This window comes from Desulfatiglans anilini DSM 4660, assembly GCF_000422285.1.
GTDB classification, from domain to species: Bacteria; Desulfobacterota; DSM-4660; order Desulfatiglandales; family Desulfatiglandaceae; genus Desulfatiglans; species Desulfatiglans anilini.
The window spans coordinates 57,672-230,962 of sequence record NZ_AULM01000005.1; the positions used below are offsets into that span (position 1 = coordinate 57,672).

Sequence of the window (173,291 nt, forward strand, 5' to 3'; positions counted from 1 at the left end):
ATCCTCCGGTGGGATTTCGGGGAACTCGACGCCGGCCGGGGCCCCCGATTCGTGGTGTTGGGCAATATCCCGTACAACATCTCTTCACCGTTGATCGAAACGCTGCTCCGGAACCGGGGCCTTTTCAGCCGCGCGATCCTGATGCTGCAGCAGGAGATGGCCGCCAGGCTGACCGCCGCCCCCGGCGGGAAGACCTATGGCGCCATGACGGTCCTTGTCCGGTACGCGACCAGCGTCACGCACGTCATGGAGGTATCGCGGGAGGCGTTCCGGCCGCGGCCGAAGGTCGATTCGACGGTGGTCCGGTTCGATTTCGAGGCTGCTTATCCGAGGCGGGCCCGTGACGAGGCCGTCTTCCGGCGGGTCGTGAAGGGGGCCTTCGGCCACCGTCGCAAGACCCTGATGAACGCCCTCCTCCGCATGCCGGACCCTTGGCCCGGAGAGGCGCTCGAGGCGGCGTTCGAGCGGTGCGGCATCGACGCCCGCAGGCGGGCCGAAACCCTCGGCATGGAGGACTTTCTGTGCTTGGGCGATGCCCTGGCGTTGACAAATAGCAACACGGGTGATACCTAGATCCATCCGGAAATGGTCTTTTTGGCCCATCTCGGCGTCAACCTGCACGTTTGCTTGTGCGGCGCCCACCAGGTCTCCGCCGCACAAACCCTTGATTTCCTTGATATTGGCCAGACCGGGACCCGCCGCGTACCGGGGGGACTGAGCACCCGAAAGGTGTGAAGAAACCGGGACCCGCCCCGCAGGGGTGGGACTGAGCACGTGCAGCGTGTGAAGAAAAATCCTCATTTCCGGATTGGAAACGGGGTTCTACCGCGAAATCACCCCCGGATGAATACTACCTGGATGGTTTTCGTCCGATGACCTGTTGAAAACTTCCATCCCGGAGGGCTCTGACCGCCGGGAGGCGGTGAAAGGGGTCCCTGTATGGAGATCATCGAATCGGTCCAGGAGATGCAGGAGAAGGCCGAGGCCCTGCGGATGGCGGGGTACACCATCGGCCTCGTGCCCACGATGGGGTTCCTGCACGAGGGGCACCTCGAACTGATGCGCGTTGCAAAAAAACTCGCGACCCATGCGGTTGTCAGCATCTTCGTGAACCCTTCGCAGTTCGGGCCGAACGAGGATTTCGAACGCTATCCGCGCGACCGGGAAGGCGATCTCGCGAAGGCCGAGTCGGTCGGGGTGGATGTCGTCTTCCTGCCGACGGCGCAGGAGATGTATCCCGCCGGCTTTCAGACACGGGTGCAGGTCCTGGAAGTGACCCAGCACCTGTGCGGGCTTTCGAGGCCGACCCACTTCGACGGCGTGGCGACGGTGGTCACGAAGCTCTTCCATATCACCCGGCCGCACATCGCCGTCTTCGGCCAGAAGGATTTTCAGCAGCTGACGGTGATCAGCCGCATGACGGCGGACCTCGATATGGGCATCGAGATCGTGGGCGTGCCGATCGTCCGGGAGGCGGACGGGCTCGCCATGAGTTCGCGAAACAAATACCTCGGCGCCGAGGAGCGGATCGTCGCCCGGTGCCTCAAAAAGGGGCTCGAGCTGGCGCAGGACCTGGTGCGCGCGGGTGAGCGGGATGCCGCCGCCATCCGGCGGACGGTGGAGGCGCTGATCTCCGGCCAGCCGTTTACCCGGATCGACTACATCAGCCTGGCGGACCCCGAGACCCTGGAAGAGGTGGCCGTGCTCCAGCGGGACGCCTTGATGGCGCTCGCGGTATTCGTAGGCAGCACCCGGCTGATCGACAATGCCGTGTTGGAGGTCCGGGCCTGAGCCCGGATGCGGCGACAAGGCCGCCAACCCAATGACAATGAAGGAGTGAGCGATGAAAGCAACGAATTTTCTCTTCACCTCGGAGTCGGTCACCGAGGGCCATCCCGACAAGATCGCCGATCAGATCTCCGATCACATATTGGACGAGTTCATGCTGCTCGACCCGAAATCCCGGGTCGCCTGCGAAACCCTGGTCACGACCGGCATGGCCATGATCGCCGGGGAGATCACGAGTTCCGCCTATGTGGATTTTCCCGAGGTGGTGCGCTCCACCATCAAGGACATCGGTTACAACAACTCCTCCATGGGGTTCGACTGGGAGACCTGCGCCGTGCTCTCGAGCATCGACAAGCAGTCTCCCGACATCGCGATCGGTGTGAACGGGACCGGTTTGTTCAAGGAGCAGGGCGCCGGCGACCAGGGGCTCATGTTCGGCTATGCCTGCACCGACACCGATGTCCTGATGCCGATGCCCATCTACCTGGCGCACCGCCTCACGCGGCGCCTCGCCCATGTGCGCAAATCGGGCCAGCTCCCGTGGCTGCGCCCCGACGGGAAGAGCCAGGTGACGGTGCACTACGTGGACGGGAAGCCTCACCGGGTGCACACCGTCGTCATCGCGGCCCAGCACGAGCCCGACGTGGATTATGACACCCTGAGGGAGGCCATCATCGAAAAGGTGATCGAAGAGGTGATCCCGGCCGAACTCCTCGACAGCGAGACGCAGTACTTCATCAACACCACCGGGCGTTTCGTCGTTGGCGGCCCGCTGGGCGACTGCGGGCTCACCGGGCGGAAGATCATCATGGACACCTACGGCGGCTTCGGCTACCACGGCGGCGGCGCCTTCTCCGGGAAGGATCCCTCGAAGGTCGACCGCAGCGCCTCCTACATGTGCCGGTACGTGGCCAAGAACATCGTCGCTGCCGGTCTGGCGACGACCTGCGAGATGCAGGTCGCCTACACCATCGGCCGCGCCGAGCCCGTTTCGGTGATGGTGGGGGCATACAGCACGGGCGTTGTGCCGAGCGCGGAGCTGACCGAGATCGTCAGGAAGACCGTGGATCTTCGTCCGGCGGCGATCATCGAACGCCTGGACCTGCTGCGGCCCATCTACCGGAAGACCTCCAATTACGGGCACTTCGGCCGGGAGCTGCCGGAGTTTTCCTGGGAGAAGACGGACCTCGTGGAGGATCTGAAGCGCGCGGTGAAGTGAGGCCTTCGCGGCGAATGCCGTGACGCCGCCCTTTCTTTGCCGGTTTTCCGGTACGAAGGCATGCGCTCGCGCGGCCGGATCAGGGAGGCGAACGGCGTTGCGGGAAGAGGCCGATGCGGCTTTCGAGCGGTGAGAAGCGTCGGGTTCTGTTCGGGGCCGAGCGCTGGAATGGTATCCATCCGCAAATGATTTCGCGGTAGGACATCATTTCCCGGCGAAGCAGGGCAGCGTCCCTGCGGCTTGACGCACAACAAGAGACAGGAAGGATAAAGACCGATGGATTATGATATCAAGGATTTGAGCCTGGCCGCCGCAGGACGGCTGCGCATCGAGTGGGCGGGCATGAGCATGCCTGTCCTGGCGAAGATCAGGGAACGCTTCGCGGCGGAAAAGCCCCTGGCGGGGCTCAGGCTGTCGGCGTGCCTCCACGTGACGACGGAAACGGCGGGGCTCGTGAAGACCCTCAAGGCGGGCGGGGCGGAGGTGGCGGTGTGCGCCTCGAACCCGCTTTCGACACAGGACGACGTCGCGGCATCGCTCGTGGCGGACGACGAGGTCCCCGTCTTCGCGATCAAGGGCGAGGACCACGCCACCTATTACAGCCACATCCTCTCCGCATTGAAGCACCGCCCCCATCTGACGATGGATGACGGCGCAGACCTTGTGAGTTCGCTTCATTTCATCGCGCTCCACAAATGGGGCGAACTGGAGCCGACGGTCGCGAAATGGGCCCAGGGGCTGAGCGAGGCGGAACAGAAAAGCCTCCTTGCCGAGGTCGTAGGCGGGACCGAGGAGACGACGACCGGCGTGATCCGCCTGCGCAGCATGGAGCGGGACGGGGTGCTCCAGTTCCCGGTGATTTCGGTGAACGACGCCAACACCAAGCACCTTTTCGACAACCGCTACGGGACCGGCCAGAGCACCCTCGACGGGATCATCCGTGCGACCAACCGCCTCGTCGCCGGGAGCGTCTTCGTGGTGAGCGGCTACGGATGGTGCGGCCGCGGCGTGGCGGCGCGGGCGAAGGGCCACGGGGCGCACGTCATCGTCTGCGAGGTGGATCCCCTCCGCGCCCTCGAGGCCGTGATGGACGGGTTCCAGGTGATGCCGATCGCGCAGGCGGCGCCCCTCGGAAACTTCTTCTGCACCCTGACCGGGGATATCAACGTGATCCGCAAGGAGCACTTCGCCTTGATGAGGGACGGGGCGATGGTCTCCAACTCCGGCCACTTCGACGTGGAACTCGACCTCCCCGGTCTGGCCGAGCTCACGGAGAGCCGGCGCGCCATCCGCCCCTTCGTCGAAGAGTTTCGGCTGAAGACGGGGAAGCGCATCTATGTCCTGGGGGAAGGGCGGCTGATCAATCTGGCCGCGGCCGAAGGGCACCCGTCGAGCGTCATGGACATGAGCTTCGCCAACCAGGCCCTTTCTGCGGAATACATGGCCAAGCGGCACAAAGAACTCGAGCGGAAGGTGTACCCGGTGCCGAAGGCCATCGATGAAGAGATCGCCCGTCTGAAGCTCGAGGCGATGGGTGTCGAGATCGACACCCTGACCGAGGAGCAGGCGGCATACCTGTCATCCTGGGAGATGGGGACGTAGGATCAGTCCGGCATATGACGGTCAAACGGCTACTGCTCTGGGTGCCGCTGGCACTCATGCTCTTTCTGGTGCAGGCCTATTTCTGGGTGCCGAGCTATGAGGAGCAGACCCGGGGGAACCCGGAGCGGCTGGAGTCGTTCATCACGGGGTCCATCGGGGATGCGAGTATCCTCAACCCCATTCTCTCTGCGGATTCCGCGAGCAGTGAGATCAATGCGCTCGTCTTCGAGGGGCTGCTCGACCGCGATGAGGAGCTGCGGCTGCGGGGCCGTCTGGCCGAGTCCTGGGAGATCCGGGAGGAGGCGTGGTTCTACCTGAATCCGGCCGCCTCGGAGACGGGGGGAGCGGACGGCGCCGAGGTGGTCGCGCGCCTCATCAAGGCCCGCGGGGGATTGCTGGACCTACCGCCTGAAGTGGCGGAATCCCTCGCCCATATCCAGGGCGTGGAGGTCTTGCCGGCCCGGACCTTTACCGAAACCCGCAAGGTGCGCCAGGGGTCCGGTGAGGGCGAGGAGACCGGGATCGAACTGACCGTCCATGCGCCGGAAAGGATTTGGTTGAGCCTCGACCGCGTCGATCCGGAGATCTTCGACCGGCTTCGGACGGTGCTGGGAGAAGAGGTTCTCGCCCCGTTCCAGAGCGCGGGTCTCGTGCAGGCCTCCGCGCCGATCGAGGAGGCGCTCCTTGTCCGGCTCGCGGAGGAGCTGCTGCCGCAGACCGAGCACAACCCCATCGTCACCTTCCGCCTCCGCCCCGGGGTGCGCTTCCACGACGGACACCCCGTCACCGCCAGGGATGTCCGCTTCACCTACGATGCCATCATGGACCCCCGGAATCTCTCGCCGCGCGTCTCCGACTACGAACCGGTGAAGTCGGTCGAGGTCCCGGACCCGCTGACGGTCCGGATCGTTTACAAGCGCCTGTATTCTCCGGCCCTGGCGAGCTGGGGCATGGGCATCCTCCCCGAACACCTCTTGAATGCGGAGGCGCTGAAGCGCGAAGCCGCCGAGCGGGGGATGGACCCCGAGGCGTTTTCCATGCGCCAGAGCCGCTTCAACCGCCGGCCCGTCGGATGCGGACCGTTCGTCTTCAAGGAGTGGCTCTCCGATCAGCACATCGAGCTGACACGCTTCGAGGATTACTGGGAGGGCGCCCCCAACTACCGTCGCTATGTCTACCGGGTGATCCCGGACCTTCTGACCCAGGAGATGGAGTTCTATGCCGGGACGGTGGACAACTACGCGGTGCAGCCGCACCAGGTCGAAAGGTTGTCCCGGGATCCGCGCTTCCAGAGCTTTTCCGGGGTGAGCTTCGGGTACACCTATATCGCCTACAACCTGCGCCGCGAGCCGTTCAATGACGCGCGCGTCCGCCGGGCGCTCGGGATGGCGATCGATGTCGAGAAGATCATCCGCTTTGTGCTTTACGGGCAGGGCGAGCGCATCACCGGCCCTTTCGTGAAGCAGACCGACTTTTACGACCACTCGATCGAGCCGCTTCCTTACGACCCGGAAGCGGCGCTTGCGCTGCTGGCGGAGGCCGGATGGCGCCGGGGTCCGGAGGGCTGGCTCGAGAAGGACGGACGCCGGCTCCAGTTCACGCTCATCACGAACGGCGGCAACGACACGCGGAAGGCCATCCTGGCCATTGCGCAGGACGCCTGGAAGCAGATCGGGATCGACGTGCGGACCGACATCCTGGAGTGGTCGGTTTTTATCGAGGAGCGGGTCAACAAGCAGGATTTCGACGCCCTGGTCCTCGGCTGGAGCATGGGCGTCGACCCGGACCTTTTCCAGATCTGGCATTCGAGCCAGACGAAGCCCTTCCACCTGAACTTTGCAGGTTTCGCGAATGAGGCGGCCGACGACCTCATCCTGCGGATCCGGGAGACCTACGACCACGACCGGCAGGTCCAGTACTGCAGCGACCTGCATGCGATCATCGCCGAAGAGCAGCCTTACACCTTCTTGTATGTCGGGAAGTGGACCGCCATTCTCGACCAGCGCATCGTCATCCAGCGGACCGATGCGTCTGGCGACCCCGTCTATGAGCGGATAAAGCCCACGAAAACAGGGAGCTACACCTTTCATTTCAACCGCTGGATCAAACTGCCGCATGTGCCCGACTTCGCGGCGGAGGGCTGATCGATGCTGTCGTTTCTGGGCCGGAGCCTGATTCAGAAGATCGTCACCCTGTTTTTCGTGTCGGTGGTGTCCTTTCTCATCATCCATCTCGCCCCGGGGAGCCCGAGCCAGGTGGACCCGATGAATCCGAAGTTCACGCCCGAGATGGTGGAGCGCTTCCGGGAGGCCTTTCACCTGGATGAGCCGCTCCACGTCCAGTACCTCCGCTTCTACGCGGATCTTCTGACCGGACGGAGCGTCTCCTGGAAGGACAACCAGCCGGTGCTCCTCAAGATCTGGGAGCGCTTCCTGAACAGTCTGCCGCTTTTCATCGTCGGGACGCTCATCACCTGGACCCTCTCGTTTCCGGTGGGCATCCGCTCCGCGATCCACCGCGGAGGGTTCTACGACCGGAGCACCACCTTCATCGCCTACTTCCTCATCTCGATTCCCGGATTTTTCTTCGCCTATGTCCTGATCATCCTCGTCGTCAACAGCCTGGAAGTGCCGGTGATCGGGATGAAGACCTTCGGGGTGGGGGATGCCTCCTGGATCCATGGGGTCATGGACCGTGTCTGGCACCTGCTCCTGCCTTCCGTCCTGGGGGCCACCGGAGGGATCGCTGTCCTTTCCCGCTACGTGCGCAGCCAGATGCTCGAGGTGGAGAGCCAGGACTACGTTCGCACGGCCCGCGCCAAAGGGCTCACGTTCGACCAGGTACATTACAAGCACGCCCTCAGGAACGCCCTCCTGCCTTTCGTCACCATGTTCGGGCTGATTTTGCCCGGCCTGATCGGGGGGTCGGTGATCATCGAATCCATCTTTTCCTGGCCGGGCATGGGCCGCATGGCCTACGAGGCGATCCTTGCGCGGGACTATCCGGTCATTCTGACCGTGAATTTCATCTCAGCCGTCCTGGTTCTGGCCGGGACGCTCGTTTCGGACATCCTGTACGTGGTGGTGGACCCGAGGATTCGGCTGTGAGCGAGGCGCAAAACACCTGCCATGCGGACCCGTCGGCCGCGGTGCCTGCAGGGGAGGGGCGGATCGTGGCCTTCCGGCGGATGCTCGAGGGCAACCGGATGGCCTTCGCGGGGCTGGTGGTCTTCCTCGCCTTCTTCCTGACCGCGTTCGCGGGGCTGTTCCTGACCTCGGGGTCCGACCCGGTCTTCGACCCGGCGCAGGTGAGGCTCGAGAACAAGCTCCGTCCGCCGTTGAGCGCCCCCTTTGCCGGGACCCTGGAGGAGGACGACCGGCCGCCTTTCGGGGTCTTCCTGCTTGGAACCGACGATCTGGGAAGGGACGTCTTCGCACGCATGCTGCAGGGGGCGTGGGTCTCCCTCACCGTCGGCTTCGTGGCGGTGGGGATCGCCGTGGCCGTGGGGATCCTGCTGGGCGGGATTGCGGGGTATTTCGGTGGGAACCGGTTGCAGGTCGGGCAGGTGCTCTGGGCGTGCGCCTGGGCGGCGGCGCTGCTTTCTTTGGCGCAGGGCGCGGGGCGTTTGGCGCTCGGCCTCTTCCTGGCCGGTCCCGTCATCCCTCTTCTTCGGCGATTGAGATTGCTGCGCGGCCCCCTGCGCTTCCTGGAGTGGGGGACCTTTTCGGTCGACACCCTCGTCATGCGGCTGGTCGACATCATGCTCTGCTTCCCGAGCTTCTTCCTCATCCTGACCGTGGTGGCGCTTCTCCCCGCAAGCATGTACAACATCATGATCGTCATCGGGCTGACCAGTTGGATGGGGACGGCGCGCTTCGTGCGGGCGGAGTTCCTCTCGCTCCGGGAGCAGGATTTCGTGACGGCGGCCAGGGCCCTGGGGATCGGGACCTGGCGGATCATCTTCCGGCACATGATGCCGAACGCGATTGCCCCCGTGCTGGTCTCGGCCACGATCGGCATCGCGACGGCCATCCTGACCGAGGCCGGACTCAGCTTCCTCGGCTTCGGCGTCCCCCCGCCGCACGCCACATGGGGGAACATCCTCTCCGACGGCAAGAACTTCATCTTCGACGCCCCGTGGCTCACCTTCGTGCCAGGGGTGGCGATCCTCATCGTCGTGCTGTGTTTCAACCTGTTTGGCGAAGGGCTGCGGGAGGCCTTGAATCCAAAACTGCGGGAGAGGTGATGGAGCTGAAAACCGAAACCCTGCTGAGTGTGGCGGATCTTCACATTACGTTCAAAACCCTGGCCGGCCCTGCGAAGGCGGTGGAAGGGGTGTCCCTCGGCGTTCGCCGGGGGGAGACCGTTGCGCTGGTGGGGGAGTCCGGCTGCGGAAAGAGCGTCACGGCGCTTTCTTTCCTCGGCCTGCTGCCGCGGGCGGCCGTGGTCGAACAGGGGAGTGCGAGGCTCGGGGGGGTCGAGCTGCTCGGGCTGGATGAAGAGGAACTGCGGAAGATTCGGGGAAGGCGGATCTCGATGGTCTTTCAGGAACCGTTGACTTCATTGAACCCGGTATTCAAGGTCGGGGATCAGATCGGGGAAGCCATCCGGGTGCACGAGGCAGTCGATGAAGATGAAATCAGAAGGCGCGTGGTCACTCTCTTGAGGGACGTCGGCATTCCGAACCCGGAGGAGCGCCTGGACGACTATCCGCATCAGCTGAGCGGAGGACAGCGCCAGCGGGTCATGATCGCGATGGCGCTGTCGTGCAACCCGGAGCTGATGATCGCGGACGAGCCGACGACGGCCCTCGACGTGACCGTGCAGGCCCAGATCCTGGCGCTGATGCGCTCGCTTCAGGAGGAGCGGCGGATGTCGATCCTGTACATCACGCATGACCTGGGGGTCGTATCCCAGGTGGCGGAGCGGGTCTATGTCATGTATGCAGGGATGATCGTCGAGGAGGGGCGGACGCCGACGCTTTTCGAGGACCCGAGGCACCCTTATACGCAGGGGCTGCTGGCCTCGCTCCCCAGCCGCGGGAAGAGGGGGCGAAGATTGAGCAGCATCCCAGGACACGTGCCCGATCCGGCCTGCAGACCCGCGGGCTGCCCCTTTCACCCCCGCTGCCCGAGGGCGATGGAATCGTGCCGGGGATCGGTCCCGACGATGATCGATTTGGGCGACGGACACCAGGCGCGCTGCCTGAGAGCTCACGAGAGCGCGCCGAATCCGGCAGAACCGGGGCAAAGGCCGGCTGACGGGGATCGGCGGGTGAAGGGATGATCCGGACTGCGGCCACCGAGACAGCGCCGATCCTGAAGGTCAACGACCTGAGGGTGCATTTCCCCGTCCGGCGCGGTTTTCTGCAGCGGATTCGCGGCTGGATCAAGGCTGTGGACGGGGTCGACCTCGAGGTTCGCCGGAGCAGGACCCTGGGACTGGTCGGAGAGTCGGGCTGCGGCAAGTCCACCTTGGCCCGCGCGGTTCTCGGGCTCCTGTCTGCCAGCGGCGGGAGTGTGGTCTACCGCGGCCGGGACATGACCGGCCTCTCGGAAAAGGAAATGCGGCCATACCGCCGGGAGTTCCAGATGATTTTTCAGGATCCCTATGGCTCTTTGAACCCCCGCATGACGATCGGGCAATCCATCGAAGAGGGGCTGCGGACGGTCGGGATGGAGCGGCGTGAACGCAAGGCGCGAGTGGGGGAACTGCTCGAACAGGTGGGGCTTGCCGCAGCGAACGAGGACCGCTACCCTCACGAGTTCAGCGGGGGGCAGCGGCAGCGTGCCGGGATCGCCCGCGCCCTGAGTGTTGGACCGTCTCTGGTCATCTGCGACGAACCGATATCGGCCTTGGACGTCTCGATCCAGGCCCAGATCATCAACCTTCTGAACGATCTCCAGGAAAGCCTGGGGCTGGCCTACCTCTTCATCTCGCACGACCTGAACGTGGTGGGCTATCTGAGCCACGATGTGGCGGTGATGTACCTTGGGCAGATCGTGGAATATGCGCCGGCCGAGGCCCTCTATGCCGCCCCGCGGCATCCGTATTCGAAGGCGCTCCTGGCGGCTGTGCCCACGATCGAAAAAGGGCGGGAAGGCTTTGTACGCCCCTTGGGCGGCGATGTCCCCAGCCCTATGGATCCTCCGCCGGGCTGCCGGTTCCAGGGGCGCTGTCCGCTTGTGGAGGACCGCTGCCGCGAGGCGCCCGTCACACTCGAAGCGGTCGCACCCGATCACCTGGTGCGTTGCTGGAAAGCACTGTGAATTGAGTTTGACATGCCGGTTTTTGCTTGACATGGTGACTTCGTTCGGGCAAACTACTACTTTCGACTGGGGGATCGTCCAGCGGCAGGACGACGGGTTCTGGCCCCGTTAACCGAGGTTCGAATCCTCGTCCCCCAGCCACTTTTTTTGGGCTTGTAGTCAAAGAAGAGGGGTTGCAGCACACTGCGCGCGTACGTATGTTGAAGGTCCCATCGTCTAGCGGTCCAGGATATCGGCCTCTCACGCCGGGGACACGGGTTCGAGTCCCGTTGGGACCACCAAGGAAAAACAAGGGGTTGCGCCAAAAGCGTAGCCCCTTTGTTGTTTTTCGCGTACTGTCCCCAACCGTATCACCACCGGCGCGCCCGGTCACTCGTCCGCAAAAATTGTTCCGTAACGCTCCGGGGCCGCAATGCATTATCACTCTTTGAAAAATTTGAAGGCCGGGTGATCCCGCGCCGCTGCCAAACCTGGATTTCCACAGATTCGAACTGCCGCAACAGAACGCGGCTGGTGCCTCAAATCACGGTTTTGCTGCGCGACCTATGCACTGGTGGGTAACGGTGAGTTCAGGAAGCGGAAACCGGGTCGCGTTTGATGATGATTTCCCGATAGACACTCCCTAGCGGAGCGCCCTTTTTCTTTTCATATAGATGACACTCAGTATCATCATTATGGCGATCAACGCAGCGCCGCCGAAGGCGTTGAACGTCGGGACGGCCTGTGGCTCTTGCGTTGAACACGGCTGCGCATCATTCAGGAGGATCGGCCCGAAAATCGTATAGTCACACTGGTCGGATTCCAGCAGGATAAAATATGCCCCATTTGCACCGGGATCGGCGCATGCACGGAAGGACAGAGAGGCATTGTTGGGGAAACAGAGCGCATGTTCCGGGTGATACCGCTCCAAAAAGCGGTTGAGCAGGGTCTTGTTGAAAGGTGCGCGAATGATTTCACACATTTCGGTGGTGTTTGCGCCCTCGACGTAGACAATCGCGCTATCTATTTGACTCGTTCCCGGGAAGGAGATGGTTCCATCCCAACTCTCGCATGATTTAGTTTGACCGGATGACGTGATATGCCAATTATAGATAGGATTTCCCAAAGAAACATATTGGGGATCGGTGCAATTGAAATCGCAGTCTTGTGCGGATAAACCACCGTCTGCAGTGATGGTCAGGTCCGCCAAAGAAAGTGAGGCCGAGGCGAAAAGGATCAATCCAGCCAGAACTATCACCCAGAATCGCTTTTTCATCTCTTCCCTCCCGCTAAGGATGTTTTCCGTCCCTGATATATTTTTTCACCATATAAATCAAGACAATAATCTCCGGTATGGGTACACGGAGTGGCTGTCTTCTTCATCCCAGAGGGCACTCCAGGCGGCGCGGTTATTTTGCAGCTTCCTCCGGCAATGTTACTGATGAGGTAATAATGCAATATATTGAAATACAAGATCATGCAGAGCGTGCCCGCTATGGCGACTTTACGATAGGATCCTAAAAAGAATTCCAGTACAATCAAAAAAGCTTGATTCTTGCCGTATCGATTGCGAATGAGTGAGAGTTGGGTTTTCATTTATCAGAGGTTGAAATGAAGAACCACTGCATTTAAAAATTAAAGTCACCGGAGCTCTGTGAAAAACAGAGTTTCGGTGACTTTATAGCGGAAATGATGTTATTGGAGTGTATTACAATGAACTATCTGCTTTTAATATTTTTATGAATATCTATATGGTGTATTATTTGCATATTTCACTAAATTGTCATGTTTCAAGATAAAATAATGTTTTGTCAACATCTATCTCGGTAATTCCTGAATCTTTTCCATGAATTTCTGTCTCATATCTTCGTCCGAGCTAACAGCCGCCATTATCTGTCTGTACTTTTCAACATCAATGCCTTCCCCTTCAACTGCCTGGATCATCTTCTGATTGGCGTTTTCCTGAAGGGCTTGCCGTTGATCGAGATCTGGAGCCGTTTGCAAAGATTCCTGCAATTCCCTTTGAATCTGCGCAACCTCCACGTAGGCCGCTGCGGCCTTGTCCATGTCTGCGTCTTTCACCTCTATCTGTGGCTGGGTCGCACCCTCTTTTCCCTGTTGATGCTGCTGGGACGGTGCCGGGACTGCCCACAAGAGTGCACAAACGATGACTGCCAAAATCACAAAACCAAATTTGTTCAACATTCAAACAACTCCTTTCTCATTTGATAAGGTTTAAAAACCGATCCGAATCCACTTGAAACATAGGATTTGAATCTATAGCTTCGCGCTCATCGGTCAAAAAGACCGGCCGCCGCCCACTGGTTGTGGGGCCTGCCTCTGAGGCGGCTCTGGCGGTTCGAATACCATCTCGATCCCGGTAAGCGATCTGGGTACCGATGCCAGTTCCTGGCCCACACCCTGGGTTCCCTGTCCCTAAGGGCATCCAAGCTCGGGAGCCGAGCGTCCAGTGCCATTAGTTGCTGCCGGACTTCCTGGGCCTGGCTCTACAACGGCTTGGCCTCATCGCTGCTGATCCCTCCTTGAGGGCATCTGGTCGAACTCGCGGCAAGAGCCATGGCGGCCGCCACAACCATGATGGGCCGTCCAGGCTTCTACAGCGGTCCCATGATCTCCTTCTTCCTGTTCGGCCCCCGCCCGTATGCAAGCCCCTGTAAACGACGATCACATTGCGCCGAGTGCTGAATCGTGAGGCTTGAATCTTGATCTTCACTTTTATGCACGTAATGTACCAGTTTTATGCACGTAGTGTGCAAGTCCGGCTACAGATTTAGATGTTTTGATAAGTATTTGGTATTAAAAGAATTTTGTAGAGATTAACGAGTTTTGCCTACAATCAGATCATTGTGTATAATAATGGCACATGTGTTAATTTGGTGTGTCAAAGGAGATATGATGCGTAGCATTGCCATTTTCCCTCCCACTCTTGGTTTGCGGTCGGCCCTCTTGATCTACGTGGTGACCCCGCTGATCAGCGCCTTGGGTCTCAGCGGATACTTTGCACTCAACTCGTTTGAAAAGGAGGTCGAGGCGCGGATGAAAAGCGACCTGGAGCTTGTAGCCCGCGCTGTCCAGCTGCCCCTGAGTTACGCCCTGGAAAAGGACAGAATGGGGAGCATAATGTTAGCGTTGGAGTCGGTTTTCTCCATCAAGCGGGTATACAGCGCCTATGTCTATGACAAGGAAGGAGCTGAGATCGCCACCCTCGGATTGGAGGATCCAGACCCAGAGCCTGAACGGCTGACCAAACTCGCGGCTGATGGAAAGCGACGGGGTGAGTATCTCCGTATTGCAGGGCGAGAGGTATATTCCTACTTCGTGCCTTTGACCGACACAAGCGGGCAGATCAACGGGCTTTTCCAGTTGACCCGGAAAGGTACGGATTTCGTCGATCACCTGCGGTCCGTTAGAATAAAAGGGGCCGTAGCCTTGCTTTTTCTGCTCCTGATACTCTCCGGCGTTGTCCTTTACGGTCATCACCGCGCGCTCGGACTGGATCTGAAGCGCCTGGCATCGGTCATGTCGAGGGTCGCACAGGGGGACCGTGAAGAGAGGTTTGCTCACAAAGGGCCGAGGGAGATTGCGGCATTGGGGGCCAGCTTCAACCACATGCTCAACAGCATTCAGAAGGCAGAGCAGCAACTGGAGGAGCAGCGCAAGGAACAGGCCAAATTGGAGGAGGAGTTGCGCCGTGCTGAAAAATTGGCCGCCATGGGGAGATTTGCTGCAGGGACGGCCCACGAACTGGGGACTCCTTTGAGCGTCATCAGCGGGAAGGCTCAGCGAGCTCTTCGGAATCCGCACTTAGAACCTGAGCATCGGCAGGCATTCCTCGCCATCCGAAATCAGGTCCTTCGGATGCAATGCATCATCAAGCAGTTGATGGACTTTACACGCAGCAATCCCATCAGGTATGCCGCTGCACTCCCATCTCGCCTGGCGGGATCTGCGGCTGCTGCCGTAGCAGAAGATAGCGAGGCCAACCGGACGGCCGTCGCCCTGCGGGGTCCCAAAGACGCTAAGCCGATCCTGATGGACGCCATGAGGGTTGAGCAGGCCCTCATTAATCTCCTTCGCAACGCTATCCAGAGCGCCAGCGGGGGGAACGTCCTTCTTTCGTGGGAACAAGGAGAGGAATGGGTGGGCTTTTGCGTGGAAGACAACGGTCCGGGCGTACCCGTGGAAAAGCGCTCCGAAATCTTTGAGCCATTTTATACGACGAAACAGGTGGGACAAGGCACAGGCCTTGGTCTGTCTGTGGTGTATGCAGTAGCCGAAGAACATGGCGGCTATGTAGAGGTAGACGACAGTCGGATGGGGGGCGCATGTTTCAGGCTCATGCTCCCTGCGAGGGCGGCTGACAATGGGTAGATAAGAGGAAATCCATGCCGGAAAGAAATGCAGAAAAGGAACTCGTATTGATTGTGGAGGACGACGAAGCCCTCGGGACACTTCTTGAGGAGGAGATAGAGGATTGTGGACTGGAGGTGCGTTGGACGCCAAGCGCCGAGGAAGCATGGAAACTCATGGAGGGTTGGTGGCCTGACGTGATTGTCTGTGACCTGAGGCTTCCGGGCATGGACGGCCTCGGCTTTCTCAAAGAAGTTCAGGAAAAGGCGGCCGATTTGCCTCCCAAATTCCTGATTATCACGGCCTTCGGCACCATTTCAAGGGCCGTGGAGGCTTTGAAGGCAGGCGCAGAGGACTTTCTCACAAAACCCCTTGACTTGGAGCATTTCACGTTGTCTGTAACACGGATACTGGAGAGAAAGCGTCTCCAGGAGGCGGTCAATTGGATGAAGGGAGCGTTTCCGCCGGACAGCTTCCACGGCATGTATGGTAGCAGTGCAGCCATGCGCCTTCTGTTCGAACAGATACGCCAAGTTGCGGATGCCCAGGGGCCTGTCCTGATCCTGGGGGAGAGCGGCTCGGGAAAAGAACTGGTAACGAGGGCTATTCATAACGAGAGCACACGCGCAAACGGGCCCTTTCTGCCTGTCAACTGCGCCGGGATCCCGGAACATCTGGTGGAAAGCGAATTTTTCGGCCATGCAGCGGGTTCCTTCACCGGCGCACAGAGGAGCCGTCAGGGCCTTTTTGCGGAGGCTGAAGGGGGCTCGTTGTTCCTGGACGAGATTTCCGAAATGCCCCTTTTTCTCCAGGCAAAACTCCTGCGCATCCTCCAGGACGGGAAGGTCAGGCGGGTGGGAGAGAACAAGGAACACCAGGCAGACGTACGAGTCCTGGCAGCCACCCACAGGGACCTTGAGGAAGAGGTCCGCCAGGGCCGTTTTCGGGAGGACCTCTTTTTCCGGTTAGAGACCTTTACCGTAAAGGTCCCGCCGCTGAGGGAACGGGGCGAAGATATCGAACTGCTTGCGGGCAGATTCCTGCAGCAGTTTTCCCTTGCCCTCAACAGGAGGATCAAAGGATTCTCCCATACCGCCCTGGAAAAGATCGCCAGATATCCCTTTCCGGGGAATGTGCGGGAACTCCGCAATGCCGTGGAAAGGGCCGTCACCTTTGCCACCGGAGCATGGATTCAACCAGAGCACCTGCCGACGAGGATCAGGAATTACAATTCGGCGATAGGCGAACCAAGGAACGATAAACGCGAGTTCCTCGGGGCAGGTGAGATACTCCCGCCCCTGGCTGAAATCGAACAGCGCTATATTCGTCATGTTCTAAAACGGGTCAATGGAAACAAGCGTCAAGCCGCCGCCATCCTGGGCATCGGTAGGAGGACTCTTTACCGAAAAATCGGGGAGAAAATGCAAGATGGGTTGAATACAGAGTAGGAACGCTCAGGGGGCCTAAGGCTCGGGACGTTGAAAAAAACTAACTTTTTAACGGTGGCCCGGTGTATTCAAAGGCGCGGTGATTGAGTGGACACCATCTCGTATCGTTCTTCATTGCATTGAATTGATTTCGGGATTTTATGCATTTGGAGCATGAATTTACCGGAATGGTCCACGGCAACGAGAGCGCCGGTTAGATTCTGGACGATATTCCTGAGCGATGCTTCGATGCGATCGCAAACAAGCCCGATGCCATTGGATATCAACAACCGCGTCAAAAAATAAATTCCAATGGGCAGCAGCAAGACCGAGGACATCAGAAAGGAATTGATTTAAGACAATGAAAAAAGCCACGGCAAGGAAAATCTCTGAGACGGTAGAGATCTTACGGTTGCCTGTAGTGATATCGCTTTATGAGGAGCGGCGATCGTCTTGCTCGGGGAACTCTTTTGACTGAGGCCTTAGGAATGGCTTTCGGATTGACATGTGCGACGAGTGCGCATATGGTCTCAAATGTTGTCGAAATGGATTGCTGGAATGCATAAACAGATCATGGTGTCCATGCGGAAAAAACGCTTTGGAAACGAAATCGTTTCCAGCCGGGAAATGAGAATTTTTCTTCATCATTGGAAACGAGTTAGACAGGGAACGACGATGGCTCTACTCAGATGGCTTTTGGCGATGGTTCCAGCGGTATTCATTTGTCTGGCCGGGTGCGGTGAGAGGGCAGGGCTCAATCTGCGCGAGCGCGCGACCGTGCAATTGAAATGGGTTCATCAGGCGCAGTTTGCGGGGTTTTATGCGGCCCAGGAAAATGGGTTGTATACGCGGGAGAATCTGCAGGTGGACTTCCTCGAGGGCGGAGAGGAGGTCGATGTGGTGGGTTCCCTCCTTTCGGGGAAGGCGCAGTTTGCGGTCTTGAGTCCTGAAGATGTGTTGGTGAGGCGGAGTGCCGGGGCGCCGCTCGTGGCGGTTGCCGCGTTGTACAGGCGCAGCGCGGTGGTATATGCTGTCAAAAAAGGGTCGGGGATTGGGAGGCTCTCTGATTTTAGAGGGAGGACCGCAGCGGTGAGCGGGGAGAAGGATTCGTTCTGCGAATTCGAGTACCAGTTTCGTGCATTGCTCAAAAGGGCCGGCCTGCCGGAATCCGAGGTCGACTTTCTGCCTTACGACAGCTCCTACAAGGAGTTCATCGAGGACAGAGCGGACATCACCGCCGCGTATATCACGGCAGGGGTTGTCAAACTGAACCGCGAGGGATGCGAACTCGATCTCTTCCGGCCTGCGGATTACGGCATACGATTTTATTCCGACCTCCTCGTGACGACTGAAAAAATGCTGGTACGGGATCCGGGGTTGGTCGAGCGGTTTTCGCGTGCGACCCTGGAAGGGTGGCGCATCGCCCTGGCGGACCGGGATGCCGCCCTTGATGCCGTGATGAAGTATGCCCGGATCAAAGACAGGGAGTACCAGTCGGCGATGATGGAAGCACAGGCGCCCCTGGTCGACACCGGCGAAGACAGGATCGGGTGGATGAAGGAGAAAGACTGGCACGAAATGCAGGCGGTGTTGGTGGAGGAGGGGGTTCTGACCTCGCCGGTAGACGTGAGCAGGGCATTTACTATGGCCGTCCTCGAGAGAATCTATGCAGGGGGCGGGAGATGATCATCGGCGCGGGCAGGTGGCCAGGCGGTTCAGTGAGAGGATCTTGCAGCGAACGCGCGGGATTTTCTTCCTGTTCCCGGAGAACTTGACCGGATCGAAACAGAGGGTGACAGATGGCGCTTAATCATTCCATCGAGCGCGGATCCCCGGACGAAGGCTCTACATCCGATCGCGAGACGCAGTTGATCGGGCGCGTCGCCCTGTATGCCTTTCTGGTGAACGTGGGTCTCGCTGGCATGAAAGCGGCCCTGGCTTTTTTCTCGAACAGCCTGGCGGTGACGGCCGGGGCGATCGATTCGGGAACCGATGCCGTCGCCTCACTGGTCCTTTTTGCGGGCGTGAAACTTTCGACCCGCAAGTCCGCATCCTTTCCTCTAGGACTCTACAAGATCGAGAACCTCCTCTCGGTCTTCGTCGCCATTTCGATATTTTTTGCAGGCTATGAGATCGCGAGAAGGATTCTGCAGGAATCCCTCGTGCCGCCCGAGATCTCGCTTGACATTTTGCTCCTGCTCCTTGCAGGCACGGTCGTGACCTACCTCTTCGGACTCTATGCGCTGCGGGTCGGACGCCGGACAGGTTCTCCGACGCTGATCGCCGAGGGGAAGCACCGGCAGGTGGATGTTCTATCGTCTGTTGTCGTTCTGGCAGCGGTGCTGCCTCCTTTTCTTGGATGGGATTTCGAGGTCAGGGGTGTTTCGATCGATCAGGTCGCCGCGGGCGTCGTCCTGCTTTTTATCGCAAGGGCGGGGTGGGAACTGCTCTCAGACGGGATGCGGGTGCTGTTGGACGCCTCGGCTGATTTCAAAACGTTGACCGATGTGCGGGAGATTCTGCTGGGCCACCCGCTCGTGACGGAGGTCCGTTCCCTGACAGGCCGCAACGCCGGACGATTCCGCTTTTTGCAGGCAAGCGTGGCAGTGAGGACAGACAACCTCGAGGCGGCGCACCGGATCAGTGGGGAACTTGAAACAGCGATCCGGGACAAGATCCCCCACGTCGAGCGCGCGATGATCTATTGCGAGCCCGAGCCCCGGGTAAACGTGCGGATAGCGGTCCCCCTGGCGGACCGGGAGGGGACGGTCAGCCGGCACTTTGGGGAGGCGCCGTATTTCGGCATCGTGACGCTGAGGACCTCCGACGGGGAGATTCAGGCGCGGGACCTGGTCGAAAATCCTCATTCGCAGGTGGGTACGGGCAAAGGGCTGCGCGTGGCCGAGCGGCTGGTGGAGCTTAAGGTGGACAAGGTCTATGTGACGGAGGATATCTCGCACAAGGGGCCGGGGTATGTCTTCGGAAACGCGGGAGTGGAGGTCGGAATGACCGCCTCTGAACGGTTGGACGAGATTACCGATGAGATCGCATCAAGAAGAAGATGGCTCCGAACGGACCTCCATCGGAAGTAGGCCCTTCTGGCGTTTCGGCTTCGGCAGCACTACGCTGAAGGTCGACCCTTGCCCCCAGAGGCTTCGGACCTCGATGCGGCCGCCATGGGCTTTGACAATGCGTTTTGCCCCGGCAAGCCCCAGACCGAAGCCTTCCTTCGTGGCAGAGGTGCGTCCACGTCCGAAGGCGTCGAAGATGAAAGGCAGGTCTTCGGACCGGATGCCCGTCCCCTGGTCCTGCACGCTTACGCGGATCTCGTCCGCAGTCTCGGAGAGGGTCACCGTGATCTTCGTGCTTGGCTTCGAGAACTTCAGGGCATTGTCGAGCAGATTCCTGAAGACCCTTCGCAGGTGCTGACTGTCGGCTTCTACGGGGGAAAGCGGCTCCTCCGAAACAAGTTCGAGATCGATCCCGGAGGCGGCTGCCTGGACTTGATAGCTTTCGAGGAGGTCTAGGATTTCGCGATCGATCGAGATCAGGGCCAGGTCGAGCTTCAGCCTGCCGGACATCAGGCGGGAAAAGTCCAGAAAACTCGAGATCAGCGAGTCGACCTGGGAGACCTCCTTGCGGATGATGTTCAGATAGTCTTCCTGCTTCTCGTCGGAGAGGTTTTTGCGATGCTTGAGCAACCGCAGCACAAACCCGCCGATGATGCTGATGCTGGATTTGAGGTCGTGGGCGAACATGGAGACGATGTTGTTCCGTTCGCGCTCGAGCGTCTTGATACGGGAGATGTCCTGGAAGGATTCGACGCCGCCGATGAGCGCCCCCTGGTCATCGAGCAGCGCGGCTGCGCTCATCCTGACGGGGATGATCTCTCCGTGTCGGTTCGTGATGGTGCTCTCGACCAGCGAAACGGGCTTCATGCCGTTGATGGCGGCCTGCAGGGGGCAGCGTCCGCGGCACATGGAGCTTCTCATGATGTCCCCGCAGAACCGGCCTTTCACTTCTTCCAAGGTGTAGCCCAGCATCCGTTCGGCCCAGGGGTTGAGGCCCGTTATGCGCATGTCGGAATCCACCGTCACCACAGCGGTGGGGAGGCTGTTGATAACGAATCGGTGGAATTTCAACCGGTCGTCATCCGTTTCTGAGGATGGAATCCGGGTCTCCATGGTGAATCCTCCACAGGACTTCGCAGGACAGGAATGCGCTTCAATCGCGGCGGTTTGAGACCCGGGAAGGCGTTTTAACGCTTTCCCGGGTTTTTGTTCCTGCCCTTTCCTCTGCCCTGGTTGTCCTCCAGCCCCGGCGGATATCTTTTGACCACGTCCGAGTGGTAGACATAGGGCCGGTCTGTGTCCATTTCGATGACAGCGTAACGGTCCAGGTCGATGCGGATGGAAGAGGGCAGAGCGACCGCCGCCCTCCAGCCGCCGCCCTCATAATAGAAATAGAGGCGCCGGGACCCGTCATAGTAGACATAGTCGTCAGGATAATAACGGTAGCGATATTTGGCACGGTATCCATGCGCCGGGGCCCAGGGCGGCGGACCCTGGCCTTCCGGCTCAGCGCGGTATGCGCTGCCGCCTTCGCCGGCGGAGACGGCCACGCCGGCACAGCCGAGGCCTAGCAGGCCGAGGCCCACCAATGCGAGCGTCAAAAGAACGAGTTGTCTTTTCACGGTCGAGGGTTTGCCATGCATCGTTCTGCCTCCGGGCTAAAATGAATCAGGACAGGTTCAAACTTCCCGGGCTGGAAACCCGGCGCGTCTGAACCGTTCAGTTTTGGGTCACACGCGGCCCGTGTCCGCTTTCTGCTTCGCCAGGGACTATTGAAGCGCGATTGAAGACGGCTGTCAAGGAAGACCTTTTTTGAGCAGCCGCAGGGCGGGCTGCGTGGCCTCGAGGGAGTGTGAGGCAGGGATGGGGCGCCCTTCGCGCTCCGAACGTATTTTCTCCTTTATTCCGCAGGGCTTCCTGATGATAATGTGAACCCGAATGGAGAATCGTGGTTACCCGGTCTCGAGGGATGTCCTATGCTGCTGCAGTTGATGTTTCTGACGATGGGGTTCGGCTGCCTCGTTCTGGGCGCGGAGATTCTGGTGCGAGGATCCTCCAGGCTGGCTTCGGCCTGGGGTGTTTCGCCTTTGGTCATCGGCCTGACGGTCGTCGCTTTCGGCACGAGTTCACCCGAGGCGGCGGTGAGCGTCTGGGCCTCCATCGGGGGCCAATCCGGGCTCGCCATGGGCAATGTCATCGGGAGCAATATCTTCAACATCCTGGTGGTGCTGGGGATGTCGGCCGTCGTATGCCCCCTGGTAGTCGCGCAACAGGTGGTGAGGCTCGATGTGCCGCTGATGATCGGGGCCTCGCTCCTCCTTTATGTCCTGCTCCTCGACGGGGCGCTTGGGAGGTGGGACGGCGCGCTGCTGTTTACGATTCTGGTCCTGTACACCGTTTGGGCGATCCGCAAAAGCCGCAGGGAAACGAAGGCGGTAGAGGCGGCTTACCGCGAAGCGTTCGAGCCGCCGCCGAGTGCAGTGGGGCCCAGCCGCCCGGTGTTCAACGGCCTCCTTGTGGCCGGCGGGCTCGGCCTACTCCTTGCGGGCTCGCATCTGCTTGTCCAGAGCGCTGTATTCATCGCCAGGGTCTGGGGGGTGAGCGAACTGGTGATCGGATTGACGATCGTCGCGGCGGGCACCTCCCTGCCTGAACTGGCCACTTCGGTGATCGCCGCATTCCGAAAAGAACGCGATATCGCGGTAGGTAACGTTGTCGGGAGTAATCTGTTCAATATCCTCGGCGTACTCGGGATGAGCGCACTTGCCGCTTCGACGCCTCTGAGCGTGGCCGAGGCCTCTCTGAAGCTCGATCTGCCGGTGATGGTCCTGGCGGCGCTGGCCTGTCTGCCCGTCTTTTTCACCGGTCATCGGATCAATCGCTGGGAGGGTTTCTTTTTTCTGATCTATTACGGAGTGTACATCCTCTATCTCATCCTTCTCCTCAGGGACAGGGGCGGCCTCCTCACCCTGGAGTGGGTCGTGGCTGTTTTCGTCTTGCCGGTCACGGCGGTTACCCTGGCCGTCTCGGTTTACCGCCAGATGAGAGGGCGCTAACGCCGGGGAGTCTTCAGCGAGAGGGGGCTTCAGGCTGTTTGTATCGAGGCGCTCCAGCCAGTTTTTCGATCTCCTGCAGGATCGACGCGCCGGCGTCGGGCCGGGCGAAAGCCTCGATCCCGGTTGAAACCCCGTTTAGATCCTCGGGGCTTCCAATGGCAGCGAGAATGGTGTCGGTGAGGCTCGAAGCGGAGGCCTCCTCCCTGACGAGGATGCATGCACCGGCGGCGGCATATTTTCGGGCGTTGGCGATCTGATGCCCTTCGGTGGCCTTGGAGGAGGGAACGACGATAACCGGTTTTCTCCACAGGGCGAGTTCTGTCATGGTGATCGCGCCTGCGGCGCTCACCACCAGATCGGCGGCGGCATAGGCCTGGGCGATGGAGGCAATGAAGGGGAATATTCTGCAGTGCTTGAGGAGGTTAGGAGGAATGCCCGCTTGAATACGTTTAAAATGCTGGTCACCAGTCTGCCAGATCACTTGGAGGCCGCTCGCGATCAGGCGATGCACTTCGAGACTTAGCGCCTTGTTGAGGCTGTCAAGCCCCAGGCTGCCTCCCACGATCAGAACGGTTTTCAATCCCGGATTCAGATCGAAGCGGATACATGCCTCTTCACGGGTGATGCTCGAGGGGAGGGCGGCCTGGCGCACCGGCGTGCCGGTCAAAGCGATCTTGCGGCGCGGGAAGAATGCTGCTGTGTCCTTGAAAGCGATGCAGATCCGGTCCGCCGCTGCGGCGAGAAAGCGGTTGGCCAGGCCGGGATGAAGATTCGGCTCGACAAGAAGGGTGGGAATGTGTTTCAGTCGCGCCGCCAAAACGAGAGGGCCTGTGGGGTAACCCCCGAGGCCGACGACGACATGGGGGCGGCGCTGGGCCAGGATGCGCAGGGACTGGCGGAGACTGCGAATGAAATCCAATGGAAGCCGAAGGTTATTTCCAGGATTTCCCCTGTCGTAGGGTCCGATGTCAAGGAAGAGGATGTCGTATCCGCAATCGCGCATACGTTTGGATGGAAATCTGCCGGCCGCGCAGACAAGCACGATCTCGGCCGCAGGGAAGCAGACGTCAGCCTCCTCTGCGATGGCAACCCCCATGTGGATGTGACCGGCTGTGTCTCCAGCACCGATCATGATCCTGATCGGACGGTCGGCGGGGAGGGGTCGGCTCCGGGAGCTGCCTGCCAGGAGGGAAGGAGAAAGACAACCGGTTTTCATGAACTCGGCCATGGGTTCAATCTGTAGATCCTTACGGAGGGAGAGCGGTCCAGAACCAGATCGAAATAAGGGGCAAAGCTTTCCGGCTTGCCGATCAGCATCTGGACCATCATCGAGTGGTAAATACCGTCATCCATCAGCGCTATGGTTTGAGTGTTCAAGTCGCTGAGAACGTGCCAGCCGCCCCTGTTCCAGGGGTACTCGTAATGCCGGTTGTCTTCCTTCGAGAGCAGGTCGATCGTCCGGGTTTTAAAGCGCTTGCCGGATGCGTCGATGGTGCCCTCGGAGGTATGAAGGGCGATTCGTCCCGTAGGTACCATCAGGTTGGGGTTTTCTGTTTGGCCCGTAACGATATCCCATGTTCCGAACCTTCTGATCGCGAGGGAGATCCTGATGTTCTCCCAGGCAAGAACCAGGTATTGCTCCGGGATGGAAGCCTTGTCCGGAAGGGCCAGGTCTTGGATGCCATCGAAAAAGGTCTTTGCTTTTCGAGGGGGCATCTTGTCCAGAATCTCGGCCGTGGGGTTCGGGTAGACGGGCCGATTGGCGCATGGATGGCCGGCATTCCCCATCAGCGTCTGTTCCTGAGCAATGAAGCGGATCAGCGCGCCGGCCTCCTTAGGGGAATGTGTGGCATGCACGCGGGCAAGCGGCAGGACGTACTCGCCGCTGTTGCGGGAGCCGTCTGCGAAGGTGCTTACGCGGCTGTAGAATTGGCAGGCGTATCCAAAGTCCCACCAGACCCAGAACTGGGCGTCGGACGACACTCGGGATCGCATTTCCACCAAGGCCTCGCCAAAGGCCTTCGAAATGAAGAAGAACGGCTTTTGATCGTGGATCAAATGGGCGGGGTGCCACAGAGCCGCTGCGAGAAGCAGGAGTTGTAGAGGGAGATTGAGGCGCGTGGCCCAGCGCCTCGAGGAGGAGAGGAAGGTAAGGCCGAAACCCAGTCCGAGCCCGATGGCCACGCTGCCGTACATGGAAAACCTGGCCCCCAGTTTTGTGGCGGCCACAGCCAGGAAAAGCATCGGTGCAAAAACGAGCGCGGCGGGGCGTCGCACGCAGAGATAGGCATAGGCGATGATGCCGAGGAAGAAGAGCACGCTGTTTCCTGCCAGAGCGCGCTGCAATGAGTGCCATTCGATGGTCCGGGCTTCTATGACGGTCGATAGGGTGGCCGGGTAGTTGATGGCAGCGCCTGTGGCCGATCTGTCGCCGTAGCGCACAAGATGCCAGATGGTCGTGCCTATCCTTTCGCTTAAGCCGGAAAAGAGGATCAAAGCGATCAGAAGAATCAAGCAGGGCAAGATCGCGCGTTTGCCTTGCTGGTAAATGCCAGGTTGGAGGAAAGCCAGAAGGGTTGCCCCTCCTGCCAGAACAAACCCTGCCCAGCCGGCGTTTCCGGCAAGAAAGGCAATGAGAAGCCCTGTCAGAATCAAAACGCGCATGCCGGTCATACCGAATATGCATCCGACGAGAGCGGCGACTGCGAAAAGGGTTAAACTGATGGGTTCACCGCTGGGATACGTGAAAAGATAAAGTCTGCCCCAGATTCCGATCAGGAAGGCGAATCCGAAGAATCTCCGGGGCGAAGGTGCTGCATCGCTTTTGCGGGGCAGGCGGAGAACGGGCTCCAGCCAGCAAACGAGAGCGACCCCCAGGCCGACTGCGAAAAAGAGGGCCAAAGGGTCGGTGTCGTAAAATCCGAGCCGGCTTCGGATCAGATAGCCGCTGGAGACGGTGCAGAGGGTGCCCGCAAGGACCGTTCCCAGGGGGGCTCTCCACCAGAGGCCGAGAACGACGATTGGGAGCGCCGCCAGGGGAGCCATGAAAACGGGGAGCCAGAATGCAAGGTTGGCGACGCCCAATCCCGTGGCGGCGTGAAGGAATCGCAGCAGGAGGGCCATAGGGTGGCAGCTGTATTGGTTGACCCTTTCGGCCCCCGCCAGCCACGCGTAGGCATCGTGCGTGGCCATGACCCTTTGTCCGTCTATGAAAAGGTCCGGCCTGTCCCAGTGGATGAGGTCGATGAGCCTGATGCCGGTGCACAGCAGAAAAACCAGGATAATCGGCAGGATCCAATCGCGGTGTCGACAAATGAAGTGGCTTGCTTCCGGCTTCATGGTTTACCGAACCCTTTTTCGATTTACTGGATCAAGAACGCAGCGAGGCCCATCAGGCCGGACAATAGGCAAAGGACGACGGTTGTGCCGCGGACGCCCAGACCGGAATCGGAGAGGAGGTGGTGAAGATGATCGCGGCCGCCGATCCATGGTTTACGGCCTCTCATGAGGCGCAGAACGATCACCCGTCCCATGTCGAGCAGTGGAATGGCCATGACCATCAATGTGACCACCCATTTTCCGGTTGAGAGGATGGCGGTCACCGCCAGGACGAATCCGACCAGCATAGCCCCGGCCTCTCCATAGTAGATCCGGGCCGGATGCCAGTTCCAGGGGAGGTAGCCGAGAAGCACCCCTCCGAGCAGAAAGGCAAGGGAAGCGGTCCGCTCGTCGCCGGGAACCAAGAGGGCGACGGCCCCGATGGTTGCGGATGCGATGGCCCCGATCCCAGCCGACAATCCATCGATGCCGTCCAGAATTTTAACGGATAGGACCATGGCCACGATCCAGCAGACAGTCAAGAGGTGCGCGAACCACAGGGCGGATTCCAGATTGAAATATCCGTTGAAAGGGTTCGTCACGGCACGGATGTGAGAACCTGTCAAAGAGACGACGAGCCCAGCGGTGAGCGGGGCCAAGAGCTGAAGGGCCGGGGACAGATCGAATCGATCGTCGAGGGTGCCCGAAATCGCCAGGATGCAGACACCGATCAAGACCGCGCCGTAAGGTCCGTCCAAAGGAAAGAAGAGGCAAAGGGGCACGATGAAGCCGATGCTGACCACGAGCCCTCCGCCTCTTGCGACCGGGGCGCTGTGCATTCGCCGATGGGCGTCCCGCTCGGAAGGGTTGTCCGTGAAGCCGATGCTGGCTGCCAGGCGGATCATGACGGGCATCAGGACCAGGCTGATGAGAAAAGCGATGAAACCCGGGAGAAAAAGCCGTAAATTCATGGGAATCGATCCGGGTCGAAATGAGGTCTACTGGAAAAAGGTTTTCCTCGGACGGGTACAGAACCGAACGGGATCTATGGGTCTTGGACGGACTGAAGACCGCCCCGATACGAATAGTCCATGGGGAAAACGCGCGCTTGAATCCTTCCTTCCCTGAAGGATGCGTTTCGAGGACGCGGGGGCTTCTTCAGGGTGGGTTCCGACGGCTGGAGCCCGCAAAAGCCGGCAAGCAAAATCTTCCATGCGTATGCCGATGTCGTTCGGGGCTTCGATTCTGTCCAGATAGGCCAGGCGGCATCCTTCGTAAAAGAGAACCGCAACGTTGAAGACACGGGCAAACTACTACAGCTGCGGCGGAATGGCAATGATAGAGTTTAGGGCTTGCACCTGTCCAGGCAGACTGACCGACGCCCCTTCCGGGCGGATTTAAAGCATTGGGGGTGGTGTATGGAGCGCAGCTCGCATGGCGTGGGGGCGGAGGGCACGGGCAAGGGTGGATCAGCCTCGAGAAGGCTCAAGATCGCTATCTTGCACCCGGAACTGGGCATCGGCGGCGCTGAGCGGCTGATGGTCGATGCGGCCGTGGAACTGAGCGCCCTGGGGCACGAGGTTCGCATTTTTACGGCTCGATACGATCCAGGTCGATCTTTTGCTGAGACGTCTACGGGCGGTTTTTCTATCGCGGTCCGCGGCCGTCCAGTGCCCGGCGCCGTCCGCAATCGTTTCCGCGCCGTCTTTTCAATTGTCCGCATGCTGCTTTTGTCCTTTTCCACACGGGTGGGCGAGTTCAAACCGGATATCTTCCTTTGCGATCTCGTTCCCCACGTGCTACCGTTCCTTCAATGGATCACAGGCAAACCGGTGGTGTTTTACTGCCACTACCCCGATCTTTTACTCACTCCTGTCAGGCAGGGCGCTTACACATGGTACCGGATATTCTTCGACCGGCTGGAGAAACGGGCCATGAGGCTTCATGCGGATCAGATCCTCGTCAATAGCGAATTTACAGCGAAAGTCTTTCGTGATACCTTTCAAGGTTTGAAATACCCGGAGCCATCGGTGGTGTATCCCGGCGTCCCTGTCGAACGATTCGCATCCGGCAGCCCCCCCCGCCTGGAGGGTTTGATGCAACTCGAACCGGATGACCTGTTCATCTTGTCGCTCAATCGTTTCGACCCGCGGAAAAACCTAGGCCTCGCCATCGAAAGTCTCGACTGCCTGAGGCAGGAGATAGGCCCTGAAACCTTTTCCCATATGTGGCTCGTTATGGCAGGCGGCTATGACGAAAGCCTGCCCGAAAACCGCGACGTTCTGGAAGACCTTCGCGGACTCGCTCAAAGGCTCGGCCTGCTGGATCGCGTGGTCTTCTTGAAATCCGTGACCGATGAACAGCGTGCCGGTTTGCTCAAAGGATGCCACTGCCTCGTTTACACGAGTCAGGACGAACACTTCGGGATCGGCATCGTCGAGGGCATGGCCGCAAGCCGTCCGGTGGTGGCGGTGAACCGGGGCGGCCCTCTGGAAACGGTCATCGATGGAGTGACAGGCTTTCTGAGGGAAAACGAGCCCGAGGCCTTCGCTCGAGCTCTCGCCTTGCTCGTCGCTGAGCCAGGCTTGGCTGACAGGATGGGGGCCGCCGGCTGCGTGCGCGCCCAGCAATTGTTTTCCCGGGAGGCCTTCGGCCGACGCCTCGATGTGAACCTCAGGTCCGTGCTGAACAGGTATGCCCGTGATTGACGGCATCAAAAAGGCCTATCATCTGCTCGATCCGCGAAGCCGCCGACAATGGTTGTGGCTGGTGCCGCTCGCATTCCTGGAAGGCATCGTTGAAAGTGTCGGGGCTGCCGGCGTCTTCACGCTGATCCGGGTGATCGAACAGCCTTTCATGATTCTCGACCTCCCTGTCCTGGGGCCTGCGTATCGCTATCTGGGATGGGAAAGCGGCAAGATCATCATTCTTTCCTTCACTTTTTTGGTCGCCGCCTATTACATCGGGAAGAATTTCTTTTTGATTGCTTCCATTTATATTCGTTCGTCCATGACATCTTCTGCGGTTGAAAAAATAAGCGTCAGGCTGATGAAAAAGTATCTGTATGCACCTTATACGCTCTATCTCGAACGAAACCATGCCGAACTTGTCGATAGGATCTCTCAAAGCGTCGATCTCGCAGTGCGTATGACACTCGAGTCTGCTGTCGCATTGGTTTCAGAGATACTTATTCTGATTGGCATAGCCGTTGTTCTCATAATGGTTTCACCTGTGATGACGTTGCTTTCGATAGGAATGCTTGCCGCTATTTTGGGCGTGATGCTCGCACTGACACATAAGATATTTTTTAAGATTGGTTCACGGCATCAAAAGCTTCGTCAGGAATCTCTTTCAATTATCGATCAGAGTCTTGGCGGTATCAAAGAAATCAAGGTAATGGGAAGAGAATTCTACTGGGAAGGACAATTTGCAGACAAACAGAGCAGAATAGCCCGAATCAGACGCTGGCACAGCACCCTCAACCACTTGCCGCGCGCCATCGTCGAGACCGTTTTTATCTGCATTCCGCTGGTGATGGTGCTGCTTTCCGCCGATCGGCTGGACCAGATCGGCGGTGGCATTCTGCCGCTTCTGGGGCTCTTTGCGTATGCCGGGTTCCGTGCGATTCCGTCCTTCAACCGTCTTTCCCTCAACATTACCAACATGCGGTATTCAGGAGCCGAAGTGGATCTCTTATATCGGGATCTCCGGATGCTCGACGAACCTCCGGTCTACCCCGAGAAAGGCGCGGCGAACGTCCCTGCCCTTCGGTTCGAGCGTGAACTCAGGCTCGAAGGCGTTTCATTCTTTTACAAGGGGCATGAGCAGCCGGTCCTCGAGGACATCGATTTGTCGGTGCAAAAGGGTGAGGCGATCGGGATCGCCGGTGTGACCGGCTCGGGGAAGAGCACGCTCCTCGACCTCATCCTCGGTCTGCTCGAGCCCTCCCGCGGGCGAATTACGATCGACGGCCGGGATGTCCGGGGCTGCCTCCCGGAATGGCATCGTCTGCTCGGCTATGTCCCGCAGCAGATTTACCTCATGGATGACACCCTGCGACGGAATATCGCCTTCGGCGTGCCCGACGATGCCATCGACGCGGGGCGTGTAGCGGACTGTCTTGCTGCTGCACAGCTCGACGGGTTTGTAAAAAGGCTGCCTCAGGGGCTTGACACGCGCCTGGGGGAACGGGGGGTCAAGATCTCCGGAGGTGAGAAGCAGAGGGTGGCCATCGCCCGTGCCCTCTATCGTGATCCGGAAGTGCTGGTCTTCGATGAGGCTACATCGGCGCTGGACGGGTTCACCGAAAAGGTTGTGACCGACGCGCTGCATGCGTTTCACGGGCGGATGACGATGCTTGTGGTCGCCCATCGCCTGAGTGCCCTGCAGCACTGCGACCGGGCCCTTTTCATCCAACGCGGAAGGATCGAAACGGTGGGCCCTGTTGAGGCGCTTCTGAAGGAAAACGCCGCGTTCCGGCGGATGGTTTCAACCGGGGAGGAGGTCTGAGTGGAACACCTTGTCCGCCCGCCCGATCGGGCTCGGATGTGGATTCGATGAGGGAGCGGTTTCGTTTTGGAAAGAGGTCCCCACGACGTATGCAGGACATTCTTGTTAACACGGCAGGCGTGACGGACACGAGCCGCGATTTCCGGGGAGAAGGGATGGCGCGACGCGGAAGGCTGCGGATCCTTTTCTTGTCCCACCGGCTGCCCTACCCGCCGTTGAGCGGCGGGGCGATCAAACGCTGGAAGGTAGCCGAATATCTTGCCGGGAACTACGATCTTTCCATCGCAGTGCTCTGTGCACCGGAGGATCTGCCGCACAGGGAGGCTTTTCTGCGCCTCGTAAACCCTGTTCACTTTTCCGCTACGCTCATCCACCGCCCGCGGAGCGCGCTGAATCTCTTCCGCAGTTGGTTGAGAGGACTGCCGCTTGCCGTTTACCGCAACGATGCTTCCGTTTTCAGGGCGGAGGTCGAGAAGGCGTCGGACTCTGTCGACGTCCTATACCTGGATTCGCTTCTTGTCCTGCCTGCCCTGCCTGAGGCGTTCCGGGGGAAAATCGTTCTGCATGCCCACAATGCCGAATATATCATCTGGAAACGCTATGCCGCGAGGGAGAAAAACCCGGTCCGCAGGGCGGCGGTGCTGCTGGAAGCAGGCCGCATGCGGCGCTACGAGGCCCTCGCCTGCCGGAGAGCCGATCGGATCCTGGCCGCCCCGAACGACCAGGTTTTCCTGCGCCGACTCGGGGCGAATCCGGCGAAATGGGTGGACACATCCCACTTGGGGGATGAAACGCTGCTGGACCTGCCCGACATCGCTTTCCGGGACACGGAACCAGCCCTCCTGCACGTGGGCTCCCTCGATTGGGAGCCCAATCTGGACGGCCTGGTCTTTTTTTTGAGAGAGGTGTGGGACGGGCTGAAGGAGAGACATCCCCAACTGCGCTTTTATATCCTCGGGCGAGGCGGAGGGAGGCGCCTGCGTGAAGCGGCCCGCGGCCGGCCGGGGGTCCTGATGCCCGGATTCGTGCCGGATCTGGAGCCGTACCATCGGCGTTGCAGGCTCTTCGTCGCTCCCGTGCGCTTCGGCGGTGGGATGAAAGTCAAGATCATCAATGCGATGTACCGCGGCATTCCGGTACTGACGACTCCGGTGGGTGCTGAAGGCCTCGAGGTGATCGATAGGCGGCATCTCTCGATTTCGAGCGATGCGGCGAAAATGCGCAGGGATGCCGACCACCTCCTGAAGGACGCCGGTGCTTGGGAGCGCATGCGGGACGCATCGCGCCGGCATGCGCGCGAGCGTTTCGACTGGGGCGGGGTTTATGGATCGCTTCGCTCTGCAATCGAACAGTGATGCATGGCCGAGAGGAAAAGTGTATTGACAGCCGGCCTGCAAACGGCGAGATTAAAAAATTTGAATCCGATTGAAAGAAGAGGAGTTTTCAAACCATGACCACGGAGCCGACTGCTCAGGGGCAGGACTTCATTCGCCGCATGATCAACGAGCACAACAGGAACGGCCGATTCGAGGGCCGTGTCCATACGCGCTTTCCGCCCGAGCCGAACGGGTATCTGCACATCGGACACGCCAAGTCCATCTGCCTCAATTTCGGGATTGCCGCCGAGTACGGCGGCCTGTGCAACCTGCGCTTCGATGACACCAACCCGACCAAGGAAGAGACCGAGTACGTGGCATCGATCCAGGAGGATGTGCGGTGGCTGGGCTTCGACTGGGGCGACCGGAAATTCTATGCGTCGGACTATTTCGAGGCCCTGTTCGACTACGCGGTGGCGCTCATCCGAAAAGGAAAAGCTTACGTGGACAGCCGGAGCGCGGAGGAGATCCGCGGCACCCGCGGGACCTTGACCGAGCCGGGCACGGACAGCCCTTACCGGGAGCGGACGGCCGAGGAGAACCTGGACTTGTTCACGCGCATGCGTGCGGGGGACTTTCCGGATGGAAGCCATGTGCTCCGGGCCAAGATCGACATGGCATCACCCAACATCAACCTGCGCGACCCGGTCATTTACCGCATCCTCCATGCGCCTCACCATCGGACCGGGAATAGTTGGTGCATCTATCCCATGTACGATTTCGCCCACTGCCTCTGTGATTCGATCGAGCGGATCACGCACTCGATCTGCACGCTGGAGTTCGAGGATCACCGCCCGCTCTACGACTGGTTCCTGGAGCAATTGGAGGCTTACCACCCGCAGCAGATCGAGTTCGCCCGGCTGAATCTGACCTATACGGTGATGAGCAAGCGGAAGCTTCTCAAACTGGTGCAGGAAGGGGTGGTGGACGGTTGGAGCGATCCCCGCATGCCGACGATCTCGGGGCTGCGCCGACGCGGCTACACACCGGAGTCCATCCGCGCCTTCTGCGAGCGGATCGGGGTTGCCAAGCGCGACAGCACGGTGGATATCGCCCTGCTCGAGCATTGCCTCCGGGAAGATCTCAACCTCAGGGCAGCCCGCGTCATGGGAGTTCTGGACCCGCTCAAGGTGGTGATCGAAAACTATCCGGAGGATCGGGTCGAGGAGCTCGAGGCCGTCAACAACCCGGAGGACCCTGCAGCGGGGACCCGGCTGGTGCCTTTTTCGCGGGAGCTGTACATCGAACGGGACGACTTCCGCGAGGAGCCTCCGCGCAAGTATTTCCGGCTCGCTCCCGGGCGGGAGGTGCGCCTGCGCTACGGCTATTTTATTACCTGCACGGACTGCGTGAAGGACGAAAAGGGCGAGATCCGGGAAATCCGCTGCACCTATGACCCCCAAACCCGGGGGGGCGCGGCACCCGACGGGCGGAAGGTGAAAGGCACCATCCATTGGATTTCGGCCCGCCACGCCGTACCGGCAGAGGTCCGGCTCTACGAACACCTTTTTACCGCTCCGGACCCGGAGGAGGCGAAGGAGGAGGGCGGTTTCATGGACCGTCTCAACTCCCGCTCCCTCACGGTGCTTCCCTCGTGCCTGGTGGAACCGAGCCTCGCCGCGGCCGCCAAGGAAGGGCGTTACCAGTTCGAGCGGCAAGGGTATTTCTGCCTCGACGCTCAGGATTCCCGGCCCGACAGGCTGGTGTTCAACCGGACGGTTACCCTGCGCGACAGCTGGGCCAAGATGGAAAAGAAGGCGTAAGGCCGGAATCCCCTTGACATCGTTGATCCGGCCGTCTATGAATCAGGCTGTCGGCGTCAGCTGTACGAAAACTGAACATTAACTTTCAAACCTGTCCACTATCGGTTTACTGGCCTTTCAACACCTTTTTAAGAGCGGCGACCGGCTGTAAAGACGGGCCCTCTGCCGGTCCCGGACTGGAGAGAAACGTGACGAAGCCCATGGAAGAAATCGCCTTTTCTGTGTGTCCGGCAGGAGAGAGGTTCCCGCTGCCCGGCCCGGAAGAGTATGAGCGCGAGGCTTCGCGCCTGCGGGAGTGCGCCGCCCTTGAACGTGAGAAAGGCCGGCAGATCGTCGTGGTGATGGGGGTTGGCTTCGTCGGGGCGGTCATGGCCGGCGTGGTAGCGGACTCGGTGGATCCCGAAACCGGGGAGCCGTGTTTTTTCGTGATCGGGATGCAGCGTCCATCGCCCAGGAGCTACTGGAAGATCCCTTACCTCAACCGGGGGGTGGCGCCGGTCGAGGCCGAAGACCCGGAGGTCGCGCCGCTGATCGAGCGATGCGTCAAAGAAAAGAAGACGTTGACCGCGACCTTCAGCTATGAGGCGCTGAGCCTTGCCGACATCGTGGTGGTCGATGTGCAGTGCGATTACCGCAAGGAGGCCCTCGGCGAGGTGCGTCAGGGGTATGCCGAGATCGCCGCCCTGGAGGACAGCCTGAGGGTGATCGGGCAGCAGATCACGCCCGAGTGCCTGGTTCTGATCGAGACGACCGTGCCGCCGGGGACCACGGAATACATCGCCTATCCCATCATCAAGAAGGCCTTCGAGAGGCGCGGCTTGAGGGATCAGGAGCCGCTTCTCGCCCATTCGTTCGAGCGGGTCATGCCCGGAAGGGAATATGTCGCTTCGATCCGGGATTTCTGGCGGGTGTGCAGCGGCATCAACGAAGCGGCCCGGCAAGGGGTCGAACAGTTCCTCCGGCGCGTCATCAACGTCGATCGTTTCCCGTTGACGGTCCTCGACCGCCCGATCGAGAGCGAGACCTGCAAGATCGTCGAGAACGCCTATCGAGCCACGACTCTCGCCTTCCTGAACGAGTGGAGCCTCTTTGCCGAGCGCAACGGCGTCGACCTGACCAAGGTGATCCAGGCGATCAAGGTGCGTCCGACCCATTCCAACATCATCTTTCCCGGCCCCGGGATCGGCGGGTACTGTCTGCCGAAGGACGGCGGCCTCGGTGTGTGGGCTTACCACACCCTGATGGGGTTCGAGGACGACATCTTCAAGCTCACTCCGCTCGCGATAGACATCAACGACACCCGTGCACTCCATGTGGCCCGGATCACCCGCGACGCGCTGAGGAACATGGGGCGCATCGTAGCCGCCTCCAAGATCGCGCTGCTCGGGGCATCCTATCGAGAGGACGTGGGCGACACCCGCTACAGCGGCTCCGAGATGGTGGTGCGCAAGTTGACGGAGATGGGCGCCGAGTTGAGCGTACATGACCCTTATGTCAAGCACTGGTGGGAGTTGGAGAAGCAGGAGACTTACCCGGCGCCGGGGCAGTCCTGGTCGCGCTTTTTCCGGAACCAGGAGCGTTTGACCGAGACCCGTGTGCACGAGGACCTGCAGGGGGTGCTGGACGGGGCCGACGCCGTCATTTTTGCCGTCCGCCACAAGGCCTATCTGCATCTGGACCCCGATCGCGTGGTCGAGATGATCGGCCGCCCTGCGGCGGTCATCGACTGCTTCGGCATCCTCGATGACGTCGCCATCCGCCGTTATTTCGAACTTGGATGCGAGGTGAAGGGGCTTGGGAGGGGGCACGTCAAACGCATAAAGGATGCGGTCAGGAACAGGCCTGCATCCTGAGTTCCTCTTACTGGACAGGCGTTGCCCCAATGCGGACGCAGAAAGGAAATCCATCATGCAAATTCTGGTGACGGGGGCGGCCGGCTTCATCGGTTTCCACTTGAGCAAACGCCTGCTCGAGATGGGCCATGATGTCATGGGGCTGGATAATCTGAACGTCTATTACGATCCGAAACTGAAGGAAGAGCGATTGAAGCTCCTGAAGTCCTGGGAGGGCTTCAGCTTCAAGAAGCTCGACCTGGCCGACCGCAAGGGAATGGAGCGCCTTTTCAAGGCCCAGGCCTTCGAGCGGGTGATCAACCTGGCCGCTCAGGCGGGCGTTCGCTACAGCCTCGAAAACCCGCACGCTTACATTGAAAGCAATATTCTGGGATTCCTGAACGTCCTCGAAGGGTGCCGCCGGAGCGCTGTGCCGCAGCTGCTCTTCGCATCGAGCAGCTCCGTCTACGGGCTCAACACCCGCATGCCGTTCTCGGTCCATGACAACGTGGACCATCCCATCAGCCTGTACGCTGCGAGCAAGAAGGCGAACGAGCTGATGGCGCATACCTACAGCTATCTCTACAACATCCCCGCCATCGGCCTTCGATTCTTCACGGTCTACGGGCCCTGGGGGCGCCCCGACATGGCGCTCTTCCTCTTTACCCGCGCCATCCTCGAAGGAAAACCGATCCAAGTCTTCAACCACGGGCATATGAAGCGGGACTTCACCTACATCGACGACATCATAGAAGGCGTGGTGAGGCTGATCGAAACGATCCCAGCTGCGGACCCGCTCTGGTCGGGGACTGCTCCGGACCCGGGTTCGAGCCCCGCACCCTATCGGCTTTACAACATCGGCAACAACCAACCGGTTGCGCTGATGGATTTCATTGCGGCGATCGAGGCCAAGCTCGGCAAGAGGGCCGAGAAAACCTTCCTCCCGCTTCAACCCGGAGACGTGCCGGCTACCTATGCGGAGATCGACGACCTCTTCAAAACCGTGGGCTTCAAACCGCAGACCTCGATCGAGGAAGGCGTCTCCCGCTTCATCGACTGGTACAAAGAATACTACGGCGCCGGCAAACCCAAGACTCCAAAATCGGAAGGATGAGAGGGTTACGGGACTTGCGAACTGAGATGTTCCCAGAGCGCTGAGCGGCTTTGGGGCATCGTCCCCAGGGGGCTGTGGCGAGGATCGAAAGATGGTGAAATCGGCACGTATCTTTGTGGCAGGGCATCGGGGGATGGTCGGATCGGCGATCCTGCGCAGGCTCCGCTCCGAAGACTACACGAATATCGTCACCCGGACCCATGCAGATCTGGATTTGCTTGACCAGCAGGCGGTGCGGGCCTTTTTCACCTCCGAACGGATCGATCAGGTGGTGCTGGCAGCAGCGCGCGTCGGCGGGATCTGGGCCAACAACGCCTATCCGGCCGAGTTTATCTACCAGAACCTGATGATCGAGACCAACGTCATCCACGAGGCTTGGCGCGCCGGCGTCGAAAGGCTGCTCTTCCTCGGCAGTTCCTGCATCTACCCGAAGTTCGCCTCTCAGCCCATGCAGGAGTCCTGTCTGCTGACGGGGCCCCTCGAACCGACGAATGAACCGTATGCCATCGCGAAGATCGCGGGCATCAAACTATGCGAGTCCTACAACCGGCAATACGGCACCAGGTTCCGCTCGGTCATGCCCACCAACCTGTACGGGCCCCACGACAATTATGACCTCCGAACCTCGCATGTGCTCCCTGCGCTCATCCGGAAGTGCCATCTCGCGAAGCTTGCATCGAACGAGGACTGGGAGGGGATCCAAAGGGACGAGGCCCTGCACGGCCCGATTCCGGAAGACGTCCGTGAGAGCCTCGGCTTCGGAGAGGCCGGCGGCCGCAAGCCGCGCCTCCTCCTCTGGGGCACCGGCGGCGCCTACCGGGAGTTCCTGCATGTAGACGATATGGCTTCGGCGTCCGCCTTTGTCATGTCGCTCGATGACGATCTTTACAGCCGCTTCACCGAACCGATGCTTTCGCACATCAACGTGGGGTCCGGAGAAGATCTGACGATCGCTGAACTGGCGAAAATGACGGCCGATGTGGTTGGCTACCGGGGAGAGATCGTATGGGACGCATCGAAACCCGACGGGACCCCGCGAAAACTACTCGATGTGTCGCGTCTTCGATCCATGGGTTGGCGGCCCCGCATCGGCTTGAAAGAGGGCATCGAAGCAACCTACCGTGGTTATTGCGAGGCCGCCCTGGCCTCTCGACCTGAAGCGGTCTGATGGTTCGGGAGCTGGAGAGCGGGCGGGATAAAAGGCGCGAACCATTCGAAGCTACCGGGATCTCCCGTGCGACAAGCCGCTAGGAATCGGCACCGGTCGACCATCGTTGCGCTTTGGAAAACTCGGGATAGAGCTTTTTCTCGCAATCCGGACAGATGCTGTGGCTGAACTGGACCCCGTCATGATGTTCGTGCACGTAGTCCTCGACGTTTTTCCAATACCCCTGGTCATCCCTGATCTTTTTGCAGTTCGCGCAGATGGGTAGGAGCCCGCTCAAAGTCTTCACCTTTTCGAGGGCCTCCTGCAGTTCGCAGATGAGCTGGTTCCGCTCTTCCTCCATCCGCTTGCGAAGGGTGATGTCCCGCAATATCAGAATATGACCATCGATTTTATCCCGCGCCGATATAAGGGGCTTCCAGGCGGCGTCGCACCAACGGGTATCCCCGTCGACCCGATAGGGCATCTCGACAAGGGGTTTTCGGGGACCGATCTGAGCCCGGACGACCGCCTCCCACAGAGGGATGCCTGCAGCCGCGTTTCGGCCGATCAGATCGGAGGGACTTTGAGCGAAGAAACCGGCCGCCGTTTGGTTGATGTCGACGATCCGGTCTTGAGCGTCGAACACGACAATTCCGTCCGGGAGGCTTTCGACGATCTGGCTGCGGGCCCTTGGAAGGAGGTCGAAAGCCTTTAGACGGAACACAGCTGCCGCCAGGATCAGGCCGGATGCCAGAAACGCCAAAGGGGTCCAGTCGAGCCCTGGGATCGGGTTGATGTTGAATACGTACATGGCGTTGCCGATAACCGGGAAGAGCGCGCCGAGGAGCAACAGAAGCGTTTGCGGCCGGTAGTGCGCGGGATACCTGAAGGCATCTGCCAGGAGAAGCAGAAACCCTGCCAAAAGCAGGCTGTACGCATAAGCGATGTATACCCAAAACATTCCGCCGTGGACGTAGATGGCAAAGGGGCTGTCCGATTGAAGGACGATGTCTTTCCAGATCCACCCATGAAGCGGGTTCGTCGCCGCTAACGCGGTGGTAGCGAACGGTGGAAGGGCCAGGACGGCGATGTTGCGTCCGGTGAGGTATTTTTGCTGACGGGAGTAGGCAAGCGCGAACAGGAAAAAGAAAAGAGGCGCCATGGTCGTTCCCGGGTAGGCTGCAATAGACCAGAAGAGTTTGAGGCTGCGTGTTACGGCCGCGGCTTCGAAAGCGACGGGAAGCGCCCACGCGGCCACTGAGAGCTCGAACCATGCGAGGTGGAGTGCGGGCGCTCCATCTCGCCGCCGGAGGACGCGAAACAGCAGGAGGGCAACGACAGTAGTCGCAAACAGTACCCAACTGTAGAGCGTGAAAGAATACCAGCCTAAATCCAGCGCCATGACAAAAGGGCCTCAATGCCGCTGAAAGTCTGCACGAACGCCGTGCAGTATGGGTATAGGCATATCGAGATTTCCCATATTATTTGCTTTGCTGGTGCAAAATCACACGTCGATCATCCAGCGCATTCGGGGAAGAAACGGGGCCGCTAAGCGAATTTTAAGATTAATTATTTTAGTGGATATCAGGGTGTATGTCCACACAAATATCGCTCCCACCAGCGGCGGATGAAAGCTCGGGGCCTATCCTGTCAGGTTCCGAGAATGCTTGCCTAATTCGGCCTGTTCCAGTATGATCGCACCATGTTTATGGGGGGTTGATCCATTGATACAGGCGGAGGAACAGCTTCCGGGGATGCAGTGATGCGACGCTCTTGCCCAGGATAACATGAATGAATTCATTGTTTTCCGGCAATAAACGGCATGCCTGGCCCGCAGGCGCGCGCACTGGCGAAAGTGGGTCGAGTGCCTGTGCAATTTGAATGTTGACTTTTTGACTGGCGAAGGTGGGATGAGATGAAAAAGAGGACAATATTGTGCATGTGGATCGTTTTTATCGGAATGTACTGGTGCCTGGCCGAGACGGCTGACGCACGCAGGATGGGAGGCGGAAAATCGTTTGGGAGCCGGCCCCAATACAACAGGGCGGCCCCAAGCCAGTCGAGTCCGCAGCGAAGTGTCGACCAGCCTTCGCAGGGGCAGAAGAGCACGGTCGATCAAAGCGGCCGCCGCCCCGGGCTTTTCGGCGGTTTCGGCGGCATGCTCGGCGGAATGCTCATGGGCGGCATGATCGGTTCCCTGCTCTTTGGAGGGGGGCACGGAGGTGGCATCGGTATCCTGGATATTCTGATCATCGGCGGAGGGCTTTTCCTCCTGTTCCGTTTTCTGAGTGCGCGCAGGGCGGCAACTGCATCTGCGGGGGTGTCGGGGGCGGGGTCCGGGTCGGCCGCCGCCTACGAGGCGTCTCAGCCCAGGCGGGTCTACAGCGAGAGACAGGCGGCTGCAACCCCCGTTCCTGCCGGCTTCGACGAGGAAGAATTCCTGAAAGGCGCCCGGGCGGCTTTCGTGAGGCTGCAGTCTTCGTGGGACAAGCGCGACATGGAAGACATCCGCCAGTTCACTTCGGCGGAGGTTTGGGAGGAGATCAACCGCCAGGCGCAGGAAGATCCTGAACCGAGCACCACGGAGATCGTGAGCCTGCAGGCCGAAGTCACGAAGACGGAGGAGAAAGAGGGGAGGAGCGTCGTGAGCGTTCTTTTCAACGCGCTCCTGAGGGAGGATTCGAACCGGGATGCGGCCGAGGATATGCGCGAGATCTGGCATTTCAGCCGCGAGGAAGGAAAACCCGGCTCCTTTTGGAAACTCGAGGGCATCCAACAGGTGGAATAAGATTCCGCACGTCCGCTCGTGCGGCGGCGACCGGTGCACATCTTTTCCGCACGAGCGGATGATTTTCTCGTAAGCGGGCGGAGCGGGCCCCGCCCGGCAGGTGTGGGAGCGGGCACGGAAAGCGTGTAAAGAAAGGAATGGTCCAATTCCGGCTGGAAAACCGGGCTGTGCTGGGCACGCATTTCCAGACGGACACGAATCAGGGCGCACGACATCCATCCTGAGAAGGGAAGGAGGTGATCAGAGGCAGACCTTTGTGGATGAGTTGCAGACTGTAGACCGGTAACACTGTTTCTTAACCGTCAAAGGAGAGGAGAAAGTCAAATGAGCAAAAAAGGGTTCGTCGTCTCCGCCTTTTTGGGCGTGATGCTGATTATGATGTCCTTTTCAGCTGTCCCGGGTGTCTCCGCAGCCACAACACTCACCTATAGCTGTTTCTTCCCCCCCACCCACATCCAATCCATTCTGGCTGAACAGTGGAGCCAAGAAGTCGAAAAACGGACCAACGGCGAGGTCAAGGTGCAGTATTATCCGGGCCAGAGCCTGACCAAGGCCGATCAGTGCTATGACGGCGTGGTGCAGCACATCTCCGACATCGGATTTTCGGTGCTCGCTTACACCCGTGGGCGTTTCCCGGTCATGTCCGCCGTGGATCTCCCGCTGGGCTATATGAGCGGACGGGCAGCCACCGCCGTCATCAATGCTGTCTATGAGAAATTCAACCCGGTCGAACTGCAGGATACGAAGGTCATGTACCTGCACGCCCACGGCCCCGGCCTGATCCACACCAAGGGCAAGGCGGTGCGGAAGCTCGAGGACATGAAGGGGTTGAAGTTCAGAGGCCATGGCACCAGCGCGGATGTCGTCAAGGCCCTGGGAGGAACCCCGGTCCCGAAGCCCATGCCCGAGACCTACGAAATGCTCCAGAAAGGCGTGGTGGACGGCGGCGTCTATCCGCTCGAATCCAACAAGGGCTGGAAGCTCGGCGAGGTGGTGGACTACTGTACGGCCGACTTCACCTCTGCCTACACGACCTCCTTTTTCGTCGTGATGAACAAGGACAAGTGGGCCGAGATCTCCCCCGAAAACCAGAAGATCATCGAAGAGATCAATGCCGAATGGGTGGTCAAACACGCCGAGGCATGGGATACGAGCGACATGGAGGGGCTGCGTTACCTTTTGAACCAGGGCAGCGAGATGATCGGCCTCGACGCGAAAGAAGCGGCCAGGTGGAAGGCCGCCGTGCAGCCCATCATCGACGGCTACGTGACGGAATTGGACAAGAAGGGCCTGAACGGAAAGGAAATCGTGGAGTTTATCGCGAAGACGCTGGAAAAAGAACAGCAATGATGCGGTAAGGTCGTGAACCTCTCATATGACCGATTGCAGAGCGCTTCCTGGCGCACGGGGAGGTGCCCTGAAAGGGGCCTTCCCCGTAAGGGGATTGTTCTATGTCTTTTTTGAGCCGCATTCTCGAATGGCTGGTCGATAAGCTCAATGCGTTGGGAGCGATCACGCTGACCGGGATGATGCTGATGACCTGCGTGGATGTCGTCGGGCGTTTTTTTGGACATCCGGTCCTCGGGTCGGTCGAGATCGTCGGTTTTCTGGCGACGCTCACGGTGGCTTTGGCCCTTCCTTACACGCACCACATGGATGGTCACATCGGTGTCGAGCTCTTTATCCGGACCGTTTCACCGCGGATACAGGCGGTGGTCCGGCTGTGCACGACCCTCCTGGCTCTCGGGCTTTTTGCCATCGTCACCTGGAGAATGGCCGATTATGCGCAGGTCATGAAGGCAAGCGGCCAGGTCTCCATGAATCTCCGCTTCCCGGAATACACTATCATCTACCTTGTCGCCTTCGCGTTCCTGATCCTGACACTCGTTCTGATCCAGGATATCGTCCGGTGCGTCAACGAACTGAGGGGGGAGTCATGAGCCCAGCGCTGATTGGAACGATCGGCATCCTGATCATGCTGTTTCTCTTCATGACCCGCATGCCCGTGGCCTACGTCATGGCCCTGGTGGGTTTTGCAGGGTTCTCCTACATGGTCTCGGGGATCGGGGGGCTCAACCTGCTCTCACGCACGATTTACGAGTCCTTCGCCTCCTATGGGCTGACGACCATCCCTCTTTTCATCCTGATGGGGCAGTTCGCCTTCAACAGCGGGATCGGACGGCGCATGTACGACACAGCCAACAAGTTTCTCGGCAGCACGCGCGGCGGCCTCGCCATGGCGACCGTGGTGGCCTGCACCGCCTTCGGCGCCGTGTGCGGTTCGAGCCCTGCGACCGCAGCGACCCTCGCCACGGTGGGGCTGCCTGAGATGCGGCGCTATCTTTACGGTGACGAGCTTGCAACCGGCTCGGTCGCCTCCGGTGGAGGGCTCGGGATGATCATGCCGCCCAGCGTGGTGCTGATCGTCTACGGGATCCTGACGGAGCAGTCGATCGGCGCCCTTTTTGTCGCCGGCATTCTTCCCTCCATCGTGGTGACGCTTCTTTTTATCCTCTGCATCTATATCTACTGCCTTATCAAGCCCAAGCAAGGGCCTCGGGGCGAGAAGTTCAGCTGGAGCCAGAAATTCCGGTCGCTCACAAACATGGGCGACACGCTCCTCATTTTTGTCATCGTGATGGGCGGGCTTTTCCTGGGGATCTTCACTCCGACGGAGGCCGCGGCGGTCGGGGCTTTTGCGGTGCTCGCGGTTTCGGTCATCCGCCGTCATTTGAGCTGGGCGGGCTTCGTCAAATCGCTTTACGAGACCCTGCGGACGAGCTGCATGGTCATGTTCCTGGTGACGGGGGCGGTGGTCTTCGGGAAGTTCCTCGCGGTCACCCGGATCCCTTACAACATCGCGAGCTGGGTGGGCGGCTTCGATCTGCCGCCGTTTCTCATCCTGGCGGCCATCGTGGCGGTCTACTTCGTCGGAGGATGCATCATGGACGCACTGGCGCTCGTGATGCTGACCATCCCGATCTTCTATCCTGTGCTGATCGATCTCGGCTACGATCCGATCTGGTTCGGGATCATCATCGTGCTCGTGACACAGATCGGCGTGATCACGCCGCCTGTCGGCATCAATGTCTACGTTGTTTACGGGGTGGCGCAGAGCGTCGTCGGGAAGATCAAACTCGAGTCGATCTTCAAGGGGACGATCCCGTTTCTCTTCGCGATTATTGCGGCCATCATCATCATGACCATTTTTCCGCAGATCATCATGATCCTGCCACAGCTGATGTATTGAGAGGCGGTTCGGCTTGCGCCGCCTTCACGGGGGATGCAGCTCAAGCGGCTCTTTGTCCAGTGGGTGCGAAGCTGCATGGGGTGCAAGCAAAGATGCTCCAGTGGACCAAGGTCGAGCAGACTTTTTGCGCGCAGCCTGATCGAGCGTTTTGAATCTTTGCCGCCCATTCACCGAGCGGCGGGCATCCGGCTTGAGATTGGGGCGCGGGATGCGGACTTGGTTGGAATGGTTTCCAAACACGCTTGTTTTGAAGAGAGATGCCGTCCGTCACGGCAACGGGGAAGGGGTTGGTCATGAACGGAAAATCTAGACTGGAGGGGAAAAGGATCCTCCTCGTGGATGATGAACCGGATGTGCTGGAGAGCCTGGCCGACCTCCTGCCGATGTGCGAGTTGAGCAAGGCGACCAGTTTCGAGGAGGCGCGGGATCTGCTCGAGTCGCAGCCGTTCGACATCGCCGTCTTGGACATCATGGGGGTCGCCGGATACGATCTTCTCGAACTCGCCAACCAGCGGGGCGTCACGGCGGTCATGCTGACGGCCCGGGCGATCAGCCCAGGCGACATCAAGAAGTCCTTCAAGGGCGGGGCGGCCTCTTACGTACCCAAGGACAAGATGCTCCATATCACGGAGTTTCTGGAAGACATCCTCGAGGCTAGGGAAAAGGGCCGGCATCCCTGGTCGCGCTGGTTCGAGAAGATGGGGGATTTCTGCGAAAAACGGTTCGGCAAGGACTGGCAGAAAGGCGACAAGGAATTCTGGGACAAGATGCCGTTTTATTGATGTTCAAGGGCCCGGTTTTTTTAGGGGTGTGCTCGGCCTCTCGGCGGACTTATCGAACTTGCCTCAGGCGCCCGGCGCGCGGAACCGGCCTTTTTCGATCCCGTGCTTCCGCATGCGATTCCAGACCGTCACCCGGCTGATGTTCAAGAGGCGGGCCGCGGCCGATTGATTGCCCCGGGAGGCCCGCAGGGCCTCGACGAGGGCTTCTTTCTCCGCCTGATCGAGTGAAAAGACAGGCGGCGCGGTGCCGCAGGCGCTTGATGAAAGTGTTCACGAGCAGCGGAATGTCCTCCTTTCGCTCGCGCAGGGGCGGGATGTGGATCGGGATGACATTGATCCGGAAGAAAAAGTCCTCGCGGAAAAGCTTCTCTGCCACGAGCTGACGCAAGTCTTTGTTGGTTGCGGTGATGATGCGGTCAACGGTCAAACACGGCGACATGAACGGCATCCTCTACTATCCATCGCGCAGTTGCGACGTCCACATGGGCGGGATGGATTTCCAGTTCCACGAATGCCACAAGACCCGGAACCACAAGATCGCGGGGCGATCCCTCTCTCTTCCCGTCTCGGAGGGAAGCCGGTTTTGCGAGGACTGCCACACCTCTCAGCCCCACCGGAGGCCGTTCAAGGAAGGCTCGGAACGGACTTCGCCTGGATGAAATCGCGCGGACGGGATGTATCGGATCTGGAAGGGAAGACGGATTTCATCGGCTTCAAGGCGCTGGGTTACCCTGGAGATCCTATCCTGCAAGGCGGGCGCTTTAAGAAACTGCCGCTCGGCACTGGTGAGGCATCTGAGCGATAGGTGAGAAAAAGAGGGTTAGATTGCCATGAACGGGCGCTGCCCACCGCTGCACAGCGGGAAGCAGCGCCCGGCAAAAGTCGAACCGGCAGCGGCACGCCGCCCTGAGAACACGAGAGATCCGCAATCCTCTGGCGGGCAGCCGCGGCGGTTTCCATCAAGCCGCCCGCGATCTCACGCCGGCGCAGGGCAGGCCCGCATCGTCTCTTTGATTTTGCGGTAGACGTCGGAGAAACGGATCAAGCCCACGATCTCATTGTCCTCTTTGACGAAGAGCGAGTCGTGCCGGCCGACGACGAACAGGTGAAATGCCGTGTCCATCGGGTCATCGGCCTTCACCATGTGGTCGGGGGTCGGAAGTTTGATGAAGTTTTCGATCTTGACCTCGTAGGCCTTCTTGCACAACTCCGACAGGGGTTTCACCCACAGGCGGAGTTCCTGCTTCATGCCTTCGAGCATCGTTTCGGTCAAACCGAAGCGGGGCATGTCCTTCAATCGATCGATCCTCTCGTAATTCGGCTCCAATCCCTGCACCACGTCCATGGGGGACATCTTCCCGATGATCTTTTCGGTCTTGTCATAGACCAGCAGGATCCTCTGAGGAGCCTTTCCGGCCTGAAACTCCTCATCGGCCTTCTCGAGTGCGTCGACCGCTTCCATGAGCGTGGCCTGGCTCGAGATGCGCGGGAAATACTGGATGGGTTGCATGAGATCCTTTACTTTCGTGTTTTCCATGGGTGCGCCCCTTTCTTGCTTTTGCCTCTGGGTCCGTTATCAGACAATCCCTGTTTTTTGACTTTACCCGCGGTTCTTCTCCCGGTCAACACGTCTTTGCCCGCGGACCGTAAAAGCCTGCTTCGCATCGGCTGCAGAACAGACTGCAACAACGATCGGCATTTTCGGAGAATAGGCCACGCCTTTGGGGATCTGCGCTACAATAGGAAGAAAAATCAGCGGACTCGGGGGGTGGAGGAGTTTTGGCGGGAAAATGCTCCGCCTGAGCGCCTTGGCGAAAGACCGGCATACTCGCGGAAGCGCACCCTTTCAGGCATCGTCGCATTGGAAGCATATTTCTGCGCCCGATCGCCATCGAAGCGCGGAGGATCGAAAGGGTTTCAGGAGCCGAATCCCCGTTCGCTCGGCGGTTGACTCTTCTGTCCGGTTATGCGAAGGTCTTGCGGAACAGGCTTCTGCCCGGGCGGATCAATGAGATGATTCCGGGGCCTTTGGGGCCGATGGCAGACTGCCCAGCCCCGCACCGCCTTCCTGGCGCTCGCTGGAAGCGACGAACCGAAAAGGCGCCGCCGATCGGCGGCGGCCCTGCCGGATGAACGAACCCTCATCCCATAAGGTGACGTATGAAGAATTTTTTTGGACCGGAGAACCCCGGGGGTGAAATGCCCCAGATTCGGATCGAGGACCTGGATTTCGCAAAATTCAGGCGCACACTCCGCTGGATCCTGCTGCTGCTCGGGGCAGTTTTCTTGCTGCGGGCGCTTGCTTGGGGGCTTTCTTTCTACACCGATCTTCTCTGGTTCGAGGATCTCGGTTATCGCGCGGTGCTGATGAAAGTCCTCTCTTCGCGGGTCCTTCTTTTTGCCGCGGGCTCGACGATCTTCGCCGTCTTCGCCGCCGTGAATCTTTTCCTGGCCTATCGCTTCATGGGGGGCCTGTCGGCCGTCCCCGGAGCCAAACTCCCGCCGGGGGTCCAGGGCTCCGCACGCCAACTCTTGATCCTGAGCACGATCGTGATCGTCATCCTGGGTGCCCTGCTTCTCGGGGCCCGGCCTGCCTCGAGATGGGAGACGATGCTGCTTTTCATGAACGGGCAGCCGTTCAATGAAATCGACCCCATTTTTCAGAAGGATCTGTCGTTCTTTATTTTCACGCTCCCGGCGCTCGCCTTCGTCCGCTCATGGTGCGTGACCCTTGTCGCCGGGACGCTCCTGGTGTGCGTGGCTTTTTACTACGTGGCGGCCCCGCTGCGGGGTGAGCGCTTCGCGCTCCAAGGGCGGGTCAAGCGGCATCTGGCCGTTTTGGGAGCGCTGCTTTTCCTGCTCATCGCTGCGGGGCACTGGCTGGGGCGCTACGAACTGCTTTATTCGCAAACGGGCGCCGTTTACGGCGTCGGCTACACCGACAGCCATGTGACCCTCCCGGCGCTAGGCTTTCTCACGGTGGTCGCCGTCCTCTGTGCGGCCGCCCTGCTTGCCGCCTCCTTTTTATACAGACGCAACATGGTCTTCCTGTATATCCTCGGTGCATGGGTGGCGCTGAACCTCGTGGCAGGGAGCCTGGTCCCCATGCTCGTTCAGCGGCTGCAGGTCGAGCCGAGCGAACTGGCCCGCGAAAGGCCTTTCCTCTCGCACAACATCGCCCTCACGCGGAAGGCCTACGGGCTCTCCGAGATCGAGACACGGAGCCACCCGGCCCGGGGGGAAATCGATGCAGCCACCGTCGCTGCGAACCAGGGTACGATCAGCAATGTCCGCTTGTGGGACGAGGGGCCTCTGCTCCAGAGCTACAACCAGATCCAGTTCTTCCGGCTCTATTACGATTTCCTGGCGGTGCACACGGACCGCTACATCGTGGAGGACACCCTGCGCCAGGTTATGTTGGCCACCCGGGAGCTTTCGGCGGAAAAGCTTCCGGAGGAGGCGCAGCGGTGGGTGAACCGGCATCTCCAGTTCACCCACGGCTACGGCGTGGCCGTAAGCCCGGTGACCGAGGTGGCATCCGGCGGCCGGCCGAGTTTTCTGATCAAGGACGTACCGCCCGCCGGTGAGATTCGGCTCGATCGGCCCGAGATCTACTTCGGCTTGAAAAGCCTGGATTTTCTGGTCGTGCGCAGCAAAATGCAGGAGTTCAACTATCCCGGCCCGAACGGTCCGGTCTACACTAGTTATGGCGGCGAGGGCGGCGTTGTGCTCAACTCCTTTTTTCGACGTCTGGTTTACGCCCTGAAGTTCGCCGATCTGAACATCCTGATATCGGGTGAGATCCAGCCCGAGAGCTTGATACAATACCGGCGGACCGTCCAGGAGCGGTTCACGAGCGTGACGCCGTTTCTCCTGCGCGACCGGGAGGCATACAGCGTCGTGGCCGACGGCCGCCTCTTCTGGATCCAGGATGCCTACACCTACACGCAGCGCTATCCTTACGCGACGCCGTGGGAAAGGCGGTTCAACTACCTGCGGAACAGCGTCAAGGCCGTCGTGGACGCCTACCACGGCTCGATCGATTATTACGTCTGCGATCCGGCCGACCCCCTGATTCGGGCGTATCAAGCGATTTTTCCGAATCTCTTCAAGCCGATGACCGAGATGCCGGACTTCCTGCGGGCGCACACACGCTACCCGCTCGACCTGTTTACCGTCCAGACGGAGATGCTCCTCCAGTATCACATGGAGGACCCCGTCGTCTTCTACAACAAGGAGGATCAATGGTCCATCCCCGTCCAATCCTCCTTCGGCGAGGCGCAGGCCCTCAAGCCGTACTACATCGTCGGCCGCCTGCCGGGGGAAGCGAAGGAGGAGTTTTTGCTGATCCAGCCCTTTACACCGTCCAACCGGCACAACCTGGTCGGCTGGATCGCGGCCCGGAGCGACGGGGATCGATACGGAGAGAGGCTCTTGTTCCGTTTTCCTACAGGCAGGCACGTGGACGGCCCGAATCAGGTCGAGGCGCGCATCGACAACGACGCCGTGATCTCGGAGCAATTCACGTTATGGGGCCAGGTGGGCTCCGAGGTCTTCCGCGGCATCCTGCTGGTGATCCCGGTCGGAGACGCCGTCCTCTACGCCGAGCCGGTCTTCCTGAAACCGGAAACACTGGATTTTCCGGAACTGCGCCGGATCATCCTCGCGGATAGCCGCCAGGTGGTGATGCACAAGACGATGGACGCTTCCATCCAGGCCCTGGTGGGCGAGGGGCCGGCCATAGCCCCCATGGTCGAGGAGGACCAGGCGCTGATCGATGCGGGTGCGCCATCGGGGCCGGGCTTCGAAGGGCTCGAACGAATCCAGGAAGGGCTGCAGGAGGTCGTCGGCAAGCTGCAGGAGCTTCTCCAGGAACTGAAGCGCGTGAGCCCCGGAAGCAACGAGCGGCAGGGCGCGGCAGAGTGACCTCGGCAGGCTATTGAAAAACAGCCGGATGCAGGGCCTGCAAAATCCCGTGGAATGCGGTGCCCCTAGAAGTGCGTCGCAGAAACACCGGATGGATGCAGCGCAGCAGAGGGGCCTTTTTTAACAGCCTGTGTAGAGAGGACTTTTCAAAACCTTAGGGGGTAAAAAGGGCTGTTCAGGAAGATCCAGAGTAAATTGATGATCCTCTTTTCGCTGTTCGCGCTCGTACCGCTTTGCGCGGTGGGGCTTTTTTCGATGCGGACGGCGGAGGAGGTCATCCTCAAGATGGCCGGCAACCAGGTCGAACAGCTCGCGCGGGACAAGGAGGCGCTCCTCGAGCGCTGGATCTCGGAGAGAAAAGCGGATATCGCCGTCGTGGCGGGCTCCTCGATCCTTTCTTCTGCAGATCTGGAAGCGATGGGGGCCTATCTCCGGCTGGTGAAGGAGAACTACCGGGTCTACAGCGGGATTGCGGTCGTCGGGGGAGACGGCGGGCTGATCTATGCCACGCCGGGGGGGCCGCCCCTCCCGGCGCTGGGCGCCTGGTTTGAAGAAGCGCGACGGGGCCGCCTGTACATGTCCGATATCCGGTTCGACCCGGAGGTGCCCCAATCCTTCTTCCACATTGCCGCGCCGCTGGGGAACGACCCTGACAAGGTGGAGCGCATCGTCTGCGCCACGGTCGGAACCGGCGCCATCCTTTCCGCGGTCCTGTCCATCTCCCTTGGCGAGACGGGGGAGTGCTACCTGGTCAACCGCGAGGGGATGTTTCTCGCCCACAAAGAGCCGCAAAGGATCCTCACGGAAAACATCGCCCAGTCCGAGAGCTTCAGAAACATCTTCAGCGAGCGAAGAAAACGGATCACCTACGTGGACTACCGCGGGATCGAGGTCATCGGGGCCTCGGCCAGGGTCCAAGGCACCGACTGGGCGCTGGTCGTCGAGCAGGATCGGGATGAGGCCTTTCGCAGCGCTGATGTCATGGGGCGCTATATTCTGCTGGTGACCGCTTTTTCAACCCTGGCGGCGCTCCTTTCCGCCTGGCTACTGTCCCGCACCGTCGCGACGCCGATCCGCAAACTGAGCGGCGCCGCCCGGAGCCTCGCCGCCGGCAACTATCAGCGCAGCGACATCCGAAGCGAGCGGAAGGACGAGATCGGCCTGTTGTACGCTGCTTTTGCCGAGATGGCCGAACAGTTGAGGGATCGCCAGCAGAACCTCGAGGCACAGGTCGTGCTGCGTGAGGCCGAGTTGAAGGAAACCGGCGTCGAACTGAAGCGGACGCAGGAGGCGGCCGCCCGCTCGCAGCAATTGGCGGCGCTCGGACGGCTGGCTGCAGGCGTCGCCCACGAGATCCGCACGCCGCTGACGTCCCTCAAGTTGTACCTGGAATCCATCGAAGACGACATCGAGATCTCCCCGGAGGTCGAGGAAGACTACCAGGTGGCCATGACGCAGATCCGCCGGATGGAGGCCACGATCAACCGCTTCCTCGATTTCGCGCGGCCGCAGACCCCGATCCTGGCCGACATCGACCCGGCTGAACTGATCGAAGAGGCGCTGCTGGTGGCGGGCCCCCGCGCAAGACAGCAGGAGACGTTGATCGCGGCGGAGATTCCGGACGATCTTCCGCGCGTGCGGGGGGACCGGAAGCAGCTCGAGGAGGTGTTCGTCAACCTGATGATCAACGCCCTCGAGGCGGTGACCGCCGGGGGGGAACTCCGGATCCGGGCCGGAACCGAAAACGGAAAGGACGGTCCGGCTGGAGCCGGCCCGGGTTTTGTCCGCATCGATGTCGAAGACACCGGGCCCGGCATCGATGCCGAGAATCTCCCGCGGCTCTTCGATCCCTTTTTCACCACCAAGGCCACAGGAACCGGTTTGGGCCTCTCCATCGCATTCACGACGCTTCAGCGGCACGGCGGCATGATCAAGGTGCAATCACGGGAGGGGATCGGGACCGTTTTTTCCGTCTTCATCCCCATTCCAGACTGGCAAGAAGGAGAGCGATGGAAAAGGTGCTGATCGTCGATGACGATGAAGGCCTGGTGCATTTCCTGCGCCGGTTCCTTTCGAGGGAGGGTTATACGGTCGAATCCTGCAGCCGCGGGGAGCAGGCCCTCGAGGTCGCGGGGAGGGAAAGCTTCGATCTGATCCTGCTCGACTACAAGATGTCCGGAATGAACGGCCTCGACACCCTGCGCGAGCTGCGCCGGCTGCAGGTCAAAACCCCCGTGATCATCATGACGGCCTACGGCACCACGGACACGGCCATCGAGGCCATGAAGCGCGGCGCCTACGATTACCTCCCGAAGCCTTTCGAGCGGGATGAGCTCAAGCGGCTGGTGGCGGACGCCCTGACGGTGAATCACCTCATGAAGGAGGTGGTCAGCTACCCGGATGCGGGACCGAAGCCGGCGGAGCAGGGGCGGGCGGCCCGGATCATCGGCAGCCACAAGCGAATGCAAGCCGTCTACAAACTGATCGGGCAGGTTGCCGGCAAGGACGTCATCGTTCTCATCACCGGCGAATCGGGCACCGGCAAGGAACTGGTAGCGCGCGCGATCTATCACCACAGCCACCGCAAGGACAAGCCTTTTCTGGCGGTCAACTGCGCCGCCATCCCTGAGACCCTCTTCGAAAGCGAGCTCTTCGGGCATGAACGGGGCGCGTTTACCGGGGCCGAGCGGGTCCACCTGGGGAAGTTCGAGCGCTGCGACGGCGGGACCCTCTTCTTCGACGAGATCGGCGATATGCCGCTGGGTACGCAGGCGAAGGTCCTGCGTGTCCTCCAATACGGCGAATTCGAACGCCTTGGCGGCACCGAAACCCTCAAGGCGAACGTGAGGATCATCGCCGCCACCAACAAGAACCTGGAGCGCGAAGTGGAGGAGGGGCGTTTCAGGGAAGACCTTTACTGGCGGCTGAAGATCATTTCCATCGAGCTTCCCCCGCTCAGGGAGCGCCATGAGGACATCCCCGCCCTCGTAAGGCACTTCATCGCCCGCTTCAGCGAGGAATACGACGCCCCCATCCGCTACGTCGACGAAGCCGTGCTTGAAAGGCTTCAAGCCTATCCGTGGCCAGGCAACGTACGGGAACTCGAGAACTGCATCCGCAGGGCGGTCTTGCTCTCGCAGGGGGATATGATCCTTCCTGAGCACATACAGCTTGTCCGTGACGGCACCGCTGCATCCCCCGGCGAAGAGCGCGGCTCCGTGTTCGAGCGCATCGAACGGAAGATGGATGAACTCTTCCCCGATCTTCTTCGGGCGGTGGAAGAAACCGGGAGCGGCGACATGCTCGAGATCCTGGAGCGCGGCTGCATCATCCGGGTGCTCGGTCACTGCGGCCAGAACCAGGTCAAGGCGGCACGGATGCTTGGCATCAGTCGGAACACCCTCCGGCTTCGGATGAAAAAATTCGGCATCACAGGCTCCCCCTCCGAATGACCGGCCTTCCAGCCGAATCATCTTCCGTCTGCAGTTCCCAACCATCCCCGCTGCCCTCTCGCTCCCCGCGATCTCCAAAATCCCCACGCTCCTCGCTGCATCTCAGAACAAGCAAGAACTGTGTAGAGCCGAGGCACGTTATTGAACAGGGCTGTGCAGAGACTGCGCAGGGAATGGGTCCTGCATCGTTATATTGCTGCATTAGATATATACTATAAGGGATCTATTTAAAATATCAAATAGAGGCTTGCATTTCCCTCTTATCCCTTGGCACACCTATTGCTTTAACAGTCACCAACCAAATCAACACCCGTTGGGAAACGACTCAGGGAAGCGTGGCGCACCGGTGATGAGCCGGAAACAGCGCGTCACGCCATGGAACTGGAACATGCTTGAGAGGGTGGTCACGATGAACGAAACCGCCAAGGCCCGGGCGCGCGAAGGGGAAACGCAAGATGACGCCGCCAAGAGGCGGGAGATCGAGCGCACCAATGCAAGGCTCCGGCACTTCAGGGGCGTGGCTGCGAGCGTGCTTGCCGAGGCGATCGGCCTCTGGAAGGAGATCTGGCTCGCTCTGGAAGATCCGCGCAGCTGCATGGAGATTTTGGACGATGCCGAAGGCTCCGAGTCTCTTCGGCTCGTCGGCGAAAGGGTCGAACTCCTCGAAAAGCTGCATGTCCTGGGTGTGAAGATCGACTATGCGAAACGTCTCTGCGAGGGAGATATCGGCAGGGAGAAAGACGGAAGGGAGGCGGAGCGATGGAAAAACAGCTGAGGCTGGTCGGAAGCGCGCGTACAGAACAGGGAGCGGCGCACCGGGAGCTTTCGCCGGAGGAAAGGCAGCGCCATTTCAGAAACGTCATGGGGTCTCTGATCCAGGGCGCCCAGGACAGCTGGGGCGACATCTGGCAGGAGTTCCAGGGAAATGTGGTCGAGAACGTGGTCGTGCATCCGAGTGCTCGGGAGGGATTCACTCCCGCCTGCGGATGGCCCGAGTTCCTCGAGAAGATGTGGATTTTGAAACACCATCTCGACCACGCCAAACGTCTTACGGAAAAAGGTTCACTCTAAATCTTTCAGGAGGTATTGAAACCATGTCCACCGGCAACCAAGACAATCCTTTCGAGATCGCACAGCGGCAGATCAACGCTTGCGCCGACATCCTCAAACTGGACGAGAGCACTCGGCAGGGGCTTCTGCATCCGATGCGGGAGTTTCATGTAACCTTTCCGGTTCACATGGATGACGGCACCACCCGGCTCTTCAAGGGCTACCGCGTCCAGTACAACGATGCGAAGGGGCCGACAAAAGGCGGCATCCGCTTCCATCCCGATGAGACCATCGACACGGTGAGGGCCCTCGCCGCCTGGATGACATGGAAGTGCGCTCTGCTCGACCTTCCGCTCGGAGGCGGGAAGGGCGGCGTGATCTGCAACCCCAAGGAGCTCTCGCAGCAGGAGTTGGAAAGGGTGAGCCGCGGCTACATCAAGGCCATCGCGTCCTTCATCGGCCCTGACAAGGATGTGCCTGCGCCGGACGTTTACACCAATCCGCAGGTGATGGCCTGGATGGTGGACGAGTATTCCTCCATCGTAGGAAAGAATCAGTTCGGGGTCATGACCGGCAAGCCCCTGGTGATCGGTGGCTCCCCGGGGCGCGGCGACGCGACGGCGCGGGGCGGTCTGTACACCTTGCGCGAGGCGGCGAAGAAAATCGGCCTCGATTTGGGAAAGGCGACCATCGCGGTGCAGGGGTTCGGAAACGCGGGCAGCTTCGCGGCTTCGCTCGCCGAATCCCTGTTCGGTTCGAAGATCGTGGCGGTCTGCGATTCGCGCGGGGCGGTCTGCTGCCTGGGCGGTTTTTCGGCCATGGCGGTGAACCAGCACAAACAGGCCACCTCCACCGTGTTGGAGTGCGCGGGCGGCGAGTGCATCACGAGTGACGAACTGCTGGAAATGGACGTGGACGTGCTCGTACTCGCGGCCCTCGAGGGCACGCTGACCCAGCGGAACGCCGGCCGTGTCAAGGCGAAGATCGTGATGGAACTCGCCAACGGTCCGACAACGCCCGAGGCCGACGAGATCCTCTACGAAAAGGGCGTGCACGTCATCCCGGACTTCCTCTGCAATGCCGGCGGCGTCACCGTTTCCTATTTCGAGATGGTGCAGAACGCCTCCATGTATTACTGGGACGAAAAAGAGGTCCACGAGAAGCTCGACAAACGGATGACGCGCGCCTACCACGAGGTGGCGGAGATGAGCGAGAAGCACGCCATCAACATGCGCAAGGCGGCCTACGCCGTGGCGGTTGCCCGGGTGGTGGAAGCCATGAAAGTGCGCGGGTGGGTCTAACAGGCGCACCGGTTCGGTAAGGCCCGACCGCCGTTCAGCGACCCGCCGCCTTCGTGGCGGGTCCTGTGGCGGCGGCCGGGGTCTCGGAGCGGCACAGCATTTGCGGACGAGGCCTCCATGTTGCAGACCAAGACGGTTGACAGCGGCATCCCGGCGTTGAATCAGGTGCTCGGCGGGTTGCGCCTGGGGGACAACGTCGTCTTCCAGGTGGATCGGCTCGAGAACTATCTCAAGGTGGCCTGCCCCTTCGTGCAACAGGCTCTGCACGATGGACGCAAAGTGGTGTATCTGCGCTTCGCCCCGCACCAGAGGATCATCCCGGAGAAGCCGGGGCTCCAGACGATCGAGGTCGATCCGCGCCCCGGGTTCGATCTGTTCAGCGCCCAGGTGAACAAGGTCATCGAGGAGCAGGGGGCCGGCGTCTTTTACGTCTTCGACAACCTCTCCCTGCTCGTGGGCGAGTGGGCGACGGACGAGCTCCTGGCGAACTTCTTCCAAGTCACCTGCCCCTATCTCCACGAACTTGACACGGTGGCCTATTTTGCCCTAAAGCGCGGGCAGCATTCGCACAGCGCCGTCGCGCGGATTCGTGATACCTCCCAGGTCGTCATCGACCTCTACCACGTTCAGAACGACCTCTACATCCACCCCATCAAGGTGTTCGACCGCTACTCCTCCGAGATGTTCCTGCCGCATATCTTCACGGGGGAAACGCTCACCCCGGTCTTTCGGAGCGGAGATGCTTCAAGCATCCTGATTTCGGCCAGCAAATCGCCCCTCAAGATCAAGGCGGACTCCATCGCCCCTTGGCACAGCGTCTATCGGAAGCTCTCCCAGTACGATCCCGAAGAGCTCGAGCGCCTCGAAGGCACGGTGGAGGTCCAGGCGCTCAAGATGGAACTGGCTCAGATGCTGATCGGACCCTATCCCGAGTTCCGGCGGCTGGCGGAGCGCTATCTGACGATCCATGATCTGCTGGCGATCCGCAACCGCCTGATCGGTTCGGGGCGGATCGGCGGAAAGGCAGCCGGGATGCTCCTGGCGCGCCGCATTCTGCTTTCGGACCCCGGGCCGGTCGATTTTTCGGAGGTCCTGGAGGAACACGACTCCTTCTTTGTGGGATCCGATGTCTTTTTCACCTTTCTCGTCAACAATGGACTCTTCAGACTGCGTCTGCGCCTCACCCGCAACTCCCGGATCCTGCCCGAGGAGTTCGAGGCGGTGGAGGACCGTTTCAGGGCGGGAGGGTTCTCGGCCGAGATCATGGAGCAATTCAAGGACCTACTGGACTACTTCGGACAGGCCCCGATCATTGTGCGCTCCAGCAGCCTCCTGGAGGACGGCTTCGGGAACGCCTTCGCGGGAAAATACCGGAGTGAATTCTGCGTCAACCAGGGCAGCCCCGAGGACCGCATGGAGGCCTTCCTCGAGGCGATCAAGCTCGTTTATGCGAGTGCGGTGAATCCCGACGCCCTCGCCTACAGACGTCAGAGGGGGCTCGGGGAGTCCGACGAGCAGATGGCGATTTTGATCCAGCGCGTATCCGGGATGCGTCATCGGCACTATTTTTTTCCTCCGCTTGCCGGGGTCGCCTTTTCCCACAACCTCTACCGGTGGACGGACCGCATCGACCCTGAGCAGGGGATGATCCGCCTGGTTTTGGGCCTCGGGACCCGCGCGGTCAATCGGCTCGGGGGGGATTACACGCGTCTGATCGCCGTGAGCCACCCGAAGCTGCGCCCGGAGGCGCCTCACAAGCTGGCGGTTTATTCACAGCATCGGATGGACGTCCTGGACATCGCTGAAAACCGCCTGCGAAGCCTTCCCATGCCTGAGGCCGTGGGCGCGGACGGCTTCCCGTCCTTTTGCTTTTTCGCATCCGACATGAAGGAAGGCTTCCTGAAAGAGGTCGAGGGCGACAGCCTTTCCGATCTCGAGCAACCGGTGCTCACCTTCGACCGTCTGATCGCCCGCACGCGCTTCGTCCCCATCATGCGGGATCTCCTCGCCAAATTGGAGGCGGCCTACGGCTATACCGTCGATACTGAATTTACGGCCTTCGTGGCGCCCGACGGCGAGATCAAGGTCAACCTGCTGCAGTGCAGGCCCATGCGCCTGCCCGGCGCGGCGGCCTCGGCCAGGATCCCGGTCGACATCGCGCCCGAACGGATTCTCTTCAGGGCCAACCGTACGATCTCGGGCGGCGTGGTCCGCGATATCCGCTACATCGTCTACATCGATCCCCAGGTCTATGCCAGCCAAACCCCGCTCGAGGCCAAACGCGTGGTCGGACGGATGGTCGGGCGGCTGAACCGCCACCCGGAGTTTACCGCCCACCGGATCATGATGATGGGCCCCGGCCGCTGGGGGAGTTCGAACATCAACCTCGGAGTGAACGCCACTTATTCCGACATCAACAATGCGGCGATCCTCGTCGAGATGGCCCGGGAGGAGCACGGGCATGTACCGGATGTCTCCTACGGAACCCACTTTTTTCTCGATCTGGTGGAATCGCGCATCATCTATCTGCCGCTCTATCCAGATGAATCGGAAACGGCCTTCAACCGGAGCTTCTTCGACGGCGCTCGAAACGACCTTCTGCGCCTGCTCCCCGAGGCCGAAGGGTTCGAGGGGGTCATCAAGCTGATCCACGTCCCTTCAGCGGCAGCCGGGCTGAGCGCGCGGCTCATCGCTGATGCCAGGACCGGGAGCGCACTCTGCTACCTGACCCCCGCCGATGACCCGGATGAACCGGCCGACGAAAAACCCCCGGAGGCCGGGAAGGATTCCACCAAAGGCGCGAAGTTCAACTACCTGCCCTAAACGAAACTGCAACGGCTGAGGGGGATCGACTGCCGCCTTCAAAGACAGAGGGGATTTTTTGAAAGATTCAGGGTCTGGTGAGACGAGGCGTTTGCTGTTTAAGGAAGAAGAGTGACCATCCTTAAAACGGTGATTCGGCTGAGATGAGGCGGACGTTGCGCCGAACGAGCCCGCCGCAGAGCGGCGGGCTCCCGGGAGGGGTCTGGAAAGGATCCTCTAGAGAGGCCCCGGGCAGAATGGATCACGCTCCCGAAAGATGTCGATCCCAGAGCTGTAAGCGATCGCCAGGCACCCCCCGCACACAGGACGTATCGCGCAGGACGCGCAGGCCTCGGAGCCTGCGCGGTAAAGACCGGCCGCCTCACCCTCATAGATTTCGAGGATGCTTGACGTCAGGACATTTCCTATCGGGGAGGGAAATTTGCGGCAGGCGTGGGCCTCTCCATCCGGAAGCACCGTCATGAAGTTGAATGCCGCTCCACAACCATAGCCGGCACACCCACCGAAAACCCCGTTTCCTCTTTCGTACAGCAGACGGTTCAAAAGGTTGTCCTTCACGCCGATGACAGGGTTTCTCGTCGCCGCCTCGAGATAGGCCTCGCAAAACCTTCGGTAGGCCTCCTGCGAAGGCAGCCGCAAGTGCACTCCTTCCCCCACGAGTGAAAGCCGGTTGAAGGTGAACAGGTCGGTCCGCCCCTGCAGGAGATCAGCCAACGGCAGCACTTGATCGATGTTCGCGTCGGTAAGGGTGAGCATCACCATCGAGTAGATGCGGAACTCCCGCAGGAGTTCCAGGAAGGAGAGGGTGCGGTCGAAATGGCCCGCCTGCCGGACCGCGTCATTGTGCTCCCTCAACCCCTCGAGGCTCACCTGGTAGTAAACGGGCGTTTCGATTTCGACAATCGCTTCGATGTCTTCGCGCGAAGCCGGGTTTCCGAGGACGGCCAGGGCGAAGCCCAGATCGGACGCCCTCCGGTAGAGTTCGAGGAAGCGAGGGTGGAGGAGGGGGTTCCCGCCCGTAAAAGAGATCTGACCGCGGACGTGCTTTGCTTCGCAGAAGCCGTAGAACCCCTCCAGGACGCCGAGCGCCGTTTCATAAGGGAGGGAGGTTCTTGCCGAGCGGTCGTAACAGTGCCTGCAATGGAGGTCGCAGGCCTGGGTGATGTGCCACTGAAGCGTGAACACGTCGGCCGTCAGGAAACGCTCTTCAAACCCCTCGGGGATCGAAAACAGCGTTTCGCTCCGCCTGATCGCGGAAGGCGGGGCGATCAGCAGACCGGTCCGAACCGCTCGGTCGACCGCCTGATCCAGGGCCGCCGGCGGGATGCCGGCCTCTTCCGCCGCCTGTTTCCGGGGGATTTCATCGGCGAGCAATTTCAAGGCGAGAAGATCGTCATTCCCGGCTGCGCGGAAAATGACGTCGCCGCTTTCGGGGTGGCGATACGCAAGCACGAACTCGCGCCCCTTTTGCGGTTCGGGGGCCCCATCAGGATCGTTCATGAGGGATGGGAGATGCTTCCAGCCGAGATCGAGAAGACTCAGCGTGGGATTGACGGCGATCCGCTCGAATGAGCGGCGCGCCGGCAGCTGAATCGAAGCCGCCTCCCCGATCGCTCCTTCGAGCCGCGCAAGGTCCCCGATAAAGGGCCTTTCTTCGAACATATCCTGCAGGGTTTGGTAGAAGCTTTCCGAGCCGGGCGGGCTCGGGCAGGATCCCTCGAATTGACGCCAGCGGGACTCGCCGACCAATCGCCGGCAATGAGGAAACTGTGTCCGAAAGGGTCGTTCCGCTTCGCTGTCCATTCTGCTCTCACCGCGTTCATCCGATATCATCGAAAAGCGGTCGCCAGGCCGCCAGGCCGCTTCGCGGCCCGGCTTCGTCAGCCTGCCGCCGGCTGGGGCGTTGCAATGACGGCGGAATTTCCCGGCAGCCTCCCTGACGGAAAGGGGTCGAAAACTCGATGGCCATCGAGTCAGGCCTTGGCGCAGGCCGCCGTTTCAACCGTATAGGTTGAACAAAGAACACCGCATGCCTGTCTCGCGCAGGAACACTCTGGAAACATTCCTGGTGTTTCACCGAATCTCCACATTGCGCGTTTCATGTGCGTGGGACGGGGGGAGGATCACAAAAAACCTTACAAAAAAAAGCTTCGCAGTGCGGACCGCACTACTTCTTGCTGCCGCCTCAGCCGCTTTGGCCGGGCTGTTTTTGTGGCTGCGTCGTTTCTCCGGCAGGTTGGGTTGCATTTTGATCGGCTTCACCGGGTTGGGCTTGCGGGGCGCTTCCAGCGCCGCTTTGCTGCCCGCCTCACCCCGAGGAACCGGCCGCTTTTCCAGGTGGTTGGGTGCTGCCTGCACCGCCTTTGGCGCCCCCTCAGCCACTCGAGGATCCGGCAAAGACCAGCCCCGCGCCGGATATGAGGGTCGCCACGCAGACGCCGGAAAGCACCTTCTTGATTTCTTTCAATTCCATGGGTTACCTCTCGAAAGAACAGGGTGTTCAGTTGTTGGCCATGATTCGTTCAATCCGATACCTCCCCCCGTTGCCTCCATGATACACCGATAACGCTGCGCATGCAATCCATGCCTGTTGCTTCTTGACATTCGCCGGAATGCCCGCTAAGAGTCCGTTTCGTGAACGCTTCGCTTCCCCTCGGGGCGCAGCCGGGTCCTGAGCCGGCCCAAATAGAAGCTGGAGGTGATGCTCGATGCTCTTTTTCTGGAAAAAAGCGGTGTCGCCGCTATTCCTGCCGCTATCTGTTTCGACCGTTTTTCTGGTTTTGGGGTTGGTGCTCCTGTGGACGGCGAGGCGGCGCAAGGCAGGGCGCCTGCTGGTGTCGATCGGCACCTTTTGGCTTCTGATCTTTGCCTATTCACCCGTGCCGGACTTTCTCGCCCGATGCCTGGAACAGCGCCACATGCCGGTCATGGAGCTTGATCCGGCACAGAAAGTCGGTTATGTTGCGGTACTCGGCGGGGGGAGCATCGAGGCGGACAACCTCCCCGCAACGGCGCGTCTGAGGCCTGTCAGCGCGACCAGGCTGCTCGAAGGAATCAGGCTTTATCACGGTCTCGAGGATGGCCGGCTCATCGTCTCTGGAGGGACATGGCTGGGTGAAGCCGGAAGCGGTCCAACGATGGCCGAGGCGGCCGAGACACTTGGAATCCCGGCTGCCGACCTGACGGTATGCGGCACGCCGCGCGATACCGAAGAGGAGGCGGAGGCTATCCTGCGGATCGTCGGTGAGGAGCCCTTCCTGATGGTGACTTCCGCGGCGCACATGCCGCGGGCGATGCTTCTCTTCGAACGTCTTGGGATGCATCCGATCCCTGCGCCTGTCGATTACAGCGCCGCCGGAAGGTCTCGTTGGTCGCCGGAGGACCTTTATCCTTCAAGCGAAAACCTGGCCAAGGCCGACAACGTGATCCATGAGTATCTGGGTATTCTGTGGGCGTATCTGCGGCATTGAAAGCGTGCCGTGCTCTGTGCATTGCATGAAACGGCAACGGCGTTGAGCGGGCGCGCGGGCATTTTCCCATGCGGCGGATCGTATGCCGCTGCCGCCGCAAGTCGAGTGGAGGCCCTCCGTTCCCCATTCCGATGGAAATGCGTATGCTGAATCTCCTCAAGAGGCGAAACTTCTATATCATGCTGGCGATCGACAGCCTGCTGGTCCTCGCTGCGCTTTTCCTCGCATTCTATTTTCGTTTCGAATTCACCATACCGAAGCGCCAATGGCCTCTCCTGAGCCAGCTCCTTCCGCTCGTCATCCCGATCAAGATATCGTGCTTCCTCTTCTGCGGAATGTATCGCGGAATGTGGCGTTACACGAGCCTGCGCGATCTGTATCGTCTGCTGTACGGCGTTGCGCTTTCCTCCCTTCTTCTGACGGCCGTGGTGGGGCTCTCCTACCGGCTCGAAGGATATCCGCGCTCGGTGTTCATCATCGACGGCCTCCTGACGCTGGTTTTCCTGGTGGGCATAAGGGTCTTGGTGCGGATCTATTTTGTCAAGAAGGCGGTCCATTCGAACTTCTTTCAACATGCCCAAGGGGAAACACCCCTTAAAAAGAGGCTGATGATCGCGGGAGCCGGAAATTTCGGCGAGAAGGTCCTCCGGGAGATCAAGGAAAACCCGAGGATGTTCTACCAGGCCGTCGGCTTTGTCGATGATGATCCCTATAAAAAAGGATTGACGATTCACGGCGTTCCGGTTCTGGGGCCTGTTTCCGATTTGAAGCGTCTGCTCGGTGAAACAAGGGCGGAAGAACTGCTGATCGCCATGTCTTCCGTGAAGGGGGAAGTGATCCGCAGGATTGTGGAATCCTGCAAGGAGGCAGGCGTTCCTTCCAAGACCCTCCCCGGGATCGGAGAGTTGATTGACGGGAGCGTGAGTATCAAAACCTTGCGTGATGTGCGCTACGAAGATCTTCTGGGTCGGGAGCCGGTGGAACTGGACGTCACCGCCATCCAGAATTACCTCAAGAATCGGACGATCCTGATCAGCGGCGCAGGAGGATCGATCGGCTCAGAGATCTGCCGGCAGCTGATCCGCTTCCACCCCGAAAGGCTGGTGCTGGTGGACGCTGCGGAGTCCAACCTGTACAGCATCCAAATGGAGCTGAAACACAAGGTCGGCTATCTCGACTATGCGACGGTCCTCGGGCGGGTCCAGGATCGGACGCTCATGGAAAAGATCTTCGGAAAATACCGCCCGGACGTTGTCATTCATGCGGCGGCTTACAAACACGTGCCAATGCTCGAGCGAAACCCCTGGGAGGCCGTCAACAACAACATCGTAGGCTCGAAGATCCTGATGGAAACCGCGGTTGCAGCCCAGGTGAAAAAGTTCGTCATGATCTCGACGGACAAGGCCGTCCGGCCGACCAATGTCATGGGGGCCAGCAAACGGGTCTGCGAGATGCTGCTGCACCTCTATCGGGAGAGCGGGACGCGCTTCATGGCGGTGCGGTTCGGAAATGTCGTAGGTTCATCCGGTTCGGTGGTGCCTCTTTTCCGTGAGCAGATCGCGCGCGGGGGACCGGTTACGGTTACCCATCCGGAAGTCACCCGCTTTTTCATGACCATTCCGGAGGCCTGCCAATTGGTTCTGCAGGCCGGTGCCTTGGGAAGAGGCGGCGAGATATTCATCCTGGACATGGGGGTCCCGGTGCGGATTCTGGACATCGCCCGGGATCTCATCCGGCTCTCAGGAAAGGAGCCGGAAAGAGACATCCCGATCTCCTTTATAGGCTTGCGCCAGGGCGAGAAGCTCTACGAAGAGCTGATCACCCAGGGCGAAGGGATCGTCAAGACCACCCATGACAAGATCATGGTGCTGTATTCCGATTACAGGGCCAGATTCGAAGAGACGTTCAATTTCGGGAACTACATCGCCAGGCAAATCGATGAAATGGCGCGGCTCGCGGAAGCGAAAGACGGACGCGGGATCCGGCTTCAATTCAAGGAATGCGTGCCCGAATACGCGGCGGATGATGGGGAGTGCATCATATAACGGCGTCCATCAGGAAAATGACGCTTCAGCGCAACCCGTTTCCGTTTCTGGAAGAGGGATTTTTTCTTCTCATCAGGGCGCTTGCTCGAAAAGCGCAAACAGGATCGATGGGCAGGGGATCAGCGGCTTTTGGCTGTCGATTCCTTGAAGGCCTGTCGTGCGGTCGTCAGAAGGAGCTTCTTGTTGAAGGGTTTGGTAAAGTACCCGTCAAAACCCGCTCGGACGCATTCGGAAAATTCATATTTGCTGGGATAAGCGGTGATCGCGAAGATCCTGGGCCCAGGCATGGTCGAGCGGATCCGCCTGCAAAGCTCTTGTCCGCCAGTCTCCGGCATGTCGAGGTCGATGAACATGACGGGATAGGCCTCTTTGCTGAGAAGTTCCAGCGCGCCGGCAGCGCCCGGGGCGGTGGCGACTGTGTAGCCCTCCTTCCTGAACATATCCGCAAGCGTTTCCAGAATCGATGGGCTGTCGTCGACGATCAGGATTTTTCGCTGGGTGGTCTTCGGCATAGCTTTGAACCCGCTCAATCGCGTAGAGTGAATTAAAGATTTATATTAATAAAGCATTTTTATAAAAAAGCAAGAGGGAAATGCCCTCTATGCTGTCAGCGTCTTCTGCAGGGCGAAAAAACCCCTGGATCCCTGCCGTCCCCGGCTGCGGGCATCAGAGAAAACCGTCTTCAACGCATGAGCCGTCAGGGGTTTCCCAGCATGCCCCGCTTCAGATCCTGGCTCGGCGGGGAATCGCCCAACCAGATTCCAAAGAGCGCCTTCTTGAAATCAGCGCCGGCGATGGTCGTTTTCAGCTGCTGGTTGAGGACGACCCGGACACCTTCCTTTTGAAGATAGATGAGGTCCCACACGTCGCCCTCACGGGTTTTTTCCGTAAAACAGCCATTGAAGGCGTCGATCCTTTCCTGGAGAGAGGGCGTTATCCCCCCGCTGGTCTTCGAGAAGCCTTCGTTCCAGGTTTCGATCAGGGTCGCAGGATCGATGTCCCCCCGGATGAACTGCATGCGGATAGCCATAGGCTCGTCGGCCTCGAGGATCGCCTTTTCCGAGCTGTTGGGTGCAGTGAGGTAAAGGGCGCAGGCATAGACCTTGACCACGAATTTCTTCCGCAGGCCCGCGCCGTTCAACAAAAGGGTTCGATCCCCCGCCTCGAGTTCGAGGGGGAATTGGACTCCGCCCGTTTCAAATGCGGGAGAAAGCGACGGCAAAAGCAACAGACCCAGCACCGCACAGAGCATCCTTTTCATCATCACTCACCCTCCTCTTGACTTTTAACCACCTTTGTTGGCAAGCCTTTTTCCCGAACTTCGATATAGGCTACGCTTCTTCGATCTGCAACCCTTTTTACTCCTGTCATCAAACCTTTACGCTCCGGACAAGCTCAAGGGAAGTTCTTGCCGCTGCACCCGCGTGCGGCTCCATCCGATCAGTACTTCCTCAGTTCGAAGAGCTTCCTGTCCTGTGTCGCGACGATATGGTAGTACCGATCCTGGGGCATGTAAATATAGGGGACGTCCTCCTGGCGGCGGTAGAGAAAGTGGGAGAGGATCATCCGGTTGACGGCGCGATGGCCGATGATCATGATGTTTTCGGAGTTGCAGCTGAGGTAGAGGGCCTTCTTGATCCCGAGGTCGATCCGCTCTTTCATGGTGGCATACCCTTCGCCCTGCGGGTAGACATAATGATACTTGTCCGCCTGCCGGGCGAGGTAGACCTCCGGCATGTCCCGCCGAATCTCTTCATAGCTCATGCACTCGCAGATGCCGCTGTCGATTTCGTCGAATTCGGACAGGGGGATGATCGTGCAGCAGGGCTGAAGGGCCTGGATCGGCTGTGCTGTCTGGATCGTGCGGATGCGCTTGCTGGTGAAGATGATGGGGATCTTCCTGCGCTTGAAGTGCGCAGCCAGGGCCTCCGCCTGCCAACGCCCCTTTTGTGTCAACCCCGAATCCCCGCCGATCCTGTTTTCGAGATTGAAGGTGGTCTCACCATGACGGATCACGTAGAGGTGTTTGACGGTGTCGGTGACGAGGAAATCGCGGATGCGGTCGTAGTGGGGAATCGGATCCTGTATCCGTTCCGCATTGATGCGGTTGTTGAGGGAGTCGAGCTTGACGAAGTTGCGCTCCTCCGATAGGGGGGCATAGATGCTCTGGTAATACCGGATGCGCTTCTTGAAGCTCGCTACGGCCTCCTCCGCAGACAGGTGCTGGAACTCATTCAGGTCGATCTTGCGCAGAATGCTGGCCTCGAGGATCTCCGGGTCGTTGTTGATGCATTCGATGAAGAGGAGCGGGTGCCCTTTCAGGCGCTCGACCAGCATCATCCGACGCTTCACGCTGGCATTGGTCGCATCCAGAATAGCCACCTGACCCTTGCCGCTTTCGAGGTAGCGCCGGGCCATATCCATGTTCATAAAGGCGATCTTCTCGCGGAGGGCGACGCCGTTCTGGTTCCTCGGGTCGTAGAATTCCGCATAGGAGGTGTCTTTCCGGATATAGCGGCGCCTGAGATTGCCGTTGTTGAAGATGCGGACCTTGATCCCGTCCCGAACGAGATTTTCACGAAGCTTGGTGGCGATGGTCGATTTTCCCCTTGCGGGGAGTCCGACCATCGCGATGTAGAGGCGGTTGTTATGGTCCATGACCCTATCCAATAGGCCCAAACTGCGAAAAGTTCAACCGAAAAATATTGAACGAACCTTTTCAAATCCTTATGATATATAAAATAGTTCGAAATCTCGAAAACGGGTTCGACGGCGGCGCACGCGGCAGCGCCGATAAAACGGTATTAATCAAATTTAAAGGAGGTTTGAAAACATGGTAACGGCGGCATCGACACAGACCCGGACCGGGGTCCTGGTCAACAGCTTCGTGCGCAGCGTTTACAACTGGATGGCGGTGGGCCTCGGTCTGACAGGCTTCGTCGCCTATTACGTCGCCAACAGCCCGGGGCTCCAGGCTGCCCTTGTCCAGAACCCCCTGATGCTGATCGTCCTCATCGTTGCCCAGCTCGGCCTCGTGTTCGCCATCAGCGGCGCGATCAACCGCCTCAGCGCCGGGGCGGCGACCGGGCTCTTCGTGCTTTACGCCGGGTTGAACGGGGTGATTCTCTCCTTCGTCTTCCTTGCCTACACGCAGACATCCATCGTCAGCACCTTTTTCATCTGCGCGGGGACATTCGTGGGATGCAGCATCTACGGCTGGACGACGAAGCGCGACCTGACCTCTTTCGGCGGATTCCTGATGATGGGCCTGATCGGGATCATCATCGCATCCCTCGTGAACCTGTTCATCCGCAGCAGCGGAATGAGCCTCATCATCAGCTACATCGGAGTCTTCGTGTTTGTCGGGCTGACTGCCTGGGACACGCAGAAGCTCAAGAACATGGCGCTCGCTCAGCCGGCGGATCTGGAGGCGGGGGTCCTGCGGAAGGGGGCGATCCTGGGGGCGCTTTCCCTGTACCTGGACTTCATCAATCTCTTCCTGATGCTCCTGCGCATCTTCGGGCAAACCAGGGATTAGCCGGCCGCACCGCTCCTCCGATGTCCCGGAACGCTCCCCCCGGGGGTCCAGCCCTCAGGGGGATTGTTTTTTGCGGGCTGTGTGCCAGGCAGTCCGATCACAGAAGATGGCGTACATGGAGAGCTTTCCAAGTGCTAAACTCCATCAGACAGGGAGTGAAGGGGTAGAGCCAGGTTGCAGGCTGAATTGTTTTCGTGAGGCATCGACCTCGTGAAGGAGAGGGCACATGGCCGAGGGAGCATGGGTGCCGGGATATGTCGGTCTGTTCGAAACCGGAGAATTTGCACGCAGGATCGAAGCCGGCCTCGGGATGATGGAGTCCTGCACGCTTTGCCCCCGCCGCTGCGGCATCAACCGGCTGGCGGGTGAAACCGGGTACTGCCGGACCGGCCGCAGGGCCCGCATTGCAAGCTACAACGCGCATTTCGGGGAGGAGGCGCCCCTGGTCGGACGCCGCGGATCGGGGACCATCTTCGTGAGTTCGTGCAACCTGCTCTGCAGCTTTTGCCAGAATGCCGAGATCAGCCACGGGAACGAAGGGGTGGACGTCATGCCCGGGCAGATGGCCGCCATGATGCTGGATTTGGCGGCGATGGGCTGCCACAACATCAACATCGTCACGCCGACCCATATCGTGCCGATGCTGCTCGAGGCGCTGGCGGCAGCCGTCCCGCAAGGGCTCTCGCTCCCGCTCGTTTACAATTGCGGAGGGTACGAATCGGTGGAGGCCCTGAGGCTGCTCGAGGGTGTCGTGGACATCTACATGCCCGATTTCAAGTTCTGGGATCCGCAGTGGGCCGAGCGGTTTTGCCAGGCCGACGATTACCCCGAACGCGCGCGGGAAGCCCTGCATGAGATGCACCGGCAGGTTGGGGACCTGGTCCTTGACGAGATGGGGATCGCCCGCAAGGGGCTTCTGGTGCGCCACCTCGTCATGCCCAACAGCGTCGGGGGAACCGCCGAGATCATGCGCTTCCTGGCGCGCGAGATCTCGCCAGACACCTATGTGAATGTCATGGATCAGTACCGCCCCTGCTGGGAGGCCCGAAAGGATCGGCTGATCGACCGCCGATTGACCGCCGCAGAATTCAGCGCCGCCTTGGATGCAGCCCATGCGGCCGGGCTGCACCGTCTGGACCGCAGGGAGCGGCCCCGCATCTTTTTCGGCCTTTGACAAGCTTCTTTTCGAGGAAAAAGACGATGGACAAACGGGTCGGCATCACGGCCACCGTACCGGTGGAGATCATCCTCGCGGCAGGCCTGACGCCCGTGGATCTGAACAACATCTTCATCAACGCAGAGGACCCGAAACGGCTCGTCGCCAAGGCGGAGGAGGCGGGCTTCGCCCGCAACGTCTGCACCTGGATCAAAGGAATCTATGCGACAGTCCTGGAAAAGGGGTTCCGGCGTGTGGTGGCGGTGACGGGGGGCGATTGCAGCAACACCATCGCCCTTGGCGAGGTCCTGGGGCGACGGGGCGTGGAGATCATCCACTTCGAGTACCCTCTGGACCGGTCCGCCGGGGCGCTCCGAGGCCGCATGAAGGCCCTTGCCGGGGCCCTCGGCGCTACCTGCGAGTCCGTGGAAAAGGCCCGGGGGGACGTGGACCGGATCAGGCGGAAGCTCAAACAGTTGGATGAGATGACGTACCGGGAGGGGCGCGTCAGCGGCTTCGAGAATCACCTTTTCCTCGTCGGAAGTTCGGATTTCGATCAGGATCCGGTAGGATTCGAGGCACGGCTGGACACGTTTCTCGATAAGGCCCGGAGCCGCCCCTCACGCGATCCGCGGATCCGGCTGGGTTTTCTGGGGGTGCCGCCCATTTTCAGCGGGTTTTACGAAGCGGTGGAGGCCATGGACGCCCAGGTGGTTTTCAACGAGGTGCAGCGCCAGTTCTCGATGCCGGCGGGCGGAAAGGGGCTCGTGGAGACCTACCTGCGCTACACCTATCCCTACGATATGGCCGGACGGATCGCCGACATCCGCACGGCCGTCGCTGAGCGCAGGCTCGACGGCCTGATCCATTACACCCAGACCTTCTGCTACCGTCAGATATACGACATCCTCCTGCGCGAGGGCGTGGACACCCCGATCCTGACCCTGGAAGGCGACCAGCCCGGCCCGCTCGACAATCGGACCCTCCTTCGAATCGAAACCTTCTGCGAGATGCTCAAGAGCGGAAAGGACATGCCGCTCTAATGGCCTTTCACAGGACCCGCCTGCCGCTGATGACATCCTCCGCCAGTTGAACATCCTTGCGGCTGCCGATGAAGAGCGGGACCCGCTGGTGAAGGGTCGCGGGCTCGATCTGGAGGATCGGTCCATTCCCATCGCTGGCGTAGCCCCCGGCCTCCTCCACGACCATGGCGAGCGGGTTCGCTTCGACCATCAGGCGCAGCTTGCCGGTAGGCTTCTTGGGGTCTTTCAGGTCGGCAGGGTACATGAAGATGCCGCCTTTCAGAAGGTTCCGGTGAAAATCCGCCACCAGGCTCCCGACGTAGCGCGAGGTGTAGGGCCTGGATGTCTCCTTGTCCGGCGTCTTGAAATAGTCGATCAGGCCGCGGGTGCGCTCGTCCCAATAGGCGTAGTTTCCCTCGTTCACACTGTACGTCTTGCCCTGCTCGGGGATGCGGATGTTCTCATGGGAGAGCAGAAACTCCCCGACGCTCGGAAAGAGCGTAAAGCCGTGCACCCCGGTGCCGCTCCCGGTGGTGTAGACCATGATCGTGCTCGATCCGTAGATGAAATAGCCTGCAGCCACCTGCTCCACCCCCGGCTGCAGGACGTCATTCAGAAGCACCTCGTTGGTATGCGAATCCTCCGGCCTTCGATAGACGCCGAATATCGTTCCGATGCTGACATTGACGTCGATGTTGCTGGATCCGTCCAGGGGGTCGAAGACGAGGATGTAATTCCCCCGCGGGTATTCCGCCGGGATCTCGATGAGGTCAGGATCTTCTTCCGATGCCATGCACCAGAGCTGACCGACATGCCGCATACGCTGGATGATGACCTGATTGGCGAAAAGGTCCAGTTTCTGCACCCGCTCATTCTGGACGTTGATGCGCCCGGTGTCCCCCAGGATGTCGGTCAATCCGGCCTTGTTGACCTCGCGTGAAATCACCTTCGCCGCCACGATCAGTTCGTTCAGGAGCGTCGTGAAGGCGCCGGTGGCCTCCGGGTTCGTCCTCTGCTGCGTGAGGATGTGTTCGGTAATGGTGGTTCCGACAGATCGCTTCGCGTTCATCTTCCCTCCTCCAGTGGTGTACCGGCCTCTGTGCGCATCTCCGCCCCGGGGCCTTATAGACCATTCACCCTGCCTTCATCGGGAAAACTGGCCCCTTCGCAAAACACCGGCCCTCGCGCCTGTTTTGCCGGCTGTCCAGGGGTCCCGCCCGGCAAGGAGCAGGCCTATCATCCAGCATCGTCCGCCGCAAGCGCCCTGAAAATATCCTCCCGGGAAACCTTGCCCGGCACACCCGGGTTTTCGATCAAAAAAGGATGATCCTGCCCGAGCGCAAACCGATCGGTCTTTTTCGCCCGGGCGATCCGAAGACCGCGACGCAGGTGAATGTTCATGTTGCCGCTGCAACCCTCAAGAACGAACCTCCCGGAGTTGGAAACTCAGTATTTGAGCAGGTTGTCCCAGAATCCGGGGTCTTCGTCCTTCCAGTTCGGTCCGAAACGCCGGTCGCAGAAACCGCTCAGCCGCTCATACCACTTGGCCCAAACGTTCTTCTTCCGTTCGCGGGCATCGAGGACATCGGCCAGAAAGAGATCGATCTTGTTGATCTCTTCCTTCGGGACGTAGTATGACGCCCCTCCCTCGAAGGATCGTTTGAGGTTGTCCTTGGAAAGGGCATGGGCGGTCAGCATCAGCGCAGGAATATCCTTGTCCCGGCAGATCTCGAGCAGTTCGTAGCCCCGCACGCCCATGATATCCAGGATCGCCGCGTGATAGTGGTTCGCTTCGAGGAAGGCTTTCCCTTCTTCGAAGGTGGAAGCCGAATCGATCCTGCACATATCGAGCAATTCGATGAGAAATTCCAGGATGTCCTTCTCATCGTCCACAATGAGAATACGCTTACCTTTCAAAATCTTTTCAGGTTCCATTCCATCGATCCTCCTCGGGATAGATCATCGCACGTGCAACTTCAACATCTGAAAACTGCAGCATTCGACTCCGCCGCCACGGCATTCACCTTACACGGAACCTTCCTGATATTCAAGCCGGTAGATTTCGGCCAGGGTCAGGAAAACCGTTATGGCCAGCGGTCCATAAAGGATGCCCATGATCCCGTACAATTTGATGCCTCCGATGATGCCGATGAACACAAGCAGGGAGTTCATGTGCACCCCTTGCCCGATGAGACGCGGCTTGATCAGGTACTCGATGATGGAGCTGTAGAAGACGTTGTACGCGAGGAAGAGGATCCCGGGGGCGAGATGGCCCTGAAGGATCATGATGGCCGTGGCGGGGAGGAACACAATGGAGGCGCCGATAATCGGGAGAAAGGCCATGAACGCGATGACGGTTCCCCAGAGGAAGGGAGATTTCAGGCCGAAGAGGAAAAAGCCAAGCCCTCCGAGGAACCCCTGCGTGAGCCCGGAAAGGCCATTGACGACGATAATCACCCGGCCCATCTCGTAAAAGGTGTGGGCCACTTTTTCGAGCTGCTCCCGCGGCACCGGCAGGAGTTCGACCAGATAGCTTTTGAGCCGTGCGCCGTCCCGGAAAAGGAAGAAGATCGTCATGATCATCAGAAAAAAATGGACGAGAAAGCTGAGGAGATTGGACGCAACGTTGCTGACCTGCTTGTAGAGGAAAAGCCCCACATTTTTGCCGACGGCGCTCGAAAGCTTCGCCACGTTGGCCTGACCGACATCGATCCCTGCCATCGCGGCAAATCTGCGGAGCCTCTGCACCCAGATGTTGTCGCTTTCGAGGACATCCTGGAGGTGCCCGATGGAAACGGCATCCCGCGTATTGACATAGAAATCGAAGGCTTCGTTCGAGAGGATGGTGAAAAACCATCCGGCGGGGATGACCAGCACGAGGAGGACGAGCAGCGTGGTCGAAAGGGCGGCAAAGGATGAATTTTCCCGAAGAAAGGACAAGACGCGTTTGTGGATGGGATAGAAGATCCCGGCGATGAGGAGCGCAAGCATGATCGCTGGCAGATAGGACCAGAAGAGCCGGAGGAGAAGCAGGGACGATCCGACCAGAAGGATAAAAAAGAGGACGGTGCCTACGCGTTTTCCGCTCACCTCATGAGGCTCCTGATTCGAATGGTTCCACGAGCCGCCCGCAGACCCTTCGCCGGGTTCGGGCCGTATTGCCGGCCGCACAACGCCGGTCCTTCACCTGCGGCTGTTGATAAGCGTGATCTGATCGTTGAGCGTCCAGTAGTCATAGATGTATCCGATCAAGAAAAGCCCCCCGGTAAGGAGGTAGAGGACCCCGCTGATCCATTTGCGCATGTACATCCGATGCACCCCGAAGACCCCCAGGAACGTGAGCAAAAGCCAGGCGACATTGTAGTCGATCGGGCCCATTCGAAAGCGGAGATCCGCTTGGCGATGGAGCGATGGGATCAGGAAGAGATCGACGATCCATCCGATCAGAAACAGGCCGAAGGTGAAAAAATAGATCGTTCCCGAGATCGGCCGGCCGAAATAAAACCGGTGTGATCCGGTGAACCCGAAGATCCAGATGATATAACCGAGGACTACGCTGTGCGATGAGTTGGCCATTCTTTGCTCCTGAAGCTTCAACGGCACTGAATCAGAGTTGCCGGAATCCGCTTCGATCTCGTGAACCAGACTTCCACCCGGAAAAGGTCTTTCCGGCCCATCCAGGCGTCGGTGCACCCGTTCCATGCCGCGGCAGCCTGCAGGCGGCCGATGCGTAAACGATTGATTCCTTTATATATCAGTCAACTTGGGACCCGCCCCGAAGGCTTGGTGCCGAGAACGCGCAACGTGCGGAGGAAAGCGGAGCCCGCGCCGCAGGGGCGGGTTTGAGCGCAACAAGGATGTAAAAAAGCCCCTTGTTTCCCGGTTGAAAACACGGCCGTTCTCCATACTTCATTAAGGGATGGCTACGAAACTACCAGTTGAGAGGAGGGGTTTCAAGAAGAATCACCAGATCCACACGCCTTGTTACAGCAGAACCATGCTGTACCAAACCGGCACCAGGCCGCCCCGTTCGTCGTATCTGACCTTGAAGCCGTGCGGCTCGACAGTCTTGGCGATATCGATTCCGAAGGCATCCATGGCGGGGCGTGCGAGGTGGGGATATCTGCAGGGCTCCGGAAACGTGCAGTCTTCACACTTGACGCACAGTGTCATCCCGAAGGCGAAGGGCAAACCGCAGGTGGCCATGGCTTCCTTCTCGATGGCTAGGGTGATGTCCTGCCCGGTCAGCGGATCGGACGACTGGATGATCAGCGCCTTTTCGTAGTTGTCGAAGGCCGCCATGAATTGATCGGGGGACAGCCTCAGGTTAGGGGGGCATGTCCAATACCGGCCCCAGCGCGCGCACCCGAAACGGCATTTCAGATAGGCTCGATCGTCGAAAACGATCCGGGCCGTATCGATCATCTTTGCGTCGGTCGCCCCCAACTGAATGGCGCGGCTGACCAGGGTATCTCTGTTCGTCAGGACTCCGTTGTGATTCCTGTTCATAGTTCCCCCTGCAGACAATAGCGCCTTCCCGGTGCTGGAGACAGGGTCCGGAGTGGATTCGGGGTGAGGAGTCGGCGGACGCCGGGCCTGTTTGGGAAAATCCTGCTGAAGACTCCCCACCCGCAAAGATTGGTCAAGCGCGTGATTCGAGGCAGATCATCCATCGGCGTCTGGGCGATGAGAGTAAAAAATTTCCCGGTCGAGGTTGAACCGTCGCGTTTCGGGCAGAAGATCAGTGCTGCTGGTAGGTTATTAGTTGTCAGGGATTGAGGGCCACATTCTCTCCAACTGGCCGTTTTGCTGAATGCACCACCCATTTAGCCAAGCGAGGCTTTACTTTCTACCATATAAGGCGCATTTGCGCAATCCTCTTTTTCACCGGTTCACTCCAGGCAGAGCTGAAGCTCTTTACCTGTCGAGATCATCTGAGGCGGCTGTACAATCCTGAACATTTCCCGTCGGTCCGGACCATAAACAACTGGCATTCCCGTTTTCCTGCTTGAAACAGCCTCCAGGTCGCTTCCGCACAAACGATTGATTTCCTTGATATTGGCCAAAAATCCTCATCTCAGGATTGGAAACCAGGTTCTACGGGTAATCATTTCCGGATGAAAAGGGAATCCCAGGAATGTGAAGCCTTGGTCACCTCAAGACCGGGGGTTAAGATAACGGCCAGCGGCTTTATTTCACCGATTTTGGTCGTTTCAGGAAGGATTTATCGCGTTTTTTATAAGCAATCCCCAGTTTTTTCATTCTGCTTCTGAGGGTATTAGCATTGACACCGAGAACCTCGGCAGCCCCTCCAGGACCATGGATTTTACCACGGGTCATTTCAAGGATATTTTCAATGTGACTTTTTATATTATCGTCCAATGCAATGGGCACTGAAGTTTTTTTGGGCTTCTGAAATAAAATATTTTGTTTGTTGACATATAGATAAGCTGCATCATCTTTATCAATATCTACGTTTACATGATTATTCTGCGAAAGCGCTATTGTTTTTAATTCCGCAAATTTATTATTGCTTATTATAGAATTAAATTCTAAAGGTTCACCCCTGCTTAGAATAATGGAGCGTTCTATCAAATTTTCGAGTTCACGGACATTTCCAGGCCAATCATAGGCCAGAAGGGTTTCCATGGCGCCGGGCCTGACCAATGGGATATTTGCCATTTTCAAAGTATACGCCTTACGTATAACGAAATGCCGCACCAGTGCAGGGATATCTCCCTTTCGATCTCTCAAAGGCGGAATACTGACAGGGAAGACATTCAAACGATACCACAGATCAGCACGAAATTGATTCGCCCTGACGTTGTGTAAAAGGTCGTTCTGGCAGGCTGCAATAATTCTGGTATTTACCGGAATCACTGCACTCCCTCCGACACGTTCCAGTTCCTGGGTTTGAAGAACCCTCAGCAATCTGACTTGAACGTGCAAAGGCATATCACCGATCTCGTCAAGAAAGAGAGTGCCCTGGTCCGCGCGTTCAAAAAGCCCTTTCTTCGAGGAAACAGCTCCCGTAAAAGCCCCTTTCTCATGCCCGAAAAGCACGCTGTCAAGAACACCCTCTGGCAGAGCGCCGCAGTTCACCTTTATAAAAGGGCCATTTTTCCTCGGCGAATGCCTGTGAATGGCATTCGCGATGACTTCCTTACCTGTTCCTGTTTCACCCTGCAGCAATACCGGACTGTCCAAAGGTCCGACCAGATGCACCATCTCCATAACCGCCCTCCATGGGGCGGAATCCCCGACAATGCTGTTTTCAGCAAATTCATTCAGTTTTTCACGCAAGTAACGGTTTTCGCGAGCAAGCATGTTTTTCATCTCGACAATCTCTTCATGCCTGCGAATATTAGAAATGGCAATGGTAAAAGGGTCTTTGAGCTGCAAAAACAAATGAGCATGCTCTTCAGTGTATCTATTCTTTCCAAAAGCATGTAAGGCGACTGCTCCAATATCTTGTTTGTCCATGATCAATGGTAGAAGAAGCGTTGATGAAATGGGATCATTATAAAATGTATGCCACAAGTGAGATACAGGATTTTCACTTGTATCATTTATAAGCATAAATGGATCATCCCCCAAACGCATTAATACACTCCTGTGCTCAGAAGGTATAGAAATCACATCATTCAGTCTTCTACCTCCGAAAACATCTACACGCGCTAAAGCGCGTAAGGCTGTGCAATCCCATTCTCGGTGTACAATAGACATGACATCCACAGGTAGAATCCTGCCAATATAATCAAATGACCTCTCTAGAGCTGTTTTTGGATCGAGAGTTCCGCATATTCGCAATGTTGCTTCTTTGTAAAAACGATCTGCGTCTACGCGATTTAGCGGAGTGTCTGAAGAGTGTATTTTGTTCATCACATAAACCTATTTGAAGTAAAATAATTTGCATCGATTTAGCAGTCTTTGATGCGCCTGCGTAAGAAGATAGAGATCAGCTCAATTTCCTCTGGCAAGGCATGCGTTCTTTACATCCGATTTCTTAACCTTGCCATAATGCGGTTGTCATCCTTGGCTTCGGAATTCGATGAATACGGTGAAATATTACCATATTTCACAATTGGTTGCCAATCCAAAATGATCCTTTTCGCCCCTTTTCAAAGTCCGTCCACGCGTATCGTTTCTACTGGAGCGCGTAGAGATAAGTTATACAATTCCAATTATTTGATAGATCAATCCGTCCTTCGGTTCCGGAAATGGATGCGCGCTCAAAAGCAGCTTGCGCACGAGGGCCAATCCTGGACCATTTATGAAATAAGACAATTGAAATAGCGAAATATCACAATTCTAACTGGTTGAATATATAAGATATTGAAATTGTTATTGAAAGTATTTGGCACATTTACTGCTTACTTATCCGAATAAGAAGAGCCGTGAAACTCTTCGGAACGGACCGTTCTAAAGATGCTGTCCCCTATGGCATGCAGAACCTGGAGGATCCCATTCTGAGGGGAGGAGTCTCGCTGCATAGAGATGTTTTTTGATGCGCCAAGGGGGGGCTTCCAATCCCGTATGCCGAATTCCCAAGTGCGGAAGAGTGCGGAATTTTATCGTGGATTTATAAAAGCGATCAGTGAAGGAGGGGAAATGATGCTGAATGAGGGGTTGGTGAAGATTGCGGGCGGCCACAACGTGCTGGATAGTCCCGATATCCTGAACGACTATTCCGGAGACATGAGTTTTGCCGCCCGAACGCGGCCCAGATGCCTGGTCAGACCCGGGAGCGCAAAAGAAGTCCAGGAAATTGTCAAATGGGCGAACGAGGAGAATGTTCCGCTCTTACCCATCAGTTCAGGCCCTCCTCACTTCCGGGGCGACACGGTCCCGCGCGTCGGTGGAACCGTCCTGGTTGACCTGACCAGGATGAAGAAGATCATCAGGGTTGACCAGCGGAACCGGGTGGCGATGGTGGAGCCCGGGGTCAGTTTTGACGAACTTCAGACTGAACTGGCAAAAGAGGGGCTGTCCGCCTATATGCCTTTGTGCCCCAGGAAATCGAAATCGGTCCTGACGAGTATCCTCGAGAGAGAACCTATCACAATGCCGGCGCATCATTGGGACTGCACCGATCCGTTCCTATGCGGCGAGATCATCTTCGGAACCGGAGATGTATTGCGCAGCGGCGAGGCCGCAGGACCGGACAGCACAGAAGAAAAATGGAAGATCGGCAATTACCAGATCACCCCGTTCGGGCTCTCGCAGTTTGATGAGAACAAACTCGTCTCGGGCGCGCAGGGGACGATCGGCATCCTCACCTGGGCAACCATGAAATGCCGGATGGCATCCTCCTTCAGCAAGACATTCCTGGTGTCTTCTGAAAATGTTGCGCAGTTGTTCGATCTGATGTACCCGCTTTTAAGAAGTAGACAGTGTGATCATTGTTTCATCTTGAACGATCTCAACCTTGCCAGCTTGTTGGCGAAAGATGCAGATGAGATCCGATCCTTGAGAGAGAGCCTCCCCGCCTGGGTGCTGGTGGTCAGTTTCGAGGGGAATGGGGAACTGCCGGAAGAGAAGGTTGCGTGGCAGGAAGGCGATCTTAGAGAAATGGCTCTCAGGGCAGGGCAATTGAGACCGGTGACCACCCTCTCCGGGCTGAATACCGAAGAACTGTCTGCGGTGCTCTCCAAGCCTTCGGATGAACCCTACTGGAAGCTGAGATACAAGGGCGGGTGCGGAGAAATCTTCTTCCTTACGACCCTCGATAAGACACCTGATTTCATCCAGGCCGCCTCTGGTCTAGCCTCCTCGCGCAGGTACCCTTCAACGGATATGGGCGTTTATATCCAACCGGTTGTCCAGGGCACAAGCTGCCACTGCGAATTCGACCTGTTTTATGATCCGGCGAACAAATCCGAAACGGGAAAGGTGAAAGACCTCCTTTCTGAAGGGGTCGCCCATCTGGCGGACATGGGCGCCTTTTTCTCCAGGCCTTATGGGACTTGGGCAAAGACGGTCTATGGCAGAGCCGCAGTGAGTTCTACCATGCAAAAGCAAGTCAAGCAGATATTCGATCCGAACAATGTCCTGAATCCTGGGCAGCTTTGCTTCTAAGAAGAGAAGGGAGGAAGTTGAAAGATGGAACTGAAAGATTTTGAACATGACATGCAAAGATGCTCCAGATGTTCATACTGTAAATGGATACCCTACGAAAACCAGCAGAATATGGATTTCATAAAGGGCTGCCCCTCAGCCGCCCGATACAATTTCCACGCCTATGCGGCGAGTGGCAAGTGGAACATGAGCTATTCGTTCCTGCAAGGCCGGATCGATTACTCCGATGCCTTCCAGGATGCGGTGTATCGCTGCCAGATGTGCGGCAACTGCGATGTATCTTGCAAAGTGGTTCAAGACATCGAACCGCTCGAGCATATGCAGACGCTTCGCATGAAATTTGTCGAAGACGGCCAGATTCTGCCGGAGCACATGCTTTTCATCGATAATCTAAAAAAAGAAGACAACATGATGTTGGCCAAAAAGGCTGACAGGGGAAAGTGGGCTGAAGGTATCCGCGTCAAAAACCTCAATAAGGAGAAGGCGAAAGTGGCGTATCGCGCCGGATGCAGATATGCCTACGATGATGAATTGTGGCCTATAGTCCGCGGGGGGTTGCAGATTCTTCTCGATGCGGGCGTCGATGTGGGGATCTGGGGTGATGAAGAGGTATGCTGCGGCGGCCGATCCTATCAGTGGGGATATACCGGTGAGATCATGAAATATGCGGAGCATACCATGGAAGCCCTGAAAGCCGCCGGGGTGGAAATACTGGTCAATCCCTGTTCAGATTGTTACCAGGCCTACAAAGTGCTCTACGACAAAATAGGCAGGAAGCTGGATGTGGAGGTCCTTCACATCACGGAATACCTGCATCGTTTGATAAAGGATGGAACCATCGAATTTACCAAAGAAGTGCCCATGACCGTCACCTATCATGATCCTTGCCATTTGGGAAGACTCGCGGAGCCGTGGGTCCATTGGAAAGGAAAAGAGGTCAAGGTCATGGGGCAGATGATCTGCCATGAACCCCCCAAGAAATATCGACGGGGGGCCAACGGGGTCTATGACATTCCGAGGGAGATTCTGAAAAGCATCCCTGGTCTGAAACTGGTCGAGATGCACAGGATCAGGGAATCCGCCTGGTGCTGCGGCGCCGGTGGTGGGGTCAAGGAGGCCTATCCTGAATTTGCAACCTGGACCGCTGCCGAAAGGCTCAAGGAGGCCAGATCCGTGGGAGCAGGAGCGATGGCCACCGCCTGCGGCTGGTGCAAACGGAATTTCTTGGACGCGATGGAAGAGGGCGCGGACCGCATCGAAATCTATGACATCATAGAACTGATCCAAAAAGCTATGTGAAGGAGGGTAGATCGAGATGGCGTTAACGGATATCGAATACATGGCCTTGGAGGATTGTGTCGGCCCTGAGAACATCACGCGTGAACCGGCTATCCTTGATACCTACAACCAGTGCTGGGGGCATAAAGCCGTATTTGACCAGAAGTTTTCAACACGTCCGGCTGCGGTGGTCCTGCCGGGAAGCGCGAAGGAGTGTCAGGCCGTCATTAGAGTGTGCAATAGATACCATATTCGCTTCAAACCCTTTTCTTCCGGATTTGAAATCATTTCTCTCGCTCTCGAAAACGAAAAGAGCATCCTTTTGGATCTCAAAAGGATGGACCGGATCATCGAAATAGACGTCAAAAACATGCACGCGGTGGTGGAACCCTACGTCAATATATACAGGCTGCAAAGAGAAGCCATCAATTATGGTTTGACGGTTGGATCTATCGGGGCGGGACCCAGCGCCGGGGTGATAGCCGGCTCCTGCTGCCACTTCGGTGCGGGGACCACGATGGTCAGCACCGGGGGCCTTGGCCGTAATGTCCTTGGCGTGGAATGGATCCTGCCGACCGGAGAGATTTTTCTGACAGGTTCGGCGGAGACAGGCGCCGGCTGGTTTTCCGCCGATGGGCCTGGGCCGAGTATGAGAGGGATTTTGCGGGGTCGCTCAGGTGCGAATGGCGGACATGGAATCATTTCGAAGGTGAGCGTGAAGCTTTACCCGTGGCATGGAAGTCCAGATCTGAAATTTGAGGCGGAGCCGGGTCGGCCGCCTTCGGCAAAGTGTTTGACGCAGGTTCCGGAGATGTACAAAACGTTCGTCATCCTGTTTCAAAGCCAGGATCAAATGTTCGAAGCGTTGAGCAGAATCGGGAGGGCGGAGCTTGCCTCGGCTCTCATGGGTGCCCTCATGTTCCCGTATGGTGAAGGAAATGACGAACAGTGGCAGGCGATACAGGAGATGCGTGAAGCCGGCATGAACTTCACTGAAGTAGCCAGCAAAGGAGTGGCTCTGGTCATTGGCGCCGAGACAAAGCGGGGGCTCGAATATCGTGAGAAATGTCTTCTGAAGATCGCCGAAGAAATGGGTGGCCATCCATTGCCCTTGCCCCCGTCCGAGCAGGCCCGGTTCTTTTCTGCAGCCACCTGGCACTTCGGTTTTGTTACTGCCGCATTCAGGCGCACGGGAGATTTCTTCGTCTCTCCCACCGGTGACGGCAGCCCCGACATGATGCTGAACCTGAGAAAGGAAGCAGAACGGCTGCTTCAACCCTATATGGACAAAGGATTGCTTCAGCAGCTCGGCACCGCCGAGATGTTCCTTATCCCGAGCGAGCACAGCTCTGTCGGTTTTCATGAGGAAAATGTTTCATTCTATGATCCCTGGGATGCCGATTCGCTTCAGGCCCTCCGAGAGGTCGCCCAGGCCTCAGAGGATCCGAACGGTGATTTCAGACGCTTCGGGGTGCCCCATCTTGGGGGAGGTCTTCAGGTTGAATTCAAGAGTCATGTCCATCAGAACTGGGGGCCTATCTATGACCATTATGACGTTTGGCTCAGGAAGATCAGGGATATGCTCGACCCCAACGATGTCGGGGACTGGTCTGGCTATATCCCAGCGATTTTTCCATAGGCATTTCGCTGGCAACCGGGCATCGGAACGCGGGTAAACAGTAACTCCGATGCGCCAGTGAGCTTTTCATGAGGAAGAGGAGCGGCAGTTGGCTTTAGCGGTAATGTGCACGCACCGCTGGAGCCGCACTGCGAATGCACGCTGCAATCGAAAGATGGCGACCATCTGCACTTCCAGCCCCTGATAGAGAACATACGGATTTTTTGTGGACATTTTGATTCCGATCATTTCATCGGCTTGGAAGGAAATCCACGCGAATTCCGCGCTCCAAGATTCCGGAAATTTGAGAACCGGATGAGCTCTGTACTATGCGGGAGGACATGCAACAGAATCTGAAAGGACATTGGAGATGAGAAAATCAGTCAATATCAATAGGGCTTTCCATCGATTCGAATCAGGGGATAAGCCCGCCGCCTGCTCAATATTCAAAGGAGCCTAGCCATGGGACAGGATCGGATTCTTGTTTTAATGGAGCATGAAAACGGCGGCTTGGCCCCCATTTCATTGAAGCTGCTGACGGTTGGAAAGGCGCTTGCGGAAGGCTGCAGCGGAGTCCTCTGCGGGTGTGTCATGGGGCGCGCGCCTGGTGACGTTTCGGAGGAAACAGCCCTTTACGTGGACGAGGTGTACACGCTCGATGACGCGAACTTCTCATCCTACCAGGCCGATCTTTATGCCTCGGCCTTGGAAACCCTGGTAAAGGCCGTCAAACCATCCGTCCTGCTGATGAACCACAGTTACGAAAATGTGGAGCTTGGGCCGAAGGTTGCCCACAGGTTCAACAGTGAATTCGTCCCCGATTGTGCGGAAGTGGAGTGGGGGGAAGAGGGCAGGCTCCTTTGCACCAAGCCGGTTTACGGCGGCCGCGCCATCGCTGTCATCGGAGTTCACGGCGTGCCCGGCGTGGCCACCATGAGGTGTATGACACAAGAACCTCTTCCCCGCCAAGGCGCGGAGGGGAGAATCATCCTATTCGATGTTGCGCTGGATTCCTCCCTCGCCCGGTCAGAGACCCTCTCCGTGGTGGAGGGGGAGAGCGTCAACCTCGGGGGGGCCGAAGTCATCGTCTCGGGAGGCAGAGGCATTGGTAGCGTGGAAGGGATCGAGCAGTTGCAGAAACTGATCCATCTTCTGCACAAGCGCTTCGGGGCGGTGGAGCTTGGAGCGAGCCGTCCGCTCGTCGACAACGGCCTCCTCCCGCACGCTCGTCAGGTCGGCCAGACGGGGGAGCGGGTGAGTCCGCAGATCTACTTTGCGATCGGTATATCGGGTTCCACCCAGCATCTCTCGGGGATGATCGGGTCTCGAAAGATCGTGGCCATCAACCAGAGCGATGAGGCCCCCATCTTCGGGGTTTCGGATTATGGGGTTGTCGGCCGGTATGAAGAGGTGCTTCCCGGGTTTATGCGGAAGCTGGAGGAGATGGTATGAAAACGCTCACGATCATTGTCTGTCTCAAGACGGTCTCCGATCCGGAGGGCCCCATCTCGGCTTTCGAGGTTCAGCCGGAGGAAAAACGCGTCCTGGCGAAAGGGATCCCACCGGTCATCAACCCCTATGACGAGAATGCGCTGGAGCTCGCCCTTCGGCTTAAAGATCGTTGGCGAAGCAGAATCGTCGCGATCAATGTCTCCGCGAAAGCGGTTGCTGCGGTGCTGAAAAAGGCCCTGGCAGTGGGGGTGGATGATCTGATCCTGGTCGAGAACCCCGCCTTCGATGATTTGACGAGCGAAGCCGCTGCCAGGGTGCTTTCCGCGGCGGTTGAAAAGGTAGGGGAATACGACCTGATCCTCACCGGCAGGCAGAGCGCCGACTGGGACTCCGCGCAGACGGGCCTTCTGCTGGCGGAGATGCTTGCCATCCCGGCGATCAACCTTGTGAAGGGCGCCGAGATTCTGGAAGGCCGGGTCGAGGCGGAAAAGCTCAGACGCATAGGCTTCGAAACGGTGCGCGCCTCTCTGCCGGCCCTCCTCACGGTGAGCAGCGAAGCGGGTGAGCTCCGGATGCCTTCCATCAAGGCGGTGCTCGAGGCCCGCAAGAAGCCCCTGACAAAGTGGACCGTGCAGGATCTCGTTTTAGATGTCACCGCCCTCAGGACAAGAAACATCGTGTCGCTCTCAGCGCCTCCTTCGACTGCCAGACAGTGCGTTTTTATCGAAGGAGGCTCAGCGGAGGAGAAGGGGGAAGATCTTGCGCTGAGGCTGAGGCAGGACGGTCTGATATAACGGATTGAGGTTGAACCATTCTTATGAGTGGATTGCTTGTTCGAACTCTCGCTTGGAGTTTTTCACGACTTATGGAAAGGCGGTGCTCATGAAAAAGGTCTCATTGAAGGTAAACGGACGACGATACCAATTCATAGTCGATTCTGAACGCATGCTTTTAGACCTTCTACGGGAGGATTTGCACCTGATCGGAGCAAAACAGGGTTGCGATCGGAAGGGGCAGTGCGGGGCATGCACTGTTCTCGTCGACGGCAAGGCGGTGCGCTCCTGCATCAGCAAGGTGGCAGATCTGGATGGAGCGGAGGTCTGGACTGTGGAGGGTCTGGGTACGCCGGACAACCCCCATCTGATTCAGGAGGCCTTCGTCCTCGCGGGAGCGATCCAGTGCGGGTATTGCACCCCCGGGATGATCATGGCCACGAAAGCGCTGCTCGACGGCAATCCGGATCCGGATGAGGGGGAGATAAAGAAGGCCTTTGCACGGAATCTGTGCCGATGCACCGGCTATAAAAAGATCATCGAGGCCGTCAAGCTGGCGGGCAGGTTCATCCGCGGCGAGATCAGCCCGGATGAGGTCAGGCCCGATCCTCGAAGCGGGACGATCGGAGTCTCCCACCCCAGGCCCTCGGCGATGCTGAAGGCGTGCGGCCTGGCGCAATTCTCGGCGGACATCCAGATGCAGGGCGCCCTTGAAATCGCCGTTGTGCGGAGCAGCGAACATCATGCCCGGATCCAATCCATCGACACCTCGCAGGCCGAACAGATGCCCGGGGTGGTCGGTGTCATGACCGCCAAGCACATCAAGGGCAGCAACCGGATCAAGCTCATATTCGATGACCAGCCCGTCCTATGCTCGGACAGAGTCCGCTGTCTCGGGGATCCCATCGCAGTGGTGGTGGCAGAAACCAAGGCCCAGGCGGAGGCCGCCGCTCAAGCGGTCAAGGTCGGCTATGATCCGTTGCCGGTGATGATGACGCCAGCTGAAGCCCTTGCCGACGGCGCCCTGCAAATCCACGACGAATACCCGAACCTCTGCTGGGCCCAGCCCCAGATCAAGGGGGATGCCCAGAAGGCCCTGGCCGAAGCGGCTGCGGTAGTGGAAGCCGATTTCTCCACCCAGATGAACCACCAGGCCCCTCTCGAACCCGAGGCCTGTGTAGCCTACCTCGAAGGGGAGGGGGAAGACGCTCTGCTCGTGGTGATCGGCCGAAGCATCATGATTCACAGCCACATGGCCATGCTGCAGGGCGCTCTGGGATGGGAGAACATACGCTACGAAGAGGCCTATTGCGGAGGGCAATTCGGCATCAAGGTCGCCATCACGTCCGAGGCCGTCGCCGGAGCGGCCGCCCTTCATTTTAGAAGGCCTGTCCGCTACATACCGAGCCTTCACGAATCCATGCTCCTCACCTCCAAGCGCCACCCCTTCGACATGAAGGTGAAACTGGCCGCGGACAAGGATGGGAAACTCACCGCCTTCGTCAATGACTTCACGATCAACAACGGCGCCTATCAGATTTTGGGCATCGTGGTGGGACTGAGGGCCCTCCAGATGCTCTCCGGTTCCTACAACATCCCCAACGTCGAGGCGATGGCGAAGCTGGTCTACACCAATGACGCCGCAGGGGGCGCCGCCCGAGGGGCAGGGCCGCCGCAGGTCGCCTTCGCCCTGGAATCGGCCATGGATATGCTGGCCAAGAAGTTGGGGCTCGATCCGTTTGAATTCCGTCTCAAAAACATCCTTGTCCCGGGTCAGAGCGTTTCCACCGGAGCCATCGTGGAGGAGTGGCCTTTTCAGGGGCTATGGGAGGACCTCCGGCCCCATTACGAACGGGCCAGGAAGGAGGCTGCCGCCTTCAAGAACGGCCCCATCCGCCGCGGAGTGGGCCTGGCCTGCCACTCCTTCGGGATAGCGGAGCCGGGGGACGCCGCCATGGTGGCGGTGGAGCGGGACCCCGATGACGGCATCACCATCTACGCCGCAGCCGCCGACCCGGGTGAGGGGAACGATTCCATGCTCACTCAGATTGCAGCCCATCTGCTGAATCTGCCCTTCGAAAAGGTGCGCCTGTGCACCCGGAGCACCGAGCACACGACCGAAACCGGTCCTGCGGCAGGCAGCCGGATCACCTACATGGTGGGGGGAGCGCTGCTCAACGCCATCGAACAGATGAAGGCCACCATGGCAGAGGCGGGGGGTTCCGGGTACGAAGGGCTCCAAAAGGCGGGTAAACCGACCCGCTTTATCGGGAAGAAGAGTGTGGCCGAGGGGCCCCTGGACCCTCAAACCGGATTGGGCTCCACCTTCGAGTCCCAGGTCCACAATATCCAGATGGCGGAGTTGGAAGTGAATACCGATACCGGGGAGGTCAAGATCATCAAGATGACCACCGCCGTGGACCCCGGGGTGGTAATCCATCCCAAGAACCTGGAAGGGCAGCTGGAGGGGGGCATGGACCAGGGTGTGGGCTTCGCACTGAGAGAGATTTACGTCCACGGTGAGACCAAGGACTGGGTCACCTTCAAATTTCCCACCATGAAGACCGCCTTTGACATGGAGGTGATCACCCCCAGGGAAACCCCCCGGAAAAATGGGCCCTTGGGGGCGACCGGCATCGGTGAGATGACCATGGTTTCGACGGCTCCTGCCGTCACCAATGCCATCCAGGACGCCTGCGGCGTCCGAATCTACGATCTGCCGGCCACGCCGGAGAAGATCAAGGCCGCCTTGCTGAAAGGGAAATAAGGGCTATGGCGAAAGCCGAAGAACCTCGCCCGCTTTCGGGTCACCCCAACCGGAAAGTCCGCACGATTGCGGGGTCGCAGATCGTCTTCGACGGAGAAGGCTTTCTGCGCAACCCAGAGGACTGGTCCGAGGAGATGGCCCGATTGCTGGCGGCTGAAAGCGGCCTGAAGGAATGGGGGGAGATCCACTGGCAGGTGATTCGTTTTATGCGAGCCTACTACTTTCAACATGGCCGCGCACCCATGAACCGGGATTTGAAGGCAGGGGTCAAGATGACGCTCATGGACCTCGAGGCGCTTTTTCCGGGCGGGATCCGCGGGGGAGCAAGGCGGGTGGCCGGTCTACCGAATCCAAAAACCTGTGCGGGTTAGAGGTTATGAGGGAACCCATCATTTATCTGGACAACGCGGCCACGACTTTTCCCAAACCGCGCGCCGTCCTGGAACAGATGCTTGAAATCTATAGCCGGATGGGGGTCTCCCCCGGACGGGGAAGTTACGATCTGGCTGTTGAGGCGGAGGGTCTGGTCCAGGAGACGAGGCGAAAGGTGGCCGCATTGTTCAGGGCCCCGGATGCGGACCACGTCATTTTCGCCCAAAACGCTACGGATGCCTTGAACCTCGCCCTGCAAGGGATCGTGAGGCCGGGCGATCATGTGCTGTCCACCCGCTTGGAACATAACTCCGTCCTGAGGCCCCTCTACCACCTTCGTCAACGGGGATGGATCGAATACGATCTAGTCCCCTTCGATGGGGAAGGGTTCGTGGACCCGGACGCCATTGCGTTGGGCATCAAGTCCAACACCCGTTTGGTTGTCGTCTGCCATGCATCCAACGTGCTCGGCACGGTTCAAACCATTCCGGAAATCGGCCGCATTTGTGCGGAACGGGGCGTCCCTCTGATCATCGATGCAGCTCAAAGCGCAGGCGTCATTCCCATCGACATGGAAGGCTGGGAGGTAGCCGGCGTGGCGTTTACCGGGCACAAATCCTTGCTCGGCCCGACCGGCATCGGCGGGCTGGCCTTGGATCCGAAGCTGGAAATCGCGTCCACCCGTTTCGGCGGTACGGGCGTGGATTCCAAGAGCCTCGTTCACACCCAGACCTTCCCGCACCGACTGGAGGCGGGAACAGTCAATCTTCTGGGGATCATCGGCCTTTCAGCGGGCATCGATTTCCTCCTGGCAGAGGGGATCGAGGCGGTTCATACACATGAAATGCGGCTCCTCGATAGATTGTACGAGGGACTCTCACAAATCGATCGGGTCCAGGTCTTCGGGCAATTGGGCGACCCTTCTCGCCACGTGGGGCTTCTGACCTTAAATATCAAGGAAATTTCACCGGAAGACGCGGGCATGATCCTTGATGCCGATTTCAACATCGCGGCTCGCACCGGTCTGCATTGCGCGCCACTGGTCCACGAAAGGTTCGGGACCTACCCGCATGGCGCTGTCCGCTTCAGCCTGGGCCCTTTCAACACCCTGGGAGAGATCGACCGTACCCTGGAGGCGATGGCCATGATCGCCCGTTGAGCAGTTGTGCCGCGCGGCGCGGGGTCTTTAAGGGTTCAGACTCTCTATTGCTTCTGCGATTTGAGATATCATTCCGGGCCCATCCGAGGATCCTGGATGCACACCTGCCAGGCAGTTTCCATCTCAAAATGCTCCTTTTGTCTTCAGAACCTATCCGGAGCAGATCAGGATCAGCGGAGAAGCCCGATCTTGCCGGACATGCCTTCTTGACGTATGGGCCAACAGCGAAAAGCCCTCAAAATCAAGCGGATTTCGCAGCCCAAGGTTGCCCCCAAACGCTGTTGAAAAGAAAGCGAAACGGACTGCAACAAAAGTCCCATCCTGTGTGAAGCTTCGCCAATCCAGCGTTTCAAGCGGGGATAACTGGGGAGAGGTAGGAATTGAAGCTCTTCGATTGTCTGCGGGGGCCTTTTGGGGAGGTTGAGAATCTTGCTGAGGCCCGGGGCCAACAGGACATTAGGAGGCTTGTTTTTTTTTCTGCTTACATTCTGCTTACATTTTTTCGGGGCACAAAACGTGCGTCTAGCTATAGCAAAAAGGGGCTGGCTTTTTGGCCTAACCTCTTGATTTTACTGTGGCGGAAGTGCATGGGAATCGAACCCACCTACCAGGGTTTTAGCCCGGTACACCGGATTTGAAGTCCGGGAGCCCCACCAGTGAGCTTTCCACTTCCAGAACGACGCGCACCCTGACTCAATTGTAGCGATGCACGTGGATTTGTCAACAGGACACGCCGAAATTCAGGGCCTCTGCGGGGAAGCCGGCCGCATCGCGGTTCAATGCGTCACCGTAAAAGGATTTTCCGGCCCAAGCGTTCATCGACCACAACCGCATTTCCTGCGCTGAAGGCGTTCCCACGGCGGCCCTCCGCTGAAACGGGGCGCCTGCACCAGCGCCGCGACATGGAAGAGTTCTCTCGCTGAAAGCCGGAGGACCCCATGCGGTTCCGGGCGGCTTCAGCGCGCCGACCGGTCGATGATGATCTTGAGGATGCGCCGTATCGGCTCGGCCGCCCCCCAGAGGAGCTGATCGCCGACCGTGAAGGCCGCCAGGAAGCGGGGCCCCAAGAGCATCTTTCGAATCCTGCCCACCGGGACCTTCAACGTGCCGCTGACGGCGGCAGGGGTCAGCTTGGCAAGGCTCGCGGGTTTTTCGTTCGGCACGACTTCGACCCAGGCGTTGGCCGTCGCGATCATCCCGCTGATTTCATCGAGGGGAATCTCGCGCTTCAGTTTGATGGTCAATCCCTGGCTGTGGCAACGCATCGCGCCGACCCGCACGCAAAGCCCGTCGATCGGGATCGGGGGCGAGGCGCCGAGGATCTTGTTGGTTTCGACGTAGCCCTTCCACTCCTCGCGCGTCTGGCCCGATTCCATGGGGCTGTCGATCCAGGGGATGAGGCTCGCCGCCAGGGGCGCCCCGAAATTTTCTGTCGGGAAGGCCGTGTCGCGAAGCTTTTTCGTCACGGCGCGATCGAGATCGATGGCCGTGGCAGCCGTGTCCTTCAGGTAGGGGCGACCGGCGTCGACCAGGTCGACCATCTGGGCGATCAGTTCCTGCATGTGCTTGGCGCCCGCGCCGGATGCGGCCTGATAGGTCATGGAGGAGATCCACTCCACCTCGCCCTGCGCAAAGAGGCCGCCAAGCGCCATAAGCATGAGGCTGACCGTGCAGTTGCCCCCGACATAGGTCTTGATCCCCTGGTCGAGACCCTTGTCGATCACCGCCCGGTTGACCGGGTCGAGGACGATGATGCTGTCTTTCTCGAGGCGCAGGGCGGAGGCCGCGTCGATCCAGTACCCTTTGAAACCTGCCGCACGGACCTGCGGATAGACCTTTTTGGTGTAATCCCCGCCCTGGCAGGTGACGATGATGTCGAGGTTCTTCAAACGCTCGACGTCATAGGCGTCCTGAAGGGGCGGAATATCCAGCCCGACGTCCGGCCCCTGTCCTCCAACGTTGGAGGTCGTAAAAAAAACCGGCTCGAACCCCGAAAAATCTTTCTCTTCGATCATCCGGCCCATGAGGACCGACCCTACCATGCCGCGCCAACCTGCAAAACCAATCCGTAGCATCTGTGAAAACCCCCAGAATCTTGAGCGAAATATAAGGGGACAATATAAGAGGGTTGCCAGGCTGAAGCAAGCAAAAAGGCGACCTGAAAAAAGGGAGGGGAGGGGAATGCCCCAGGCACGAGACCGCTGCAACGCACGCGATCCCTTTGGCGGTTTTGGGCAAATGCCGGGCGCATCGGCAAGACACCGGGGCGGACCACCGGATCGAGTGAAGCGGCGCGGGCCGGGGTCCGTCGGGATGCATAGGCCAGAACGATCAGCAGGCTGACTTTCAAAGGAGAAAGAGGCTCAGCGCCGGCCAGTAGGTGATGACGAGCAGCACCAAGAGGAGAAGGATCAGCCACGGCAGGGCGGCGCGGTAAACCTCGATCACCGGCCGTTTGAAGCGGGCGCTCGCGATGAAGAGATTCAGCCCCACAGGGGGCGTGTTGTAGCCGATCGCGAGATTGGCCAGGAAGACGACCCCGAGGTGAAACGGGTCGATCCCGAAGCGTGCGGCAAGCGGTGCAACCAGAGGCACGATGACCAGGATCGCGCTGAAGATGTCCATCAGGCAGCCGACCGCGATCAGGAACAGATTCAAGACGATGAGAAACCCCAGCCGGGACTGGATCGTGCCTTGGAGGAATTCCAGGACCCTGGCCGGGATAAAGGCGTCGACCATGTAACTTGTAAAGGCAAGCGCTGCCGCGAGCACGATCATGATCGCGCCGACCATCTGCATGCTTTCGACCATGATGCGCGGCAGTTCTTTGCAGGGATCGAGCTCTCGGAAAACCAGGATTTTTACGGCAAGGACATAGACTACGGCCAGGGCTGCCGCCTCCGTTGCCGTGCTGAGGCCGCTGTAGATTCCGAAGAGGATCAGAAAGGGGAGGGGCAGTTCCCAGGCGGCGCCCCGAAGGGCCGCAAGGCACTCGCCCAAAGAAAAGGCGCGGGGTATGCCTCCGGAGCGCCTGCCGCTCCAGAGGGCGTAGGCGCATGGGACGGCAAGGAGGAGAAGCCCGGGCAAAAGGCCTGCCAGGAAGAGTTTTTCTATCTGCACGCCTGCCACGAACCCGTAGAGGATGACAGGGAGGCTCGGGGGAAAATGGATCCCCACGCTCCCTGAGATGGTGAGCAGTCCGAGGGAGAAGCGCTCGGGGTACCGCTCCCGCAAAAACATCGGCAGAAGAAGCCCTCCGAGGGCGACGATGGTGATCCCGGTCGCCCCTGTCAGCGCTGTAAAGAGTGCGCAGGTGACGAGCGCCACGATCCCCAGGCCGCCGGAAAGCCACCCGAGAAGACTCTGCGAAAGGCGGACAAAACGGGCGGATGTCCCTCCCTGTGCGAGCAGGTAACCCGTAAAGGTGAAAAGGGGGATGGCGAGTAGGACCGGAGCGTTTGCCAGGCGGTCGATCTCGACTGCGATCACGGTAAGAGGAACTTGTCCAGCATGAAACCCGAGCATCGCGGCGACGAGGATCCCGGCAAAAAGAGGCAGCCCCATCAAGAGAAGGCCGAGGAGGAGGAGGATCAAAACGGTCAAGGCGGCGGCCCCCCCGCTTTCCCAAGCATCCTTTCAACCGCTCGGAGCAGAAAGCGCAGACCGATCAGTGCGAACCCGGCCGGGAGGACAATCCGGGTCGTCCAGGAGGGGATTCCCCCCAGGAAAGGTTTTCCGATCTGCATGTCAAGACGGATGTAATCGAGGCTCACCATACTCATGATCCCGCACACGATGGCCGCCCCCATCCCGAGCAGCACTTCGCGGATACGCGCGAGTCTCTTGGGAACTAGGACTGAGGCGAGGTCGATGCGGATATGGGCGTCCATCCGGGTGGCGGCCGAGGCGCCGATAAAGGTCACCCACAACACCAGGAGGCGCACGGTGGGCTCGGACCACTCGAGGTGCCCCATCATGCGGCTGGCCCACTCGCTGCCGGCGTGGGTGTAGAACCCGCGCAGCAATACAGTGGAGAAGGTGCAGAGTACCATTGCGCCCAAAGAGATGACCAGGATGAGGTTTTCGACCACGGTCAGGGCTCCGCTGATCCGCCCGAGCTTCCCTGGGCGTCTGTCAGCGTGGACCGGCGGTCCCGTGTCCTTTGCTCTATTTTCCACCTCAGAGCCCCTGCAATGGTTGAAGATCGGTCATGAGACCCTCAAATTCAGAGTCCCTGCAATGGTTGGAGATCGGTCATGAGATCTTCGAAAACGCCTTTCTGCCGTGTTACTTCATCCAGTGGAATGCAAAGGGCGCCTGGCCGGGCCACATCCCACAAAATGTCACAAACCCTTTATCCGGCCATTTTTCAACGGCCCTCGCACAAGGAAGTTTCCACACGAAAGCCGCTCAGCCGCTCGCTGTCTTGGCCAAACGTCCAAGAACGGAAAACACCCTAAGCCTGAAATAAGCCGACTTGACATCTCTTGCGCCCTTTCACTCCTGGGGAGACGGCCTGCGCCCGAGGAGTCGATAGACCTCATCGAGCAGTCCAGCCGGGTAGAGTTTGCCTTCGAGCCTCTGAGCCACACGGCTGTGAATGGCTTCGAAGGGGAGGAGTTCCTCGCCGGTGGGAGCCGCGACCATTTCTACGCCGGCGTTCTGGAGCGTCCTGGTCGTTTGTTCGATCTGGCGGCGGATCTGGCCGGTGAGCTGTTCCATGGCGGGAGGAAAGGTTTCGCTGAGTACTTTTGCCAACTCGGGGGGCAACCGCTCGAAAAAAGAATTCGACAGCAGCACGGCGGCATTGGCATAGGCAAGGGGGAGGGCGGACATATAGCGGAGGCTCGTTTGCCACTGGAGCGCGAGCGCCCCCATGGGCGGTGCGTAAACCGTGTCGATCATGCCGGTGTTGAGCGCGGTGGAGACATCCGTGATCGAGAGCCGGATGGGGTGAAGCCCCATGGCGCTGAACGTTTCATTCGCGACGGGGTCTCCCGACCACGCCCAAATTCGGGCCCTTTTCAGATCGTCTATGGTGTGGATGGGCGCCTTTGAAAACAGGTGGACCGGACCGATCTCCGCCCAGGAGATGAACCGGAACCCCTCGCGCGAGAAATCCTCGGCGAAGCGAGAGGTGAGCCCCGCCCTGACCCGATCGACATCCTCCGCATCCCGAAAGAGCATGGGGAGATCCAGGACCCTCACCGAAGGCAGCACGGCCCCAAGCCCCACCCCGGAAAAGGCGGCGCAATGCAGTTGCCCGATGCGGATCTTTTTCAGGACATCCAGTTCATCCCCCGCGATCCCGCCCGCGTAAATCAGGAACCCGAGGCATCCATCGGTCCGCTCCCGCAACTCGGCGTCGAGCTCGTTCATGGCCTTGAGCCAGGCTGAACCCTCCGGTGCGACCGTGGCGAATTTGATGCGGTATTCCTGCCCGGCGCCTGTTGCAAGGGACAACGGCAGCAGACACAAAAGAAGGGTAAAGAGAACCAGCCGTTTCATCACAGAATCCTTTCAGCCGAACGACACAAGCCCTTGAACCGGTCTAGAAGAAGAGTTCCTGCCGGCGGGAGAGCAGCGCCCGGGCTTTTTCCTGCACGACAGCATTGATCAGGCACACATCCTCGAGAACCTTGGGCTCGTCATGGATGATCCCCTCCAGCAACTGGGTGAAGAGGTCCCGATTCTGCGTCTTCACAGCATATTCGCGCGCATACAGATAGGGGGCGAGAAAAAAGCGGCCGTTTCCGGCCGTCATCGCCTTTTCGAAGAGGGCCGCGGCATGATCGAGGTTACCCCCAAGCAGGGCGGGTTTGGCCGCCTCCTGCATTGCAGCGAGCAGGTAGGGCGTTCCGTGAAACAGCCTGGGGTTTCGATCGAGGAAATAAGCGAGATAATCCTGTGCAACAGGAAGCTGCACCAGCGCGTCCGGAAGGTCCCGGTTGAGGTTGAGCCAGCTGAACCATGCGAGAGTCGCCCAGAAAAGGGATTCATCCCCTCGTGCAGCGTTCCACGGGCCCCTTTGGAGCATCCTATCCAAGGGAGGAGGGGGCGTTTCCGGCAGGGACACCTCGAAGCCCAGCCCCTTGAAACCGTATCGGCTCGCCCGGGCGTAAAGCGGTGCGGCGCGTGCAGGCTCCTCGTCTTCGACAAAAAGCATGGCGTATCCGGCAAAGCCCATGCAGAGGGTATCCAGAAGCCGATCGTAGCCGGGCGCCTCTCCGAGCAACCCTTCCAGGAGCTTCAACTGTGCAGGGAGCGCCCCGCGCGCGAGCTCCGGATCGCATTCTTCGAAGATGGTGCGGTTCATGTGCCCCCAGAGGGAAGGCGTGCTTCGGAGCGCAATGGCCGCGCAGCCCGCTGCACTCAGCATGAACATGGGAAGCAGCAGAATCGCCTGAGGGGTGCTGAGCCATTTTTTCATGATTGACCTCATTGAAGACCTCAGCCGAGTGTCCGTCCGGAAATGATCTCCCGCTACAAGCCAGTTTCAAATACGGAAATGAAAATTTTTTGCCGATATCAAGGAAATCGAGCATTTGCGCGGAGGCGACCTAGTGGTGGCCGCACAACCAAACGTGCAGATTGACGCCGAGATGGGCAAAAAAGACCCTTTCCGGATGGAAACCAGCCTACCGGAAATCCCCGGGCAGGCGCAAGTCAGAAGAGAGCCGCCCCTGGACCCGGTAGGCGCTTCCATCGTGCAAATGGCAATGACTTCAGTATTTTGTAGATTTTTGTCCCGGAATCAAGTATTCTGTTAAACAGGACTTATTGTCGAACCTGCGAGGTTATCAAATGATGAAAATACTCCTTGTTGGAAGCACAGGAATGCTTGGCACCGCCTGCAGCCGCATTCTTGGGGAAGATCATGAGATCGTCGCTCCGCCGAGCAAGGAACTCGATATGACGAGATGGGACGTGGTAATCGAGACCTTGGACAGGGTCGGCCCTGACATCGTCATCAACTGCGCCGGCTATACCGATATGGAAGGATGCGAACAGGATGAAACGCTCGTCCGCAAGATCAACATCGAGGGCCCGAGGAATTTGGCACAAGGCTGCGCGCGCTTCGAGTGCAGGCTTCTTCACCTGTCGTCCGACTGCGTTTTTGACGGCCGTAAAGAAACCCCTCAGCCGTATTTTGAAGACGACCCGCCCAACCCTCTCTCGGCCTACGGCAAAAGTAAGCTGGACAGCGAAATAGCGGTAAAGGAAAACGTGCCCGCCTACATTATTGTACGTTCGGGCTGGGTGTATGATTTGACCAGCCGCGGCTTTATGCGCAACGTCATTCGGCAGGCCCTCGAGTCCCCCGGCTCCGTCATCCAGGTTCCTGCGCTCGAGATGGGCGCCCCGACCTGGAGTTATCGCCTGGCTGTGCAGATCCGTGAGCTTGTGCGCTCCGACTCCCATGGGACCTATCATGCAACGGCGGAGGGCTGCTGTACACGGTTGGAATACGCACAGGCCGTCCTGAACCTGCTCGGTCTTAAAGCCCTTGTGGAAGAACGGCCGCCGGGGAGTTTCACGCCCCTCATAGAACTGCCGGTCAACAGGATCCTCGAGAATCGGCGTCTCAAAAAGCAGGGGATCCATGTCATGGCGGACTGGAAGGAGGATCTGGAAATCTTCCTGAATGCCTACGGTGAGGCCCTCATGCAGGATATCAGAGCGGAAGGCCGCGGCGGAATCGCCGCCTGAGTGGTCCGGCTATGAGTAAATGGCTGTTATGGCTCCTGGGGGCGGCCTATGCCGTCTGCCCTTATGATCTGGTGCCCGATTTCCTGCTAGGCCCCGGCTGGATCGACGATATCCTCCTGTTGGGGGCCATCTGGTGGTATGTTTCTTCACTCCGGAAAAAACGGGTGTGGCAAAGCCGCGGCGCGGAGGAGGCGGGTTCGTACGGACCGGGCGGTGCGTCGGGAAGAGGCCCCGGCAGCGACAGGACGTCTGAAAACAGTCGACGGCAGGCAGGCGTACCCTCTCCGTATGAGGTCCTCGGGGTGGAGCGCAATGCTGGGCAGGATGAAATACGATCCGCCTATCGAAGGCTTGCCGCGCAGTATCACCCGGACAAGCTGAGCCACCTGGGGCAGGAGTTTCAGGCCCTTGCCGAAAAGCGCTTCAAAGAGATCCAGGAGGCTTATGAAACGCTCAAAGCCTCCGGCCCAGGACAGCCCCCTCATAAATAGCGTTCTTGGCGCTGCTCGGCTCTCTGCAGTCGCCGATCTGATGGACCTCGTATCCGGTTTCGGCTATCTCGTTGAAAAGACGGTCGTCCGGCTGATTGCCGATCGCGACGACCACGCGCTTGGCCGGGACGGTAAACGGCTCCCCTGTCTCACCCTGAATATCGGCCCCTTTGCCGCCGATGCGGACGAGGCTGTGTTTGGTGTACGCCTTTACGCCGCGGGCCTTCAGTTGGCGCAGAAGGATCTTCCGTGTCATGGTCTCGAGGCCTGCTCCCAACTCGGCCAGTTTTTCGACGATCGTCACGCGGCAGTCGTTTTCCGCCAAATGGAGCGCGATCTCACAGCCCGTCGGCCCTCCGCCCACGATAACGATCTCCTTTCCAAGGGGACGGGCGCCGTTGAGGGCTTCGGCCGGAAAAATCACCATCGGGTGGTCGATCCCTTCGACCTCCGGGCGGATGGGGCGCGAGCCGGCCGCCAGAACGACTGCATCAGGCTGTTCGCGCCGGATGGTCTCGAGGCTGGCCTCCTCGCCCAGATGGCAGATGACCCCGAAGCGCTTGATCTGGGATTCTTGAAAACGGATGAGGCTCAGGAGTTCGCGTTTGTATGCCGTCACGCTTCCCAGCAGGAGCTGCCCGCCGAGGACCGGGGCCTTTTCGTAGAGATGAACCTCGTGGCCCCGCTGCGCGGCGACCCAGGCCAGGTTCAAGCCGCCCGGCCCCCCTCCGATGACCAGGATCTTCCTTCGCACCTCGGCAGGGCGGATGACCATTTCCTTTTCCCTGCCGAGCGTCGGATTCACCAGACACTCCACGCGTCCGCGCCGGAAGATCGATTGCATGCAGGTGTTGCAGGCGATGCAGCGGCGGATCTCATCCAATCGCCCTTCCATGGCCTTGCGCGGCAGTTCGGGGTCGGCGATGAGCCCCCTTCCAATGCAGACGAGGTCGGCGACCCCTTTGTTGAGCAGGTCTTCGGCAAGCTGCGGATCGTTGATGCGCCCCACCGTCATGATGGGGACCTGGATAGCCTCCCGAATGCGGCTCGCCGCTTCCGACAGACATGCCTGCTCCATGAACATCGGCTGGCAGATCCACTCGGGCGTGGCGTCGTTTCCGGCTGACACCTGAATGACGTCCAGGCCGGCCGGGACGAGGATCTTCAAGATCTCGATGCTCTCGGGGACATCCAGCCCTCCCTGGACGAACTCCTGCGCACTGATTTTGAACGACAGAGGAAAATCCGGCCCGATGCGCCGGCGGAGTTCGAGAATGATCTCCTTGGCAAACCGCGCACGGCGTGCGATGTCCCCGCCGTAGGCGTCTTCCCTGATGTTGGAGAACGGGGAGAGGAACTGGTTGATGAGATAGCCATGGGCCCCATGGAGCTCGATCAGCTCGAAGCCGGCCTCGACCGCACGCTCGGCGGCGCGGCCGAATCGCTGGACCAGATCCTGAATGGCCGCGGTGGTCAGGGGTTCGACATCCCCCCGGATGGTGGGGCAGGGCAGGGGGGAAGGCGCGAGGGGCTTTCGGCCGATGACCCTGGCAGAGGTCTGGCGTCCGCCATGATGGATCTGTATAGCCGGCACGGCCCCTTCCTCTTTGATAGCGCGGGCGATCTTCGAAAGGCCCTCGATCAGCCCATCGTGGTCGATGCGGGCCTGGTGGGCCGAAACGACTCCCTCCGGCGCGACCGAGCAGGCCTCCATGATCACCATCGCAACACCCCCGGATGCCCTGCGGCGGTAGTGTTCGATGGCCCGTTCCGGGATGTGCCCGCCTTCCTCGATCAAAAAAGAAGCCAGGCTCGGCATGACGATCCGGTTCCTGAGCTCGAGCTCACGGATGCGGAATGGGGAAAAAAGCGTTTGCATGCGTCTTTTCTCCTTGAAGTCTGCAGGGTTGGTAGAACCGCATCATAAAAAGTGCAGCGATTTTTTGTCAAGCTCAAGCGTACCCGCCCGCCTCACATGCCGAGATAAGCCTCCCGCACATGGTCATTCGCCAGGAGCGCCTTGCCCGTCCCCTCCAGGACCACCCGCCCGTTTTCGAGTGCATAGGCCCTATGGCACATCTTGAGTGTTTGCGTGACGTTCTGCTCCACCAGCAGGACGGTGACACCCTCCCCGTTTATACGGCCGATCATCGAGAGGATTTCCTGCACCAGAAGGGGGGCAAGCCCCAGGGACGGTTCATCGAACATCATCAGCCGGGGGAGCCCCATGAGCCCCCGGCCGATGGCGAGCATCTGCTGCTCGCCCCCCGAAAGGGTTCCGGCCATCTGTTTGCGCCGCTCCAACAGGCGCGGAAAGAGCTGGTAGACATGTTCGACGGTTTCGTGCCGCTGTGCCTTGGCCCTCCTGCAGAGCGACCCCATAAAGAGGTTTTCCTCCACGCTCATCTCGGAGAAGAGGCGGCGGCCCTCCGGCACGTGGACGATGCCGTGCTCGATGATCTGATGCGGCGGCAGCCGATCGAGCCGCAATTCCCCGAAACGGATCCCGCCTTTCCTGGGTTTCAGGAGGCTCGAAATCGTCCGGATAACCGTGGATTTGCCTGCTCCGTTGGCGCCGATGAGGACCAGGATCTCCTTTTCGTTCACGTGGAAGGAGACGTCCCACAGAACCTGCAGATCACCGTAGAAAACGTCAATGTCCTGCACCGTGAGCATAGTCCTCCCCCAGATAGGCTTCGATGACGGCAGGGTGATGCGCCACCTCATGTGGTGTCCCTTCGGCGATGGTCTGTCCGAAGTTGATGGCGTGAATGCGGTCCGAAATGGTCATGATCAGTTTCATGATATGTTCGACGACAATGAGTGTAACCCCCCTGTCCCTGATTTTGCGGATGAGGTCGATCGCCGCTTCGAGCTCGGAGGGGTTCAGTCCGGCGGCGGCCTCGTCGAGGAGCAGGAGGCGGGGCTGCGTCGCAAGCGCCCGGGTGATCTCCAGACGCTTCCGTTCGCCGATCGGCAGGCCTTTCGCCAAGTCGTCCTTTCGGTGGATCAGGCCGCAAAAAGAGAGGGTCTCGAGCGCAATCTCCCGCGCCTCGTGTTTCGTCCGCGCATGAGAGAAGGCCGCGGCGATCACGTTGTCCAGGACGGTCATCCGCTTGAGGGGCTTGACGACCTGGAAGGTGCGTCCAATGCCGAGGCGGCAGATCTTATGGGTCTTCAGGCCGGTGATGTCCCTGCCCTGGAAGAGGACCCTTCCGTTCGTCGGGGTGTGGTAATGGCTGATCAGGTTGAAGAGGGTCGTCTTGCCGGACCCGTTTGGACCGATCAAACCGAAGATCTCTCCCTCGGCGACCTCGAAGCTGATGTTCTTCACGGCTGCCAGGCCCCCGAAGAGCTTGACCAGATTTTTGACCTCGAAGAAATTCATCCGGGCACCTTCCTTTGACGCGTCCCTGTGAAGATTCTTTTGATCCGGCTCCAATCCCCTACGATCCCGTTCGGGAGGATCAGGATCACGATCACGACCAGCACCCCGAAACCGAGCACGTGCGCCTCCATAATGAATTTTGCCGCGGTTTCGACGGCGGCGGAGCCGGTAAGGGCAGCGAGCCCTTTAAAAAGGCCGAAGAATCCGGTCCTGAAGAACTCATGCACGGCGACCATGACGAAGGCCCCCACAACCGGGCCGTACAGGGTTCCGACACCGCCGACGATTCCGACCAGGATCGCCATGATCGAGATGTCGTGCAATGAGAACACCACCTCCGGGTCGATGAACCCCATGTAGTTCATATACAGGGCTCCAGCCGTCCCGGTGAGAAACGCGGCGATGTTCAGGGAGCACATCTTGTAGTAGTGCGTGTCGATCCCCAGGCTTTCGGCGGCGTCCTGATCCTCACGGATGGAGATGAAATAATAACCCCATTTCGAGGCCATGATAAACTGGACACTCAGGACGGAGATTACGGCCATCCCGAGCGCTATGTAGTAGTAAGGGATCTTGGACACGAAGCTCTGCATGATGAGCAAACCCACCATGCCGCCCGTCAGCGGCTCCCAGATCGTCGCGATGTGGCGCATGACCTCGTTCAAGGCAAGGGAGGCCAGGGCGAAGTAGGCCCCTCGCAGCCGGAAGCAAATCCAGCCGAACGGAAAGGCCACTGCCATCGCTGCGATGCCTCCGAAGGCCATCGCCCACCAAGCCGAAAGCCCCAGCTTGTGCACGAAGAGCCCCGCCGTGTAAGCGCCCGCCCCGAAAAAGGCCGCATCACCGAATGAAACCTGGCCCGTGTATCCGGCGATGACGTTCCACCCTGTGCCGATGGCCACCCACATCAGCACGAGGATCATCAGGTGCTGGTAGTAGCTGTCCTGAACGAGAATGGGGAAGAGGATCAGAAGGACAAGCAACAGAGGTGGTGCAAATCGTTTCATGGGATTTTCGCTCCGGGTCCGGCTGTCATCAGATCTTGGTCAGGCGCTTGAAGCCGCTTGGCAGAAACAGCAACACCAGGATGAAGATCAGGAGGCCGATCATGTCATCGAACGCCATGCCGATGTAGGTGGCACCGAAGGCCTCCGCAAGCCCGAGAGTCAAACCACCGAAAATCGCCCCGACCGTCGAGCCCAGTCCGCCGAGGATGGTGATGACGAAGGCCTTCCGGGTGAAAGGGCTGCCGATGTCGGGAAACAGGTAGTAAATGGGCATGAGGAGGGTTCCGGCCGCAGCCACAAGCGCCGAGCCGATGCCGAAGGTGAGGATGGTGATGCGTTTGGCGTCGACCCCCATCAGGAGGGCGGCGTCCTTGTCTTGAGCGGTGGCGCGGATGGCGCGCCCGAGATCGGTTTTGAGGAGAAACCAGAACATGAAGCCTGTGAAGAGGAGGGCGATGAAAAAGGCGGCGGTAAGCGCCACGCTGAAGGAGATGCCCCGGAGGAAAAAACTCGAACTGCTGTAAGCGGTCTGGACCGATTTATAGTCCGAGGAAAAGATGAATCGAGCGATCTCGGTCAGGACCATGCCGATCCCGACCGTCATCAGGACTTGGTTTTCCGGGAGGAGCGATTCGACCTCCATGAGCGGGTTCAAGGCGTATCTTTGGATCAGGGCGCCAAGAAGGAAGAGGGCCGGCATGGTAATGAGAAGGGCTGCGTAGGGGTCCAGGCCGAGATAGGTGAAACAGACGAAGGTGATGTACATGGCCACCATCATGAGTTGGCCATGGGCGAGGTTGATGATCCCCATGACGCCCATGATGAGCGACATCCCCATCCCGATCAGACCGTAAAGCCCCCCTTTGAGTATACCCGCCACAAGCGTTTGCAGAAAAACGTCCATCGAATATCCCCCGGGTCGTCTCAGGCGCGGCCTGCGCACAACGGATTTTTCAACACGCTGTCATGACGTCGAATCAGCGCTTATCCCATCTGGGAAACGGATAGACAGGCTCGGCGGTGGCCACCTCTTTGGGCCAGACGGTTTCGAGTCTACCCTGGATCCATTGGACCAGGAAGGTAGGAAGCTTGTTTTGCTGGGTCATCTTGGCGTAGGAGATGAACTTGACCGGTCCGAACACGGTCATCATGTCTGTTTCGGCCAGCGCCGCCCGAACGCCTTCAGGCGTGAGGGTCTCGGCCCGTTTGAGCGCATCGGCGATGACGTACATGGCGGCATACGCCTCGGCCCCATGATACTCGGTCGGCGTTCCATGCTTGTCGAGGAACTTCTCGTAATATTCGCGCGCGCCGGGGTAGGGTACCGAAGGGGTCCACAGGGTGGCTGAAAAGACGAATTCGGAGGCTTCACCGGCATTGGCCTGAAACTCCGGAAGGGTGAATCCCGCCCCCCCGCCGACGAAGAGCCGTGGATTCAGGTTCAGTTCCTTGGCCTGACGCATGAGGAGGGCGGCATCCATGACGTAGGATATCATGTAGACCAGGTCCGGATCCTGCGCCTTGACCTTGACGAGTAGGGGTTTGAAATCCACCGCGCCGGCCTCGTACCCCTCCTTCATCAAAACCTCCAGGCCGAAGTTCTTGCACTGCTCCATAAACTCCTTCGAGCCGGACTGGCCGAAAAGCGTGTTCTCGTGCAGGATCACCACCGTTTTGACCTGCGCCGTCTCCTTGAGGAAAGAGTGGAGGGCCTGCGGATATTCGCTTACTGGGGGATTGAGGCGGAAGATGTATTCCCAGCCCTGCTCCGTGATGTTGTCGGCCGAGCCGGTGTTCACGAGAAAGGGGACCTTCCGCTGCTGCGCGACGGCGACGGAGGCCCAGGTCACCGAACTCGAATAGCCGCCTCCGACCACGAGCACCTGGTCTTTGGCGATGAGCTTTTCGATGGCGGATCGGCCGACATCGGGCTTCCCCGTGGTGTCCTCGATAATCAACTGGACCGGCCTGCCGTTAATCCCGCCGCCGGCGTTGATCTCCTCGGCCGCCATCAGAAAGGACTTTTGTTCTATCTCGCCGAATTTGGCGAGTTTGCCGGTCAGGGGAAGAACGACCCCCACCTTGAGCGGATCCGCGGCGGCAGCCTGCCCAGGATACCCGGCAATCAAACAAGCGGCAAGAACCAGACAACCCATGAACCACACAGCAGAGCCTTTCATCCCCTTCATCGAAATTCCTCCTTCTCCCCGAAACGGGTTCCGTCAATGGACGATTGGAAATGTTTCCATGCTTGATAAACACGTTCGCAGATGAGTACAATTTTGCGCCTATCGCGGAATGATTACCCGATGCAACCCGCGTTGCAATCCGGGAATGAGGGCTTTTCTTCACACCCTTCGGGTGCTCGGTCCCACCGCTTCGCGGCGGGTTCCCGGTTTCTTCACACGCTGTGCGGGCTCAGTTCCGCCCCTGCGGGGGGGCCGGTTTTTTCACACCCTTCGGGTGCTCAGTTCCACCGCGCGGGGCGGGTCCCGGACCTGCTAATATCAAGAAAATCAGATACTTACGCGGATGCGAGCTGCAGGCCACGGTTGAGGCAAACGTGCGGATCGACGCCCCTATCGGCAGAAAGGAACCTTTCCGGATGAGAACTCTTGATGACAAAGGTCCGGCAACTGGTTATACATTTCCGACTGAACACAGGCTACCGGCGAAAAAGGCGTTCTCGGTGCGCAAGCACACGCACACTCTGTTCAAACAGAAGTGCGGTTCGGGTGGTCGGTACGGGGGGCGGATCGCCGCGAAGGCTTCTCTCCGAGCAATCTGCATACGCACCGGATCATACGCTGGCTTTAATAGAAACGCAAACCATTTGATCTTAAAAAAGAGGGAAGGGATGCAAGGAAGGCATCTGGAGAAAGCATCTGAACAGAAAAAGATGAACTATGACATCCGTGAGGAACCGCTCAGCCGCTTCGACCCTGACCCGGGCCCCTTCACCTTGAGCTACGGGTTTTCGACCGACACGCTCGTCCGCTCGATCGAAGCCGTTGGCATGATCCAGCCGCCGCTGGTCCTGGAATCGCCATCCCGGCCGTGGCCGATCGTCTGCGGATTCAGGCGGATCGCGGCCGCGCGCCGCCTGCGCCTTTCCTCGATCGTCTGCCGGGTTGCGCAGCCGGAGAAACGGAGCACGATCGATTGGCTGTTGACCAGCCTTTACGACAACCTTGGCACGCGGGGCTTCAACCCGGTCGAGGCGGGGATGGCCCTCGCGCGCCTCGCCTTGCATCGGCCGATCGAGGACCTGCGCCGGACCTATGCGCCTCTTTTGGGGCTTCCCCCACGCACGGACACCGTTGAATCCTATATCGCGATGGCCTCGGCGCTGGAGCCGCCCTTGAAGGATTCGCTCGCGAGCGGCGCCCTCTCCGTTCATGCTGCTCGAGCCCTGCTCGACCGCAGTGCTGAGGAGCGTTCGGCGATCCACGACCTCATCACGATGCTAAACCTTAGCTTTAATAATCAAATACAATTAATTGATATTATATATGATATAATGCGGATAGAATCTATCGAGATAGGGGATCTTCTTGGAATGAAGGCCCTTGGAGGGGTCCTCCAGGACACCTCCTTGAACGGCCCTCAGCGTGGAAAGGCTGCGCTTGCCTATCTCAAGGAGAGGCGCAGTCCGAGGTTTGCGGCTGCTGCCCATGCTTTCCATCGGAAGATCGCCAGGCTGCCCCTCCCGAAAGGGGCGCGTCTTCAAACCCCGCCGTTTTTCGAGGAAGAGGTCCTGCGCCTCGAACTCGTGTTCAAAAACGGGCGCGAACTGCTCAAAATGCTCCGGGATATCCAGGGAATCGAGCGGCTGGAGGAACTGCGGCTCCCCTCCTGGAAGGAGATGCTATGAGCCTGTACCCCATCCGCAAGACGATCGTCGAAGAGAAATCCGCCGCAGATCCCCTTGCGGCAGGGATCATGGAGCGGCTCGCCGCACTGACCGGCGGGCGTCCGGCAAAGGGTGCCATCGACGATCTGGGCAAGGACGTGCTCCATATCCTCAGGAACAAGGGGGTTTTCCTGAGACCCTGCCCCGGCACCAGCCATTACATCTGCTGCGGCTACCGAATCCTCCATGTCGGGACGAACTGCCCGCTCGACTGCAGCTACTGCATCCTTCAGGCCTACTTCAACGCGCCCAACCTGCGCGTCTTCAGCAACCTGGAGGAGAATCTCGCAGCGGTGCTGGCGGAAATCGACGCCCATCCCGACGAGATCTTCCGGGTGGGAACAGGCGAGTTCACCGACAGCCTGGCCCTCGACCCGCTGACCGGCTGGTCTCGGACCCTGCCGCCCCTTTTTGCCTGCCGCCCGAACGCCATCCTCGAGCTGAAGACCAAGACAGACAAGATCGAGGGCCTTTTGGACTCCGATGTCCGGGAACGGATCATCGTCTCGTGGTCGCTCAATGCTCCGTATATCGCGGCGCGCGAAGAGAAGCGCGCCGCCACTCTGACACGCCGCCTCGAGGCGGCGCGCCGGTGTCAGCAGGCAGGGTTCACCCTCGGCTTCCACTTCGATCCGATGGTCGAACACCCCGGCTGGGAGGAGGGCTACGCACAGACCGTCGAGCTCATGGACCGGTACATCGACCCGAAGGGGATCATCTGGATCAGCCTCGGCAGTATGCGGTGCATGCCGCAGCTCAAGCCGATCATCCTCCGGCGGCACCCCGGGACCTGTGTCCTCGACGGTGAGTTCGTGTCCGGGCTCGACGGCAAGATGCGGCTTTTCAGGCCGATCCGGGTTGGGCTGTACGCCCGGATGGCAGAGCTTCTGGGCAGTTGGCATCCGGATCTCGGCCTGTACCTCTGCATGGAATCGGATACGGTCTGGCGCGAGTCTTTCGGTTGGTCCCCCGGTGATTCAGCGGGCCTGAAAGCCTTTCTGGACAGCCGGGTAAAGCGCTTTTTTGGTTGGTCTAGAAGCTGAATTTGTGTTATGAACCAGTTTTTAATGCCAAGGGGAGGGAGGCCTATTATGGAGACACTTAAGGAGAAGGTTCAAAAGGCCCTGGAGAAGGTTCGCCCGTCGCTTCAGGCCGACGGCGGGGATGTCCAACTGGTGGATGTGACTGAGGACGGAGTCGTGAAGGTGCAGTTGATGGGCGCCTGCGGCGGATGCCCCATGTCCCAGATGACTCTCAAGATGGGGATTGAAAAGATCCTCAGACACAACGTGCCCGAGGTGAAGCGGGTCGAGCAGGCCTGAGATCGAGGCTGATGCCTCCATACTGCGGCGGAACTGCCCGAGCGGAAGCCCGCCCGGCGGTTTTCAGAAGGGGATGACGGGTTTCCGCCCCCCTGCAAATGAAAAGGAACGGGCTGCGGTCATCAGGCGGGGATGGAGGCGGCCGGAAACAGCACGGCCGGGGATTTCCGGCCGGAAAACGTGAATGCAGAGGGCGGAGCGCCGCCTTCATGCGTGTAAAACCCATTCGAAGTCAAGAAGGAGGATGACAAGGACTATGGAGATTAAAAAAATCGGCGTGATTGGAGCCGGAACGATGGGCAACGGCATTGCACAGACCGCGGCATTGATCGGCTGCGATGTGGTCCTGCGCGATGTCCAGGATTCTTTTGTCGAGCGCGGCATGAAAAATATCGAGAAGTTCCTGAGCAAGAGCGTCGAAAAGGGCAAGATGCAGGCCGCGGAAAAGGACGCCGTGCTGGGCCGCATCAAGGGCACCACCGATATGAAGCAGCTCAAGGACGTGGACTTCGTCGTCGAGGCGGTGATCGAGGACCTGGACCTCAAGAAGAGCGTTTTCAAGGAACTGGACGAACTGTGCCGGCCGGAGACGATCCTGGCCTCGAATACCTCGTCGATGTCGCTCACCGAGATCGCCGCGGCGACCAAGCGGCCTGACAAGGTCTGCGGCATGCACTTTTTCAACCCCGTCCCGCTCATGAAACTCGTGGAAGTCATCCGCGGTTTTGCGACCAGCGACGAGACCGTGGCCGTTACGACAGCCCTCGCCAAGAAGATGGGCAAGATCACGGTCGAGGTCAAGAAGGATTCCCCCGGCTTCATCGTCAACCGGATCATGATCCCGCACATGCTGGAAGCGATCAAGATCGTCGAAGAGGGGATCGCCAGCATCCCCGACGTCGATATCGCCGTGAAAAACGGATTGAATTACCCCATGGGTCCGTTCGAACTGATGGACCTGACCGGGATCGACATCGCTTACTTCGTGACGGAGTATTTCTACAAAGAACTGAACAAGGAATCGAAGTGGGTTTCGCCGAATCTGCTCAAGACCATGATCAGGGCCGGCAAGCTTGGAAGAAAGACCGGCGCGGGCTGGTACGACTATAGCCAGAAGTAACCGCCGGGCATCGGCACACCGGATGGAGCGCCGGGTTGGACCCGGTGCTCCACACCATGCCGGCAAACGAACCAGGGCGGATCACGGCCTCGGTCAAACCTCGGCGGTGATACACCCTGAAAAAGCCCCAGAAAAAACAGGAAGGCAGGCGGGATTTTTTCCCGGCCTGCCTTTTTTCCTATGTGCGATCACCTTCCACGAAGGGAAGGGATTACTTGTTTTTATGCCGCATCTTTTTCTTGAGCTTACGGTATTTGTGTTTTCTGATCTTCTTTCGCCGTTTTTTGACCACACTGCCCATTCACGTAACCTCCCAGAAATAAGATCGTTATTTGTACAATCTGCCGGCCCGAATGTCAAGAGGATAAAAGAAGGAAACGGAGCCGGTCCGGATCGAGTCGAGCGATGGATACAAGTTTACATAATATACATTATCAGACGCATCATGTTTTACAGGCCGGAACTCACGAGGGATTCCGTCTCGTCTCAGGACGCAACGTAATCCCTTTCGCCTGGTAAAGACGGCTGTCCGCCAAAGCAATGAGGGTTTCCGCATTCATCCCCTCGGCCAGTTCGGCAAATCCCAAGGCTGCACTCACGCCGCAGCGCTCCTTTATGGTCTCGGCGATTCGGTGCCCGACCCGCAAGGCAACCTGGGCATCTGCATCAACCAGAATGACAGCGAATTCATCCCCGCCATAGCGGTAAGCCGAGTCGACGTCCTGGCGGATGCAGCCTTGCAGGATAGCCCCTACATTCTCGAGCAAACGATCTCCCGCCATGTGCCCGTGTCTGTCGTTGAACTGTTTGAATGTGTCGAGATCGAGAAGAATAAGGGAAAGCGGCCATTGCTGCCTGGAGGCGCGTGCGATCTCCTGATCGAGAACCGCAAAGAAGTGTCTCCGGTTGAAAAGCCCGGTCAGGACATCCGTGATCGAAAGCCTCAACAGTTCGAGGGCGCGATCCCGTTCGAGGATAGCCCTCATGATCTTTGCTTTGAGCTCCGCCAGTTCGAAGGGCTTGCGAAGGAAATCCGTAGCACCCGCATGTACCGCATCGATAAATGCATATTCCTCTATATAACCCGTAATGGCAAAGCACAAAATTTGGGGCTGAAGATTGCGCGCCTCGCGGATCAATTCCAGACCATCGACATGCGGCATGCGAAGATCGCAGATAAGAAAGGTGTGCAATCCCTCTTCGATCATTCTCAGCGCTTCAACCGGTTTCGAGGATGTATCCACCCTATAGCCCCAGCGGGAAATCGCTTCCTGCAGCACTTGCAGGAATTGCGGATTGTCATCGATAAGAAGAAAGCGCTCGTTTGCAAGATCAACTTGTTTTTCTATGTTATTCATTATGCTATCCGTTTGCCGTCAGCAAAGAACGATGCATGTGCCCCAGCGTAGCCCTTGGGCTTGCTGTTGGGAGCCTGTTTGCCTATTTCCGCCTTTGGCGCATGATTCAAATAGCGGATAGAAAAAGCGTCCTTTTCTCATTCAATGGGTTCACCGCGTAAGGAATGGATAAACGATTCTTTAACTATAACATTAATAATCTTACCTAAGCAGTTTTTATTATATTTGAAATTAACAACTCTATTGCAGCCTGAACGTCCGGAAAACTGCCGCCCCCGGCGGCTTTCACCCTCGACGAGGACTTCGACGGTGGAGCCTACCAAAGTCTGGTTCCGTCTCTGCGTAATCGTTTCCTGAATCCGCTGCAGGGTCTCGAGCCTCGCCGCCTTCTCTTCTTCGGGGATCTTCCGGTCCATGCCCGCCGCAGCTGTGCCCGGTCTGTCGCTGTATTTAAAGGAGTACAGATTGTCGAACTCGATCCGTTCGATCAGATCGAGCGTCTGGGCGAAATCCTCTTCCGTCTCGCCGGGGAAGCCGACCATGACATCGCTGGTCAGGGCGATGGCCGGCTGCGCCCGGCGCAGCTTTTCCACCAGACGCAGGTAATCTTCCCGTGAATAGCGGCGTCCCATGCGCTTGAGCACACGATCGCTTCCCGCCTGAAACGGCAGGTGAATATGCGGGCAGAGTGCCGGAAGCTCGGCGAAGCAGGCGATCAACTCGTCCGAGAGGTCCTTCGGGTGGGATGTGGTGAACCGCAGGCGCAGCAGCCCCTCCCGCTCCGCCACCGCGCGCAGGAGATCGGGGAATCGCCGGATGCTGCCGTCTTCCCAGCGGTAGGAATTCACATTCTGCCCCAAAAGGGTCAGCTCTTTGACGCCCTCGGCCAGCAGCGCGTCGGCCTCGGAGAGGATGTCGGCCGGGCCGCGCGAGCGCTCCCGGCCACGCACATACGGGACGATGCAATAACTGCAGAAGTTGTCGCATCCCTGCATGACGGCGATGAAGCCGGTGACCCGCCCCTTGAAAAAATCGTCCCCCCGCTCGCAATCGAACGGGAAATCGGCTGTGTCGAGCGCAAGCAGCGGCTCCGCCGCTCCTTTTTCGATCCGCGCCAGAAGCTCGGGGAAAGAGCCAAGGGCGCGGGGACCCATGACCAGATTCAAGCCCGGGAAGCGCTTCAGGAGCGCAGCCCCCTTTTGCTGAGCGAAGCATCCCATCATCCCGAGGATCATCTCGGGGCGCCGGCACTTCAGGGAGGCCATCCGGCCCAACATACTGACGGCCTTGTGCTCCGGCTTCTCACGCACGGAACAGGTATTGATCAGGACCAGTCGAGCGTCCCGCGGGTCGGCAACAGGCTCCCACCCCGCTCTGATCAGCATGCGGGCGGCCGTATCGGAATCGTAGACGTTCATCTGGCAGCCCATGGTAATGATGTGGAAGCCGCCCTTTCCGCTGGCGGCAGCACTGGATCGGGCGATGAGCTCCCCTGGCCGACCCTCCCCCATTGCAGTGGATGTTTTCAGTGCATCCAGTTCTTCGATCAAAAGCCCTTCTTTCATGGTGAGTGATGTGAGCAGGCCAGCGAACTCGCTCTCGCAGCCGGGGGCGACGCTGACCGAGATCAGCGCCTCCCGGGGGTCGAGGGTCGTCACAGCTGCCATTCCGTCGTAGGATTCGAGCGTGTAGCGGATATAGCTGATTTCACGGCGTTCGACCCGGAAAATGCGTCTAGTTGTCTCTTTTTCCATTGTAGGTGGCGCCGCCCCACATCAGCTTGCGGCGCAGGAGTTTGAAGTAGTTGTGATAGGGCGGCAACAGCAGCCGGATCCCCTGACCGGCTTCGGCAATGGAGACCCTGTCTCCGTACTGCAGTTCAAACCCGATCTGCCCGTCGAAGGTCAACAAGACCCGTTCCTCGCTTTCCTTCCCCATCGTGATGTGGATCGTCGTATCCCGGCTAGGTACGATGATCGGGCGGTTGGTCAGCGTGAAGGGACAAATGGGCGCCAGGATGAAGCAGGCGAGCGTGGGATAGACAATCGGCCCCCCCGCAGATAGATTGTAGGCGGTCGATCCGGTAGGCGTGGAGATGATGAGTCCGTCGGCGCGAAAGGTTGTCAGCGGAGCGTCGTTGATCCGGACATCGAGATCGATGATCCGCGCCAGCGCCCCCTTGTTGATGACGACATCGTTCAGGACCTGGAAACGGCAAACCTCCCCGCCCCCGCGATGCACGCGTGTTTCAAGCATGGAGCGCCTTTCCACCTCCAGGCGGCCGGCGACCATCAGGTCGATGACGGTGTAAAGGTCGCGGAGCGGGGTCGCGGTGAGGAAGCCCAGTCCACCGAGATTGATTCCAAGGAGGGGAACGCCGTAGCGTCCCACCCGCCTGGCTGCACCCAGCAGCGTCCCATCGCCGCCAAGGACCACCACCCAGTCGACCGTTTTGGGTATCGAGGTCGTTTCCTCCTCCGGGTGGTAGCGGGAGCCCACCGCAACCATCTCTTCGGTGTAGACCTGGATGCGGCGGTTCCGGAACCATTCTTCGAGCTCCCTCGCCGCCTGCCGCGCCGGTTCATGGTGGTGTTTAAAAATAATGCCAACCGAGGATCCCGGTTTCGTCAGGGTCTGCAGATTATCGTTCATCGGCTCCGCTCGCAGGGGTGTCGGCGGCCTTTTCCTGCTCCTGCGCCGGGAAAATCGGCACAATGGCGAAGCGGTTCACGTCGACGAGCCCCCGATCCGTCAGCTTGAGTTCCGGAATGACGGGCAGCGCAAGAAAAGACAGCGCCATGAAGGGTTCCGAGACCGCTGCGCCCAGCTCGGATGCAGCCTCTTTGACCGCCCTGATCTTTTGTACGAGTCCTTCAAATGGTGCACGGGTCATCAGCCCCGCTACCTCCAGCGGCAGCTCTGCGAGGACGCGGTCTCCGACGGCCGCCGCCAGGCCGCCGCCGATCTCCCGCAGGCGCGTGACCGCACAGTGGATCGAGGCATCGTCAACGCCGACAGCGATCACGTTGTGGGAATCGTGAGCCACGGAGGATGCCAACGCACCCTGCTTGAGGCCGAAGCCACGGACCAGTCCGAGCCCGATCCTTCCGCTCTCCCTGTGCCGCTCGAATACGCAGAGCTTCAGGGTATCATTGGCGACGTCGGTCTGCACCCTGCCTTGCGCGGCCGGAACAGGGCTGAGAAGGGCCCGGGTGATCAGTTCCCCTGGAACCAACTCGATCACGCGGGCGTCGCCGCCGGCATGTGCGATGGCCAGCCGATCGGGTGTGAAAGGCGCCATCCGGAGAGGACTCGGCCGCTCCGGCCTCCCGGGTGGACCGGACGCGGGCCAGTGCGCCGTCAGGCGCCCCCCCTCCGCCACGAGGCTTCCGTCCTTGAACACCGCCTTGATCTCGAACCGCTCGAGGTCGTCTGCGACGACGATATCCGCCCGATACCCCGGCGCGAGCGCCCCCCTGCTGCGCAAACCGAAATATTGGGCGGGGTTGATGGTCACGAGGCGGACGGCCGTGACTGGATCAAGGCCCAGACCCACAGCCTTCCTCAGCAGGTAATCGAGATGCCCGCGCTCCGCAAGTTCCTCGGCGTGCAGATCATCGTGCACGAGACAGAACCGGTTCCAGTTCGTCTGGTTGACGAGCGGCAGCAGCGCCCCCAGATTCCGGGCGCTCGTCCCTTCCCGGATCATCAGCATCATGCCTGCTTCCACTTTCTCGCGGCCCTCGGCGAGCGCGAAGCTCTCATGGTCCGAGCCGATCCCGGCCGTGAGGTAGGCCTGCAGATCCCTTCCGGTCAAGCCGGGGCTGTGCCCGTCAACGACGCGATTGCGGAAGAGATCGATCTTCTGGAGGACCTCTTCGTCTCCGGCGAGGACCCCGGGGAAGTTCATCATCTCCGCGAGGCCGAGGACCCTGGGTTCATACAGAAGGGGGGCGAGATCCCCTGGGTGGAGCGCCGCCCCGGATGTTTCCATGTGCGTCGCAGGCACGCATGAAGGCGCCATGAAGAAGAAATCGAAAGGAATGCCACAGCTGCTGTCTTCCAGCATCAGGCGGATGCCATCCATGCCGAGCACGTTCGCGATCTCGTGCGGATCGGAGACGAGAGCCGTAGTGCCGTTCGGGATGAGGGCCGCTGCGAGCGAGCGGGGCATCATCATGCTGCTCTCCACATGCAGGTGCCCTTCGATGAACCCCGGAAGGAGAAAATCCCCGGAGACATCGCGCTCCTCCACCCCCCGCAGACCTTCCCCCAGCCCGACGATTACACCGTCTTTGACCGCAAGATCACGGACATCGACCCCGCCCGAAAAGACGTTGACGACCGAGCCGCCTCGAAGGACGAGATCCGCAGGGATATCCCCCCGCGCCGCGGCGATCCGTCGTCTTTGCAGCTCGATCCGCTCGTTCATGGCCTCCTTTGACGGTCTATCACCAGCCATTCCTCGGTGAGATCGGATGTCGTGTCCACCAGCAGGTGCATGAACGGGGTCGATGGATGGATCCCCAGCAGGTCGTCGAGGTCGACCGGCTCGAATTTCTTCACATTGTTGTCGTAGGCCTGCTCGGTCAACGCGTTGGATTCGTAGTTTTCCTTGGTCCGTTTGGAGATCCGCCTCAACGACACCTCGCGCGGGCACTGGGTCTGTTGGATGACCAGCCCCATGCCGGCCGCGGCGGCCACTTCAGCAGCCCGCCTTCTGAGCGACTGGGTGACGAAGGTTGCGTCCAGAATGATCCCCTGTCCCTGCGAAGCCAGTTCGTGAGCGCGCCGGAACATCTCGTCATAGACAAGGGTCCGCTTCTGAAAGTTCGCTGCGACCTTCTCGTCAAAGATGTCTTCGTTCTTCAAGACCTCCAGGCGGATAAGATCGGAGCGCAAGATCGTATAGCCCAGCAGGTCTGCGATGACCTCGGTCGTCTCGGTCTTGTAGCTTGCAGGAAGCCCGCAGGCGATCAGGACGCTGCGCGCCTCCAGATTATTCTGCATGAAAGGGACAAAGGGTTCACGCATATTCGATTCACCTCAAAAATGAATGGACGCTTGCAACCACCGGCCTGGCACCCCGGGACCTGGTGAAGCAGGCAATCCCGGTTCTTCCAATACCGAGGAAATCAAGCGTTTGCGCGGAGGCGACCTGCGGGTCGCCGCACAAGCAAACGTGCAGATTGACGCCGAGATTGGCAAAAAAGACCACTTCCGGCCGAAAGCTTAAAAATGGCGTCTATCCGGAAATGAGGATTTTTTGCCAATATCAAGGAAATCAAGCGTTTGTGCGGAGGCGACCTGCGGGTCGCCGCACAAGCAAACGTGCAGATTGACGCCGAGATTGGCAAAAAAGACCATTTCCGGCTGGAAGCTAGAGGTAGCTGCCAGCCAGTTCGAAATAAGCGCGCGCGCTCCGGACGGCCTTCTCCTTTTCGAAGGCTTCGATTCCAGGATCGTCCAACTGGAAGCTGATGACCTTTCCTCTCACAAAGGCGCGGTAAACCTTGTAAAAGGTGAGCAGTTCCTCGCCTTTCCCTTCCTGCGCGAATCTCCGGTACGCATCCCAGAAGAGGACCGAGAAGGCCGCGCCTCCGTGATAGTCGAGATCCATCATCAGGAAGGCGACGTCGGCGAGTGTATCGCCGTAGCGAAAACGATCGTTGAACTCGATGCAGTCGAAGATGGGAATCCCGTCGCTCAGGCAGATGTGCTCCATGTGGAGATCCCCATGGCAGTCGCGGATCCTGCCGGCCGCAATCCGTTCTTCGAAGAGCGCCGCATGGTCGCGGTAAAAAGCGACGGTCCATTGCCGCAGCGCCTCGAAAAGGGGCTGGTCGATGCTGGTCCCGCAGTATTTTTCGACCTGGGCGAAATTCTCATCGGTGTTGACGCGGAAGGCCTCTGCCCGTCCGAAGGCGTCGATTTCGGGAGAGCGTTGGGCGGTCCGGTGGAAATCGGCCAGCACCCGTGCGACACGCTCGACATCCTCCCCTTTCAACTCCCCGCGCGCGAAGACCGCCTTCATCAGGCGCTCCTCCGGGATGCGGCGCATCCTCACCGCATAGTCCACCACCTCTCCGTGCCCGGCGCCTACGCAGTGTCTGAATCCGTCGAAGACGACCGGGAGCACCCCTTCATAGATCTCGGGGGCCAGGCGACGGTTGAGGAGGACTTCCTGACGGCATGCATGGGCCCGCTTTTCTAAGCTTGTAAAGTCTAGAAACCCGAAGTTGACGGGTTTCTTCACCTTGTAAACAAAGGCATCCGCGATAAAAACGAGCGAAATGTGAGTCTGGACGAGGCTTACACTGCGGGTCTCATCCGGAAAGGCAGCGGGCTCCAGAAGATCCTCCATCATGGCGCTCATGCCACCCCCCTTTCGAGGTGCACCCCAAACTGGTCGGCAACGTAGAGCGGCACCGGGATGTTCCCCATCACCACCGGGTCCTGGTGGCAATCCGAGCCGCCGGTCACCATCAATCCCTCACGCCTGGCAAATGCGAGATAGGCGGCGGTGGTCATGGGATCATGCCGGGAGTGCCAGCACTCCACCCCGTCCAGGAAGGGCAAAAGCCTGCGGCGGATGATTTCATGTTGCTCCCTCACGTCCTTCGTCAAGGCTGAGAGCGAGGTCCCGTTGGGGTCATTCGGGTGCGCCAGGACAAGCCGGCCGCCCGCTCCATGCACGAGTTCAGCCGCCTCTTCTAGTAAAAGCGGCAGTTTGGGCACATCGCACCGCACTAGATAGCGGTCGAAGGCCTCCTGCCGATTCCGTACAATCCCCTTCCTGACCATGTAATTGGCGATATGAGGTCTGCCGAAGCTGCCGTCGACGGTTTCCTCGATGGCTTCCATGTCCGCCGGGGTGAAGGGTGGCCTGCCCTCCCTGGTGAATTCCGTATTGATCCGTTCGAGGATCTTCTCTGCACGGCTGCGGCGAAAGGCCTTCAGTTGGAGCGTCTTGTCGAAAAGCCGCTGATCGGCGGCGTCATAACCGTATCCGAGAACATCCAGCGAAACCGTCTTCCCGCCGCGGTAGTCCGGGTCCGAGAAGCTGATGTTCAGTTCCACCCCTGTCAGGTAAACCATGCCCATCTGTCCTGCGGCCGCTTCGATGCTTTCCTGGCACTCGACCGAGTCGTGGTCCGTGATGGAGATCATCGTAATTTTACGGCGCCGGGCCTCGCGCAGGATCTCGCCCGCCTCCATTTTGCCGTCGGAACAGGTGCGCGAGTGGATGTGAAGATCAATTTTCATAGGAGAGGACCATCTCCCGGCCTGTCTGAAGCGCTTGGCGGTTGGGTTCGAGTTTGGATGCGGGGAAAAGCTCCCCGATGACCGCCTCGACGTCCCGCTGCACGATCGGCATGTCCTCCAGAGCGCAGAGGGCGCCCAACATCACCATATTGAGCATGATCGGACCGCCGAGTTCGATCGCCTGCTGTGTGCCTTCCAGCCAGTAAAGCCTTCGGGCGCACGCCTCGATCGTAGCATGCATCCAATCCGGATCCGGATAAGCGACATCCCCTGCGATGACGTTCAGCGGATAGATCGGGCGCGAGTTGACAATGAAGGTGCAGCCGTCGTTTCCGAATTCCGACAGGATCCGGACGGTCTCGAGCGGTTCGAGACCCACCACTACGTCCGCACGGTTGGGGGGAATGATCGGGCTCAAAAGCCGCTCGTCCGAGACCCGCACGTGGCTCATCACAGGCCCTCCACGCTGGGAAAGGCCGAAGGTCTCGCCAATAGTCACCTGCAGCCCCTTTTTGACCGCGGCCCGGCCGAGAATCTGCGAGGCCAGGACATTCCCCTGACCGCCCACCCCTGTAATAATCAAATTCAACAGCATGATTTCCTCGGTTTTCCTGAGCGCAGCGAAATGCGCCATTCCCCGGATCGTCTCATTTCCGCTCACGAATGATGGCGCCCTGCGGGCAGATGTCGGCGCAGATGCCGCAGCCCACGCAGATCACCTCATCGATGGTCGACTTCTGCTCCTTCTCATCCCAGACGAGACCCGGGCAGCGGAAGACTCGTGTGCAATAGCGGTTGCAGCCGCAGGCCTCCCCCAGGCACGTCTCTTGATCGACACGCATACGGAAGGGGAACCCCCCTTCCCTTCCCTGAACCAGGGCGCATTTCCGCCTCAGAATCAGGACGCGCGGTCCTTCTTGCTGCATCAACCCGTACAACGTCTGGGCTGTCTCTTCCATCCTGTAAGGGTCGGCGACGGCAACCGTGATCCCGAGCGAACGGCACAGGGCCTCGACGTCAACCGGCTCGGTGGGGTTCCCCATGGCCGTCCTTCCAGTGCCGGGGTGGGGTTGAAAACCCGTCATGGCGGTGGCGCTGTTGTCCAGGATGAGCAGCAGGATGTCCGCCTGGTTGAATTTTGCGTTGACAAGCCCGGGCAGCCCCGCGTGAAAAAAGGTGGAGTCACCGCAGACTGTCACCACAGGCTGATCGAATCCGAGGCTGGTGAGTTTCCCGTATCCGCAGGCCAGACCGATCCCGGAGCCCATGGCGTGAACGGATTTGACCTGATTGAAACCCGTAGGCCAGATCCCCATCGTGTAACAACCGATGTCCCCCGATACGAAACCGTTCCGGCCGTCCCAGACAAGGGCCTTTTTGACGGCGTAATAAGACCCTCGATGAGGACAGCCGGGGCAGAATCCGAATTCGCGCAGCGGAAGCGAATCGCCGATCAGCGCTGCCACCTTATGCCGGTAAGTCTCATCGAGCCAGTCGATCTCGAACAAGGAGCCCAGCACGTCCATGAGGTGCGCCGGGGTGAGTTCTCCGCATGCCGGAATGTGCCCCGAGGTCTTGCCGAAAAACTCCCGCACGCCGATCCGCGAGCCCAGATCCGCGGCAAGCGCCTTTACGGAGTCCTCCACGAACGGGTCGATGTCTTCGGCAAAAAGGATGCGCTTCGAGCGTTCGAGCTGACGCGCGATGAACTCGGCCGGGAGCGGCCATGTCGTGCCCAGCTTGAGGACTGCAACTCTTTCCCCGAGGCCGAGGAGGTCCCTTGCCTCCGAGGCGTAGCTCCAGGCGCAGCCTGAAGAGATGACTAGGAGTTCGGGGTTTTCGGGGCCTTCATAGGCGTTGAAAGGGGAACTTTCGAAGAGTCGCGCCGCCTCCTCCAGCTTCCGGTGGCGCCCCGCGTGCTTGGCAACCACCGGGAAGGTGTGGAATGCCTGGCCGGGGTCGAACCAAGGGCGCGTGTCGAGAGAAGGAAGCGCCCCCACCTGCACACACGAACGTGTGTGGGAGAGCCTCGAGACGCTCCTGAGCATGACCACATTCGAAATCTTCTCCGAGAGTTCGAAGGCCCAGCGAGTCATCTCCAAGGCCTCCTGCGGCGTTGCGGGCTCGAGGAGGGGAATGTCGGTCATGCGGGCGAACAGGCGCGCATCCTCTTCGTTTGTGCTGGAAATGCCGGAAGGGTCGTCGCAGGAAATCAAAACGATGCCCGCTTTGGTGCCGGACAGCGTCAGGTTGGTCAGGAAGTCGGAGGCGACGTTCACGCCGTTCTGCTTCATGCTGACCATGGCACGGCATCCCGCGAACGAGGCGGCCGTAGCCGCTTCGAGGGCGACCTTCTCGTTGGTCGACCACTCGACGTACATCGGCAGGTCCTTGCTGCACTCGGCCAAGGTTTCGAGTATCTCCGAAGAGGGGTTTCCGGGATAAGCCGCGCAGAAGACCGCGCCTCCCTCCAACACCCCGCGTGCAATGGCCTCGTTTCCCTGAAGGAGCGCCGTTTCGCCGGGTTGAAATGCTGTAATGCGGTTCATGATCGACCTCCCCGGATCTCGGAAAGGGCCTCTTCCCCTCTCCGGCGCTTGTTTCGGGCCGCTTCTGCAAGGTGCTCGAGGTTGGCCTCCGGTAAAGGGCGAACCTCAACGAGGTTGGCCGCACACGAATCCGCGAAAAGCCTTCGCCCGGTTTCCGTCCGGACCAGGACCGTATTCCAGCCCGGGTATCCCTCAGCCGCCCCTATTGAGATGTCCGCGTATTCTGCGGTCATATCCCGGCAGATCCGGCATCCCTTCTGGATGGCAGGCCGAATTTCATCCAAAGGAAAATGTCTCATCCCCTGCAAGGTGTCGACGTCGAAACGAGCCGCCGGCGGCGGCGGGATATCGTATTTGCGGGCGGGAGCATCGATCCCCTCGCTTTTCAGAAAATGGCGGAGGCTGCGATAATCGAGTGCCCACGTACAGAAAAGCCCCAGTTTGAGCTCGACGGCACGGCTCCTTTCGGCGCCGTCAGGCTGCATCTTCGCCAACCGCTCGAGGGCGATCATCTGGCAGGGAAGCCCGACCACGGCCATCCGGGTGACCCCATTCCCGTAAGCACGGTTCATTGCCGCGAGTGTTCCTGCTGAATTGTAGCGGGAGCCCGCACACGCAAGAATCTCTTCGCGGCTCCGGGCCAGGGTCCCGGCCGGCGCCTCGGATCCCCCCTTCGTGGTGAGTACGACATTGTCCACGACTCCGCTTTCCAGAGACCGGACGAGGAGCGAGGAGACCATGCCGCCATACTGGCCTCCGGCGGTGATCTCGTCGTCCGTACCCCTAGCCATGTGGATCTCCAGGCAGGGCCCGATTCCATCAGGAACGGAGATTTCCTCTTGAACGCCCCCGGGCTTTTCCGTCCCCCCGGCGCACTGCGGGCAGATCAGATAACACCGGCTGTTCTCGGCGTGGCAGCGGTCGATGACTACGATCCGCCCGTCCTTGTACTCCTGATATGGGCAAAGGCCGACGCAGGCTCCGCAGCCGACGCAAAGCCCCGGAGCGATCACCTGTTCGATCAGGCCGGCCTGCCCTCCATTAAGGCTGGGTTGCATGGAAGATCCCCTTGTCAATGAGTTTTGGTGCAGTTTTATATGAGCCAAGGCACGATGGTCAAGCCAGAAATACGGATCTGAGGCCAGAACCCCACCGCCATACAAAAAAAGGACCCCCCGCCCGGTCTGTTCTGAAAACACCGGCTTGGGGGGCGAATAAATCAGAGGGGAAAAGCCTTCTCGCCGGCCCAGCGGAAAACCCGGCTGGGAACGCCCTCCCCCGGGACAGGGCCGGCAGCCTCAGCCCTAAGTGGACTCAGGACCGGCTCGCTTCAAGCGTTCTCGGAATTCAGGCCAACCTCCACTTGTTCAAGATGGCGCTGGCGGTAATACTGATAATACCCGAATACCTTCTCCACATAAGCCTGGGTGGCCTTGAAGGGCGGGACCCCTCGATGTTCCAGCACGGCGCCCAGGCCGGCGTTATAAGCGGCCAGCGCAAGCGTTACATTGCCTTTGAACCGGTCGAGGAGTTTCTTCAGATACCGAACACCGCCATCGATGTTGTGGGCCGGATTGTAGATGTCCTTTACGCCCAGCGATTCAGCGGTCTCAGGCATCAACTGCATCAAACCCTTGGCGCCTCTCGGGGAGACTGCCTTTGGGTTGTAACCCGATTCGGCCATGATGACGGCCTTGATAAGCACGGGATCGACCTCGTAGCGCTCCGCTGCCGAGCGAATTAGCGGCTTGAGGTGTGCGCCGACCGGTTTGCCCTTCGCATAGGCGAGCTGTTCCGTCTTTGCTTTCACCGCCTCCTTCCGCGCCTCGGCCTCCTTCCGGACCTCGGCATCCTCTTGACCTGCCGCCTCTTCTCTGAAGAATGCCTCGGGTGTGAAGGCCAGACACCAATGGTCGATCTGTTTGGAAAAATGGGGCGTGCTTTGGGGAACAGGCTGAAAGAAGACCGGGATCAAAGCCAGAAGCAGAAAGCATATCCCGATCCCTCGACTAAAATCGTTCAGCCGGAAAGGCCTCAGGATTTCCGTAGCCATAGAAATAACCTCCAAAATTGGGGATAACTAGGAATTTTATTGGCGGGCTTCCAGGATGTCAACCCGTTTTGGCACTCCTCGCCCCTGCGCCTCCAATACGAAGGGAGAGAAATCGAAGGATTTTCGCGCAGACGCGGGTTCCACTGGAGCGATGTTTTTGAAAATGCTATAATTCGCAATTTGTCCATAGTCTGTAAATGAGGGCTTTCTCCGTACGCTCCGCGCGCTTTATCTCGCCGCTTCGCGGCGGATCCCGGTTTGGCGGCTAGCAAGAAAATCAAGCCTCATTAAAAAGGCGACCTGTACAGGCCGCAGCACGGGCATCCGTGCAGGTTGACGCCTAGATTGGGGAAAAAAAACCGGTTCCGAATGAAAACCCGGCTTGCCTCGGCATTTCACCTGAAAAGGAGCCCCTGGATGGAGAAGAAATTAGAATCGGCGCACCGTTTTCTGGCACAAGAGATCGGACGGACGCCGCGCGTTGCGATGATCACGGGAACGGGGCTCAATGCGGTAACGGAAGCCCTGGAGGTGGACGCCCGCATTCCTTATGCGGCGATCCCGCATTTTCCAGTCTCGACCACCGACGGCCACCGTGGAACGCTGGCCGTCGGAACATTCGCCGGCAAACGGCTGATCGCCCTCGAAGGCCGTTTCCATCTCTACGAAGGCTACTCGGCTGCAGAGATTGCCCTCCCGATCCGCGTCATGCGGTTGCTGGGCGTAACGCACCTTTTCATATCGAGCGCCGCGGGCGGCCTCAACCCCCGCTTCAACCCCGGGGATCTCATGCTGATCACCGACCATATCAATTTGACGGGAAAGTCCCCTCTCACGGGGCCCAACCTCGAGACGCTCGGTCCCAGGTTTCCGGATCTGACGAAAGCCTACGCCCCGGATCTCCAGCGGCTCGCTTCGGCGGCCGCCCTCGAGGAAAGGATGGAGCTTCAGAAAGGGGTGTATGCGGCCGTCCACGGGCCGCATCTCGAGACGCCCTCCGAAACCCGCTATTTGAGACTCATTGGAGGCGACGCCGTCGGGATGTCCACAGTAATGGAAACCATCGCAGCGGTGCATTGTGGACTGAAAGTCCTTGCGATCGCTGTCATAGCCAATGTCAACCGCCCTGACCTCATGGAGGAAATCAGCCTCGACGACGTCATCACCCGCGCGAATCAGGCCAGCCCCAGGCTGGCGCGTCTCTGGGGGCGGATCATGAACTTGACGGAGGAGGGTCCTTTCTAATGCCTTTTGATATTTTGATCGAAAACGCGGTCATTCTCACCTGCAATGCGCACAAGAACCTGATTCCCCATGGGTGGCTGGGAATCAGCGGGGACAGCATCGCCTACCTGGATGAATGCGCCCCCGAAGATGCAACCGCTGCCAAGACGATAGACGGCAGTGGCTTTCTGGTGCTTCCGGGCCTCGTGAACGGACATACCCACGCCGCGATGACACTCTTCCGGGGGTTGGCCGACGACCTCCCCTTGATGGAATGGCTCGAAAATTACATCTTTCCCGTCGAGCGCCGGATGGATGCCGAGTTTGTTCACACGGGCGCGCTTCTGGCCTGCGCAGAGATGATCAGATCCGGTACGACCACCTTTTCCGACATGTACCTCTTCGAGGACGCCGTCGCGGAGGCAGCCAAAATGGCGGGGATGCGCTGTCTCGTCGGAGAAGTGCTCTATGATTTTCATTCTCCCAGCTACGGTTCGGTGGAAAACGCCCTTGCCTACACCGAAGAATTCATTGAGCGCTGGCGCGGGGACCCGCTGATCCATGTTGCCGTCGAACCGCACTCCTTGTATACCTGCAGCGCTGATTTGCTGAAAAAGGCGAACGAACTGGCTCTCCGCCATGGGATTCCCCTGATCACCCACGTTGCGGAAACTCAGAGCGAGTGCGCGGAGATCGAACGCCGATTCGGATTGAGCCCCGTTGGCTATCTCGAGTCCCTCGGCCTGTTGGGCGGACATCTCATCGCCGCCCACGCGGTTCACGTCGGTGAGGCGGATCTGGGAGCGATGGCTGGAGCCGGAGTGAGGATCGTTCACAACCCCGAGAGCAACATGAAACTCGCTTCGGGAATCGCACCGGTGCCGCGCATGCTGGAGATGGGCCTGACCGTTGCACTCGGCACCGACGGGTGCGCCTCGAATAATGATCTCGATATGATCCAGGAAATGGATACAGCAGCCAAACTGCACAAGGTCATTCAACAGGATCCGACGGTCATGGATGCCGAGACCGTCCTGCGTATGGCCACGATCCAGGGAGCTGCTGCGCTCGGTCTGGACCGACAGACCGGCTCCCTCGAACCGGGGAAAAAAGCGGACGTGATCCTGATCGACACCCGTCAGCCCCATCTGACGCCCATGTACAACCCCTGTTCGCATCTTGTCTATGCGGCGCGCGGGCAGGATGTCCGCCATGTCATCATCGACGGACGAATGGTCATGGAAGATCGCCGCCTTCTGACGATGGACCTCCCCGATATACTGGCGCGCGCAGACCGAATGGGCCAGCGTGTTGCCGGTTGGGTGAAAGGCTCCCCCAGATGAGGAGTGGAGACCGGCCCCACATCGCGATCGGCAGCCGCCTCAAAGGGGTCGAAGGCGTACGCACCTTGGGTCTCAAGCCCAATTTTCACGATTACACCCACGAAGAGCGGCGGCTCATCCGCGAGGCATCCATCATTTTGTACCCCACGCAGAACTACGCCGAATTCTTTTCAACCATGGACAAACGCATCTTCCCGAGTCTGGAGACGCATCTCTATGCGGACGAGAAGATCAAACAGACCACCCTTTTCAATCTCTTCGACCTTCCGCACCCGAAGACACGTTTTTATTACCATCGCCATCACTCTCTGATCACGCATGATTTCGAGTATCCCTTCATCGGCAAGATCCCGCGCCGGTCCGCCCGTGGAAGAGGGGTCTTTTTCATCGGCGACTCCGCGGCGCTCGCTGCCTACCTCGCTCGGACACCAGTCGCCTACATCCAGGAGTACCTGCCCCACACCCGTGACCTGCGCGTGGTGTTGATCAACTACGAACCTGTGCTCGCCTACTGGCGCGTCAAAGGATCCGGCGATTTCCGCGCGAATCTGGCGCAGGGAGGGACCATCGTCTTTGATGACGTGCCGGAGGAGGCGGTGCGGATCGCACGCGATGCCGCCATCAAATGCCGGTTCGACGATGTCGGCCTTGACCTCATCCACTGCGGAGGAAGGTGGCATGTAATCGAGGCCAATATGAAATACGGCCGTAAGGCCCTTCAACTCAAGGAAATCGATCCGCTGAGGATCATCCGCCGCCTGCTCGATCAGGATCAGCTCGGGCGGCAGGCCGCTTTCTCTTGCATATTTTGAAATCAGGCGTATTGTTTCGGGGAGCGCAATCCGTCAGAAAAACAGGATAGGCCTGTAACCTTTTTCCAAGATCCGGCTCTAGTAAAGTTAAAGAAGGCAATCAGGAGGATTTGAAGATGCCCATTTATGAATTCAAGTGTAAAGCGTGCAACACCGTTTTTGAGCGGCTCTGTCTGAAAGGCGACGACACTCAAAAGACGACTTGTCCCAAATGCGGCCACCCGGACTCCGAGCGCCTGATGTCGTCTTTTTCCAGCTTTTCGACCGGCAATGGCTTCGCATCGGGTGATACTGGCTCCATTCAGGGCGGATGCAGCTCCCATGGTTTTTCTTGAGCGTCCTGATCGCCGATCGCCGTGTGCGATCCAGGCCTGACTCTTTTTCCAAGGAGAACGCTCCATGCGACAACCTTCCCGGTCACGGCTGAAACCGACCCCGGGCGAAGGGCATTTCCGGGCCATTCCCGCTATGGCGGGATGCCGTTGCGGCCTTTTTCAGAAAGCGCTTGCTGAAACGATGATGTCCTGAGGAAGCTGCCCTTGAACGAACCGTCTCAAAAAGGGGGAAAAACGATGAGTCTTTGGCTGCTGCTGGCTGTCGTCGCGGTCTGGGTCTTGCTTCAGGCCGTGATTTTACCCAAATTCGGCATATCGACCTGAATGCGGAACGCCTGTCAGGTGGACAGGCCGGATGCAAAAACCTCTCACCGCGCGGAACTCCCGGCCGGCGACCTGACCCGGCCCGAGAATCCCCCGAGGCAGTAAGTTACACGAAAACCTTACTCACCACTAAAAAAGGCGCCCCCGAGGGGTGCCTTTTTTAGTTCATAGGAAAACCCGGAAAGGTCACACCTTTCCGAAATCAAATGAGCGCTCGGACGTATTTCCTCTGACCTTTGAGCCCTTGCACAAAATCCTCAACCAACCGCTCCTGGTCCTCGCTTGAAAACGCCTTTATGATGCGCTCTTGAACCAGTTCGACCGCCATTTCCGCAAGCTCCGCATTCAACTGCTTCTTGCCAGCGGCAACGATGGCCTTCGACTCGAACTCGGCCTTATCCAGCATCCTTTTGGCCTGCTCCTTCGCCTGCTGGATCACCTCTTCCTTCTCGCGCTGCCCGATTTCGACCAACCGCTGCCGGATCTCTTCGATCCGGGAATCGATGTCGGCAAGTTTGGCGGCCTCCGCCTCCACGGCAGCACGTTTTTCGCTGAGCTTCCCTTCGAGTTCCTGCAGGTTCACCTCGATCTTGTCCTTCTGACCGCGCAGGAAATCCATCAGGGGCTTTTTGGCGAATTTGATGAACAGAAAGACCAGGATGCCGAAATTGACCCACAGCATGACATTGTCCCAGAGCTTCCGGCCGCTGCTGATCTCGGCGGCCTCCGCCAGGGAAACGGTCAACAAGACACCTGCGCCGAGGCAGATGAAAAAGATCGATCTCCTGCTGAACACGTTCAAGCTTCTATCCTCCTGCCGAGCACCTTCGGGATGATCTCATCGACGAGCGCAACGGCGTGATCCCTGAGCGACGGCCTGGCCTCAGCCAACTCCCGCTCCACCTCCCCGGTGACCTTCGCCCGGATGGACGACACCGTTGCCTGCGCCTGGTCATACTCGACCATAGCCTCGCTGATGGCCTCTTCCCTCAGTTTGTTTCGCTCTTTGCTGGCGGCGCGGATGGCTTTTTCCTCTTCCCGCATGTACCGCTCCGCCATTTCAACGGCCTTCTGCTCGGCTTCCAATATATCGTTTTGGGCCTTCTCCATGTGCTCCTGCCTCGCCTTAATCAGTTTCCAGATCGGCAGGATCATCAGGTGCTTCAGGATGTACATCAGCACCAGGAAATGAACCACTTGGGCGATCAGGGTCGCATTGATACTAATCATCGCACGTCTCCTCCGTAGGAGATCCTACACCACAAAGAGGAGCAGCAACGCCACAACCAGGGAGTAAATACCCGTCGATTCGGAAACCGCCTGACCGACCAGCATCGTCCTGGTCAACAAACCAGCCTCTTCAGGCTTCCGTCCGATCGCTTCGCACGCCTTGCCGGCGGCGAAACCCTCACCGACACCGGGGCCGATCGCGCCCAGTCCCATAGCTATACCAGCACCCAGAAACGCTGCCGCCTTGATGAGATCCGCACCTTCAATTGCCATTTCGTACATCCTCCAAAGAATATTAAGTAAGTGTATCTAAAACCCTTAAACGACGAATATCAGAACCAGACTGACAACCATCGCATAGATGGCCGTGGATTGCGAAACCGCCTGACCGACCAGCATCGTTCTGGTCAGATCGCCGGCCGACTCGATGTTCCTTGCGACCCAGGCCACGGCACCCTCCGCCGTCATCCCGTTGCCGATTCCAGGACCGATTCCGCCAAAACCCATGGAGATGCCCGCCCCCAAAAGCGCCATCGCCGGTGCCAGAGCGGCCGTCTCGGGCAGGGCCCGGAACATGAGAATGAAGCTGACCAGCAATCCGAAGATTGCGGGCGTTTGCGAAACCGCCTGCCCCACCAGCATGGTCGTGGTTACCTGGCCCAGGGTCTCCGGATTGCGCGCGATGCCCTGGCAGCTCGCACCGGCGGCCATTCCGCCGCCGATCCCCGACCCGATGGACGCCAGCCCGGTGCTGAGCCCCGCGCCAAGGTATGCGGCCCACATCGGCATGACGGGAAGGCTTCCCGGGTTCATGAACATCAACATCAGCGCGACCACCATCGAGAAGATCGCCGGTGTCTGGGATACCGCTGAGCCGATGAGCATATTGGTGGTCAGCCGGCTCGTGAAGGCGGGCTGGCGCGCCATGCCCTTGCAGGCCTCTCCTGCGGGGAAGCCCGCGCCGATCCCCGACCCGATGGCCCCGAACCCCATGCAGACGCCTGCACCGAGGAGCGCCGCCGCGCGCAGGAGGTTGTCGCCGCCGGAGGCTGTGAAAAGCAGCAGGATCGCAATGACCAGGGCGAAAATAGCCGCTGATTCGGCGATCGCCTGGCCGACCAGCATGTTCTTCAAGATGTCGCCCGACTTGTTGGGTCGATAGGAAAGTCCTTCGTTCGCAAGGCCGGCCGTGTACCCTTCACCGAGTGCGGCCCCGATGGCGCCGAGGCCGATGCACATTCCGGCGCCGACAAAGGATGCCAGCCTGATGAGCGTCGCTGTGTCCATGTCCATAAACATAGCTATTTTACCTGTACCGAGATGTAAACAAGGGTTAGCATGGTGAACACAAAGGCCTGAATGGTCCCCACGAAGAGGCTGAAGAAGCAGATCAGCAGCGGGGGCAGCAGAATGCTGTAGATGAGGTGGGAAACGACGAGGATGATGATCGCTCCTCCGAGGATATTCCCGTAAAGACGAAAGGAGATGGAGACGACCTTCGCGATTTCCCCGATGATGTTGAGCGGGGCCATAAAGAACATCGGCTCGCAGTATTCTTTCGCGTACTTTTTGAACCCTTTGGCCTTGATTCCAGAGTAATGGGCGATGACGAAGCCCAAAATCCCGAGGCTGAGAGGAGTGTTCAGATCCTTGGTAGGCTCGGAGAGCTTGGGAAAGACACCCAGCCAATTGCAGAGGATCAAAAACATAAAAAGGCTGCAGATCAGCGGGAAGTATTTCTTCGCCATTTTTTCGTCGAGGGCATCGCGGGTCAAGTCATGGAAACCGCCGACGAAAAGCTCCGCCACGACCTGAAAGGGATTGGGCAGGATGCCCTTTTTGCGCGTCGCGAGAAAACCGAAGAGGATCAAAATCGCCATGACGATCCAGGTCATGATCAGCGTGTCCCGGTTGAACACGAGGTTCATGCCGAACAGCTGGAGGGTCCACTGCGGGATACTGGTCAGGTCTTCCATAATGTCTCAATTCCTCAGAACTCTTCAGTCAATAAGATGATTCTACTGCGATGTCCCTCCGCCGGTAAGAGGACGAATGACCAAATGATCGGCGATCATGACAATCTGAACCGCGAACAAACCCACCGCCACCGCCGGAAAGTTGAATGAGGGGGACTTGGCCGCCAGGATCAAGGGCACAGCAAGAACGATATATCTCGTTGCGATCGAGGCCAAGCCGGTCATTCTGGCGCGGGCCTGGCTTCGGCCGAGAAGAAGCGGCCCCCAGATGCCCATCAGCAGAAAATTGACGACGCTGAAGGCGGCACCGAGGATCAGGCCCTTTCCCAGAGGGCGCTCCCCAAGCAGGATAAAAACCACCGCCCCCGCTATGAAAACCAGCAGGGCCTTTGCGGCGATTTTTGCTTGAAAACGGCTGACCTCGGCGAACGACGTATCACGCATCTTTGTTCTGCTTGTCTGTATCGCGGGTCACTTCCATGATCTGCCGATAGGCGGTGTATCCACCACCCGCGATACCCAGAAGGATGAATATGGTGATGAACAGGCCCTTCGTGTGCAGCCACTTGTCGAGGTAGTATCCTATAGCGAAGCAGAACAGGATAGAACCAGCGATGGTCAATCCGACCTGGCTGACAAGAGCGACGTCATCAACCCATTTGCCGTGCTTCTTTATATTGAAGATAGGCCTCTCTCCGAGCTTCGGCGCGGCACGCAGCCAAAGCACTCCGATGCACGCGCGGATTGGGGCACATCTATAGAATGAAAGACACCGTCTGTCAAGGGCAAAAATGAGAAGAAATACTCTGTCCACGCGATGCCAGGGGCCCGCGGCGGGTAGGACAAGGGCCTGCTCGGTCTCCCCGTTGTTTCAGAGTGTTCCGGGTCCTCCGCCGCGCCGCTCCCTGCACTTCGAAGCAGGAAGAAATTCAGTCCCACCGCTTCGCGGCGGGTCCCGGTTTGGCCAATAGCTAGATCCATCCGGAAAAGAGCATCCGGCGCGGTAAAGTTTCCAATCCGGAAATGAGGATTTTTGGCCAATGTCTAGGAAATCAAGCGTTTGCGCGGAGGCGGCCTGGTGGTCGCCGCACAATCAAAGGTGCAGTTGGACGCCGAGATGGGCCAAAAAGCCCCTTTCCGGATGGAATCTTGTTGACCGGTCGTTTTATTGTGTAATATGGGTAGTATCATAGTCTGTAATATTCCGATAAACAATGAGACTTGGTTGAAGATGAAGGCACGGGAATCGGTGGATTATTTGCTCCTTGGCTCTTTGGCGGCTGGACCGAAGCACGGCTATGAGATTCTGCAGTTCCTCGAACAGCATTTCGGCCCGGCCTGGTATGTCGGCAACAGCCAACTTTATACCGTTCTGAAGAGACTCGAGAGGAAACGGCTCGTTTCTTCGGAGGTGAGGTCTCAGGAGAACCGCCCGGCAAAACGGGTGTTTTCCCTCACGGCCGCGGGCCGATCCGCCTTCCAGACGTGGCTCGGGAAACCTGTGAAACACATCAGGGATATGCGCGTCGAGTTCATCGCCAAGCTTTTCTTCGCGGGGCATATGGAAACGCCGGTGCTGCGCCGCCTGATCCTGGCCCAGCAGGATATCCTGAATAAGAGCTCCGAGCGGATCCTCTCCCGTCTCCAAAAGGAACAGGACGGTTTCTCGCGGCTTATTCTTTCGTCCAAGCTCGCTATGGCCCGATCCTGGACGGCATGGCTCCACGAGAGCGTGGAGCCTTACATCGAAACATTTGGAGGAACCGCGCATGGATGATATTTTTCAGGAATTGAAACGCCGCTTACTGCAAATAGATGCGGTCCACGGACTTTTGTCCGAATCCTTCAGGGTGACCGCCAGGCCTTTGTCCGTGGAAGAGGCCGTGGGCCATCCGGAGGAGCAGGATTTTCCTCTCCAAAAAGGAAAAGAATCCCTGATGCAGGCGGAATTCAAAGGCGCTCTCGGGCAGGCTTTCACCGATCAATACGGCGATTTTCAGGCAAGGCTCGAAGAGATCCTCGAGATGCCGCTCAACAACAATTTCAGGCGTGCGGTTTTCACCGCCTCGTTGAACGCCTTGATGCGCCATCTTTCCGCGGCCGAAAAAACCATCCATTGCCGGGATCAGGAGCCAAGGCGCTGCGCGGACGAACTCCTGCGCTTCTTCGAAACCGCCTACCCCGGCGCAAAGATTCTGCAGGTCGGTTTTCAGCCGAGGATGATCGAATCCCTCGGCAAACGCTTCCCCATGCGGGTCCTGGATCTCGACCCCGACAATATCGGGACTGTCCGTTTCGGTGTGCCGATCGAGGGCCCCGAAGCCCAGGCGGAAGCCAGGCAGTGGGCTGAGGTTCTGCTCGTAACCGGCACCACCCTCGTCAATGATACCATCGGCGGGTTTCTCGCTGAAAAGCCGGTCGTTTTTTACGGTACGACGATTGCCGGGGGGGCCGCGCTCATGGGATGGAGGCGCTTCTGCGCCGAGGGCCATTAGCCTCTTGCCAAATAGGCTTTTCCCCTGTAGACTTCAAGGTCTACTCTTTATTGCGTTTTCCTGGACACTCCCCCAAGAAAAATCAAGGAGGTTCGACTCATGCTGCACATCGAGGATCTGCAGGTGGAGCTTGCCGGAAAGTTGATTCTCAAACACATCGACCTGGATATACAACCCGGTGAAACCCACATCCTTTTCGGCCCGAATGGTTCCGGTAAGACGTCGCTGCTCATGACGATCATGGGTTATCCTCAGTATCGGGTGGTGCACGGAAAGATCTTCTTCAAGGGCGAAGACATCACCCATTTGCCGATCAACGAAAGGGCCGCGCTCGGCATCGGGATGTCCTACCAGCGCCCGCCCACCATCCATGGTCTCAAGACCCGCCAGATGGTGGAGATCTGCGCCCGGAGCCGGGCAGGCTTGACTGTGGAGGGGCTTGCGGCCCATCTCGCCTTCACCGATTTTCTCGAGCGCGATGTCAACGCGGGCTTTTCCGGCGGCGAGATCAAGCGTTCCGAACTCCTCCAGCTTCTGGCGCAGGACCCGGACCTGATGCTGTTCGACGAACCTGAATCGGGCGTCGACCTGGAAAACATCGCCCTGGTTGGAAAAACCATCGCGACGTTGCTCCAAAAGGACGAAGAGTCCCTCGCCAATGCGCACAAATCCAAGATGCAGCGGAAGATGGAACGGACGAAGATGGGGCTGATCATCACCCACACCGGCTATATCCTCGATTATGTGAGCGCCGACAAGGGGCAGGTCCTTTTCGACGGGATGCTCAGCTGCGTCAGCAACCCCCGTGAAATTCTCAATTGCGTCGGCAAAACAGGCTACGAGGAGTGTGTCAGATGCATCATGCAGCAGAAGAACTGAAGGAGAAGGCCTCCAAGGCCAAGGAAAAACGGGCCCTTCTGGGGCCGGATATCGATCTCGCCCAATTTGTGACGGCGGCGGAACCCGGTGGGAGGCTTGGGCCGGACGGGCTCTTATCGCTCCCCGAAAACGAACGGCGCACGCTTGTCATGGCGGGCCTCGACCCGGAAGAAGGCAGCCGGGGAGGAACCTTCTTTCAAAAGGACGCATCCGTTCTTCACTGCCGCAGCAAGCAACCCGGGATCGAGGTCATGCCTATTACGGAGGCCCTCGAAAAACACGCCTGGATCGAAGAGTATTACTGGAAACTCGTCTCCGTCGATGCCGACAAGTACACCGCGGCGGCCGAAATCGGCCTTCACAACGGGTACGTCATCCGTGCGCTGCCGGGCGTCAAGTCCATCTATCCAATCCAGGCCTGCTTGTACATCGGCAAGGAAGGCCTGCAGCAGAACGTGCACAACATCATCATCGCGGAAGAGGATTCCGAGCTTCACATCATCACCGGTTGTGCGACCTCTCCGCACCTCAAGCGCGGGGCGCACGTCGGGATATCCGAGTTTTTCATCAAAAAGAACGCGAAGCTCAGCTTCACCATGATCCACAACTGGGCTGAGGATATGGTGGTGCGCCCACGCTCGGCGGCCCGGGTGGAGGCCGGCGGCCTTTTCCTGAACAACTACATCTGTATGAAGCCCGTAAAATCGCTGCAGATGTATCCGGTCACCCATCTGGAGGGTGAAGACGCGGTAGCGAGGTTTTACAGCATCATCGTTGGAAGCCCCGGCTCGGAATATGACCTCGGCGGCCGTGTGTTCCTCAAACACCCGGGAAACCGGGCCGAGATCATCGCCCGCACGATCAGCAACGGCGCAAAGATCATCGCGCGGGGTCATCTGATCGGGGAGGTCCCCGATATCAAGGCCCATCTGGAATGCCGGGGGCTCATTCTCAAAGGCGGCGTCATTCACGCGGTGCCCGAACTGGAAGGTCATGCGGACGGCGTCGAGATGTCCCATGAGGCGGCGGTCGGGAAGATCGCCCAGGAAGAGATCAGCTATCTCATGTCGCGCGGACTGAGTGAAGACGAAGCGACCTCGACGATCGTCAGGGGATTTTTGAGCGTCGACATTCCGGGGCTGCCGGCGGAGCTAAAGGCCGAAATCGACCGCGCCATCGAGGAAAGCGACAAAGACATGATGTAGGAAAGGAAGCGGTCCGCGTCCGGCTAAAGGATTCCGATCAGCCGGAAGAAACCGTCGCCCGCGAAAAGATGCGCCAGATGGAACATCGGCTTAAGCAGGATGAAGCTGATGATCCCCGTGTGGGCGAAGTTGTCGAGGAGGATGATCCCGATCAGCAGCAGCGGACCGTACCGCCGCAGGCTTTGATAACCTATGGCTGCGCGGCGCGGCAGCAGGTTCTCGAGAATGTGCGATCCGTCGAGCGGCGGTATGGGGATCAGGTTGAAAAGACCTAGCCCGATATTCATCAGAAGCAGGTAGAGCAGCACCTGCCGGTAGAGGTCCCAGGGCATGAGCGTATAGCGCACCAGCAGGCCCGCTGCGAGCGCCGCACACAGATTGGCCAGCGGGCCCGCAACAGACACATAGATGGTTGCACGCCGGTAGTCTTTGAAGTAGCGTGGATCGATGGGCACGGGCCGGGCCCACCCAAAATTGAAGAGAAAGAGGCAGATCGCCCCGAAAGGGTCGATATGGCGTATAGGGTTCATGGTAAGACGGCCCGCACGCAGGGCCGTCGGATCCCCCATGGCGAGCGCTACGCGCCCGTGCGCGTACTCGTGGATGGTCAAGGCGAAAAGCAGAACGGGGATCTTGATGATCAGGGTCGTGATGTCGAAAGACATGAAGCGGCCTCAAACGAAAAAATGAATAAACGGCCCTTTGCCGCCGCCGGGCCTTGTGGCGGGTTTTCACCGGGTCCCCAGCGCCCGCAGGATGACTGAGCGCTTCAGGGATCCGCGACTGAACTGCAAAATCTAGCACCTTTGCACCCGCCGTGCAACCCGCAAACTGCCGGGCGGCGTCAGGGACCTTGAAAGGAGGGGAACCTATGCCTATCCGCACCGCTGATTTCGCAGGCACATGGTACCCGGGAACCGAGCGGGAGTGCCTTGCCGCCATTCGAAGCTTCACGGACCCTGCCCTCTCTTGCCCAGCCGGGGCGCAAAGGGTGGTCGGGGGGATTGTCCCTCATGCGGGTTGGGCCTTTTCGGGGAAGATCGCCTGCAATGTCATCCGGTGTCTTTCACAGAACGGTGAAAAGGCCGATACCGTCCTGATCTTCGGACACCACATGCACGCCCGAAGCCCGAACCTCATCATGAGAGAAGGTTTCTGGGAAACGCCCTTCGGTGAACTGGAAATCGATTCGGAGATCACCGACCTGCTGATCCAGGAGTTCGATTTCGAGGTGGAAACAGCGACGCGCCACGTCCAGGACAACACCATTGAATTGCAGCTGCCTTTCGTGCGCCATTTTCTCCCGGGTGCCCGCATCGTCCCGATCGGTTCGCCTCCCCGGGAAGACGCCCTGGCCATCGCGGGCCGCGCAGCAGAACACTGTCTTCGCCTCGGCAGGAAGGCGAAGGTCATCGGATCGACGGATCTGACCCACTATGGGCCGAGCTATGGGTTCTTGCCCAAAGGCGATGGGACCCAGGCCCTCCAATGGGTGAAAACGGTTCAGGATCGTGCCGTCATAGAACAGATGCTCCGGATGGACTCACGAGAAGTGATACGGGAAGCGCTTCAGAGCCAAAACGCATGCTGTTCCGGGGCGGCGGCCGCCGCCATCGCGGCCTCCGAAGCCCTCGGCGCCGCCCATGCGAACGAGATCGCTTACATGACCAGCTACGACGTGCGCCCCGACAGGAATTTCGTCGGATATGTGGGCATCGTCTACTACACCTGATTTCCATCCGGAAATGGTCTTTTTGGCCCATCTCGGCGTCAATCTGCAAGTTTGCTTGTGCGGCGATCTGCAGGTCTAAACCGTGCGAAGCCTTGATTTCCTTGATGTTGCAAAAAGCGGAACCCACCCCGAAGAGGCGAGACGGAGCATGCGCAGGGTGTGAGGAAAAAACCCCCCGCCTTTCCGGATGAGAACCGGCTTGTAGTGGCAAATGGCCTTTTTGCCGGTTTGAACGCCCGCAACGGCTCCAACTGCCGGCACCCCGGGGAGGCGGAGAACAGGCACCGATTCGGGCGCAGCCCTTTAGAAAATTGTATGACAGGAGGTTTATGGAGATTTGATTTTTTCTAAGGGACTTGATATGATTCGGGCGACATTGGGCCGAAGGGACGTCAGGGCGAAGGCGCCGATCGCGGCGGAGAGACAATCGCCTACGGGGAACGATGCAATGAAAAACGAGACTGAGCAGAAAACCTCGGATAACCGGCAACGTATCAAGATTGATCTGCTGGTGCATGATTTGAAGGTACCGTTGGCTGTTATCGAGGCGGGCATAAGCTCTTTGCTGACCCGTCCTGAAAAGTACGGGCCCGTGACGGAAAAGCAGCAGAAGGTGCTGGCTCGAGTTCTCAGAAACACCAAAATCACACAGGCCTTGGTCAACGATACGTTGGAGCTGGGTCGGTCGAGGGAGGGGTTGATGAACTATGCCACTATGCCCCTTTCGGAACTGCTCGAACAGGCGATCGGCGAGATCTTCGATCTGGTCGATTCCGATATGGCGGACTCCATCAAGAGCTGCGCCTCTCTGGAGGTGCTGAAGCGCACTTTAGAAGAAAAAGGACTCCATCTGAAGCTCGATGATGCGCTTTGGTGTCGTGAGGTTTGTCTCGACGGAAGCAAAACGACGCAGATCCTCCGGAACCTCTTGACCAACGCCCTGAAGTACCGGAAAAAGCTCGTAGAGTTGTCTGTAAATCTCGAGAAAGACGGAGACGCCATCCAATTCACTGTCAAAGACGATGGCGAAGGCATACCTGCCGTCTATCACAAAAAGATCTTCGACTGCTACTTCCAAATGGATGCAACGGATGTTTGCAGCGTCCGGGGCCACGGGCTCGGACTCGCTGGAGTCATGGTGCTGATCGAAGATATGGGTGGGCGCCTCTGGCTCGAAAGCGACGAGGGGAAAGGCGCCACCTTCCGCGTGAGACTCCCTCTCAAAATCGATGGGAAGGAGTCTTCGCCGCGCACGCCGACTGCTACATGATGTCTTCCAGTTCTTTCTTCGAGACGCGATAGGTCTCGTCGAATTCGTCCCAGAAATCCCTGTGCTTATCACGCCAGTGCGGACCGAACTTCTTGTCGAAAAAGGGTTTGAGCCTGGTGAACCAGGTGCCCTCCCGTATTTCTCCGCTTTCGGCCGCCGTTAACATTTCCGCCAGATAATGAGGCACATCGGACAACTTGTCCTTCGGGATATAGGACCGCGCACCTTTCTTGATCGACTTGACGAGATTATCCGGATTCAGGGCATGAGCGGTCAGCATCAGCGTCGGGATGCCCTTCTTTCGGGTCAGATCGAGAAGGTCGTAGCCTCTGACCCCCATGATATCCAGGATGGCTGCATCGTAATTCCCTTTGGCGATGAACTTCTCGGCAGTCTCGTAGTTGGGCGCCGTGTCGATGAGGCACATATCCAGAATTTCCTCCAAGGTTTCAAGGATATCAGGCTCATCGTCAACGATCAGGATCCTCTTCCCTTTCAAGGTCTCTCTCATGTCCCGCCTCCGTGCTGGCCTCGCTGTTGGCAACAATACACTCTGATGAATCTTAACCTGCTAAACATTGCTCGTCAATTTTTTTTCTAAAATTGGACTAGAGTTAATCATTGAAGACTTTTTTAGTTTCCACCCGGAAATGATTTCGCCGTAGAATCCACTTCCTGTCCGTAAAGGAGCACTTTTAGCTAATACAAAGGAAATCCAGCGTTTGCTTGTGCGGCGACCTGCGGGTCGCCGCACAAGCAAACGGGCAGATTGACGCCCAGGTTGGCGAAAAGGCCCTTTCCGGACGATACTTGTCGAGGGCGGCCTATGCCGACATCCCCTCCTCCTCGAACAGGCAAATCCGAAGGACACCCCCTGAACTTCTTGACAATATCCTTCACCCTCCTTACCCTTATGAGAGTGAAAATCTGCGGGTGTTCCGTCGCAGCCGACGCGTTTCATCTCCAGCCAATGGCAATACAGGCTTCGCGGTGCGCCGCGGCGAGCTGATTCGTCATGGCTCAAACCCGGAGCCATCCCACCTGCGTTTTCATGCAGACCAGTCCCACCGCTTCGCGGCGGGTTCCGGTTTGGCCGACATGAATGAAATCAACCGTGTGCAAAAGGATGTTTCTTTGCCGCCGCAAGAGCAAACGTGCAGGTTGACGCCGAGATGGGTCAAAAAGACCATTTCCGGAGGGAGACTATTTCAGAATTGAAGCCACTCAAGGAGAACGCTGATGGATGATTTCGACAAGGCCCGGATCAGGATGGAACACTGGATCCATCATAATGAGCACCACCAGGAGGAATACGAATTGTTTGCGGATCAGCTTGAAGATGCGGGCAAGAAAGAAACCGCCCGTCACATCCGCGAAATGATCGAGTACACTGCCAAGACGAATGAGGCGCTCCGCAAGGCGCTCGCATCTCTCGTTTAAAGCTTTGAAGCAAGGATGAAACCAATGTGTGAAGCTCATGCTTTTGTCTTGAAGGACGGGCAGGAAGAAAAACTGCTCGAAAATGTCGATCTGCTCGAGGTGGAAGGAGACGACATCCGCCTAGTCAACATATTCGGAGAGCAGAAAAAGATTAAGGGCATTTTTCGTTCTTACGACAACACCCAGCGGAAGATCTTGATCGACCCCTCCTGACCCTGTCCCCGGACCGAAAAAGAGGATTACGGCTGCTGTTCTTTGAATCGCGTAGGGCCGGGCGGAGCTTTGACGTTTGTCCCGGGGACAGCCACACACAGAGATCTCCTTCGAAATGCTCTGCGCGGACACGGATCCGAACAGGATGCCGATGCATAGGACGTAGGTCCGAAGGGCTTTGCCTTCGCGGGGAACTAAGGAGCAGATTCTTTATGCTCGAAGAACGTCTGGTCATTGAAGCAGCCGGAACGATCATGCGCTCCGGGTTGACGGTTGCCCTCACAGGGGCCGGTATTTCGGTGCCTTCCGGGATCCCGGACTTCAGAAGCGCCGAGGGGCTTTGGGCGCGGTTCGATCCTGCGGAGTATGCGACCATCTCCGCCTTTCACGCCAATCCCCTGAAGGTCTGGGAGATGTTGAGGGAAATGGAGAAACTCCTCAGGTGCGCTCAGCCGAACCTCGCTCACATTGGAATGGGCGAAATGGAGAGGCTCGGCTGCCTCCGGTGCATCATCACCCAGAATATCGACAACCTTCATCAGGCCGGCGGCTCGCGTGAGGTGATCGAGTATCACGGAAACGCCGCCTCGCTCACCTGCCTCGCCTGCGGCCGCAGATACAGCCGCCAAGAAAAGGAAGGCGAGGACACTCCGACGTGCCTCTGCGGAAGCATCCTCAAGCCTGACGTGATTTTTTTCGGTGAAGCCATTCCGGAAGAGGCCCTGAACCGCTCCTTCCACCTAGCTTCATCAGCACAGGCCCTGCTGGTTGTCGGCACCTCAGCGGTCGTTTCTCCTGCCAACACGATCCCGTCCATCGCCAAGAGAAACGGCGCCTGCATCATTGAAATCAACCAGGAGCGTACCCATTTGACGGACAGCATTACGGACATCTTCCTCCAGGGAAATGTGGTCGACGTGGTTCCTGTGTTGGTTGATGCCCTCAAAAAGGGAACGGTTCGTCATTCCAGATAAGGCAATCGAAGCCACCCGCGCACCCTCGGATTTTTCGAGCCAGGGCCTCAGGCGCAAGATGCCGCCTTCCGATGCGCCTCGGGTGTGCCCGGATTCGCCTTGTCGGAAGCTCGCGTACTTTCTTATTGACAAATGGCTGATTATGAATAGATTAACCTCCATCTGCTAAGAGCCTCCGTACTCTTGAGGCGGCGAGAGCAGAGGATTTCAGTGGTCTCGAAGGATGAGCGTTTTGACCATACGGATCGATCAGGACACCCTTGAGCATGCCTGCAAAAGCATTATCGAGACCATCCTCTTCTGCCTCCCGAATGCTTACAAGGGAACAGTCTACCTTATCGGCGGCCCTCCCGGCCTGAATGCCACCAGGATTACTTCGGGGGTGATCGACTCGGACCGCCAGAGCATTTCGTGGGGACTCCCCCAAGCCTCCGACTACAACCACCCGGGCAAGACATGGCTGGAATACCGCGACGAACCCAACCGCCCGCTCGAGGCGATGGCTTGGTGCGTCGAAAAGCAGAAGAGCTGGACGGCAGAAGATCCACGGGCCGACTCCCGCAGCGTGCGGCTCCAGGTCGAAGGGGTCTGGGAAGATTTTCATCACATGGAGCCGGTCCTCGTCCGGAAAAAGGACCTTTTCATCAATAACAACGGGGCCTACCCGGAGTTCCCGAAAAACAGTTACGGGGAGACCCTCTGGCAGTTCAGCGAACATGTCGTGGTCGCTGTCATCAAGATCCATTTCCGGCCCTATACCATCCGCATAGGCAGCCCTGAGACCCGGCTGATCAAGAAACTATCCCGGACGCTCGGCACCGAGCTGCTCTCCTACCAATTGAAAGAGCAGTCGCTCGAAAGCATGCGGCACCTCGCCGAAGACAAGATCAAGGCATGCAACATCCTCGCTCATTCGATCCGGAACGCGATAACGAAATCGGGTCTGATCTTCTCCCTCATCAAATTGGAGTTGAATTTTCTACGTGAGCAATGGGAAAGAATCATCCTGCAGCTCTGCGATCCAACGCTCACCAAGAAGGGGATCATCGAGGAACTGAACAAGGCGGCCATCGATTTCAAGACCGATGAAAATCAGCCCGCCATTCTTGACCTTATTGAAGTCCAAACCCGTTTTCTGGAGCTGTTTCTCTCCCCCGAAACCGGTGAGAACTGGGTGCACCTTCAGATCGAGGAGCGCTGGGACGAACTGATGCAGGCGGCCAATGCCTCCAGCGCCCAGCGGCAGGTCATCGATGAAAAGATCGAGCGGCTCCGCCAATCCCTCCGTTTAGGCAAGACCGCCGAGCTATTGGCCGAATATGTCGATCTTTCGGCCGAAGTCAAACAGGAATGGGTCGAGCTGCTCTATCAGAACACCGACCAGATCGATCTCAAGTATCTCGACCGTCTGATCCACATTCTCGATGCGCATGATCTCAGACTCCCCTACCAGGAGAAATCCCGCAAGACCATCCTTCGTTTGAAGGTGTTGATGGAGATCATGGGCGAACTCGAATCCGACACCAACATCGCCCTCAGGGAAGTCTTGAACGGCAAGTCCAACGAACCCCCGCAGTAGCCGAGGCGCTTTTCCCCCTCGAAACCTGCTGCACACCCGCTTCGGCGGTTTGCAGCAGGGAAGAAGCACCTCTCTCCCGCAGCGACTGGTTCCCCGAGCGACCCGCGGGCCGCTAAAATCGTCCGATCGTTTGGAGATAATGGTAGGCGACGATCCCGACAGAGGTCGAAAGATTCAGGCTGCGGACCTTTCCCCAGATCGGGATGGCGTAGAAGGGGAAAATTGACCGCAACTCGGCGGGAAGTCCTCTGGTCTCGGGCCCGAAAAGGAGGTGGTCACCTGGCTGGACGCAGGCTTCCGTGTAGAGCGGTTCGGCATGGCGGCTGAATGCGTGAACGGAATGCGGCGCCATCGATCCAGCACCCAGATAGGCGTCGAACGACGGGTGATGCACGACATCCACCTCCGGCCAGTAATCCAACCCGGCCCTCTTCAATTGCCGGTCATCGACCTTGAAGCCCAAGGGATGGATCAGATGCAGCCGGAGCCGGGCGGCGGCGCATAACCTGGCGATGTTGCCGGTGTTGGCAGGGATCTCGGGTTCATAGAGGACGATATGGAGGGCAGGTTCAGACAGCGGTTGTTCATCCATGTCAAAAGGGGCTTGCTCCTAAAACACCTCTAAGGCGCAGCCCGTCGTCCCATCCGGGAATGAGGACTGGAAAGAAGAGCGCCTGACGCGCAGCCTCCCCGGTCCGCAGGTTTCAACCGGCTGGGCCGCTCTTAGCGCAGGCCCGGAGATTGATTGTCATTCAAGAGGGCTCTTTTCTCAGCTCTGAAATCGCAGCGCGTTCGATGGCGAGGCAGCTCAGCTTCCCGAGTGTGTTCAGCAGCTCCATTTCCTCGTGAGTCGGCGTCTTCTTGGCCGGATAGTACACCCGCAGGATGCTGTAAGTGGTCTCGTTGACGGTGAAGGGGATCCCGATGAACGCAGCGATCCCTTCCCGCTTTGCGACCTCACGGTTGCGGATCCGGGGATCGCTTTCGAAATCGTTGATGATGATGACGTCCCCTTCCATGATCTCGGTGATGCTTTTGCCGCAGTCGATTGCGCCCTGCTTGAGATACTCCTGACTCAGACCGTAGCTCGACACCACCTTCAGATTGAAGCTGCCGTGCTCGAGCACACGCAGTGTGCTGCCCTTGCCCCCGGTCAATTCAGCCGCCAGGGACAGTATGAAATACAGCGTGTCGCCGAGATCTTCATCCTGATAGACGGCATCGACCACGCGCACAAGGGCGTAGAAAAAGGAATCCATCGGGTTGGTCCGCATCGTCGGCTCCTTTCCGGATCCATGAACGCCGGATCTTCGAATGGCAGGTTCAGAGCAAAGCAGCCTGGGCGGGGGACGCGCGAAGGCTGTCGATCAGAACCTGCGCTTGATCCGCCCCTCTCCTTCAGCAGGGTAGTCAATGGTTCTCAGGTGCCGCGCGTATCCGATCAGCGCTTCGTAATCCTTCCAAGGGGTCATCTTCCAGACGATGCTCTCAGGTGGGAGATGCAAATATCTTTGCATATTTTTCGGGTCGGCGCAATGGGCGTTGTGCGTGAGCGTGTACCATTTTCCGGGGGCGAGCGGTTTGCCGTTGACCGAGACCTCCTCAACCCTTTTACCGGCAGGATTACCTATGTTTACGGAATAGCGAATACCCGAAACCTGATTCTGGAAATTCTCGACCTCGCCTTCCAGGATTTGAAGGAGCTGCGCTCCGGTGAGCTTTCCGGTCACCAGAGCGTTGCGGAACGGGGTGATGTCTTTCATGTCCCCTTCGCGCAGTTCCAGCGGCTGATCGTAATAGATCGGAAAGTCCAACCGCAGAGAGGACCCGTTGGTCATCGCGATATCCGTCCCGGTCGCCCAACGGAAGGCGTCCGTGACAAAATTCCCGAGGCTGCTCTCCTGCCCCCTCAGATAGCTCCCTGTGAGCGATCGTTCGAGAAAGGCCACGACCTCTCCGCGGCTCGCGTCGAACGACTCCTTCACCCGCATCGTCGAATGGGTCAAGAAGTCCGGCCCCCACGGAACGATCCGGCTCTCCAGCCGCTTCACCTCACCCGCCGACAGAAGGAGATCGACCCGCCCATAGAAACGGTTCATGGCCCCCGCCTCGGAGACAGGGATCCCGCCTGCATCCACGGGTTCTTCGAGCACCAAGTGGTCGTGCCCGGCCAGAATGATGTCGATGCCCCATTCCGGCGGCAGATCACAGGCGAACGCCTTGATCGCGTCGAGGTGGTCGTGGATCAACAGCACCGTCAGGTCCAGACGCCCCATTTCCTGGAGGGCCTTCCCGACCGCTTCCCGCATCGGCAGAAAGGTCAGGCCCGATTTTTCTACCTCCTGCAGCACCCGGCGATTCCTCTCGAGGAGCAGGCCGATCCACCCGACCCGAAGGCCTTCGTCCGTCTCGACGACCTGGTATGGCCTGTAAACCGCTCCCTGCTGCGGATGAACCAGGTTTGCGCAAAGCGGTGGAGAGGCAAAGGATGACGGGTCGGGGAGGCCGTAGTCGAATTCGTGGTTCCCGAGCGACCAGATCACCCGTTCGCCAAAACCCTTTTCCGACATGTGCCGGCAAAAGGCATTCCAGAGCTCCGTCTCCATTTTTCCCTTCTGCGCCGCAGGCAGTTCCGGCCCGGTGAAAAGATCGCCGGCCATGGCATAGAAACTGCTCGGCTCCTCCCGGAAGAGCTCCTCGAGCAGTTTCGCCGTCTCGCCGAGCCCGCAGCGGTTTCCCGCAGGAAAGAGCCAGCCGTGGAGGTCGTTCTGATGGATGATGACGGCGCTTTGCTCCTCACTGTGGGAAGCAGGCGGGGAAAGCAAAAGCAGAAAAAAGACGAGCAGGGTCGACAGGAATGGCAGCAATGTACACCTCCAAGTCAAAACCGTTCGACTTTGAAGAGTAACGTCTTAGAAAGGTCTCAGCCGGCCGCAGTCCGGACATTGCCACTGGACCCCGCTGCAGGTCAACCCCCACAGGTTTTCATCCATGCAGGTGTTGCAGATCTGGAAACCGCACGGGCAGGTCCAGCAGAAGGGCTGCTCCTTGCCGCAGACGCTGCAGACATAGTGGCGTCGCCTGCGCCTTGCGCCCCGGTCGGAACGGGCTTTGTCGACGGAAGACATGATTTTTCAGGTTATTCGATACCGGTGTGGCCGAATCCCCCGGAACCCCTCGGGGTTTCGTCGAGGCTGACGCTTTCGATCCACTCCGCCCGGTAGACCCGCGCGAGGACCATCTGGGCGATACGGTCTCCGGGTTCGACCCGAAAGGACTGCTCCCCCCAGTTGATCAGGATAATGCCGATCTCCCCCCGGTAATCGGCGTCGATCGTTCCGGGGGCGTTGACCATTCCGATTCCGTGCCGAAGGGCCAGACCGCTCCTCGCACGGATTTGAACCTCGAAACCGGGCGGAACAGCGACGCTGAGGCCCGTCGGGATCCGTTTGAACTGTCCCGGGGCCAAGGTCACCGGCTCACGAAGCGCCGCCCGGACATCCATCCCCGAGGCGCCCTCGGACGCATAGGCGGGGAACGGCACCGCACTCGCCCCTTCCAGGCGCTTCACCCGGATGACAACGGGTTTCATAAGGCATCTCCGTCCACACCGTGGTTCAAAAATGGAGAATATCGGCCGCCACCTCTTCTTCTCTCATGGGACCGAGTGTCGCAAGGGCCAGACGCCCGTTTTCGAATATGCTCCGGCTCACCTCGACCACTTCGTCGAGGCGCACCCTTTCGATGGATTCGGCCAGTTCGTCGTATGGAACGTACCGGCCGAAGAGAAACTCGTTCTTCGCCAGGCGCATCATGCGCCCTTCGGCGCCCTCGGCCCCCAGGTAAAGGCCTCCCACCAAGTTGTCTTTCGCATGCGTCAACTCCTCCTCACTCACTTCGCCGCGCCGGATTTTTCCGATCTCGCGCTCGATGATCTCGAGCGCCGGGTTGACCTGCTGCGCGTCGGTCGCCATGTACACGCCAAGCAGCGCCGCATCGGCATAGGATGAAAGAAAGGAATAGACGGCATAGGCCAACCCTCGCTTTTCGCGGATTTCCTGAAAAAGCCTGGAGCTCATGTTCCCGCCGAGTATGGTGTTGAAGACGGCGGAGGCGAAGCGCTGCGGGTCCCGCTGCGAAGGTGCGGACGCCCCGAGGCAGATGTGCACCTGTTCGAGGTCTTTTTCGCGCACGAGCAGTCCGGCGTTCAACTCCGGCACCACCCGTGCCGGCGCATCCTCTCCCGACGGAAGACCCTCGAACAGAGGTCTGAAAAAGGCGACCACCTCTTCGTGTTCAATGTTTCCGGCGGCAGCCACGATGGTCCTCTCGGGCACGTAGCGCCTACGGATGAATTCCGTAAGCGCCGCCCGTTCGATCCCACCGACGCTCGCCACGGTCCCCTGGATCGGCATCCCCATAGGGTGATCCTTCCAGGAAAGTTCGGTGAAGAGATCGTGGATGTTCTCATCCGGGGTATCCTCCACCATGCAGATCTCCTGCAGGATTACCTGGCGCTCGCGCTCGACCTCCTCGGTGGAAAGCGTCGAGTTGAGGACAATGTCCCCAAGGATATCCGCCAGACGCCCGAAATGCTTGTCCAGGACCCGGGCGTAGAAACAGGTGTTCTCCTTGGCGGTAAAGGCATTCGAAAGCCCTCCGATCGCATCCAGTTCCAGCGCGATATCGAGTGCGCTCCGGCGCTTTGTACCCTTGAAGAGCATGTGCTCGATAAAATGACAGGTGCCGCACTCGGCGGCACTTTCGTCACGGGATCCGACGTCGATCCAGATCCCCAGCGATACGGATTTAAGATACCGAAGCGGCTCCGAGACGATCCGGAGCCCGTTCGGCAGCACAGTTTTACGAACCATCAACCCACGCTTTCTCCCAGGGCAGCCTTGCGGGACAACCTGATCTTGCCGTCGTCGTTGATTTCCAGCACCTTCACGAGGACCTCGTCCCCCTCTTTCACGATGTCGGATACCCGGTTGACCCGCTCGTGATCGAGCTGCGAGATGTGTATCAGACCGTCCGTCCCGGGAAAGATCTCGACAAAGGCGCCGAAGTCCATGATCTTGACCACCTTGCCTTTGTAAATCCTGCCCACTTCGGCCTCCTGGGTGATGCTGCGGATCATCTCGATGGCGATATCCGCGGACTTTTTGTCCTGGCTCGCGATGGTCACCTTGCCGTCATCCGTGACGTCGATCCTGGCCCCTGAGGTGTGGGTGATCTCCCGGATCATCTTGCCCCCCGGGCCGATGATGTCGCGGATCTTTTCCGGCTTGATCTGGATGACGGAGATGATGGGGGCATACTGGGAGACCTCCGCGCGCGGCTTGGCGATGGCTTCCTCCATCTTCCCCAGGATATGGAGGCGCCCCTCACGTGCCTGTTCGAGCGCGCGGCGCATGATCTCCGGCGTAATCCCCTCCATCTTGATATCCATCTGAACGGCGGTGATGCCCGTTCGGGTGCCCGTCACTTTGAAATCCATGTCCCCATAGTGATCCTCGTCGCCGATGATATCGGTGAGCACCGCGACCTTCTCCCCCTCGCAGACAAGCCCCATGGCCACGCCGGCCACTGTGTCCTTGATCGGAACGCCGGCGTCCATCAGAGAGAGGCAGCCTCCGCAGACACTAGCCATAGAAGATGATCCGTTGGATTCGAGGATCTCCGACACGACGCGGACGCAGTACTCGAAGTCGTCGCTCAAGGGCATCACAGCCTCCAGCGCCCGCCTGGCCAGATTTCCGTGGCCGATCTCGCGGCGACCGGGGCCGCCCAGGCGCTTGGCCTCCCCCACACTGTAAGGGGGGAAATTATAATGCAGGATAAACGATCGCATCTGATCGCCGTAAATGGACTCGATCTTCTGCTCGTCCTGCTCGGTGCCGAGGGTCGTCAGAACCATGGCCTGGGTCTCCCCCCGCGTGAAAAGCGCCGAACCATGCACCCGGGGCAGCAGCCCCACGACGCATTCGATCGGTCTGACCTGATCGAACGGCCGTCCGTCTATCCGCTTCCCCTCGTCCAGGATCATGCGGCGCACCAGCCGGCGCTCGAGTGCATCCATCTGCTCGCGGATGAAGGCGGAATGATTGGGGTAATCCTCCTTCAGAGACTCGCTGACCGTCTTGAACGCCTCTGAGCGGCTCTGCTGGCGCTTTTGCTTGTCCGCTATGGATATGGTGGTTTGCAGCCGTGGAGTGGCGAGTTCCTCGATCCGGGCGAGGAGGCCGGCATCATGCCCTGGAGGGTCGATCACGCGCTTCGGTTTGCCGACCGCGGCCTTGAGCTCCTCCTGCATGTCGAGCATAGGCTGAATCGCCTTGTGCCCGTAGAAAATGGCGTCGATCATCTCCGACTCGGGAACGAACTGCCCGCCACCCTCCACCATGACCACCGCAGAACGGTTTCCGGCTACGATCAGATTGATGTCGCTTTCAAGGAGTTCGCTTTGCTTGGGGTTGGCGACAAACCGGCCATCGATCCTCCCAACGCGCACACCCGCGATCGGGCCGGCGAAGGGGATGTCCGAAACCTCCAGTGCGGCCGATGCCCCCAAGATGGCCAGCACATCGGCGTCGTTCTCACGATCCGTCGAAAGCACGGTGGCAATGACCTGGGTCTCGAAGTGATACCCCTCCGGGAAAAGGGGCCTCAAAGGACGGTCGATCAAACGGGCCGTCAATGTCTCCCGCTCGCTCGGCCTGCCCATGTCCCTGCGGAAAAAATTCCCTGGAATGCGCCCTCCCGCGTAGGACATCTCCTGGTATTCAACGGTCAGGGGGAGAAAATCGATCCCCTCACGGATATCTTCGGTGGACACAGCGGTCACGAGCACCACCGTCTCCCCGAATGTCACGACGACCGCCCCGCTGGCCTGCCTGGCAATCCGTCCGCTTTCTACATGCAACGGCCGGCCGTCTATATCGATACTGCAGCTTTTTATCATGTTTTTCCCATTCCTTTCAGTTCATATGCAGCGACCATGTGAGCCGGGAAAAGCCCACTGTCTACCTCCGGATACCGAGTTCTTTGATCACGGTCCTGTATTTTTCCATATCTTTCTTCTTCAGATACTCGAGCAAACGCCTTCTTTGTCCAACGAGTTTCAACAGACCCCGACGCGAATGATGGTCCTTCTTGTGAGTTCTGAAATGGTCCGTAAGGTACTGAATCCTTCCGCTCAGGAGGGCTATCTGCACCTCAGGCGAACCCGTATCTTTTTCATGGAGTTTGAAATCGTCGATAATCTTTTTTTTCATCTCAGGCGTGAGAACCAATTTTGTTACCTCCTGTCTCCCTTGCTTCTTTCTTTGGCCGGCGGGATAGCTCATTCGTCAGGATGCCGCCTTCCTCATTTTGGGTCTGTTTCGTTCACCGTATCATGGCCAAGGGCATGGCCGCCTCAAAAATCATGAAAACACTCTGGCGATGCTCAATCGTTCATAACCTACCCCCTGATTTCCCTTGATTTCCAAGATGGCCACCAATGCATCCCGCTGGACGAGCTTTGCGAACCCATCGGGAAAAACCGCTGAAAAACCCTGCTCTAACCCCAGATCCCCCCGCACCGGCTGATAGCCTTTGCGCACCTTGTCCGCAAGGTGCCGATCGATCTCGATCCCGGGGATCTCGGGAATGGAGGCATTCAAAGAAATGAGCCGCGACCTGATCGAAGCTTCATCCCGCAGCGTCGCGATTTCCACGCAAGGCAAGGCATTTCTCACGTCCAAACCTCCGCTTCGCAGCCGCCGCAACGAAGTCAGATGCGCTCCGGCGCCAAGTTCATCCCCCAGATCGGCAGCAAGGCGTCTGACATAGGTCCCAGCCGAGCAGGAGACCTCAAAATCGACAAACGGCAGCTGCACACTCAGGATGTCAAAATCTTCCACCTCGATCTGTCGCGCCCTCAGCTCCGGCTGGAGCCCTTTTCGGGCGAGCCTGTAGGATCTTGTTCCATTGCACCGCACTGCTGAATAAATCGGGGGCACCTGCTGCCGGCACCCGACCTGGCGTTCGGCCGCGGCCTCGATCTCCTCGCGGCTGAATTCATTCACCACGCGGCGGTTGGTCACTGCCCCGTCGGGGTCCAGGGTGTCGGTTTCGATCCCCAGTCTCAAGGTCCCTCGGTAGAGCTTTTTCCCGCCCATCAGGAACGGGGAAAGCTTCGTTCCCTGCCCGAGCAAAAGAACCAAAAGACCCGTCGCGAAAGGATCCAACGTCCCGGCATGCCCAGCCTTGCAAACCCCCATTGCCCTCAGAGTCGACTTGACCCGGGCTACCACAGCGTACGATGTCTGATCCGGCCCCTTGTCCACCAGCAGGATTCCGTCAAGCTGCATGGGCCTCCAGCATCTCGGCCGCGGCATCCAGAAAAAGAAGCTTGAGGTCCGCCAGCCGCCCCTGTGCATCGAAGCCGGCCGCCCGCTTGTGCCCGCCGCCTCCGAACCGCTTGGCAAGCGCAGCCACATCAGCGAAATCGTTGGATCTGAGGCTGAATTTGTAAGCGTCATCAGCCGTCTGCCTCACCAGAACGCCGATCTCGACCCCGGAGAGGAATCGTGGGTAATCCACGAATGTGTCGCTGTCGGAGGTCGAGGCGCGGGCCTCACGGTACATGTCGAGGGATACCGTGAGCATCGCGATCTTCCCCTTCAGATGCGTCTCGAGTGTGCCGAGAGCCGATCTCAGCAGGTACAGCCGCGCGCATGGATACTCGTCCAGGATGAGCCGCGCACACCTGGACGGCCTCACGCCGTAGGTCCCCACGAGCGCCGCTGCAGTGCTGAAGGCGGCCGCGGAGGCGTTTTCGTAACGGAAGGAGCCTGTATCGCTCTGGATGGCAATGAAGAGGTTCTCGGCGACCTCATGGTCTATCGGGAATCCGGCGTGCTGCAGAAGCCTGTAGATCAACTCCCCGGTGGAAGACCATTCGGGCTCCACCCAGTTGTAGCGGCCGAAAAAGGTGTTGGTGGCGTGGTGGTCGATGTTGACCACCTGCGCGCCGCCCTTCACGCTCTCGACAACCTTTCCGGGCCGGTCGAAGTCGGCGCAGTCGAGGAAGATCAGGGTCACGGGTTCCCCATTCGGCGTGTAGTTCTGCAGAACAGTCTCAGCACCCTTCATACGATCGAAAGGCGGGGTGAGCGGTTCTTCGCTCAGAAGAACGGTTTCCTTCCCGGCGATGCGAAGCGATCGTCCGAGCGCCAACATGGCCCCCAACCCATCCCCGTCAGGATGTTTGTGGGTGGTGATGACGAAGCGCCTCCCCTCGCGCAGGATACAGGCCAGTTCATTCAGCATCGTTTACGGGGGCGTCCTTCCGAATGGATTCAAGGAGGCGTTCCATTGCACTCCCTCTTTCGAGTGAAGGGTCATGTTCGAAGATGATTTCGGGCACATATCGCAGAGACATTTTGAGGCTGATCCGCCGTTTGATGAATCCTTTGGCGCTGTCGAGCCCTGCCTGCGCCTTCCGAACCTCCTCGGACCCGCCGAGGATACTGTAATAGACGCGCGCTCTTTGCAGATCACTGCTCAATTTGATGCCGGTCAACGTCACATCGCGTGTGCGGGGGTCTTTAACGCTTTCGAGAAGGATCATCGCCATCTCCTTCAAAATCTCGTCCCCGACTTTTCTGGATCTCGTTCCTGCAAGCATGATAGGAACCTGTTCCTTACTTCCTTCGCCGTTGAAAAAATGAACCCGAGCGGTCGGCAGCAGACAAAAACATATCACGCAGGCCGGCGCTCACAGGTTGATCACCTCTGTCTCTGCATGAATGAGTTCCGCAAGGTAGAGCGATTCCAGAAAATCGCGGACATGATTCAGGCACGAGTCGACATAACGTCGATCGTTCCCGATCACGGCGATACCCAGCTCGATCTTCTGCCACTTGTCGTTGGAGTCGATCTCTGCAATCGAGACGTTGAATTTGGCCTTGACCTTGTCCACCATACTGCGGACCACCTTGCGTTTGCCCTTGAGCGAATGGCTGTCCGCAAGAAAAAACTCCACTCTGAGCGCACCCAGGACCATTTGTTCTTAAAGCTCCGCAGCGACTTCCTCGACCTGATAGGCCTCGACCACGTCGCCGGTCTTGATGTCCTGAAAGTTCTCCAGGCCGATGCCGCACTCGTACCCCGTCTGCACGTCCTTGACATCTTCTTTGAACCTGCGCAGTGATGCAAGGCGCCCGTCGAATATGACCACGTCATCCCGCAGGAGCCTGACGCGCGAATTCCGCTCGACATGCCCGTCGGTCACCTGGCATCCCGCAATCACCCCCACCTTCGGGATTTTGAACGTCTCCCTGATCTCCGCACGCCCGATCACCTGCTCCTTGTAAACCGGTTCGAGCAGCCCGGCCATCGCCAGGCGGATGTCTTTGATCGCGTTGTAAATGACGTCGTAATAGCGGATATCGACCTGTTCCTTCTCGGCGATATCCCTCACCCGCGGGTTCGCCCGCACATTGAAGCCGAGAATGATAGCGCCGGAGGCCGCGGCCAGCATGACGTCGGATTCCGTGATGGCCCCCGTAGCCGAGTGGATGATCTTGAGTTTGACCTCCTCGGTGCTGAGCTTGACGAGGGAGTCCGCAAGGGCCTCGAGCGAGCCCTGCACATCCGTCTTGAGGACGATATTCAGTTCCTTGACCGCGCCCTCCTTGATGCGGTCGAAGAGGTCATCGAGGCTCACCAGCCCCCGTTTGGCTTCCTGAGGCCTTGCACGGCCCTTCCGATGCTCGATGATCGTCTTCGCGGTCTTCTCGTCGGGAAGCACGGCAAACTCGTCGCCGGCCATCGGCACCCCGTTGATGCCGTAGATTTCGACCGGGACCGACGGACCGGCCTTGTCCACCCTCGCGCCCCGATGATTGGCCATCGCCCTGACGTGTCCGTAATAATCGCCGATGATGATGTAGTCCCCAGGGCGCAGCGTCCCGTTCTTGTTCAAGACTGTCGCGACAGGTCCTTTCGATTTGTCCAGCTGGGCCTCGATCACGATCCCCCGTCCGGGCTTGTTGGGATTGCCCCTGAGTTCCATGATCTCAGCCTGCAACAGGATCAACCCGAGCAGGTCGTCTACGCCTTCTCCGGTTTTCGCAGATATGTAGCCGAAAATCACCTGCCCGCCCCACTCCTCGGGAACGAGGTCGAGTTCGGCCAGTTCACGCTTGACGCGGTCGATGTTGGCCTCCGGTTTATCGATCTTGTTGACCGCTACGACGATCGGGATCTGCGCTGCACGGGCATGGTTGATCGCTTCACGCGTCTGGGGCATCACCCCGTCATCGGCGGCCACGACCAGCACGATCAGATCCGTAACCTTTGCGCCGCGTGCCCGCATGGCGGTGAAGGCCTCGTGCCCGGGCGTATCCAGGAAGACGATGTCACCCCCATCGGTCCGGACGTAATAGGCGCCGATGTGCTGGGTGATACCGCCCGACTCGCCCGCCGTGATCTTGGAATTGCGAATGTAATCCAACAGCGAGGTCTTGCCGTGGTCGACATGACCCATGATGGTCACCACCGGCGGTCTTGCAATCAGATCCTCCGGCCGGTCCTCCGTCTCTGCCAGGATAGCGGCATCTTCGAAGACCTCCCTTTCGAGTTCGTAGCCGAAATCATCCGCCACAAGGGAGGCTGTCTCATAATCCAGGGACTGATTGATATTCGCCATCAACCCCTGCTGGAGCAGCTTACGGATGAGATCGGCGGATTTGACTCCCATCGCCTTGGCCAACTCGCCGACCGTGGCCGATTCCTGAAACTTGATGCGGCGCTTGATCGCCTTGGGAACGGTGATCTCGGTTTGTCTCGCGCGCTTGGGAGCCTCCCTGCCTGGCTTCCCACCCTTCTTATCCTTCCGCTTCGCGCGACCCTGATAGAGGTCGGCTCGCTCGTAGACTTCTTTCTTGCGCGCCTTCCGCTTTTCCGCGGCCTCCTCGGCTTCCTCGACCTTCCGATCCTTTCTTTTCCTTGCGGGTTTGCCCTTTTTGGCCTTTTCGGCGACATCGCGGGCGATTTCGGCGGGGGTCATGGCTCGTGCAGCAGGAGCGGGCACTTCCTCCCCTTCGGCCTCTTCCGCCACTTCCTTGGCGATCAAATCACGCAAAGGGCCCTCTTCGGCCCGCTTGATGATTTTCGCCGGCTGATCCATCTTTTTCTTCTTGGACTTCTTGCCTTTAGGCTTCCCCTCGCGCGCCGGGAAAACGGTCTCAACGGCTGGTGCGACTTGGACAGGCTCCTCCGCCTCGGCTTCTATGGGTGCCCGCTCAGCCTCTTCGGCCTTCCCGGCCGGCTCCGGCTCCTCTACGGCTTGCACAGCCTCAGCCACCTGCTCCAGCGCTGCCGCAGTCTCTTCAACGGGAAGCGCCTCTTTCGCTTCAATTGCCTCTTCGACCTCAAGAATCTCTTCCGAGACCGAAGGTTCCTCGACCGCCGCCTCCGCCCGCAGAGCTTCCTCCGCCGGCGGCGGGGCCTCTTCCACCGGAGCCTCCTCCGCTGCAGGCGGAGCGCTCACTTCGACCCGGGCTTCGGCCTCTGCCTCCATCTGCATGCTGACAGGCGCCTCTTCAGGAGCTTCAGCCTCTGGAGGGGCTTCCTCGGCCGGGGGGGCAGCCTCGGCGGCGACAGGCTCCTCGACCTCGATCCGTTTTTTCCGGCGCCGAATGACGGTCGGCTTGACGCGCTTCTCCTCGATGACTTCAGCGACAGGGCTCGAGCCAAGTTTTCTGGCTTGCGCAACCGCATCATCGTCAAGCGTGCTCATGTAATTCTTGACGTCGATGCCGGCAGCATTCAGATCTTCGACCAGCTTCTTGCTGTCTACGTTGAGCTCTTTTGCAAGTTCATAAACTCTGACTTTCGCCATTTAACCCCCCAGAAATCATACAGATATCTTTGCAGCCGCGCCGCCCGGAAAACAAGCGGCCTCACCCGTTCCAAGGCGGGTCCGCCGGAATACGTCCCTTCACTTCGCGCTTGAACGCCCTGCGCAGCCGGCCCCCCTCGGAAATCGCTTTCCAGCAATGCGCATCGCGGCAGACATAGGCCCCACGACCTTCGGATCCACCGTACAGAAGCCTTCCCCCCTCCGCATCCAGCGTCAGGCGGAGCATCTCCGCCTTCGGACGTTTTGTTCTGCAGGCGATGCACGTCCTCATCGGGACGTGTCCGCCGCTGCATGCTTTATGCAACGGTTGTATCCCCCGCCTCGGGTGCATCCTCGAATGTCTCCTCTTCGGGCGCGGCCTCCTCAGGCTTTTCGACTTCCCGCCTCGCACGCTCGATGATCTCACCAGCCTTTTCCTCGGTCATGTCAGGCAGCGACATCAGGTCGGCAGTCGAAGCAACAGCCAGTTCGCGGGCAGAGCGAAAACCCTCTTCATAAAGCTCGGTAGCCATCTTTTCGCCGACGCCTTCTATGGCGATCAAGGATTGATAACCCTGTTTGAGAGCGGCGTTGTAATTCGTCTCGCTCGTAACCTCGATCGCCCAGCCGGTCAGACGGGAAGCGAGCCTGACGTTCTGCCCCTTCTTCCCGATGGCGAGGGACAGTTGATCGTCCGGGACCACGACCTCCATGGAATGGCCGCCTTCGTCCACGATCACACGAATGATCTCCGCCGGCGCAAGCGCGTTGCAGATGAATTTGGCCGGATCCGGATCCCAGGTGACGATGTCGATCTTCTCCCCTCGCAGTTCCTGCACGACAGCCTGCACCCGGCTGCCCTTCATGCCTACACAGGCCCCGACCGGATCGACATCCGGATCCCGCGAGGTCACGGCGATCTTCGCGCGGCTGCCCGGTTCCCGCGCCACCTGAACGATCTGAACGATCCCTTCGCTGATCTCCGGGACCTCGTTTTCGAAAAGAGCCGCAATAAAATTCGGGTGAGTCCTCGAAAGGATGATCTGCGGACCCCGGCTGAATTGCCGTACATCCAGAATATAGGCACGGATGCGGTCCCCCTGCCGATAGGTCTCTTTGCTGATCTGCTCTTTGAGCGGCAGTTCGGCTTCCGTACGACCCAGGTTGACGACGATGTTGCCGCGGTCGAAGCGCTGCACGATGCCATTGATGATCTCGCCCCGCCGATCCTTGAAATCATCGTAGACGATGTCTCGCTCCGCCTCTTTGAGCCGCTGCATGATGACCTGTTTGGCCGACTGGGCAGCGATCCTCCCGAATGCCTCCGTATCCATCTTGACGCCCAGGTCGTCCCCGAGTTCACACTCCGGATCGATCTCCCTGGCCTTCTTCAGATCGATTTGCAGGGCCGGGTTCGCGACTTCCTCAACCACTTCTTTGAATTCGAAGACCTCTATCTCACCCAGTTCTTCATTGTAGGTGACTTCCAGTTCGTAGTCCGGACCGTGCTTCTTGCGGGCAGCCGCTTTGACAGCCTCTTCGAGGGCCTTTACCAAAACATAGGGGTCGATGCCCTTTTCACGGCTTACCTGCTCGATCATCCGTTTCAAATCCGAAATCATCGTTATTTCCACTCCGGAGTTTCAGTGTGAAGGTGGGGGTCAATCGTCAAACTCATAAATAAGGTTCGCCTTGCGCACCACATGCAGGGGGATCTGGAAGGTGTGCTTGTCCACCGCTACCTGCAAGGTGTCTCCGGTGAAGGTTTCGAGCACTCCCTGAAAATTCTTCCTTCCCTCGACAGGGCTCCGGGTGGCGATTCTCACCCTCTTTCCGATTGCCCCTTCAAAATGCTTGGCCTTCCTGAGCGGCCGATCCAGACCCGGCGAGGAGACCTCGAGGACATATTCATGCTCGACGACGTCACGGATATCGAGAAGGTCGCCGATCTCGCGGCTCAGTCTCGCGCAGTCTTCCAGGGTGATTCCGCCCGGCAGATCCACGAATATCCTCAGGATCCAACGACCCCCCTCCTGCAGATATTCGAGATCCACCAACTCACAACCCTGCTCCTGAAGGACCGGATCGATCAGTTCTTCCACGGCCTCTAGGACCTTCTCGGTGGACATGCGCAGTTCCCTGAAAACAAAAAAAACGGGCACACGGGCCCGCTTTAAACGTGCAGACTAGATTGTTCAGCGCTTAATCACATCATCGCGTTCGAAGGTTTAAAGCATGTGAAAAAACGTCACTAGGTCCGCAATTCAAAGTCGTTCCCCTTCCAAACCGGGCAACCAACCTCAAAAAGGGTTCATGGCCCATACAGGGCTAAGGCTGGAGCGGGCAACGGGGGTCGAACCCGCGACACCAAGCTTGGGAAGCTTGTACTCTACCAACTGAGCTATGCCCGCTCAAAACCTCGATCCAGGATATCAGCTATCCTTTGACTCGAAAAGATAGATCATTTGTGAACCTTAGTCAAGCTATATTTTCACATGTTTGTCCCTGTCCAAAAATCTTGACTTCAATCGAAAGCCCATTTAAAATGTGTAGGTAATTTGAGCCGGAAATCCCGCATTTTGCGGTCATCCTGGCATCGGTGCCACGTCTTTTTCAGAGGAGCAGAATAGATCATTGGAAGAACCTCCGGGACAAGGTTTCGTCAGATTTTTCCGCTCATTGTTCCACAAAAAGCACGCCCTCGGGAACCATTCCGACCTTGCGGAAGAGATGCATGGCCTGATGGATGAAGGGCAGGCGAAAGGCCTCATCAGCGACGAAGAGTCGGATATGGTCTTTGGCGTGCTCGAATTGAGGGAGACCAAGGCTCAGTCCATCATGATCCCGCGCATCGAGATCTCCTCCGCCTCGATCGAAGCCACCCTCGGTGAAGTCATCGCACTGGTCAACGCCTGCGGGCACACTCGCATACCTATCCACCGCAACAGCGTCGACGACATCGTCGGCATCCTGCACGCCAAAGATCTGCTTCGTCTTTGGGGACATGACCCGGGGATGCCGCTCCCGCTCGACATCCTGCGCAAGCCTTTTTTCGCTCCCCGCGGACAATTGACAGGAGAGCTGCTCCGCGAGCTGCGCGCCCGCAAGACGCACATGGCGATCTTGACCGACGAGTACGGCGGCACGGCCGGCATCATCACCATCGAGGACATCGTCGAGGAGATCGTCGGCGATATCATGGACGAGCACGACACCGAAGAGCCCCTCTTGAGCGTCCAGGATGACGGCTCGATCCTGGTGGATGCACGGCTCGAAGCCGACGAGATGGCCGACTATCTGAAGGTCGATCTGCCCGAGGGGGATTTCGAATCCGTCGGCGGCCTCGTCATTCAACTCTTCGGCGGAATCCCCGAAAAAGGGGCCTGCATTCCCTTCCATGATTTCGACATCACGGTCAAAGAAGCAGACCAGCGGCGGATCGACAAGGTCCTGATCACCCCCAGAACAACCACGGGGTCCGCTCTGTCGAGCGAGCTCTCCTCGTGATCTCCAGGCATGATTCCTCAAGGGCTGCAAATCAGGCAGCCGGCGCATCCCCGTCTTCCAAGAGCGGCCTTCCGCGTTTCCTGCGCTTTTCCCTGGCCGCTGCGAGCGGGCTGGTCCTCAGTGCCGCCCTGCCGCCCTCGCCCTTTGGCTGGCTCGCGTGGGCGGCGGTCATTCCCCTTTTTTGGGCCGTAGAGGGGCTGGCCCCGGCGGCCGCGTTTCGCATCGGCCTATTCGCCGGCTTCGTCCACTATTTGACGCTTCTGTACTGGATCCTCTTCGTGCTCGGCCACTACGGCGGCCTGCACCCGCTCCTGGCGGTGCCGCCCCTCGTCATGCTGTCCCTGTATCTCGCACTTTACCCCGCCCTTTTTTCCGCTGGGTGGCGCCTGCTGGCCGACCTGCCTGCGGCCGCGTTCTGGGGAGCGGGGTTGTGGACGGTACTGGAGCTGCTCCGCGGCCGGTTGATGAGCGGTTTTCCGTGGTGCCCCCTCGGCGTTTCGCAATTCGAAAACCTTTCCCTGATCCAGATGGCCGACATAGCCGGCACCGGCGGGCTCTCCTTTCTCATCGTGTTCATCAACGTCGCGCTTTACCGTCTGCTCCGTCATCCCCGGACCGCAATGACTCTCCGGGGCGGCGGCGCCTTGCTCATCGGGGTTTTCTTTCTCGGGGCCGCACTCGCTTATGGATTCGTGCGCCTAGATCGGTACGCCGGTCCCGCCGCGAAGAGCGAACAGGGCATCGAGGTCGCCCTCGTGCAGGCCAACATCGATCAATCCCTCAAATGGGACGCGGCCTACCAGGACCGCACCCTCGAACTCTACCGCACCCTGACGAAGAGCGCCACGAAAGAGGCCGCCCGGCTGGTCGTCTGGCCCGAGACCGCTGCGCCCTTCTTTTTCGGCCCGGATCAGGAAGACCTGTCAGAACATATTCGCCAGACGGCCCGCGACGCAGGCGTACCGATCCTCTTCGGAAGCCCGGCCTATGAACGCGACGACGCTCGGACCCGCTATTTCAACCGGGCCTACCTTCTTTCGGGTGAAGGAAGCATGGTCGGATCATACGACAAAGTCCACCTCGTGCCTTTCGGCGAGTATGTCCCTTTGAAGCGGCTTCTCTTCTTCATCGATCGGTTGGTGCCTGCGGCCGGAGATTTCACCGAGGGTCCGGGTCCGCTTCCGATCCGCCACCGGGACCTCGCTCTAGGCGTTCTGATCTGCTTCGAAGCCGTGTTCCCCAAGCTTGCGCGCGAACAGGTCCAAGCGGGCGCGAACCTACTCGTCAACATCACGAACGATGCCTGGTTCGGCCGCTCCAGCGCCCCTTACCAGCACCTCGCCATGTCTGTCTTCCGCGCCGTTGAAAACCGCACCTCCCTTGTCAGAGCGGCCAACACGGGGATCTCCGCTTTTGTCTCCCCCGCGGGCGAAGTCCTTGAACGCAGTCCGATCTTTACGGAAGCGGTGCTGGTCCATAGCGTGCCGCTTGCCGCCGCTCCAGGTGGAACGGTTTATACGCGATGGGGGGACGGTTGGATCGTAGGCCTGGGGGGGATGCTCCTGGTCCGCCTCGCGCTCGCCTGGAGGCGCAGACGCTGAAGAGCGTTTCTTGTCGACGAGTTCGGAGAGGCTCGCCAGACCACTTCCCCGCACAACGATCCTTCCAGCGCAGATACTCGCTTCCATGGATATCGGCAAACCGGAAACCCGCCCGAAGCGCGCGGGACTCAACCCATGCAGCGGTTGAAGGTACCGGGACACGCCCCAGGGGGACCGAACTCCCGCAGGCTGCAAGATACCGCGACATGCCCCGAAAAGATAAGACCGAGCACGCGGAGCATGTGAAGAAAATACCCCAACTCCGCACTCAAAACCGGCGTGCAACGGAAAATCATTTTCGGATGCATCCCCTCCGACATCCTCCGAATCCAGTTTCGACAGCCGCTAACGCGCGGGCTGTTCGAAGCCGCCAGAGAGCCACCCGGAGCCCGAGCTTTCGATGAAACCCCGCAATCATTTGCTTGCATTCGTTTATTCAAAGGTTAAAATAGATCCCATCTGGAAACGGTCTTTTTTGCCAATCTCGGCGTCCATTTGCCCGTTTGCTCGTGCAGCGACCACCAGGCCGTGCGCAGGGACTTGATTTCCTTGATACCGGCCAAACCGGGACCCGCCGCGAAGCGGTGGGACTGAGCACGCGCAGCGTGTGAAGAAAACCCCTCATTTCTGGATTGGAAACCGGATTGCACCGGAAAATCATTTCCTGATGGACTTTGAATGATCGGTTTAAATTCTAGAATGGCCTCCCCTACTCCCGCCACGGGATCCGGGTCCGGAGGGCGATAGGTGCCCGACCCGCCCGCAGGAAGGATGGGGGCGCCTCACGAATCGAGGCGTTCAACGTCTCGATCTTCAATCCCCATACAGGTTCAAGGAGGTTCATATGTCTCAGGAATTGCTTGAAAGAATCGATCAGGTGACGGACAGCTTATACGCGCTGCGAGGTCATCTTTGACTTGGACGCCCGCTCCGAGGCCCTCGCCAAACTGGAGAAGGTCATGGCTATGCCGGACTTCTGGCAGAGGGACCAGGATGAAGTCTCGAATATCACCCAGGAGCGCGCCGCCCTCTCGGAGGTGATCACCCTGTGGGAGCGCTTTGCACGCGAGGCCGAGGAGGCCCGGATCATGGCCGAGATGGCCTTGGAGGAAAAGGACGAAAAGACGCTCAAAGAAGTGGAACGTGATCTCGACGACCTCGAAAAGGAGATCCTCACCCTCGAATTCCAGTCCATCCTCGGCGAACCCGACGACAAGCGCAACGCCATCGTGGCGATCAACGCGGGGGCCGGAGGCACGGAGGCCCAGGACTGGGTCGAGATGCTTTTCAGGATGTATGCCCGCTGGTCCGAACAGAAGGGACTGAAGGTGCAGGTGATCGACTACCTGGAGGGGGAGGAAGCGGGGATCAAGAACATCACCTTCACGGTGCAAGGCCCATACGCCTACGGATACCTCAAGTCCGAACACGGAATCCACCGCATGGTGCGGATCTCCCCCTTCGATGCCACAGGCAGACGTCACACCTCTTTCGCATCGGTTTCGGTCCTGCCCGAGGTCGCTGAAGACATCGTCATCGACATAGACGAAAAGGATCTGCGGATTGACACCTTCCGCGCAAGCGGACCCGGTGGGCAGCACGTCAACAAGACCAGTTCGGCGATCCGGATCACCCATCTGCCTACCAACATCGTGGTGCAGTGCCAGAACGAGAAGTCGCAGCACCGGAACAAGGACATGGCGATGAAGGTCCTTCGCTCGAAGCTTTATGAAATCGAGCGCGAGAAGCAGGAGCAGAAAAAGCACGAGATCCACCATGCACAGAAGGAGATCGCCTGGGGCAGCCAGATCCGCTCCTACGTCTTCAATCCCTACAGACTGGTCAAAGACCACCGTACAAACGCCGAGATCGGCAACGTCGAGAGGGTCATGGACGGCGACATCGATCTCTTCATCGATGCCTATCTGAAACAGGGCAGAACAGCCCGCTGAGCTTCGGCGCCGCCTTCGGGAGCCCGCCCCCGAACGGCGGCGCATCCGCCGCAATCCCGGAGTTTTCGCCCCTTTTCAAAGGCCGTTTCCTCATCCGCCTTTGTAGGCCGCCGTCATTTCCTGCACATAGGATTTGATTCCCGCGCTGATGCCCTGTGCCACACGGTTTTGATACGTCGTGGTAGGCAGCCGTTTCCGCTCCGAGCCGTTCGTGATAAAGCCGATCTCAACCAGGATGGCGGGCATTTGCGCCCCGATCAGGACGTAGAAGGGGGCCTGCTTCACTCCGAGATCCCTGACCTCCTTGTAACCCCGCTTGAGCCGCTGCACCATCCCACCCTGCACCTGATAGGCCAGACGGCTCGATTCGTTGATCTTGGTATTCATCATCAAATCGTTCAGGATGTTCTGCAGGTCGCTGATGCTCTTTTCGGAGGTCGCGTTTTCCCGTGCGGCCACCATCATGGCGTTCTCGTCCAGCGCCATGTTGAGGAAATAGGTTTCGAGACCATGGACACGGCTGTCACGGTGGGCGTTGACGTGGAGGGAGATGAACAGGTCCGCCTTCTCCATGTTGGCGATCGCCGTCCGGCGTTCGAGCGGCAGATAGACATCCTTCGTCCGTGTGAGAATCACTTCACACCCCAATTCTTTCTTGATCTCGGCGGCTAGAACTTTGGCAAGGGAAAGGGTGACGTCCTTCTCTCGCAGGCTCCCGTGTCCAATGCAGCCCGGGTCCTTCCCTCCGTGTCCGGGGTCGATGACAATCCGGTTGACGCCCAGCCCGAGCTGACGGGCCAGCGAAACGGAATCGCTACCGGGTTTTTCGGCCTTGCGCACCCCTTTCTGCACGGCCCTCTGCTTGGCCGGGGCCGAAGTCTTCGGAGCGGCGGCAACAGCCTCTTTTTCCTCCAACCTCTGCACGTCCACAACGATCCTGAAGGGGTCGTAGAGATGGAACACCTTGTAACGCCCCACCTTTTTCATATCCAGGACCACCCGCACGGTATCCTTGTCGTACTGCCCGGCCCGGGCCTTCTGGAGGAGATCGTCCTTGATGGGAATGAGCGGGTTGATTTCAGCCGGTACGACGGCGTTTTCGAGATCGATGTAAAACCGCCGCGGTTTGTTGGCGTCGGGGTCCGCCTTGAGCAGGTGTTCCTGGTACTTGATGGGTGCACTCAAATCCACGACCACACGAGTGTAGCTCGGGGTCGACCAGTGGCGGATATCGGTTACACGGGCCTTCCCAGAAGGGGTCCTCGCAGGTTTCACATCCGGCCCTCCGCCCGTCCGAACGGGGGACTCCTCAGCGGCTGCATCCTCCGCCGTTTGTTTGCCGCCGGTTGCAGAGCTTTCCTGCGCGCTGCTCATCGCCTTGCTGAGCGCATCGAGCCGCTTCGAAGCGTAGGGACGCATATCGCCGTCCGGGTAGCGGATCGTGACCTTCAAATATTCCAGGTAGGCCTGAGTGAGGTCTTTTCGCTGGTTTTCATAGATATCCGCCATGCCGAAAAGCGCATCGTCCGCCAAACGATGTTCCGGATATTGATCCAGGAGGCGCTGAAAAAGTTTGAGAGCCTCCTCGATATCGGAAGGCAGGCGTGAGACCTCGAACATGTCACGGTAGAGCCTCGCCGCATGATAGAGGGCCCAGGCCGACTCGTCCTTGTCCGGGTAAAGGGTGTAAATCCGGGAATAGGTTTCGATGCACCCCAGCCAGTTCTCACGGAATTTCTTCTTTCCGGGGGATTGAAGCAGACTTTTGCGGCAGGCGTCCCCTGATTGAAGCAGGGCCTGCGCCGACGGAAGAGCCGCCCGCGCCGCCCGCCCGCCTTCAAAGAAGGCCAAGCCCGGCAGGAGGAAGCCCATCAGCAGCATGATCCGGATAAGCCTGATTGTCTTGCCCTTTTTCACAAAGGACCTCGAGTCGACGTCGCACCGCGTCTCCGCGGACTTGCCCTTGCACGCCGAACATAAGCGTTTCGGCTGGAAAACGAAGCCGGTCGGGCTCCTTTTTTCCAGGCACCGGTTTATAGTTGATTGATGTATTCCTGCAGTTTGTTTAGTTCCAGCATAGCCTCGAGAGGGGTCATGGCAGAGAGATCCAGCTTGCGTATCCAATCGTTCAACTTCGCATCGCCTTGCGCGAACAGATGCAGCTGAGCGGCCTTTTCATCCCGTCGCCGGTTTCTGGAGCGGGCGATTCGAGGTCTCCCGATCTCGTCGAGTTCCCTGCCCTCCAGATTTTCCAGGATTTCCTTCGCTCTTTCAAGAACGCTTTCAGGCAGACCCGCGATGCGCGCCACCTGAATGCCGTAGCTGCGGCTGGCCCCGCCGGGGGCCAGTTTGCGCAAAAAGATGATCCGGTCGTTCCACTCCCTCACCGCGATCGTCAAGTTGCTTGCGCGGGGCTTCGCAGCACAGAGATCGGTCAGCTCGTGATAATGGGTTGCAAACAGCGTTCTGACCCCCTGCCCGGCCCTGTCGTGAAGCGCCTCGGCAACCGCCCAGGCGATGCTCAACCCGTCGTAGGTACTGGTGCCCCGGCCGATCTCGTCCAGGACCACCAGGCTCCGTGGGGTGGCATGCCGGAGGATATTGGCCGTCTCGGTCATCTCCACCATGAAGGTGCTCTGCCCCCTCGCCAGATCGTCTGATGCCCCGACCCGCGTAAAGATGCGGTCGACAAGACCGATGACCGCCTTTTCGGCGGGCACGAAGCTGCCCATCTGCGCCATGAGCACCGTAAGCGCCGTTTGACGGAGGATGGTCGACTTCCCCGCCATATTCGGGCCGGTGATGATCAGAAGCTGCCGGGATTCATCGTCCATATGGATGTCGTTCGGGACGAAGTCCTCGTCCCGGACGGTCTGCTCGATCACGGGGTGGCGGCCTTCCGTAATCTCGATCGATGTCCCCTCGTCAATGACCGGGCAGCAGTAGTGATATTTTTCGGCGGTCTCGGCCAAACCGGCAAGGGCGTCCAGTTCGGCGATCAGCAAGGCCGCGGTCTTGATCCGTTGATGGTGGCAGGCAACCCGCGCGCGCACCTCCTCGAAAAGTTCGAACTCGAGGGCGATCCGGCGCTCCTCCGCGCCGAGCACCTGCTCTTCCATCTCCTTCAGTTCAGGCGTCACATACCGCTCCCCGTTGGCGAGCGTCTGCTTGCGGATGTAGTCGTCCGGAACCAGGTGAAGGTTGGCCTTCGAGACCTCGATGTAGTAACCGAAAACCCGGTTAAACCCCACCTTGAGGCTCGCGATGCCGGTGCGCTCCTGTTCGCGCGATGCAAAACGTGCGATCCAGCCTTTGCCGTCGCGCGCCAGGGAGATCAGCCGGTCGAGTTCCGCGTGGTACCCCTCGCGGATCAGTCCGCCCTCCTTGAGCCCGGCGGGAGGCTCGTCGTGGATGGCCTCCCCGATGAGCGCGGCGACATCCTCGAGGGGGTCGAGCCCCTCGGCCATCCGCGCCACCTTCTCGCAAACCGCGCCTTCCAGACGCGCTTTGAGCCCCGGGAGCAGGTCGAGCGACTGTCTGAGACTCAAGAGATCGCGGGCATTGGCCCGTCCCATCGCCACGCGCCCGTTCAGGCGCTCCACATCGTACATCCGCTCCAACTGCTCCCTTGCGCCGGCTCGCTCGAAGGGTCCCTCACGGAAAAACGCTACGGCCGACAAACGCTCGCGGATCGGCTCGGGCCGAATGAGCGGATACGCGATCCAGCGTCTGAGAAGTCTCGAGCCCATGGGCGTCACGGTACGGTCCAGAATCTGGAAGAGTGAGCCTTTCTCCGATTGCCTCCGCATGGTCTTGAGCAGTTCGAGGTGGCCGATCGTCGCCTCATCCAGGAACATGTAATCCCCCAGATGATATCGGACAAGCTCCTTGATGTGCTCCGGATGCCCTTTGTGGATCTCCCTCAGATAATGAACCAAGGCTCCGGCGGCCGTAATCCCGGCGCTCAGACCCTCGCAGCCGAACCCGTCCAGGGACGAGGCCTCGAATTGAGCCTTCAGGAGATCTGCAGCCCTGGACGGGTCAAAGCTGTCGGTCGTCAGCGCTTCGACCCGATAGCGGGAGCTGAACAGCAGATCCGGTTCAGGCGTGCCTTCCGGCATCACCACCTCGGCCGGGGCGATCCGGGCGATTTCGTCCATGACCTGCCTCGGGGAGGCGGATTCGGTAACCCTGAATTCGCCCGTCGACAGGTCCGTGTAGGCCAGCCCGTAGACGTCCCCCTCGGCGCTCAAGGCCGCCATGAAAAGATTGGCGGATCGGTCCAGTTCCTCCTGTTCCAGGATGGAGCCCGGTGTGACGAGGCGCACGACCTCCCGCTTCACGATGCCTTTTGCGAGCCGCGGGTCCTCCATCTGATCGCAAACCGCCACTTTGAAACCGTTTTGGACCAGTTTTGCGATATATCCCCGCGCCGCATGGTGCGGAACGCCGCACATCGGCACCTTCTCTCCCTGGTATGTGCCCCGGTTGGTCAAGGTGATGCCGAGGGCGCGGGAGGCCTTCAAGGCGTCGTCGAAAAACATCTCGTAAAAATCGCCCATCCGGAAAAACAAAATGGCATCCGGGTATTGGCCCTTGATGCCTGTGTATTGCTGGAGCATCGGCGTCATGTGAGACATCGATATCTATGGATGAGGATCACCGTTGACGGCCACCGGATCGGGCGCTCCGCTCTGGATGGCAACCGTCTGTTTGCGCCGGTTGTCCACGGGCCTGATGCTGTCCCAGTACCTGCATTGCGGGCATTGCCACAGCAGTTCTTTCGGCTCGAAGCCGCAGCGCTCGCATTGGAAGGAGAGGAAAGGCAGGGTCAGAAGATCCAGAAGCCTCTCGTATTCGGCAAGCGCCTCTTCGCTCCGCCCTTCATCCAGAAGAAGCCGTCCTTTGAAACGCCGCGCCTCCCAGAGAGACGGGTTCAGATCCAAAGCCTTCTCGGTTTCCGCGAGGGCGGCAGCGCCGTCCTTTTCAGCGTGAAAATAGCGCGCCAGGGCCATGTGCCCGAAGGCATCCGGCCTTTTATCGACGCATTCCTTCAAAAAATCCCCGATGGGTTTCAGGTTTTCCATCCTGGAGCAGGCGCGCTCGAGCCGGTTGTAGCACAGGAACAAGAATTCAGGCGCCACGTCGAAGATCTTTTTCCATATCGCAAACGCCTTTTTGTACTCCTCGCGGCCGAAATACAGGTCACCCAGGTGAAGGTAGGCGTCGACGCAGGCCTTGTGAGCGCTCAGGGCCTTGTTGTAGGCGCTCTTGGCGCGGTGGTAATCCCCCTGCTCCTGATAGACCTTGCCCGCTTCGACGAGGTGATGCGCGAGGATGTGGCCCTGGTCTTCGCGCATCCACTTAGCGATCCTCTGGCGGATGTTGTAGGCCTTTTCCCAGTCGCGCAGCTCTTCGTAGATCCTCTCGATCTCCTGGAGATTCTCGAGATTGCCGGGGTCTTTGTGCGCAACCTCCAGGAAGGTCTTGAGCGCCCTGTTCAAAAAGCCGCCCTTCCGGTAATCCAACCCGAGATCATAGAGGGCGCGCAGTCTGATCGGTTCATCGACGTTGGGCCTCAGCATGATGCTCTGGCGGATGCGTATGGCGCGGTCGATGTCGCCCTTCGAACGGTAGAGATTCCCCAGCGCGACATAAGTCTCGATGGTGTCGGAGTTGACTTTGACGGATTTCGTGAACTCCTCGATGGCATGATCCTGGTCATTGGACAGGATGTACTGGATCCCTTTGAAGAAGGCCGGGTCTTCCTTCTCCTTCTTAAGCCGCCTGTCCTTTCTCGATCGCCAGAATCCCATACCCGCAATCACTCCTCCCACCAAGACCGTCGCAGCGAAGAAAAGCGGTTTTCCTTCCGTCGACACCGCCAACCCATCTTAAAACGCATCGAACAAACCCGTCCTTTTTCAAGGAGATCAGCGCACCCCTCATTGAAGCCGGCGCGGAGTTCACAAAGCATTCAGGCCCGGGCCTGACGTTCCCAGCCAAAGATCGCTCCGATGGGAACCGTATTCACAGACCACAGGAACCCCCGTGCAGGCACCGTGATCGTACGCATCGGTGTCTATCCTCGGTTCAGAACCACGGCTGGGCGGTCCCCCTGGAGAGCGGGTCCCCCTGAGCGCCGGGCACCGTTCCACGCAGACGAGCTCGGGGCGATAAACACTCGCATTTCCGGCGCTGCGCCTGCGTCCGTCGATAGCCTGGACACTCCCTGCGCAGCGGTCGGCCAGCCGGCATGTCAGGGGAGTTCCCCGCCCTCCTGGTTAGGCACCACCTCGCTGGTTACCGGGAGGTTCCGAAGGGTGTTCAACTCTTCGTCCTTTTGCTTTCCCTGACGAACCAGTGTCTTGATCTCTCTGCGAAGCCGAAAACGTTCGACCGCACCGTAGAGCCCGGCGATCAGAATCCCGATCAAAAAGCTGATGACCGCTACGACGTAAAGGGAGAGAGGGGAAGTCTGCCCGCTCCAGAATTTGAGATCCAGTTTGAACTGCACCTGCGTCGAGAGTGCCGGGTGATTCTGCACCGCCACGATGACAACCAGCAACAGAACGAGAATGATGATCAAGGCCCTCAGATGTTTCATACCTCACCTCCTGCGGGGGTTTTCAAGCGGTTGAAATACGGCAGCAGCTTTTCATAAGTGGCCTGCAGGTGCTCCGGTATTACCCTCACTTCTCCAATCACGGTCATATAGTTGGTGTCTCCGTTCCATCTCGGCACGATATGGAAGTGCATGTGCTCTTCGACACCAGCGCCTGCCACGCGACCCAGGTTGAGCCCGACATTGAATCCGTCGGGGTGCATCATCGATTTGAGAATCCCCATCGTCGCGCGCACCATCTCCATGACCGCCAGCATTTCACCCGGTTCGAGCCCATCCAGATTCGGCACGTGCCGTACCGGCGCCACCAGCAAATGGCCGTTTACATAGGGGTACTTGTTCATCAAAACGAGGACCGTCTGATCGACGTAGAGCATCAGCCGCTCCGCATCCATCGAACGGTCCTCACCCGGGCAGAATATGCATCCCTCGTACTTGTCGTTCCCCAGGATATACGTCATCCGCCATGGCGCCCACAACACATCCATAATGCCCCCTGAACATTCGTTTCCCCAGGCTTTCGCCTCCCACCGCTGCCGCAGCGGGGAACAGAATCCTTCCTCTTCCGATCCAGGATAAGGGAGTGCAGACCCGGCGCCTCCGTTGGACCAGCCTGAAAGGCCTGCGAAGCCGTTCCGGATTGCCCTCCAGGTCCGAGATCTCGCAAAGAACCAGGCAAAAGAGTATAACAAGCAAGGGAGAAAAGACAAGGTGAAATCTGACGGCATCGAAACGGTTGACGTCCACGGCCCTCGTTCATATATTGAATTCCGACCGGAACAACGCGCCTTTTCCCGGACGTCCTGCGGAGCGTCGCCCTAGGCGGAGGCTGCGTCGGAGTGCGCGGAGGCCTCGCCGCGGCAGTTCCGGAGTGGTCGACGGCTTTTTCGCCTGGAGAAACCCCGGGCCGTGCGGTTGTTCCCTTGATCGCTACAAACGATTCGAACGGAGGACTATCTGTGCCGATCTACGAGTTTTACTGTCCCAAATGCCACATGATCTTCAACTTCTTCTCGCGAAGCGTCAACACGGAGAAGCGCCCCGCCTGCCCAAGGTGCCGGACCCCGAACCTGGACCGGCGGATGTCCGTCTTCGCCTTTTCCCGCAATCGGCCGGAGGAAGAGGACACCCCCATGCCCGACCTCGATGAGAGCAAAATGGAACAGGCCATGGAGATGCTCGCCCGCGAAGTCGACCATGTGGATGAGGAGGATCCGCGCCAGGCTGCGGCTTTGATGCGAAAGCTGAGCGACTTGACCGGCCTCAACCTCGGACCGGGGATGGAGGAGGCCATCCGGCGCATGGAAGCGGGCGAAGACCCCGACCAGATCGAAGCGGAGATGGGTGATCTTCTGGAGCAGGAAGACCCTTTTTCCTTCAAGGAAAAGGCCGCCCGGATCGCCCGCTCGCTTCCCCCCCGCGTGGACGAGACCCTTTACGATCTCTGAGGCGCCCGAGGCGGGAAGACACCGCTTCCAGTTAAGCGCACCCTCACCCTCCCCCGGGAAGAAGATCACGGGAGAGGGCGGCCAAAACCCCGCCATAGGCTGATGCAAGGCGTTTTATAGGGCCAGGAGCTCGAACTCGCCCCAACTGGCAAGCCGGTCCTTCAGGATCAGTACTCCGCCAAGGATGCCGGGCATGCCGGAGGCCTCACGCGCAGCGCAGGCCAGATCCGCCGATTTGACCAGGCGGTTTCCGAGGGCTGTTGCAGCCGCATCGGCAAGGGCGGCCGATCGGCACACGATGCAGACGGCGTCGCTCTCCCCCAGGCTGAGGGAATGTCCAACGCTGCCCGAAGAGGTGCATACGCCCAGGGGCATCCGCTCGGATGGGACCCTGATGCCCACCCGCCCGCTCAGAGGCGATTTGCCGGCGTAGATGGCGACGGTGGCATCCCGCTGCGTTGCCAGAAAGATGTCTCCGCCGTTTTCCACGATCACCTGCGGACTGAACTCGAGGAGGCCTTCGCCCACGTATTGCGCGACCGCGCCTGCCACGGCCGCCATCGGGCCGACCCCGGCCGCCCTCCCCGCCCTCAGCATGACCTTGACGAGCGGCGGGGCGAACATGTCTTCCTTCTGGGGCAGCAGGGCATCCAAAAACTCCGGGTGCTCCGAGATATGGGACTCGATCTGACGCCGCGCCTCCAGGACGAGGCTGCGCGTCTCCTCGGGGAGCGGGCTCTCCGCCTGCACCCAGAGGTCGGTCTGCCTGACCGCCACACCGAAGGACGTCAATCCCTTCGCCCTCGCCTTCAGACGGTAATCTCGCGGCTCGGAAGGGCTCATCGCCTACTCCCCCCGCCTGTTCCGGATCAACCGGTTGACAAGGTCGCTGTAACGCCTTTGGGTGCGGTCATTCCGGACCGCCATGGCAAGCGCCCTCCGGCTGCCGATCAGGATCGCCAGTTTGCGGGCGCGCGTCACCCCCGTATAGATGAGATTGCGCTGAAGCATCATGTAGTGCTGGGTCAGCACCGGCAGGATGACGGCCGCGTACTCGGAGCCCTGCGCCTTGTGAACGGAAATGGCGTAGGCCAGCACGACCTCTTCGAGGTCTCCGAAATCGTACGTGACCCTCCGTCCGTCGTAAAGGATCCAGACCTCCTGGTTCTCGCGGTCGATCCGTTCGATGAACCCGAGGTCGCCGTTGTAAACATCCCGGTCGTAGTCGTTCCGGATCTGCATGACTTTGTCCCCCACCCTCAGGGAGCGGCTGCCCCAAACCAGGGTGTCGCCTTTCGGGTTGAGGGCGTTCTGCAGATTCAGGTTCAGATTGGATGCCCCGACAATCCCTTTGTGCATAGGGGTGAGCACCTGAATCTCCTCCCGCCGGTCCAATCCGAAACGCTCCGGGATTCTTTTGCCGACCAGTTCGATGATCAGGCGCAGGACCTCCTCGGGTTCCTCCTGTTCGATGAAATAGAAATCCTCGGGCACTCCCCTTCCCAGGTTTCTCACGGGCATCTTACCATCGTGGATCCGGTGGGCATTGACCACGATGAGGCTTTGACTGGCCTGGCGGAAGATCTCCTTCAGCGTGATGACCTTGACCACCCCGGACTGGATCATTCCCTGAAGGGGATACCCGGGACCCACGGGCGGCAACTGGAACATATCCCCCACCAGGATGAGGGTGGCTGAAGGCGGAACCGCCTTCAGAAGATGATGCATCAGGACCAGGTCGATCATGGAGGCCTCGTCCACAATCAGCAGATCGCAGTCCAGCGGGTTTTCCGCGTTCTTCTGAAACGCTCCCTTCCCCGGCGCAAACGAGAGCAGGCGGTGAATGGTTTTCGCCTCCATGCCCGTTGCCTCGGCAAGACGCTTCGCCGCCCTGCCCGTCGGGGCCGCCAGAAGGATCCGCGCGCCCTTACGGGTGAAGATCTTGACGATGGCGTTGACGATGGTGGTCTTTCCGGTCCCCGGTCCGCCGGTGATGATCAACAAAGGGTTCAGCAGGGCCGCCTGCACCGCTTCCCGCTGCTTTTCGGCCAGCGTGATGCCCGCGAGTTTCGCTTCTACCCACTCGAGGGCCTTGCCCGGGTCCACCCCGCGCCAGGACCTCTCCCCGCAGGTGAATTCCAGGATTCGCCTCGAAACCGCCGTCTCGCAAAAATGAAGCGCCGCCGGATAAACCTTGCTATCCGCCTTCTGGAGCGATCCCGCCGCCTCGCTGCCTTCGTCGACGACAATCTGCTTTTCGCCTACCGCTCCAACCAGCGCCCGGTCGAGAATCTCATCCTCGACCCCCAGGATCTCGCGGCACTTATCCATCAACGCACCCAGCGGATAATAAACGTGCCCTTCCTCTGAGGCCTTCTGCAGCACATACACGATCCCCGCATGCGCCCGCAGCGTGGAATTTCTGGCAAACCCGAGCTTCTCGGCGATCCGGTCGGCCGTGATGAACCCGATCCCCGTTATGTCCGTCGCGAGCCGATAGGGGTTCTCTTCGATCACCTGTACGGCGCGTCCGCCGTAGGCCTTCCAGATCCGGGTGGCATAGGCGCTGCTCACCCCATGCTCCTGGAGGAAGATCATGACCTGCCGGATTTCCTTCTGGTCGTTCCAGGCACGCCGAATCATCTCGATCCGCTTCGGGCCGATCCCTGGAACCGCGGCTAAACGCCCGGCATCCTGATCGATCACCTCCAGAGTCTTCTCCCCATGGACGTTTACGATCCGCCTGGCCATAACCGGGCCGATGCCCTTGATCAGTCCGGAGCCCAGGTACCGCTCGATGCCGTAGAGCGTCGCCGGGGTGTGGGTGCTGTAATGCTCGACCTTGAACTGGCGGCCATAACGCGGGTGATTGCCCCAAGCGCCCCTCATCTTGAGGATCTCCCCGGGGGTCGGCGCCATCAAATTCCCTACGACGGTCACGAGTTCCCGTTCTCCGCGCACCTTCATCTGCACGACCGAATACCCGTTCTCCGCGTTCGAATAGGTGACCCGCTCGATCCTGCCCTGAAGTTCACACGCCATCCGGGCTCCCCTTCCCGTCCTTTCCATGCCAAGCGCGCCGGTTTGAGCGGAGCGAACCTCGTCCCGGGCCGGCCTCTTTCCTGACTGCCTTCCATCTGGAGAGGTTCTTTTTGGCCGATTTCGGCATCGATCTGCACCGCTGCCCGTGCGGCGGCGTGCAGGGCGCCTCCCCGCACCAGACGCCTGTTTTCTTGATATCAGAGAAAAAGAGACTTCGCCCGATAATGAGCAGGCATCGCAAACCCATCGTCCCAGAATGGATATTATATGATTTATTTAGTTTTTACAATGTGTTTGGAGATATATGAAGCATCGGAGCCAAGCAACAAAAAAGCCCTATCAGGAGCATCCTCCCAACAAGGCCGGTTGAACAGTTCGGTGAATCACAGAACCCGGCTCGCCCTTAACGCCTTTCCAAAAGGGTTGGCCAACCCCGGACGGTGATCAGCTCACAGCGTCCTTCAGCGATTTGCCCGGAACAAATTTCGGAACGCTTCTGGCCGGTATGTCGATCGTTGCACCGGTCTGGGGGTTTCTTCCCTGCCTGGCCGGCCTTTCGTCCACCTTGAAGGTCCCGAAACCGATCAGGGTGACCTTTTCCTTTTGCTGAAGGGCCTCTGTGATCGACCCGAAAACCGCGTCTACGGCTTTCATGGCGTCTTTTTTGCTGCCAAGCACCTGCGCTACCTCGTTGACCAAATCACCTTTGTTCATCTCTTTCCTCCCTTTTTGAAGTTGTCGAACTCCGATGAAACCACTCTGTTGCTGGTGATAATCCAATCCGGCCAGCATTTCAATAGAAAAATCTCGTCAGGCGGGGGCTTGAAGCCCTTCCGAGAAGAATTTCCGGCGCATTTCCCCCCCCTGATAGGCACCTGCTTCGTCCTGAAGGATCCGTCCAGGGTCGAAACCGATCAGGACGCGGGCGGCAGGTAGTCCACCCTGACATTGTGAAGCGCATGGAAGATGTTCCCCTTGATCTTCCTGTTCGCGCGCTGCAGGGCGGCCAGAAGCTCCTTGATCTCTCGCCGCTTCGAGGAGCCGGCGCTCGGACAGGCGAGCTCGACCCGAGGCCAGCCCATCTCACGGGCGTAGCGTGAGAGGTGGGTCTCCGGCACCTCATAGAGCGGCCGGATCACCGTAATCCGGCCGTCGAAGAATCTCTGGACGGGGAGCATGGTGCTGATGGAGCCCCCGTAAAAGAGATTCAGCAGGAATGTCTCGATCACATCGTCCCTGTGATGCCCGAAGGCCAGCAGGTTGCAGCCGAGTTCCCCGGCGGCGTCGAAGAGGATCTTGCGCCGCAGCCGCGCGCAGAGAAAGCACGGATTCTCGAGGTTCTCAGGGCTGTGCGCGCGCGGCCCGATGTCCGTCCGGATGATCCGGTGTTCAAAATCATGCCCCACAAAGAAATCCCTCAGCATCCCGGCCGAATCCCCGCCGAAGCCCGGGTCGACATGCACCGCGGTCAGGCGGTATGAAATGGGGACCCGTTTCAGGCGCTCTCTCAGCAACCACAAGACCGCCATGCTGTCTTTCCCCCCGGAAACAGCCACGAGAACATGGTCTCCGTCCTTCAGCATCGCTTGCCGATGCACCGCCCGGCCCATCAGCCGCACCACCTCTTTGCGGGCGTACCCCACGAAAAAACCCCTCTATGGCTTGTTGCACGAAGGGCGCTCCCCGAACAGGGCCGTCCCGATCCTCACCAGATTCGCACCCTCTTCGATCGCCACCCGGTACGAATCGGACATCCCCATGGAAAGATAGCGCATCTCCACATGTGGAAGCGAGAGAGAGCGGATCTGCTCGAAAAGCTCCCGGGTCCGCCTGAAGTAGGGCCGAAGGGACTCCGGGTCGTCCAGTAAAGGCCCCATGGTCATGAGACCCATCACCCGGATATGAGGAAAATCGGCGAGCCCCTGGATCAATTCAAGCGCTTCGCCGGGCAGCACCCCATGCTTCTGGGGCTCCTCCCCGCTGTTGATCTCGATCAGCACCGGCATGAGCTTCCCCTCCTTCTCCGCGGCCCGGTCGACGGCCTGCGCCAGATTCAAGGAATCCAGGGTCTCGATCATGTCGAAAAGCTTCACGGCCTTCTTGGCCTTGTTCGACTGCAGATGACCGATCAGGTGCCATTTCACCCGCTCACCGACCGCCTCCCGCGCCCGTTCAGCCTCCTGCACATAGTTCTCGCCCACGATCGCGAGGCCCGCCGAGACCGCATCGAGGACCTCCGCAGGGGTCCTCGTCTTGGCAGCGCCTACAAGCATGACGTCCGGGGGCAGTTCATTCAGGATGCGTTTGACATTCTCCTGGATCATCGGCTTATCCCTTTCGGGGGCGTCCCTCTCAAAACAGCCCTTCGCCTGCAAAAAGCGTTTCACATGACTGCATCGGGCATCTCCGCTGCATTCCGCCTGGAAAGAGCGCTCCCGCCTGTGCTCAAAAACAGCTCCCGGCGAACAAGGCCTCACGCCTTTCCTGGAAAACAGCCTGAGCGGAAAAAAGCGTCCTGCCTTTTCTCCAGAGCGAAACGGAAGGGATGAACCCTCCCGCCCCTCTGGAAAACCAGTTCTCCGACACCTCGGTTTATAGGGATACCGCAACTTTCGCCCCCTGTAAAGCCAAGAACCATCCGGATAGACGCTTCCGAGGCCGGCCCCCGGAGTGGAGAACGCCGAATATCGTCCTCCTCTTGACAGAGTTACGGTGCTGGGTTAGATCATATGAAACGGGCTGGTCCGGGGTGTAAAATACACCCCAGCCAAGAAATCCAAAACGGAGGACCAGCCCATGAAAAAAGTAGCGTATGTCGGTGTAGATTACCACATGAATTCTCTTTCGATCGCCGTAGTGGTCGAGGGTGAGAAGCGGATTCACCAGATGATCCGCTTGGCGAACGATGACAAGGTAATCGCGAAGTATTTCAAGAAACTGTCTGCCGAGTTTGAAATTCGGGCCTGCTATGAAGCCTCCTGTAGCGGCTATGCGTTTCAGCGAAAAATGAAAAACTGGGGTTATGCGTGTGAAGTGATCGCACCAGCGTTGATTCCTCGTAAGGCAGGGAAC

152 protein-coding genes, 4 tRNA genes and 4 pseudogenes (1 of these 160 only partly in view) are annotated in these 173,291 nt (G+C 59.1%); 75 read left to right on the top strand and 85 right to left on the bottom strand.

Going from position 1 to position 173,291, the window contains the following annotated elements; translation table 11 throughout:
• From rsmA to H567_RS0107000, 11 genes are all read left to right on the top strand, one after another.
• On the top strand, nt 1-573 hold the 3' portion of the coding sequence (rsmA, locus tag H567_RS0106950; RefSeq protein WP_028320848.1) for a 16S rRNA (adenine(1518)-N(6)/adenine(1519)-N(6))-dimethyltransferase RsmA. The gene continues 273 nt to the left of window position 1, outside the view; 573 of the gene's 846 nt are visible here — the last part of the coding sequence; its start codon lies off the left edge, out of view; its stop codon occupies nt 571-573.
• 366 nt (nt 574-939) lie between these two features.
• Nucleotides 940-1,791, top strand: a complete 852-nt coding sequence (panC, locus tag H567_RS0106955) for a pantoate--beta-alanine ligase (RefSeq protein WP_028320849.1) — start codon at nt 940-942, stop codon at nt 1,789-1,791.
• Nucleotides 1,792-1,843: 52 nt separating this feature from the next.
• On the top strand, nt 1,844-3,007 hold the full coding sequence (metK, locus tag H567_RS0106960) for a methionine adenosyltransferase (protein ID WP_028320850.1): 1,164 nt from the start codon (nt 1,844-1,846) through the stop codon (nt 3,005-3,007).
• A 276-nt stretch (nt 3,008-3,283) separates the two neighbouring features.
• Nucleotides 3,284-4,609 carry an adenosylhomocysteinase gene (gene ahcY / locus H567_RS0106965; RefSeq protein ID WP_028320851.1) on the top strand — a complete coding sequence of 442 codons (1,326 nt, stop codon included), beginning with the start codon at nt 3,284-3,286 and terminating at the stop codon, nt 4,607-4,609.
• A 14-nt stretch (nt 4,610-4,623) separates the two neighbouring features.
• Entirely contained in the window at nt 4,624-6,753 is a 2,130-nt protein-coding gene (locus H567_RS0106970) for an ABC transporter substrate-binding protein (RefSeq protein WP_028320852.1), read from the top strand.
• Between the two features lie 3 nt (nt 6,754-6,756).
• Nucleotides 6,757-7,716, top strand: coding sequence for an ABC transporter permease (locus H567_RS0106975; protein ID WP_028320853.1), 960 nt, complete (start codon nt 6,757-6,759; stop codon nt 7,714-7,716).
• Nucleotides 7,717-8,048: 332 nt separating this feature from the next.
• Nucleotides 8,049-8,855 (top strand): ABC transporter permease, encoded by an 807-nt coding sequence (locus H567_RS0106980; protein ID WP_353743098.1) that lies wholly within the window; start codon nt 8,049-8,051, stop codon nt 8,853-8,855.
• Nucleotides 8,855-9,895, top strand: a complete 1,041-nt coding sequence (locus tag H567_RS23535; RefSeq protein ID WP_084516986.1) for an ABC transporter ATP-binding protein — start codon at nt 8,855-8,857, stop codon at nt 9,893-9,895. Before H567_RS0106980 ends, H567_RS23535 begins: the two co-directional genes overlap by 1 nt.
• On the top strand, nt 9,892-10,878 hold the full coding sequence (locus H567_RS0106990; RefSeq protein ID WP_028320855.1) for an ABC transporter ATP-binding protein: 987 nt from the start codon (nt 9,892-9,894) through the stop codon (nt 10,876-10,878). Before H567_RS23535 ends, H567_RS0106990 begins: the two co-directional genes overlap by 4 nt.
• A 67-nt stretch (nt 10,879-10,945) precedes the next feature.
• Nucleotides 10,946-11,019 (top strand) — tRNA-Gln (locus H567_RS0106995).
• 64 nt (nt 11,020-11,083) lie between these two features.
• Nucleotides 11,084-11,159, top strand: a tRNA-Glu gene (locus H567_RS0107000).
• 341 nt (nt 11,160-11,500) lie between these two features.
• Here the strand turns inward: H567_RS0107000 and H567_RS0107005 are convergent.
• On the bottom strand, nt 11,501-12,133 hold the full coding sequence (locus tag H567_RS0107005; protein ID WP_028320856.1) for a hypothetical protein: 633 nt from the start codon (nt 12,131-12,133) through the stop codon (nt 11,501-11,503).
• Nucleotides 12,134-12,249: 116 nt separating this feature from the next.
• On the opposite strand from H567_RS0107005, the pseudogene H567_RS30295 reads away from it, so the two are divergent.
• A pseudogene (locus H567_RS30295) lies at nt 12,250-12,378 on the top strand (IS200/IS605 family transposase); the annotation flags it as partial.
• Between the two features lie 297 nt (nt 12,379-12,675).
• Here the strand turns inward: H567_RS30295 and H567_RS0107010 are convergent.
• Nucleotides 12,676-13,062: a DUF4168 domain-containing protein gene (locus H567_RS0107010; protein WP_028320857.1), complete on the bottom strand. Its 387-nt coding sequence runs from the start codon at nt 13,060-13,062 to the stop codon at nt 12,676-12,678.
• A 708-nt stretch (nt 13,063-13,770) separates the two neighbouring features.
• Between H567_RS0107010 and H567_RS0107015 the strand changes: the two genes are divergently transcribed.
• The 4 genes from H567_RS0107015 to H567_RS23540 all read left to right on the top strand — a co-directional run bounded on the left by H567_RS0107015 (nt 13,771) and on the right by H567_RS23540 (nt 19,747).
• The gene (locus H567_RS0107015; RefSeq protein WP_051184570.1) at nt 13,771-15,249 is read left to right on the top strand and encodes a sensor histidine kinase; all 1,479 of its coding nucleotides are present in this window, start codon (nt 13,771-13,773) and stop codon (nt 15,247-15,249) included.
• A gap of 14 nt (nt 15,250-15,263) precedes the next feature.
• A complete protein-coding gene (locus H567_RS0107020; RefSeq protein ID WP_028320859.1) occupies nt 15,264-16,676 on the top strand; it encodes a sigma-54-dependent transcriptional regulator in 1,413 nt (470 codons plus the stop codon).
• Nucleotides 16,677-17,330: 654 nt separating this feature from the next.
• Nucleotides 17,331-18,341, top strand: a complete 1,011-nt coding sequence (locus tag H567_RS0107025; protein WP_161626575.1) for an ABC transporter substrate-binding protein — start codon at nt 17,331-17,333, stop codon at nt 18,339-18,341.
• Nucleotides 18,342-18,454: 113 nt separating this feature from the next.
• On the top strand, nt 18,455-19,747 hold the full coding sequence (locus tag H567_RS23540; protein ID WP_051184571.1) for a cation diffusion facilitator family transporter: 1,293 nt from the start codon (nt 18,455-18,457) through the stop codon (nt 19,745-19,747).
• On the opposite strand, the gene H567_RS0107040 is transcribed toward H567_RS23540, so the two are convergent.
• Nucleotides 19,706-20,839, bottom strand: a complete 1,134-nt coding sequence (locus H567_RS0107040) for a PAS domain-containing sensor histidine kinase (protein ID WP_028320861.1) — start codon at nt 20,837-20,839, stop codon at nt 19,706-19,708. The two genes, H567_RS23540 and H567_RS0107040, sit on opposite strands and share 42 nt — an antisense overlap.
• Before the next feature lie 74 nt (nt 20,840-20,913).
• Nucleotides 20,914-21,369: a hypothetical protein gene (locus H567_RS0107045; protein WP_028320862.1), complete on the bottom strand. Its 456-nt coding sequence runs from the start codon at nt 21,367-21,369 to the stop codon at nt 20,914-20,916.
• Between the two features lie 333 nt (nt 21,370-21,702).
• Here H567_RS0107045 and H567_RS0107050 point away from each other — a divergent pair, with 333 nt between their 5' ends.
• Entirely contained in the window at nt 21,703-22,782 is a 1,080-nt protein-coding gene (locus tag H567_RS0107050; protein ID WP_035253625.1) for a calcium/sodium antiporter, read from the top strand.
• A 13-nt stretch (nt 22,783-22,795) separates the two neighbouring features.
• Here the strand turns inward: H567_RS0107050 and H567_RS0107055 are convergent, their stop codons facing one another.
• The 3 genes from H567_RS0107055 to H567_RS0107065 form a co-directional block, all read right to left on the bottom strand.
• On the bottom strand, nt 22,796-23,914 hold the full coding sequence (locus tag H567_RS0107055) for a UDP-N-acetylglucosamine--N-acetylmuramyl-(pentapeptide) pyrophosphoryl-undecaprenol N-acetylglucosamine transferase (protein WP_035253668.1): 1,119 nt from the start codon (nt 23,912-23,914) through the stop codon (nt 22,796-22,798).
• An 80-nt stretch (nt 23,915-23,994) separates the two neighbouring features.
• Complete coding sequence (locus tag H567_RS0107060) at nt 23,995-26,121, bottom strand: STT3 domain-containing protein (RefSeq protein ID WP_028320865.1); 2,127 nt, start codon at nt 26,119-26,121, stop codon at nt 23,995-23,997.
• 23 nt (nt 26,122-26,144) lie between these two features.
• Nucleotides 26,145-27,071, bottom strand: a complete 927-nt coding sequence (locus H567_RS0107065; protein WP_028320866.1) for a glycosyltransferase family 4 protein — start codon at nt 27,069-27,071, stop codon at nt 26,145-26,147.
• 447 nt (nt 27,072-27,518) lie between these two features.
• Here H567_RS0107065 and H567_RS27025 point away from each other — a divergent pair, with 447 nt between their 5' ends.
• From H567_RS27025 to H567_RS0107100, 7 genes are all read left to right on the top strand, one after another.
• Nucleotides 27,519-28,808 carry a glycosyltransferase gene (locus H567_RS27025; RefSeq protein ID WP_028320867.1) on the top strand — a complete coding sequence of 430 codons (1,290 nt, stop codon included), beginning with the start codon at nt 27,519-27,521 and terminating at the stop codon, nt 28,806-28,808.
• A complete protein-coding gene (locus tag H567_RS0107075) occupies nt 28,801-30,609 on the top strand; it encodes an ABC transporter ATP-binding protein (protein WP_161626576.1) in 1,809 nt (602 codons plus the stop codon). Before H567_RS27025 ends, H567_RS0107075 begins: the two co-directional genes overlap by 8 nt.
• Nucleotides 30,610-30,698: 89 nt before the next feature.
• Complete coding sequence (locus tag H567_RS23555) at nt 30,699-31,964, top strand: glycosyltransferase family 4 protein (RefSeq protein ID WP_051184573.1); 1,266 nt, start codon at nt 30,699-30,701, stop codon at nt 31,962-31,964.
• A gap of 95 nt (nt 31,965-32,059) precedes the next feature.
• Nucleotides 32,060-33,748 (top strand): glutamine--tRNA ligase/YqeY domain fusion protein, encoded by a 1,689-nt coding sequence (locus H567_RS0107085; RefSeq protein WP_028320869.1) that lies wholly within the window; start codon nt 32,060-32,062, stop codon nt 33,746-33,748.
• A gap of 200 nt (nt 33,749-33,948) precedes the next feature.
• The gene (locus tag H567_RS0107090; protein WP_035253627.1) at nt 33,949-35,601 is read left to right on the top strand and encodes a nucleotide sugar dehydrogenase; all 1,653 of its coding nucleotides are present in this window, start codon (nt 33,949-33,951) and stop codon (nt 35,599-35,601) included.
• 55 nt (nt 35,602-35,656) lie between these two features.
• The gene (locus H567_RS23560) at nt 35,657-36,694 is read left to right on the top strand and encodes an NAD-dependent epimerase (RefSeq protein WP_035253628.1); all 1,038 of its coding nucleotides are present in this window, start codon (nt 35,657-35,659) and stop codon (nt 36,692-36,694) included.
• A gap of 91 nt (nt 36,695-36,785) precedes the next feature.
• The gene (locus tag H567_RS0107100; protein WP_028320871.1) at nt 36,786-37,862 is read left to right on the top strand and encodes a GDP-L-fucose synthase family protein; all 1,077 of its coding nucleotides are present in this window, start codon (nt 36,786-36,788) and stop codon (nt 37,860-37,862) included.
• A gap of 79 nt (nt 37,863-37,941) precedes the next feature.
• Here the strand turns inward: H567_RS0107100 and H567_RS0107105 are convergent, their stop codons facing one another.
• Nucleotides 37,942-39,243 (bottom strand): histidine kinase N-terminal 7TM domain-containing protein, encoded by a 1,302-nt coding sequence (locus H567_RS0107105; protein WP_028320872.1) that lies wholly within the window; start codon nt 39,241-39,243, stop codon nt 37,942-37,944.
• 513 nt (nt 39,244-39,756) lie between these two features.
• Between H567_RS0107105 and H567_RS0107110 the strand changes: the two genes are divergently transcribed.
• From H567_RS0107110 to H567_RS0107130, 5 genes are all read left to right on the top strand, one after another.
• Entirely contained in the window at nt 39,757-40,629 is an 873-nt protein-coding gene (locus H567_RS0107110) for a Tim44 domain-containing protein (RefSeq protein WP_028320873.1), read from the top strand.
• A 324-nt stretch (nt 40,630-40,953) separates the two neighbouring features.
• Nucleotides 40,954-41,979: a TRAP transporter substrate-binding protein gene (locus H567_RS0107115; protein ID WP_028320874.1), complete on the top strand. Its 1,026-nt coding sequence runs from the start codon at nt 40,954-40,956 to the stop codon at nt 41,977-41,979.
• Nucleotides 41,980-42,080: 101 nt separating this feature from the next.
• Entirely contained in the window at nt 42,081-42,569 is a 489-nt protein-coding gene (locus H567_RS0107120) for a TRAP transporter small permease (protein WP_028320875.1), read from the top strand.
• Nucleotides 42,566-43,879: a TRAP transporter large permease gene (locus tag H567_RS0107125; RefSeq protein WP_028320876.1), complete on the top strand. Its 1,314-nt coding sequence runs from the start codon at nt 42,566-42,568 to the stop codon at nt 43,877-43,879. Before H567_RS0107120 ends, H567_RS0107125 begins: the two co-directional genes overlap by 4 nt.
• 293 nt (nt 43,880-44,172) lie before the next feature.
• Nucleotides 44,173-44,661: a response regulator gene (locus H567_RS0107130; protein ID WP_028320877.1), complete on the top strand. Its 489-nt coding sequence runs from the start codon at nt 44,173-44,175 to the stop codon at nt 44,659-44,661.
• 63 nt (nt 44,662-44,724) lie between these two features.
• Here H567_RS0107130 and H567_RS30045 read toward each other — a convergent pair whose 3' ends face one another.
• Together H567_RS30045 and H567_RS30050 are read right to left on the bottom strand one after the other, a co-directional pair.
• Nucleotides 44,725-44,850: a helix-turn-helix domain-containing protein gene (locus H567_RS30045; protein WP_353743099.1), complete on the bottom strand. Its 126-nt coding sequence runs from the start codon at nt 44,848-44,850 to the stop codon at nt 44,725-44,727.
• Between the two features lie 172 nt (nt 44,851-45,022).
• Nucleotides 45,023-45,109: pseudogene (locus tag H567_RS30050) on the bottom strand (hypothetical protein); the annotation flags it as partial.
• Between H567_RS30050 and H567_RS0107140 the strand changes: the two are divergent.
• A pseudogene (locus H567_RS0107140) lies at nt 45,084-45,275 on the top strand (tetrathionate reductase family octaheme c-type cytochrome); the annotation flags it as partial. The pseudogenes H567_RS30050 and H567_RS0107140 overlap by 26 nt on opposite strands.
• Nucleotides 45,276-45,637: 362 nt before the next feature.
• On the opposite strand, the gene H567_RS0107150 reads toward H567_RS0107140, so the two are convergent.
• Nucleotides 45,638-46,198 carry a CBS domain-containing protein gene (locus tag H567_RS0107150; protein WP_028320880.1) on the bottom strand — a complete coding sequence of 187 codons (561 nt, stop codon included), beginning with the start codon at nt 46,196-46,198 and terminating at the stop codon, nt 45,638-45,640.
• A 623-nt stretch (nt 46,199-46,821) separates the two neighbouring features.
• Here H567_RS0107150 and H567_RS23565 point away from each other — a divergent pair.
• The 7 genes from H567_RS23565 to H567_RS23580 all read left to right on the top strand — a co-directional run bounded on the left by H567_RS23565 (nt 46,822) and on the right by H567_RS23580 (nt 58,213).
• On the top strand, nt 46,822-49,587 hold the full coding sequence (locus H567_RS23565; RefSeq protein ID WP_051184575.1) for a UPF0182 family membrane protein: 2,766 nt from the start codon (nt 46,822-46,824) through the stop codon (nt 49,585-49,587).
• A 198-nt stretch (nt 49,588-49,785) separates the two neighbouring features.
• The gene (locus H567_RS23570; protein WP_051184576.1) at nt 49,786-51,612 is read left to right on the top strand and encodes an ATP-binding protein; all 1,827 of its coding nucleotides are present in this window, start codon (nt 49,786-49,788) and stop codon (nt 51,610-51,612) included.
• On the top strand, nt 51,597-53,039 hold the full coding sequence (locus H567_RS0107165) for a sigma-54-dependent transcriptional regulator (RefSeq protein ID WP_028320881.1): 1,443 nt from the start codon (nt 51,597-51,599) through the stop codon (nt 53,037-53,039). Before H567_RS23570 ends, H567_RS0107165 begins: the two co-directional genes overlap by 16 nt.
• 349 nt (nt 53,040-53,388) lie before the next feature.
• The gene (locus H567_RS0107170) at nt 53,389-53,814 is read left to right on the top strand and encodes a hypothetical protein (protein ID WP_028320882.1); all 426 of its coding nucleotides are present in this window, start codon (nt 53,389-53,391) and stop codon (nt 53,812-53,814) included.
• Entirely contained in the window at nt 53,799-54,110 is a 312-nt protein-coding gene (locus tag H567_RS23575) for a hypothetical protein (protein ID WP_035253630.1), read from the top strand. Before H567_RS0107170 ends, H567_RS23575 begins: the two co-directional genes overlap by 16 nt.
• A 23-nt stretch (nt 54,111-54,133) precedes the next feature.
• Nucleotides 54,134-55,390 (top strand): Glu/Leu/Phe/Val family dehydrogenase, encoded by a 1,257-nt coding sequence (locus tag H567_RS0107180; protein WP_028320883.1) that lies wholly within the window; start codon nt 54,134-54,136, stop codon nt 55,388-55,390.
• A gap of 117 nt (nt 55,391-55,507) precedes the next feature.
• On the top strand, nt 55,508-58,213 hold the full coding sequence (locus H567_RS23580; protein WP_051184577.1) for a PEP/pyruvate-binding domain-containing protein: 2,706 nt from the start codon (nt 55,508-55,510) through the stop codon (nt 58,211-58,213).
• A gap of 216 nt (nt 58,214-58,429) precedes the next feature.
• Here the strand turns inward: H567_RS23580 and sbtM are convergent, their stop codons facing one another.
• Nucleotides 58,430-60,046 (bottom strand): thio(seleno)oxazole modification radical SAM maturase SbtM, encoded by a 1,617-nt coding sequence (gene sbtM / locus H567_RS23585; protein ID WP_084516994.1) that lies wholly within the window; start codon nt 60,044-60,046, stop codon nt 58,430-58,432.
• Nucleotides 60,047-60,398: 352 nt separating this feature from the next.
• Complete coding sequence (gene sbtA, locus H567_RS29575) at nt 60,399-60,686, bottom strand: SbtA family thio(seleno)oxazole RiPP natural product precursor (protein ID WP_244155434.1); 288 nt, start codon at nt 60,684-60,686, stop codon at nt 60,399-60,401.
• A 235-nt stretch (nt 60,687-60,921) separates the two neighbouring features.
• On the opposite strand from sbtA, the gene H567_RS23590 reads away from it, so the two are divergent.
• Nucleotides 60,922-61,683 carry an ElyC/SanA/YdcF family protein gene (locus H567_RS23590; protein WP_051184579.1) on the top strand — a complete coding sequence of 254 codons (762 nt, stop codon included), beginning with the start codon at nt 60,922-60,924 and terminating at the stop codon, nt 61,681-61,683.
• Between the two features lie 143 nt (nt 61,684-61,826).
• Complete coding sequence (locus H567_RS0107215) at nt 61,827-63,728, top strand: polysaccharide biosynthesis protein (protein WP_035253632.1); 1,902 nt, start codon at nt 61,827-61,829, stop codon at nt 63,726-63,728.
• A 119-nt stretch (nt 63,729-63,847) separates the two neighbouring features.
• Here H567_RS0107215 and H567_RS0107220 read toward each other — a convergent pair whose 3' ends face one another.
• The 3 genes from H567_RS0107220 to H567_RS0107230 all read right to left on the bottom strand — a co-directional run bounded on the left by H567_RS0107220 (nt 63,848) and on the right by H567_RS0107230 (nt 66,386).
• Nucleotides 63,848-64,240 (bottom strand): response regulator, encoded by a 393-nt coding sequence (locus H567_RS0107220; RefSeq protein WP_028320886.1) that lies wholly within the window; start codon nt 64,238-64,240, stop codon nt 63,848-63,850.
• A 185-nt stretch (nt 64,241-64,425) separates the two neighbouring features.
• A complete protein-coding gene (locus H567_RS0107225) occupies nt 64,426-64,992 on the bottom strand; it encodes a chalcone isomerase family protein (RefSeq protein WP_051184580.1) in 567 nt (188 codons plus the stop codon).
• A 176-nt stretch (nt 64,993-65,168) separates the two neighbouring features.
• Nucleotides 65,169-66,386, bottom strand: a complete 1,218-nt coding sequence (locus H567_RS0107230; protein ID WP_028320888.1) for a histidine phosphatase family protein — start codon at nt 66,384-66,386, stop codon at nt 65,169-65,171.
• Between the two features lie 175 nt (nt 66,387-66,561).
• Between H567_RS0107230 and H567_RS0107235 the strand changes: the two genes are divergently transcribed.
• The 3 genes from H567_RS0107235 to H567_RS0107245 all read left to right on the top strand — a co-directional run bounded on the left by H567_RS0107235 (nt 66,562) and on the right by H567_RS0107245 (nt 69,465).
• Nucleotides 66,562-67,266 carry a Bax inhibitor-1/YccA family protein gene (locus tag H567_RS0107235; protein ID WP_028320889.1) on the top strand — a complete coding sequence of 235 codons (705 nt, stop codon included), beginning with the start codon at nt 66,562-66,564 and terminating at the stop codon, nt 67,264-67,266.
• Nucleotides 67,267-67,492: 226 nt separating this feature from the next.
• Nucleotides 67,493-68,440 carry a radical SAM protein gene (locus tag H567_RS23595; RefSeq protein WP_035253633.1) on the top strand — a complete coding sequence of 316 codons (948 nt, stop codon included), beginning with the start codon at nt 67,493-67,495 and terminating at the stop codon, nt 68,438-68,440.
• Nucleotides 68,441-68,466: 26 nt separating this feature from the next.
• Nucleotides 68,467-69,465: a 2-hydroxyacyl-CoA dehydratase family protein gene (locus H567_RS0107245; RefSeq protein ID WP_028320890.1), complete on the top strand. Its 999-nt coding sequence runs from the start codon at nt 68,467-68,469 to the stop codon at nt 69,463-69,465.
• 7 nt (nt 69,466-69,472) lie between these two features.
• On the opposite strand, the gene fbp is transcribed toward H567_RS0107245, so the two are convergent.
• The 8 genes from fbp to H567_RS23600 form a co-directional block, all read right to left on the bottom strand.
• The gene (gene fbp / locus H567_RS0107250) at nt 69,473-70,513 is read right to left on the bottom strand and encodes a class 1 fructose-bisphosphatase (RefSeq protein WP_028320891.1); all 1,041 of its coding nucleotides are present in this window, start codon (nt 70,511-70,513) and stop codon (nt 69,473-69,475) included.
• Between the two features lie 167 nt (nt 70,514-70,680).
• A complete protein-coding gene (locus H567_RS29295; protein WP_153306084.1) occupies nt 70,681-70,845 on the bottom strand; it encodes a hypothetical protein in 165 nt (54 codons plus the stop codon).
• 45 nt (nt 70,846-70,890) lie between these two features.
• Nucleotides 70,891-71,379: a response regulator gene (locus H567_RS0107260; protein ID WP_028320892.1), complete on the bottom strand. Its 489-nt coding sequence runs from the start codon at nt 71,377-71,379 to the stop codon at nt 70,891-70,893.
• 90 nt (nt 71,380-71,469) lie between these two features.
• The gene (locus H567_RS0107265; protein ID WP_028320893.1) at nt 71,470-72,534 is read right to left on the bottom strand and encodes an AI-2E family transporter; all 1,065 of its coding nucleotides are present in this window, start codon (nt 72,532-72,534) and stop codon (nt 71,470-71,472) included.
• 93 nt (nt 72,535-72,627) lie between these two features.
• Nucleotides 72,628-73,020 carry an NINE protein gene (locus tag H567_RS0107270; protein WP_028320894.1) on the bottom strand — a complete coding sequence of 131 codons (393 nt, stop codon included), beginning with the start codon at nt 73,018-73,020 and terminating at the stop codon, nt 72,628-72,630.
• A gap of 408 nt (nt 73,021-73,428) precedes the next feature.
• Complete coding sequence (locus tag H567_RS0107275) at nt 73,429-73,953, bottom strand: DUF2284 domain-containing protein (RefSeq protein WP_028320895.1); 525 nt, start codon at nt 73,951-73,953, stop codon at nt 73,429-73,431.
• A 383-nt stretch (nt 73,954-74,336) separates the two neighbouring features.
• The gene (locus tag H567_RS28440; protein WP_153306085.1) at nt 74,337-74,510 is read right to left on the bottom strand and encodes a hypothetical protein; all 174 of its coding nucleotides are present in this window, start codon (nt 74,508-74,510) and stop codon (nt 74,337-74,339) included.
• Between the two features lie 124 nt (nt 74,511-74,634).
• Nucleotides 74,635-76,047: a sigma-54-dependent Fis family transcriptional regulator gene (locus H567_RS23600; RefSeq protein WP_051184582.1), complete on the bottom strand. Its 1,413-nt coding sequence runs from the start codon at nt 76,045-76,047 to the stop codon at nt 74,635-74,637.
• A 1,008-nt stretch (nt 76,048-77,055) separates the two neighbouring features.
• Between H567_RS23600 and H567_RS0107295 the strand changes: the two genes are divergently transcribed.
• From H567_RS0107295 to H567_RS0107330, 8 genes are all read left to right on the top strand, one after another.
• Complete coding sequence (locus H567_RS0107295) at nt 77,056-78,522, top strand: FAD-binding oxidoreductase (RefSeq protein WP_028320897.1); 1,467 nt, start codon at nt 77,056-77,058, stop codon at nt 78,520-78,522.
• A gap of 51 nt (nt 78,523-78,573) precedes the next feature.
• Entirely contained in the window at nt 78,574-79,821 is a 1,248-nt protein-coding gene (locus H567_RS0107300) for a (Fe-S)-binding protein (RefSeq protein WP_279614976.1), read from the top strand.
• Between the two features lie 16 nt (nt 79,822-79,837).
• Entirely contained in the window at nt 79,838-81,439 is a 1,602-nt protein-coding gene (locus H567_RS0107305; RefSeq protein ID WP_028320899.1) for an FAD-binding oxidoreductase, read from the top strand.
• A 441-nt stretch (nt 81,440-81,880) separates the two neighbouring features.
• Nucleotides 81,881-82,870: an electron transfer flavoprotein subunit alpha/FixB family protein gene (locus tag H567_RS0107310; RefSeq protein WP_028320900.1), complete on the top strand. Its 990-nt coding sequence runs from the start codon at nt 81,881-81,883 to the stop codon at nt 82,868-82,870.
• Nucleotides 82,867-83,664 (top strand): electron transfer flavoprotein subunit beta/FixA family protein, encoded by a 798-nt coding sequence (locus H567_RS23605; protein ID WP_051184583.1) that lies wholly within the window; start codon nt 82,867-82,869, stop codon nt 83,662-83,664. Before H567_RS0107310 ends, H567_RS23605 begins: the two co-directional genes overlap by 4 nt.
• Nucleotides 83,665-83,752: 88 nt before the next feature.
• Nucleotides 83,753-86,410, top strand: coding sequence for a molybdopterin-dependent oxidoreductase (locus H567_RS0107320; RefSeq protein ID WP_028320901.1), 2,658 nt, complete (start codon nt 83,753-83,755; stop codon nt 86,408-86,410).
• A gap of 5 nt (nt 86,411-86,415) precedes the next feature.
• Entirely contained in the window at nt 86,416-86,781 is a 366-nt protein-coding gene (locus tag H567_RS0107325; RefSeq protein ID WP_051184584.1) for a TusE/DsrC/DsvC family sulfur relay protein, read from the top strand.
• A 5-nt stretch (nt 86,782-86,786) separates the two neighbouring features.
• The gene (locus tag H567_RS0107330; protein WP_028320903.1) at nt 86,787-87,941 is read left to right on the top strand and encodes an aminotransferase class V-fold PLP-dependent enzyme; all 1,155 of its coding nucleotides are present in this window, start codon (nt 86,787-86,789) and stop codon (nt 87,939-87,941) included.
• 575 nt (nt 87,942-88,516) lie between these two features.
• On the opposite strand, the gene H567_RS0107335 is transcribed toward H567_RS0107330, so the two are convergent.
• From H567_RS0107335 to H567_RS0107370, 6 genes are all read right to left on the bottom strand, one after another.
• Nucleotides 88,517-88,614 (bottom strand) — tRNA-Sec (locus tag H567_RS0107335).
• 283 nt (nt 88,615-88,897) lie between these two features.
• Nucleotides 88,898-90,016 carry an aspartate-semialdehyde dehydrogenase gene (gene asd / locus H567_RS0107345; RefSeq protein ID WP_028320904.1) on the bottom strand — a complete coding sequence of 373 codons (1,119 nt, stop codon included), beginning with the start codon at nt 90,014-90,016 and terminating at the stop codon, nt 88,898-88,900.
• Nucleotides 90,017-90,287: 271 nt separating this feature from the next.
• The gene (locus H567_RS0107350) at nt 90,288-91,544 is read right to left on the bottom strand and encodes a TRAP transporter large permease (RefSeq protein ID WP_028320905.1); all 1,257 of its coding nucleotides are present in this window, start codon (nt 91,542-91,544) and stop codon (nt 90,288-90,290) included.
• Nucleotides 91,541-92,119 (bottom strand): TRAP transporter small permease, encoded by a 579-nt coding sequence (locus H567_RS0107355; protein WP_028320906.1) that lies wholly within the window; start codon nt 92,117-92,119, stop codon nt 91,541-91,543. The genes H567_RS0107350 and H567_RS0107355 overlap by 4 nt, the downstream gene beginning before the upstream one ends.
• 319 nt (nt 92,120-92,438) lie before the next feature.
• Nucleotides 92,439-93,449 (bottom strand): TRAP transporter substrate-binding protein, encoded by a 1,011-nt coding sequence (locus tag H567_RS23610; RefSeq protein ID WP_051184585.1) that lies wholly within the window; start codon nt 93,447-93,449, stop codon nt 92,439-92,441.
• Nucleotides 93,450-93,492: 43 nt separating this feature from the next.
• The gene (locus H567_RS0107370) at nt 93,493-94,371 is read right to left on the bottom strand and encodes a TRAP transporter TatT component family protein (protein ID WP_028320908.1); all 879 of its coding nucleotides are present in this window, start codon (nt 94,369-94,371) and stop codon (nt 93,493-93,495) included.
• Nucleotides 94,372-94,745: 374 nt separating this feature from the next.
• Between H567_RS0107370 and H567_RS23615 the strand changes: the two genes are divergently transcribed.
• Both H567_RS23615 and H567_RS29810 read left to right on the top strand, forming a co-directional pair.
• On the top strand, nt 94,746-95,651 hold the full coding sequence (locus tag H567_RS23615) for an SDR family oxidoreductase (protein ID WP_084517002.1): 906 nt from the start codon (nt 94,746-94,748) through the stop codon (nt 95,649-95,651).
• 11 nt (nt 95,652-95,662) lie between these two features.
• Nucleotides 95,663-96,142, top strand: a complete 480-nt coding sequence (locus H567_RS29810) for a DnaJ domain-containing protein (protein WP_035253635.1) — start codon at nt 95,663-95,665, stop codon at nt 96,140-96,142.
• On the opposite strand, the gene H567_RS0107390 is transcribed toward H567_RS29810, so the two are convergent.
• From H567_RS0107390 to H567_RS0107415, 6 genes are all read right to left on the bottom strand, one after another.
• On the bottom strand, nt 96,105-98,021 hold the full coding sequence (locus tag H567_RS0107390; protein ID WP_028320911.1) for an oxidoreductase: 1,917 nt from the start codon (nt 98,019-98,021) through the stop codon (nt 96,105-96,107). The two genes, H567_RS29810 and H567_RS0107390, sit on opposite strands and share 38 nt — an antisense overlap.
• A 92-nt stretch (nt 98,022-98,113) precedes the next feature.
• Nucleotides 98,114-98,818, bottom strand: coding sequence for an ABC transporter ATP-binding protein (locus tag H567_RS0107395; RefSeq protein ID WP_028320912.1), 705 nt, complete (start codon nt 98,816-98,818; stop codon nt 98,114-98,116).
• Nucleotides 98,796-99,530, bottom strand: coding sequence for an ABC transporter ATP-binding protein (locus H567_RS0107400; RefSeq protein WP_028320913.1), 735 nt, complete (start codon nt 99,528-99,530; stop codon nt 98,796-98,798). Before H567_RS0107400 ends, H567_RS0107395 begins: the two co-directional genes overlap by 23 nt.
• Nucleotides 99,527-100,537 carry a branched-chain amino acid ABC transporter permease gene (locus H567_RS0107405; RefSeq protein ID WP_028320914.1) on the bottom strand — a complete coding sequence of 337 codons (1,011 nt, stop codon included), beginning with the start codon at nt 100,535-100,537 and terminating at the stop codon, nt 99,527-99,529. The genes H567_RS0107400 and H567_RS0107405 overlap by 4 nt, the downstream gene beginning before the upstream one ends.
• A 28-nt stretch (nt 100,538-100,565) precedes the next feature.
• The gene (locus H567_RS0107410) at nt 100,566-101,441 is read right to left on the bottom strand and encodes a branched-chain amino acid ABC transporter permease (protein ID WP_028320915.1); all 876 of its coding nucleotides are present in this window, start codon (nt 101,439-101,441) and stop codon (nt 100,566-100,568) included.
• Between the two features lie 73 nt (nt 101,442-101,514).
• Nucleotides 101,515-102,726 carry an ABC transporter substrate-binding protein gene (locus tag H567_RS0107415; RefSeq protein WP_208598340.1) on the bottom strand — a complete coding sequence of 404 codons (1,212 nt, stop codon included), beginning with the start codon at nt 102,724-102,726 and terminating at the stop codon, nt 101,515-101,517.
• A 668-nt stretch (nt 102,727-103,394) separates the two neighbouring features.
• Between H567_RS0107415 and H567_RS0107420 the strand changes: the two genes are divergently transcribed.
• From H567_RS0107420 to H567_RS0107440, 4 genes are all read left to right on the top strand, one after another.
• Complete coding sequence (locus H567_RS0107420) at nt 103,395-104,411, top strand: ParB N-terminal domain-containing protein (RefSeq protein ID WP_028320917.1); 1,017 nt, start codon at nt 103,395-103,397, stop codon at nt 104,409-104,411.
• Nucleotides 104,408-105,493: an SPL family radical SAM protein gene (locus H567_RS23620; protein ID WP_051184588.1), complete on the top strand. Its 1,086-nt coding sequence runs from the start codon at nt 104,408-104,410 to the stop codon at nt 105,491-105,493. The genes H567_RS0107420 and H567_RS23620 overlap by 4 nt, the downstream gene beginning before the upstream one ends.
• Nucleotides 105,494-105,541: 48 nt before the next feature.
• Nucleotides 105,542-105,772 (top strand): NifU family protein, encoded by a 231-nt coding sequence (locus H567_RS0107430; RefSeq protein WP_035253636.1) that lies wholly within the window; start codon nt 105,542-105,544, stop codon nt 105,770-105,772.
• A gap of 256 nt (nt 105,773-106,028) precedes the next feature.
• On the top strand, nt 106,029-106,892 hold the full coding sequence (locus H567_RS0107440; protein WP_028320919.1) for a 3-hydroxyacyl-CoA dehydrogenase family protein: 864 nt from the start codon (nt 106,029-106,031) through the stop codon (nt 106,890-106,892).
• A gap of 211 nt (nt 106,893-107,103) precedes the next feature.
• Here the strand turns inward: H567_RS0107440 and H567_RS27800 are convergent, their stop codons facing one another.
• The 12 genes from H567_RS27800 to H567_RS27040 form a co-directional block, all read right to left on the bottom strand.
• A complete protein-coding gene (locus tag H567_RS27800) occupies nt 107,104-107,193 on the bottom strand; it encodes an AURKAIP1/COX24 domain-containing protein (protein WP_084517006.1) in 90 nt (29 codons plus the stop codon).
• Nucleotides 107,194-107,356: 163 nt separating this feature from the next.
• A complete protein-coding gene (locus tag H567_RS23625) occupies nt 107,357-108,250 on the bottom strand; it encodes a GGDEF domain-containing response regulator (RefSeq protein ID WP_051184589.1) in 894 nt (297 codons plus the stop codon).
• Nucleotides 108,251-108,387: 137 nt separating this feature from the next.
• Complete coding sequence (gene miaB / locus H567_RS0107455) at nt 108,388-110,004, bottom strand: tRNA (N6-isopentenyl adenosine(37)-C2)-methylthiotransferase MiaB (RefSeq protein ID WP_084517008.1); 1,617 nt, start codon at nt 110,002-110,004, stop codon at nt 108,388-108,390.
• Nucleotides 109,985-110,902: an NAD(+)/NADH kinase gene (locus H567_RS0107460; RefSeq protein WP_051184590.1), complete on the bottom strand. Its 918-nt coding sequence runs from the start codon at nt 110,900-110,902 to the stop codon at nt 109,985-109,987. Before H567_RS0107460 ends, miaB begins: the two co-directional genes overlap by 20 nt.
• Nucleotides 110,892-112,682 carry an adenine deaminase gene (gene ade, locus H567_RS23630; protein ID WP_167330933.1) on the bottom strand — a complete coding sequence of 597 codons (1,791 nt, stop codon included), beginning with the start codon at nt 112,680-112,682 and terminating at the stop codon, nt 110,892-110,894. Before ade ends, H567_RS0107460 begins: the two co-directional genes overlap by 11 nt.
• Complete coding sequence (locus H567_RS0107470) at nt 112,679-113,284, bottom strand: P-loop nucleotide/nucleoside kinase family protein (RefSeq protein WP_028320922.1); 606 nt, start codon at nt 113,282-113,284, stop codon at nt 112,679-112,681. Before H567_RS0107470 ends, ade begins: the two co-directional genes overlap by 4 nt.
• A gap of 346 nt (nt 113,285-113,630) precedes the next feature.
• Nucleotides 113,631-114,626, bottom strand: coding sequence for a phosphotransferase (locus H567_RS23640; protein ID WP_051184592.1), 996 nt, complete (start codon nt 114,624-114,626; stop codon nt 113,631-113,633).
• Nucleotides 114,623-115,516, bottom strand: coding sequence for a PHP domain-containing protein (locus H567_RS27035; protein WP_028320923.1), 894 nt, complete (start codon nt 115,514-115,516; stop codon nt 114,623-114,625). Before H567_RS27035 ends, H567_RS23640 begins: the two co-directional genes overlap by 4 nt.
• Nucleotides 115,506-116,111 (bottom strand): indolepyruvate oxidoreductase subunit beta, encoded by a 606-nt coding sequence (locus tag H567_RS0107490; RefSeq protein WP_028320924.1) that lies wholly within the window; start codon nt 116,109-116,111, stop codon nt 115,506-115,508. The genes H567_RS27035 and H567_RS0107490 overlap by 11 nt, the downstream gene beginning before the upstream one ends.
• A 52-nt stretch (nt 116,112-116,163) precedes the next feature.
• Complete coding sequence (locus H567_RS0107495) at nt 116,164-118,065, bottom strand: thiamine pyrophosphate-dependent enzyme (RefSeq protein WP_028320925.1); 1,902 nt, start codon at nt 118,063-118,065, stop codon at nt 116,164-116,166.
• On the bottom strand, nt 118,062-119,123 hold the full coding sequence (locus H567_RS0107500) for a Coenzyme F420 hydrogenase/dehydrogenase, beta subunit C-terminal domain (RefSeq protein ID WP_028320926.1): 1,062 nt from the start codon (nt 119,121-119,123) through the stop codon (nt 118,062-118,064). The genes H567_RS0107495 and H567_RS0107500 overlap by 4 nt, the downstream gene beginning before the upstream one ends.
• Before the next feature lie 272 nt (nt 119,124-119,395).
• Nucleotides 119,396-120,118, bottom strand: coding sequence for a lytic transglycosylase domain-containing protein (locus H567_RS27040; protein WP_051184594.1), 723 nt, complete (start codon nt 120,116-120,118; stop codon nt 119,396-119,398).
• A 417-nt stretch (nt 120,119-120,535) separates the two neighbouring features.
• Here H567_RS27040 and H567_RS0107510 point away from each other — a divergent pair, with 417 nt between their 5' ends.
• Genes H567_RS0107510 through H567_RS0107520 form a run of 3 tightly spaced genes read left to right on the top strand, consistent with a single transcriptional unit; the run spans nt 120,536 to nt 123,497 of the window.
• Nucleotides 120,536-121,363, top strand: a complete 828-nt coding sequence (locus H567_RS0107510) for a purine-nucleoside phosphorylase (RefSeq protein ID WP_028320927.1) — start codon at nt 120,536-120,538, stop codon at nt 121,361-121,363.
• A complete protein-coding gene (locus H567_RS0107515) occupies nt 121,363-122,685 on the top strand; it encodes an amidohydrolase family protein (RefSeq protein ID WP_028320928.1) in 1,323 nt (440 codons plus the stop codon). The genes H567_RS0107510 and H567_RS0107515 overlap by 1 nt, the downstream gene beginning before the upstream one ends.
• Nucleotides 122,682-123,497 (top strand): ATP-grasp domain-containing protein, encoded by an 816-nt coding sequence (locus tag H567_RS0107520; RefSeq protein ID WP_028320929.1) that lies wholly within the window; start codon nt 122,682-122,684, stop codon nt 123,495-123,497. The genes H567_RS0107515 and H567_RS0107520 overlap by 4 nt, the downstream gene beginning before the upstream one ends.
• 2 nt (nt 123,498-123,499) lie before the next feature.
• Here H567_RS0107520 and H567_RS30300 read toward each other — a convergent pair whose 3' ends face one another.
• The 8 genes from H567_RS30300 to H567_RS23660 all read right to left on the bottom strand — a co-directional run bounded on the left by H567_RS30300 (nt 123,500) and on the right by H567_RS23660 (nt 128,089).
• Complete coding sequence (locus H567_RS30300) at nt 123,500-123,898, bottom strand: hypothetical protein (protein ID WP_244155437.1); 399 nt, start codon at nt 123,896-123,898, stop codon at nt 123,500-123,502.
• Nucleotides 123,899-124,358: 460 nt separating this feature from the next.
• Nucleotides 124,359-124,952, bottom strand: a complete 594-nt coding sequence (locus H567_RS0107530; protein WP_244155442.1) for a F0F1 ATP synthase subunit B — start codon at nt 124,950-124,952, stop codon at nt 124,359-124,361.
• Between the two features lie 2 nt (nt 124,953-124,954).
• The gene (locus H567_RS0107535; RefSeq protein ID WP_028320931.1) at nt 124,955-125,386 is read right to left on the bottom strand and encodes a F0F1 ATP synthase subunit B; all 432 of its coding nucleotides are present in this window, start codon (nt 125,384-125,386) and stop codon (nt 124,955-124,957) included.
• 24 nt (nt 125,387-125,410) lie between these two features.
• Nucleotides 125,411-125,659: an ATP synthase F0 subunit C gene (gene atpE, locus H567_RS0107540; RefSeq protein ID WP_035253639.1), complete on the bottom strand. Its 249-nt coding sequence runs from the start codon at nt 125,657-125,659 to the stop codon at nt 125,411-125,413.
• Between the two features lie 45 nt (nt 125,660-125,704).
• Nucleotides 125,705-126,679: an ATP synthase F0 subunit C gene (gene atpE, locus H567_RS23655; protein WP_208598341.1), complete on the bottom strand. Its 975-nt coding sequence runs from the start codon at nt 126,677-126,679 to the stop codon at nt 125,705-125,707.
• 8 nt (nt 126,680-126,687) lie between these two features.
• Nucleotides 126,688-127,362, bottom strand: a complete 675-nt coding sequence (atpB, locus tag H567_RS0107550) for a F0F1 ATP synthase subunit A (RefSeq protein ID WP_028320934.1) — start codon at nt 127,360-127,362, stop codon at nt 126,688-126,690.
• 42 nt (nt 127,363-127,404) lie between these two features.
• Nucleotides 127,405-127,806 (bottom strand): ATP synthase subunit I, encoded by a 402-nt coding sequence (locus H567_RS0107555; protein WP_028320935.1) that lies wholly within the window; start codon nt 127,804-127,806, stop codon nt 127,405-127,407.
• On the bottom strand, nt 127,799-128,089 hold the full coding sequence (locus H567_RS23660) for an AtpZ/AtpI family protein (protein ID WP_244155438.1): 291 nt from the start codon (nt 128,087-128,089) through the stop codon (nt 127,799-127,801). Before H567_RS23660 ends, H567_RS0107555 begins: the two co-directional genes overlap by 8 nt.
• Nucleotides 128,090-128,593: 504 nt before the next feature.
• Between H567_RS23660 and H567_RS23665 the strand changes: the two genes are divergently transcribed.
• The 4 genes from H567_RS23665 (at nt 128,594) to H567_RS0107580 (ending at nt 131,941) form a co-directional block, all read left to right on the top strand.
• Entirely contained in the window at nt 128,594-129,139 is a 546-nt protein-coding gene (locus tag H567_RS23665) for a PadR family transcriptional regulator (protein WP_161626578.1), read from the top strand.
• Nucleotides 129,132-129,857, top strand: coding sequence for a Rossmann-like domain-containing protein (locus tag H567_RS0107570; RefSeq protein WP_028320936.1), 726 nt, complete (start codon nt 129,132-129,134; stop codon nt 129,855-129,857). Before H567_RS23665 ends, H567_RS0107570 begins: the two co-directional genes overlap by 8 nt.
• A gap of 99 nt (nt 129,858-129,956) precedes the next feature.
• Entirely contained in the window at nt 129,957-130,736 is a 780-nt protein-coding gene (locus H567_RS0107575; protein ID WP_028320937.1) for an ABC transporter ATP-binding protein, read from the top strand.
• Nucleotides 130,712-131,941, top strand: coding sequence for a SufB/SufD family protein (locus tag H567_RS0107580; protein ID WP_028320938.1), 1,230 nt, complete (start codon nt 130,712-130,714; stop codon nt 131,939-131,941). Before H567_RS0107575 ends, H567_RS0107580 begins: the two co-directional genes overlap by 25 nt.
• A gap of 23 nt (nt 131,942-131,964) precedes the next feature.
• Here the strand turns inward: H567_RS0107580 and H567_RS23670 are convergent, their stop codons facing one another.
• Nucleotides 131,965-132,606: a site-2 protease family protein gene (locus H567_RS23670; protein ID WP_084517014.1), complete on the bottom strand. Its 642-nt coding sequence runs from the start codon at nt 132,604-132,606 to the stop codon at nt 131,965-131,967.
• 206 nt (nt 132,607-132,812) lie between these two features.
• Between H567_RS23670 and amrB the strand changes: the two genes are divergently transcribed.
• Nucleotides 132,813-133,673: an AmmeMemoRadiSam system protein B gene (gene amrB, locus H567_RS0107590; RefSeq protein WP_028320939.1), complete on the top strand. Its 861-nt coding sequence runs from the start codon at nt 132,813-132,815 to the stop codon at nt 133,671-133,673.
• Nucleotides 133,674-134,121: 448 nt separating this feature from the next.
• A complete protein-coding gene (locus H567_RS23675; protein ID WP_161626579.1) occupies nt 134,122-134,943 on the top strand; it encodes a sensor histidine kinase in 822 nt (273 codons plus the stop codon).
• Here the strand turns inward: H567_RS23675 and H567_RS0107600 are convergent.
• The gene (locus H567_RS0107600; protein WP_028320940.1) at nt 134,936-135,454 is read right to left on the bottom strand and encodes a response regulator; all 519 of its coding nucleotides are present in this window, start codon (nt 135,452-135,454) and stop codon (nt 134,936-134,938) included. The two genes, H567_RS23675 and H567_RS0107600, sit on opposite strands and share 8 nt — an antisense overlap.
• Before the next feature lie 215 nt (nt 135,455-135,669).
• On the opposite strand from H567_RS0107600, the gene H567_RS28445 reads away from it, so the two are divergent.
• The 5 genes from H567_RS28445 (at nt 135,670) to H567_RS0107625 (ending at nt 139,149) form a co-directional block, all read left to right on the top strand.
• Nucleotides 135,670-136,161: a hypothetical protein gene (locus H567_RS28445; protein WP_028320941.1), complete on the top strand. Its 492-nt coding sequence runs from the start codon at nt 135,670-135,672 to the stop codon at nt 136,159-136,161.
• 21 nt (nt 136,162-136,182) lie between these two features.
• The gene (locus H567_RS0107610; protein WP_028320942.1) at nt 136,183-136,383 is read left to right on the top strand and encodes a DUF8180 domain-containing protein; all 201 of its coding nucleotides are present in this window, start codon (nt 136,183-136,185) and stop codon (nt 136,381-136,383) included.
• A gap of 24 nt (nt 136,384-136,407) precedes the next feature.
• On the top strand, nt 136,408-136,596 hold the full coding sequence (locus tag H567_RS0107615) for a CooT family nickel-binding protein (RefSeq protein ID WP_028320943.1): 189 nt from the start codon (nt 136,408-136,410) through the stop codon (nt 136,594-136,596).
• Nucleotides 136,597-136,808: 212 nt separating this feature from the next.
• Nucleotides 136,809-137,570, top strand: coding sequence for an SIR2 family NAD-dependent protein deacylase (locus H567_RS0107620; RefSeq protein ID WP_035253640.1), 762 nt, complete (start codon nt 136,809-136,811; stop codon nt 137,568-137,570).
• 232 nt (nt 137,571-137,802) lie between these two features.
• Nucleotides 137,803-139,149, top strand: a complete 1,347-nt coding sequence (locus H567_RS0107625; protein WP_153306088.1) for a hypothetical protein — start codon at nt 137,803-137,805, stop codon at nt 139,147-139,149.
• A gap of 112 nt (nt 139,150-139,261) precedes the next feature.
• Here H567_RS0107625 and H567_RS0107630 read toward each other — a convergent pair whose 3' ends face one another.
• The 17 genes from H567_RS0107630 to H567_RS0107710 form a co-directional block, all read right to left on the bottom strand.
• Entirely contained in the window at nt 139,262-139,741 is a 480-nt protein-coding gene (locus H567_RS0107630; RefSeq protein ID WP_028320946.1) for a tRNA (cytidine(34)-2'-O)-methyltransferase, read from the bottom strand.
• A gap of 160 nt (nt 139,742-139,901) precedes the next feature.
• Nucleotides 139,902-140,423, bottom strand: coding sequence for a GAF domain-containing protein (locus tag H567_RS27045; RefSeq protein WP_028320947.1), 522 nt, complete (start codon nt 140,421-140,423; stop codon nt 139,902-139,904).
• 93 nt (nt 140,424-140,516) lie between these two features.
• Entirely contained in the window at nt 140,517-142,016 is a 1,500-nt protein-coding gene (locus tag H567_RS0107640; protein ID WP_028320948.1) for a bifunctional metallophosphatase/5'-nucleotidase, read from the bottom strand.
• Between the two features lie 45 nt (nt 142,017-142,061).
• Nucleotides 142,062-142,277 (bottom strand): hypothetical protein, encoded by a 216-nt coding sequence (locus H567_RS0107645; protein ID WP_028320949.1) that lies wholly within the window; start codon nt 142,275-142,277, stop codon nt 142,062-142,064.
• An 11-nt stretch (nt 142,278-142,288) separates the two neighbouring features.
• The gene (dut, locus tag H567_RS0107650) at nt 142,289-142,741 is read right to left on the bottom strand and encodes a dUTP diphosphatase (protein WP_028320950.1); all 453 of its coding nucleotides are present in this window, start codon (nt 142,739-142,741) and stop codon (nt 142,289-142,291) included.
• Between the two features lie 25 nt (nt 142,742-142,766).
• Nucleotides 142,767-144,023 carry a M16 family metallopeptidase gene (locus tag H567_RS0107655; RefSeq protein WP_028320951.1) on the bottom strand — a complete coding sequence of 419 codons (1,257 nt, stop codon included), beginning with the start codon at nt 144,021-144,023 and terminating at the stop codon, nt 142,767-142,769.
• Nucleotides 144,023-146,113, bottom strand: coding sequence for a polyribonucleotide nucleotidyltransferase (gene pnp / locus H567_RS0107660; protein ID WP_028320952.1), 2,091 nt, complete (start codon nt 146,111-146,113; stop codon nt 144,023-144,025). Before pnp ends, H567_RS0107655 begins: the two co-directional genes overlap by 1 nt.
• A 61-nt stretch (nt 146,114-146,174) precedes the next feature.
• Complete coding sequence (gene rpsO / locus H567_RS0107665; RefSeq protein WP_035253704.1) at nt 146,175-146,426, bottom strand: 30S ribosomal protein S15; 252 nt, start codon at nt 146,424-146,426, stop codon at nt 146,175-146,177.
• A gap of 150 nt (nt 146,427-146,576) precedes the next feature.
• The gene (gene truB / locus H567_RS0107670; RefSeq protein ID WP_035253641.1) at nt 146,577-147,506 is read right to left on the bottom strand and encodes a tRNA pseudouridine(55) synthase TruB; all 930 of its coding nucleotides are present in this window, start codon (nt 147,504-147,506) and stop codon (nt 146,577-146,579) included.
• Nucleotides 147,496-148,467, bottom strand: a complete 972-nt coding sequence (locus H567_RS23685; RefSeq protein WP_051184597.1) for a DHH family phosphoesterase — start codon at nt 148,465-148,467, stop codon at nt 147,496-147,498. The genes truB and H567_RS23685 overlap by 11 nt, the downstream gene beginning before the upstream one ends.
• The gene (gene rbfA / locus H567_RS0107680; protein ID WP_028320955.1) at nt 148,457-148,825 is read right to left on the bottom strand and encodes a 30S ribosome-binding factor RbfA; all 369 of its coding nucleotides are present in this window, start codon (nt 148,823-148,825) and stop codon (nt 148,457-148,459) included. Before rbfA ends, H567_RS23685 begins: the two co-directional genes overlap by 11 nt.
• 90 nt (nt 148,826-148,915) lie before the next feature.
• On the bottom strand, nt 148,916-149,203 hold the full coding sequence (locus H567_RS0107685; RefSeq protein ID WP_028320956.1) for a DUF503 domain-containing protein: 288 nt from the start codon (nt 149,201-149,203) through the stop codon (nt 148,916-148,918).
• A gap of 6 nt (nt 149,204-149,209) precedes the next feature.
• Complete coding sequence (gene infB / locus H567_RS0107690; protein ID WP_028320957.1) at nt 149,210-152,044, bottom strand: translation initiation factor IF-2; 2,835 nt, start codon at nt 152,042-152,044, stop codon at nt 149,210-149,212.
• A gap of 61 nt (nt 152,045-152,105) precedes the next feature.
• The gene (locus H567_RS23690; protein ID WP_051184598.1) at nt 152,106-152,396 is read right to left on the bottom strand and encodes a YlxR family protein; all 291 of its coding nucleotides are present in this window, start codon (nt 152,394-152,396) and stop codon (nt 152,106-152,108) included.
• Nucleotides 152,362-153,666: a transcription termination factor NusA gene (gene nusA, locus H567_RS23695; RefSeq protein WP_035253643.1), complete on the bottom strand. Its 1,305-nt coding sequence runs from the start codon at nt 153,664-153,666 to the stop codon at nt 152,362-152,364. Before nusA ends, H567_RS23690 begins: the two co-directional genes overlap by 35 nt.
• A 39-nt stretch (nt 153,667-153,705) precedes the next feature.
• Complete coding sequence (gene rimP, locus H567_RS0107705) at nt 153,706-154,173, bottom strand: ribosome maturation factor RimP (protein ID WP_028320958.1); 468 nt, start codon at nt 154,171-154,173, stop codon at nt 153,706-153,708.
• Nucleotides 154,174-154,379: 206 nt separating this feature from the next.
• A tRNA-Gly gene (locus H567_RS0107710) sits at nt 154,380-154,455 on the bottom strand.
• A gap of 331 nt (nt 154,456-154,786) precedes the next feature.
• Between H567_RS0107710 and H567_RS23700 the strand changes: the two genes are divergently transcribed.
• The 3 genes from H567_RS23700 to prfB all read left to right on the top strand — a co-directional run bounded on the left by H567_RS23700 (nt 154,787) and on the right by prfB (nt 159,104).
• Nucleotides 154,787-155,551 (top strand): hemolysin family protein, encoded by a 765-nt coding sequence (locus tag H567_RS23700; protein ID WP_161626580.1) that lies wholly within the window; start codon nt 154,787-154,789, stop codon nt 155,549-155,551.
• Nucleotides 155,548-157,152, top strand: coding sequence for an apolipoprotein N-acyltransferase (lnt, locus tag H567_RS23705; protein ID WP_051184601.1), 1,605 nt, complete (start codon nt 155,548-155,550; stop codon nt 157,150-157,152). Before H567_RS23700 ends, lnt begins: the two co-directional genes overlap by 4 nt.
• Before the next feature lie 844 nt (nt 157,153-157,996).
• Nucleotides 157,997-159,104, top strand: a protein-coding gene (prfB, locus tag H567_RS23710; protein ID WP_244155440.1) for a peptide chain release factor 2 whose coding sequence is annotated in 2 segments (ribosomal slippage) — nt 157,997-158,065 and nt 158,067-159,104 — 1,107 coding nt in all. Because the reading frame shifts where the segments join, the coding sequence is not laid out codon by codon here.
• Nucleotides 159,105-159,194: 90 nt separating this feature from the next.
• Here prfB and H567_RS0107735 read toward each other — a convergent pair.
• From H567_RS0107735 to H567_RS0107755, 5 genes are all read right to left on the bottom strand, one after another.
• Nucleotides 159,195-161,021: an N-acetylmuramoyl-L-alanine amidase gene (locus H567_RS0107735; protein WP_028320960.1), complete on the bottom strand. Its 1,827-nt coding sequence runs from the start codon at nt 161,019-161,021 to the stop codon at nt 159,195-159,197.
• Nucleotides 161,022-161,137: 116 nt separating this feature from the next.
• Nucleotides 161,138-163,744, bottom strand: coding sequence for a DNA mismatch repair protein MutS (mutS, locus tag H567_RS0107740; RefSeq protein ID WP_028320961.1), 2,607 nt, complete (start codon nt 163,742-163,744; stop codon nt 161,138-161,140).
• Nucleotides 163,745-163,750: 6 nt separating this feature from the next.
• Nucleotides 163,751-164,920 carry a tetratricopeptide repeat protein gene (locus H567_RS0107745; protein ID WP_028320962.1) on the bottom strand — a complete coding sequence of 390 codons (1,170 nt, stop codon included), beginning with the start codon at nt 164,918-164,920 and terminating at the stop codon, nt 163,751-163,753.
• Nucleotides 164,921-165,363: 443 nt separating this feature from the next.
• Complete coding sequence (locus H567_RS0107750) at nt 165,364-165,711, bottom strand: lipopolysaccharide assembly protein LapA domain-containing protein (RefSeq protein WP_028320963.1); 348 nt, start codon at nt 165,709-165,711, stop codon at nt 165,364-165,366.
• Nucleotides 165,708-166,217, bottom strand: coding sequence for an HIT family protein (locus H567_RS0107755; protein ID WP_028320964.1), 510 nt, complete (start codon nt 166,215-166,217; stop codon nt 165,708-165,710). Before H567_RS0107755 ends, H567_RS0107750 begins: the two co-directional genes overlap by 4 nt.
• A 471-nt stretch (nt 166,218-166,688) precedes the next feature.
• Between H567_RS0107755 and H567_RS0107760 the strand changes: the two genes are divergently transcribed.
• Nucleotides 166,689-167,177, top strand: coding sequence for an FmdB family zinc ribbon protein (locus H567_RS0107760; RefSeq protein WP_028320965.1), 489 nt, complete (start codon nt 166,689-166,691; stop codon nt 167,175-167,177).
• Nucleotides 167,178-167,291: 114 nt separating this feature from the next.
• On the opposite strand, the gene H567_RS0107765 is transcribed toward H567_RS0107760, so the two are convergent.
• From H567_RS0107765 to H567_RS0107790, 5 genes are all read right to left on the bottom strand, one after another.
• Complete coding sequence (locus H567_RS0107765; protein WP_028320966.1) at nt 167,292-168,020, bottom strand: UPF0280 family protein; 729 nt, start codon at nt 168,018-168,020, stop codon at nt 167,292-167,294.
• Between the two features lie 3 nt (nt 168,021-168,023).
• Nucleotides 168,024-170,219 carry an SF1B family DNA helicase RecD2 gene (gene recD2, locus H567_RS0107770; RefSeq protein ID WP_028320967.1) on the bottom strand — a complete coding sequence of 732 codons (2,196 nt, stop codon included), beginning with the start codon at nt 170,217-170,219 and terminating at the stop codon, nt 168,024-168,026.
• Between the two features lie 444 nt (nt 170,220-170,663).
• Complete coding sequence (locus H567_RS0107775) at nt 170,664-170,933, bottom strand: HU family DNA-binding protein (RefSeq protein ID WP_028320968.1); 270 nt, start codon at nt 170,931-170,933, stop codon at nt 170,664-170,666.
• 200 nt (nt 170,934-171,133) lie between these two features.
• Nucleotides 171,134-171,862: a tRNA lysidine(34) synthetase gene (locus H567_RS0107785; protein ID WP_028320969.1), complete on the bottom strand. Its 729-nt coding sequence runs from the start codon at nt 171,860-171,862 to the stop codon at nt 171,134-171,136.
• A gap of 12 nt (nt 171,863-171,874) precedes the next feature.
• Nucleotides 171,875-172,543 carry a YggS family pyridoxal phosphate-dependent enzyme gene (locus H567_RS0107790; RefSeq protein ID WP_028320970.1) on the bottom strand — a complete coding sequence of 223 codons (669 nt, stop codon included), beginning with the start codon at nt 172,541-172,543 and terminating at the stop codon, nt 171,875-171,877.
• 472 nt (nt 172,544-173,015) lie between these two features.
• Between H567_RS0107790 and H567_RS0107795 the strand changes: the two are divergent.
• Nucleotides 173,016-173,291, top strand: a pseudogene (locus H567_RS0107795) (IS110 family transposase); the annotation flags it as partial.

Bases quoted from the DNA above. Each gene is read 5' to 3' on its own strand.
- panC (WP_028320849.1), top strand. From the start codon at position 940: ATGGAGATCATCGAATCGGTCCAGGAGATGCAGGAGAAGGCCGAGGCC.
- metK (WP_028320850.1), top strand. From the start codon at position 1,844: ATGAAAGCAACGAATTTTCTCTTCACCTCGGAGTCGGTCACCGAGGGC.
- ahcY (WP_028320851.1), top strand. From the start codon at position 3,284: ATGGATTATGATATCAAGGATTTGAGCCTGGCCGCCGCAGGACGGCTG.
- H567_RS0106970 (WP_028320852.1), top strand. From the start codon at position 4,624: ATGACGGTCAAACGGCTACTGCTCTGGGTGCCGCTGGCACTCATGCTC.
- H567_RS0106975 (WP_028320853.1), top strand. From the start codon at position 6,757: ATGCTGTCGTTTCTGGGCCGGAGCCTGATTCAGAAGATCGTCACCCTG.
- H567_RS0106980 (WP_353743098.1), top strand. From the start codon at position 8,049: ATGCTGCAGGGGGCGTGGGTCTCCCTCACCGTCGGCTTCGTGGCGGTG.
- H567_RS23535 (WP_084516986.1), top strand. From the start codon at position 8,855: ATGGAGCTGAAAACCGAAACCCTGCTGAGTGTGGCGGATCTTCACATT.
- H567_RS0106990 (WP_028320855.1), top strand. From the start codon at position 9,892: ATGATCCGGACTGCGGCCACCGAGACAGCGCCGATCCTGAAGGTCAAC.
- H567_RS0107005 (WP_028320856.1), bottom strand. From the start codon at position 12,133: ATGAAAAAGCGATTCTGGGTGATAGTTCTGGCTGGATTGATCCTTTTC.
- H567_RS0107010 (WP_028320857.1), bottom strand. From the start codon at position 13,062: ATGTTGAACAAATTTGGTTTTGTGATTTTGGCAGTCATCGTTTGTGCA.
- H567_RS0107015 (WP_051184570.1), top strand. From the start codon at position 13,771: ATGATGCGTAGCATTGCCATTTTCCCTCCCACTCTTGGTTTGCGGTCG.
- H567_RS0107020 (WP_028320859.1), top strand. From the start codon at position 15,264: ATGCCGGAAAGAAATGCAGAAAAGGAACTCGTATTGATTGTGGAGGAC.
- H567_RS0107025 (WP_161626575.1), top strand. From the start codon at position 17,331: ATGGCTCTACTCAGATGGCTTTTGGCGATGGTTCCAGCGGTATTCATT.
- H567_RS23540 (WP_051184571.1), top strand. From the start codon at position 18,455: ATGGCGCTTAATCATTCCATCGAGCGCGGATCCCCGGACGAAGGCTCT.
- H567_RS0107040 (WP_028320861.1), bottom strand. From the start codon at position 20,839: ATGGAGACCCGGATTCCATCCTCAGAAACGGATGACGACCGGTTGAAA.
- H567_RS0107045 (WP_028320862.1), bottom strand. From the start codon at position 21,369: ATGCATGGCAAACCCTCGACCGTGAAAAGACAACTCGTTCTTTTGACG.
- H567_RS0107050 (WP_035253625.1), top strand. From the start codon at position 21,703: ATGCTGCTGCAGTTGATGTTTCTGACGATGGGGTTCGGCTGCCTCGTT.
- H567_RS0107055 (WP_035253668.1), bottom strand. From the start codon at position 23,914: ATGATCGGTGCTGGAGACACAGCCGGTCACATCCACATGGGGGTTGCC.
- H567_RS0107060 (WP_028320865.1), bottom strand. From the start codon at position 26,121: ATGAAGCCGGAAGCAAGCCACTTCATTTGTCGACACCGCGATTGGATC.
- H567_RS0107065 (WP_028320866.1), bottom strand. From the start codon at position 27,071: ATGAATTTACGGCTTTTTCTCCCGGGTTTCATCGCTTTTCTCATCAGC.
- H567_RS27025 (WP_028320867.1), top strand. From the start codon at position 27,519: ATGGAGCGCAGCTCGCATGGCGTGGGGGCGGAGGGCACGGGCAAGGGT.
- H567_RS23555 (WP_051184573.1), top strand. From the start codon at position 30,699: ATGCAGGACATTCTTGTTAACACGGCAGGCGTGACGGACACGAGCCGC.
- H567_RS0107085 (WP_028320869.1), top strand. From the start codon at position 32,060: ATGACCACGGAGCCGACTGCTCAGGGGCAGGACTTCATTCGCCGCATG.
- H567_RS0107090 (WP_035253627.1), top strand. From the start codon at position 33,949: ATGGAAGAAATCGCCTTTTCTGTGTGTCCGGCAGGAGAGAGGTTCCCG.
- H567_RS23560 (WP_035253628.1), top strand. From the start codon at position 35,657: ATGCAAATTCTGGTGACGGGGGCGGCCGGCTTCATCGGTTTCCACTTG.
- H567_RS0107100 (WP_028320871.1), top strand. From the start codon at position 36,786: ATGGTGAAATCGGCACGTATCTTTGTGGCAGGGCATCGGGGGATGGTC.
- H567_RS0107105 (WP_028320872.1), bottom strand. From the start codon at position 39,243: ATGGCGCTGGATTTAGGCTGGTATTCTTTCACGCTCTACAGTTGGGTA.
- H567_RS0107110 (WP_028320873.1), top strand. From the start codon at position 39,757: ATGAAAAAGAGGACAATATTGTGCATGTGGATCGTTTTTATCGGAATG.
- H567_RS0107115 (WP_028320874.1), top strand. From the start codon at position 40,954: ATGAGCAAAAAAGGGTTCGTCGTCTCCGCCTTTTTGGGCGTGATGCTG.
- H567_RS0107120 (WP_028320875.1), top strand. From the start codon at position 42,081: ATGTCTTTTTTGAGCCGCATTCTCGAATGGCTGGTCGATAAGCTCAAT.
- H567_RS0107125 (WP_028320876.1), top strand. From the start codon at position 42,566: ATGAGCCCAGCGCTGATTGGAACGATCGGCATCCTGATCATGCTGTTT.
- H567_RS0107130 (WP_028320877.1), top strand. From the start codon at position 44,173: ATGAACGGAAAATCTAGACTGGAGGGGAAAAGGATCCTCCTCGTGGAT.
- H567_RS0107150 (WP_028320880.1), bottom strand. From the start codon at position 46,198: ATGGAAAACACGAAAGTAAAGGATCTCATGCAACCCATCCAGTATTTC.
- H567_RS23565 (WP_051184575.1), top strand. From the start codon at position 46,822: ATGAAGAATTTTTTTGGACCGGAGAACCCCGGGGGTGAAATGCCCCAG.
- H567_RS23570 (WP_051184576.1), top strand. From the start codon at position 49,786: ATGATCCTCTTTTCGCTGTTCGCGCTCGTACCGCTTTGCGCGGTGGGG.
- H567_RS0107165 (WP_028320881.1), top strand. From the start codon at position 51,597: ATGGAAAAGGTGCTGATCGTCGATGACGATGAAGGCCTGGTGCATTTC.
- H567_RS0107170 (WP_028320882.1), top strand. From the start codon at position 53,389: ATGAGCCGGAAACAGCGCGTCACGCCATGGAACTGGAACATGCTTGAG.
- H567_RS23575 (WP_035253630.1), top strand. From the start codon at position 53,799: ATGGAAAAACAGCTGAGGCTGGTCGGAAGCGCGCGTACAGAACAGGGA.
- H567_RS0107180 (WP_028320883.1), top strand. From the start codon at position 54,134: ATGTCCACCGGCAACCAAGACAATCCTTTCGAGATCGCACAGCGGCAG.
- H567_RS23580 (WP_051184577.1), top strand. From the start codon at position 55,508: ATGTTGCAGACCAAGACGGTTGACAGCGGCATCCCGGCGTTGAATCAG.
- sbtM (WP_084516994.1), bottom strand. From the start codon at position 60,046: ATGATATCGGATGAACGCGGTGAGAGCAGAATGGACAGCGAAGCGGAA.
- H567_RS23590 (WP_051184579.1), top strand. From the start codon at position 60,922: ATGCTCTTTTTCTGGAAAAAAGCGGTGTCGCCGCTATTCCTGCCGCTA.
- H567_RS0107215 (WP_035253632.1), top strand. From the start codon at position 61,827: ATGCTGAATCTCCTCAAGAGGCGAAACTTCTATATCATGCTGGCGATC.
- H567_RS0107220 (WP_028320886.1), bottom strand. From the start codon at position 64,240: ATGCCGAAGACCACCCAGCGAAAAATCCTGATCGTCGACGACAGCCCA.
- H567_RS0107225 (WP_051184580.1), bottom strand. From the start codon at position 64,992: ATGATGAAAAGGATGCTCTGTGCGGTGCTGGGTCTGTTGCTTTTGCCG.
- H567_RS0107230 (WP_028320888.1), bottom strand. From the start codon at position 66,386: ATGGACCATAACAACCGCCTCTACATCGCGATGGTCGGACTCCCCGCA.
- H567_RS0107235 (WP_028320889.1), top strand. From the start codon at position 66,562: ATGGTAACGGCGGCATCGACACAGACCCGGACCGGGGTCCTGGTCAAC.
- H567_RS23595 (WP_035253633.1), top strand. From the start codon at position 67,493: ATGGCCGAGGGAGCATGGGTGCCGGGATATGTCGGTCTGTTCGAAACC.
- H567_RS0107245 (WP_028320890.1), top strand. From the start codon at position 68,467: ATGGACAAACGGGTCGGCATCACGGCCACCGTACCGGTGGAGATCATC.
- fbp (WP_028320891.1), bottom strand. From the start codon at position 70,513: ATGAACGCGAAGCGATCTGTCGGAACCACCATTACCGAACACATCCTC.
- H567_RS29295 (WP_153306084.1), bottom strand. From the start codon at position 70,845: ATGAACATTCACCTGCGTCGCGGTCTTCGGATCGCCCGGGCGAAAAAG.
- H567_RS0107260 (WP_028320892.1), bottom strand. From the start codon at position 71,379: ATGGAACCTGAAAAGATTTTGAAAGGTAAGCGTATTCTCATTGTGGAC.
- H567_RS0107270 (WP_028320894.1), bottom strand. From the start codon at position 73,020: ATGGCCAACTCATCGCACAGCGTAGTCCTCGGTTATATCATCTGGATC.
- H567_RS0107275 (WP_028320895.1), bottom strand. From the start codon at position 73,953: ATGAACAGGAATCACAACGGAGTCCTGACGAACAGAGATACCCTGGTC.
- H567_RS23600 (WP_051184582.1), bottom strand. From the start codon at position 76,047: ATGCGTTTGGGGGATGATCCATTTATGCTTATAAATGATACAAGTGAA.
- H567_RS0107295 (WP_028320897.1), top strand. From the start codon at position 77,056: ATGATGCTGAATGAGGGGTTGGTGAAGATTGCGGGCGGCCACAACGTG.
- H567_RS0107300 (WP_279614976.1), top strand. From the start codon at position 78,574: ATGCAAAGATGCTCCAGATGTTCATACTGTAAATGGATACCCTACGAA.
- H567_RS0107305 (WP_028320899.1), top strand. From the start codon at position 79,838: ATGGCGTTAACGGATATCGAATACATGGCCTTGGAGGATTGTGTCGGC.
- H567_RS0107310 (WP_028320900.1), top strand. From the start codon at position 81,881: ATGGGACAGGATCGGATTCTTGTTTTAATGGAGCATGAAAACGGCGGC.
- H567_RS23605 (WP_051184583.1), top strand. From the start codon at position 82,867: ATGAAAACGCTCACGATCATTGTCTGTCTCAAGACGGTCTCCGATCCG.
- H567_RS0107320 (WP_028320901.1), top strand. From the start codon at position 83,753: ATGAAAAAGGTCTCATTGAAGGTAAACGGACGACGATACCAATTCATA.
- H567_RS0107325 (WP_051184584.1), top strand. From the start codon at position 86,416: ATGGCGAAAGCCGAAGAACCTCGCCCGCTTTCGGGTCACCCCAACCGG.
- H567_RS0107330 (WP_028320903.1), top strand. From the start codon at position 86,787: ATGAGGGAACCCATCATTTATCTGGACAACGCGGCCACGACTTTTCCC.
- asd (WP_028320904.1), bottom strand. From the start codon at position 90,016: ATGCTACGGATTGGTTTTGCAGGTTGGCGCGGCATGGTAGGGTCGGTC.
- H567_RS23610 (WP_051184585.1), bottom strand. From the start codon at position 93,449: ATGAAACGGCTGGTTCTCTTTACCCTTCTTTTGTGTCTGCTGCCGTTG.
- H567_RS0107370 (WP_028320908.1), bottom strand. From the start codon at position 94,371: ATGAAAAAATGGCTCAGCACCCCTCAGGCGATTCTGCTGCTTCCCATG.
- H567_RS23615 (WP_084517002.1), top strand. From the start codon at position 94,746: ATGATGAAAATACTCCTTGTTGGAAGCACAGGAATGCTTGGCACCGCC.
- H567_RS29810 (WP_035253635.1), top strand. From the start codon at position 95,663: ATGAGTAAATGGCTGTTATGGCTCCTGGGGGCGGCCTATGCCGTCTGC.
- H567_RS0107390 (WP_028320911.1), bottom strand. From the start codon at position 98,021: ATGCAAACGCTTTTTTCCCCATTCCGCATCCGTGAGCTCGAGCTCAGG.
- H567_RS0107395 (WP_028320912.1), bottom strand. From the start codon at position 98,818: ATGCTCACGGTGCAGGACATTGACGTTTTCTACGGTGATCTGCAGGTT.
- H567_RS0107400 (WP_028320913.1), bottom strand. From the start codon at position 99,530: ATGAATTTCTTCGAGGTCAAAAATCTGGTCAAGCTCTTCGGGGGCCTG.
- H567_RS0107405 (WP_028320914.1), bottom strand. From the start codon at position 100,537: ATGAAACGATTTGCACCACCTCTGTTGCTTGTCCTTCTGATCCTCTTC.
- H567_RS0107410 (WP_028320915.1), bottom strand. From the start codon at position 101,441: ATGGACGTTTTTCTGCAAACGCTTGTGGCGGGTATACTCAAAGGGGGG.
- H567_RS0107415 (WP_208598340.1), bottom strand. From the start codon at position 102,726: ATGAAGGGGATGAAAGGCTCTGCTGTGTGGTTCATGGGTTGTCTGGTT.
- H567_RS0107420 (WP_028320917.1), top strand. From the start codon at position 103,395: ATGCAAGGAAGGCATCTGGAGAAAGCATCTGAACAGAAAAAGATGAAC.
- H567_RS23620 (WP_051184588.1), top strand. From the start codon at position 104,408: ATGAGCCTGTACCCCATCCGCAAGACGATCGTCGAAGAGAAATCCGCC.
- H567_RS0107430 (WP_035253636.1), top strand. From the start codon at position 105,542: ATGGAGACACTTAAGGAGAAGGTTCAAAAGGCCCTGGAGAAGGTTCGC.
- H567_RS0107440 (WP_028320919.1), top strand. From the start codon at position 106,029: ATGGAGATTAAAAAAATCGGCGTGATTGGAGCCGGAACGATGGGCAAC.
- H567_RS27800 (WP_084517006.1), bottom strand. From the start codon at position 107,193: ATGGGCAGTGTGGTCAAAAAACGGCGAAAGAAGATCAGAAAACACAAA.
- H567_RS23625 (WP_051184589.1), bottom strand. From the start codon at position 108,250: ATGAATAACATAGAAAAACAAGTTGATCTTGCAAACGAGCGCTTTCTT.
- miaB (WP_084517008.1), bottom strand. From the start codon at position 110,004: ATGGAAAAAGAGACAACTAGACGCATTTTCCGGGTCGAACGCCGTGAA.
- H567_RS0107460 (WP_051184590.1), bottom strand. From the start codon at position 110,902: ATGAACGATAATCTGCAGACCCTGACGAAACCGGGATCCTCGGTTGGC.
- ade (WP_167330933.1), bottom strand. From the start codon at position 112,682: ATGAACGAGCGGATCGAGCTGCAAAGACGACGGATCGCCGCGGCGCGG.
- H567_RS0107470 (WP_028320922.1), bottom strand. From the start codon at position 113,284: ATGCGTGAACCCTTTGTCCCTTTCATGCAGAATAATCTGGAGGCGCGC.
- H567_RS23640 (WP_051184592.1), bottom strand. From the start codon at position 114,626: ATGAGCGCCATGATGGAGGATCTTCTGGAGCCCGCTGCCTTTCCGGAT.
- H567_RS27035 (WP_028320923.1), bottom strand. From the start codon at position 115,516: ATGAAAATTGATCTTCACATCCACTCGCGCACCTGTTCCGACGGCAAA.
- H567_RS0107490 (WP_028320924.1), bottom strand. From the start codon at position 116,111: ATGCTGTTGAATTTGATTATTACAGGGGTGGGCGGTCAGGGGAATGTC.
- H567_RS0107495 (WP_028320925.1), bottom strand. From the start codon at position 118,065: ATGAACCGCATTACAGCATTTCAACCCGGCGAAACGGCGCTCCTTCAG.
- H567_RS0107500 (WP_028320926.1), bottom strand. From the start codon at position 119,123: ATGCAACCCAGCCTTAATGGAGGGCAGGCCGGCCTGATCGAACAGGTG.
- H567_RS27040 (WP_051184594.1), bottom strand. From the start codon at position 120,118: ATGGCTACGGAAATCCTGAGGCCTTTCCGGCTGAACGATTTTAGTCGA.
- H567_RS0107510 (WP_028320927.1), top strand. From the start codon at position 120,536: ATGGAGAAGAAATTAGAATCGGCGCACCGTTTTCTGGCACAAGAGATC.
- H567_RS0107515 (WP_028320928.1), top strand. From the start codon at position 121,363: ATGCCTTTTGATATTTTGATCGAAAACGCGGTCATTCTCACCTGCAAT.
- H567_RS0107520 (WP_028320929.1), top strand. From the start codon at position 122,682: ATGAGGAGTGGAGACCGGCCCCACATCGCGATCGGCAGCCGCCTCAAA.
- H567_RS30300 (WP_244155437.1), bottom strand. From the start codon at position 123,898: ATGGAGCGTTCTCCTTGGAAAAAGAGTCAGGCCTGGATCGCACACGGC.
- H567_RS0107535 (WP_028320931.1), bottom strand. From the start codon at position 125,386: ATGATTAGTATCAATGCGACCCTGATCGCCCAAGTGGTTCATTTCCTG.
- atpE (WP_035253639.1), bottom strand. From the start codon at position 125,659: ATGGCAATTGAAGGTGCGGATCTCATCAAGGCGGCAGCGTTTCTGGGT.
- atpE (WP_208598341.1), bottom strand. From the start codon at position 126,679: ATGGACATGGACACAGCGACGCTCATCAGGCTGGCATCCTTTGTCGGC.
- atpB (WP_028320934.1), bottom strand. From the start codon at position 127,362: ATGGAAGACCTGACCAGTATCCCGCAGTGGACCCTCCAGCTGTTCGGC.
- H567_RS0107555 (WP_028320935.1), bottom strand. From the start codon at position 127,806: ATGCGTGATACGTCGTTCGCCGAGGTCAGCCGTTTTCAAGCAAAAATC.
- H567_RS23665 (WP_161626578.1), top strand. From the start codon at position 128,594: ATGAAGGCACGGGAATCGGTGGATTATTTGCTCCTTGGCTCTTTGGCG.
- H567_RS0107570 (WP_028320936.1), top strand. From the start codon at position 129,132: ATGGATGATATTTTTCAGGAATTGAAACGCCGCTTACTGCAAATAGAT.
- H567_RS0107575 (WP_028320937.1), top strand. From the start codon at position 129,957: ATGCTGCACATCGAGGATCTGCAGGTGGAGCTTGCCGGAAAGTTGATT.
- H567_RS0107580 (WP_028320938.1), top strand. From the start codon at position 130,712: ATGCATCATGCAGCAGAAGAACTGAAGGAGAAGGCCTCCAAGGCCAAG.
- H567_RS23670 (WP_084517014.1), bottom strand. From the start codon at position 132,606: ATGTCTTTCGACATCACGACCCTGATCATCAAGATCCCCGTTCTGCTT.
- amrB (WP_028320939.1), top strand. From the start codon at position 132,813: ATGCCTATCCGCACCGCTGATTTCGCAGGCACATGGTACCCGGGAACC.
- H567_RS23675 (WP_161626579.1), top strand. From the start codon at position 134,122: ATGAAAAACGAGACTGAGCAGAAAACCTCGGATAACCGGCAACGTATC.
- H567_RS0107600 (WP_028320940.1), bottom strand. From the start codon at position 135,454: ATGAGAGAGACCTTGAAAGGGAAGAGGATCCTGATCGTTGACGATGAG.
- H567_RS0107610 (WP_028320942.1), top strand. From the start codon at position 136,183: ATGGATGATTTCGACAAGGCCCGGATCAGGATGGAACACTGGATCCAT.
- H567_RS0107615 (WP_028320943.1), top strand. From the start codon at position 136,408: ATGTGTGAAGCTCATGCTTTTGTCTTGAAGGACGGGCAGGAAGAAAAA.
- H567_RS0107620 (WP_035253640.1), top strand. From the start codon at position 136,809: ATGCTCGAAGAACGTCTGGTCATTGAAGCAGCCGGAACGATCATGCGC.
- H567_RS0107630 (WP_028320946.1), bottom strand. From the start codon at position 139,741: ATGGATGAACAACCGCTGTCTGAACCTGCCCTCCATATCGTCCTCTAT.
- H567_RS27045 (WP_028320947.1), bottom strand. From the start codon at position 140,423: ATGCGGACCAACCCGATGGATTCCTTTTTCTACGCCCTTGTGCGCGTG.
- H567_RS0107645 (WP_028320949.1), bottom strand. From the start codon at position 142,277: ATGTCTTCCGTCGACAAAGCCCGTTCCGACCGGGGCGCAAGGCGCAGG.
- dut (WP_028320950.1), bottom strand. From the start codon at position 142,741: ATGAAACCCGTTGTCATCCGGGTGAAGCGCCTGGAAGGGGCGAGTGCG.
- H567_RS0107655 (WP_028320951.1), bottom strand. From the start codon at position 144,023: ATGGTTCGTAAAACTGTGCTGCCGAACGGGCTCCGGATCGTCTCGGAG.
- pnp (WP_028320952.1), bottom strand. From the start codon at position 146,113: ATGATAAAAAGCTGCAGTATCGATATAGACGGCCGGCCGTTGCATGTA.
- rpsO (WP_035253704.1), bottom strand. From the start codon at position 146,426: ATGAAAAAAAAGATTATCGACGATTTCAAACTCCATGAAAAAGATACG.
- truB (WP_035253641.1), bottom strand. From the start codon at position 147,506: ATGCAGCTTGACGGAATCCTGCTGGTGGACAAGGGGCCGGATCAGACA.
- H567_RS23685 (WP_051184597.1), bottom strand. From the start codon at position 148,467: ATGCTGAATGAACTGGCCTGTATCCTGCGCGAGGGGAGGCGCTTCGTC.
- rbfA (WP_028320955.1), bottom strand. From the start codon at position 148,825: ATGCTTGCAGGAACGAGATCCAGAAAAGTCGGGGACGAGATTTTGAAG.
- H567_RS0107685 (WP_028320956.1), bottom strand. From the start codon at position 149,203: ATGGTCCTGGGTGCGCTCAGAGTGGAGTTTTTTCTTGCGGACAGCCAT.
- infB (WP_028320957.1), bottom strand. From the start codon at position 152,044: ATGGCGAAAGTCAGAGTTTATGAACTTGCAAAAGAGCTCAACGTAGAC.
- H567_RS23690 (WP_051184598.1), bottom strand. From the start codon at position 152,396: ATGCACCCGAGGCGGGGGATACAACCGTTGCATAAAGCATGCAGCGGC.
- nusA (WP_035253643.1), bottom strand. From the start codon at position 153,666: ATGATTTCGGATTTGAAACGGATGATCGAGCAGGTAAGCCGTGAAAAG.
- rimP (WP_028320958.1), bottom strand. From the start codon at position 154,173: ATGTCCACCGAGAAGGTCCTAGAGGCCGTGGAAGAACTGATCGATCCG.
- H567_RS23700 (WP_161626580.1), top strand. From the start codon at position 154,787: ATGGATGAAGGGCAGGCGAAAGGCCTCATCAGCGACGAAGAGTCGGAT.
- mutS (WP_028320961.1), bottom strand. From the start codon at position 163,744: ATGTCTCACATGACGCCGATGCTCCAGCAATACACAGGCATCAAGGGC.
- H567_RS0107745 (WP_028320962.1), bottom strand. From the start codon at position 164,920: ATGGGATTCTGGCGATCGAGAAAGGACAGGCGGCTTAAGAAGGAGAAG.
- H567_RS0107750 (WP_028320963.1), bottom strand. From the start codon at position 165,711: ATGAAACATCTGAGGGCCTTGATCATCATTCTCGTTCTGTTGCTGGTT.
- H567_RS0107755 (WP_028320964.1), bottom strand. From the start codon at position 166,217: ATGGATGTGTTGTGGGCGCCATGGCGGATGACGTATATCCTGGGGAAC.
- H567_RS0107765 (WP_028320966.1), bottom strand. From the start codon at position 168,020: ATGAGCCCTTCCGAGCCGCGAGATTACCGTCTGAAGGCGAGGGCGAAG.
- recD2 (WP_028320967.1), bottom strand. From the start codon at position 170,219: ATGGCGTGTGAACTTCAGGGCAGGATCGAGCGGGTCACCTATTCGAAC.
- H567_RS0107775 (WP_028320968.1), bottom strand. From the start codon at position 170,933: ATGAACAAAGGTGATTTGGTCAACGAGGTAGCGCAGGTGCTTGGCAGC.
- H567_RS0107790 (WP_028320970.1), bottom strand. From the start codon at position 172,543: ATGATCCAGGAGAATGTCAAACGCATCCTGAATGAACTGCCCCCGGAC.